This window comes from Streptomyces sp. NPDC047043 (assembly GCF_040644055.1).
Lineage (GTDB): Bacteria > Actinomycetota > Actinomycetes > Streptomycetales > Streptomycetaceae > Streptomyces.
On record NZ_JBEYVO010000003.1, the window covers coordinates 200,570 to 420,637 of the forward strand.

The 220,068-nt window shown below is 69.9% G+C and carries 199 protein-coding genes, 4 tRNA genes and 1 pseudogene (1 of these 204 running past the window's edge); 107 read left to right on the forward strand and 97 right to left on the reverse strand.

Features of this window, described 5'->3' with window-relative positions; translation table 11 throughout:
- The 13 genes from ABZ880_RS06125 to ABZ880_RS06185 all read right to left on the reverse strand — a co-directional run.
- A protein-coding gene (locus ABZ880_RS06125; protein WP_361257616.1) for an ASCH domain-containing protein crosses the window boundary here: on the reverse strand, window positions 1–167 show its 5' end (the start). It extends 250 nt beyond the left edge of the window; the window shows 167 of its 417 coding nt (coding positions 1–167); it begins with the start codon at window positions 165–167; the stop codon falls past the left edge of the window.
- Window positions 167–1,681 carry a DNA cytosine methyltransferase gene (locus ABZ880_RS06130; protein ID WP_361257619.1) on the reverse strand — a complete coding sequence of 505 codons (1,515 nt, stop codon included), beginning with the start codon at window positions 1,679–1,681 and terminating at the stop codon, window positions 167–169. Before ABZ880_RS06130 ends, ABZ880_RS06125 begins: the two co-directional genes overlap by 1 nt.
- Window positions 1,678–1,899, reverse strand: coding sequence for a hypothetical protein (locus tag ABZ880_RS06135; RefSeq protein ID WP_361257622.1), 222 nt, complete (start codon window positions 1,897–1,899; stop codon window positions 1,678–1,680). Before ABZ880_RS06135 ends, ABZ880_RS06130 begins: the two co-directional genes overlap by 4 nt.
- Window positions 1,896–2,102: a hypothetical protein gene (locus ABZ880_RS06140; RefSeq protein WP_361257625.1), complete on the reverse strand. Its 207-nt coding sequence runs from the start codon at window positions 2,100–2,102 to the stop codon at window positions 1,896–1,898. The genes ABZ880_RS06135 and ABZ880_RS06140 overlap by 4 nt, the downstream gene beginning before the upstream one ends.
- A gap of 87 nt (window positions 2,103–2,189) precedes the next feature.
- Window positions 2,190–2,510 carry a SpdD-like protein gene (locus ABZ880_RS06145; protein ID WP_361257628.1) on the reverse strand — a complete coding sequence of 107 codons (321 nt, stop codon included), beginning with the start codon at window positions 2,508–2,510 and terminating at the stop codon, window positions 2,190–2,192.
- A 24-nt stretch (window positions 2,511–2,534) separates the two neighbouring features.
- Window positions 2,535–2,690 carry a hypothetical protein gene (locus ABZ880_RS06150; protein WP_361257631.1) on the reverse strand — a complete coding sequence of 52 codons (156 nt, stop codon included), beginning with the start codon at window positions 2,688–2,690 and terminating at the stop codon, window positions 2,535–2,537.
- A 4-nt stretch (window positions 2,691–2,694) separates the two neighbouring features.
- A complete protein-coding gene (locus ABZ880_RS06155) occupies window positions 2,695–2,913 on the reverse strand; it encodes a mobile element transfer protein (RefSeq protein ID WP_361257634.1) in 219 nt (72 codons plus the stop codon).
- 19 nt (window positions 2,914–2,932) lie between these two features.
- Entirely contained in the window at window positions 2,933–3,607 is a 675-nt protein-coding gene (locus ABZ880_RS06160) for a DUF2637 domain-containing protein (protein WP_361257637.1), read from the reverse strand.
- Window positions 3,608–3,687: 80 nt separating this feature from the next.
- Window positions 3,688–3,888, reverse strand: coding sequence for a hypothetical protein (locus ABZ880_RS06165; RefSeq protein ID WP_361257640.1), 201 nt, complete (start codon window positions 3,886–3,888; stop codon window positions 3,688–3,690).
- Window positions 3,885–4,097 carry a hypothetical protein gene (locus ABZ880_RS06170; protein WP_361257643.1) on the reverse strand — a complete coding sequence of 71 codons (213 nt, stop codon included), beginning with the start codon at window positions 4,095–4,097 and terminating at the stop codon, window positions 3,885–3,887. The genes ABZ880_RS06165 and ABZ880_RS06170 overlap by 4 nt, the downstream gene beginning before the upstream one ends.
- Before the next feature lie 5 nt (window positions 4,098–4,102).
- Entirely contained in the window at window positions 4,103–4,279 is a 177-nt protein-coding gene (locus ABZ880_RS06175) for a hypothetical protein (protein ID WP_361257646.1), read from the reverse strand.
- 84 nt (window positions 4,280–4,363) lie between these two features.
- On the reverse strand, window positions 4,364–5,713 hold the full coding sequence (locus tag ABZ880_RS06180) for an FtsK/SpoIIIE domain-containing protein (protein WP_361257649.1): 1,350 nt from the start codon (window positions 5,711–5,713) through the stop codon (window positions 4,364–4,366).
- Between the two features lie 5 nt (window positions 5,714–5,718).
- Window positions 5,719–6,066 carry a hypothetical protein gene (locus ABZ880_RS06185; RefSeq protein ID WP_361257652.1) on the reverse strand — a complete coding sequence of 116 codons (348 nt, stop codon included), beginning with the start codon at window positions 6,064–6,066 and terminating at the stop codon, window positions 5,719–5,721.
- Window positions 6,067–6,257: 191 nt separating this feature from the next.
- Here ABZ880_RS06185 and ABZ880_RS06190 point away from each other — a divergent pair, with 191 nt between their 5' ends.
- Both ABZ880_RS06190 and ABZ880_RS06195 read left to right on the forward strand, forming a co-directional pair.
- A complete protein-coding gene (locus ABZ880_RS06190; protein ID WP_361257655.1) occupies window positions 6,258–6,578 on the forward strand; it encodes an antibiotic biosynthesis monooxygenase in 321 nt (106 codons plus the stop codon).
- Window positions 6,575–7,810 carry a helix-turn-helix transcriptional regulator gene (locus ABZ880_RS06195; RefSeq protein WP_361257659.1) on the forward strand — a complete coding sequence of 412 codons (1,236 nt, stop codon included), beginning with the start codon at window positions 6,575–6,577 and terminating at the stop codon, window positions 7,808–7,810. The genes ABZ880_RS06190 and ABZ880_RS06195 overlap by 4 nt, the downstream gene beginning before the upstream one ends.
- Before the next feature lie 142 nt (window positions 7,811–7,952).
- On the opposite strand, the gene ABZ880_RS06200 is transcribed toward ABZ880_RS06195, so the two are convergent.
- The 4 genes from ABZ880_RS06200 to ABZ880_RS06215 all read right to left on the reverse strand — a co-directional run bounded on the left by ABZ880_RS06200 (window position 7,953) and on the right by ABZ880_RS06215 (window position 13,705).
- Complete coding sequence (locus ABZ880_RS06200) at window positions 7,953–8,870, reverse strand: nuclease-related domain-containing protein (RefSeq protein ID WP_361257662.1); 918 nt, start codon at window positions 8,868–8,870, stop codon at window positions 7,953–7,955.
- A 929-nt stretch (window positions 8,871–9,799) separates the two neighbouring features.
- Entirely contained in the window at window positions 9,800–10,738 is a 939-nt protein-coding gene (locus ABZ880_RS06205) for a hypothetical protein (protein WP_361257665.1), read from the reverse strand.
- A gap of 127 nt (window positions 10,739–10,865) precedes the next feature.
- Window positions 10,866–11,228 (reverse strand): hypothetical protein, encoded by a 363-nt coding sequence (locus tag ABZ880_RS06210; RefSeq protein ID WP_361257668.1) that lies wholly within the window; start codon window positions 11,226–11,228, stop codon window positions 10,866–10,868.
- Between the two features lie 392 nt (window positions 11,229–11,620).
- On the reverse strand, window positions 11,621–13,705 hold the full coding sequence (locus ABZ880_RS06215) for a sensor histidine kinase (protein WP_361257671.1): 2,085 nt from the start codon (window positions 13,703–13,705) through the stop codon (window positions 11,621–11,623).
- Window positions 13,706–13,929: 224 nt separating this feature from the next.
- Between ABZ880_RS06215 and ABZ880_RS06220 the strand changes: the two genes are divergently transcribed.
- The 6 genes from ABZ880_RS06220 (at window position 13,930) to ABZ880_RS06245 (ending at window position 19,627) form a co-directional block, all read left to right on the forward strand.
- Complete coding sequence (locus tag ABZ880_RS06220) at window positions 13,930–15,252, forward strand: N-6 DNA methylase (protein WP_361257674.1); 1,323 nt, start codon at window positions 13,930–13,932, stop codon at window positions 15,250–15,252.
- 375 nt (window positions 15,253–15,627) lie between these two features.
- Window positions 15,628–16,452: a hypothetical protein gene (locus tag ABZ880_RS06225; RefSeq protein ID WP_361257676.1), complete on the forward strand. Its 825-nt coding sequence runs from the start codon at window positions 15,628–15,630 to the stop codon at window positions 16,450–16,452.
- A gap of 34 nt (window positions 16,453–16,486) precedes the next feature.
- Window positions 16,487–16,675 (forward strand): hypothetical protein, encoded by a 189-nt coding sequence (locus ABZ880_RS06230; protein WP_361257678.1) that lies wholly within the window; start codon window positions 16,487–16,489, stop codon window positions 16,673–16,675.
- 208 nt (window positions 16,676–16,883) lie between these two features.
- Window positions 16,884–18,548 (forward strand): energy-dependent translational throttle protein EttA, encoded by a 1,665-nt coding sequence (gene ettA, locus ABZ880_RS06235; protein WP_361257682.1) that lies wholly within the window; start codon window positions 16,884–16,886, stop codon window positions 18,546–18,548.
- Window positions 18,549–18,554: 6 nt separating this feature from the next.
- Window positions 18,555–18,962: a thioesterase family protein gene (locus ABZ880_RS06240; protein ID WP_361257685.1), complete on the forward strand. Its 408-nt coding sequence runs from the start codon at window positions 18,555–18,557 to the stop codon at window positions 18,960–18,962.
- Window positions 18,959–19,627 carry a hypothetical protein gene (locus ABZ880_RS06245; protein WP_361257688.1) on the forward strand — a complete coding sequence of 223 codons (669 nt, stop codon included), beginning with the start codon at window positions 18,959–18,961 and terminating at the stop codon, window positions 19,625–19,627. The genes ABZ880_RS06240 and ABZ880_RS06245 overlap by 4 nt, the downstream gene beginning before the upstream one ends.
- A 9-nt stretch (window positions 19,628–19,636) precedes the next feature.
- Here the strand turns inward: ABZ880_RS06245 and ABZ880_RS06250 are convergent, their stop codons facing one another.
- The 5 genes from ABZ880_RS06250 to ABZ880_RS06270 all read right to left on the reverse strand — a co-directional run bounded on the left by ABZ880_RS06250 (window position 19,637) and on the right by ABZ880_RS06270 (window position 27,390).
- Entirely contained in the window at window positions 19,637–20,593 is a 957-nt protein-coding gene (locus ABZ880_RS06250) for an ABC transporter ATP-binding protein (RefSeq protein WP_361257691.1), read from the reverse strand.
- Between the two features lie 106 nt (window positions 20,594–20,699).
- The gene (locus tag ABZ880_RS06255; protein ID WP_361257694.1) at window positions 20,700–23,417 is read right to left on the reverse strand and encodes an ABC transporter permease; all 2,718 of its coding nucleotides are present in this window, start codon (window positions 23,415–23,417) and stop codon (window positions 20,700–20,702) included.
- Window positions 23,410–23,583: a hypothetical protein gene (locus tag ABZ880_RS06260; protein WP_361257697.1), complete on the reverse strand. Its 174-nt coding sequence runs from the start codon at window positions 23,581–23,583 to the stop codon at window positions 23,410–23,412. The genes ABZ880_RS06255 and ABZ880_RS06260 overlap by 8 nt, the downstream gene beginning before the upstream one ends.
- A complete protein-coding gene (locus ABZ880_RS06265; protein ID WP_361257700.1) occupies window positions 23,576–26,830 on the reverse strand; it encodes an ABC transporter permease in 3,255 nt (1,084 codons plus the stop codon). The genes ABZ880_RS06260 and ABZ880_RS06265 overlap by 8 nt, the downstream gene beginning before the upstream one ends.
- Window positions 26,831–26,976: 146 nt before the next feature.
- Window positions 26,977–27,390, reverse strand: coding sequence for a globin (locus tag ABZ880_RS06270; protein ID WP_361257703.1), 414 nt, complete (start codon window positions 27,388–27,390; stop codon window positions 26,977–26,979).
- A 287-nt stretch (window positions 27,391–27,677) separates the two neighbouring features.
- On the opposite strand from ABZ880_RS06270, the gene ABZ880_RS06275 reads away from it, so the two are divergent.
- The gene (locus ABZ880_RS06275; RefSeq protein ID WP_361257706.1) at window positions 27,678–28,664 is read left to right on the forward strand and encodes a methyltransferase domain-containing protein; all 987 of its coding nucleotides are present in this window, start codon (window positions 27,678–27,680) and stop codon (window positions 28,662–28,664) included.
- 5 nt (window positions 28,665–28,669) lie between these two features.
- On the opposite strand, the gene ABZ880_RS06280 is transcribed toward ABZ880_RS06275, so the two are convergent.
- From ABZ880_RS06280 to ABZ880_RS06345, 14 genes are all read right to left on the reverse strand, one after another.
- On the reverse strand, window positions 28,670–30,016 hold the full coding sequence (locus ABZ880_RS06280) for an FHA domain-containing protein (RefSeq protein ID WP_361257709.1): 1,347 nt from the start codon (window positions 30,014–30,016) through the stop codon (window positions 28,670–28,672).
- A 71-nt stretch (window positions 30,017–30,087) separates the two neighbouring features.
- Entirely contained in the window at window positions 30,088–31,434 is a 1,347-nt protein-coding gene (locus tag ABZ880_RS06285) for a VWA domain-containing protein (protein ID WP_361257712.1), read from the reverse strand.
- A 98-nt stretch (window positions 31,435–31,532) separates the two neighbouring features.
- Window positions 31,533–32,858: a PP2C family serine/threonine-protein phosphatase gene (locus ABZ880_RS06290; RefSeq protein WP_361257715.1), complete on the reverse strand. Its 1,326-nt coding sequence runs from the start codon at window positions 32,856–32,858 to the stop codon at window positions 31,533–31,535.
- Window positions 32,859–35,372 (reverse strand): tetratricopeptide repeat protein, encoded by a 2,514-nt coding sequence (locus ABZ880_RS06295; RefSeq protein WP_361257718.1) that lies wholly within the window; start codon window positions 35,370–35,372, stop codon window positions 32,859–32,861.
- Window positions 35,373–35,394: 22 nt separating this feature from the next.
- A complete protein-coding gene (locus ABZ880_RS06300) occupies window positions 35,395–36,726 on the reverse strand; it encodes a hypothetical protein (RefSeq protein WP_361257721.1) in 1,332 nt (443 codons plus the stop codon).
- Window positions 36,727–36,799: 73 nt separating this feature from the next.
- Window positions 36,800–37,873 (reverse strand): glutamate ABC transporter substrate-binding protein, encoded by a 1,074-nt coding sequence (locus ABZ880_RS06305; RefSeq protein ID WP_361257724.1) that lies wholly within the window; start codon window positions 37,871–37,873, stop codon window positions 36,800–36,802.
- 14 nt (window positions 37,874–37,887) lie between these two features.
- Window positions 37,888–39,291: a hypothetical protein gene (locus tag ABZ880_RS06310; RefSeq protein ID WP_361258183.1), complete on the reverse strand. Its 1,404-nt coding sequence runs from the start codon at window positions 39,289–39,291 to the stop codon at window positions 37,888–37,890.
- Window positions 39,292–39,532: 241 nt separating this feature from the next.
- Entirely contained in the window at window positions 39,533–40,504 is a 972-nt protein-coding gene (locus ABZ880_RS06315; protein ID WP_361257727.1) for a BadF/BadG/BcrA/BcrD ATPase family protein, read from the reverse strand.
- Window positions 40,495–41,760 (reverse strand): 6-phospho-beta-glucosidase, encoded by a 1,266-nt coding sequence (locus ABZ880_RS06320; protein ID WP_361257730.1) that lies wholly within the window; start codon window positions 41,758–41,760, stop codon window positions 40,495–40,497. The genes ABZ880_RS06315 and ABZ880_RS06320 overlap by 10 nt, the downstream gene beginning before the upstream one ends.
- A gap of 6 nt (window positions 41,761–41,766) precedes the next feature.
- Window positions 41,767–42,660: a carbohydrate ABC transporter permease gene (locus ABZ880_RS06325; protein WP_361257733.1), complete on the reverse strand. Its 894-nt coding sequence runs from the start codon at window positions 42,658–42,660 to the stop codon at window positions 41,767–41,769.
- Window positions 42,661–42,662: 2 nt separating this feature from the next.
- A complete protein-coding gene (locus ABZ880_RS06330) occupies window positions 42,663–43,604 on the reverse strand; it encodes a sugar ABC transporter permease (RefSeq protein WP_361257736.1) in 942 nt (313 codons plus the stop codon).
- Window positions 43,604–44,941, reverse strand: a complete 1,338-nt coding sequence (locus ABZ880_RS06335; RefSeq protein WP_361257739.1) for an ABC transporter substrate-binding protein — start codon at window positions 44,939–44,941, stop codon at window positions 43,604–43,606. The genes ABZ880_RS06330 and ABZ880_RS06335 overlap by 1 nt, the downstream gene beginning before the upstream one ends.
- 86 nt (window positions 44,942–45,027) lie before the next feature.
- Window positions 45,028–46,239 (reverse strand): ROK family transcriptional regulator, encoded by a 1,212-nt coding sequence (locus ABZ880_RS06340; protein ID WP_361257741.1) that lies wholly within the window; start codon window positions 46,237–46,239, stop codon window positions 45,028–45,030.
- Window positions 46,240–46,539: 300 nt separating this feature from the next.
- Window positions 46,540–47,634 (reverse strand): mechanosensitive ion channel family protein, encoded by a 1,095-nt coding sequence (locus ABZ880_RS06345; RefSeq protein WP_361257744.1) that lies wholly within the window; start codon window positions 47,632–47,634, stop codon window positions 46,540–46,542.
- 322 nt (window positions 47,635–47,956) lie between these two features.
- On the opposite strand from ABZ880_RS06345, the gene ABZ880_RS06350 reads away from it, so the two are divergent.
- Entirely contained in the window at window positions 47,957–48,493 is a 537-nt protein-coding gene (locus tag ABZ880_RS06350; protein ID WP_020116449.1) for an HNH endonuclease, read from the forward strand.
- A 107-nt stretch (window positions 48,494–48,600) separates the two neighbouring features.
- Here ABZ880_RS06350 and ABZ880_RS06355 read toward each other — a convergent pair whose 3' ends face one another.
- From ABZ880_RS06355 to ABZ880_RS06365, 3 genes are read right to left on the reverse strand one after another with little or no spacing between them, the layout of a single operon-like run.
- Window positions 48,601–49,953 (reverse strand): ABC transporter permease, encoded by a 1,353-nt coding sequence (locus ABZ880_RS06355; RefSeq protein ID WP_361257747.1) that lies wholly within the window; start codon window positions 49,951–49,953, stop codon window positions 48,601–48,603.
- Window positions 49,950–50,654, reverse strand: coding sequence for an ABC transporter ATP-binding protein (locus ABZ880_RS06360; protein WP_361257750.1), 705 nt, complete (start codon window positions 50,652–50,654; stop codon window positions 49,950–49,952). Before ABZ880_RS06360 ends, ABZ880_RS06355 begins: the two co-directional genes overlap by 4 nt.
- Window positions 50,651–51,184, reverse strand: coding sequence for a PadR family transcriptional regulator (locus ABZ880_RS06365; RefSeq protein WP_361257753.1), 534 nt, complete (start codon window positions 51,182–51,184; stop codon window positions 50,651–50,653). The genes ABZ880_RS06360 and ABZ880_RS06365 overlap by 4 nt, the downstream gene beginning before the upstream one ends.
- Window positions 51,185–51,321: 137 nt before the next feature.
- Here ABZ880_RS06365 and ABZ880_RS06370 point away from each other — a divergent pair, with 137 nt between their 5' ends.
- The 3 genes from ABZ880_RS06370 to ABZ880_RS06380 all read left to right on the forward strand — a co-directional run bounded on the left by ABZ880_RS06370 (window position 51,322) and on the right by ABZ880_RS06380 (window position 54,057).
- Window positions 51,322–51,591, forward strand: a complete 270-nt coding sequence (locus tag ABZ880_RS06370) for a hypothetical protein (protein WP_361257756.1) — start codon at window positions 51,322–51,324, stop codon at window positions 51,589–51,591.
- Complete coding sequence (malQ, locus tag ABZ880_RS06375) at window positions 51,592–53,691, forward strand: 4-alpha-glucanotransferase (protein WP_361257759.1); 2,100 nt, start codon at window positions 51,592–51,594, stop codon at window positions 53,689–53,691.
- Between the two features lie 114 nt (window positions 53,692–53,805).
- On the forward strand, window positions 53,806–54,057 hold the full coding sequence (locus ABZ880_RS06380) for a hypothetical protein (protein ID WP_361257762.1): 252 nt from the start codon (window positions 53,806–53,808) through the stop codon (window positions 54,055–54,057).
- A gap of 66 nt (window positions 54,058–54,123) precedes the next feature.
- Here ABZ880_RS06380 and ABZ880_RS06385 read toward each other — a convergent pair whose 3' ends face one another.
- Window positions 54,124–54,735 carry a TetR family transcriptional regulator gene (locus tag ABZ880_RS06385; protein WP_361257765.1) on the reverse strand — a complete coding sequence of 204 codons (612 nt, stop codon included), beginning with the start codon at window positions 54,733–54,735 and terminating at the stop codon, window positions 54,124–54,126.
- Between the two features lie 114 nt (window positions 54,736–54,849).
- Between ABZ880_RS06385 and ABZ880_RS06390 the strand changes: the two genes are divergently transcribed.
- Window positions 54,850–56,295 carry an FAD-dependent monooxygenase gene (locus ABZ880_RS06390; protein WP_361257767.1) on the forward strand — a complete coding sequence of 482 codons (1,446 nt, stop codon included), beginning with the start codon at window positions 54,850–54,852 and terminating at the stop codon, window positions 56,293–56,295.
- 12 nt (window positions 56,296–56,307) lie between these two features.
- On the opposite strand, the gene ABZ880_RS06395 is transcribed toward ABZ880_RS06390, so the two are convergent.
- The gene (locus ABZ880_RS06395) at window positions 56,308–56,805 is read right to left on the reverse strand and encodes a MarR family transcriptional regulator (protein WP_361257770.1); all 498 of its coding nucleotides are present in this window, start codon (window positions 56,803–56,805) and stop codon (window positions 56,308–56,310) included.
- A 130-nt stretch (window positions 56,806–56,935) separates the two neighbouring features.
- Between ABZ880_RS06395 and ABZ880_RS06400 the strand changes: the two genes are divergently transcribed.
- Both ABZ880_RS06400 and ABZ880_RS06405 read left to right on the forward strand, forming a co-directional pair.
- Window positions 56,936–57,868: an EamA family transporter gene (locus ABZ880_RS06400; protein WP_361258185.1), complete on the forward strand. Its 933-nt coding sequence runs from the start codon at window positions 56,936–56,938 to the stop codon at window positions 57,866–57,868.
- 33 nt (window positions 57,869–57,901) lie between these two features.
- Window positions 57,902–58,051: pseudogene (locus ABZ880_RS06405) on the forward strand (EamA family transporter); the annotation flags it as partial.
- A 35-nt stretch (window positions 58,052–58,086) separates the two neighbouring features.
- On the opposite strand, the gene ABZ880_RS06410 reads toward ABZ880_RS06405, so the two are convergent.
- On the reverse strand, window positions 58,087–58,983 hold the full coding sequence (locus ABZ880_RS06410; RefSeq protein WP_361257773.1) for an SDR family oxidoreductase: 897 nt from the start codon (window positions 58,981–58,983) through the stop codon (window positions 58,087–58,089).
- Between the two features lie 126 nt (window positions 58,984–59,109).
- Between ABZ880_RS06410 and ABZ880_RS06415 the strand changes: the two genes are divergently transcribed.
- The 3 genes from ABZ880_RS06415 to ABZ880_RS06425 all read left to right on the forward strand — a co-directional run bounded on the left by ABZ880_RS06415 (window position 59,110) and on the right by ABZ880_RS06425 (window position 62,193).
- Window positions 59,110–59,994: a LysR family transcriptional regulator gene (locus tag ABZ880_RS06415; protein ID WP_361257776.1), complete on the forward strand. Its 885-nt coding sequence runs from the start codon at window positions 59,110–59,112 to the stop codon at window positions 59,992–59,994.
- Between the two features lie 35 nt (window positions 59,995–60,029).
- The gene (locus tag ABZ880_RS06420) at window positions 60,030–61,328 is read left to right on the forward strand and encodes a sigma-70 family RNA polymerase sigma factor (protein WP_361257779.1); all 1,299 of its coding nucleotides are present in this window, start codon (window positions 60,030–60,032) and stop codon (window positions 61,326–61,328) included.
- A 106-nt stretch (window positions 61,329–61,434) separates the two neighbouring features.
- Complete coding sequence (locus tag ABZ880_RS06425; RefSeq protein ID WP_361257782.1) at window positions 61,435–62,193, forward strand: SDR family oxidoreductase; 759 nt, start codon at window positions 61,435–61,437, stop codon at window positions 62,191–62,193.
- Window positions 62,194–62,343: 150 nt separating this feature from the next.
- Here ABZ880_RS06425 and pepN (ABZ880_RS06430) read toward each other — a convergent pair whose 3' ends face one another.
- Window positions 62,344–64,920: an aminopeptidase N gene (pepN, locus tag ABZ880_RS06430; RefSeq protein WP_361257785.1), complete on the reverse strand. Its 2,577-nt coding sequence runs from the start codon at window positions 64,918–64,920 to the stop codon at window positions 62,344–62,346.
- A gap of 158 nt (window positions 64,921–65,078) precedes the next feature.
- Between pepN (ABZ880_RS06430) and ABZ880_RS06435 the strand changes: the two genes are divergently transcribed.
- Entirely contained in the window at window positions 65,079–65,549 is a 471-nt protein-coding gene (locus tag ABZ880_RS06435) for a DUF1203 domain-containing protein (RefSeq protein WP_361257788.1), read from the forward strand.
- Here the strand turns inward: ABZ880_RS06435 and ABZ880_RS06440 are convergent.
- Window positions 65,546–66,562 carry an aspartate-semialdehyde dehydrogenase gene (locus tag ABZ880_RS06440; protein ID WP_361257791.1) on the reverse strand — a complete coding sequence of 339 codons (1,017 nt, stop codon included), beginning with the start codon at window positions 66,560–66,562 and terminating at the stop codon, window positions 65,546–65,548. The two genes, ABZ880_RS06435 and ABZ880_RS06440, sit on opposite strands and share 4 nt — an antisense overlap.
- Before the next feature lie 218 nt (window positions 66,563–66,780).
- Between ABZ880_RS06440 and ABZ880_RS06445 the strand changes: the two genes are divergently transcribed.
- Window positions 66,781–67,308, forward strand: coding sequence for a sigma-70 family RNA polymerase sigma factor (locus ABZ880_RS06445; RefSeq protein ID WP_361257794.1), 528 nt, complete (start codon window positions 66,781–66,783; stop codon window positions 67,306–67,308).
- 1 nt (window position 67,309) lies between these two features.
- Window positions 67,310–68,041 (forward strand): hypothetical protein, encoded by a 732-nt coding sequence (locus ABZ880_RS06450; RefSeq protein WP_361257797.1) that lies wholly within the window; start codon window positions 67,310–67,312, stop codon window positions 68,039–68,041.
- Window positions 68,042–68,110: 69 nt separating this feature from the next.
- On the opposite strand, the gene ABZ880_RS06455 is transcribed toward ABZ880_RS06450, so the two are convergent.
- Complete coding sequence (locus ABZ880_RS06455) at window positions 68,111–71,416, reverse strand: S8 family serine peptidase (RefSeq protein WP_361257800.1); 3,306 nt, start codon at window positions 71,414–71,416, stop codon at window positions 68,111–68,113.
- Between the two features lie 164 nt (window positions 71,417–71,580).
- Entirely contained in the window at window positions 71,581–72,123 is a 543-nt protein-coding gene (locus tag ABZ880_RS06460) for a CGNR zinc finger domain-containing protein (RefSeq protein ID WP_361257803.1), read from the reverse strand.
- A gap of 108 nt (window positions 72,124–72,231) precedes the next feature.
- On the opposite strand from ABZ880_RS06460, the gene ABZ880_RS06465 reads away from it, so the two are divergent.
- The 4 genes from ABZ880_RS06465 (at window position 72,232) to ABZ880_RS06480 (ending at window position 76,070) form a co-directional block, all read left to right on the forward strand.
- Window positions 72,232–72,675: a VOC family protein gene (locus ABZ880_RS06465; protein WP_361257806.1), complete on the forward strand. Its 444-nt coding sequence runs from the start codon at window positions 72,232–72,234 to the stop codon at window positions 72,673–72,675.
- Window positions 72,676–72,694: 19 nt separating this feature from the next.
- Window positions 72,695–73,582 carry a pyridoxamine 5'-phosphate oxidase family protein gene (locus tag ABZ880_RS06470; protein ID WP_361258188.1) on the forward strand — a complete coding sequence of 296 codons (888 nt, stop codon included), beginning with the start codon at window positions 72,695–72,697 and terminating at the stop codon, window positions 73,580–73,582.
- A 9-nt stretch (window positions 73,583–73,591) separates the two neighbouring features.
- On the forward strand, window positions 73,592–74,062 hold the full coding sequence (locus ABZ880_RS06475; protein ID WP_361257809.1) for an NUDIX hydrolase: 471 nt from the start codon (window positions 73,592–73,594) through the stop codon (window positions 74,060–74,062).
- Window positions 74,063–74,315: 253 nt separating this feature from the next.
- A complete protein-coding gene (locus ABZ880_RS06480; protein WP_361257812.1) occupies window positions 74,316–76,070 on the forward strand; it encodes a TIGR03767 family metallophosphoesterase in 1,755 nt (584 codons plus the stop codon).
- 8 nt (window positions 76,071–76,078) lie between these two features.
- Here the strand turns inward: ABZ880_RS06480 and ABZ880_RS06485 are convergent, their stop codons facing one another.
- Complete coding sequence (locus ABZ880_RS06485; RefSeq protein ID WP_361257815.1) at window positions 76,079–77,509, reverse strand: PLP-dependent aminotransferase family protein; 1,431 nt, start codon at window positions 77,507–77,509, stop codon at window positions 76,079–76,081.
- A gap of 263 nt (window positions 77,510–77,772) precedes the next feature.
- Between ABZ880_RS06485 and ABZ880_RS06490 the strand changes: the two genes are divergently transcribed.
- The 3 genes from ABZ880_RS06490 (at window position 77,773) to ABZ880_RS06500 (ending at window position 80,509) form a co-directional block, all read left to right on the forward strand.
- Complete coding sequence (locus ABZ880_RS06490) at window positions 77,773–78,909, forward strand: serine hydrolase domain-containing protein (protein ID WP_361257818.1); 1,137 nt, start codon at window positions 77,773–77,775, stop codon at window positions 78,907–78,909.
- A 182-nt stretch (window positions 78,910–79,091) separates the two neighbouring features.
- Window positions 79,092–80,282 carry a glycosyltransferase gene (locus ABZ880_RS06495; protein WP_361258191.1) on the forward strand — a complete coding sequence of 397 codons (1,191 nt, stop codon included), beginning with the start codon at window positions 79,092–79,094 and terminating at the stop codon, window positions 80,280–80,282.
- Between the two features lie 71 nt (window positions 80,283–80,353).
- Entirely contained in the window at window positions 80,354–80,509 is a 156-nt protein-coding gene (locus ABZ880_RS06500; RefSeq protein ID WP_361257821.1) for a hypothetical protein, read from the forward strand.
- Window positions 80,510–80,604: 95 nt separating this feature from the next.
- Here ABZ880_RS06500 and ABZ880_RS06505 read toward each other — a convergent pair whose 3' ends face one another.
- Window positions 80,605–81,651 (reverse strand): hypothetical protein, encoded by a 1,047-nt coding sequence (locus ABZ880_RS06505; protein WP_361257824.1) that lies wholly within the window; start codon window positions 81,649–81,651, stop codon window positions 80,605–80,607.
- A gap of 187 nt (window positions 81,652–81,838) precedes the next feature.
- On the reverse strand, window positions 81,839–84,418 hold the full coding sequence (gene pepN / locus ABZ880_RS06510; protein WP_361257827.1) for an aminopeptidase N: 2,580 nt from the start codon (window positions 84,416–84,418) through the stop codon (window positions 81,839–81,841).
- 150 nt (window positions 84,419–84,568) lie between these two features.
- Here pepN (ABZ880_RS06510) and ABZ880_RS06515 point away from each other — a divergent pair, with 150 nt between their 5' ends.
- Window positions 84,569–85,231, forward strand: coding sequence for a DsbA family protein (locus ABZ880_RS06515; protein ID WP_361257830.1), 663 nt, complete (start codon window positions 84,569–84,571; stop codon window positions 85,229–85,231).
- Between the two features lie 3 nt (window positions 85,232–85,234).
- Here ABZ880_RS06515 and ABZ880_RS06520 read toward each other — a convergent pair whose 3' ends face one another.
- From ABZ880_RS06520 to ABZ880_RS06565, 10 genes are all read right to left on the reverse strand, one after another.
- The gene (locus ABZ880_RS06520; RefSeq protein ID WP_361257833.1) at window positions 85,235–85,468 is read right to left on the reverse strand and encodes a hypothetical protein; all 234 of its coding nucleotides are present in this window, start codon (window positions 85,466–85,468) and stop codon (window positions 85,235–85,237) included.
- Window positions 85,468–86,505, reverse strand: a complete 1,038-nt coding sequence (locus ABZ880_RS06525; protein ID WP_361257836.1) for a glycerophosphodiester phosphodiesterase family protein — start codon at window positions 86,503–86,505, stop codon at window positions 85,468–85,470. The genes ABZ880_RS06520 and ABZ880_RS06525 overlap by 1 nt, the downstream gene beginning before the upstream one ends.
- A 26-nt stretch (window positions 86,506–86,531) precedes the next feature.
- Complete coding sequence (locus ABZ880_RS06530) at window positions 86,532–87,956, reverse strand: FGGY-family carbohydrate kinase (protein WP_361257839.1); 1,425 nt, start codon at window positions 87,954–87,956, stop codon at window positions 86,532–86,534.
- A 103-nt stretch (window positions 87,957–88,059) separates the two neighbouring features.
- The gene (locus tag ABZ880_RS06535; RefSeq protein WP_361257842.1) at window positions 88,060–89,088 is read right to left on the reverse strand and encodes a 2-hydroxyacid dehydrogenase; all 1,029 of its coding nucleotides are present in this window, start codon (window positions 89,086–89,088) and stop codon (window positions 88,060–88,062) included.
- A complete protein-coding gene (locus ABZ880_RS06540) occupies window positions 89,085–90,164 on the reverse strand; it encodes an ABC transporter ATP-binding protein (RefSeq protein WP_361257845.1) in 1,080 nt (359 codons plus the stop codon). The genes ABZ880_RS06535 and ABZ880_RS06540 overlap by 4 nt, the downstream gene beginning before the upstream one ends.
- Window positions 90,165–90,278: 114 nt before the next feature.
- Entirely contained in the window at window positions 90,279–91,082 is an 804-nt protein-coding gene (locus ABZ880_RS06545) for a DeoR/GlpR family DNA-binding transcription regulator (RefSeq protein WP_361257848.1), read from the reverse strand.
- The gene (locus tag ABZ880_RS06550; protein WP_361257851.1) at window positions 91,079–92,164 is read right to left on the reverse strand and encodes an ABC transporter ATP-binding protein; all 1,086 of its coding nucleotides are present in this window, start codon (window positions 92,162–92,164) and stop codon (window positions 91,079–91,081) included. The genes ABZ880_RS06545 and ABZ880_RS06550 overlap by 4 nt, the downstream gene beginning before the upstream one ends.
- Window positions 92,161–92,991 (reverse strand): carbohydrate ABC transporter permease, encoded by an 831-nt coding sequence (locus tag ABZ880_RS06555; RefSeq protein ID WP_361257854.1) that lies wholly within the window; start codon window positions 92,989–92,991, stop codon window positions 92,161–92,163. Before ABZ880_RS06555 ends, ABZ880_RS06550 begins: the two co-directional genes overlap by 4 nt.
- The gene (locus tag ABZ880_RS06560; protein ID WP_361257857.1) at window positions 92,988–93,869 is read right to left on the reverse strand and encodes a sugar ABC transporter permease; all 882 of its coding nucleotides are present in this window, start codon (window positions 93,867–93,869) and stop codon (window positions 92,988–92,990) included. Before ABZ880_RS06560 ends, ABZ880_RS06555 begins: the two co-directional genes overlap by 4 nt.
- A gap of 6 nt (window positions 93,870–93,875) precedes the next feature.
- Window positions 93,876–95,297, reverse strand: coding sequence for a sugar ABC transporter substrate-binding protein (locus ABZ880_RS06565; RefSeq protein WP_361257860.1), 1,422 nt, complete (start codon window positions 95,295–95,297; stop codon window positions 93,876–93,878).
- 183 nt (window positions 95,298–95,480) lie between these two features.
- On the opposite strand from ABZ880_RS06565, the gene ABZ880_RS06570 reads away from it, so the two are divergent.
- Genes ABZ880_RS06570 through ABZ880_RS06580 form a run of 3 tightly spaced genes read left to right on the forward strand, consistent with a single transcriptional unit; the run spans window position 95,481 to window position 98,370 of the window.
- Window positions 95,481–96,965: an FGGY-family carbohydrate kinase gene (locus ABZ880_RS06570; RefSeq protein WP_361257863.1), complete on the forward strand. Its 1,485-nt coding sequence runs from the start codon at window positions 95,481–95,483 to the stop codon at window positions 96,963–96,965.
- Window positions 96,962–97,582 carry a histidine phosphatase family protein gene (locus tag ABZ880_RS06575; RefSeq protein WP_361257866.1) on the forward strand — a complete coding sequence of 207 codons (621 nt, stop codon included), beginning with the start codon at window positions 96,962–96,964 and terminating at the stop codon, window positions 97,580–97,582. The genes ABZ880_RS06570 and ABZ880_RS06575 overlap by 4 nt, the downstream gene beginning before the upstream one ends.
- Window positions 97,583–97,593: 11 nt before the next feature.
- A complete protein-coding gene (locus ABZ880_RS06580; RefSeq protein WP_361257869.1) occupies window positions 97,594–98,370 on the forward strand; it encodes an SAM-dependent methyltransferase in 777 nt (258 codons plus the stop codon).
- A gap of 16 nt (window positions 98,371–98,386) precedes the next feature.
- Here ABZ880_RS06580 and ABZ880_RS06585 read toward each other — a convergent pair whose 3' ends face one another.
- The 7 genes from ABZ880_RS06585 to ABZ880_RS06615 all read right to left on the reverse strand — a co-directional run bounded on the left by ABZ880_RS06585 (window position 98,387) and on the right by ABZ880_RS06615 (window position 106,194).
- Window positions 98,387–99,772 (reverse strand): amino acid permease, encoded by a 1,386-nt coding sequence (locus ABZ880_RS06585; protein WP_361257872.1) that lies wholly within the window; start codon window positions 99,770–99,772, stop codon window positions 98,387–98,389.
- 112 nt (window positions 99,773–99,884) lie between these two features.
- Window positions 99,885–100,781, reverse strand: a complete 897-nt coding sequence (locus ABZ880_RS06590; protein WP_361257875.1) for a TauD/TfdA family dioxygenase — start codon at window positions 100,779–100,781, stop codon at window positions 99,885–99,887.
- Between the two features lie 12 nt (window positions 100,782–100,793).
- Window positions 100,794–102,140 (reverse strand): LLM class flavin-dependent oxidoreductase, encoded by a 1,347-nt coding sequence (locus tag ABZ880_RS06595; protein ID WP_361257878.1) that lies wholly within the window; start codon window positions 102,138–102,140, stop codon window positions 100,794–100,796.
- A gap of 61 nt (window positions 102,141–102,201) precedes the next feature.
- Window positions 102,202–102,927, reverse strand: a complete 726-nt coding sequence (locus tag ABZ880_RS06600) for an ABC transporter ATP-binding protein (RefSeq protein WP_361257881.1) — start codon at window positions 102,925–102,927, stop codon at window positions 102,202–102,204.
- Window positions 102,903–103,742 (reverse strand): ABC transporter permease, encoded by an 840-nt coding sequence (locus tag ABZ880_RS06605; protein ID WP_361257884.1) that lies wholly within the window; start codon window positions 103,740–103,742, stop codon window positions 102,903–102,905. The genes ABZ880_RS06600 and ABZ880_RS06605 overlap by 25 nt, the downstream gene beginning before the upstream one ends.
- Before the next feature lie 5 nt (window positions 103,743–103,747).
- Window positions 103,748–104,812 carry an ABC transporter substrate-binding protein gene (locus ABZ880_RS06610; protein ID WP_361257887.1) on the reverse strand — a complete coding sequence of 355 codons (1,065 nt, stop codon included), beginning with the start codon at window positions 104,810–104,812 and terminating at the stop codon, window positions 103,748–103,750.
- A 191-nt stretch (window positions 104,813–105,003) separates the two neighbouring features.
- On the reverse strand, window positions 105,004–106,194 hold the full coding sequence (locus ABZ880_RS06615) for an ROK family protein (protein ID WP_361257890.1): 1,191 nt from the start codon (window positions 106,192–106,194) through the stop codon (window positions 105,004–105,006).
- A gap of 428 nt (window positions 106,195–106,622) precedes the next feature.
- Here ABZ880_RS06615 and ABZ880_RS06620 point away from each other — a divergent pair, with 428 nt between their 5' ends.
- Window positions 106,623–107,198: a biotin transporter BioY gene (locus ABZ880_RS06620; RefSeq protein ID WP_361257893.1), complete on the forward strand. Its 576-nt coding sequence runs from the start codon at window positions 106,623–106,625 to the stop codon at window positions 107,196–107,198.
- A gap of 260 nt (window positions 107,199–107,458) precedes the next feature.
- Here ABZ880_RS06620 and ABZ880_RS06625 read toward each other — a convergent pair whose 3' ends face one another.
- A complete protein-coding gene (locus ABZ880_RS06625; RefSeq protein WP_361257896.1) occupies window positions 107,459–108,772 on the reverse strand; it encodes an FAD-binding oxidoreductase in 1,314 nt (437 codons plus the stop codon).
- A gap of 76 nt (window positions 108,773–108,848) precedes the next feature.
- On the reverse strand, window positions 108,849–109,580 hold the full coding sequence (locus ABZ880_RS06630; protein ID WP_361258194.1) for an LPXTG cell wall anchor domain-containing protein: 732 nt from the start codon (window positions 109,578–109,580) through the stop codon (window positions 108,849–108,851).
- Between the two features lie 241 nt (window positions 109,581–109,821).
- Here ABZ880_RS06630 and ABZ880_RS06635 point away from each other — a divergent pair, with 241 nt between their 5' ends.
- Window positions 109,822–112,029 (forward strand): protein kinase, encoded by a 2,208-nt coding sequence (locus tag ABZ880_RS06635; RefSeq protein WP_361257899.1) that lies wholly within the window; start codon window positions 109,822–109,824, stop codon window positions 112,027–112,029.
- Between the two features lie 75 nt (window positions 112,030–112,104).
- Here ABZ880_RS06635 and ABZ880_RS06640 read toward each other — a convergent pair whose 3' ends face one another.
- Window positions 112,105–113,523, reverse strand: coding sequence for an amino acid permease (locus ABZ880_RS06640; RefSeq protein ID WP_361257902.1), 1,419 nt, complete (start codon window positions 113,521–113,523; stop codon window positions 112,105–112,107).
- 204 nt (window positions 113,524–113,727) lie between these two features.
- On the opposite strand from ABZ880_RS06640, the gene ABZ880_RS06645 reads away from it, so the two are divergent.
- On the forward strand, window positions 113,728–114,216 hold the full coding sequence (locus ABZ880_RS06645) for a ribose-5-phosphate isomerase (RefSeq protein ID WP_361257904.1): 489 nt from the start codon (window positions 113,728–113,730) through the stop codon (window positions 114,214–114,216).
- 32 nt (window positions 114,217–114,248) lie between these two features.
- Window positions 114,249–115,058, forward strand: a complete 810-nt coding sequence (locus tag ABZ880_RS06650; protein ID WP_361257907.1) for a DNA-formamidopyrimidine glycosylase family protein — start codon at window positions 114,249–114,251, stop codon at window positions 115,056–115,058.
- 8 nt (window positions 115,059–115,066) lie between these two features.
- Here ABZ880_RS06650 and ABZ880_RS06655 read toward each other — a convergent pair whose 3' ends face one another.
- Complete coding sequence (locus tag ABZ880_RS06655; RefSeq protein ID WP_361257910.1) at window positions 115,067–116,296, reverse strand: GNAT family N-acetyltransferase; 1,230 nt, start codon at window positions 116,294–116,296, stop codon at window positions 115,067–115,069.
- A 162-nt stretch (window positions 116,297–116,458) separates the two neighbouring features.
- On the opposite strand from ABZ880_RS06655, the gene ABZ880_RS06660 reads away from it, so the two are divergent.
- The 4 genes from ABZ880_RS06660 (at window position 116,459) to ABZ880_RS06675 (ending at window position 121,495) form a co-directional block, all read left to right on the forward strand.
- Entirely contained in the window at window positions 116,459–117,658 is a 1,200-nt protein-coding gene (locus ABZ880_RS06660; protein ID WP_361257913.1) for a PP2C family protein-serine/threonine phosphatase, read from the forward strand.
- Window positions 117,659–117,804: 146 nt separating this feature from the next.
- Entirely contained in the window at window positions 117,805–118,608 is an 804-nt protein-coding gene (locus ABZ880_RS06665; RefSeq protein ID WP_361257916.1) for an ABC transporter ATP-binding protein, read from the forward strand.
- Window positions 118,608–121,037, forward strand: a complete 2,430-nt coding sequence (locus ABZ880_RS06670) for an FtsX-like permease family protein (RefSeq protein WP_361257919.1) — start codon at window positions 118,608–118,610, stop codon at window positions 121,035–121,037. The genes ABZ880_RS06665 and ABZ880_RS06670 overlap by 1 nt, the downstream gene beginning before the upstream one ends.
- Window positions 121,034–121,495: an HD domain-containing protein gene (locus tag ABZ880_RS06675; RefSeq protein WP_361257921.1), complete on the forward strand. Its 462-nt coding sequence runs from the start codon at window positions 121,034–121,036 to the stop codon at window positions 121,493–121,495. The genes ABZ880_RS06670 and ABZ880_RS06675 overlap by 4 nt, the downstream gene beginning before the upstream one ends.
- On the opposite strand, the gene ABZ880_RS06680 is transcribed toward ABZ880_RS06675, so the two are convergent.
- Window positions 121,492–122,607: an acyltransferase family protein gene (locus tag ABZ880_RS06680; protein WP_361257923.1), complete on the reverse strand. Its 1,116-nt coding sequence runs from the start codon at window positions 122,605–122,607 to the stop codon at window positions 121,492–121,494. The genes ABZ880_RS06675 and ABZ880_RS06680 overlap by 4 nt on opposite strands.
- Before the next feature lie 698 nt (window positions 122,608–123,305).
- Here ABZ880_RS06680 and ABZ880_RS06685 point away from each other — a divergent pair.
- From ABZ880_RS06685 to ABZ880_RS06695, 3 genes are all read left to right on the forward strand, one after another.
- Complete coding sequence (locus tag ABZ880_RS06685; RefSeq protein ID WP_016435177.1) at window positions 123,306–123,500, forward strand: hypothetical protein; 195 nt, start codon at window positions 123,306–123,308, stop codon at window positions 123,498–123,500.
- Window positions 123,501–123,570: 70 nt separating this feature from the next.
- Entirely contained in the window at window positions 123,571–125,697 is a 2,127-nt protein-coding gene (locus ABZ880_RS06690; RefSeq protein WP_361257926.1) for a PQQ-binding-like beta-propeller repeat protein, read from the forward strand.
- Window positions 125,698–125,792: 95 nt separating this feature from the next.
- Window positions 125,793–126,200, forward strand: a complete 408-nt coding sequence (locus ABZ880_RS06695; RefSeq protein ID WP_361257928.1) for an SseB family protein — start codon at window positions 125,793–125,795, stop codon at window positions 126,198–126,200.
- Window positions 126,201–126,286: 86 nt separating this feature from the next.
- Here the strand turns inward: ABZ880_RS06695 and ABZ880_RS06700 are convergent, their stop codons facing one another.
- From ABZ880_RS06700 to ABZ880_RS06710, 3 genes are all read right to left on the reverse strand, one after another.
- Entirely contained in the window at window positions 126,287–126,985 is a 699-nt protein-coding gene (locus ABZ880_RS06700) for a DUF2637 domain-containing protein (RefSeq protein ID WP_361257931.1), read from the reverse strand.
- Window positions 126,986–127,114: 129 nt separating this feature from the next.
- The gene (locus ABZ880_RS06705) at window positions 127,115–127,327 is read right to left on the reverse strand and encodes a hypothetical protein (protein ID WP_361257934.1); all 213 of its coding nucleotides are present in this window, start codon (window positions 127,325–127,327) and stop codon (window positions 127,115–127,117) included.
- 489 nt (window positions 127,328–127,816) lie between these two features.
- Window positions 127,817–127,890: transfer RNA gene (locus ABZ880_RS06710), tRNA-Gly, on the reverse strand.
- A 164-nt stretch (window positions 127,891–128,054) separates the two neighbouring features.
- Between ABZ880_RS06710 and ABZ880_RS06715 the strand changes: the two genes are divergently transcribed.
- The 5 genes from ABZ880_RS06715 to clpX all read left to right on the forward strand — a co-directional run bounded on the left by ABZ880_RS06715 (window position 128,055) and on the right by clpX (window position 132,759).
- A tRNA-Pro gene (locus ABZ880_RS06715) sits at window positions 128,055–128,131 on the forward strand.
- A 146-nt stretch (window positions 128,132–128,277) separates the two neighbouring features.
- Complete coding sequence (tig, locus tag ABZ880_RS06720) at window positions 128,278–129,675, forward strand: trigger factor (protein WP_361257937.1); 1,398 nt, start codon at window positions 128,278–128,280, stop codon at window positions 129,673–129,675.
- Window positions 129,676–129,930: 255 nt separating this feature from the next.
- The gene (locus tag ABZ880_RS06725; protein ID WP_028807494.1) at window positions 129,931–130,539 is read left to right on the forward strand and encodes an ATP-dependent Clp protease proteolytic subunit; all 609 of its coding nucleotides are present in this window, start codon (window positions 129,931–129,933) and stop codon (window positions 130,537–130,539) included.
- Window positions 130,540–130,609: 70 nt separating this feature from the next.
- Window positions 130,610–131,290, forward strand: a complete 681-nt coding sequence (locus ABZ880_RS06730) for an ATP-dependent Clp protease proteolytic subunit (RefSeq protein ID WP_361257940.1) — start codon at window positions 130,610–130,612, stop codon at window positions 131,288–131,290.
- Between the two features lie 179 nt (window positions 131,291–131,469).
- The gene (clpX, locus tag ABZ880_RS06735; RefSeq protein ID WP_361257942.1) at window positions 131,470–132,759 is read left to right on the forward strand and encodes an ATP-dependent Clp protease ATP-binding subunit ClpX; all 1,290 of its coding nucleotides are present in this window, start codon (window positions 131,470–131,472) and stop codon (window positions 132,757–132,759) included.
- A 77-nt stretch (window positions 132,760–132,836) separates the two neighbouring features.
- Here the strand turns inward: clpX and ABZ880_RS06740 are convergent, their stop codons facing one another.
- Window positions 132,837–133,808 (reverse strand): hypothetical protein, encoded by a 972-nt coding sequence (locus tag ABZ880_RS06740; RefSeq protein WP_361257945.1) that lies wholly within the window; start codon window positions 133,806–133,808, stop codon window positions 132,837–132,839.
- Window positions 133,809–133,945: 137 nt separating this feature from the next.
- Here ABZ880_RS06740 and ABZ880_RS06745 point away from each other — a divergent pair, with 137 nt between their 5' ends.
- From ABZ880_RS06745 to ABZ880_RS06795, 11 genes are all read left to right on the forward strand, one after another.
- Window positions 133,946–136,570, forward strand: coding sequence for a valine--tRNA ligase (locus ABZ880_RS06745; protein ID WP_361257948.1), 2,625 nt, complete (start codon window positions 133,946–133,948; stop codon window positions 136,568–136,570).
- Between the two features lie 90 nt (window positions 136,571–136,660).
- A complete protein-coding gene (locus tag ABZ880_RS06750; protein WP_361257951.1) occupies window positions 136,661–138,145 on the forward strand; it encodes a folylpolyglutamate synthase/dihydrofolate synthase family protein in 1,485 nt (494 codons plus the stop codon).
- Window positions 138,146–138,151: 6 nt separating this feature from the next.
- Window positions 138,152–138,508, forward strand: a complete 357-nt coding sequence (locus ABZ880_RS06755) for a DUF4233 domain-containing protein (protein WP_361257954.1) — start codon at window positions 138,152–138,154, stop codon at window positions 138,506–138,508.
- A gap of 67 nt (window positions 138,509–138,575) precedes the next feature.
- Window positions 138,576–138,989 carry a nucleoside-diphosphate kinase gene (ndk, locus tag ABZ880_RS06760; protein ID WP_104780585.1) on the forward strand — a complete coding sequence of 138 codons (414 nt, stop codon included), beginning with the start codon at window positions 138,576–138,578 and terminating at the stop codon, window positions 138,987–138,989.
- Between the two features lie 304 nt (window positions 138,990–139,293).
- A complete protein-coding gene (locus ABZ880_RS06765; RefSeq protein WP_004931372.1) occupies window positions 139,294–140,313 on the forward strand; it encodes a rod shape-determining protein in 1,020 nt (339 codons plus the stop codon).
- Between the two features lie 134 nt (window positions 140,314–140,447).
- Window positions 140,448–141,395, forward strand: coding sequence for a rod shape-determining protein MreC (gene mreC / locus ABZ880_RS06770; RefSeq protein WP_361257957.1), 948 nt, complete (start codon window positions 140,448–140,450; stop codon window positions 141,393–141,395).
- A gap of 14 nt (window positions 141,396–141,409) precedes the next feature.
- Window positions 141,410–142,090 (forward strand): rod shape-determining protein MreD, encoded by a 681-nt coding sequence (gene mreD / locus ABZ880_RS06775; RefSeq protein ID WP_361257960.1) that lies wholly within the window; start codon window positions 141,410–141,412, stop codon window positions 142,088–142,090.
- 117 nt (window positions 142,091–142,207) lie between these two features.
- The gene (gene mrdA, locus ABZ880_RS06780) at window positions 142,208–144,469 is read left to right on the forward strand and encodes a penicillin-binding protein 2 (protein ID WP_361257963.1); all 2,262 of its coding nucleotides are present in this window, start codon (window positions 142,208–142,210) and stop codon (window positions 144,467–144,469) included.
- Complete coding sequence (gene rodA, locus ABZ880_RS06785; RefSeq protein ID WP_361257966.1) at window positions 144,466–145,665, forward strand: rod shape-determining protein RodA; 1,200 nt, start codon at window positions 144,466–144,468, stop codon at window positions 145,663–145,665. Before mrdA ends, rodA begins: the two co-directional genes overlap by 4 nt.
- A gap of 140 nt (window positions 145,666–145,805) precedes the next feature.
- The gene (locus ABZ880_RS06790) at window positions 145,806–147,314 is read left to right on the forward strand and encodes a CYTH and CHAD domain-containing protein (protein WP_361257969.1); all 1,509 of its coding nucleotides are present in this window, start codon (window positions 145,806–145,808) and stop codon (window positions 147,312–147,314) included.
- A gap of 100 nt (window positions 147,315–147,414) precedes the next feature.
- Window positions 147,415–149,388, forward strand: coding sequence for a TIGR03960 family B12-binding radical SAM protein (locus ABZ880_RS06795; RefSeq protein WP_361257972.1), 1,974 nt, complete (start codon window positions 147,415–147,417; stop codon window positions 149,386–149,388).
- 284 nt (window positions 149,389–149,672) lie between these two features.
- Here ABZ880_RS06795 and ABZ880_RS06800 read toward each other — a convergent pair whose 3' ends face one another.
- Window positions 149,673–150,434, reverse strand: coding sequence for an SDR family NAD(P)-dependent oxidoreductase (locus ABZ880_RS06800; RefSeq protein ID WP_361257974.1), 762 nt, complete (start codon window positions 150,432–150,434; stop codon window positions 149,673–149,675).
- Window positions 150,435–150,570: 136 nt separating this feature from the next.
- Between ABZ880_RS06800 and ABZ880_RS06805 the strand changes: the two genes are divergently transcribed.
- Entirely contained in the window at window positions 150,571–151,179 is a 609-nt protein-coding gene (locus ABZ880_RS06805) for a TetR/AcrR family transcriptional regulator (protein ID WP_361257977.1), read from the forward strand.
- A gap of 297 nt (window positions 151,180–151,476) precedes the next feature.
- On the opposite strand, the gene arsM is transcribed toward ABZ880_RS06805, so the two are convergent.
- Entirely contained in the window at window positions 151,477–152,391 is a 915-nt protein-coding gene (gene arsM / locus ABZ880_RS06810) for an arsenite methyltransferase (RefSeq protein WP_361257980.1), read from the reverse strand.
- Between the two features lie 106 nt (window positions 152,392–152,497).
- Here arsM and ABZ880_RS06815 point away from each other — a divergent pair, with 106 nt between their 5' ends.
- Genes ABZ880_RS06815 through ABZ880_RS06825 form a run of 3 tightly spaced genes read left to right on the forward strand, consistent with a single transcriptional unit; the run spans window position 152,498 to window position 154,072 of the window.
- Window positions 152,498–152,878 (forward strand): metalloregulator ArsR/SmtB family transcription factor, encoded by a 381-nt coding sequence (locus ABZ880_RS06815; protein ID WP_361257983.1) that lies wholly within the window; start codon window positions 152,498–152,500, stop codon window positions 152,876–152,878.
- Window positions 152,875–153,618: an MIP/aquaporin family protein gene (locus tag ABZ880_RS06820; RefSeq protein ID WP_361257985.1), complete on the forward strand. Its 744-nt coding sequence runs from the start codon at window positions 152,875–152,877 to the stop codon at window positions 153,616–153,618. Before ABZ880_RS06815 ends, ABZ880_RS06820 begins: the two co-directional genes overlap by 4 nt.
- 25 nt (window positions 153,619–153,643) lie before the next feature.
- On the forward strand, window positions 153,644–154,072 hold the full coding sequence (locus ABZ880_RS06825; protein WP_361257987.1) for an arsenate reductase ArsC: 429 nt from the start codon (window positions 153,644–153,646) through the stop codon (window positions 154,070–154,072).
- Here the strand turns inward: ABZ880_RS06825 and ABZ880_RS06830 are convergent.
- Window positions 154,045–154,740, reverse strand: coding sequence for a DUF899 family protein (locus tag ABZ880_RS06830; RefSeq protein ID WP_361257990.1), 696 nt, complete (start codon window positions 154,738–154,740; stop codon window positions 154,045–154,047). The two genes, ABZ880_RS06825 and ABZ880_RS06830, sit on opposite strands and share 28 nt — an antisense overlap.
- Window positions 154,741–154,838: 98 nt before the next feature.
- On the opposite strand from ABZ880_RS06830, the gene ABZ880_RS06835 reads away from it, so the two are divergent.
- The 15 genes from ABZ880_RS06835 to ABZ880_RS06905 all read left to right on the forward strand — a co-directional run bounded on the left by ABZ880_RS06835 (window position 154,839) and on the right by ABZ880_RS06905 (window position 177,164).
- The gene (locus tag ABZ880_RS06835; RefSeq protein ID WP_361257993.1) at window positions 154,839–155,948 is read left to right on the forward strand and encodes a hypothetical protein; all 1,110 of its coding nucleotides are present in this window, start codon (window positions 154,839–154,841) and stop codon (window positions 155,946–155,948) included.
- 48 nt (window positions 155,949–155,996) lie between these two features.
- The gene (locus ABZ880_RS06840) at window positions 155,997–156,779 is read left to right on the forward strand and encodes a TIGR03936 family radical SAM-associated protein (RefSeq protein ID WP_361257996.1); all 783 of its coding nucleotides are present in this window, start codon (window positions 155,997–155,999) and stop codon (window positions 156,777–156,779) included.
- A 266-nt stretch (window positions 156,780–157,045) separates the two neighbouring features.
- Window positions 157,046–161,035: an Rne/Rng family ribonuclease gene (locus tag ABZ880_RS06845; protein WP_361257999.1), complete on the forward strand. Its 3,990-nt coding sequence runs from the start codon at window positions 157,046–157,048 to the stop codon at window positions 161,033–161,035.
- Between the two features lie 243 nt (window positions 161,036–161,278).
- A complete protein-coding gene (rplU, locus tag ABZ880_RS06850; protein ID WP_004931419.1) occupies window positions 161,279–161,599 on the forward strand; it encodes a 50S ribosomal protein L21 in 321 nt (106 codons plus the stop codon).
- A 14-nt stretch (window positions 161,600–161,613) separates the two neighbouring features.
- Complete coding sequence (gene rpmA, locus ABZ880_RS06855) at window positions 161,614–161,868, forward strand: 50S ribosomal protein L27 (RefSeq protein WP_361258002.1); 255 nt, start codon at window positions 161,614–161,616, stop codon at window positions 161,866–161,868.
- 134 nt (window positions 161,869–162,002) lie between these two features.
- Entirely contained in the window at window positions 162,003–163,445 is a 1,443-nt protein-coding gene (obgE, locus tag ABZ880_RS06860) for a GTPase ObgE (protein WP_361258005.1), read from the forward strand.
- 207 nt (window positions 163,446–163,652) lie between these two features.
- Window positions 163,653–165,086 carry a VCBS repeat-containing protein gene (locus ABZ880_RS06865; RefSeq protein ID WP_361258008.1) on the forward strand — a complete coding sequence of 478 codons (1,434 nt, stop codon included), beginning with the start codon at window positions 163,653–163,655 and terminating at the stop codon, window positions 165,084–165,086.
- A 35-nt stretch (window positions 165,087–165,121) separates the two neighbouring features.
- Window positions 165,122–166,603, forward strand: a complete 1,482-nt coding sequence (locus tag ABZ880_RS06870) for an FG-GAP-like repeat-containing protein (protein WP_361258010.1) — start codon at window positions 165,122–165,124, stop codon at window positions 166,601–166,603.
- A gap of 32 nt (window positions 166,604–166,635) precedes the next feature.
- Window positions 166,636–167,169, forward strand: coding sequence for an FG-GAP repeat protein (locus tag ABZ880_RS06875; RefSeq protein WP_361258013.1), 534 nt, complete (start codon window positions 166,636–166,638; stop codon window positions 167,167–167,169).
- A gap of 55 nt (window positions 167,170–167,224) precedes the next feature.
- Entirely contained in the window at window positions 167,225–168,715 is a 1,491-nt protein-coding gene (locus ABZ880_RS06880) for an FG-GAP-like repeat-containing protein (RefSeq protein WP_361258016.1), read from the forward strand.
- Between the two features lie 204 nt (window positions 168,716–168,919).
- Complete coding sequence (locus ABZ880_RS06885; RefSeq protein WP_361258019.1) at window positions 168,920–170,470, forward strand: alkaline phosphatase D family protein; 1,551 nt, start codon at window positions 168,920–168,922, stop codon at window positions 170,468–170,470.
- A 95-nt stretch (window positions 170,471–170,565) separates the two neighbouring features.
- Complete coding sequence (locus ABZ880_RS06890; RefSeq protein WP_361258022.1) at window positions 170,566–171,723, forward strand: hypothetical protein; 1,158 nt, start codon at window positions 170,566–170,568, stop codon at window positions 171,721–171,723.
- 183 nt (window positions 171,724–171,906) lie between these two features.
- A complete protein-coding gene (locus ABZ880_RS06895) occupies window positions 171,907–173,403 on the forward strand; it encodes a bifunctional cytidylyltransferase/SDR family oxidoreductase (protein WP_361258025.1) in 1,497 nt (498 codons plus the stop codon).
- A gap of 181 nt (window positions 173,404–173,584) precedes the next feature.
- Entirely contained in the window at window positions 173,585–175,693 is a 2,109-nt protein-coding gene (locus tag ABZ880_RS06900; protein ID WP_361258028.1) for a hypothetical protein, read from the forward strand.
- Between the two features lie 232 nt (window positions 175,694–175,925).
- The gene (locus ABZ880_RS06905) at window positions 175,926–177,164 is read left to right on the forward strand and encodes a glycosyltransferase family 2 protein (RefSeq protein WP_361258031.1); all 1,239 of its coding nucleotides are present in this window, start codon (window positions 175,926–175,928) and stop codon (window positions 177,162–177,164) included.
- 24 nt (window positions 177,165–177,188) lie between these two features.
- On the opposite strand, the gene ABZ880_RS06910 is transcribed toward ABZ880_RS06905, so the two are convergent.
- Window positions 177,189–178,574 (reverse strand): polysaccharide pyruvyl transferase family protein, encoded by a 1,386-nt coding sequence (locus ABZ880_RS06910; RefSeq protein WP_361258034.1) that lies wholly within the window; start codon window positions 178,572–178,574, stop codon window positions 177,189–177,191.
- 233 nt (window positions 178,575–178,807) lie between these two features.
- Here ABZ880_RS06910 and proB point away from each other — a divergent pair, with 233 nt between their 5' ends.
- The 5 genes from proB to ABZ880_RS06935 all read left to right on the forward strand — a co-directional run bounded on the left by proB (window position 178,808) and on the right by ABZ880_RS06935 (window position 183,795).
- Window positions 178,808–179,914 carry a glutamate 5-kinase gene (proB, locus tag ABZ880_RS06915; RefSeq protein WP_361258198.1) on the forward strand — a complete coding sequence of 369 codons (1,107 nt, stop codon included), beginning with the start codon at window positions 178,808–178,810 and terminating at the stop codon, window positions 179,912–179,914.
- Between the two features lie 142 nt (window positions 179,915–180,056).
- Entirely contained in the window at window positions 180,057–180,524 is a 468-nt protein-coding gene (locus tag ABZ880_RS06920) for a hypothetical protein (protein ID WP_361258200.1), read from the forward strand.
- Window positions 180,525–180,627: 103 nt separating this feature from the next.
- Entirely contained in the window at window positions 180,628–181,914 is a 1,287-nt protein-coding gene (locus ABZ880_RS06925) for a glutamate-5-semialdehyde dehydrogenase (RefSeq protein WP_361258037.1), read from the forward strand.
- Between the two features lie 142 nt (window positions 181,915–182,056).
- Complete coding sequence (locus ABZ880_RS06930) at window positions 182,057–182,623, forward strand: hypothetical protein (protein WP_361258040.1); 567 nt, start codon at window positions 182,057–182,059, stop codon at window positions 182,621–182,623.
- A gap of 101 nt (window positions 182,624–182,724) precedes the next feature.
- Window positions 182,725–183,795 (forward strand): hypothetical protein, encoded by a 1,071-nt coding sequence (locus ABZ880_RS06935; protein WP_361258043.1) that lies wholly within the window; start codon window positions 182,725–182,727, stop codon window positions 183,793–183,795.
- A 76-nt stretch (window positions 183,796–183,871) separates the two neighbouring features.
- On the opposite strand, the gene ABZ880_RS06940 is transcribed toward ABZ880_RS06935, so the two are convergent.
- Window positions 183,872–184,984, reverse strand: a complete 1,113-nt coding sequence (locus tag ABZ880_RS06940; protein ID WP_361258046.1) for a M48 family metallopeptidase — start codon at window positions 184,982–184,984, stop codon at window positions 183,872–183,874.
- A gap of 128 nt (window positions 184,985–185,112) precedes the next feature.
- Here ABZ880_RS06940 and ABZ880_RS06945 point away from each other — a divergent pair, with 128 nt between their 5' ends.
- From ABZ880_RS06945 to ABZ880_RS06975, 7 genes are all read left to right on the forward strand, one after another.
- Window positions 185,113–185,274, forward strand: coding sequence for a hypothetical protein (locus ABZ880_RS06945; RefSeq protein WP_275774861.1), 162 nt, complete (start codon window positions 185,113–185,115; stop codon window positions 185,272–185,274).
- 107 nt (window positions 185,275–185,381) lie between these two features.
- The gene (locus ABZ880_RS06950) at window positions 185,382–185,546 is read left to right on the forward strand and encodes a hypothetical protein (RefSeq protein WP_361258049.1); all 165 of its coding nucleotides are present in this window, start codon (window positions 185,382–185,384) and stop codon (window positions 185,544–185,546) included.
- A 79-nt stretch (window positions 185,547–185,625) separates the two neighbouring features.
- The gene (gene nadD / locus ABZ880_RS06955) at window positions 185,626–186,264 is read left to right on the forward strand and encodes a nicotinate-nucleotide adenylyltransferase (RefSeq protein WP_361258052.1); all 639 of its coding nucleotides are present in this window, start codon (window positions 185,626–185,628) and stop codon (window positions 186,262–186,264) included.
- Between the two features lie 16 nt (window positions 186,265–186,280).
- A complete protein-coding gene (locus ABZ880_RS06960; RefSeq protein ID WP_361258054.1) occupies window positions 186,281–187,984 on the forward strand; it encodes a LytR C-terminal domain-containing protein in 1,704 nt (567 codons plus the stop codon).
- A gap of 99 nt (window positions 187,985–188,083) precedes the next feature.
- Window positions 188,084–188,527: a ribosome silencing factor gene (gene rsfS, locus ABZ880_RS06965; RefSeq protein ID WP_361258057.1), complete on the forward strand. Its 444-nt coding sequence runs from the start codon at window positions 188,084–188,086 to the stop codon at window positions 188,525–188,527.
- Window positions 188,524–189,195 (forward strand): histidine phosphatase family protein, encoded by a 672-nt coding sequence (locus ABZ880_RS06970; RefSeq protein ID WP_361258060.1) that lies wholly within the window; start codon window positions 188,524–188,526, stop codon window positions 189,193–189,195. The genes rsfS and ABZ880_RS06970 overlap by 4 nt, the downstream gene beginning before the upstream one ends.
- Before the next feature lie 76 nt (window positions 189,196–189,271).
- Window positions 189,272–189,344, forward strand: a tRNA-Ala gene (locus tag ABZ880_RS06975).
- A gap of 22 nt (window positions 189,345–189,366) precedes the next feature.
- Here the strand turns inward: ABZ880_RS06975 and ABZ880_RS06980 are convergent.
- Window positions 189,367–190,275, reverse strand: coding sequence for a helix-turn-helix transcriptional regulator (locus ABZ880_RS06980; RefSeq protein ID WP_361258063.1), 909 nt, complete (start codon window positions 190,273–190,275; stop codon window positions 189,367–189,369).
- Window positions 190,276–190,513: 238 nt separating this feature from the next.
- Here ABZ880_RS06980 and ABZ880_RS06985 point away from each other — a divergent pair, with 238 nt between their 5' ends.
- The 3 genes from ABZ880_RS06985 to ABZ880_RS06995 all read left to right on the forward strand — a co-directional run bounded on the left by ABZ880_RS06985 (window position 190,514) and on the right by ABZ880_RS06995 (window position 192,549).
- Window positions 190,514–191,878 (forward strand): MFS transporter, encoded by a 1,365-nt coding sequence (locus tag ABZ880_RS06985; protein ID WP_361258066.1) that lies wholly within the window; start codon window positions 190,514–190,516, stop codon window positions 191,876–191,878.
- A gap of 246 nt (window positions 191,879–192,124) precedes the next feature.
- Entirely contained in the window at window positions 192,125–192,358 is a 234-nt protein-coding gene (locus ABZ880_RS06990; RefSeq protein ID WP_003976229.1) for a hypothetical protein, read from the forward strand.
- Between the two features lie 118 nt (window positions 192,359–192,476).
- Window positions 192,477–192,549, forward strand: a tRNA-Ala gene (locus tag ABZ880_RS06995).
- 112 nt (window positions 192,550–192,661) lie between these two features.
- Here ABZ880_RS06995 and ABZ880_RS07000 read toward each other — a convergent pair.
- Together ABZ880_RS07000 and ABZ880_RS07005 are read right to left on the reverse strand one after the other, a co-directional pair.
- Complete coding sequence (locus ABZ880_RS07000) at window positions 192,662–194,275, reverse strand: NADH-ubiquinone oxidoreductase-F iron-sulfur binding region domain-containing protein (RefSeq protein WP_361258069.1); 1,614 nt, start codon at window positions 194,273–194,275, stop codon at window positions 192,662–192,664.
- Entirely contained in the window at window positions 194,272–195,558 is a 1,287-nt protein-coding gene (locus tag ABZ880_RS07005; protein WP_361258072.1) for a cytochrome b/b6 domain-containing protein, read from the reverse strand. The genes ABZ880_RS07000 and ABZ880_RS07005 overlap by 4 nt, the downstream gene beginning before the upstream one ends.
- Before the next feature lie 415 nt (window positions 195,559–195,973).
- Between ABZ880_RS07005 and leuS the strand changes: the two genes are divergently transcribed.
- The 4 genes from leuS to ABZ880_RS07025 all read left to right on the forward strand — a co-directional run bounded on the left by leuS (window position 195,974) and on the right by ABZ880_RS07025 (window position 201,815).
- On the forward strand, window positions 195,974–198,847 hold the full coding sequence (leuS, locus tag ABZ880_RS07010) for a leucine--tRNA ligase (RefSeq protein ID WP_361258074.1): 2,874 nt from the start codon (window positions 195,974–195,976) through the stop codon (window positions 198,845–198,847).
- A 141-nt stretch (window positions 198,848–198,988) separates the two neighbouring features.
- Window positions 198,989–199,723, forward strand: a complete 735-nt coding sequence (locus ABZ880_RS07015; protein ID WP_361258077.1) for a hypothetical protein — start codon at window positions 198,989–198,991, stop codon at window positions 199,721–199,723.
- A 72-nt stretch (window positions 199,724–199,795) separates the two neighbouring features.
- The gene (locus ABZ880_RS07020; protein ID WP_361258080.1) at window positions 199,796–200,641 is read left to right on the forward strand and encodes a DegV family protein; all 846 of its coding nucleotides are present in this window, start codon (window positions 199,796–199,798) and stop codon (window positions 200,639–200,641) included.
- 121 nt (window positions 200,642–200,762) lie between these two features.
- A complete protein-coding gene (locus ABZ880_RS07025; protein WP_361258083.1) occupies window positions 200,763–201,815 on the forward strand; it encodes a helix-hairpin-helix domain-containing protein in 1,053 nt (350 codons plus the stop codon).
- 20 nt (window positions 201,816–201,835) lie between these two features.
- Here ABZ880_RS07025 and ABZ880_RS07030 read toward each other — a convergent pair whose 3' ends face one another.
- Together ABZ880_RS07030 and ABZ880_RS07035 are read right to left on the reverse strand one after the other, a co-directional pair.
- Window positions 201,836–202,621, reverse strand: coding sequence for a hypothetical protein (locus tag ABZ880_RS07030; RefSeq protein ID WP_361258085.1), 786 nt, complete (start codon window positions 202,619–202,621; stop codon window positions 201,836–201,838).
- Between the two features lie 50 nt (window positions 202,622–202,671).
- Window positions 202,672–202,890 carry a hypothetical protein gene (locus tag ABZ880_RS07035; RefSeq protein ID WP_361258088.1) on the reverse strand — a complete coding sequence of 73 codons (219 nt, stop codon included), beginning with the start codon at window positions 202,888–202,890 and terminating at the stop codon, window positions 202,672–202,674.
- Between the two features lie 454 nt (window positions 202,891–203,344).
- Between ABZ880_RS07035 and ABZ880_RS07040 the strand changes: the two genes are divergently transcribed.
- The 4 genes from ABZ880_RS07040 to ABZ880_RS07055 are packed head-to-tail and all read left to right on the forward strand — an operon-like array spanning window position 203,345 to window position 205,486.
- A complete protein-coding gene (locus tag ABZ880_RS07040) occupies window positions 203,345–203,515 on the forward strand; it encodes a hypothetical protein (RefSeq protein ID WP_361258091.1) in 171 nt (56 codons plus the stop codon).
- Window positions 203,496–204,020, forward strand: coding sequence for a DUF6879 family protein (locus tag ABZ880_RS07045; RefSeq protein WP_361258094.1), 525 nt, complete (start codon window positions 203,496–203,498; stop codon window positions 204,018–204,020). The genes ABZ880_RS07040 and ABZ880_RS07045 overlap by 20 nt, the downstream gene beginning before the upstream one ends.
- A 20-nt stretch (window positions 204,021–204,040) precedes the next feature.
- Complete coding sequence (locus ABZ880_RS07050) at window positions 204,041–204,889, forward strand: helix-turn-helix transcriptional regulator (protein ID WP_361258097.1); 849 nt, start codon at window positions 204,041–204,043, stop codon at window positions 204,887–204,889.
- Window positions 204,890–204,907: 18 nt separating this feature from the next.
- The gene (locus tag ABZ880_RS07055; protein WP_361258099.1) at window positions 204,908–205,486 is read left to right on the forward strand and encodes a hypothetical protein; all 579 of its coding nucleotides are present in this window, start codon (window positions 204,908–204,910) and stop codon (window positions 205,484–205,486) included.
- Window positions 205,487–206,243: 757 nt separating this feature from the next.
- Here ABZ880_RS07055 and ABZ880_RS07060 read toward each other — a convergent pair.
- The 10 genes from ABZ880_RS07060 to ABZ880_RS07105 form a co-directional block, all read right to left on the reverse strand.
- A complete protein-coding gene (locus tag ABZ880_RS07060) occupies window positions 206,244–206,756 on the reverse strand; it encodes a hypothetical protein (protein ID WP_361258102.1) in 513 nt (170 codons plus the stop codon).
- Window positions 206,757–206,857: 101 nt separating this feature from the next.
- Window positions 206,858–207,094 (reverse strand): hypothetical protein, encoded by a 237-nt coding sequence (locus tag ABZ880_RS07065; RefSeq protein ID WP_361258105.1) that lies wholly within the window; start codon window positions 207,092–207,094, stop codon window positions 206,858–206,860.
- Between the two features lies 1 nt (window position 207,095).
- Window positions 207,096–207,323, reverse strand: a complete 228-nt coding sequence (locus tag ABZ880_RS07070; RefSeq protein WP_361258108.1) for a hypothetical protein — start codon at window positions 207,321–207,323, stop codon at window positions 207,096–207,098.
- Window positions 207,323–208,375, reverse strand: coding sequence for an HK97 family phage prohead protease (locus ABZ880_RS07075; RefSeq protein ID WP_361258111.1), 1,053 nt, complete (start codon window positions 208,373–208,375; stop codon window positions 207,323–207,325). The genes ABZ880_RS07070 and ABZ880_RS07075 overlap by 1 nt, the downstream gene beginning before the upstream one ends.
- Before the next feature lie 4 nt (window positions 208,376–208,379).
- A complete protein-coding gene (locus ABZ880_RS07080; protein WP_361258113.1) occupies window positions 208,380–208,751 on the reverse strand; it encodes a hypothetical protein in 372 nt (123 codons plus the stop codon).
- 99 nt (window positions 208,752–208,850) lie between these two features.
- The gene (locus ABZ880_RS07085) at window positions 208,851–209,147 is read right to left on the reverse strand and encodes a hypothetical protein (protein WP_361258115.1); all 297 of its coding nucleotides are present in this window, start codon (window positions 209,145–209,147) and stop codon (window positions 208,851–208,853) included.
- A gap of 251 nt (window positions 209,148–209,398) precedes the next feature.
- Window positions 209,399–210,874: an AAA family ATPase gene (locus ABZ880_RS07090; protein WP_361258118.1), complete on the reverse strand. Its 1,476-nt coding sequence runs from the start codon at window positions 210,872–210,874 to the stop codon at window positions 209,399–209,401.
- Window positions 210,875–210,895: 21 nt separating this feature from the next.
- Window positions 210,896–211,051, reverse strand: a complete 156-nt coding sequence (locus ABZ880_RS07095) for a hypothetical protein (RefSeq protein ID WP_361258121.1) — start codon at window positions 211,049–211,051, stop codon at window positions 210,896–210,898.
- Window positions 211,044–211,286 (reverse strand): hypothetical protein, encoded by a 243-nt coding sequence (locus ABZ880_RS07100; protein ID WP_361258124.1) that lies wholly within the window; start codon window positions 211,284–211,286, stop codon window positions 211,044–211,046. The genes ABZ880_RS07095 and ABZ880_RS07100 overlap by 8 nt, the downstream gene beginning before the upstream one ends.
- A gap of 169 nt (window positions 211,287–211,455) precedes the next feature.
- The gene (locus ABZ880_RS07105) at window positions 211,456–212,910 is read right to left on the reverse strand and encodes a recombinase family protein (RefSeq protein WP_361258127.1); all 1,455 of its coding nucleotides are present in this window, start codon (window positions 212,908–212,910) and stop codon (window positions 211,456–211,458) included.
- Between the two features lie 68 nt (window positions 212,911–212,978).
- Between ABZ880_RS07105 and ABZ880_RS07110 the strand changes: the two genes are divergently transcribed.
- From ABZ880_RS07110 to holA, 5 genes are all read left to right on the forward strand, one after another.
- Window positions 212,979–215,567 (forward strand): ComEC/Rec2 family competence protein, encoded by a 2,589-nt coding sequence (locus ABZ880_RS07110; protein WP_361258130.1) that lies wholly within the window; start codon window positions 212,979–212,981, stop codon window positions 215,565–215,567.
- A 4-nt stretch (window positions 215,568–215,571) separates the two neighbouring features.
- Window positions 215,572–216,384: an arylamine N-acetyltransferase gene (locus tag ABZ880_RS07115; protein WP_361258133.1), complete on the forward strand. Its 813-nt coding sequence runs from the start codon at window positions 215,572–215,574 to the stop codon at window positions 216,382–216,384.
- A gap of 125 nt (window positions 216,385–216,509) precedes the next feature.
- Window positions 216,510–217,391: a YceI family protein gene (locus ABZ880_RS07120; RefSeq protein WP_361258136.1), complete on the forward strand. Its 882-nt coding sequence runs from the start codon at window positions 216,510–216,512 to the stop codon at window positions 217,389–217,391.
- 217 nt (window positions 217,392–217,608) lie between these two features.
- Window positions 217,609–217,854 (forward strand): hypothetical protein, encoded by a 246-nt coding sequence (locus tag ABZ880_RS07125; protein ID WP_361258139.1) that lies wholly within the window; start codon window positions 217,609–217,611, stop codon window positions 217,852–217,854.
- A 51-nt stretch (window positions 217,855–217,905) separates the two neighbouring features.
- The gene (gene holA / locus ABZ880_RS07130; protein ID WP_361258142.1) at window positions 217,906–218,889 is read left to right on the forward strand and encodes a DNA polymerase III subunit delta; all 984 of its coding nucleotides are present in this window, start codon (window positions 217,906–217,908) and stop codon (window positions 218,887–218,889) included.
- 47 nt (window positions 218,890–218,936) lie between these two features.
- On the opposite strand, the gene ABZ880_RS07135 is transcribed toward holA, so the two are convergent.
- A complete protein-coding gene (locus ABZ880_RS07135; RefSeq protein ID WP_361258145.1) occupies window positions 218,937–219,155 on the reverse strand; it encodes an acyl-CoA carboxylase epsilon subunit in 219 nt (72 codons plus the stop codon).
- A 26-nt stretch (window positions 219,156–219,181) separates the two neighbouring features.
- The coding region (locus tag ABZ880_RS07140) for a carboxyl transferase domain-containing protein (RefSeq protein ID WP_361258148.1) at window positions 219,182–220,068 on the reverse strand (887 nt) is incomplete at its 5' end.

A 220,068-nucleotide genomic window follows, 5' to 3' on the forward strand; every position in this document is an offset into this window, starting at 1 on the left:
TTGGCCGCGGGGTCGATGGTGGCCCCGGCGTGGATGAGCAGCCAGCCGCGGTAGTCGGTGGCCCAGCGGCGGTTTTCGATCCTCTTGGTGCCGTAGGCGATCGCGGAGGCCCAGGGCTGCCACAGGGTCAGGGCGCGTACCTCGGGACGCTCGGAGGCGGTGGTCATCACAGGACCTCCAGGAGGGCGGTGGCGATCCACTGGGCGACGTTGGCGGGGACGGCGTTGCCTGCCTGTTTGGTCTGCTCGCCACCATGGCCGAGGACGGTGTAGTCGTCGGTGAAGCGCTGGGCGCGCAGATGCTCGCGCGGGGAGAGCATCCGGAAGTAGCAGTCATCGACCGCGAGTTCCTGCGGGGTGGTGTCGGTGCCGAGGACGAGTCCGGCGGATTCGCGGGTGGCGATGGTGTGCAGGGGCGTGCCGGTGGTGGTCGGTTCGCCCTTGCGGTACGGGATCACCAAACCGTGGTGGTTGCCCCCGGCGGTGATCGAGGCCAGGGGGTCGTCGATGGCGCGGGTGGTGGAGCCGCCGCCGCGGTGTTCGGTAATGAACGGGGCGGGCGACAGGAGCGCTTCGCTCTCGCGAGTCGTACGCGTCCGCATCGGAACGGTGGCCGAGGCGGCATCGGTGTTCCAGCTTCCGCCGACCGGGACCAGCAGCGGCGGGATCGCCAGGCCGTCGCCGATGCGCACGGTGCGGGTGGGCAGCGGCGCGGCCAGGACCGGGAAGGCACGTCCGTCGCCCGTGTCGGCGTGGTTGACGGTGATCACCGAAGGCGTGCGGTGCTTGTCCAGGCCGAGGCGAATCTTCCGGAGCGTCGAGGCAGCGAGCGGACGCATGCCCTTGACCGTCCGGTCGCCGATCCGGATGCCGGGATCACCCCAGTTGATCGCGGACGCGGCGGGGCGGACGTAGGGCTCCACCAGGCGGTAGCGGCATGTGGAGTTGGGGCAGCGGAAGTCGTATTGCTGGCGGTACTTGCCGACGGTGCGGCCGTTGCGCCAGGACTGCACCGCCAGCACGTCACATTCGCAGACGGGGCACCAAGCCAGCGGACGCACGGCGAGGTTGGGGGCGCGCATCGTGGTGCGGGTGAAGACGATGAAGATGCGGTCGCGCCACTGCGGGGCGTGGGGGTTGCTGGTGTCGTCGCCGATGTGGGCGGCGGTGACCGAGACGATCTGGTGACGGAAGCCGATGATCTCCATACCGTGCAGCCACCACGAGAACAGCGGCCAGGCAGTGGCGAAGCGGGGCACGTTCTCGCACACCACGGCGTCGAAGTTGTGGACCTCGGCCGCGCGCAGGATGTCGTAGGCGGTGGCCCGGGTGCGCTCCCACGCCGCATCGGGCATGGGGCCTTCCTCGAACAGGTCCAGCTGGCCCGCACTCGGGGCGGGCTTGGGGCGGCGGACGCCGTCGGCGGGGCTGCCCTCGGTGCAGATCGGGGAGCCGACCAGGACGCGGGCCTTGGGCAGGCGACGCATGTCGTAGTGGTCGAGATCCACGCAGAGGTGTTCGGCCTCGGGGAAGTTCGCGGCGTGGGTCTCCACCGCACGGTTCCAGTGGTTGGCGCCGAGGACCACGTCGAAGCCAGCCCGGCGGAAGCCGTCGGAGTCTCCCCCGGCCCCGCAGAACAGATGGATGGAGGTCGGTCGCGAAGTCGCGGAGCGCCGGGTCATCGTGCACCTGCCAGGGCGTCGAGGGCGCCGGCGGCTTCGATCGCGGCGGCGGCGAGGCTGCGCAGGGAGGCGGAGGTTCCGAGGCGGGCGATGAGCGCGATCTCGACGGAGTCGCCCTCGACGCGGAGGCTGACGAAGGGGTTGGCGCGGTCCGCGAAGGGGGTGACGCGGTAGCGGGTGTCCGGCTCGAGGTGGGCCGAGGTGGTCAGGCTCTTCACGCCGCCACCTCCACGTCCGCGGCGGTCAGCCGGGGGCGCAGGGGTACGGTGCCGGTGCCGTGGCAGGTGCCGCAGTCGACGTGCAACAGAAGGCGGGTGCCGTCGCGGTGGCGGGCGCCGGACGTGACGGCGGCGGTGGCGAAGCCGTCGCAGTTCGGGCAGATCCGTACGCGGGTGATGGTGGCCGGGTTGGGGCCGGGCATGATGGAGGTTCCTTCCGGATCGTTGGTTCGGAGTGGGACGGCGCCCGGGCGGCGGAGACTTGGCGGTTGAGGCCGCCCGGGGGCCGGTCAGCGTCGGGTGTCGCTGGCGAGGATCGAGCGGACGACGACGGCGACCACGGCGAGTGAGGCGCCGGTGATGGCGACCGCGAGGAGCATGGAGACCAGGACGGCGCCGACGACCAGGACCACGAGGGTGCCGCCGCCGACGAGGGCGATCACGGTGCCCGGGGTGAGCTGTACGACGGGCCGGGACGGCGCCGGGACCGGGACCGTGGGGGCGGGCAAGCGGTCCTGAGTGCCCGGGACGATGGCGGTCGGCTCGACGACGGCGGGCGGGGTCGCGTGGCCGGTCGGTGTGGGCATGGTCGGGATCTTCGGGCGGAGCATCGGTGAACTCCCTTCAGTGGGGCCTTACTTGGTGAACGGGTCGAGGACGGGGGCGAGCAGGCTGCCTGCGAGGAGGTAGCCGCCGATCAGCAGGACGGCCACGAGCCAGAGCGGGGGTCGGAGGGTCTTGACGCCGACGACGGCGAGGCAGGCGATGAAGAACCACAGCGGCACGGACACGGCGTCAGCTCCTTCGGTTCTCGTACTTGCTCTTGATGCGGCAGCGGTGGCCCTTGGCTGCGATGCAGACGGCGCCGTAGCTGGTGTAGTCGGCGGACCAGCCGCACTGGTCGGCGGTGCAGGAGGCGATGTAGCCCTTGTCGCCGGACTTGGTGAGGGCGCGGCCGATCTCGACGGGGCCGTAGCGCTGGAGGCGTTCGAAGAGGAAGAAGCGGTGTCCCATCGGTCAATGTCCTTTCTGGCTAGGTGAGTTGGGCGGCGATGGCGGCGGCCATGGGGGCGGGGACGCCGAGGCGGGCGCGCAGGGTGTCCGGGTCGATCGGGTGGCCGGTGCGGGCGTGGTGGTCGTCGGCGACCTTGCGGGCGTGGGCCACCAGCGCGGGCGGCACCGCCATGGCCGCAGCAGGCTCAGTGGGCGCCGGGTCGGCGACGGGCAGGGCCGGAGCGTCGAAGGCCGCAGGGACCGCGGCGGGCTCCGGCTCCGATGTCGTGGCGGGTGCGCGTTCGACCTCCACGTCGGAGGCCGCAGACTCTGACGGTGCGTCTGTCTGGTCGGTGGGTGGTTCGGGGGCGTGGGCGAGGAGGGTGCCGCCGAGGAAGGCGAGGGCGGGCCAGCCGGCGACGCCGAGGCGGAGCAGGGCGGGCGGGTCGTTCATGTCGAGGAAGCCGGCGGTGGCGATGTTGGCGCCGAGCGAGGCGACCAGGGCGATCAGGAACCAGCACCAGGCCAGCCAGGAACGCCGGGTTCGCAGGCGGCGCCAGGCGGCGACCATCAGCAGGTCGACGGAGACGGGGTAGGCCCAGGCCTTCCAGCCGGTCTGGCCGGCGGCTTGGGCGAGGTCGTGCAGGTGGGCGAAGGACAGGGCGCCGGAGATCACGGCTTGGACGAGAACGAGGTGATACAGGGCGCGGCGCATGGTCTTCACCTCCCTTCGCAGGTGGTTGGGCCAGGGACGAGGCGGGGAACGGTGTCCGGCCGCCCCGTCCCGGCAAGGGGTCAGTCGGCGGGTGCTTCGCCGGAGCCGAGGCAGGTCAGGCACAGGCCGGCCTGCCGGTGGTCGGTGATGCGGCCCTTGCGGGTGCCGACCTTGACGGCTTCGGCGATCTCGCCGTGGCCGTCGCAGTCCGGGCACTTCGCCGGCTCAGGCTTGGGTGCAGCCGTCTTGCGGCGGGCGGCGGGCTTCCTCGCGGCGGTCACGGCGTCCACCCCTGGCCGGGGTAGTCGGGGCCGTCGGTGGGGTCGTAGCCGGGCGGGAACAGGCCCGGCGGAGGCTCCGGCAGCGACGCGGCCAAGCACGGGCCCACGGTGTCGACGAAGTCGAGGTCGGCGCCAAACATGTCGGCGTAGAGAGCGAGTTGACCGAGCATCACCACGGTGCGGGCGAAGTCCTCGCAGTGCTCACACATGCCGCTCACCCCTGCGAGTGGCGGTCGGCCATGCGCTCGACCCAGCGCGCGATGAGGCTGTCGGCCGCGGGGACCTCCGCAGCCACCGGGTCGCAGTCGCCGTAGTCACCGTGGCGCCGGTCGACCTGGGCCTGACGCTGCTCTTCCAGCTCGCCGGCGGTGGTGTCGTCGTTGCGGTTCATCGTCTTCCTCCTTGGTTTTCGGCATGGCGCGGGTAGGGACCTGGCGCGAAGGCGGTCGCGCCGACCGTGCAGCAGAAGGAGGGTTCAGGCGGCTTCGGCCATCGCGGGCGCCTTATCCGGTGCGAGATCCACCAGCGGGCGGAAGCGGGCCAGCTCCGGCAGATCCGGGGTCAGGTCGGCATGCTGGTTGCAGGCGGTGACGGCTTGGCGCATGGAGGTGTAGGCGGAGCGGATCCGGGTCCAGTCGCCGTTGGAGTAGCCGACCACGGCCATGCCGGGCCGGTCGTTGCGGATCTGCGTGGCGGCGAACACCGCATGCGGTGAGACGTCCCCGAACGCCATCTTCGAACTGGACTCGTCGTTGACCCGGTGCGACATCCGGCCGGTCAGCTGAGCGCGCAGCATGGTGATGCCATCGCCCAGTTCGGAGCCGAAGCGCTGCCCGTAGATGTCGACGAAGATTCCTGCGGCACGGCCCAGCTGAGCCAGCCTCACCAGGGCAACCACGGCCCGCTCCCGACGCTTCTTCTCCGCCGCGGTGGTGAACAGCGCCAGCTCGGCGATCTCGTCAATGGTGACCACCACCGGCACCGGGCGCAGGTGCTCCGGCAGGCCCCAGATGTCCGCGGTGATCTCCGCGTCCGGGGTGTCCGCACTGATCCGCTGCGCCTGCCGGATCACCTGATAGATCGCCTCCATTCGGGCCACCAAGGCCTGAAGGAGGTCGGCGGCATCGTCGGCGTTGTCGGCCAGGGCCGAGAACCGGCGCGCCAGCGGGGCGAGTTCGACGCCGTTCTTGCAGTCGATGCCGACCAACGCCACGTGCTGGGCGGCGAGTTCGGCGATGACCCGACGCTGGGTGACCGACTTGCCGGAGCCGACCGCCCCCAGCGTGATGGAGTGGGGTACCTCGCGGTAGTCGCGGTAGTGCACCGAGCCGTCCTCCCGCAGCGCGATCGGAATCCGCAACGTGCCGCGGTCGACGCGGGCCGGCATCTGCACCCGCTTGAGGACGTCGTAGCCGGTCATGGCGATCTCGACGGTGCCCGGTTTGATCTCGCGCGAGGTGACCTGATGGACACCGAAGGCGTGCCGCAGCCGGTCGACCGCGGCCGAGTAGTCGAAGGCGTCCTGACCCGGGCGCATCCGCACCCGCAGCCGCAGCCCGGTCCGCGTGGGCTTGATCCACAGAAGCCGGGGAACCCGCTGCCGCGGGGTGTCCCAGTCGAACCAGCGGGCCAGGGTCAACCGGAGGCGGGACGCGGAGACCGTCAGGTCGCAGGCGTCCATCACGGACACGTACCGCAGACGGACCTTGAGAGTGGCGTAGACGACGCCGAAGGTCATCCAGTACCAGGCCGGACGGCGCCACCGCAGCAGCAGCGCCAGCCCGATCAGGACCGCTAACGCGGCGACGATCAGCAGCTTGGTCACGGTGCTCAGCCCTTGCCGTTCGAGCCGGCCGGTGTGAGCTGCTTCGCGGCGACCGCGATCGCACGGTAGGAGATGCCGTGCCCGAAGTCGTTCTCCCACGGGCGGGCCATCAGACCCGGCAGCTCCACCGGCATGCCCGGCATGAGGTCCGGCTGAATGCCGTCCTCGACGACCACGACCGTCACCGCGTCCGGACGGCCGTCCACGATCACGGCGACGTTGACGTTGTAGAGCACCTTGCCCGACTGCTTGTCCACGGCGGCCTCACCGGTCTCCCGGTTCTTGACCTTCTTCTCCGGGGCCTGAATCAGCATGACCGTCATCGCGGACGTGTCGACGGGGATCTGACGCATGATGGAGTCTCCCTTTTGGGACGAGCCCCGGGCTGCGTTGTGATCTTGGCGGATGGCACGCAGCCCGGGGCGGCTTGTTGTAGCGGCACCATCGAAGCTACCCGCAGAAAAACTGCGAGTCAACAGAAAAACTGCGACTAGTAGGAGAACTCCGAGTCTGCGACACTGAGTGCGACGACAAGGAGGAAGAAATGGCCAACTTCGGGCTTTTTGTTCGCTTCACGCTGCGTGACGGTGCTGGCGAGGAGTTCGATGCGCTCATGCGAGAGACGACAGCAGGCATCCGGGCACACGAGCCCGGCACGCTGGTCTATGCGTGCCATGAGGTCGAGGGCGCACCCAATGAGCGGATCTTCTACGAGCTGTACGCCAATCACGACGCCTTCGAGGAACACGAGCGCCAGCCGCACACCCGTCACTTCCTGGCCGAGCGCTCGAAGTACGTCGAGAAGACCGAGGTTGACCGCCTGCAGCCGTACGCCGGCAAGTACCCCACCGGAGCCGAGAAGTGACGGCTTCCGAGACCAAGACCGTCGGCCAGAGGATTAAGGAGCTGCGCCGTGCTGCAGGCATGTCACAGACTGACCTTGCCGCGGCAATGGCGCGGTCCGAGAGCTGGGTGTCGCAGGTCGAGAGAGGCGTACAGCCTGTCGAGCGACTGTCGGTCCTTCAAGCTCTTGCCGATGCGCTCAACGTGCCCGTGCGCGAACTACGGTCGGACGCTGCCCCGGCGGAGCAAGCCGAGCCAGAGAAACAGACGAAGAGCAACGACCTCGACGGTCTTCGGGTGGCTCTTACGGGTCACCCTGCTCTGGGCAGCCTCTTCCAACAGCCCCCGGCCGAGCCCATTCCTTCGCTTGCCGACTTCCGTCAGCAAGTAGATGAGGCGTGGACCCTCGTGCACGCATCGAGCTACGCGGCGCTAAGCGATCATCTCGCCAAGCTACTCCCGAACATCGAGGCCGCGGTACGCCACGCGCCGGCAGGCGAACGCGCGGAGCTCCATGCCCTGCGCGCCAAGACGTACCAGGTAGCCGCGGCGAGCTTCACTCGGCAAGATCAGGCGGATGCGGCGTGGGTCGCGGCCGACCGAGCACTACAGGCAGCCGAACTCGCAGGGCAGCCGTTGGAAGTCGTCGCGAGCCTGTTCCGTATGGCGCACGCCTTCATGCGGCAACAGCACATGGAACAGGCCGAGCAGGCTGCGCAATCCGCTGCGACCGTCATGGGTCCGAGGACGGAGACCCCGGCGTGCCCGCCGGAAGAACTGTCCCTATACGGCGCTATGAACCTCGTCCTCGCAGTGATCAACGCAAGGGAAGGCAACCGCGGGGGGACCCATGAGCACATCGACCGAGCGCGCGGGATCGCAGCACGGCTAGGAGGGGACCGCAACGACTTCGACACGGAGTTCGGGCCAACGAACGTCGAAATCCACGCCGTAAGTACGGCAGTTGAGTTGGGAGACGCCGGGCTTGCCCTAGAGGTGGCCCAGCAAGTAGACGCATCGGGTCTTTCGCCCGAGCGGCAGTCACGTTTCCTGCTTGACGTGGCGCGAGCACATGCGCAGCGGCGACACGTCGGCGAGGCCACAGCCGCACTCCTGGAGGCCGAAGCCCTGGCGCCCGAGCAGATCCACGACCATCACCTGGCCCGCGAAGTCATCCGCGACTTGATCCAGCTCTCGGACCCGCGCATCCCCGAGTCTCTGCGCGACTTGGCTGAGCGGAGCGCTGTCACCTAGGAACTACCTCGGGACCTATCACAGCGGCGCACGGACAACGGCCTCTGAGCCATGCGCGCCCGTGGAACAACGACCTCTACGTCCTTCGGACGGAGTTCCCGACTTGCTGGCCTGCCGGCCGTCCTCGGCCAGCAAGTGATGGTCACATGCGCAGCCACGCACGCCGATGCCGGGCAACGCCGTAAACCCGCTCGACCTGTTCAGTCGTGAGCTTGCCTGAGAGAGGAGCAAGCGCCGACACCTCGCGCTCTTGATAGATCCGCACGGCGTACTGCGTTACGGCGCGATGTAGTGAAGCGACGCCGACGAAAACGAGGACCGGTTCGACCGGAACGGGAAACCCACAGTGCCGTTCCAGCACCTCTTGGGCATAGGCGGCTTCTGCCTTGCTCGCGGCCGTGTACGGGACCGGTTGGCCACCATTGATCTTGGCCATGGTGTCGCCAACCCAGACCGAAGCACCAGGGTGATGCTTGGTGTTGATGGCGAACACACCACCGGGGCCGATCAGTAAGTGATCGATGTCCCCACCGTTGGCTTTACCTACGCCGTGCAGCACGCGCCAGCCGTGGGCGGAAAGACGCTGTAGTTCTCGGCCCACGCGCCGCTCACCTTCGAGTCCGGCGTACCAGCTATCCCATTCCGATGGGCGTCGCAGCATCTTTGACCAAAGCCGCTGGGCCGACGACGGTCCGCGGACTGCGATCGCTTCCAGAAGGACTGCACCCGGTGGGTTCCTCGCCAAGTCATCGGCAACGCTCAACTCCGGAAGCCTCTGTTGTCCGCGTCGGGACGAGCTGGAAGGGACCGATTTTTGAGATGACCTCACGGACGATGCTGCGGGTGGCGGGGCCGACGGCCGCGACGAAGGACGGACAGTTGCCGAGTCGCCGAGATGCTGACGTAACAGTGCCACGGCCTCACGCCGGTACCTCTCCACCTTGATCGTGATGACCTTCGTCAGCCGGTCCGCCCAGGCAACGGCAGTGCCATCGGGCAGGTTCACATAGAGCCGATCCTTGCCGTGCCGCTTCCACGGGTTCACCGTGAGATCGCTCATTGACCCGCCCCCTAGTACGTGTCGTCCCCAAGCACATGGCAGCAGCCGACCGGGCGCCCTGCAAGAGCGCCTTGCGGTCAGAGTTTCCCTACTTCATCAAGGCTCGCTGCGCTCGCTCGTCCGGGTGGCTGCGGCGCTCATCGATCATCGCCAACCCGACCGCCGCATACTCCGCCCCACGCATCAACGGCCGCGCCAGCCCGCACACCACCGCCACCACGATCCGACCTCAGGAAGGGAAGACGCACCAGCAGCTCGACCCCAACGCCCCGATTTCGGGGCCACGTCGCACCCCTTTCCACCCGGTGGCCTACATCAGTAGGTCGGATCAACCGAGGGCCGCGCCAAGCCGGGCGGCGCCGGCCGGGCGCCGCCGCGCCGGCTCCATGTCTTCGCCACCGCCGCACGTCGTCGCCCGACCGTCGCCGCCCGCAGCGGCCACATTCCAACACGGGCACGGGGGCGAACGGTGATCCCCAACGGTGCAGGTCAAAGACGCTTTGTGTTACCGAAAGAGGCCGGATCGTGGTGGCGGTGGCATGCGGGCCCACGCTGCCAGATACACGGGCGTTCGAACAGCCAGCCGATCCCGCACCAGGCCACCGGCCCGACGGCGGACGCGGCCGTGAGCAGGGGAGAAACCCGCCCTGGCTGGGGCGGTCGGCTCCGCGACTTTAGCCAGCCACTTTGGCGCGAGCCTCGAAGATCATGGCCCCAACGTCGTGCTTTAGCGGGCAGGTCCACAGACTGCCCGACGCGCCGGAAGCTTACGGGGCCATGATCACTCGCGCCAAAGCAGCTCCCGGCCAAAGTCGCTACACCGACCTACAATGACAAGCGGCTCCCCGGCTTAACTGAAGCGGGTGATATTACACAAACCATAGGCCGACGTTCACAAGTGACAGCAAGACGCCATACGAACAGCATCGCTACTCGTTCTCTATTTGCAGAACTCTGCGCCCTGCGTCGAGACTGTCGGGCGTGCGACACATCGGAGATTCCAGTAAATCAACGGTAGCACTGTGCCGCCTCACGCCGGGTGACCATGAGATACCCGCACTTGTCGCAGTTATGCTCAGCGATCCCGCACAAGCCAACTTTGCGTAACTCCCGCGACGGGCGTCAATCGAATCGGGAAGAACAGATGCATGGCAGGCTCGACTGACCTGGGTGCAAGCAATCTGCACCCTATCCCCCAAGGCGTCCCGAATGCCATCAACAACTTCTTTACGTGGGTTCACGAAGTTTAACCGGCCGTGGGAAAATATCACCAATTCCGGCTGAACGGCCTTTACCAATTCGCGGGCAAATTTCCGATTATCGGCTGCCCCTGACCGACCGCCATGGTGTGGAAAAACCAAGACGGGCGCCTTCATATCGACGCCGACCCGTTGCATTTCAGCAAATCCCTTGGCATCAAGATCGCCGGGCAACAAGACCGCGGGGCTACCATCTAATTCGATGCGGATGACAGCAGACATGCCGTTCGATGTAATGGAGCCAATCGGATGCTTACCTTTCGCAGGGCCGACTCCAGCCCATAAAATCCCTGGATGTAGAATCCGTACGCCTATTCTCCCGCAATCGAGAGCGCCGTTCGCCCCAACATTGAGATTGGTGCGAACGCTAAGCAAACCTCGGTTGTGGCGATCGGCCGCTACAGTGAGCAGGTCCATGAAAGCTTCGGAGAGCTTTGTAGAATCCGGATTTGCCCATAAGGCCTTCACGGTCACTTCATCGTGAGCCATGAGGGCTGCAGCGCCCTTGATGTGATCATTATCCGCATGCGAAAGAATAAGATGGTCGACTACGTTAGCGCCGACCCGGTTCATTTCTTCCAGGAGTGGCATTACAGCCGGCACATCCACGACGACTCCACTGGGCCCATCATGGATGAACGAACAGTTTCCATGCCCGACGTTTAGGATCTGCGCCGCTGGCCCTGCAGACGTTCGCTGATTTGGGAGCTCTGTGCTTCCGGTCACCTGTACCTCTTCACAACTTTGAAAGCCAGCTGCCAGGAACTTCGGGAGCCAACTCAAAATTCTCGAAAAATAGCTCCTCGGAGGACCGCGCATGGATATTTACCCTAGCCATAAAACGCTTACCAGGGAGTTCTTCCTCCGAAATGCCGACACAGGAGGTGATCATGTCTGCTGGAAGTATCACAGCATCGACAGGATCCCAAGCGACCACGATTACCTCAACGATCCGTTCGGCACCGATACGGTCCACGCGTAGCACCCGGACGACGGTTCGATGCCCAACGCGTTCCGGAGCCGGGCCGTGCACCTGTTCACGATGCGCTCGTGTCAGTGCTAACTCAATCTCCGCCGGCTCAAAACGCTTTCGAAGCATGCAAGGGATATTGGACCGGTACCTACGAATACTCGTCTGCTCGTCCAGGTCGGCATAGCCCGTGATTAGAACGGCCGGAACCCGCCGCCTATTGCTGGCCGCGACAACCTGTGCCCCCGTAAATGGGGCATTGGCTCCATGGCTCAGCCTATGATCGCACACGAGACCCTCAGCCCTATCTGCGACTGTATCCAGTAGCTCTTGCAGAGTCGGGAAAGCCGGATCAATCGCGACAGGTTCGAATTCTGCATCCTCCAAGAGGATAGACGTACGCCTCATGTCATCAAGCGAGTCGTCTACCACCGCAATCTTGGAGCCAGGCCTTAATGCGTCAAGAACGCTCTGCACTTTCACCCTAACTACACGCTGCACACCGAAGAAGGAAACTGCCTCTATGAGTCAACCCGAGGGAACGAGACATAGAGTTCTGCACCGCCCAGTTCACCGTTCTCGACTGCCCAGAATTTACCCTTGAGATCGAGCACAATGTCTCGAACGATGGTAAGTCCCATCCCGGTCCCCTCGTTCCTGGTTGATTTACCAGGCTTCCATACCTCATCCTTATCGATCCCGATAATTCCCGGTCCAGAGTCCAGCACTCCCAAGGTCACCTCGTCTGGGGAGACCTCAGTACGAACGACTATTTCTCGAGTGGTTGACTGATGCGCAGGGCTCGTGAACGCCGCCACGGAGTTCGCAAGAAAATTAGCCAAGATTGCTTCAACAGAAGCAATGGTTGAGCGCACGACCACAGAAGAGGCTTGGGTAAGATCCGTAGACACAGACACCCGCGCGTCAGCAAAATACGGTTCGAAACTTTCCGTTATCTCCTGCACAACCGCGTTGACGTCAACGTCCCGCCATTTCCGCTTGCGTTGCTTCAACAACTCCAAGGGCAATTCCGCGAACGTGTGTAGAGATGCTGCTGACCTTCGGATGAGGTCTACAGGATCGCCAAGGACTGAAATGAATCGCTCGTTGCCCAACTCTCGTTCACCACGCCGGGCAATAGATCCAACCATCTGTTCGATCGTGTCGACCGGGCGAAGCGTCTCGTGTGCAAAAACCGCCGTGGTTGTCCCGACTGTGCTGAGGGTGCGGTAAAGCATAAGGTCGCTTTCTACGACCTCCAGCCTTTCGGCCATTGCCGCCCTATCTTCGCGCACCGCCTGCTGAACCGCAGGGCGGATGCTATCGGGAACTAACCGTAGCGCCGCATCGACCTTGTCCTGAGTTTCCTTTACCCGTTCTCGAGTTTTCTTCTTTTCCTCGATCTTTCGTTTGTCTCGTCGATCAAGCCGCACATCAGCAGCCCATTCAAGCGAAGCGCGAACGAACTCCTTCAACTCTACAAAAGCAGTATTCTCGACGAAACCGCTACGGTCGGTCTTTGGCATCAGCCGGCCGCCGTCTGCAACGACGATCACGCGTCCAACGGAGTTATTGGTGCCGGGTCGCTCTTCCGGATTCCGCTTCTGAAGAACGTTCATGTCCAACCAGTCGTAACCGCGGTCACCATACGGGTGGACCCGCAGTCCGCGCTGATAAAAATGAACGCCGCCGACTTCGTCGAGCCAGGCCAAATAGGCCTTTCGAAGCGCTGGTGTCAATTGCGTAGTAAAGGAGGGCCGAGTGCGATTAAACATCCAGATCTCAAGCTCTGCAGCGGGGGCAATGTACCCAGCGTGGTTCCCCAAGACGGAACTTGACGTAACTGCAAAGTGGTCTCCGGAAGCCAGTATGGTTCCTGCACCGTCCAACAGATATGCTGTTACTTGACCGTTTTCGTCAAGGGTTGCCCGGAGCAGATAGTTTGCCGCTTCAAAGAAACCAGCATCTACCACCTTTTGAAGCTCAACAAAGTCCGGAGCGTCGAGCGTGACGGTGAAATCTTCCCCTTTATCGGGAAACGGACCAGTCAACATGACTAGGGATCGGGCCAGCCGTCGCACATCGGAATCTGCGAGTGGGGCGCGCAGATTCTTTATTTCGATGGTCGTCCCGGGCTTCTCCGAAGTTTCCCTGGAGACTACTTCAAGGTCGACATCTTCAATAGCTGCAGCTTGGTCGTATCGAGCCCAGTTGATGTGTACGGCATACTCGATTCCCGGTTCCGCCTTGGGTCGAGTCCGAACAATGGCCTCGTGTCCGAGCCGTAGTGCTGCCAGTCGGCCGAGCCCCTTCTCTCCGACCTTTCGCCGACCACGAGCAGTAACAGAGTCGTCTACTTTCCCGGAGCGTCCGAGAAGTAAGAAACCGTCTCTGATGTCGGCAGCCGTCATCCCCTCGCCGACATCGGTCACAACGATGGTTCCACCGAGTTCGCCAACGTTCAAGAGGCTAACTTCACAGCTGATCGCATCAGCGTCGTAGGAGTTTCGTGCCAGTTCGACGATTCCCAGGTCTGGATGGGGGATGAGTTCCTCGCCAAGTCGAGCGAGCATCTCTGGCGCGAACCTCAGGCGTTCTGTACCCATGTGCCCCATTTCCCCCGCGTCCCAGGCCATGCCTGCTTCCAACAGCACAGCAATCGCTACGTGGTTGAGGCGATGTCAACAGATCACCCCTCGCAGCCAGCGTAGTGCTGCGCGTTGATCTGTGCACTACGTTGGAGGGCATCTCTGACTCAAAGCTAGCTCTCATGGCTGATAGTGACGCGACGTCAGGGCTGTGGACTAGATCAACAGGGAGTAGATCCGGGATGACTGGGGCACACAGCTACGGGGAGTACACAACTCACCTGCGCGAACTGACCGCAGACGTGACTTCGGGCCGGCCGGACCTGCACCACCGCCTCCTGGCCAGTGTCGACGGCGAGGCGTCGGAGCAGCTGCGCCGACTTGTACCCCTTGACTATCGTCGGCAAGTCGGCGCATTTTTCACTCCCGCCCCGCTGAAGCAGCGGGTTAGTGACCTCTTGAAATCCCGAGCTACTTCGGAACGTTACCTCGACCCGACATGCGGCTCCGGTGACCTGCTACTGGCAGCATCGCATGCGCTACCGATCCGGGAATCTCTCAAAGCAACGCTCGAAGAGTGGACTTACCGCCTGCACGGCTGGGACATAAATAGCGAATTCGTGGAGGCGGCACGTCATCGGCTGTTCATCGCCGCCCTCTTGCGCCACGGATATCAGAGGCTGAACAAATTTCCCGTTGCGGATACGTCTACATACTTCACCAACGTAGTCGTTAGGGATGGCCTGGAAGCCCTAAAGGAGCGAGAGGCATTCACGGGACACATCGTACTGAATCCTCCATTCAATGTTGTGTCATCACCTCTGAGTCGGCCATGGACAGCTCGCCCCACGTCCGCCGCGGCTCTATTCACATATCAGGCGGCGAATCATTTGGCTGATGGCAGTTACCTCACAGCCATCCTTCCCGACGTCTTGAGGAGTGGCAGTCGCTATTCTTCTTGGCGTACACAGGTTGATAGCATCTTGAGACGCAGTTCGCTAGATACGTATGGGCAATTCGACGAACACGCTGACGTCGACGTCTTCTTGCTAGACGCCAAGATTGCTCGTCAAAAACCATTGGAGATCTCGAGCGAATGGTGGGAAACGACCGGCCATGCTGAGATCAGCTCGCAGTCGGTCAATGACTTTTTCTCCGTGCGAGTTGGTACCGTTGTTGATAATCGCGATCCTCTAGACGGTCCTGAATACCCGTTCGCTCGGGCGAGAGACCTGCCCGCATCCGGCGAAATTTCTACTCCCGCGCGCCGACGAAGGTTCTCTCGACGAGTATTTGAACCTCCTTTCGTACTCGTCCGAAGGACTTCCCGACCTTCGACGTCACAGCATCAGTCTCGACTCAGCGGCGTACTGGTGACAGGCGAGAGAGCGGTGGCAGTAGACAATCATTTGATCGTTGCTTCACCGAGGGATGGATCTCTCAAATCCTGCCAAACGCTGCTCGAAGTACTTTCAAGTAGATCAACAAGCGATTGGCTAGACAATCGAATCAGGTGCCGCCATCTCACAGTTGGGGCCGTGCGCGAGATCCCTTGGCTCGTGTAGAGCCATCCTTGCGGGTGCAGTCGCCTGGTAGCAGGTCACTCACCTACATGGCGCACCCGGTCTCGGAGGCAACCGTGTACAGGAGACTCGGCCCATGTTGCGGGGGCCCATGGTGCATCTGCCTCGCATCATGGGCCGTCACTGCGGGCTCTCCAGAACAGTGGACCATTCATGGACCGGTCGTTCTCAAGGGGCCCGCGACAACCCACCCAGCAGCCAAGTACACCCACTGCATTGCCTGCGTGGGGCTAACAGGCCACCTGAGTGGGTTAGCCGGGACCTCCAAGTCGGGGCTCGGCGTAACTCCTTGGCGTTGCCAGCCGCCGAGCTGACACCATCAGAGCATTCTTGGACCTACTGGCGAGGAGCCCCCTGATGGCCTTCCAGTTCGACGACTACCTGCTGTCCATCAAGCCGGCGCGGCGTGCGCTGAGTCTCTTGCCTGGCTGGGGTGTACATCGCCTCACACTGTTCTTCGAGACCGGCGGGACAGGCAACATCCCCGTGCAGCAGGCGCACCAGGTGTCGGGCGAGCTGTGGGCCGACGGCCTTGGAAACTCCGGGTATCTCGGCCAGATGGTGCAGCGGTGGCCGATAGAGGCGCACCCCGAGGGCCGCCTTCTCAACTTCGATGTCACATTGACCGACGCCCAGCTCATGGGTCTGGAGAAGGCACGGCAGGGCAGGGAGCTGGAGCTACGCGCAAACCTGACCGCGGTACAGCTCGGCGCCGTCGACGGTTGGCCTGGCCGCGAGCATCAGCTGACCATCCTGATCTCACACGAAGAGTGGGCGAAGGCTCTCGACGGCCTCAACGCGGGGGCGTTCGTTGACGTCCTGGTGCCGATTACCGACATCGACGAACGCGCACTGGCTGCCCAGCGGCTACGGGAGGCCAAGGTTCTGATCCGCAGCGGCGATTACGAAGCCGCTGTCGGCAAAGCGCGTTCAGCTCTGGACGCGGTGCGGCCGGCCTGTAACACCGAGGCCCTGTACAACCAGGCTGTCAGCAAGAGGGCCAGGGATCGCACTCAGGACGAGCGGTGGGCCATGCTCACGCAGAGCGCGTACGCCCTGTTCAGCGGTGCGCCTCACGATGACGAGGGCACCACAGAGCACTTCGCATGGACCCGCGCGGACGCGATCGCCGCGGTGGCGACGGCGGCCGGGCTGCTGGCACGCCTGGAGGACCTGCCGTAGCCAGGCTCGGCCTGCGCCGCGGTGCCCCAACCCCATGACCGATGACGTTGTTCTCCGGCTGGACCGCGCCAGCGCCGAGGACCTGTACGAGGTGCTCTGGATCGTGGGCGAGCACCTTGCTGCTGGCGCGCCAATCCCGGCGCTGCCTCACGAAGCCAACGAGCGGCTGGGCCGAGTGATCGGCACCCTGGGGCGCTCGCTGGGCAAGATCGCCCCCTCCTGAACATGTTGGGCTGGGCCGTCCCTGGGCCGTGCGAGGGTGCCCGAGGCCGACCAATGGCGACCGACAGTGACAGTCGAGCCGCCCCCGCCAGCAAGGAAACCCCAGGTCAGAGATGCCCCGCCATACGCGTTTCCCCCCAGGGGTGGCGGTCAGGCAAGATGGGGTGTATCTGCCCACTGCCAGATTTCAAGCTGCCGGACGGTTTCTCTTGGCTGAGTTCATTTACACCATGCGCAAGACGCGCAAGGCGCACGGCGACAAGGTCATCCTTGACGACGTAACGCTGAACTTCCTCCCCGGCGCGAAGATCGGTGTGGTCGGTCCGAACGGTGCCGGTAAGTCGACCGTGCTGAAGATCATGGCGGGGTTGGAGCAGCCGTCCAACGGCGACGCCTTCATCTCTCCCGGGTACAGCGTCGGCATCCTGATGCAGGAGCCCACCCTCAACGAGGCGAAGAACGTCCTGGAGAACGTCCAGGAGGGTGTCGCCGAGGTCAAGGGCAAGCTCGATCGGTTCAACGAGATCGCCGAGCTGATGGCGACCGACTACTCCGACGCGCTGCTCGACGAGATGGGCAAGCTGCAGGAGGAGCTCGACCACGCCAACGCGTGGGACCTCGACGCTCAGCTCGAGCAGGCCATGGACGCCCTCGGGTGCCCGCCCGGCGACTGGCCCGTCACCACCCTCTCCGGTGGTGAGAAGCGGCGAGTGGCGCTGTGCAAGCTGCTGCTCGAAGCCCCTGACCTGCTGCTCCTCGACGAGCCCACCAACCACCTCGACGCCGAGTCCGTGAACTGGCTGGAGCAGCACCTCGCCAAGTACGCGGGCACCGTCGTGGCCATCACCCACGACCGGTACTTCCTCGACAACGTCGCCCAGTGGATCCTCGAGCTCGACCGCGGGCGCGCCTACCCGTACGAGGGCAACTACTCCACGTACCTGGAGACCAAGGCGACCCGTCTCAAGGTCGAGGGCCAGAAGGACGCCAAGCGCGCCAAGCGGCTCAAGGAAGAGCTCGAGTGGGTCCGCTCCAACGCCAAGGGGCGGCAGGCCAAGTCCAAGGCCCGTCTCGCTCGGTACGAGGAGATGGCCGCCGAGGCCGAGAAGATGCGGAAGCTGGACTTCGAGGAGATCCAGATTCCGCCGGGGCCGCGGCTCGGCAACGTCGTCGTCGAGGTCGACAACCTCAACAAGGCCTTCGGCGAGAAGGTCCTCATCGACGATCTCAGCTTTACGCTGCCGCGCAACGGGATCGTCGGGGTCATCGGCCCGAACGGCGCCGGCAAGACCACGCTCTTCAAGATGATCCAGGGGCTCGAGACGCCCGACTCCGGTTCGATCAAGGTCGGCGACACCGTCAAGATCTCCTACGTCGACCAGAGCCGCGAGAACATCGACCCGAAGAAGACCCTCTGGGCCGTCGTCAGCGATGAGCTGGACTACATCAATGTGGGCCAGGTCGAGATGCCGAGCCGGGCCTACGTCTCGGCCTTCGGGTTCAAGGGCCCGGACCAGCAGAAGCCGGCCGGTGTCCTCTCCGGTGGTGAGCGCAACCGGCTCAACCTCGCGCTCACCCTCAAGCAGGGCGGCAACCTGCTGCTTCTCGACGAGCCGACCAACGACCTGGACGTGGAGACCCTCAGCAGCCTGGAGAACGCGCTGCTCGAGTTCCCCGGCTGCGCCGTGGTCGTGTCCCACGACCGGTGGTTCCTGGACCGGGTCGCCACGCACATCCTCGCCTACGAGGGCGAGTCCAAGTGGTTCTGGTTCGAGGGCAACTTCGAGTCGTACGAGAAGAACAAGATCGAGCGGCTCGGGCCGGACGCCGCCCGTCCGCACCGTGCCACCTACAAGAAGCTGACCCGGGGCTGATCGATCTTGCGCCACATCTACCGCTGCCCCCTGCGCTGGTCGGACATGGACGCGTACGGCCATGTCAACAACGCGGTCTTCATCCGCTACCTGGAGGAAGCCCGTATCGACTTCCTGTTCCGTCCGGAAAAGGACTTCAAGCAGGGGTCCGTGGTGGCGCGCCATGAGATCGACTACAAGCGGCAGCTCGTCCACCGGCACCACCCGGTGGACATCGAGCTGTGGATCACGGAGATCCGGGCCGCGTCCTTCACCATCGCCTACGAGGTGAAGGACGACGACCTGGTCTATGTGCGGGCCTCGACGGTGGTCGTGCCGTTCGACTTCGAGAACGAGCGGCCGCGACGGATCACCGACGAGGAGCGCGACTTCCTCAGCGAGTACCGGGACGACGACGAGGCCGTCGCCGCATGACGGTGCTCCACCTCGCCGACGAGGGGGAGGCGGCGGACCTCGCTGCCTTCCTCTCCCGGCTGCTCCATTACGACCGCTCGGCCGCGGTGCGCCTCCAGGCCGCCGGTACCGCGCTCGCCGTCTTCGGGCGACCGCCGTCCTTCGAGGTGCTGGCGATCCGGGCGGTGCGGCTTGCGAAGCCGTACGAGAACGGGCTGGACGTCACGCTCGATGTGACCGTGTCCGCGGGGGAGTTGCTGGAGTCCGTCGACGAGTCGGCGGCCACGGCAGGTGTTCCGGCCGCGGTGACCGGGCCGCCGTGGGCGGGGGTGCTGCCGCCCCGCGGTGGCTGGCGTCCCGAGGCCGGGCTGCCGGTGCCGGACGCGCTGCGGGCGATGGTCCGGGCTGCGGTCGCCGAATTCCGGGGCCGTACCCAGGAGTTGGCGCCGGAGGTTCGTACCCGGGCCGAACTCGACCGGATCGGGCGGGACATCTGGTCCCGGACGGTCGGGGACACCCCGCTTCCCGTGCGGGCCGTGCATGCGGCGCAGTCGCTCGGGTTTCTCCGGGCCGAGACGCCGGTCGCGCTGTTCTCTTCCGGCGCGTGGCTGCGGCTGCGCACGCCGTACGGGTCGATCGCCGTGCGCAGGGCGGGACTTGGGGCGTTGGACGTCAGCGTCCGCTGAACAGTCGCGTCACTCTTCTTCGCTGTCGTCCGGCCATATGGCTATGTGGTCCGGCTCCAGTTCCAGGGCCACGCGGTCGCGCATGCCCAGGGCCTCCGTGTATTCGGCGGGGAGCTGGAGGCGGCCGGCCCGGTCGAGCATCGCGTACTCGCGGGCGACGACCGTCTCGTGGCCGGTCGTCTCGTCGACCTCGCTGCGGCGCAGGACCTCTGTGGAGGTGCGGCCGTCGCGGATGGCGACCGTGCGGCGGACCTGGCCGGCGACCGCCTGGTCGTGGGTGACGATGACGATGGTGGTGCCGAGGCGTTCGTTCGCGGTGCGGAAGGCGGCGAAGACCTGTTCCGCGGTGTGGGAGTCGAGTTCGCCGGTGGGTTCGTCGGCGAGCAGGACCGCGGGGTTGTTGGCGAGGGCCACGGCGATGGCCACGCGTTGCTGTTGGCCGCCGGACATCTGGTGCGGGCGGCGGTCGCGGCAGTCGGCCACGTCCAGCAACTGCAGGAGTTCCAGGGCGCGTTCGGATTGCGAGCGGCGTTTGCGGGGGCCTGCCAGTTGCATCGGGAGGGCGATGTTCTGGGCCGCGGTGAGGTAGGGGAGCAGGTTGCGGGAGGTCTGCTGCCAGACGAAGCCGACGGTGGTGCGGCGGTAGGTCAGGCGGTCCTTCGACGTCATCGTGAGGAGGTCGCGGCCGGCCACGCGGGCGGCGCCGGCGGTGGGGGTGTCCAGGCCGGCGAGGATGTTCATGAGGGTGGACTTGCCGCTGCCGGATGCGCCCACCAGGGCCATGAGTTCGCCCTCGCGGACGAGGAGGTCGAGGCCTTGGAGTGCCTGGACCTCTATGCCGTCGGTGGTGAAGATGCGGACCAGGCGGTCGCAGGTGATCAGGGCGTCGTGGCCGTAGGTGGGGCGGTTGCGGGCGGCTGCGGCGCGGGTGGCCAGGTCGGCGAGGGTGGGGTTGGTCGTGGTCATCCGTCGGTCTCCTGGGTGAGGTTCGTCGACTGTGGCCCTGGGTCGCGGCTACGGCGGCTGTGCGGGTGCGGCGGCCCGCAGCTGTGGCAATTGCAATGGCGTGCCCTCACCGGACGTCCCCCACCCTCAACTCCGCCACCGCCCCCCGCCGCCCCGTCCACCACGCCTGAACTCCCGCCACTCCCACGGTCACCAGGACAATCGCCACCGCCGGGATCAGCAACGACATCGCGTCTGTGTGCAACTCCGCTCTGTCGACGGGCGTTTGGGCCGACGCCAGTGCGATCGTCGTCAGGTCCACGCCCGGCGACAGCAGGCGGATCGTCGCCCAACCCGTCAACACGCCCCCGGCGGCCGCCAGTACGGCCTGTGGCAGGGACTCCAGGATCAGGAGGCGGCGGCCCTGTGTGCGGGTCAGGCCCATGGTGCGCAGGCGGGCCAGCAGGGCCGCGCGTTCGGGGGCCGCGCGGAGGAGGGAGAGCAGGAGGGCCAGGACGGCGTAGCCCCCGCCGGCCGCCACGCCCGCCGCGTAGACGCGTTCCGCGCCGGACTGGAGGGGGGAGTCGATGTATCGGGCTCGTTCCTCGGAGCGGAGGTGTACGTCCGCCGAGCCTCCCGCGGCCCGGCGCAGCGCGGCTCCGTCCAGGTGGGTGCCGGTCAGCAGCAGTGCGGTCGGACGGGCCGCCGACGCGTTCAGGCCGGCGCGGTCCACGACCAGGAAGTCCTCGCCGTTGACGGCCGGCGTGCTGTCCCGGACGGCAGCGATTCGGACGGCGACCGTGCTGCCGTCCTCCAGTCGCACCGGGAGGGTCCGGCTGCCGAATCTCGACGCGACCGCCGGGGAGGCCACCGCCCAAAGTGCCCCGCCGGCCGACGGGCGCCTCAACTCGCCCGGCGCGAACGCCCCGAGCCCCGTCTGCTTCGCCAACTCCGCGTAGTCCCGCGGGTCCACGCCCACCAGCCGCATCGACTGCGTCTCGTCGTTCGGTCTGGCCTGGTACGTGATGCTCACCGCGGCCAGCGTCCGCACACCCGGCGTCCGGCGGATCCGGTCCGGCAGGCCCGACGGCAGGGGAGCCGACCCCTCGACCCGGGCGTCGGCGCCGATCGACAGCAGCGCCGCGTGGTCGCGGGCCCCGGCCACGCCCGCGAGGACCGAGCCACCGAAGGCCGCCGTGGTCAGGGCGGTCAGCAGCGCCAGCAGGGGCAGCACCGCCGAGGCGGACGTGCGGCCCGCGCGGGCGAGCGAGAGGTGGCCCACCGCGCCGCGCAGCCGGGCCGCCGGGCGGGCCAGGCCTCGTAGCGGGAGGGGGTAGAGGCGGACGAGCAGCAGGGCCGCGGCCACACCCACCAACGCCGGTGCCAGGGCGCTCAGTTGGTCGCCGGACGTGCCCCGTCTGCGCAGCGTTTCCACCGCGGCCAGGGCCACTGCGACCAGGGTGAGTTCCACGACCGTACGGCGTCGGGACGGTCGTACGGACGCAACGTCCGCGCGGCCGTCGTGGATGCGTACGATCCGGTGGGCGGCGGCTGCCCGCAGGGGCAGGGCCGTGCAGGCGACCAGGGTGACCGTCGTGGCCGCCGCGGTCGCGTAGAGGGCGCGGCTCCCGGGGAGCGCGAGCAGTGCGGCGGTCAGGCCCAGGGCGCCCGCGGGGAGCGCGATCACCGCCGTCTCCGCGAGCAGGCGCCCCGTCAGGCCCCGCAGGGAGGCGCCGCGGGCGCGCAGCAGGGCGAGTTCGGTGCGGCGGCGGTCCGCGGTGAGGCCGCCCGCCATCAGCAGGACGACGGCGGCGACCGTGCCGGTGCCGAAGGCGGCGACGGCGACCAGCGGGCGTACGCCGCCGCGCAGACCCGCGTACGCGGTGAGCACGTCGTCGAGGCCGGTGCTGATGTCCGTGGAGGGGTCGGTGACCGAGCGCATCTCCTGCATGGCCGGGCCGCCCTCCAGGGAGGCGACGGCGGACTTCAGGCGGTCCAGGTCGTAGGAGTGGAGGTGCTCGGTGGCGGGGGCCAACTGCCAGTACCGCACAGGGTCTGCGGGCGTGCCGAGCAGTGCGGGGGCCGCCTCGGGGGCGAGCAGCAGGGCGCCGAGCCAGTACTTGTCGCGTTCGGTGTTCGGGACCGTGATCAGGCTGGGCGTGCGCAGTAGGAGATGGCCGGACCAGTAGGCGCCGTCCGGGTCGCGCGGGGCGAGGATCCCGGTGACCCGGACGACGAGTGGGGCGTGGCCCGCGCCGGGGAAGTGGATCACCGAACCGACCTTGATGTGCAGGCTCTTGGCGGTCTCGGCGCTGACCGCGGCCTCCACCGCGGCCGTGGCCGCGGTCACCTGGCCGTCGGTGCGGGGCAGGCGGCCGGAGCGGACGGTGGCGTGTTCGGCGAGCCCGTGCTGGGCGGCGAGCTCGATCTTCGCCGGGATGCCGCTCGGCTTGGGGAGCCAAGGGTCCGGCACCGGCCGGGGGTTGGTGGTGCGCACCCCGTACGTCGACTGGTCGCGATCGACGGCGAGCGGACGCGGGACGTCGGGGAGGAGCCTCTCGTACTGCACGCCGAGCGGGCCCGGGCGCAGTGCGTCCTCCAGCATCCGCTGCGGCATCAGCGGGTCGGACTGCCCGGCGTACACGCTCACGCTGGTCACGTCGGGCCGCGCCCGCTCGACGGCCCGCTGCAGCCCCGCGTCCTCGTACCGGTCCACCGCCCGTGGGAACGCCGCCGCCAGACACGCCGTCAGCGCCACCAGCAGCGCCAGCGCGCACGCGGCACCGGGGGCCGTCCGCAGCCGTGTACGCACCCAGGGTGCCCTGACCCGGCTCACCTCACTCACCCCCCGGTTCCCGCAACGACACCACCGGATCCGCCCGCCGCAGCGCCAGTCCCGCGATCACCAGCAGCGGCGGGACCGCAACTGCCGTCAGGGCGCACGCGGCACCGGGGGCCGTCCGCAGCCGTGTACGCACCCAGGGTGCCCTGACCCGGCTCACCTCACTCACCCCCCGGTTCCCGCAACGACACCACCGGATCCGCCCGCCGCAACGCCAGCCCCGCGATCACCAGCAGCGGCGGGACCGCAACTGCCGTCAGCAGTACGGCGATCTGCAGCACCGGCAGTTCGACCAGCACCTGCGGCACGGGCCGGGTCGCCTGCGCCGTCAGGACGATCAGCGGGACCACCGCCCGCGTCAGCACCGTCCCCAGCGCCGCCCCCACCACCAGGGCCAGCGCCACCAGGACGCCCTGCTCGACGGCGATCATGCGGGCCAGACGGCGGCGCGGTGCCCCCAGGGCGCGCAGCACCGCCAGTTCGCCGCGCCGCTCCCGCAGGGAACCGGCGGCGCTCACCGCGAAGCCGACCGCGGCCAGGGCCGCCGCCACCGCGGCCGCCGCGGCGAACGCGGCCTCCGGGCCCGCGCCGAACGGGTCGTCCCGCAGCTGCGTGGCCGTCTCGTCGCGCACCAGGACCTGTGCGGGGTCCAGGTCGGGCTGTGCCCGCAGGGCCGCGGCGACGCGGGCCGTCTCGCCCGGCGCGGTCCGCAGCCACCACTCGGTGGGCGGGACGCTCACGCCGTACCGCGCCCCCAACACCCGGTTCACCGACCGCAGATCGACCACCAGGGCGCCGCCATCGGCATCGCCGGTGGTCGGCAACTCCCGTACGGTGCGCACGATCCGCACCGGCACGCTCTGCCCGCCGAGCGGCACGTCCACGCGCTGCCCGATGTGCGCGCCCGCCGAGTCGAGGAAGCGGTCGGTCGCAATGCCCGTTATTTCAGGGGGCTTCGGCTGCGTGACCTGCAACCGCACCGTCAGCGTCGAGACGGTCCAGGTGTCTCCGTCCGGCTTGAACCCCGTGCCGTACTCGACCGTCGGCGACCCGGACACCCTCAACTTCGGCTTGGTCGGATGGGTGCGCTCGTCCGGCGACGACACCTGCCCGTCGAGGTGCGAGGCGGCCTTCCAGTCGGTGGGCCACGGCAGCCGCCGTACCGTTCCGTCGGTGCCGATGGCCGTCAAATCGCCCAGTGTGAGCCGGTGTTGTTCCGGCCTTTCGATCGGCTGAGCCAGGACCAGCTGCAGGCTCGTGAGCGTCAGCCGGCCGGGGGAGACGGCCATGTCGAGTGTGTGCGTCCGGCCGTCGGCGGGGAGTTGACCCGCCCGCACCTCGTACGGCGTCCCGGAGGCGTCCTCCAGTGTGGCCGTCACGTCCGTCGTGATCCCCGGGCCGGTCGAGCTGCGCAGCGCGGCCGTCAGCCTCAACCGGGCGGTGTGCGGGGGCACTTGGGTTCCCGCCGTCCGTGCCTTCGGACTCAGCGACGCCAGCAGCGGCCGTACCGGCTCCGACGCCAGGTCCCGGCGCATCAGCACCATGTCCGCCGCGTGCGCGGTGTCCAGGGCCAGCAGCGTCGCCGCACGGTCGTCGGACAGCGGCAGGTCCGTGCGGACCGCGGGAGCGATCTCCCGTACGTGCGCCACGTCGGCGTACGTCTCCGTGCGCCCGAGGCCGCCGTCCCCGGCGCCCAGGATCCGCACCGGCGCTCCGGCGCCGAAGTCCGCCTGGTCGTCCTGCGAGCGGTTCCAGGAGGCGCCCTGCCCGATGGCCAGCATGCCGAGCGCGACGGCGAGCACCAGCAGCAGTACCGGTCCCGCGCCGCGCATCGGGCGGCGGCTCAACTGCCAGCCCGCCAGCGCCGCCGTCAGCCCGCGCCCGCCGGCCGCCCGGCGCTCCGCGAGCCGCGCGACCAGGGGCAGCAGGCGCAGTGTCAGCACCGTGCCGGCGAGCAGCGCCAGCGCGGGTGCCGCCACCAGGAGCGGATCGATGCCGAGGGTGCCCGAGCTGTTCCCGGTCACGGCGCCGGAGGTCTGGCGGTCGAGCTGCCAGTACGCGACCCCGGCCACCGCGAGCAGGCCCAGGTCGGCGCCCGCCCGTACCGGAGCGGGCAGCGCACGGGCTCTGCCCCGGCTGAACCCCTCGACGGTCAGCGCCGGCAGCGTCACCGCGAGCGCACAGCCCAGTGCCACGCCCGCCGCCACCAGCCACACCCCGAGCCGCCCGGCGGCCGGCACGTCCAGGTGCAGCCCGATCCGGGCCAGCGCCCCCTGCCCGGCCAGCAGCCGGGTGAGCGGCCCCGACAGCAGCGGTGCGCAGACCACCGCGGGCACCGCCAGGAACAGCGCCTCGAGGGCGGCGAGCGCCCCGACCTGGGCACGGGAGGCACCGCGGGCCCGCAGCACCCGGGTCTCGCCCTCGCGTTCGGCGCTCAGCAGCCGGGCCACCAGCAGCAGCGCGCAGCCGGCGAGGAGCGCGAGCTGCAGCGCGACGATCAGCAGGGTCGAGCGGGAGACGAGCAGCGAGCGTTCGACGCGGGTCAGGACGTCGGGCAGGGCGGTGGTCACGGCCGTGGTGCCGCTGAGCACGGGCTGCTTGCGCAGGGCCGTGCTGCCGGTGCGGGCCGCGTCGCGCAACTCGCCGATCCGTCCCGTCGTCAGCGTCGAGAAGTCCGGCGACGCCAGCCAGGCCGACTGTCCGGCGCTGACCCTGTCGCCGGTCAGGACGCCGGGAGCGGCGAGCAGGGGCCCGTACGTGGTGAAGCCGAGCGTCCTGATGCCCCGGCCGCCCAGGTCGTCCAGCCGCCAGTAGGGCGCGTCGGCCCGGGTGGGCCGGTACAGGCCGGTGAGTGCGACCTGCACCTTCGGGCCGCCGAGCCGGTCGGTGAGGGTGAGACGGGCGCCGGGTTCGAGGCGCAGGCGCTGGGCGGCGACCTGGGGGAGGGCGACCTCGACGGCTTTCCCGGAGCCGGCGTCCCGCGGCATCCGCCCCTCGACGATCCGCACCTGCCCCGCGTCCAGCGCCGCGAGATAGGTCAGATCCGGGTCCCCGGACCGCGCGGCCGGCGCCTGCAGCGAGCGCGGCAGTGCGTACGGGCCCGAGCGCACCAGCGTCCGTACGGACACCGGCAGCCCTTCGAACGTCCGGCGCGCTCCCTGCCGTACGGCGTCGTCGGCGGCCTTGCGTTGTGCCTTCGGTACGTCGGCCTTGACGATCAGCGCGGAGTCGGCGGCGTTCTGCGAGTCCCGCAGCGAGTGGCGCAGGGCGGCGTCGCCGATCGCGCCCGAGTAGGCGGTGAGGGTGGCGAGGACGGCGGTGGTCAGCAGGACGGTCAGCAGCGCGGCGGCGAGCAGGAGGCGGTGCGCGCGGGCGCGTAACAGGACGAACCGTGCCACCGCACCGAACGCCGACACCCCGACCCCCCGTGGTTGTCCAGACCTCCGGGCGATGCTGTCAGAGGACTCGGGTCGCGGGTAAGCGCTTGTACGGCGGGCTTGACCGGATTGTGACCGGATTCCGGCGACCGGAATCCGCACGTCAGCCAGGAGCGGCCGCCCGGTCAGTCCGGGGTGTTCACCATCGACGCGGCGGCGTACGTCATGTACTGCCACAGCTGCTGCTCGTGCTCCTCGGACAGGCCGAGCTCCTCGACCGCGTCCCGCATGTGCTTCAGCCAGGCGTCGTGCGCCTCGCGGTTCACGGTGAAGGGGGCGTGGCGCATGCGCAGCCGGGGGTGGCCGCGGTTGTCGCTGTACGTCGTCGGGCCGCCCCAGTACTGGATCAGGAACAGCGTGAGGCGCTCCTCGGCCGGGCCGAGGTCCTCCTCGGGGTACATGGGCCGCAGCACCGGGTCCTCGGCCACCCCCTCGTAGAAACGGTGGACGAGGCGGCGGAAGGTCTCCTCCCCGCCGACCTGCTCGTAGAAGGTCTGCTCCTGAAGCGTGCCGCGCCGAATCTCTGTCACGCCCTCCATGCTCTCAGACCGGGCGGAGGAGGACTTGAGGCCTAGGGCTCTTCTGATGGATCTCCGCGGCGTCGCGACGCCCGGCACGCCCTCTCGCCGCACCGGTCAAAAGCCCTAGTAGCTCCGCTACGAGGGCTTCCGCCCGGCACGCCGAGAGCACGCACCGAACGCCGCTCCTTCTCCCACGGAGATCCATCAGAAGAGCCCTAGGTCCCGCCCCCGGGCGGGAAGCGGACATTCCGGATGCAGTGGGTCCGGTACTCGCCTCGCGCCCCGTCCCGCAGGACAGTGGACGTATGGTCGCGCAAGCTCTCGACAAGGATCTGGACGACCTCGCCGTCACCGTGCGGGCCGCGCTCGTGCGGGAGATCGACGCGAGCGGGGCCTGGGACGACGACCCGGTGTGGCGGGAGGCGTTCGAGGCGGTCCCGCGCCATCTCTTCGTGCCGTACTACTACGTCGGCGTCAGGGGAGGTTACGAGCGGCGCTGGGGCGAGAGTCCGGATCCGCGGACGCGGGAGAGGTGGCTGCGCGGTGCGTACGCCGACGCCCCGCTGGCGACCCGGCTGCGCGACGGCGAACTGGTCTCCTCCAGCAGCCAGCCCTCGCTGATGGCGAAGATGCTGGCCGAGCTGCAGGTCCAGGCCGGCGACCGGGTCCTGGAGGTCGGCGCCGGCACCGGCTACAACGCGGCCCTGCTGGCCCACCGGCTCGGCGACGACGACCTCGTCACCACCGTCGACCTGGAGCCGGAGATCACCGAGACCGCGCGGCAGCACCTCGCCGCCGCCGGATACCGCCCGGCCGTCGTCACCGGGGACGGCGCACGCGGCGTCCCCGAACGCGCCCCCTTCGACCGGATCATGGCCACCTGCACGCTGACCTCGGTCCCGCACGCCTGGCTCGCCCAGTGCAATCCCGGGGCGCGCATCCTGACCCCGTTCGCCACCGGCCTGCTCGCCCTGACGGTCCGGGACGCCGGCCACGCCGAGGGCCGCTTCCTGCACACGCCGGCCTACTTCGTGCCGCTGCGTGGCGGGAGCCGCCCCGAGCCCGAGCCCGCACAGCTCGGCGGGATCCCGCGCCGGGCCAGGGACCACGAGCTCTTCCGCTTCCTGCTGGCCCTGACCCGCGGCAGCCTCGACCCCCGAGCGGCGTTCGCCCTGTGGGAGCGCGAGGAGCAGCCGACACGGGAGCGCTACGGCATCACGGTCGTCGGCGGTCGCGAGTGGGCGTGGCTGGACGATCCGGAGGGGCCGTACGCCTGGCCCCTCCCGATCTAGCCTGCTCAGCCCCTACGGATCGTGATCGTCGTCCACGCGCCCACGTGCACGCGGTCGCCGTCCTGCAGCGGTACCGGCACGAAGGGCTGGATCGGCTCCTCCGAGCCGTTGACCGTGGTGCCGTTCGTCGAGTTCTGGTCGACGACCGCCCAGCTGCCGTCCGGCTGCTGGACCAGGACCGCGTGCTGGTGCGAGACGCCCGGGTCCTCCGGCGGCACCGCCAGGTCGATGTCGGGGGTGTCGCCGGTGGAGTGGCGGCGCCGGCCGATGGTGATCTGGTTGCCGTTGAGGGTGCGCTGCTGCTCCGGCGAGTAAGCGGGCAGGTTGAGGCCCGCGGCCTCGGGGCCGGAGCGCTGCATCATCGCCATGAAGTACTCGCGGTCCGGACCGATGGTCGCCGTCCAGGTCGCGGGACCGGCCGGCGGCTGCGGGAAGCCCGGGCCGGGCGGCGGCGGGGCCTGGGTCGAGCCGGGCTGCGGGTAGCCGTAGCCACCACCCTGACCGGGACCGCCGGGACCACCCGGGCCGCCGGTCGGCGGGGAGATCACCCAGTCGTCGTCACCGCCGCCGAAGGACGGACCGCCGTGTGCGGGCCGCTGGGTCTCCTGCGGGAACCCGGGCGGGGCGGACTGCTGGTACGCCTGCGGGGCACCCCCCGTCATACCGGGACCGGCGGGCGGCGTGGGCCCGGGCGGCGGCGGAACCGGCCGCGACGGGTCGTTGCCGAAGCCCTGGGGACCGCCGGGGCGCGGATCGTTGCCGAAGCCCTGGGGGCCACCGGGACGCGGGTCGTTGCCGAAAGCCTGGGGGCCACCGGGGAGCGGATCGTTGCCGAAGCCCTGGGGACCGCCCGGACGCGGGTCGTTGCCGAAGCCCGCGGGGCCCGACGGCTCGCTGCCGAAGGGCGGGATCGGCTCGGCGGGGCGGTTCATCTGCGACGGGCGGGAGCCCTGGTACTCGTACGAGTCACCGGCGCCGTACGACGGGCCGGGCGGCTGCTGGTAGCGCGCGTTCGGGCCGGGGGCCGGCGGGCGCGGGGCAGCCGGGGTGTACGAGGTCGCGGTGTTGGTCAGGAAGTTCCACCGGCACTCCTCGCAGAACGGCGCGCCGCCCTCGCGGGGCGTGCGGCACTGCGGGCAGAGCTCCGGCTCGTGGTCCGGCACCGCGGACAGGTGCGGACGGCCGCCGGGCTGGCCGCCGGGTCCACCGGGGCCGCCGGGCGGCGGGAATCCGTAGCCACCGCCGGGCGGTGGCGGCGGAGGGGGCGGAGGCACGGCACCGGCCATGCGGTGACCGCAGACCTCGCACCAGTCGTCGGAACCCGACTGGTGTCCGTTCGGGCAGGTCGGCATGTCGGCGCTTCCCCCTCTCCTTCAGGGTCCTGCTGAGTCGTGCAGTGACACTTCGTGTGTCACCGCCTGTGTCACTTCTTTACACGAACAGTCTTTGTGGACCGTGTCTCGAGAGTCATCTCGTCGGCCTCCGCGACCTTCGCTTTCAGTCGCACAGTACCCGTCGCGGCATCGACCACGTCCACCACCTTCGCAAGCAGTTTCGCAGTATCCGCGTTTCCGGAGGCACTTGCGAGCTGAACAGCCCGGCCCAGTTTGGCCGTTGCGCCGTCGAAATCGCCCGCTTTGCGAAGATCGAGCCCTTGTTGGATGGCCTGTGCCAGTTCGGCCTGCCCGGTGTAGTGGGCGACCTGGGGGTTGATCGACGTGGAGGCGGCCATGTCGTCGGTCCACACAGCCCGTACGAGGCCCTGGGCGCCCAGGTTCTGAGCGCTCCCGTCGGGCTGCGGGATGACCAGTGAGGCCCGGGCGGCGAGCATCTCCTGGCCGAGGCCGGCGGCCGGGACCTCCACGCATACGTGGTAGTCACGGGACTCGTCGCCCCAGGAGCCGGTGGGGTAGTCCCCGGCGCGCGGGCCCGCCTCGGTGCGGCGGTCGGTCAACTCCTCGACGGTGGGGGCGACTTGCTTGACGAACTTGATCGAGGTGCCCACCGGTGTCCACAGCCTGAGCGCGACGTCGGCGACCTCCTTGCCCATCGCCTTCTCCATCATCTGTGTGAAGTCGGCGGCGAGGGCGGCCGGGTCGGCGACGATGTCGGCGGTGCCGAGCAGGGCGGAGGCGATCCCTGTGACTTCTTTCACTTCCCAGTCGGTGCCCACGCCACGTGCGTCACAGGTGAACCGTCCGGCACAGGAGTCAAGGGCGGCCTTCAGGTCCTCGGGCGACTCGTGCTCGTTGCGGCCGTCGGTGAGCAGGATGCCGTGCCGGATGGCGACGTCGTCCGAGGAGAGCAGGCGGTCGGCCAGGCGCAGCCAGGTGCCGATGGCCGTGCCGCCGCCCGCGCTGAGCTTGCGCAGGGCCTGCTTGGCCTGCTCGCGGGTGGTGGCGTCGGCGACCGCGATGCGCCCGCCGCCCGGGTAGACCTCCTTGGCCACGTGCGTGCCGCCGATCACCGCGAAGTGCACGCCGTCGCGCAGGGTGTCGATCGCGGCTGCCGTCGCGTCGCGGGCGTTGCGCATCTTGGTCGGCGGGTAGTCCATCGAGCCGGAGCAGTCGACCATGATCGCCACCGCCGCGGAGGGACCCTGCCCGGGCGAGTAAAGATGGGGCGCCGCGACCGCGCTGCCGACCGTGCCGCCGCCGGTGGCGGTCACCGTGACGATCGCGTTGACCTCACGGCCGCCCTCCGGCAGGTACTCGTTCTGGTACACGTCCATCGAGAACTGCGGCACGTTGGACTTCGAGAAATTGGCCATACGTACTCAAATCCCCCTTGAAAACCTCGCAGTTGCGAGGCGACGACTGAATGCGGACCGGTCCCCTCCGGTCCGCTGAGGCCTCCCCGTTCCCGGCCTCAGGCCGATCCTGCCCCCGGAAGGACGGCCGGGAACGGCACGACGGCCACTGTTACGTTGTCGTGGCCCCCGCCGTCCAGGGCGTGGCCGACCAGAACGCGCGCGCTGTGCAGCGGACGTACGGCGGCGTCCAGCGGCACGACCTCCGCCATGTCCTCGGCCGCCTCCGCGTAGTTCCACAGTCCGTCCGTGCACACCACCACTACACCCGGCCGGTCCGGCTTGAAGGAAGCGGTGTGCGGCTCCAGTTCGTAGGCGTCCGCGCCGAGCCAGCCCGTGATCGCGTGGGCGCGCTCGTCGGCGTAGGCCTCGGCCTCGTTCATCAGGCCCGCGGCGACCATCTGCGCCGCCCACGAGTCGTCCTCGGTGAGCCGGGCCGGGGGTGATGTGCGGTCCACCGGCACCCAGTAGGCGCGGCTGTCGCCGACCCAGCCGACGATCAGCAGGCCGGTCGTGACGACCGCGCCGACGATCGTGCAGGCCGGTGCGTTCTGGTGCGGGGTGTGCTCGCGGGCCGTGGCGGGCTCGGCGGCCAGGGCGTTGACCGCGTGCGAGGCGGCGACGATCGCGTCGTGCATCGCCTGCTGCGGGTGCGTGCCGCGCGGCAGGGCGGCCAGCAGTGACTCGTTCGCGGCGCGGGCGGCGGCGAGCGAGGCGTCGTCGGGCCGGGTCGCCGAGGAGACGCCGTCGCAGACGATCGCCACGGACGCGGGGGAGCCGTCGGGCAGGGTGGCGGTGCCGATGCCGAAGGCGTCCTCGTTGCGGTGGTGGCGCAGTCCGCGGTCGCTGACCGCGGCGACCGGGCCGCTCTCTTGTTCCATGTGGTCGCGCTCCCGGGGCTGGGCGTGCCCGCAGTTCTCGCAGTAGCCGTCGCTGTCGACGCGGCCGGCCCGGCAGGCCACGCACAGCTTGGCCTCCTCGGCGGGGGCGGCCAGTTCGGCGACGCGTGGATCCGGTGCCTGCAGAGGGTACTCGTCGGGCTCCGGCGGCCGGTCGAAACGCACACCGGAGGCCGGGGACACCGGCGATCCCGTGGGCTGCTCCGGCGGCAGCGGGGAGCCGCCCGAGTCCGTGCCCCGCAGGTCGGTCGGCAGATGGGCCGCCGCCGCGGTGTCGGAGCCGGCCGGCTGGTGGGCGACGGGCCAGTCGGTGCCGTCCGTGCTCGGCGCCGGCACCGATCCGTTCAGGGTGATCGTCGGCTGGTCGTCCGGCCGCGCGGGCACCACGGACAGGTCGTATCCGCACGCACCGCAGAAACGGTCACCCGACTCGAGCGGCTCCTCGCAGCTCGGGCAGGCGGACAACTGGGGCATCTGCGACATCAACTACACCCACGTCCGGGGGCGGTAACGGTTGGCACGTTCCACCAGGTCGATCCTCTCCTCGCCGCCTCGCGCCAGCCGGGCCAGCGTGCGGTACGAACGCTCCAGGCCGAAGCGGAGTCCCCGCTCGTCCAGGTCGCTGCCGAGCAGCACCCGCTGCGCGGCGGGCGCGGAACCCTGGCCACCGGAGAGTATCCAGTCCAGCGCACAGCCGAGGACCTCGGCCGACAACTGCTCTCTGCGCGCCGGGTCCAGACCGTAGGAGTCCAGCGCCTCGACCTGCCGGGCGGCGGCCGTCAGATCGTCCAGGAACGGCGCGTCCGCGGCGGTGGCCGTGCGTTGACGCAGCCGCGCCCGTACGGCGGCCACACGCGCGGCCGTGTAGTGGATGGACGACTCCGGGATCGACTCCAGCGTTCCCACGGCGCTGCTGCGGTCCCCGGCCGCGAGCTCGACGCGGGCCAGTCCGAAGGCGGCGCTCACATAGCTCGGGTCGGTCGACCACACCAGGCGGTAGTACTCGGCGGCGTTGTCCAGCTGGCCCAGCACCTCCGCGCACAGGCCGAGCGCCAGCTTGGGGGCGGGCTCGCCGGGGAAGGCGTCGTAGATCGCGTCGAAGGCGAGCGCGGCGCCCTCGTGGTCGCCGGTGACCAGGGCGGCCACGCCCCGGTACCAGACGACCCGCCAGTCGTCGGACTGCTCGTTCTCCAGCTTGGCCAGGGACGTCAGCGCGGCCGCGGAGTCGCCGTTCTCCAGCAGGGCGCGGATCTTCCTGAGCCGGGTCTCGACCGACGAGGCCGGCGCGGCATTGAGCGCGCCGAGCAGTTCGGCGGGCGCCGTCGTCATCAGACCCGCGAGGAAGCCGGCGTTCGGGTCACCGGGGTCCACGTGGGGGACCGGCAGCGCGAGCGCCGCCGCCGGGGAGTTGACGGGCTTGACGAGGGCGGGGGAGCCGGCCGCCGCGGGCAGTTCGGGCTGCTGCGGCTTGCGCTGCTGCACCGCCCGCGCCCCCAGCAGCGACACGTCCCCTTCCAGCTTCGGGAACAACTCCGTGTCCGTGACCCTCAGTTCGGGACCGAACAGCGTCGACAGCGCGGGCCGCGCCCGCCCCGACTGCAGCGAGACGACCTCGCGCAGCACGCCCGTCAGCTGCTCGCCCATCTCCTGCGCGGAGGCGAACCGGCGGGCCGGGTCGGGGTCGGTGGCGCGCACCAGGAGCCGGTAGAAGGACTCGTACTGGCGGAAGACCTCGATGTTGTCCGGGTCGGGCAGCGAGTCCACGAAGACGTTCGTGTAGCCCTGGAAGTCGAAGGTCAGGACGGCCAGCGTGCGCGCGACCGTGTACAGGTCCGACGCCACGGACGGGCCGACCTCGGCGACCTCCGGCGCCTGGTAGCCCACCGTGCCGTAGATGGCCGACTCCTCGTCGTCCATCCTGCGCACCGCGCCCATGTCGATCAGCTTGAGCTGGTCCTCGGTCTGGATGGCGTTGTCGACCTTGAAGTCGCAGTACAGCAGGTTGCGGCTGTGCAGATGGCCGAGCGCCTCCAGCGCCTCGATGCCGTAGGCGCACGCCTGCTCCACCGGCAGCGGGTCGCGCTTTCCGTCCGGTGTGCGGCGGCCGTTGGCGATCTCCTTGAGCGACTTGCCGCCGACGTACTCCATGACGATGTAGCCGTCCAGCGAGCCGGTGCGCTGGTCGAGGTGCTCCACGAAGTTGTAGATCCGCACGATGTTGGCGTGCTCGATCTCGGCCAGGAAGCGCCGCTCGGAGATCGCCGCCGCCATCGCGTCCTGGTCCCCGGTGTCGAGCAGGCCCTTGAGGACCACCCACCGGTCGGAGACCGCGCGGTCCACGGCGAGATAGACCCAGCCGAGGCCGCCGTGCGCCAGACAGCCCACGACCTCGTACTGGCCGTGCACCACGTCGCCGGCCTTCAGCTTCGGGACGAAGGAGTACGGGTGGCCGCACTTGGTGCAGAAGCCCTCCGTGCGCCCCGGACGGTCACCGCGCGAACGGCCCACCGGCGCCCCGCAGTCGGAGCGCGAGCAGAATCGCTTCCGCTCGGGCACCTCCGGATTGTCCAGGACCATCGCGCGCGGGTCGGGCCGCGGCACGTCCGGCACCTGCACCAGGCCCACGCCCAGCCGCCCGCGGGCGCTCGTCCCGGCGCTGGAGCCGGAGCTGCGCACCGACACCGAACGGCCCGAGGTGCGGCCCGACAGGGAACGCGAGAGCCGGCCCGACACCGAGCGCCGCGACTTCGACGACTGCGAGGACGTACGGGAGCTGCCCCGGCTGCCGCGGCTGCTGGGGCGCGAACTGCCGCTGCCCGACGAGCCGCGCGAGCCGTTGTTGCCGCCGCCCGTGATGCCGGTGGCCGGCGAGCCGACCAGGCCGTTCGACGACACGACCGGTGCGAGGCCGCATGTGTCGCAGTACAGTTCGCCGCCGCCCACGTCCTCGTACGCGCCGTCGCAGCCGGGCCGCTGGCAGTTCTGCTGTGCCTGGCTCATCTCGCTGCACCCCCTTCGTCACTCACGCTCCGGACCCCCTGCGATCCTGCGGCCCGCCCTGCCCCGGCACCCGCGGGGCGCCCAGCACCTCGGCCGCCGCCTGCTGGTAGCGCAGCACCGCCTGTTCGGCGACGCGCAGATCGCACGGCGCGCTCCACAGCATCCGGCGCGCCGCGTCGTACCGCTCGATCAGCAGCGAGTCCTCGGCGAATCCGTGCCGGGCGACCTTCGCCTTGTACGCGTCGAGACGGCCGCGCAGCTCCGCGCGGACCGCGAGCGGCGCGGTGACCGCGGTGAGCGACTCGCGGGCGCGCAGCAGTTCGTCCTCCGCCTTCTGCTCCAGGGACTCCAGGAGCGGGGACAGGCGGTGCCACTGGGCGTGTCTGCGGTACTCGGCGGCCGTCGCCAGCTGCTCCTGCAGCACCGTCGGCGGGCCGCTGACCACCGGCACCTCCGTCGCGGCGATCTTCGCGAGGACCTCGCCGCGCGCGGTGCGCGCCTCGGCGAGGGTGCGGTCCGCGCGGGAGAGTACGTCCCGCAGCTTCACCAGCCGCTGCTCGGCGTCCTGCCGGACGGTGAGCACGGCGTCGATCTCCCGGCGCACCTCCTCCAGGGCGCGCGCCTCCCGGTCGTACACCGCGGTGTCGGGGCGGCCGCCGCCCGGGGCCGAACTCCCTTGTGAGGGAAGCCAGTACGCCAGTGGATCCGACACCACCTGCTCGCGCAGCGACGTCAACGTGCGCGTGATGCGCTCCAGGTCGTCGCCCGACGGGTGCTCGCCGGGGCGCACGCCGACGGAGTGCGCGAGCTTGCGGGTGCGCTGGAGCTCCGCGGCCAGTAAATCGATCCGGGCGGGCAGCGCCGACCAGACCGCGTCGGCGGCGACGACCATGTCCAGGCTCGTCGCGTACAGCTCGTTCATCCGGTCGACCAGCGCGGACAGCGAGAACTGCTCGCTGAGCTTGCCCGAACCGCCGTGCAGCGTCGGCGCGTTGGCCGTGGCCGTCGCACTGCCCGCGACCGTGACGGACTCGCCGCGCAGCAGTTCCGTGAGCTCCACCAGGTCCTCGCGGCTGGACCAGCGGCGGCGGGCACGGATGTCCCGGGCACTGCGCAACGCGTCGGTGTACGCGTCGAAGTACGCCCACAGCAGCGTGATCGAGGCCTCCGCGGCCGTCCAGCGTTCCTTGGTGATGCCGGTCAGCTCGGCGCCTTCGAGGAGTCTGCGGCCCGCGTGGTCCTGCAGGGCGAGGAGCGAGGTCTCGATCGCCTCGTGCTCCGCGCCGAGCCGCGCCAGCGCACGGTCCACCTCGTCCCGGTCCATCACCGGCCCGGCGGGGTCCGTGACGCCCATCGATCACCTCTCGCTGCTGTCGTGTTCCGTCGTGGGGTTTCGTGCCGTCAATCGTCCGTCAGTTGATGGTCGGTCACTTGTAGTGGGCTGCGGGAGGGGTCGCCGACGTCGACTTCTCGTCGCCCTTGTCCATGGTCGGGTGCAGCCACTTCTGGTACGACGCCTGCCAGCCGCCGTCCTTGATGTAGTTCTGCAGGGTCCGGTTGACCTGGCGTATCAGATCCTCGGAGCCCTTCTTCATCGCCACGCCGTAGTACTCGTCGGTGAACAGAGGGCCCTTGAGCTCGACCGTCGGGTCCTGCGCGGCCTGGCTGGCGGCCAGCGCGCCGTCCGTCACGACCGCGTCGACCTCGCCGAGCTGCAACTTCACCAGGCAGTCGAGCTGGTTGGGGACCACGGTCTTGATGTCGGCGGAGGCGGGAAGCTTTCCGGACCCCTTGTCCGCCTGGAGATTGTCGAGCGCCGTGGACCCGTCGGCCGAGCAGATCCTCTTGTCGGCGAGGGTCTTGTTGTACCCCGTGATCGTCGAGGTCTTGAGCGCGAGGACCTGCTGGCCGGTGCTGAAGTAGGGGGCGGAGAAGGCGACATCGTTCAGTCGGTCGCAGTTGATCGTCATGGTGCGGACCACCATGTCGACCGCGCCGCTCTGGATCGCCGGAATGCGCTGGTTGGTGGGGATGGCCTTGAACGACACCGCCTTCGGGTCGCCGAGGAGGTCCTTGGCGATCCGGTGGACGAGGTCGATGTCGAAGCCCTCCAGCTCACCGGAGGCGTTGTTCGGGTTGAGGTAGCCCCAGCGGTAGCTGTTGGTGTCGACGCCGACGATCAGCCGCCGGTCCTTGCGGGCCTTGATCTTGTCGATGGTCGTCGTGCTGCCGTCGCCGCCGGACGGCGAAAGGCTCTGGTCCTGGGGAAGGAGGCCGTTGTCGCACTTCTTCTCCGCCCTGGCCTGGGTGGCGTGGGCGACGCCCTGGCCGCCGCTGCCCGCGGCGCCGTCCGCCCCGCTCGGCCGCGTGGTCAGGGGCAGCAGCAGCGCGAAGGCCACGGCGAGGGCGCAGACGGCCGCCATCGCGCCCACCCCGCCCCAGCCGCGCAGGCCGGTCCGCAGACGCTGTGCCAGACGATGTGTCGGACGTTGTGCATTCATCTTCACGCCCCCTCTCACCGGTATTCCGAAAGCCTGCGCCCGATGCCGAGCACCGCGCCGGCCGCGCCGAGGACGGCGAGGACCGCGGCGCCGTACGGCAGGCCGGTCAGCGCGTCCAGGCCGCCGCTCGCGGCCTGGTGGAACTCGTCCTGCTCATGGGCGAGAGCCTTCTTCAGCGCCGAGTCGACGTTGTCGAAGCACACGCTCGTCGGGTCCTCGCCGACACCGATGACCTTGTCACGGGCCTTTTGGTAGTCGCCCCTGTTGTTCATGCTCTGGGCGACGCCGTGCCGGTCCTTCCAGGCCTGCATGGACTCGTTGGCGACCTGTACCGGTTTCCGGCCCGCCGAGTCGTCGGCGAGCCCGTCGGCGTTGTTGAGCGCCTTGGCGAGCCTGGCGATTTGCTCGTCGTAGCCGGCGGCGTACGCGTCCACGGTGTCGCCGTTGGCGTTCTTCGTGGTGTCCGCGCCGCGGCGGATCAGGTTGAGGTTCTCGTCGCTGCGGGCGGTCAGGGACGCGATGCGGGCGTCGTGCAGGACGTTCAGCGAGCGGACGCCGTGGTCGTAGGAGTCGTTCAGTCCCGCGCGGGCGACGGTGTGGCCGACGACGAGCCAGAGCAGGACGACCGCGGAGGCGGCCGACGCGGTGACCAGGCCGTGGTTCAACACCCGGTTGGTGCGCTGGTAGTTGCGGCGCTGGGCCCAGGCCAGCCCGCCCAGCGCGACGAGGCCGAGGCCGGTCGCGGCCCACGGGAACGACTTGGCGTCCGCGTAGTCGGAGTTCAGCCGCTGGTTCTCCCGCTGGTACAGGTCCTCGGCCTTGGGCAGCAGCTGCCCCTGCATCAGCTCGTTCGCGGCCCGCAGGTAGGCGCCGCCCACCGGGTAGCCCTGCCGGTTGTTGGTCCGGGCCGTCTCGACCAGGCCCTTGTACTGCGGCAGCAGCTTGTTGAGCTGGGCGATGGTCTTCGCCGAGTCGGATCCCGCGTCGGAGTTGGCGGCGGCCGTGACCAGTTTGCCCGCGGCGGTCCGGATGTCGTCCTCGTACGTCTGCCGCATGGCGGGCTTCTCCTGCGGGCCCGCGAGATAGCCGCTGGCCGCGGCCGTGTTGGCGTCGGCGAGCGAGCGGTAGATGTCGGCCGCGTCGGAGCTGAGCGGCTGGCTGCTGTTGAGCACGTCGTCGGCGGCCGAGGCGCGGTCGGTCATCTGCCAGGCCGTGACCGCGCCGAACGCGACGACCAGCAGGGCGAGGAGCGCCCCGATGATGCGCAGCCGCCCCGGTTCGGTGGTGGCGGCCACGCGCAGCCGGTCGACGCCCTCCGCGAAGGCGGTACGGCGCGCGGAGACGGGCTCGGACACGGCTGCGGGGCCCGGTGGTGCGGGGGCTGCGGGCGGTCCCGGCTGCGGTGGAACGGCCGGCATCGTGGGCACGCCGGATCCCGGTGGCGCCGCGCTGCTCTTCGGCGGGTGTGTCACTGTTGACCTCCCCCATGGTCATCCGTCGCCGCCAGTATTACGGGCGGGACCGACATCCGCACCGGCCTTAACTGGATCTTGATCGGATCGCAAGCGCGCTTGCTGTTTCGACCGGCGCACGACGCAGCGTCCCGCACCACCCCCTGCCCATGAATACGCCGCCGGAATCAGTTCGGTTCCAGTGAGGTCACTCCTCGAAGTACGTCCGTACCCGTTCGTGCACCTCCGGCTCCGCTCCCACCCGGTCCAGGCCCAGCAGCGCCGCCCCCAGCACCGGGCTCGCCGCCACCACCCGGGCCACCGCCTTCGGCGCCCGGGCGGCCAGCAACTCCCTTATTCCGTCGTTGAGTTGGGGATGCGAGGCCGCCAGCACGCCCCCGCCCAGCAGCACCGGCGTCTCCTCCTCCAGCAGGCCGAGGCGGGTCAGTGCGACCGTCGCCATGGTCACCACCTCGTCGGCCAAGCGGTCCACGATCGCGCGGGCGACCGGGTCGCCGTCGGCCGCCGTGGCGAACAGCACCGGCGTCAGCTCGTGGCGGCGGGCGGGCGCCACCTGCTCCAGGTGCAGGGCCTGGATGAGGGCGAGCATGGTGTCGTGGCCGAAGTGGGCCGGGAGCGTGCGGGCGAGGGCCGTGGGCTCGCCGCGGCCGTCCTCCGCCCGCGCCGCGTGCCACAGGGCCTCCTCCGCGAGCCCCCAACCGCCGCCCCAGTCGCCGGAGATTCGGCCGAGCGCGGGGAAGCGGGCGGTGCGGCCGTCGGGGCGCATGCCGACGCAGTTGATGCCGGCGCCGCAGACCACGGCGACGCCGCGCGGCTCGGTGATCCCGGCCCGCAGGATCGCGAAGGTGTCGTTCCTGACCTCCACCGTCGTGCCCCACGCGCGCGCGTGCAGCGCGGCCGCCAGCTGCTCCTCCTCGACGGGGAAGTCGGCGTTGGCCAGACAGGCGGAGACATGGTCGACGGACTCCACCCCGGCGGCGGCGAAGGCGCGGCCCACCGCCTCGGCGAGGGCGTCCACCGCTGCCTCCACGCCCACCACGGGCGGCCGGAAGCCGCCGCCGCGACTCGTGGCGAGGACGGTTCCGTCGGCCGCCACCACCGCGACGTCGGTCTTGCTGTTGCCCGCGTCGACGGCGAGGACACGTGCGGTCATGCCCACGCGAGATGCTCCCGGTTGTGTGCGATCAGCTTGTCGGTCAGGGCGTCGGCGTACTCGTACTGGCCGATGAGGGGGTGCGCGAGCAGCGCCCGGAACACCCGGTCGCGTCCGCCCCGCAGGGCAGCCTCCAGGGCCAGGTCCTCATACGCCGTCACGTTCGCCATCAGGCCCGCGTACAGCGGGTCCACGGCGGGCACCGGCAGCGGGGTCGGCCCCTTCGGGCCCACCGCCGCCTGCACCTCGATCACCGCGTCGTCCGGCAGGAAGGGCAGCGTGCCGCGGTTGTAGGCGTTCACCACCTGGTACGGCGACCCGCCCCCGCCGAGCAGCGAGGCAGCGAGGTCCACGGCTGCCTCCGAGTAGTATGCGCCGCCGCGCTTGGCGAGCAGCGCCGGCTTCTCGTCGAGCTCCGGGTCGGCGTACGTCTTCAGCAACTCCCGTTCCATCTCGGCCACTTCGGCGGCTCGGGACGGCTTGGTCCGCAGCTCTCGTACGACCTCGTCGTGCGCGTAGTAGTAGCGCAGGTAGTAGGAGGGGACCACGCCCAGGCGGTCCAGGATCGGGCGGGGCAGGTGCAGGTCGGCGGCGATGGTGTCGCCGTGCTCGGCCAGCAGCTTGGGCAGGACGTTCTCGCCCTCGGGGCCCTCCAGGCGTACGCCGGTCTCCCAGGTGAGGTGGTTGAGGCCGACGTGGTCGAGGTGGACGTCGGAGGGCGAGACGCCGAGCAGGTTCGCGAACTTCCGCTGGAAGCCGATCGCCACGTTGCACAGGCCGACCGCCTTGTGGCCCGCCTGCAGCAGCGCGCGCGTGACGATGCCGACCGGGTTGGTGAAGTCGATGATCCAGGCGTCCGGGTTCGTACGGCGGACCCGTTCCGCGATGTCCAGGACCACCGGAACCGTGCGCAGGGCCTTCGCCAGGCCGCCCGCGCCGGTCGTCTCCTGGCCGACGCAGCCGCACTCCAGCGGCCATGTCTCGTCCTGCTGGCGGGCCGCCTGACCGCCGACGCGCAGCTGCAGCAGCACGGCGTCGGCGCCCTCGACGCCCTCGTCCAGGTCGAAGGTCGTGACGACTCGGCCGCTGTGCCCCTGCTTGGCGAAGATACGGCGGGCGAGGCCGCCCACCAGCTCCAGGCGCTCGGGTGCCGGGTCGACGAGGACCAGTTCCTCGATGGGCAGGGTGTCGCGCAACCGGGCGAAGCCGTCGATGAGTTCGGGGGTGTAGGTCGAGCCTCCGCCGACCACGGTGAGTTTCATACGGGGTTAACCCTTCACTCCGGTGAGCGTGACGCCCTCGACGAACGCCTTCTGGGCGAAGAAGAAGACGATGATCACGGGGGCCATGACCAGCACGGTCGCGGCCATGGTGAGGTTCCAGTCGGTGTGGTGCGCGCCCTTGAACGACTCCAGGCCGTACGAGAGGGTCCATGCGCCCGGGTTCTCCGACGCGTAGATCTGCGGGCCGAAGTAGTCGTTCCAGGCGTAGAAGAACTGGAACAGGCCCACGGCCGCGATACCCGGCTTGGCCATCGGCAGGACGACCTTCAGCAGGGTCCTGAAGTCGCCGCAGCCGTCGACCTTCGCCGCGTCGATGTACTCGTTCGGGATGGTCATCAGGAACTGGCGCAGCAGGAAGATGGAGAACGCGTCCCCGAACGCCATCGGGATGATCAGCGGCCACAGCGTGCCCGACAGGTCCAGCTGCTTCGCCCAGAACAGGTACATCGGGATGATGATCACCTGCGGCGGCAGCATCATCATCGAGATGACCAGCATCAGCGACAGATTGCGGCCGCGGAAGCGGAACTTGGCGAGTGCGTACGCCACCGGGATCGACGACACGACGGTGAGGACCGTTCCCAGTCCCGCGTAGATCAGCGTGTTCTTCCACCAGGTCAGAAAGCCCGGAGTGTCGAAGACCTTCTTGTAGTTGGACCATTCCCAGGTGTGCGGGATCAGGTCGCGGCTGAGGGCCTGGGTGTCGCTCATCAGCGAGGTCAGGAACACGAACACGAAGGGCAGCACGAAGAAGAGCGCGGCCGCGACGCCGAGGGAGTGGATCGCGACCCACTCGAGGACGGCCCGGCGGCGGGCCGTGCGCTCGGCGGGGGAGACCGTTGCCTCCAACTGCACGGGTTTGTCCAGGACTTGGGCCATGGTCAGTCACCTGCCAGGTTGAGACCGCCCCGGCGCCGCATCAGGAACGCGGTGAACACCATGGACAGGGCGAACAGGACCAGGGCGACGACACACGCGGAGCCGTAGTCGAAGCGCTGGAAGCCGAGGTTGTAGACGAGCTGCGGGAGGGTGAGGGTCGACTTCTCGGGATAGCCGGGCTCGAACTGGGTGCCCGCGCCCTGGATCACGCCGGAGGCGACCTTTCCGGCGATCAGCGGCTGTGTGTAGTACTGCATGGTCTGGATCACGCCCGTGACCACGGCGAACATCACGATCGGCGAAATGTTGGGAAGGGTCACGAACCGGAATCGCTGCCACGCCGACGCACCGTCCAACTCGGCGGCCTCGTACTGCTCCTGCGGCACGTCGAGCAGTGCGGCCATGAAGATGACCATCAGGTCGCCGATGCCCCACAGGGCGAGCAGGGTGAGGGCGGGCTTGGACCAGTTGGGGTCGTTGAACCAGCCCGGGCCCGGTATGCCGACCTTCTCGAGGATCGAGTTGACCGGGCCCGTACCGGGGTTGAGAAGGAAGGCGAAGGCCATCGTCGCGGCCACCGGCGGGGCGAGGTAGGGCAGGTAGAAGAGGGTGCGGAACACTCCCGTACCCGTCTTGATCTTGGTGATCAGGAGGCCGACGCCCAGGCCGAAGACGACCCGCAGGGTCACCATGATCAGTACCAGCCAGAGGGTGTTGCGCAGGGCCGGCCAGAAGAAGGGATAGTGCTCGAAGACGTACGTCCAGTTCTTCGTTCCGCTCCACGTCGGCGGTTTGAAGCCGTCGTAGTGCATGAAGGAGAAATAGACCGTCGAGATCAGCGGGTACGCGAAGAAGACCGCGAAGCCGATCAACCAGGGCGACATGAAGGCGAGGGTGCGAAGCGCCGACCTGCGGCGCTTCGACGCCAGGGTGATCGTGGCCATTACTTCGCCTGTGCGATGTCCGTGTCGATCTGTGCGGCCGTCTTCTTCAGGCCCGCCTTGAGGTCGGTGACCTTTCCGCTCTCGTAGTCGTAGCCGAAGTTCTGGATCGTCGCGAGGTACACGCCGCCGTTGATGGAGGCGGGAGACGTCGTGGAGTTCGGGTTCGCGGCGATTTCCAGGAACGTCTTGAAGCGCGGGTCGTACTTCAGCTTCGGGGACTTCAGCGCGGCGAGCGTCGAGGGCACGTTGTGGATGGAGTTGGAGAATCCGACCACCGCGTCGGTGTCCGTGGAGATGTACTTCACGAACTCCCAGGCCGCGTTCTGCTTGTGGCTGGTGGCGGCGATACCGGCGATGGTGCCGGTGATGTAGCCCTTGCCGTACGTGCTGACCTGGTCGTCCGGGACGGGCAGGGGGGCCACGCCGATCTCGAACTTCGGCTTGGCGTCCAGGGCCATTCCCAGCCGCCATTCGCCGTCCAGCTGCATGGCCACCTGACCGGTGTGGAAGGGGTGCTTGGGGCCCCATTCGTCACCGAGCTTGGAGCGGTAGGTCTCCAGCTTCTTGAAACCGCCGAGTTCGTCGACGAGCTTCTTCTGGAGCTTGAACCCGGCCTCGAACGCGGGGTCGCTGGCGAGGCTCGACTTGCCGGCCTTGTTGAAGTACGTCGGGGAGAACTGCCCGAAGTAGTGCTCGGTCGTCGTCTCCCAGCCGTGGTAGTCCGGCATGAAGCCGAGCTGCTTGTAGCTGTCGCCCTGAGTGATCGTCAACTTCTTGGCGTCGGCCTCGAATTCGGACCAGGTCTTCGGCGGGCTGGTGATACCCGCCTTCTCGAACGCCGTCTTGTTGTAGTAGAGCCCGTACGCGTCACCCAGCAGCGGCACCGAGCAGCGGTTTCCGTCGAACTGGGTGTACTCGTTCATCGCCTTCGGGAACGTCGTCTCCGGGTCGATGTCCGCCTTCTTGAAGAAGGGGTTGAGATCGACCAGCGCGCCGGACGAGCAGAACTTGCCGACGTTGTTGGTGGTGAAGGAGGAGATGACGTCCGGCGCCTTGTCGCCGCCCGTCCGCAGGGCCTGGTTGATCTTGTCGTCCGTCATGTTGCCGACGACGTTCACATGGATGTTGGGGTGCGCCTTCTCGAAGCCGGCGACCAGGGACTTGACGGCCTTCACTTCGTTCGGCGCGCTCCAGGCGTGCCAGAAGTTGATGGTCGTGTCCTTGGACGCGTCGTCGTCGGCGCTTGAGGAGGACTGGCCGGTACAGGCGGTGGCGAGCAGGGCGAGGGAGGCGGACGCGGCGAGAGCGACGGCCGCCTTCCGGGACATTCCGGGCATGGCAGGGTCTCCCAGGGACAGGGCAGGGGATGGTGAGGGAAGGCGGGGGGTGAGTACGGGGTCCGTACGCGGTGCGTACGGGGTTGTCAGCGCGAGGTGTCGAAGACCTCGTCGCGGGTGGTCGCGAGCGCGCTCTCCAACGCGCCGCGCAGCACAGGATGTTCACGGACGTCGCCGACCACGAGCCGGGGACGGGAGGCGGCCAGCTCCTCCAGCTCGGCCTGGACGAGGGTGCGCAGCACCTCGCCGCCCGAGGTGAGCGCGCTGCCGCTGAGGACGACGAGTTCGGGGTCGAGGACGGAGACGAGGGAGGCGAGACCGGTGGCGAGGTGCGTCGCGTACGTCTCCAGGAGCCGCCGGTTCAGGACGGTGTCCTCGGTGGCGGCCCGTTCGACGAGGGCGGCGGCGACCTCCGCGTACGGGCCCGAGGGGATCTCCCCGATGCCGAGTTCGCGGGCTAGGTGCGGGATGGCCTGGGAGCCGGCCAGCTCCTGGTAGCCACCACTGTTGGCTTTGGTGACGTGACGGACCAGGGGTGCGCCCGGGACCGGCAGGAAACCCACCTCGCCCGCGCCGCCCGTCCAGCCGCGGTGCAGCCGCCCGCCGAGGACGAGGGCGGCACCGAGGCCCCCCTCGTTCCACAGCAGCACGAAGTCCTCGTGGCCGCGGGCCGCGCCGAGCCGCTGTTCGGCGACGGCGGCGAGGTTGACGTCGTTCTCGTACTCGACTGGCATCGGCAGCGCGGCGGCGAGTTCGTCGAGGAGGGTCGGGGTGTGCCAGCCCGGGAGGTGGGAGGCGTAGCGCAGCCGGCCGGTGTTGGGGTCGAAGGCGCCGGGGGTGCCGATGACGAGGCGGTGGACGTCGTCGCGGGCGAGCCCCGCCGCCTTCACGGCGCCGTCGAGGGCGTCGGTGACCTGCCGGACGACGGGCTGGGTGGGCCGCCTTCCGGGGGTCTGGAGCTCGAACGACCCCACCGTGCGGCCGGTGACGTCGGCGACGGCGGCGAGGATGCGCTCCGGGGTGACGTCGAGTCCGGCGGCGTACGCGGCGGCCGGATTGACCTCGTACAGCTGGGCGTTGGGGCCGGGGCGTCCCTCGGTGGTGCCGGTGGCGAGGACGAGGCCGGCCGCTTCGAGGCGGGCGAGCAGTTGGGAGGCGGTCGGCTTGGAGAGGCCGGTGAGCTTGCCGATCCGCGTGCGGGACAGTGGCCCGTGCTCCAGGAGGAGGTCCAGGGCGGCGCGGTCGTTCATGGCGCGCAGGACGCGCGGGGTGCCCGGCGTACCGGCGGATCCTGCCATGTGTGTCGACACCTGCCTTTCGACTGCCCAGCTTCTCAGTGACCTGGGAGGTAAGTCCATCGGTTGATCACCGGACGATCCCCGTGCGGCCACTGACCGATCACTGTTAGGAAAGTTTCCTATTGGCTGGAAAGGAAGGTAGGCCCCGGGCGAAGCGGGCGTCAATAGGAACCGCCCCCGAGGCAACAGACTCGTTACCTGCGGGGGCGGTGGTGGGGCGGAAGTGGTCCGAGTGGGGCTCAGCCCTCGATGCGCTTCAGAACAAGGGCCCGCTGTGGGGTGGCGCCGGACGGTCGGGTCTCACTTCGCCGCCGGCCGCGGCTGGGCGATCGGCGAAGCCGCCGCTGCCTGGGGTGAGTCGGGGTTGGAGAGCACCGACGGGGCCGCCACCGCCGCCGTGGGGTCGACCGGCTCCTCGTCCAGCGGGGCCGTCGCGCCGCCCACGATGCGGATGTCGGCCGCGTCGAAGGCCCGCTTGACGCGCCAGCGCAGTTCGCGTTCGACGGTGAGGGACTTGCCGGGCATGGTCTTCGCCGAGACGCGGACCACCATCGAGTCCAGCAGCACGCTGTCCAGGCCGAGGACCTCGATCGGGCTCCACAGGAGCTCGTTCCAGGGCTCCTCCGCGCTCATCTTCTCCGCGACCTCGTCGAGGGTCGCCTTCACCCGGTCCAGGTCCTCGTTGGCCTTCACCGTCACGTCGACGCCGGCCGTGGCCCAGCCCTGGGAGAGGTTGCCGATGCGCTTGACCTCGCCGTTGCGGACGTACCAGATCTCGCCGCTCGCGCCGCGCAGCTTCGTCACGCGCAGGCCGACCTCGATGACCTCGCCGGAGGCGACGCCCGCGTCGATCGAGTCGCCGACGCCGTACTGGTCCTCGAGGATCATGAAGACGCCGGAGAGGAAGTCCGTGACCAGGTTGCGGGCGCCGAAACCGATCGCGACACCGGCGACACCGGCGGAGGCCAGCAGTGGGGCCAGGTTGATCTGGAAGGCGCCCAGGACCATCAGGGCCGCGGTGCCGAGGATCACGAAGGACGCCACCGAGCGCAGGACGGAGCCGATCGCCTGCGAGCGCTGACGACGCCGCTCGTTGTTGACCAGCAGGCCGCCCAGCGAGGTGCCGTCGACGGCCTCGGCGGTGCGGGTCATCCGCTCTATCAGCTTGGTGATCGCCCGCTGCACGACCGCTCTCAGCACCCCCGCGATCACCAGGATCAGCAGGACCCGCAGCCCGATCGCGAGCCACGTGGACCAGTTCTGCTCGACCCAGCTGGCCGCGTTCGTCGCGCTCTCCTGGGCATCCTGGAGCGACGGCACCGCCGGGGTCGCCGACCCCGAGGGGGTCGGCGACGGCGACGAACCGGCGGCGAGCAGTACGGCGGGCAAGGACACGGCGGGTACCTCCAGGTGCAGCGGTCCGCCCTCCGGCGCGTGACGCGGTCAAGGTCACGAAAAGGTCACCGGACGGGCAGGCCCACCACACTATCGGGGCACGGTGTGCGAATCCTTGCCGTCTTCTGGGAGGGGATTGTGCCCACCCCGGGATGAGCAGGTGGGATAAAGCCCTGTCCCTCCGGGGGATGAATCAGATGTGGTCGAAAACACTCCCAGCCCGTTACCGGGACATGGTGGCGCGTCCACCAGGCAAGAGGGGAGACTGACTGCAGATCGTCCCGGCGCGAGCCACGCGCCGCCGACGCCCAAGGAGGCATCCGTGCCGCATGTCCTGGTCCTCAACGCGTCGTACGAGCCACTCGGCGTCGTACCGCTCCGCCGCGCGCTCGTCCTCGTCCTGGAGAACAAAGCCGTCTCTCTCGAGGAATCCGGCGCCTTTATGCACAGCGCAACCGTCACAGTCCCCGCACCAAGCGTGGTCCGGCTCAAGCGATTCGTCCGGGTTCCCTATCGGGGACCCGTTCCTCTTACCCGACGTGCGCTCTTCGCGCGCGACGGGGGCCGGTGCATGTACTGCGGTGGCGTCGCAACCAGCGTCGACCACGTCATCCCGCGCAGCCGCGGGGGCAAGCACGTCTGGGACAACGTGGTGGCCTCGTGCCGCCGCTGCAACCACGTGAAGGCCGACCGACATCTGTTCGAAATCGGCTGGCGGCTGCGCCACAAACCAGCCCCGCCCACCGGTCTGGCCTGGCGCATCATCGGGACCGGCCATAGGGACCCGCGCTGGCTGCCCTACTTGCAGCCGTACGGCGCGGAAGACGCCATGGCCCGGATCGACGGCATCTCCGCCTGACGATCCGGGCCTTCGCATACCCCCTGGGCGCATCGCCACCAGGGCGTGCGGGCACAGCGTGTCCGGCCCGGGAGCCCCCCGTACTCCCGGGCCGGACGGTCATGCGGTCAGGTGTAGCGCAGCTCGGCCGGGTGGACCGAGCGGCGCAGCAGCGGCAGCGAGGTGGCTGCCGCCAGCAGGCAGGCCGGATAGACGGCGAGGGGAACCAGGAGCGAGTCGTACGGCACGGGCACTGCCGTGTGCGCCGAGACGATCGAGCCGTACCAGAAGCTGATCACCGTGCCGCCGAGGCCCGCCGCCGCGACCGCGGGCGCCAGCGGCACCGCCGTCTCCAGCAGCAGCGCCCGGGCCAGTACGCCGTGCGGTACCCCGGCGGCGGCCTGCGCGGCAAGGCCCCGGCGCCGGGTGGCGACGGACTCGGCGGTGCCCACCGCGAGCGCGGTCAGCATGAGCGCGAACGCGACGAGGAGCGCGGCGCCGGTCAGGTTCAGGCCGTTCTCGTAGTACCCGATCCCCTCGGCGTAGTGCTCGCCCGTGGCGTGCAGCCGCGACAACATCACCTGCCGTACTCCCATGAAGCCCGATGCCATCACCGTCACCAGCAGCACCGCGGCATGGGTACGGGCCGACGCCCACGGGTCGTCGCGCAGCCGCCCCGCCGCGATCAGCACCGCGGGTCTCCTGGCGCGGGCCGTGAGCCCCTCGCCCAGTTGCCGGGCCGACGCTCCGGTCAGCCACACCGCCACCGCGCCGACCAGCAGGGACACGGCGAACACGGTGAGCGGGGCGAGCGTGAACTCGAACGGGACCTCGTGGAAGGGGGTGGTCACGATGTACGCCACCGTCAGTACGAGCACAGCGGTCGCCACCCGGAACATCCGCCCCGGGCCCTCGGCCGGCCGCAGCCGCCGTATCCGCCCCAGGGGCGAGGCCACCACGCGGCGTAGCGCCAGCACGCTCACGGCCGCGCCCAGCACCGGCACCCCGACGGCCACCACGGCGACGCCCGCCCAGGCCAGGGGGTCGGGGCTGTGCCACAGCCGCAGCAGGGTCAGCACGGAGAACACCGTGGCCACAGCCGAACCCGCCAGGCATGCCAGCCCCGACTCCATCGCCGCGATCCGCCGCACCTGGGCGGGCGCGGCCCCCGCCAGCCGCAGCGCGGCCAGCCTGCGGTCCCGGTGCACGGCCCCGATCCGGGCGCACTGGCCGAGGAACCCGAGCACCGGGATGAACAGCATCAGCAGCGCGAAGATCACGCCGATGCGGGTGCCGGGCTCGTCCAGCAGACCGCCGCCCACGGACATGCTGTGGTGGCCGTCCAGCGGCAGCAGCACGGCGATCACCAGCCCCAGCCCGGTCGCCAGCGCCGCGCCGACAGCTGTGAGGAGCACGCGCCACCATTCGCGGCGATCCGACCCCCGGGTCAGCAGCCAGGCCAGCCGCAGATCGGTCCTCACGCCGTCACCCCCGCCGGCAGCACGGCCCCGTCACTCAGCCGCACCTCGCGGTCCGCGTACGCCGCCACCTGGGCGTCGTGCGTGATCAGCAGCACCGCCGTGCCCGCCTCGCGGGCGGTGTGCACCAGCGCCGTCATCACCTGCTCGCTCGCCAGGGAGTCCAGCGCGCCCGTCGGCTCGTCCGCGAAGACGACCTTCGGGCCGGTCACCAACGCCCGTGCCAGCGCCGTCCGCTGGGCCTGGCCGCCGCTCATCTCACCGGGCCGCAGCGCCTCCTGCCCCTGTACGCCGAACCGCTCCAGCCACTCTCCGGCCCGCTCCTGGCCGTCCGCACGCGAGGCGCCCGCCAGCATCAGCGGCAGCGCGACGTTGTCCAGTGCCGTCAGCTCCGGGATCAGCTGCCCGAACTGGAACACCACCCCGAAGTCGGTCCGCCGCAGCTCGCTCAGCCGCTTCTCCGGCAGCTGGTCGAGCCGCTCACCGGCGTACGTCACCGAGCCCGCGTCCGGGCGGACGATCCCGGCCAGGCAGTGCAGCAGCGTGGACTTCCCGCTGCCGCTCGCGCCGGTCACGGCGAGGATCTCGCCGGCGCCCAGCTCCACCGAGGCGCCGCGCAGGGCCTCGGTCCTGCCGTGCGTCTTGGCGAGATCGCGGGCCGCCAGAAGCGGCACCGTGCTGTCTGGGCTGTCCCCGTTGCTCATGCTGCGTCGACCTCCGCGGTCAGGGTGGTGAGCCGGGCCGCCGTCGTGGTCATCCAACGGAGGTCGGCGTCGAGGTGGTTGAGGGCGTAGTCCGCCGAGAGCACGGTCGCGAGATCGGCGCCCCGACCCGTCTTCACGGCCGTGAGCTCCCGCATCCGCTCCATGTGGGCGGCGCGCTGGGCGGCCAGATAGGCGGCCGGGTCGCCGCCGGACAGGATCGAGACGACGACCTTGGCGAAGATCTCGTTCGTCACGAAGGGCGCGGGCGGCGCGATCTCCCCGGCCCACTTGGCCAGTTCACGCGTCCCCTCGTCCGTCGAGCAGTACGTCGTGCGCTCCGGGCCGCCGTCGGAGTCGGTGCCCTCGACCTGGGCGAGGCCGTCCCGTACCAGGCGCTGCAGGGTCGTGTAGACCTGCCCGTAGGCCAGCGGTCGGGCCTGCGGGAAACGTTCGTCGTGCCGTCGCTTGAGGTCGTAGCCATGGCTCGGACCGGAGGCGAGCAGCCCCAACAGGATGTGGCGGGTGCTCATGGGGATCATTATGCACTCGATACATGTACTGAGTGAATAGTGGCCCGGGAAGCTCTCCGGGAGAGGAGCAGAATGTGAGGAGTGGCACCTAGTTCCTTCCTGTACGTCTGCCCTCGCGCCCACGGGGTAGGGCTGCGATGACCCGCAAGCCGCCGTACCCGACAAGGAGGCCCCCCGTGGCCGCACCGGCATACCCCCTCTCCAAACCCGTGGCGCAGCTGCCGTCCGTCGATCCCGAGCCGCACTTCTGCGTGTTCAGTGCGGAGGGCGCCTGCGCCGAGACCCCGTTGACCAGCGAACCGCCACTGCCCGACGCCGAGCCCCTGACCAGCGAGCCCCCGCTCGCCGACGCCGCGCCCCTGACCAGTGAGGCGGCGAACCCCGAGCCGGACACCACGAGGCCCTAGATGACAGCGCAGGCGCCGGCCGAACCGCCCTCCGAGGACCTGTCCCGGCTCGCCGGGCTGCACGGTGTCGCCACCTCCTACAGCCCCTCCCCGGACCGTACGGTCGCGGCCTCCGCCACCGCCGTCAGCCTCGCCCTGGCCGCCCTCGGCGTCGACGCGGGCACCGAAGAGGCGGCCCGCGCCGCGCTCGCCGCACGTGAGCGGGAACTGGCCGAGCGGCTGCTGCCGCCGACCGTGGTGCTCTGGAGCGGCGGAACGTCCCCCGCGCTCGCCGCCCTGCCGGACGGCACCCGACTGCGCATCGAGACCGAACAGGGCGACACACGCGCCTCCGCCGAGCAACTGCCGCCCGGCGTCCACCGGTTGGCGGCCACCGCACCCGACGGCCGGACCGCCGAGGCCCACCTCGTCGTGGCCCCGCCCCGGCTGCCCACGCCCACCACGCGCTCGTACGGCCTGATGGTCCAGCTCTACTCGCTGCTGTCCCGGCGCTCCTGGGGCATGGGCGACCTCGGTGACCTCGCCGAACTCACCGCCTGGGCAGGCCGTGCGCTCGGCGCCGGATTCGTGCAGGTCAACCCGCTGCACGCGGCCGTACCCGGCGCCCCCACCGACCCCTCCCCGTACCGCCCGTCCTCCCGCCGCTTCCCCGACCCCGTGCACCTGCGCGTCGAGGACGTCCCGGAGTACGCGTACGTCACGGAGCGGGAGAAGGTGCGGTCGCTGCTGGAACGGGCGGACCGACTGCGTGAATCGGTCCTGGACAAGGGTGCGCTGATCGACCGGGACGCCGTGTGGGAGCTCAAGCGGCAGGCGCTGGAACTGATCCGCGAGGTGCCGCTCGGGCCCGGGCGGCGGGCCGCGTACGTCGACTTCCTCGCCGAGGAGGGAGAGGCCCTGGAGGACCACGCCACCTGGTACGCCCTCGCCGAGGTGCACGGCTCGGACTGGAGCCGCTGGCCCGCTGCCCTGCGTGATCCCCGCTCGGCCGAAACGGCCCGCGCGCGGGGGGAGTTGATGGACCGCGTCGACTTCTACTCCCGCCTCGCCTGGCTCACCGACGACCAGCTGACGGCCGCCCAGCGCGCCGCCCGCGACTCCGGGATGCCGGTCGGGATCGTGCACGACCTGGCAGTCGGCGTGCACCCCGGCGGCGCCGACGCCTGGGCGCAGCAGGAGTACTTCGCCGCCGGGATGTCGGTGGGCGCCCCGCCGGACGCCTTCAACGCGCGCGGCCAGGACTGGGGCCTGCCGCCGTGGCGACCGGACCGCCTCGCCGAGTCCGGCTACGAGCCGTACCGCCGCCTGCTGAAGGCCCTCTTCCGCTACGCCGGCGCCCTGCGCATCGACCACGTCATGGGCCTGTTCCGCCTCTGGTGGGTCCCCCAGGGTCACCCGCCCACGGAGGGCACGTACGTCCGCTACGACGCCGAGGCCATGCTCGCGATCCTGGTCCTGGAGGCCGCGCGCGCCGGGACGGTCGTCATCGGCGAGGACCTGGGCACGGTCGAGCCGGGCGTGCGGGAGCGGCTGCGCGAGCGCGGGGTGCTCGGGACGTCGGTGCTGTGGTTCGAGCGGGACTGGGAGGGCGACGGGCGGCCGCTGCCGCCGCAGGCCTGGCGCGCCGACTGCCTCGCCACCGCCACCACCCACGACCTGCCCTCCACCGCCGCCCGCCTCACCGGCGAGCACGTCGAACTCCGCGACCGCCTGGGCCTGTTGACCCGCCCGCTGGAGGAGGAACGCGCGGAGGCGGCCGCGGACACGGGGGAGTGGCTGGGCCTGCTCACCCGCCTCTGCCTTCTGCACGGCACCGGCGGCGCCCACGGCGCCTCGGAGGAGGAGGCCGAGATCCAGGCCGTCCACCGCTTCCTGCTCCGCACCCCGTCCCGCCTGATCGGCGTCTGGCTGCCGGACACGGTCGGCGACCGCCGGCCCCAGAACCTCCCCGGCACCTGGGACCAGTACCCGAACTGGCGGCTGCCGATCGCGGATGCCGAGGGGCGGCCGGTGACGTTGGAGGAGCTGGCGGCGTCACCGCGGCTGCATGCGCTGATGGAGGTGCTGAGGGCGGGCGCGGAGGGGGACGTCCCGGGGTAGGGCGGGCGCGGAGAGGGTTTCCGCGGAGTGCGGCGGCTCTTGCGACATCCCTGGTCAGGGGCGATACGGCACCCCGGACGAGCGGCCTGAATCGGCCTTCGATATTTTTGCACCGTGGACAAGAAGAACGCCCTGCGCGCCGGCGCCCTGGCTGCCGGTACGACGCTGATGATGCTGCTCATGTCGTCCCCCGCGCTCGCGCTGGCCCGCGACGACGGCGACGACCCCGGCTCGGGCCTGAGTGTCATCGACACGCTGGGCCTCTACGTTGCCGCCCCCATCGTCCTGTTCGCGGTCATCGCGGGCCTGGTGATGGTCCTGGACAAGTCCAAGGACCGCGAGCCGAAGGCCAAGGCGAAGGCCTGACCTCACGCTGTGCCGAGGGCGCCTGCCTCACCGTGCGTCGGTGGGACGGGCGCCCTCGGTGTTTTCTCATGGGCTCGGTGCCGTCAGATACCGCTGCACCGTGGGCGCAAGCCACGCCACGATCTCCTCGGGGTGCAGCGCCACGACCGGCGGGATCCGCAGGACGTAACGGGTCAGCGCCAGCCCCAGCATCTGCGTGGCCGCGAGCCCGGCCCGCGCCGGCGCCTGCTCGCGGTCGGGGCACACGGCAAGGGCGACCGGCAGCAGCTGGTCCCGGAAGATGCCCTGCATCCGCTCGGCACCGGCCTGATTGGTCGCGCCGACCCGCAGCAGCGCCGTGAGCACCTCGTTCCGCTCCCACATGCCGAGGAAGTGCACGACGAGTGCCCGGCCGACGTCGTGCCGGGGCAGTGAACCCGGATCCGGCAGCTCCAGATCGACGGAGACCGCCGCCGCGAACAGGCCCTCCTTGTTGCCGTAGTAGCGCATCACCATCGACGGGTCGATGTTCGCGTCCTTGGCGATGGCCCGGATCGTCGCCCGGTCGTACCCGTCGGAGGCGAAGCGCTCGCGGGCCGCGACGAGGATCGCGCCGCGGGTGGCGTCGGAGCGGCGGCGGGTGCCGGAGCCGGAATCCGTGCTGCTGTCTCTGTCCCTGTCGCTGTTGCCGTCATGCATGCCAACGAGCGTAGGCCAACATGCGTAGGCCAACAAGTGTTGACTTCTCGTGCGAGGCGCCCCTACTCTCGTCAACAAGCGTTGGCAAACAAGCGTTGGCAACTGGAGGCCTCCATGAACGGCACCGCCACCAACCGCTCCGTGATCGTCGTCGGCTCCGGCCCCGCCGGTCTTCTGCTGGCCGGTGACCTCGCGACCGCCGGTGTTTCCGTCACCCTCCTCGAAAAGCGCCCGCACAAGATCAGCAACCTCTCCCGCGCCTTCGTCCTGCACGCCCGCACCCTCGAACAGCTCGACGCCCGCGGTCTCGCCGACGGCCTGGAGTCCGTCGGCCAACCCCTCGACCGCCTTCGCCTCTTCGGTCACCTCACCGTCGACCTCGCCGCCCTCCCCTCCCGCTTCAACCACCTCCTCGTCATCCCGCAGTACGAGGTGGAGAGGGTCCTGGAGCGGCGCGCGGTCGAGGCCGGGGTCGACTTCCGCCACGAGACCGAGATGACCGGTCTCACCCAGGACGCGGACGGTGTCACGGTCGAGGTCCGCGGGCCCGGCGGCGCGAAGGAGAGCCTGCGGGCCGAGTACGTCGTGGGCACGGACGGCATGCGCAGTTCCGTACGCGACGCGATCGGGCTGCCCTTCCCCGGCCACTCGGTCATCCGCTCCGTCGTCCTCGCCGACGTGAAGCTGGCCGAGGAGCCGGCCACCCTGCTCACCGTCAACGCCGTCGGCGACGCCTTCGCCTTCCTTGCGCCCTTCGGGGACGGCTACTACCGGATCATCGGCTGGAACCGCGCCCGCAACGTCCCCGACAGCGAGCCCCTCGACCTCGAGGAGGTCAAGGAGGTCACCCGGCTCGCCCTCGGCCGCGACTACGGCATGCACGACGCCCGCTGGATGTCCCGCTTCCACAGCGACGAGCGCCAGGCGCCCGCCTACCGCGTGGGCCGGGTCTTCCTCGCCGGCGACGCCGCCCACGTCCACACCCCGGCCGGCGGCCAGGGCATGAACACCGGACTGCAGGACGCGGCCAACCTGAGCTGGAAGCTGGCCGCCGTCGTCCAGGGCCACGCGGACGCGGCCCTCCTCGACACCTACCAGGCCGAGCGTCACCCCGTCGGCAAGTCCGTCCTGCGCAGCAGCGGCGGCATCGTCCGCCTCGCCATGGCCAAGCGCCCCTGGACGCTGGCGCTGCGGGCCGCGCTGACCACCTTCCTCAACAACGTCGGCCCGGCCCGCCGCAGGGCGGCCGGCCAGATCACCGGCATCGGCTACGACTACCCGGCCCCACGCGGCGCCCACCGCCTCACCGGCACCCGCGTCCCGGACGTCGCCCTGCGGAGCGGCCGCCTCTACGAGGCCCTGCGCGGCGGCAGGTTCGTACTGATCACCCCGGAGGAGTACGACGACGGGGGTGCCCGCAAGGACCGGCTGGCCGTGGAGCGCTGGGCGAGCGACCGCCGTACGACCGTGCTGGTCCGGCCCGACGGCTACGTGGCCTGGGCGTCGGACTCGGCGGACGCAGCGGCGGTCGAGGAGGCCGTCGCCGCACGACTGGGGTGAGCGGAGCCGGGGTCACCGGGTCCCGGCGAGCAACTCCCGCAGCAGGTCGGCCAGTCGGCCGGCCTGTTCGTCGTCGAGGACGGTCAGGGCCTCCGTCTCGGCGGCGAGTCCCGCGCCGACCGCCTCGTCGATGATGTTCAACCCCTTTTCCGTCAGGGTGACCTGGAGGGCCCGGCGGTCGTGCGGATCGGGGGAGCGGCGGAGCAGGCCGGCCCGTTCCAGCTTGTCGAGGCGGCCGGTCATGCCGCCGGTGGTGAGCATCAGCGTCGCCGAGAGCTCGCGCGGGGAGAGGGTGTAGGGCTCGCCGGAGCGGCGCAGGGTCGCCAGGACGTCGAACTCGCCGCGGGAGATCCCGAAGCGCGCGTACGCCTTCTCCATCCGGTCGCCCATCGCGCGCGACAGCCGGAAGATCCGCCCGAAGACCTCCATCGCCCGGGTGTCGAGGTCCGGCCGTACCTCCGCCCACTGCTCGATGATCGCGTCGACGGGGTCCTTGGCCTGTGCACTCATGCGGTGAGTATCGGCCGGATTCCGGTTGCCCGCAAGAAAGTGGCTTGACGGAAAGTAGCTTAGGGCTAAGCTACTTTCTACCAAGCTAGTCTTGCCAAGCCGCTTCGTCGTCTTCGAGAAGGGTCCGGTCATGAAACAGCCGGCGACCGTACTGCTCACCGCCCTCGCCCCCGTCTCATGGGGTACGACCTACGCGGTCGCCACCCAGTTCCTCCCGGCCGACCGCCCCCTGTTCACCGGCCTCATGCGCGCCCTGCCCGCCGGTCTGGTCCTGCTGGCGCTCTCCCGGGTCCTGCCGCGCGGTGCCTGGTGGTGGAAGGCGGCGGTCCTCGGTGCGCTGAACATCGGCGCCTTCTTCCCGCTGCTGTTCCTGTCCGCGTACCGGCTGCCCGGCGGAATGGCCGCCGTCGTCGGCTCGGTCGGGCCGTTGTTCGTGGTCGGGCTGTCGGCGGTGCTGCTGGGGCAGCGGCCCACGGGGCGGGCACTGGCCGCCGGGGTCGTGGCCGCGTTCGGCGTCAGTCTGGTCGTACTGAAGGCGGCCGGGGTGCTGGACCCGGTCGGTGTGCTGGCTGCCCTCGCCTCGACGGCCTCCATGTCGACCGGCACGGTGCTGACCAAGAGGTGGGGTCGGCCGGAGGGTGTGGGCCCGCTGGCGCTCACCGCCTGGCAGTTGACCGCCGGCGGCCTGCTCATCGCCCCGCTCGCGCTTCTCGTCGAGGGCGCGCCGCCCGCCCTGGACGCCCGTGCGCTCGGCGGTTACCTCTATCTCGCCCTGGCCAACACGGCCGTCGCCTACTGGCTGTGGTTCCGCGGCATCGGCCGACTCACCGCCACCCAGGTCACCTTCCTCGGCCCGCTGTCCCCGCTGACCGCCGCGGTCGTCGGCTGGGCGGCCCTCGGTCAGGCGCTCACTCCGGTCCAACTGGCGGGCATGGCGCTGGCGTTCGGGGCGACGGTGGCGGGGCAGCTCGGAGCGCGTCGCGCCTCCGTATCGTTCAGTTCTCCTGAATGGAATCATCGGAAAGATTCGATGGACCTGACAGATGGGGCACTGCGACGGTAGGCACCGAGATCACAAACCCGTGAGAGGACCTCCGTGGCCGTTGCCCTCCACCGGACCGCCTCCCGTACTGCCGCCCCCTTCCTGGGGCTCGCCCTCGCCGCCCTCACCACCGTCGTCTGGTCCGGGAGCTTCGTGACCTCCCGGGCGCTGCACGACAGCGTGCCGCCGGTGCAGCAGGCGTTCTCTACAACACCCTCGTCAACCAGGGCGGGTTGACGCTAGTCGTTGAAGTAGTGCCCCTCCTCCAGGTCCTCGATGAGGCCCGGTCCCGTCGGCTCCCAGCCCAGCCACTTGCGGGTCAGGGCGTTCGACGCCGGTACGTCGAGGGCGGCGACGGCGGCCAGCCAGCCGAAGTGGGCCTCGGCCTCCTCGGGGGCGATGGAGCGGACCGGCACGTCCAGGTGGCGGCCGATGACCGAGGCGAGGTCGCGGAACGGGATGCCCTCGTCGCCGACGGCGTGCAGACGCGAGCCCGCCGGTGCCGACTCCAGGCCGAGCCGGACCAGACGGGCGGCGTCCGAGCGGTGCACGGCGGCCCAGCGGTTGGCGCCGTCACCGACGTGGGCCGCGAAACCCTTCTCGCGGGCGGTGGCGATCAGCATCGGGACGAAGCCGTGGTCTCCCCGGCCGTGCACGGACGGTGAGAACCGGACGGACATCGAGCGCACCCCGCGGTCGGCCAGCGCGAGGGCCATGGTCTCGCTGCGTCCCCGCAGCGCCCCGAACGACCCCGGCACGGGGGTGTCCTCCTCCGTACCGACCGCGCCCGGCTGGAGCAGCGCCGTGCCCGAGGAGACCATGAAGGGTTTGCCCGAGCCGTCGAGCGCGGCCCCGATCGTCTCGATCGCCCGCCGGTCGGCGGCGTACCCGGCCTCGATGGCCGAGAAGTCGTGGATGAAGGCGAGGTGGGCGACGCCGTCGGCCGCGGCCGCCCCCTCGGCCAGGCTGTCCGGGTCCTCCAGCGAGCCCCGGTGCACCTCGGCCCCGGCGGCGGTCAGCGCCGCCGCGGAGGTGTCGGAGCGGGCGAGGCCGGTGACCCGGTGACCGGCGTCGAGGAGTTCACGGACGACGGCCGAGCCGATGAAACCGGAGGCACCGGTGACGAATACGCGCATGATGCGGCCTTCCAGGAAGGGGGGAGTGGATGTGCTTCCATCGTCCGGAGGGATCGGGGTCCGCGTCCAAAGCCTCTTTCGCATCGGGCAATACGCTTCGGGCATCACCACAGGTAGATTGGGTCCATGGCCGACCTAGACCTGCGCCTGGTCCGGTACTTCACCGCCGTGGCGGAACACCGTCACTTCGGCAGGGCCGCCGAGGCCCTGCACATCACCCAGCCGTCCCTGAGCCGGCAGATCGCCCGTCTGGAACACCAGGTGGGCGCCCGGCTCCTCGACCGCACCTCGCGGGGCACCCGGCTGACGGAGGCCGGGGAGGTGTTCCGGTCGCGCGCCGAGGCACTGCTGCGGGCCGCCGCGCAGTCCGTCGCCGAGACCCGGGCGGCGGCCGAGCCCAGCCGCTTCACCGTCGGCTACACGGCCGGGATCATCGTCACGCCGGCGGTGCGCGAGCTGCGGCACCGGCACCCGGACGCCGACGTACGGTCCGTGCACGTGGACTGGGGCGAGGAGCGTGCGGCCCTGCTGGCGCATCGGGTGGACGCCGTGGTGGCCCGACTGCCCTTCCCCACCGACGGGTTGGAGGTGAGCGTGCTCTACGACCAGGAAAGGGTCCTGGTCGTCCCGCTCGACCACCGCCTGGCCGGCAAGGAGTCCGTCACCGTCGACGACATCGCCGACGAACCCCTGCCCCGGCTGGCCGGCGCCGACCCCGCCTGGAGCGACTACTGGCGCCTGGAGCCCCGGCCGGACGGCAGCCGGGCGCCCGACGGGCCCGTCATCCATGACCTGGAGGACAAGTTCGAGGTCGTCGCCGACGGACAGGCCGTGGTCATCGCGGTCGACGGGCGCGCAAGGCAACTGCGACCCGACCTCACCACAGTCCCGCTGCACGGCGTCGAGCCCAGCCATGTCGCCCTGGCCACCCGGGCCGGCGACCGCAGCCGGCTGGTGGCGGACTTCCGAAGGTGTGCGCGCAGACACCTCACGGGCACCGACCCGCGATAGCGTCACCCCGTCCCCGTGTGACGCAACTCCGGAGGATGCCCGTGGTCACCGACACCTGTGCGGTCTGTGGGAAGCCGCTGCCCGGCCGGAAGGGACGCACCGGCCGCAGCTCCGTCTACTGTTCGGCCGCCTGCCGGCAGAAGGCCTACCGGGAACGGCAGCAGGCCGGGGCGAGTGTGCAGGGGCTCATCGAGGACATCGGGCGCCGGGTGAAGGACCTGGTGCCGCAGCCGGCCTCCGTCCTCTACTCCGGGGTGACCGAACTGTCGGCCGCCGTCGCGCAGCTGCGGCGCGTCGCCCGGGTCGCCCGGGACAGCGCGAACGATTCCGTCACACCGACCCCCGTGACGAAAGACCTCCTCACCGAAGCCGACTTCGCCACCCTCACCGAGTCCCACCGCCGCGAGATCCAGGTGCACTGTTACCGCATGACCGGCTCCTACGACGACGCCGAGGACCTGGTGCAGGAGACGTTCCTGCGGGCCTGGCGGGCGCGGGACGGCTTCGAGGGGCGGGCCGGCGCCCGCACCTGGCTGTACCGCATCGCCACCAACGCCTGCCTGGACTTCCAGCGCCGCACCGCTCGCCGCCCGCAGCGCTACGAGCCGATCCCCGGCATGAACCACGGCACCGGCGAACCACCCGCCCGCATCACCTGGCTGCAGCCCTATCCCGACGACGAGCTGCCCTCCGCGGCGGAGCAGCCCGAGGCCGCCGCCGTCTCCCGCGAGACCCTTGAGCTGGTCTTCCTCGCCGCCATCCAGCACCTGCCGCCCCGCCAGCGCGCCGTACTGATCCTGCGGGACGTGCTCGGGCTGAGCGCGGCCGAGACCGCCGAGGCCCTCGGCCTGACCGTCGCCTCCGCCAACAGCGCCCTGCAACGGGCCCGGCCCACCCTGCGCGACCATCTGCCCCGGCAGCGCGGCGACTGGACGGCCGCCGAGCCCACCGAGGCCCAACGGGCCGTCCTGCAGCGGTACATGACCGCCGTCGAACACCTCGACTTCGACTCCATGACCGAGCTGCTCGGCAAGGACGTCACGCTCACCATGCCGCCGAACCCGTTCTGGTTCACCGGCCGCGACGCCCTCCTCGACTTCGTCCGCCCCAACCTCGACCCGGCCTCCCCGATGTTCCTCGGCCACTGGCGCAACCTGCCCGCCCGCGCCAACGGGCAGCTGGCGACCGGAGGTTACGTCCGCCGCCCCGGCACGAACGTCTACCGCGCCCAGGTCCTGGACGTCCTCCGCTTCGACGCCGACGACCGGATCGTGGAGATCATGTCCTTCGAGCCGCACCTGTTCCCGGCCTTCGGACTGCCGCTGCGTCTCTGAAAGACCTCAGCCGAAGAACCTCAGCCTCCCGACCGATGAGCGATCGCGGTGCCGTGCGTCCGTATGACCGACTCGTACGACACGACCCCGACAGGGAGTTATCACCATGCTGCTCACCGACAAGACCGCGATCGTGTACGGCGCCGGCGGCTCGATCGGCGGTGCGGTCGCCCGCGCCTTCGCCGAGGAGGGCGCCCGTGTGCATCTCGTCGGACGCACCCGAAAGACGCTGGAGGCGGTGGCCGGTGACATCAGCAACGCCGAGGTCGCCGTCGTGGACGCCCTCGACGAGGCGGCCGTGGAGGAGCACCTCGCCCGCGTGGGCGACGTCGACATCTCCTTCAATCTCGTCACGCGCGGCGACGTGCAGGGCGCCCCGCTCACCGACATGCCTGTGGACGACTTTCTGCGGCCCGTGGTCAACGGCGTCCGTGCGGGCTTCATCACCGCCCGCGGCGCCGCCCGGCGGATGGCCGAGCGCGGCTCCGGTGTGATCCTCACCCTCAACAGCGGTTCCGCGCACGGCAGTCCGATGATGGGCGGCACGGGTCCTGCCGATGCCGCGATCGACACGCTCGTACGGAATCTGGCGGTGGAGTGCGGTCCGCGCGGGGTGCGGGCCGTCGGGCTGTGGGCGGCCGGGGTGCCGGAGACGTTCACCGTCGAGAAGCTCTCCGCGGTCAACCCGGCCATCGACGAGGCCGCCGTCCAGGGCATCGTCGACAACCTCGCCGGGATGCGCATGACCCGCCGCAACCCCACCCTCGCCGACGTCGCGGCCACCGCGGTCTTCCTCGCCTCCGACCACGCGGCCGGCATCACCGGCACGTTCGTCAACGTGACGGGTGGGATGGTGCCGCACTGAGCGCACGTGCACGAGAGGGCGCCCGGCGATCCGCCGGGCGCCCTTCCGCGCCCTGAAGGGGCGCGGGACTGTTTCGACATGCGGCTCCGCCGCGTGGGCGCGACCAGCCGCGATGGCGCCGCAGACGATCGACGGCCCATCGCGGCACCCTTAGCGGAGCGTCTGCGCGTCTGCCGCCTGTGCCTTGAGGGCGCGCTCCACGCCCGAGCGGGACTCGGAGACCAGGCGGCGCAGGGCCGCGTTGGGCTCGGCGGAGGCCAGCCAGGCGTCCGTCTTGTCGAGGACCTCCTGCGAGACCTGGAGGGCCGGGTAGAGGCCGATCGCGATCTGCTGGGCGATCTCGTGCGAGCGGGCGTCCCAGATGTCCTTGACCACCTCGAAGTACTTGTCGGTGTACGGGGCGAGCAGCTCGCGCTGGTCGATCTGGACGAAGCCGCCGATGACGGCCTCCTGCACGGCGTTCGGCAGCTTGTCGGACTCGACGACCGACGCCCAGGCCTCCGCCTTCGCCTCCGGGGTCGGACGGGCGGCACGGGCGGCGGCCGCGTGGCGCTCGCCGGCGGCCGTCTTGTCCCGCTCGTACTCGGCGGCGATCTCCGCCTCGTCGAACCGGCCGACCGCCGCGAGCCGCTCCAGGAACGCCCAGCGCAGCTCGGTGTCGACGGCCAGGCCCTCGATCGTCTGCGAACCGTCGAGCAGCGCCTCCAGCAGGTCCAGCTGCTCCGGTGTGCGGGCCGTCGCCGCGAACGCCCGCGCCCAGGCCAGCTGGTGGTCCCCGCCGGGCTCGGCCGAGCGCAGGTGGGCGAGGGTGGCGTCGGTCCACCGGGTGAGCAGGGCCTCGCGGGCAGCCGGGTCGGCATACAGGTCGATGGCGAGCTTGACCTGGCGGTGCAGCGACTGCACGACGCCGATGTCGGACTCCTTGGCGATGCCCGACAGGACCAGGGAGAGGTAGTCGCGGGCGCCGAGCTCGGCGTCCCGCGTCATGTCCCAGGCCGACGCCCAGCACAGGGCGCGGGGGAGGGAGGACTCGAAGTCGCCGAGGTGCTCGGTGACGAACGCGAGGGACTGCTCGTCGAGGCGGACCTTGGCGTACGACAGGTCGTCGTCGTTGAGGAGTACGACCGCCGGGCGGCGCCTGCCGGTGAGCTGCGGTACGGCGGTGAGCTCGCCGTCGACGTCCAGCTCGATCCGCTCGTCGCGCACCAACTTGCCGCTGGCGTCGTCGAGTTCGTACAGGCCGACGGCGATGCGGTGCGGGCGGAGGGTCGGCTCGCCCTTCGCACCTGCGGGGAGGGCCGGGGCCTCCTGGCGGATGGCGAAGGAGGTGATGAGACCGTTCGCGTCGGTCTCGATCTCGGGCCGCAGGATGTTGATACCGGCGGTCTGCAGCCACTTCTCCGACCAGTTCTTCAGGTCGCGGCCGGAGGTCTCCTCCAGGGCGCCGAGCAGGTCGGACAGGCGCGTGTTGCCGAAGGCGTGCCGCTTGAAGTACGCCTGCACACCGCTGAAGAACTCGTCCATGCCGACATAGGCGACGAGCTGCTTCAGGACGCTCGCGCCCTTGGCGTAGGTGATGCCGTCGAAGTTGACGAGCACGTCGTCCAGGTCGCGGATCTCGGCCATGATCGGGTGGGTGGACGGCAGTTGGTCCTGCCGGTAGGCCCACGTCTTCATGGAGTTGGCGAACGTGGTCCAGGAGTGCGGCCAGCGCGACTCCGGGTGGTACGACTGGCACGCGATCGACGTGTACGTGGCGAACGACTCGTTCAGCCACAGGTCGTTCCACCACTCCATGGTGACCAGGTCGCCGAACCACATGTGGGCCAGCTCGTGCAGGATGGTCTCGGCGCGCAGCTCGTACGACGCGTCGGTGACCTTGGAGCGGAAGACGTACTGGTCGCGGATGGTCACCGCGCCCGCGTTCTCCATCGCGCCCGCGTTGAACTCCGGCACGAACAGCTGGTCGTACTTCTTGAACGGGTACGCGTAGTCGAACTTCTCCTGGAACCACTCGAAGCCCTGCCGCGTGACCTCGAAGATCGCGTCGGAGTCCAGGAACTCGGCGAGCGAGGGCCGGCAGTAGATGCCCAGCGGGACGCTCTGCCCGTCCTTCTCGTACACGCTGTGCACCGAGTGGTACGGCCCGACGATCAGGGCGGTGATGTACGACGAGATCCGCGGCGTCGGCTCGAAGACCCAGGTGTCGTCCTTGGGTTCGGGCGTCGGCGAGTTGGAGATGACGGTCCAGCCGGAGGGGGCCTTCACCGTGAACTGGAAGGTCGCCTTGAGGTCCGGCTGCTCGAACGACGCGAACACGCGGCGGGCGTCCGGCACCTCGAACTGGGTGTAGAGATAAGCCTGTTGGTCGACGGGGTCGACGAACCGGTGCAGGCCCTCACCGGTGTTGGTGTACGCGCAGTCGGCGACGACCCGCAGGACGTTGCGGCCCTCGAGCAGCCCCGGAAGGGCGATCCGCGAGTCCTCGAAGACCTCGGCGGGGTCGAGGGAGTCGCCGTTGAGGGTCACCTCGTGGACGGTCGGTGCCACCAGGTCGATGAAGGAATCGGCGCGGTTTTCGGCCACGTCGAAGCGCACCGTGGTCACGGACCTGTAGGTACCGCCCTCCTGCGCGCCGGAGAGGTCGAGATCGATCTCGTACGAGTCAACGTTGAGCAGCTTCGCCCGCTGCTGCGCCTCTTCGCGAGTCAGGTTTGTGCCAGGCACGCGGTCATCTCCTCGTTATGTGTCGGTTCCGCCATCCTTCCACGGGACCGTGAGGAGGGCGACGAGGGTTTTCCCGATGGATCCCCCGGTCAGCACAGCCGGACCGCCACGTCCGATTCCCGCCGGTCATACGGCTCCGTCCGCGTCAGCCTGGACGCATGACGACGTACACCGCACGACCCATCGCCCCGTCCGTCCTCAAGGAGCTCCGCACCGCCGACGACGCGGGCCGCCCCATGACCGCCCTCACCGACGACGAGGGCGGTGCGCCCCTCCGCTGCTGTCTGCGCCGCACTGAGCCCGGTGAGCGGATCGCCCTTGTCTCGTACGCACCCCTGCGCCGCTGGGCCGCCGAGACGGGTGCCGAGCCGGGGGCCTACGACGAGCAGGGGCCCGTCTTCATCCACGCCGAGGAGTGCCCGGGGCCGGACGGCGACGGCTACCCCTTCGACAAGGCGCACCGCACGGTCCGCCGCTACTCCGCCGACGGCCGCATCCTCGGCGGCGAGCTGGTCGACGCGCCCGACGACGCGGCCTTCCGCAACGCATTCGACGACCCGTCCGTGGCGCTCGTCCACGTCCGGGCCGTCGAGTACGGCTGTTTCCTCTACGAGGTCAGGAGGGGTTAGCCCTTCAGCTCCTCGGCCACCAGCTCCGCGATCTGCACCGCGTTCAGTGCGGCGCCCTTGCGGAGGTTGTCGTTGGAGATGAACAGGGCCAGGCCGTTGTCCACCGTCTCGTCGCGGCGGATGCGGCCGACGTAGGAGGGGTCCTTGCCGGCGGCCTGGAGGGGGGTCGGGATGTCGGAGAGCTCGACTCCCGGGGCCTCGGCGAGGAGCTCCGTCGCGCGCTCCGGGGAGATCGGGCGGGCGAAGCGGGCGTTGACCTGGAGGGAGTGGCCGGAGAAGACAGGGACGCGGACGCAGGTGCCGGAGACCTTGAGCTCGGGGATCTCCAGGATCTTGCGGGACTCGTTGCGGAGCTTCTGCTCCTCGTCGGTCTCGTTCAGGCCGTCGTCGACGAGGTTGCCCGCGAAGGGCAGCACGTTGAAGGCGATGGGGCGCTTGTAGACGCCGGGCTCCGGGAAGTCCACCGCCTCGCCGTCGTGCGTCAGCTTGTCCGCGTCGGCGATCACCTTCTGCGCCTGGCCGTGCAGCTCCGCGACGCCCGCGAGACCGGAGCCGGAGACCGCCTGGTAGGTGGCGACGACCAGCGTCTCCAGGCCCGCCTCCGCGTGCAGCACCTTCAGGACCGGCATCGCGGCCATCGTCGTGCAGTTCGGGTTGGCGATGATGCCCTTGGGGCGGTTCGCGATCGCGTGCGGGTTCACCTCGGAGACGACCAGGGGGACCTCGGGGTCCTTGCGCCAGGCTGAGGAGTTGTCGATCACGACGGGGCCCTGCGAGGCGACCTTCTCGGCCAGCGCCTTCGAGGTCGCGCCGCCCGCCGAGAACAGCACGATGTCCAGGCCGGAGTAGTCGGCGGTCGCCGCGTCCTCCACGGTCACGCCGTCCAGGACCGAGCCCGCGGAGCGTGCGGAGGCGAACAGGCGCAGCTCGGTGACCGGGAAGTCGCGCTCCTTGAGGATCCTGCGCATGACCGTGCCGACCTGCCCGGTGGCTCCGACGATTCCGACCTTCACGGCGACTCCCTCTGCGTGTTCCACGTGTACGTGCATGTCTGCGGCTTTTCCATCATGCGGCCGACCCGGGTCCGCCTGTCCAATTCTTTGCGCTCCATGCCCGAGGAGTGGACTGCCGGACGGTGTGACGTACGCCTCTGAACGAATTTCCCGGGGATCCGGCGAACGTTTCCGTGCGCTGCCGCGTCGTAGAGGAAACGCGGTGAGGGGGGTGGCTTGTGCTGCGCAGAAAGGCCCGCCGGGCCCAGGAGGACGATCACGGCGATCCTCTGGACGCGGCTCAGGAACGCCGGGTGCGGGCGGTGCTCGCGCTGGGCGGGGTGCCGCAGGCGGACCTGCCGGACGGGGTGCAGCAGGTCCGCCTGCGGCTGCTGGAGCGGGCGGCGAAGGGGTACGAGGCGCCGCGCGACGTGTCCGCGTGGGCGGCCGTCGTCGCCTCCAACCTGGCCATGGACTGGCACCGGGCCAAGAAGCGCCAGGACCGGCTGGGGGAGCGGCTGGCCTCGCTGCGCCAGCACGAGCAGCCCTCCGGCGAGGACACCAGCGTGCTCTCGCTCGCCGTCGCCCAGGGGCTCGACGAGCTGCCGGACTCCCAGCGCCAGGTCCTCGTCCTGCGTTTCTACGCCGACCTGCCGGTCCGCTCGATCGCCCAGGAGCTGGGCGTCCCCGAGGGCACGGTCAAGAGCCGGCTGCACACGGCGGTACGGGCACTGCGCGCCCGCCTGCACGAGGACGAGGTGGTGTGACATGACCGCGGAACACAGCGGTGCGGATGCGCTCATGGCCGCGATCACCGGCGAGGAACTGTCCGACGAGGCCCGCGCCGACACCGCCTTCATGGCCGAGCACCGCAAGGCCGAGGCGGACGTGGCGCTGCTGCGGGAACAGCTCGGGATCATCGGGGAGACGCTGGCCCGGGACACGGGGACGCAGGAAGAAGCGACTCCGGTACGAGCGCCACGGCCCACCCGGCCCCGGGTGCGCAGGTTCGCCCTGGCGGGCCTCGCCGTGACCGCCGCCGCGGGCGTGCTGTCGGGGATGGGCTGGCTGCTGGCGCAGGCCGGCGGCGGCGTCGACTCCCTGTCGAGCGGGGGCAGCAGCGACGACTCGGGCGCCAAGACGGCCGAGTCGGCCGGCGCCGGCTCCGCCTTCGACAGCCCCGGCTACCTCGCCTGCGCCCGGCTGGTCGCCGAGGGCCGCATCGCGCAGGTGGAGCGGGTGCCCGGAACCGCCGATCAGGAGCGGATCACCCTGGACGTGACCCGCTCGTACAAGCCGGAGAAGGGGAAGAAGGAGCTCACCTTCGTGGTCGACGAGGAGGCCGTCCGGAAGGACCTTCACAAGGGCGACCACATCCTGGTGTCCATCCCGCAGCACGCGGCCACCGCGGACTACGTGCTCGTCGGCGAGAAGTCGATCGCCCGCGAACGTGCCGGACTCGACCAGGCGCTGCAGAAGTCGGCCGACGTGGCCTGCTGAGGTGCGGACCGGGACAGGAGAAAGGGCGGGCGCCCGTACGGACGCCCGCCCTCACCGTCGTACCACCGACTACGGCGTGACCTTCTCGATCTTCACGCTGCCGGTGCCGGCGACCGTGCCCTTCGTGTTCACCAGCTGGACCTGGCCGAAGAACTCGCGGCCCTCCGGGGCGGCCGCCGCGGCGGTGACGCTCGCGGAGACGGACGCCGAGTCGCCCGTGCCGAGCTTGACCGGCGTCGAGCCGTCGACGGTGACCGTGCCCAGGGACGAGGCGAAGAAGACGTCCTGGTAGTCGTAGGCCGTCGAGCCGGACGGGACCGCGTAGCCCGCGACCTCGATGGTGTACGTGCCGGCGGCGGGCGAGGCGACCGAGACCGCCTCCTCCGAGTCGCCGTCGGCGGACTGGCCGACGACCGCGCCGGACGCGTCGTACACCGTCAGGTCGAGGTCGGCGGTGGCGTCGGAGACGTTGCCGATCGCGACGTCCAGCGACTTGGCGCCCGCGGGCACCTCGACCGTGGTGGTCTGGGTCTCGCCCTCCTTGATGGTCGGGCGGGCCGTCTTGGACGAGCCGAGCGGGCCGCCGACCAGCTTGCCGTCGAGCGCGGCGAGCTTGTTCGTCACCTTCCAGGAGACGGCGGCCGGCGTGCCGACCTTGGCCTCGGGGACGGTCACGGTCTCCGGGTCGAAGGCCGCGCCGTAGACGGCGACGTCCAGCTTGTACGGGTTGTCGAGCAGCGGCGAGGTGCGGCGCGACTCGACCTCGATCTCCCAGACGCCGGCCTGCGGGTCCGCGTACGAACGCACGTCGGGCTTGCAGCCGTTGCCGTCGAGGTAGTTGTTGTAGCAGTACGGGGTCGAGGTGTTGTCGACCGGGACGCCGTACGGGTGGATGGCGATGAAGCGGGTCTGGCTCTTGTCCTTCAGCCCGCCGATCGCGACCTCGAGGGACTTGGCGCCCTGGGGCACGGTCACGAAGTACGACTGCGTGCTGTTGCGCTGCACGGTGTTCGACGCGGAGTAGGTGTACTTCACCGGCGCCGAGACCACGACGGTGGTGAGGATCTGCTTGTCGATCCCCTCCGTCCTCGGGTCGTCGACCTCGAGGATCGCGCTCTTGAGACCGGCGGACCTCGGCTTCGCCTGGACCTTCACCGTCACCGGCTGGTTCAGCGGCAGCTTCACCTCGTCCGAGCCGACGATCCGGAAGGTGTCACCGGCGTTGTTCTCGAACTGCAGCTCGTGGCGAACCGCCTTGTCCGTGCCGGAGGTCCGGGTGATCGTGACGTCGTACGTCTTCTTCTGCCCGGCCTTCAGGCCGCCCTCGCGGTCGTAGAGACCGGTGCCGAAGCCCGGCGTCTTCAGAGCCTGGTCCAGCGCGGTGTCGACCGGCGCCTTCACGGTGTAGTCGTGGGCGCTCGCACCGTCGCGGATCGAGTCCCAGGCGTCGACGATGTCGATGAGACCCGCACCCTCCTCGTACGCCTGAACACCCTTGATGTGAGAGGCGGTTGAGGTGAGAGCCGTGCGCAGGGCGGCGGGCTTGAGCTCGATGCCCTTCTGCTTGGCGGCCGACAGCAGCAGTGCGGAGGCACCGGTCGCCTGCGGGGACGCCATCGAGGTGCCCTGCAGCATCGAGTAGCCGGCCGGCAGCGAGTAGCCCGCCTCGGCGACCGGGGCGCCCGGCAGCCAGGTCTGGGTGGTGTTGATCGAGGCACCCGGCGCGGACAGGGTCGGCGTGAAGCCGCCGTCCTCACGCGGACCGCGCGAGGAGAACGGCATCATGGCGTACTTCTTCTCCACGACCGAGCCGTAGTTGGCGGCCCACGTCTTCCTGGAGATGGTGGCGCCGACCGAGATCACCTTGTCGGCCAGACCCGGGTCGCCGATGGTGTTGGCGCCGGGACCGGAGTTGCCCGCCGAGATCACGAGCTGCACGCCGTAGGTGTCGATGAGCCGCGTGTACAGCTCCGCACGGGCGTTGTTGCCGTCGTTGAGGGCCGGGAGGCCGCCGATGGACATGTTGACGATGTCGACGCCGCGGTTGACGACGAGGTCGATCATGCCCTCGGTGAGCGCGACGTTGGTGCAGCCGCCGGTCCAGGTGCAGGCACGGGACGAGACGATCTTCGCGCCCGGGGCCGCGCCGTTCATCTTCCCGCCGAACAGACCGTTGGCGGAGGTGATGCCGGCGACGTGCGTGCCGTGCTCGGACTCGATGACACCGATGTTGACGAAGTCGGCCTTCTTGCCGACCCAGTCGCCGCCGAAGGGGTCCATCGGCACGTCCTTGCGGATCTGCACGACGAACGGCTGGCGCTCCACGACATCCGTGGCCGGGTTGTCGGTGCCGAAGTAGCCGATCTGGTAGCCGTCCTTGTACGGCTTCATCGGCTCGTCGTCACTGAAGTCGAAGTTGTTGTTCAGGTCGACACGGACGGTGCCGGCCGCGGCGTCGTAGAGGACGCCCCAGCTGTCGGTCGTGTCGCCGTCGCGGTTCGCGTCGCCCTTGGCGTCGCCACCCGTGGTGGCGGACTCCTTGAACGTGCTGACCTGGTACGACCCGGCGGGCGCCGTCCAGGTCCTGCCGCCGAAGGTGAAGGTGGGCCCGGACACGGACGTCACCATCGGACGCCAGGTGGCGTCGCCGTCGAGGATCGGGTCGGTCGCCGTCACCCAGTCGACGATCTTCCGCTCACCCGTGGTGGTCTTCTGCAGGGCCGGGTGACCGAGGTCCACGCCGGAGTCGAGGATGCCGATGGTGATGCCGCGGCCGTCCGCCTTCGGGTGGTCCTTCACGAAGTCGACGGCGCCCGTCTCGAAGGACGGGTTGTACGGGTTCTCGGCGGGGGTGTTCTTGTCGGGGGCCGGGTAAGTGGCCGTCGCCGACGAGGACTTGGCGGAGCTGCTCGCGCTCGGGTCGTCCAGCGGTATCTCTTCCCGCAGGTCGATGCCGTGCACGGAGGAGAGCTTCGCGGCGGCGGCGATGGCCGAGTCGGCCTTGCCGGTCGGGACGGTGGCGCGGACGTAACCGAGCTTGTCGTAAGTGCGGCCCACCGAGCCGCCCTTGACCGCGTCCAGCTCCTTGGCGACCTGCTCGGTCTGCCCCGGCGCGGTGGCGATCATCATCGTGACGTTCTTGTCGCCGTCGGCCTTGGCCTCGGCGAGCAGGTCCGCGTCGTCGGAACCGAGCTTGTCGTGCGCGGACTTGACGGTGCCGTCCGAGGGTGCGGTGCTGGACGGACCATCGGCGGAGAAGGCCATGGGTATCGGCCCCGCCGCAGAGAGGGCGGCGACGAGACCGGCGGCCACGGCTATCCGGGCCACACGTCTCGCGCCGCCCGATATCGGGTCGCGCTGGGGGGTGAGGGTCATCGGCATCCCTTGTAGGTAAAGAGTCCAGTGCCGGACGAGCGCACAGCTTTCCCCAAGGGACAGTTGTTTGGGAAGTGTTGACCGAAACGATATGGACGTATGGGGAAAACCCCCGATGCCCTTTACGGGCATGAGTCCCCAATGGTGCCAAATGGTATGGCGGTTCAGGATTCCTTCGAGCGTGCGTAATGCCGGGACGCCTTGGCCCGGTTCCCGCACGCGGCCATCGAGCACCAGCGGCGCGTGCCGTTCCTCGACGTGTCGAAGAAGTGCAGGATGCACGAGTGGCCGGCGCAGCCGCGGATGCGGTCCGGGGCGGTGGTGAGGAGCTCCAGATAGTTGCGGGCCGCGAGCCAGGCCGGCCCCCATGCGGGATTGCTGAACTCGTGAAGCTCGCCGGGTCCGGCGGCGGTGAGCGTGGCCCGGATCCGGCCGTGCTCCAGCACGGCGTCGATCGCCTTCGCGCCTTCCTCCAGTGCCCCGTCCACGGCTTTCCGGAGGGCGTCGCGGGCCTGGAGGGTGTGGCGCAGCATCCGGGAGTCGGGGTGGTGGCCGCCGCTCAGTCCGGTGGACTCGAGCCACACGCCCAGCCCCTCGACGTCGGCGAGCAGATCCTGCACGACCCCTTCCTGGTTCCACCGCGTGTTCAGCAGATCGAGCGCGAGCGGCTCGCCGGTGAGGGGGCGCGGGTCGTGGGTGCCGGGCATGAGGGGCTCCTTCCAGGCTAACCATCAAAGGGTACGTGACCGGTTGACACTCTCTCGACCTAACCATTAACATCAATTACAGAGGTTATATTCGACTGAGGGAGACCCATGACCCTGCGCACCGGCCACATCGGCCTGAACGTCACCGACCTCGACCGTTCGCTCGCCTTCTACCGGGACGTCCTCGGCTTCGTCCTGGTGGGCGAGGGCAAGGAGGAGGGCAGGCGGTACGCGTTCCTGGGCGACGGCGAGCGCCTCGTCCTCACGCTCTGGCAGCAGGCGGGGCAGCCGTACGAGGGGGAGCGCGCCGGCCTGCACCACCTCGCGCTGGAGGCGGAGTCGATCGAGCGGGTGAGGGAGTACGAGGCGGCCCTGCGCGCATACGGCGCCGACTTCGCGTACGAGGGTGTGGTGGCCCACCGGGAGGGCGCGGCCTCGGGCGGCATCTTCTTCCACGACCCCGACGGGACCCGGCTGGAGATCTCGGTGCCGAGCGGGGCGGAGGGGGCGCCGGTGCCTCACGAGTCCGCTCCGACCTGCGGTTTCTTCTAGACAGGGGGTGTCACTGGTGGTGGGGGTCTATCACTCGGGCTCGCGGGCCCTGCAGGACCTGGTGGGCGTCCGGGAGCTGGCCGATCATGTGGGCCGGGCGATCGGGGAGGGGATCAAACCGGTGGCGGCGGCCTTCCTGGAGCTGCAGCCGCTGCTGGTGCTGGGCGCGGCCGACCCGTCGACGGGCCGAGTCTGGACGTCGCCGCTGACCGGCACGCCCGGTTTCGTACGGGCGACGGGCTCGCACCGGATGTCGGTGACCGGCGGGGTACCCCCGGCCGACCCGCTGGCACCGGCGCTCGCGACGGAGGGCACGCCTGTCGGCACCATCGCCCTGGACCCGCGCACCCGCCGCCGTATGCGCCTCAACGGCCGACTCCGGCCGACAGGGCGGGGGTTCGCGGTGACGGCGGAGCGGGTGTTCTCCAACTGCCCCAAGTACATCCAGAAGAGGGAGTCGTACGAGGTGGTGGCGGGCCGCGAGCCGGGACCGCCCCGGCGCGGCAGTGAACTGACCGCTCGGCAGAGCGACTTCGTGGCCGCCGCCGACACGTTCTTCCTCGCCACGGTCCACGAGACCGGAGTCGAAGTCAGTCACAGAGGCGGCAACCCCGGCTTCGTACAGGTCGATTCACCGCACGAACTCAGCTGGCGGGACTATCCCGGCAACTCGATGTTCCTCACCCTCGGCAACCTGCGGTCCGACCCGCGGGCGGGCCTGCTGTTCCTGGACTGGACGACGGGCACGACGCTGCAACTGACGGGCGAGGCACGGACGGAGTTCGCGGCGGACGGTGAACGCCGGGTGCGCCTGACGGTCACCGAGGCGGTCGAGACTCCGTCGGCGCTGCCGCTGCACTGGTCGGCGCCCGAATACTCGCCTGCCAATCCGTCCGTCGCGGACTAACGTCTGTACGTGCGCAAGAAGTTGAGGGTGGCGGCCTACGCCATGTGCGTCCGTGAGGACCAACTCCTGCTGGCCCGCTGGATCGACGACGACGGCGAGCCCGAGTGGACCCTGCCCGGCGGCGGCATGGAACACGGCGAGGACCCCTACGACACCGTCCGGCGGGAGGTGCACGAGGAGAGCGGCTACGACATCGAGGTGACGGGCCTGCTCGGCGTGCACAGCAACCGCCTCCGCTTCCCCCGCCGCTTCGGCCGCACCGTCGACCACCAGGGCCTGCGCCTGGTCTACGAGGCCCGCATCACCGGCGGCGAACTCCGCCCCGAGATCGGCGGCTCCACGGACATGGCGGCCTGGCACCCACTGGAGGCTGTTCCCGGGCTGAACCGCGTCGGCCTGGTCGACGTGGGGCTGGCGCTGTGGCGGGAGCGGCCGGTCACGGGGCGGGTGGCGACGATCCCGCAGAACCCCGCGGAATAGCCGCACAGAGCCCGGTGAATAGGTGGAGTACCCCGAAAGATGAACACTGAGTGACCGACTCCCGGCCGTCCGACGAGCTGTCGTGAACGCGTAAGGTTGCTGAAGATCCACGTACGGTGATCGGCGTTGCGCGTTGCCGTCTCGTTCACCAGCAGGTCATTCCCGGTGCCAAGCATCCAGTACGAGCGGGATGTTCGCGAAAGCGAGCGCCCGCGACCACTGCCGACGCGTTCGCACTCGGGGAGATCGCGCCATGTCGCGCATACGCTCTGTCGCCGCCACCATCCCGGCGGTCAACCGCCGTACCGTCCTCGCCGCCACCGGCGCGGCGACCGTCTCCGCGGGCCTCGGCTACGCCCTGCGGCCCACCGACAGCCAGGCCGCCACCACCACGGGCACCACCCGGGTCGTGGCGCAGTCCCGCAAGGCGCCGGCCGCGCCCCTCGCCCCGTACACCAAGGGCACCACCCTCGCCTCCGTCGCCGCCCCGCGCACCTCCGCCGGCTACCGCCGCCTGGGCGACGGCCCCGGCTGGACCCGCGTCGTGCGCAGTGAGCTGGCCGCGCCCAAGTCGGGCCGCGCCGGCCGCCGTACCGCGCTCGCCTCCTTCGTGCAGCTCACCGACCTGCACCTGATCGACTCCCAGCACCCGCTGCGCCTGGAGTACCTGCGCTCCACGGACAAGCACGCCTGGCGCCCGCACGAGGCGCTGACCGTGCAGGGCGCCGTCTCGCTGGTCGAGCGCATCAACGCCCTGCGCGGCGCCCCCGTCACCGGGTCCCCGCTGCACTTCGCGATGACCACCGGCGACAACACGGACAACAACGCCAAGTCCGAGCTCGAGTGGTTCCTCACCATCATGAGCGGCGGCCGGATCAGCCCCAACTCCGGTGACCTGCGCCACTACGAGGGCGTCCAGAACAGCGGCATCAAGACGTACTGGCAGCCCGACTCCGTCCTGCGCGACGCGGACAAGCAGGTCGGCTTCCCGCACCTCAACGGCTTCCTGACCGCCGCGATCCGCGAGGTCCAGAGCCCCGGCCTGAACCTGCCCTGGTACTCCACCGTCGGCAACCACGACGCCATGCCGCTGGGCTGCTACGGCCACGGCGACTCCTGGCTCGCCGAGTACGCGGTCGGCGGCAAGAAGCTGATGTCCCTGTCCGCCTCCGAGGCGAAGAAACTGCAGGACCACATCAAGGCCGGCAACGACCCGAAGGGCACCGCCTTCCGGGACCTGCTCAAGGCGCACACCCGCGACATGCGGTCGGTCACGCCCGACGAGAAGCGCGCCCCGTACACCCCGACCGACTACCTCAAGGCCCACCTCGACCCGGCGTACCGCGGTCTGGGCCCGGTCGGGCACGGCTACTCCACGGCCAACCTCGCGGCGGGCACGCAGTACTACACCTTCCGCATCGCCGACGACGTCATCGGGATCAGCCTGGACACCACCGACCCGGGCGGCCACTACGAAGGCTCCATCGGCAGCGCCCAGTTGAAGTGGCTGGACAAGCAGCTGCGGGACAACAAGGACTCGCACGTCGTCGTCTTCAGCCACCACACCAGCAAGACGATGACCAACACGAACCACGTCGACCCGGCCCGCCCGAGCGAGCGTCGGCACAACGGCGAGGAGGTCATCGCCCTCCTCGCCAGCCACGCCAACGTGCTCGCCTGGGTGAACGGCCACATCCACCGCAACGAGATCACCCCGCACTCGGCCCCCGACGGCCGCTCCTTCTGGGAGATCTCCACCGCGTCGCACGTGGACCACCCCCAACTCGCCCGCGTCATCGAGCTGGTGGACAACAAGGACGGCACGATCTCCCTGTTCACCACCCTCGTGGAGTCCGCCGCCCCGCACCGCACGGACTTCTCCGACCTCACCCAGACGGGCCTGGCAGCCCTCTACCGAGAGCTGTCCTACAACGCCCCCGGCGCCAACCTCACCCTCGGCGGCGACGCCAACGACCGCAACACGGAACTCGTCCTGAAGAAGGGCTGACAGCCGGACTAGCGGTTCGCGTCGAGCGCCTCGCGCAGCCGGCGCACCGCCTCGTCCACCGTGCCGTCCGCGAGATTGCCGTACCCGAGGACCAGGCCGTGATCGGCGTGGTCCTCGGTGGCGTGATAGGCCGCGAGGTCGGCCACCTGCAGCGACCGCGCGGCGGCAGCCCTGACCACGGCCGCCGTGTCCACCTCGGAAGGCATCCGCAGGATGAGGTGAAGCCCGGCCGCGACGCCGGAGACCGGGGCGTCGGGCAACTGCTCGGCGAGCGCCCGCACCAGCGCGTCGCGCCGGTCGCGGTACCGCTTGCGACAGGCCCGCAGATGGCGGTCGTACGCCCCCGATTCCAGTAGCTGGGCGAAGGCCAGCTGGTCGAGGGTCGGGGGCTGGGCCGCCGTCTGGTCGGCCAGGTGCAGCTCGCGGGTCCAGCGCGGCGGGGCCACGAGCCAGCCGATGCCGAGTGCGGGGGAGAGGATCTTGCTGAGCGACTTGAACAGGACGACCCGGGACGGGTCCATGCCCTGCAGGGCCGCGACCGGACGCCGGTCGTAGCGGAACTCGGCGTCGTAGTCGTCTTCGAGTACGACGCCGTCGACCTCGTGGGCCCAGCGCAGCAGCGCGGCCCGGCGCTCGGGGGCGAGCACCGTGCCCAGCGGGAACTGGTGCGCCGGCGTCGTCAGCACCGCCCGGAGGCCCGGGTGTCCGGCGAGGTCGTCGGTGCGCAGACCGCCGGCGTCCACGCGCACCGGCACCGGCTCCAGGCCCGCCGCGCGGATCACGTCGCGCAGCCGCGTCCAGCCCGGCTCCTCGCAGCCGACCGCGGTGATGCCACGGGCGCGCAGCACATGGCAGAGGCGCCGTACGCCGTCGGTCACGCTCGTACACACCGTCACGTCCTCGGGGGAGGCGGACACCCCGCGGGAGCGGCTCAGGTACGCGGCGAGCAGGCGTCGGAGCCGGAGGTGGCCGCCGGGCGGCGGGTAGCCGAGCTCCGAGAACGCCACGGTGGTCACCTGCGCGCGCACCGCCTCGGCCCACCGGCGGCGCGGAAACGCCCGCAGGTCCGGCAGGCCCGGGGCCAGGTCGAAGCGGGCCACGTGAGCCGGGCGCGGCGCGCGGTCCACGGAGTCCGCGTCCGGGCTGTTCGACCAGCGCACCCGGGTCGCGGAGCCGGTCTGCGCCTCCAGGTATCCCTCGGCGACGAGCTGCCCGTACGCCTCGGTCACCGCCCAGCGCGAGCAGCCGAGGTCGGCGGCGAGCTGCCGGCTGGGCGGCAGGGCGGTACCGACCTCGATCCGCCCCTGCCTGATCGCCGTACGCAGCGCCCGCTTGACCCGCTCGTGCAGCGGCCCTTCGCCGTCCCGGCCCAGCCGGAGCAGCAGGTCACCGGCCAGGTTGGTCTGTGCCGCCCGCACATTGGTCTGTGATTCCCGCATGCCATTGGACGGTATCAGCGAGCCATTTCTCCCTACCTTCGAACCATGGCATCCCTGAGGCACTCCCGGCCGACCCAACCCCACCAGCTGTTCCACGGCGTGTTCGCGGACTGGTCCGCCAGGGCCGGTGTCTTCTCGGCGCTGCCGGACGCGCCGGTCGAAGACCGGCCGGAACCCGCTCAACCGTCCCGCAGCGCATCAACCTCCACTCCGCGGCCCGTGTCTGTCTCCCCCGAACCGAGTCCGGTGAGAAGGGGGAGGACATGCGTGTACGTACGACCCTGGTGGCGACGACGGCTGTGGCATTGACGGCCGCCCTGGCGGGCCCCGCCCTCGCGGCGGCGCCGGCCGCCGACCACGCGACGACCAGAGCGGCCATCGAGGCAGCCGTCAAGGACGGCGTCCCCGGCGTCACGGCGACCGCGAAGGACGCGCACGGCACCTGGTCCACGACGGCCGGCGTGCGCAACCTCCGGACGGGCGCGCCCCGTTCGGCCGAGGACCGCTACCGCGTCGGCAGCATCACCAAGACATTCGTGGCCACGGTGCTGCTCCAACTGGAGGCGGAGGGCAGGCTGTCGCTGGACGACACGGTGCATAAGTGGCTGCCGGGAGAGGTTCGCGGCCACGGCCACGACGGCCGCGCCATCACCGTCCGCCAGCTCCTCAACCACACCAGCGGAGTCTTCAATTACACGGAGGACGACGAATTCGTCCGCACGTACTTCCTGAAGGACGGCTTCTTCAAGCACCGTTACGACCGGAAGACCCCTCAGGACCTGCTGGCGGTCGCGATGTCCCACAAGCCGAACTTCGCACCGGGCACGTCCTGGAGTTACTCCAACACGAACTACCTCCTGGCCGCGATGGTGATCGAAAAGGTCACGGGCCATTCGTACGGATCGGAAATCCGCGACCGAATCATCGCCCCGCTCCACCTGACCGCGACCTCGGTCCCCGGCACCCGGGTCACCGTCCCGCGGCCCAGCAGCCGCGCCTACTCCAAACTCGCGGAATCGACGACGGGCCCGACGTACGACGTCACGACCCTGAACCCCTCCCTCGCCTACGGCTCCGGCGAGATGATCTCGGACTCGGCCGACCTGGACCGCTTCTACGCGGCCCTGATCGGCGGCCGCCTGCTCCCACCGCACCAGCTGAAGGAGATGAAGACCACGGTGAAGGCCGACGTCGTCCCGGGCGCCCGCTACGGCCTGGGCCTGATCGACCGCACCCTCTCCTGCGGCGTCCACGTCTGGGGCCACGACGGCGGCATCCACGGCTCCTCGTCCGTCGCGGCGACCACGACGGACGGCCGGCATTCCCTCGCCTTCAACTTCAACGGGGACTGGTCGGGGGACAGCGAGGCGGTGATCGAGGCGGAGTTCTGCGCCAAATGACCTCCGATTCACACCACCGTGTAAACAAAAGGCGGGTGTAAACGAGCGGACTCCGACACGAAGCACCGAGTTAATCCGTACGCAATATTCATGCCGCCTCATATCGGCTAACCCGCTGTTCACGGGGATGGCTCGATTTGCGCAAGGCGGGTGGTCGTGTGCGTGCTGGGCGCGGACTGCACGTGCTCTCGGTCTACGAGGGTTTCTTCTCCGGCGGGGCCCGGATCGTTCACAGTGACGTCGTGCGGGGGCTGCAGGAGGGTGGCCAGCAGCAACGGGTGCTGAGCATCCATGGCGAGGTGCACCGGGAGGCCACCCGGCAGCGGATGGAGGACGACGCCTGCTACCGGTCGCTGACCGCGGCCGGGGTGGGCGTCACTTCCCTGGGCCGGACCTTCCCCGCAAGCGGTGATCCAGCCACGTTCACCGGACCGGAGCTGGCCGATACGGCCCGGGCCACGGCCGACGCGGACGTCATCCTCTCCCTCAAGGAGCAGCCGCTGCGCCTGCTCAACCAGGCGGGCCTCCCGCGCCGCCCGGTCGTGGTCTGTCTGCACCGCTCCGACCCGGAGAACCAGGGCCGGGCCCTCGACGACCTCAAGGCGGCCATCGCCGACGGCACGGTCGCCGCGTGCGTGTGCTGCGCGGAGTCCACGCGGGCCGCGTACGAGGCCGCCGGGATCCCGGCCGGTCTGCTGCACGTCATCCCGAACGGCGTGGACCTCCTGCGCTTCCGCCCCGACCCGGCCCGGCGGCTCGCCCTGCGCACGTCCCTCGGGATCCCCGCCACCGCCCCGGTGGTCGTCTTCGCGGCCCGCTACGACGCGATGAAGAACGTCCCGCTGTTCCTGCGGGCCGCGCGGGAGTGGCTGGAGCGGGAGCCGGCCGGGCACGTGCTGATGTGCGGTGCCGGGATGACGCCCCTCAACCCGGGGCTGGACGCGGACATCGAGGCCGCGTTCGGCACGGCCCGGCGGCGGCTCGCGGACCGCCTCCACCCGCTCGGGGTACGGCACGACATGGAGCACGTCTACGCCGCCGCCGACGTGGTCGCCCTCACCTCCTCCTGGGGCGAGGCGGCCCCGCTGTGCCTGATCGAGGGCATGATGTGCGGCGCGGTCCCGGTGGCCACCGACGTCGGCGACAGCGCGGCGATCGTGACGGGTCACGGCATCGTCACCCCGCCCGCCCCGACGGCCATCGCCCACGCATGGACGACCGCCACCGCCTCCCGCGCCGACTTCGCCCCGGCCCTCGCCGCGAGCCGCGAACGCTTCAGCCGGTCACGGATGATCGCGTCGTACGCCGCCCTGCTGGACCGGGTGGCGGCGGGTGCCGCCGCCGCGCGGCGGACGCTGCCGGAGCCGCTCTGACCCCGTGCCCAACTCGTCCCGCCATTGGACGGTTGATGCCTCACATACACCACCATGAATAGATTCATGGTGTGAAAATCGACATCTTCAGCGAGATCCAGAACCCCTACGCCGACCTGGGCATCGACCGGCTGATGTGCTTCCAGCAGGTGGGCGCACTGCCCCACGGGAGCGTGCTGAGCAGCATCCGGCTGGTGGGCGACCTGATCCCCGAGTTCGACCAGTAGGCCGTAGGTCCTGTTGGTGACGACATGAGGAGGGGCCGCCGGTCCCAGGCCCGGCGGCCCCTCCTCTCCCCTCCTGATACGGCCCCGGTCCGTCACTACCGGGGCAGCACCACGACATACGCGGCGGGATCCCGGTCGCCGGACGCCATCAGTGCCGTGCGGACGACGGCCGCCTGCTGCTCCAGGGAGTCGCGCAGCTTCTTCGGGGTGATGTAGACGACCGTGATGCCGAGGCGCTCCAGGTGTTCGCGCTTGCGGGCGTACTCCGACCACAGGGCGTCCTCGTCCTGGCGGGGGGCGCGGGTGTCCAGCTCGACCGCCACCGCCTGCTCCGGCCAGTACGCGTCGAGGCCGCCCAGGTGCGGGCCTCCGGGGAGGCGCAGGTCGACGTTCCAGACCGGGTCGGGGAGGCCGTACTCCTGGACCATCCGGTACAGCCGGTCCTCGGCGATCGCGCGGCCCTCGGCCAGCAGCGAGTCCACCGCGTCCACCACGTGCGGGCGGCTCAGCAGCTTGGAGTTGTTCAACTCCCTTACGACCGAAGCCGGTTCGCAGTGGCCGCTGCGCACCGCCTCGGTCAGCAGACGGCGTACCGCGCCGGCGTCCGACAGCTCGGAGACCGCGTCGGCCAGGGCGCGCGGGACCGGTGCGATCGGAACTCCCGTCACCTGCTGGGGAGTCGGGAGCGCAGCCGTGCGGACGATCCGGGCGCAGCCCGTCGAGCGCAGCCGGCGCAGCCGCGGGACCAGGACGTCGATCTTGTCCAGGGACAGCAGCGGCGGGGCGGACGTGAAGCCGTGCAGGGTCAGCGCCGCCAGGCCCGTGATCACGGCCTCCGCGTACACCGGTCGGTGCGGTTCGTCCGCGCGGGGCTGGGACGGCACCCCCGGCGCCGACTCCCGGGACGCGTACATCAGCACCGCGTGCAGCCGCTCCTCGCTGGTCGGCGGGCCCGGGTGGAGCAGGAAGACGCCCGGGAGGAACTGCTGCCAGGGGCCGCCGGGGCGGCACTGCTCGCTGATCTCCGCGGACGAGACCCCGTGCGAGCGCAGCACAGCCGTCGTCACGACTCGGCGGTGCACCTCCGCGAGGTGGCGGAGGGGGCGGGGGGAGGCCGGGGGGAGCGGGGTGTTGTGGTTCATGCCGGGGGTTTTCCGCGCCCGGTCCGCGCTTTAACCGCTGTTACACGCTCGTCGACAAATACGGACAAGGCGGCACTAAAGGACGGGTGTTCGGGTGCCGATAGGGCACGGAAAACCCCTGGTCCAAACGGGTTGGCCCAGGGGTTACGGGTGTTATTGACCGGATTCCGTAACGGTCACTGGTGGCTCAGTCGTTGGCCAAAGCTTGGGCCCGAAGCGCCCGGGCCAGGTCGTCGCGCGCCTCGAGGACCAGCCTGCGCAGCGCCGGCGCCGCGTCCTCGTGGGCCGTGAGCCAGGCGTCGGTCGCCTCCAGCGTCGACTGCGCCTCCTGCTGCGGCGGGTAGGCCGGGAACAGGCCCCGGACCACGTCCATGCCGATCTGGATCGACCGCTCCTGCCACACCCGCTCGATCGCCGCGAAGTACTTGGAGACGTACGGCGCGGTCAGCTCCCGCTGCGACGGCTGCGCGAAGCCCGCGATCGTGGCCTCCACCAGCGCGTTGGACAGCGCGTCCGACTCCACGACCTGCGCCCACGCCTGCGCCTTCACCGCCTCCGAGGGGCGGGCGGCCAGGCAGCGCACCTGGTGGCGCTTGCCGGACGCCGTGTCGTCGCGGGCCAGCTCGGCCGCCAGCACCGTCTCGTCCGCGGCCCCGTGCGCGGCCAGCGGTTCCAGGAACGCCCAGCGCAGCTCCTGGTCGACCTCCAGCCCCTCGATCTTCTCCGTCCCCTCCAACAGGCCCCGCAGCAGCTGCAGATCGGCCGACGCCGAGGCCACCGTCGCGAAGAAACGCGCCCAGGCCAGCTGGTGCTGGCTGCCCGGCTCGGCCGCCCGCAGCTCGCGCAGGGCGCCCTCGGCGAGCAGCGCCTCGCCGGTCGGACGCCACTCGGGCGCCACGTAGTGGACCAGCGCCGAGTTGGCCCACGCCTGCAGCATCTGCAGCACGCCGATGTCCGACTCGCGGCCCGCGAAGCGCAGCACGAAGTCGACGAACTCCCTCGCCGGCAGCAGCGCGTCCCGCGTCAGGTTCCACAGCGCCGACCAGCACAGCGCCCGCGCGAGCGGGTCGGTGATGTCGCCGAGGTGATCCTTCAGGGTCGCCAGCGACTGCTCGTCGAACCGGGTCTTGCAGTACGTCAGGTCGTCGTCGTTGACCAGCACGAGGTCGGGAGCTTGGAGGCCGGCCGCATACCCGACCACGCTCCGTGGGCCGTCGACGTCGACCTCCTCCCCGGCGTAGCGCTCCAGGGTTCCCGCCTCGGTGCGGCGGTACAGGCCGACCTTGACCCGGTGCGGCCGCAGCTCCGGATGCGACTCGGCGGCCTCCTGCACGACCGCCAGTTCGTCGACCCGGCCCTCCGCGTCCAGCAGCACCTGCGGAGTGAGGGAGTTGACGCCAGCCGTCTGCAGCCACGCCCGCGACCACGTGGCCATGTCCCGGCCGCTGGTCTCCGCCAGCACCGACAGCAGGTCGCCCAGGCGCGTGTTGCCGTACGCATGCCGCTTGAAGTAGCGCCGCGCGCCCTCCAGGAACGCGTCCCGGCCGACGTACGCCACCAACTGCTTCAGTACGGAAGCCCCCTTGGCGTACGTGATGCCGTCGAAGTTGAGCTTCGCGTCCTGCAGGTCGCGGATGTCGGCGGTGATCGGGTGGGTGGAGGGGAGCTGGTCCGCGCGGTACGCCCAGGCCTTGCGGCGGTTGGCGAAGGTGATCCAGGCGTCCTTGAAGCGGGTCGCGCCGACGTTCGCGAACGTGCCCATGAAGTCCGCGAAGGACTCCTTCAGCCACAGGTCGTCCCACCACACCATGGTGACCAGGTCGCCGAACCACATGTGCGCCATCTCGTGCAGGATGACGTTGGCCCGCGCCTCGTAGGACGCCTGTGTGACCATGCCGCGGAAGATGTACTCCTCGCGGAAGGTCACCAGGCCCGGGTTCTCCATCGCGCCCAGGTTGTACTCGGGCACGAACGCCTGGTCGTACTTCCCGAAGGGGTACGGGTAGTCGAAGTTGTCGTGGAAGAAGTCCAGGCCCTGCTTGGTGACCAGGAAGACGTCGTCCGAGTCGAAGTAGGGCGCCAGGCCCTTGCGGCACAGGGCGCCGAGGGGGATCTCCAGCGTCGTACCGTCCTCGAAGGTGCGGGAGTACGAGTCGGTGACGTAGTGGTAGGGGCCGGCCGTCACGCATGTGATGTACGTCGAGATCGGCTTGGTCTCCGCGAACTTCCAGACGCCGTCCGTGAGTTCGCCGACGCCGTTGCTCCAGACCGTCCAGCCCTCCGGTGCCCGTACCTCGAAGCGGAAGGGGGCCTTGAGGTCCGGCTGCTCGAAGTTGGCGAAGACGCGGCGGGAGTCGGCGGGCTCGTACTGGGTGTACAGGTACACCTCGCCGTCCTCGGGGTCGACGAAGCGGTGCAGGCCCTCGCCGGTGCGGGAGTAGGCGCACTGGGCGTCGACGATCAACTCGTTGTCGGCGGCCAGGTCCTCCAGGAGGATCCGTGAGCCGTCGAAGACCGCGCCCGGGTCGAGATCCTTGCCGTTGAGTGAGACGGCGGTCACACTCGGCGCGATCAGATCGGCGAAGGTGGCGGCGCCGGGCTCGTTGCTGCGGAAGCGGATCGTGGTGACGGACCGGAAGGTGCGCGGACCGTCGCCGACCTCGTCGCCCACCGCTGTACGCAGATCGAGGGACACGTCGTACCCGTCGACGGACAGCAGTGCGGCCCGCTCCCGGGCCTCGTCGCGGGTCAGATTCTCACCGGGCACGGGCAGTACTCCCTCTGGACATATCGGACATGGGTGGGGTACGGCGGAACAGGACCGATCCTGCCATGTGCCCCTGACGCCGGGCACCCGGGAATGGGGGCGGCATGGTGGGTGTTGCCTGGGGAAACGCACGCTTTTCCTAGGAGAGCCATGTCCGAGAGCGCGACCACCTCCGCCAAGACCCCCGTCGACTTCTGGTTCGACCCGCTGTGCCCCTGGGCCTGGATGACGTCCCGCTGGGTGCTGGAAGTGGAGAAGGTCCGGGACATCGAGGTCCGCTGGCACATCATGAGCCTGGCCGTGCTCAACGAGAACCGGATAGACGAGCTGCCCGAGCAGTACCGGGAGATGCTCGCGACCAAGGCGTGGAAGCCGGTGCGCGTGGTGACCGCGGCCTGGCAGAAGCACGGCGCGGACGTCCTCGGCCCGCTGTACACGGCCCTCGGCACGCGCATCCACAACCAGGGCGAGGGTCCGACCGTCGAGGCGATCGTGGGCGCTCTGGCCGACGCCGGCCTGCCCGCCGACCTGATCGACTACGCCGACCAGGAGGACTTCGAGTTCGAGGCCGAGCTGCGCGCCTCCCACAAGGAGGGCATCGAGAAGGTCGGCCAGGAGGTCGGCACCCCGGTCATCGCCGTCCCCGGCTCCGACGGCGAGCAGATCGCCTTCTTCGGCCCGGTCGTCACCCCGGCCCCCAAGGGCGAGGACGCCGCCAAACTCTGGGACGGCACCCTCGCTGTGGCCTCGGTACCGGGCTTCTACGAAATCAAGCGGACCCGGACGGCGGGGCCGGACTTCAGCAACCTGTAAGGGTCACCCGTCGGCGGCCTCCTCCTTCTCCTTGCGGAACTTCTCGGGGAGGAGGCCGTGTTCGCGCACGTGGCCGGCGGGGAAGTACGTCAGGCAGCCGACAGCAGTGCAGCGCCAGAGGTTGTCCACGAAGAACCGGGCCCCCTTCGCTTCCCGGACCGCCGCTTTCTCGTCGTCGTGCAGCTTGCGGAACTCCTGCATCGAGCCGCAGTTCGGGCATGCCCGGGTCCTCGTCATCAACCCCTCCTCGCGATCACCGCCAGGTCCGGGAAGTCGGTCACCACCGCGTCGACTCCCAGGCGGTAGTACAGCGCGTACTCGGCGAACGCGTCCCCGAAATCGTCGGGTCCGGTGCCGCGGCGGAGTTCCGGCGGCAGGAACTGGTTCTCGGAGCGGAAGGTGTACGGGCCCACCCGCAGGCCCGCCGTGTGCGCGTCCGTGAGGAGGGGCGTGCCGGTGAGGGACGACTTGTCGGGGCCGATCCAGTCCGCGTACTCCGCGATCCTCGCCAGGCCCTCCGGCGTCATCATGTCCTGGTAGGTCGTCGAGGGCAGGTCGTACGGTCCGCCCGTCGTACCCAGCGCCTGCCACAGCGGCAGGCCCAGTCCCGTCATCCGCCGCAGGCTCGTCGGTTCGAAGGACTGGATGACGCATTCGCGCGGGCCCAGCCGGTTGCGGCGGACGGCGGCCGCCAGTCTCGGCTCCAGCTCCAGGCCGATCGAGCGGAAGTACGTTGGGTGTTTCGTCTCCGGGAAGACGGCGATCGTGCGGCCGTACGTCTTCGACAACCTCCGTGCCAGGTCGACCACTTCCTGGAAGGTGAGGACCTGGTCGCGGCCGTCGAAGACCGTGTTGCGGTTGCGGACGGAGGGCAGGCGCTCGACCGCCCGCAGGGTCTTGAGCTCCGCCAGCGTGAAGTCCTCCGTGAACCAGCCGGTGACCGAGCGCCCGTCCACCGTCTTCGTCGTACGGCGGTCCGCGAACTCGGCGTGCGCGGCCACGTCCGTCGTCTGCGAGATCTCGTTCTCGTGCCGGACGACCAGGACGCCGTCCTTCGTCGGCACCAGGTCCGGTTCGATCCAGTCGGCGCCGGTCTGCGCGCCGTAGGTGTACGCCGCCGCCGTGTGCTCGGGGCGCCAGCCGGCCGCGCCCCGGTGGCCGATGACCAGCGGGCGGTCCGGGTGCTCGCCGGAGGCCGCCCGTGCGGGTACGGCCGCGGCCGCCGGGGTTGCGGCGGCCGCGAACAGCAGGGATCGGCGTCTTATGCGGTACATCCAACTCCCTTTCGTCGTACGGCAATTCAGCTGCGCGCCCGGCCCCGCGCCGCCGCCAGCCGGGCGAGATGGTCCTCGTAGGCCTTCGCGTAGTACGCCGCCCGGCCCGTGTCCGGCTCCACGACGGCCGTCGGCTGGGTCCACGCCGCCGCGTCCAGCGCCACCCCGTACCGTTCCGCCGCCGCCAACACCGCGCCGCGCGCGCCCACTTCACCCTCGACCACCCTGAGTGGGCGCCCCAGGACGTCCGCGAGCAGCCGCATCCAGGCGGGGCTGCGTGTGCCGCCGCCGCAGACAGCCAGCGAGCCCGTCAGGCCCGCCGCCTCCAGACAGTGCCGGGCGGCGTACCCGATGCCCTCGCAGGTCGCGCGGACCAGGTCGGCCTTCGTCGACTCCAGGGAGACACCGGTGAGTTCGGCGCGCAGCCGGGGCTCGACGAAGGGGGCGCGTTCGCCGGACGGGGCGAAGTACGGCAGGACGCGGACGCCGTTCGCGCCCGGCGGGGTCTCGGCGAGCAGGCCGTCGACCTCCTCGTGCCGGACGCCGGTGGTCGACAGCACCCAGTCCAGGGCCGCCGTGCCGACCATCGCGGGCATGGCGCGCAGCCGGTGCCCGGGGCGGTCGGTGGAGATGTACAGGCCGGCCGGTTCGCCGCTCAGGTCGAGGTCGGTGGTGGCGACGAGGCTGGCCAGACAGGTGCCGACGATGAGGAGACCGTCGCCCGGGGTCGTGACCCCCGCGCCGAGTGCGCAGGACGGCAGGTCGTACGGCCCGTTCGCGAGCCGGGTGCCGGACGGCAGACCCTCGCCGAGCGCCTCCGCGGTGGCGATGGGATCGCCGACGGGGGCGAGCAGCCCACGGCGGTGGGTGAGGCCCAGCAGCTCCACCACCCGGTTGTCGTACGTCCGGGTCCGCGGGTCGAGGAACGGCATCGAGGCATCCGAGACATCCGTCGTCACGGGCGCGCCGGTCAGCCGGCGGAACACCATGTCCTTGCAGTACAGCGCGGTGCTCGCCGCGTCGAGGGACTTCGGTTCGTAGCGGTCCAGCCAGGCCAGCAGCGGACCCGGACAGCCCGGGAACATGGCGCTCCCGGTCCGCCGGAACACCGTCTCGAAGGTGCCGTCCGCCAGCCACTGGTCGAGCAACTCGTGCGCCCGCCCGTCCATCCAGGAGGCGGCGGGCCGCACCGGCCGCCCTTCCTTGTCGACCAGCCAGACACCGTCGCCCTGACCGGTGAGGCCGGCGAGCTCGATCGGCTCCGGCACCTTCGCGGTCAGCTCCTGAAGCACGGCGACTACGGCCGCGTACACCTCCTCCATGTCCTGCTCGACCACACCGCCGTGCAGGGCGAGCCCCACCGCCCTTGCTTCGACGGCCAGTTCACGCCCGGTCGCGTCGAACGCGGCGGCCTTCACCATGGACGTACCTACATCGATCCCAACGTACATAGCGGCCTCTCCTTACGGTCCGATAGCCGCCCTTCAAGGGGCGCGGGGAACTGCGCGACCGGCCACGACGGCGCTGCAGACAAACGACGACACTTCCCGACACTCATGTCAGAGCGTGAGCCAGTGGCTCACCCCGCACCCACCGCCCCACTTCCGCGGCAGCGATCCGCGCCGCCTTCTCCGCCACCGCGCGCGACGCCCCGCCCAGATGCGGCGTCATCACCAGCCGGTCGCGGAACCCGAACAGCCGCGAACCTTCCGGCACCGGCTCCTGCTGGTAGGTGTCCAGGGCCGCCGCCGACACCCGCCCGCTCTCGAGCGCGTCGCACAACGCCTCCTCGTCCAGGAGGGGCCCGCGGGCCGCATTCACCACCACCGCGCCCCGGGGAAGCAGCGCCAGCTGCCGCGCGCCGATCAGGCCGCGGGTCTCGGCGGTGAGGCGGGCGTGCAGGGTGATCACCCGGGAGCGGCGCAGGAGTTCGTCGAGCGAGGAGACGCGCAGGCCGTGGATCTCGCCGCGCACGTAGGGGTCGTGGACCATCACCTGCGCACCGAAGGCGCACAGCGCGCGGGCGACCCGGCTGCCGACCGCGCCGTAGCCGACGAGCCCGACGGGCAGGTCCTCCAGCTCCAGGCCGCTGTGTTCGTACGTGTAGTACGTCGCCCCCTGCCAACTCCCCTCCCCGGCGAGGAGGTTGTGGGCCTGCGGAATGCGGCGCAGGGCCGCGAGCATCAGCCCCACGGTGAACTCGGCGGTGGCGGCGGCATTGCGGCCGGGCGCGTAGCAGACGCGGACGTCGTGCCGCTTGGCCGCGTCCAGGTTGACGTTGACCGGGCCGCCCCGGCACACGACCACCAGCCGCAGGTCGCGGCAGGCGTCCAGGACGCGTTCCGTGACCGGGCCCATCTGGGTGACCAGCACCTGCGCACCCGCCAGCGCGTCGATCAGCTCGTCCTCGGCGTCGCTGGCCTCTGTCACCTCCGCCACCGGGCCGAAGGGCTCGAGCGGCCAGCCCAGCGTCAACTCGACTACATCGCAGGAGAGTTCGTGACCGATCGCCTCCCTGATGAGGGACGGCAGGATGAAATGGTCGCCGGCGGCCACCACACGCACACTGTTGCCGTTGGTCATCGCAGGGAGTCTCCCGTCTCGGCGTCGAAGACATGGGTGAGGCGCGCATCGGCGGTGACCCGCACGCGCTCGTCGTGGGCGAGGCGCACCTCGGGGTCGGTGAGGACGACGAGGGGGCGTTCGACGCGGTCGAGGGCGAGGGTGGCGATGCCCGCCTCCAGGAGGGGTTCGTGGGCCACGACCCTGGCGGGCAGACCGTCGTCGCCGGAGAGGCGGAGGTCCTCCGGACGGATCCCGACCACCACCTCCCGGCCTTCCGCCACCGGCACCGGCAGCGCGATCCGCACCGTGTCCGACAGTCGGGCGTGGCCGTCGGCGGTCGCGATCCCCGTCAGCAGGTTGATCGCGGGTTCACCGACGAAGTCCGCGACGAACAGGTTGGCCGGGCTGTCGTAGATCTCGTACGGCGTCCCCAGCTGCTGGATGACGCCGTCCTTCATCACGGCGATCCGGTCGGCGAGCGAGAGGGCCTCCTCCTGGTCGTGCGTCACCAGGATCGTCGTATGGCCCAAGTCCCTTTGGATGCGCTTGAGTTCGCGGCGGGTCGTGTCGCGCTGGGCCGCGTCCAGATGGGAGAGGGGTTCGTCCAGCAGCAGTACGTCCGGTTCGCGGATGAGCGCCCGGGCCAGTGAGACGCGCTGTTTCTGGCCGCTGGACAGGCCGGCCGGGCGGGCCTGAAGGATGCCGGTGAGGTCGACGCGTTCGGCGATCTCGGCGACCTTGCGGGTGACGTCCTTGCGGTCGCTGCCCCTGCGCGCCTTCAGCCCGAACGCCAGGTTCTCCGCCACCGTCAGCGGGGGATAGAGGGCGTAGTTCTCGAAGGCCACGCCGATGTTGCGGCGCTGCGCCGGGCGGTCCACCACCGACGCGCCGCCCACCAGGATGTCCCCGCCGGTCACCGTCTCCAGACCGGCGATCATCCGCAGGGTCGTCGACTTGCCGCATCCGGAGGGGCCGAGCAGCCCGAGCAGCTCGCCGGAGTGCAGAGCGAGGTCCATGCCGCGTACGGCGTCCACCGGCGGGCGCCCCCGAGAGCGGTAGGTCTTGCGCAGATCACGTAGCTCCAGCTCGGTCATCGCTGTCCCCTCATTTCGGCTCGCTCGCCTCGGGGCGCTTCAGCCGGTGTCGAGGCGGCGACCGTGCTCAGCCCTTCGGGCCTCCGCGCGCGCACCCTCGACACCGGCGCGCCCCTACGGCTCACTCGCCGGCGCCGTCGCGCAGACTTCGTAACTGACCTTGTGCTCGTCCAGGTCCCGCAGTGCTTCGGCGGACGCTCCGTCGTCGACCAGGAGCAGGTCGAAGCGGGAGAGCGGGACGACCCGGTGCAGGGCGGTCCGGGCGAGTTTGGTGTGGTCGATCAGCAGGACATTGCGGGCCGCCGAGTCGAGCATCGCCCGCTTCACCGACACGATGTGCTGCTCCTGGTGGTAGGCGTAACCCCCGTGCACGGCCGACGTCGACGCGAAGCAGACGTCGACCCTCAGGGACTGGATCGCCTCGACGCAGGACACGCCGAGGAAGGAGGAGTGCAGGGGGTCGTAGTCGCCGCCGAGGGCCATCAGATGGATGCCCCGCTGGTCGGCGAGCAGGTTGAGCGCCTCCAGGAAGTTGGTGACGACCGTGAGCGGGGTTATCTCGCCCAGGCGGAGTCTGCGGGCTATCTCCAGGGTGGAGGTGGAGTCGTCGAGCATGATCGCCATGCCGGGCTCTATCGAGCGCATGGCCTGCTCGGCCACGGCGGCCTTCGCCGCACGCATCGTCTTCAGCCGGTACTGGACGTTGGACTCGAAGACGCCGGACGGCTGTGCGGTGACCCCGCCCCTGAACTTCCTTACGATTCCCTGCCGTTCGAGCTCGTCGAGGTCCCGGTGGATGGTCATCAGGCTCACCCCGAAGTGCTCGGCGAGCTCGGCCGCGGTCGCCGAACCCTGGGCCAGGACCCGCTCGGCCATGGCGGCCTGGCGGGCCGCGGGGCCCTGCTGCGTGTTGTTCATTGCCCGATCCTTCGTCCTGGACGCTCCGGCCGGTCGGCCTCGAACAGCAGCAGGTTCTCAGGCCGGACCGTCAGTCGTACGGGATCGTCGGGCCGCAGCCCGGTCGTGTCGGCGCGCGGGGCGACCAGCGACACGTGCTGCTCGCCGAGCCGGACGGTGACCTCGACGGACCGGCCGAGCACCTCGGTGACGTAGACCGTGCCGGTGAGCTCGTGCCCAGGGCCCTCGCCGAGCGTGAGATCACGGGGCCGGACGCCGATCAGCACCTCCGTACCCGGAGCGGCCGCGGCCCTGATCGGCAGCTCGACCTTCCCGTCCGCCGACCGGAAACCGCCGTCGGCCGCGACGGCCCCCGGCAGCAGATTGATCCGCGGCCGCCCGAAGGCCCGGGCGACCTCGGTGTCGTACGGCCGGTACCAGATCTCCTCCCGGGTTCCCGTCTGCACGATCCGGCCCTCCCGGATCACGCCGATCCGGTCGCCGAGCGCCAGTGCCTCGACGGAGTCGTGGGTGACGTAGAGCGTGGTCGTGTTCTGGACCGCGCCGATCGCCTTCAGTTCCGCCCGCATCTGCTGACGGAGTTTGGCGTCGAGGTGGGAGAGGGGTTCGTCGAGGAGGAAGGCGCGGGCGGGGCGGACCAGGACCCGGCCGAGGGCGATGCGCTGCCGCTGCCCGTTGGACAGCTGGCCGACCGGACGGTCCAACAGGGCGCTGATACCGAGGAGTTCGGCGATCGCGCCGATACGGTCGCGGGCCTCCGCCGCGGGCAGCCGGTGGCGGGGCGAGCGGAGCGGGGAGGCGAGGTTGTCGTAGGCGGACCGGTGCGGGTAGAGGGCGTAGCTCTCGAAGCACATCGCGACGCCCCGCTCGTAGGGCTCGACGCCCTGCATGTCCTTGCCGTCGAGCACGACCGTTCCGGTGTCGGGCTGTTCGAGCCCCGCGACGGTCTTGAGGGTCGTCGTCTTGCCGGCGCCCGAGGGGCCCAGCAGGCAGAAGAACTCGCCTTCCCGGACGTCGAGTTCCAGGTCGTCCAGGGCTGTGACCTTGCCGTACGTCTTCCGGATCCCTCGCAGCCCGATCATGACTTCACCGCCCCGAAGGACAGCCCCCGCACCAGATACCGCTGGATGGTGAGGGCAAGGAGCAGTGGCGGTACGACGGAGACGAGTGCCGCCGCGGCCGTGAGGTTGTACTTGGGACGGTCGCCGCCGAGGAAGGACAGGGCGCCGACGGTCACCGTCTGGGCCTCGTTGGAGGTGAGGATGAGCGGGAAGACGAAGTTGTTCCAGGCGAAGATGAAGGCCAGCAGCGACACCGCCGCGATGCCCGGCTTCACCAGCGGAAGCGCCACCTTGAAGAAGGCCTGCTTGCGCGAGTAGCCGTCCAGCAGGGCCGCCTGCTCCAACTCCGGTGTCAGATCGGCGAAGTAGGACCGCATGATCCACACGATCAGCGGGAGCGTGACCAGTTGCAGCACCCAGATCATGCCGACGTACGTGTCGAACAGGCCGAGCTTCTGGTAGAGCACGAACAGCGGGATGATCACGGTGAGTTCGGGCGCGAACCGGAACGACAGCAGCGTGAACATCAGGTTCTCGGAGCCCTTGAACCGCCACCGCGCCGAGGCGTACGCCGCCGGCAGCCCGACGACCAGGGACAGCACGACCGCCCCCACCGACACCACCAGACTGTTCACGAAGAAGCGCACGAACGGGATGCCCTCGCTGTCGCCGAGCACGGTCCGGTACGAGCCGAGCGTCGGTGTGAAGGAGAAGTAGGTGCTGAAGAGCTCGTTCGCGGGCTTCAGGGACAGGATCACCATCCAGGCGATCGGGAACAGGGCGAAGACGAAGTAGAGGATGAGGGCGAGATCCGCCAGCCATCCCGACAGGCGTTTCCTGACGGTCATTTCGCCTCGGCCGCCTTTCGCTGGATCTTGCCGAGATGGCGTACGAGCACCATCGCGGCGAGGTACACCACGGCCCACAGCACGATCGTGTAGCTGATCCCGAAGCTGTAGCGCTGGAAGCGGATCGCCTCCAGGTAGGCCCGGATCTGCAGGACGACGGTCGAGTCGCCCGGGCCGCCCTCCGTCAGGGCGTAGATGATGTCGAAGACCTTCAGCGAGTCCATGAACCGGAAGATCACCGCGACCAGGACGTACGGCCACAGCATCGGCAACGTCAGCCGCCGGAAGGTGTACCACCAGCCGGCGCCGTCAACTGCCGCCGCTTCGAAGGGACTTGTCGGAAGCGACCGCAGCCCGGCCAGCGCGAGGATGGCGACGAAGGGCGTGTAGACCCAGACGTCGACGGCGATCGACGACAGGAGTGCCCCCGTGGGGGTGTCCGTCCACTGAACTCCCCCCAGGCCGAAGGGTTTCAGGAGGTGGTTCACCACCCCGACCGACGGCTGGAGCATCAGCTTCCACATGATCGCCGCGATCACCGGGGCGATCATCAGCGGCAGGATGAGGATCTTCTCCAGCACCCGCCCCACGATCGACGAGCGGTGCAGCAGCAGGGCGACGGCCACCCCCAGCACGGTCTCCACGGCGGCGGCCCCGACGGCGTACAACACCGTCACCCACGCGGAGTTCCAGAAGGCGTCCTGCGTGAAGACGGTCTCGTAGTTCTCGAACCGCACCATGTCCGGCTGCGGTTTGCTCGCCGAGAAGTCGAACAGCGTGTAGTAGAGCCCGAGTCCGAAGGGGTAGAGGATCCCGCAGGTCAGCAGCAGCGCGGGGACGATCAGGACGTACGGGCGCAGGGTCAGCCGCCAGCCCATCGCCGCTCAGCCCACCTTGGAGGCGAGGTCGCTCGCCAGCCCGTTCAGCACCGACTTGGCGTTCTTGCCGCCGTAGATCTCCTGGAGGGACGCGGCCCAGCTGGTGGTCGCGTCGAAGAACTGCGCCTGCGGGGTGAACTGGATCTTCGTCTGGTCGACGACCGTCTCGAAGGTCTCGATGAAGCCGGGCAGGTGCTTCATCTTGTCCTTGTAGGCCGCGTCCTGGCTGATCGACTTGCGTACGGGGTCGATGTGGTTGTTGGTGATGGCGGCCTTGCGCAGGTGCTCCTTGCCGGTGGCCCACTGCAGGAACAGCCAACTGGCGCTCTTCTTCTTGGACTTGGCGTTCATGCCGAGCGACCAGATCCACATGTTGGTGGCGAGGGAGCCGTCCGGGCCCTTCGGCCCCGGGTGGAAGGCGATCTTCCCGGAGGCGGGTGATGCTCCCTTCACCGCCTGGAAGTAGGCCGCCGTGTCCGCGTCGAAGAGCATGCCCGCCTTCTTCGCGCCGAGGTCGCTGGAGCACTGGTACCAGGTGTACGACGTCCAGGACGGGGGACCGCCCTGCTTGACCATGCCGGCCCAGTCCTGGGTGAAGGCGATGGCCTCCGGGGTGTTCATGGCGGGCGTGAGCTTGCTGCCGTTGACGGTGAAGTCGTGCAGGCCGTTGCGGGCGTACATGGTCATGAAGCCGGGGTGGATGGTGGCCCAGCTGCGGGAGCCGCGTACGGCGATCCCGTACATGCCGTCGTAGCCGGCGCCCGGGGCCTTGCGTTTGATGACCCCGGCGATCTCGCGCAACTCGTCGAAGGTCTCGGCGGGTTTGAGGCCGAGCTTCTCGAAGACCTCGGTGTTGTAGGCGACGACGTTCGTCTCCCAGCCCCACGGCAGCGCGTACTGGCCGCCCTGGCCGAGCGGTGCGCCCGCCTTGAGCGACCACTGGTCGGCCTGGAGGAGGTTGGGGAAGAAGTCGGCCTGGTCCCATTCGGCGCCGGTGGCCGAGGAGTTGCGCATCCAGGGGCCGAGGTCCTCGAGCCAGCCGGGTGGCCCGTACTGCCACACCATGTAGGCGCCGAGCATGAAGACGTCGTACGAGGCCCGCCCGCTGGAGAGGTCCACGGTGAGCTTGTCGAAGTAGTTGTCCTCGGGGAAGACGTCGTACTCGACCTTGATGCCGGTCTTGGCGGTGAAGGACTTCAGGTCGGCGATCAGGGCGTCCGTGTACGGGTGCTTGTTGAGCAGGGCCTTGACCGTCTTGCCCTTCTCCCGCTTCCAGTCGAAGGAGCCGGTGACGTCGTCGGCGGCCGAGCCGTCGCTCTTGTTGTCGTCGCCGCCGAAGCCGGCCCCGCAGGCCGCGAGTAACGGGGTCGCGGCGGCCCCCGCGGTGAGGGCGAGGAAGCGTCGGCGGTCGTGCACGTGCTTGTCCATCCGTGACCTCCACGTGGGGTTGGGCCCGGTGCGCTGTTGGGTTAACACGTTGAGTCGACTCGCTAACAGAGGGTGTAACGGCGGAAGTTGCGCGTCAATCCCTCGCGCAAGGGAAAAACTCGGGTCAATATCGAGGGAGGGTGTGAAGTTCACAGACTCGGCCGCGATGCCCGGGAGGCGCGGATGGCGGATGTTGGTGCAGGCGAGGTGTGGCTGGGCGTCGACCTGGGCACGCAGAGCGTCCGGGTGCTGGCGGTCGCCGGGGACGGCACGGTCCTCGGCAGTGGCTCGGCACCGCTCGGCGGACGCCGGGACGGGGAGCGGCACGAGCAGGATCCGGGGGAGTGGTGGGCGGGGGTGTGCGCGGCCTCGCGGGCGGCGCTCGGCTCACTCGGTTCACTCGAAGGAGTGAGGATCGGCGGGCTCGCGGTGTGCGGGACGTCGGGGACCGTGCTGCTGACCGACGCCGAGGGGCAGCCGCTGAGCCCCGCGCTCATGTACGACGACGGGCGTGCGGCGGCCGAGGCGGCGAGCGCACGGGCGGCCGGGCTGGCGGTGCAGGACACCTGGGCGCTGCCGAAGGCGCGGTGGCTCGTCGGGGCTTACGGGCCGGGCCGGATCACCCACCAGCCCGACGTGATCACTGCACGGCTCGTCGGCAAACCGGTGCCGACCGACTCCAGCCACGCCCTCAAGACGGCCTACGACGTGGAGCGGGAGGCCTGGCCCGACGTCATGGGCCTGCCCAGGGAGGCCCTGCCCGACGTCGTCCGCCCCGGCACCCGGCTCGGCGAGGTCTGCCCGGCCGCCGCGGAGGCCACCGGCATCCCCGCCGGCACCCCCGTCGTCGCCGGGATGACCGACGGCTGTGCGGCACAGATCGCCTCCGGTGCCCTGCGCCCCGGCTCCTGGAACTCGGTGCTCGGCACCACACTCGTCCTGAAGGGAGCGTCCCCGACGCCCGTGCACGACCCCACCGGCGTGGTCTACAACCACCTTGCGCCGGAGGGGAGTTGGCTGCCCGGCGGTGCTTCCAGCGTGGGCGCGGGCGTGCTGACGGCGGCATTCGCGGGCGCCGACCCGGCCGCCATGGACGCGCGGGCGGCCGCCTTCGAACCGTCCGGCGCGGTGGCCTACCCGCTGGTGTCGCCCGGCGAGCGGTTCCCCTTCCTGGCGCCGCACGCCTCCGCCCTGGTCCTCGGCGAGCCGAAGGGCGACGCCGACCTGTGGGCCGCGCTGCTGCAGGGCGTCGCCTTCACCGAACGGCTCTGCCTGGACTACCTCCACCACCTGGGCGCCCCGCTCGACGGCCCGCTCACCTTCACCGGCGGCGGCGCCCGCAGCCCGTACTGGAACCAGCTGCGCGCCGACGTCCTGGGCCGCCCGGCCCGTGTACCCCTGCAGACCGAACCGGCCCTGGGGATGGCCGCGTTGGCCGCGTACGGCACCGGGTCGGGCCCGGAGCTCGCGGCCGTCGCCGAGCGCATGGTGCGCATCCGCACGGTCCTCGACCCCGACCCGGACCGCACGGCGCTGTTCGCCGAGCCGTACGCCCGCCTGGTCGACGAGCTGGCGGCGCGGGGCTGGCTGCCGGCACCGGTGGCGGCGCACGCGCACGACCGGCTCGAACCGGACGCCGTCAACCACCGCAATACTTCGGGCTCATGAGCACCACCCTGCTGCTGGCCCGCCACGGGCAGACCGTCTGGCACGCCGAGAACCGCTACGCGGGCGTGAGCGACGTCCCCCTCACCGACACCGGCCACGCCCAGGCCGAGGCCCTCGGCCGCTGGGCCGCCGCCCACCCCGTCGACGCGATCTGGACGTCCCCGGTGTCCCGGGCCGTCATCACCGCCGAGCCCGCCTGCCGCGCCCTGGGCCTCATCCCGCACCGCGAACCCGACCTGCGCGAATGCGACTTCGGGGTGGCGGAGGGCCGTACGCTCGCCGAGTTCGCGCAGGAGCACCCGAAGGCGGCGGAGGCCTTCCGCGCCGACCCGGTGGCCCACCCCTTCCCCGGCGCCGAGGACCCGGCCGCCGCGGCCGCGCGGGGCGCCGCCGCCCTGCACCGCATCGCCGCCGCGCACGACGGCGAACGCGTCCTGGTCGTCGCCCACAACACGCTGTTCCGCCTGGTGCTGTGCGAACTCCTGCGCATCCCGGTGTCCGAATACCGCCGGGTCTTCCCACGCCTGCGGAACGCCGCCGTCACCGAACTCCGTATGGAAACCACGTCAGTTGGGCTGATGTCGCTGAACGTGCCGTGCGATCCGGACGAGGCGTAGATGATGGCCGCATGACGGAGATCGACACCTCGGTACCGCATTCGGCCCGCATCTGGAACTACTGGCTGGGCGGCAGCGACAACTACCCGGTCGACGAGGCGGCCGGCGACGCCTACACCGCCGTCTTCCCCGGCATCGTCACCATCGCCCGCAGCAGCCGCGCCTTCCTCGGACGCAGCATCCGCTACCTGGTCACGGAGGCGGGCGTACGCCAGTTCCTGGACGTCGGGTCCGGCCTGCCGACCGTCGACAACACGCACGAGGTCGCCCAGCGCCTCGCACCCGAGTCGAAGATCGTCTACGTCGACCACGACCCCCTCGTCCTCGCCCACGCCCGCGACCTGCTCAGCTCCACGCCGCAGGGCGTGACGGCGTACGAGAACCTGAACCTGTACGAGCCCGACCGCATCCTGGAGGCCGCCGGGAGGACCCTCGACCTCACCCGGCCAACCGCCCTGATCCTCAGCGGCGTCCTCGGTCATGTCGCCGGCCACGGCCAGGCCCGCGACCTCGTGCGCAGCCTGCTGGCGGGCCTGCCGTCAGGCAGTCACCTCTCGCTCAACGAAGGCTCCCGCGGCACCGACCCGGACTACGAACAGGCCCAGGACGCCTACAACGAGACCGGCGCCGTCCCCTACTTCCTGCGGCCGGTCGAGCAGATCGCCGCCTTCTTCGAGGGACTCGAGCTGGTGGAGCCGGGTGTGGTGTCCGTCCCGCTGTGGCGCCCGGAACCGGGCGCGGCCACGGCCCCGATCGGGCAGCACGGCGGCGTGGGCCGCAAGCCGTGAGCCGTCGGAGGTCGCGTCAGCTCTTGGCGCGCGACCTCTGCCAGGCGTACCCCACCGCCGCCAGGACCGCCGTCATCGAGCCGGTGTAGTAGAGCTGGACCCGGGTGCCGGGCTCCCGTGCCATCAGTACGAAGATGCCGGCCATCCCGGCCAGCGCCATCCACGTCAGCCAGGGGAACGCCCACATCCGTACGACCAGCTTCTCCGGGGCCTCCCGGTTCAGGCGGGCGCGCAGGCGCAGCTGCGAGACGGCGATGAAGATCCAGACGACCAGGATCACGCCGCCGATCATGTTCAGGAGCCAGGGGAAGACGTCGTCCGGGCGCCAATAGCTGAGTACGACGCAGATGAAGCCGAAGACCGAGGAGGCGAGAACGGCGGTCCGCGGGACGCCCGACGAGACCTTGCCCAGCGTCTTCGGGCCCTGGCCGCGCTCGACCAGGGAGTAGGCGATGCGCGAGGAGCCGTAGATGTTGGCGTTCATCGCGGAGAGCAGGGCGACCAGGACGACGACGTTCATGAGTTGCCCGGCGCCGGGGATGCCGAGGTGGTCGAGGGCGGCGACGTACGGGCCCTTCTCGACGACCTCCTTGGAGTCCCAGGGGACCAGGGTGACGATGACCGCCATGGAGCCGATGTAGAAGAGCGCGATGCGCCACATCGCGGTTCGGACCGCGCTCGCCACACCGCGCACCGGGTCCTGTGACTCCGCCGCCGCGATGGTGACGGTCTCCAGACCGCCGTACGCGAAGATCGAGGCGAGGATGCCGACGATCAGGCCCTCGCTGCCGCCCGGCAGGAAGTCGCTCAGGTTCGAGGCGCCGGGGGAGTTTGTGCCGGGCAGGACGCCGGCGATGGCCAGCACACCGAGGATCAGGAACAGGCTGATCGCGCCGACCTTCAGGGCCGCGAACCAGAACTCGAACTCGCCGAAGTTCTTCACGGCGGCGAGGTTCGTGGCGCAGAAGACGACCATGAACAGGGCCACCCAGGCCCACTCGGGGGTGCCCGGCAGCCAGCCCGTCACGATCTTCGCGGCGCCGATGCCCTCCAGGCCCACGGCCGTGCAGAGCAGGACCCAGAAGGACCAGCCCGCGGTGAAGCCCGCCCACGGGCCGATCGCCCGCTCGGCGTGTGCGGAGAAGGAGCCCGACGACGGGTACGCGGCCGACATCTCGCCCAGCATCCGCATCACCAGCATCACGAGGAGACCGGAGAGCGTGTAGGCGATCACGATGGAGGGGCCGGCCGCGGCGATGCCCGCGCCGGAGCCCACGAAAAGACCCGCGCCGATGACACCGCCGAGGGCGATCATCGACAGGTGGCGCTGCTTGAGGCTGTGGGACAGGGTGGCGTCGGCCGCTTGTGGCGGCGTCTCGACCGTGGTGGTGCTGTTCGGCATGGGTGCGGCTCGTCCAGGTAATAGGCGGGCAAAAACGCCCACAGTCTGGGCAGCCTCTCCGCTCAGGAGGAGAGGCTGCCCACTATCCGGACGCGCTCACTACAGGTTGCGACTATGCGGCTACGGATGTGTAGTGCGAGGCGTCGCCCTCGATCGAGTAGCTCTCCTTGCCCTCGATGCCGACCGGGATGTCACCGGCGACGGTCACCCGGTGCAGCCGGCGCGGCCGGCCGTCGTAGTTGTCGATGGCGTAGTGCTGGGTGATGCGGTTGTCGAAGAGGACCAGCTGGTTCTCCGACCAGCGGTGGCGCAGGATGTTCTCCGGACGGGTCACGTACGCCTGGAGCAGGTCGAGGATCTTGCGGGACTCGGACGGCGACAGGCCCACGATGCGCTGCGCGAACCCGCCGATGAACAGGCCGCGTTCGCCGGTCAGCGGGTGGACGCGGACCACCGGGTGGACCGTGCGGTACTTGATCGACGTGAACTGGGCGCGCTGGGCGGCCTGCTGCTCGTCGAGCTCCTTTTCCGGTACGGCGTAGTCGTAGTCGTTGGTGTGCTCGGCCCAGAGGTTGTCCGCCAACTGCCGGAGGGGCTCGGGGAGTTGGCGGTAGGCGGCCGCCGAGCTGGCGATCAGGGTCTCGCCGCCGTACGGCGGGATCGTGATGGAGCGCAGGGTGCTGGCCTGCGGTGGGTTGAGGACGAAGGTCACGTCGGTGTGCCAGTGGTTGGCGGCGCGGCCGCGCTCGCTGTCGACGGGCAGGACGTTCGGGACGCCGTCGACGGAGGAGACCGTCGGGTGGGCGGTGGTGACGTCGCCGAAGTGGCGGACGAAGGCCTGCTGGCTCTCGTCGTCGAGGTGCACGTCGTCGAAGACCAGGGCCTTGTGGACGTTGAGGGCCTCGCGGAGGGCGGCGGCGGTCTCCGCGCCGAGCGGCTCGGAGATGTCGACGCCGGAGACGCGGGCGCCGATGTGCGCGGTGACCTTCTGGATCTCGATGCCGGACATGTACGGGTCCTTTCAGACAGCGGCGAGTGCAGGAGTGGTGGTGACGTACTGGTTGGCGGGACGGGGGAGGCCGTAGCGCTCCCGCAGGGTCTGCCGGGAGCCGTACTCCGTGCGGAGCAGGCCGCGGCCGCGGAGGATCGGGACGACCTGTTCGACGAAGGTCTCGAGGCCGGACGGCAGCACCGCGGGCATGATGTTGAAGCCGTCGGCGGCGCCCCGCGTGAACCACGTCTCGATCGCGTCGGCGACCTGCTCGGGCGTCCCGGCGAAGGTGAGATGGCCGCGTCCGCCGCCGAGCCGGCCGATCAGCTGCCGGACGGTGAGGCGGTCGCGCCGGGCGAGTTCGACGATGAGCGTGTAGCGGCTCTTGGCGCCCTCGATGGCGTCCTCGGGCGGCAGGTCGGCGGGCAGTTGGGCGTCCAACTCCAGGGTGCCGGCGGGAAGTTGCAGCAATCGCTCCAGGTTGGCCACTCCGTGCCGGTGCACGATGTGGTCCTCGAGGAGCTGCTCGTTCGCCCGGGCTTCCGCCTCCGTGGAGCCGATGACCGGCACGATCCCGGGCAGCACCTTGATGTGCTCGGGATCCCGTCCGGCCACCTCCGTACGGGACTTGAGGTCGGCGTAGAAGGCCTGCGCGTCGGCGAGGGTCTGCTGCGCGGTGAACACCGCCTCCGCGTACCGCGCCGCGAACGCCTTGCCGTCCTCGCTGGAGCCCGCCTGCACCAGCAGCGGGTAACCCTGCGGTGAGCGGGGCACGTTGAGGGCGCCCTCGACGCTGTAGTACGTCCCCTTGTGCAGCGGCGGATGGATCTTGTCGTCGTCGCCCCAGACGCCGGTCGCCTTGTCGGCGACGATCGCGTCGTCCTCCCAGCTGTCCCAGAGCTTCAGGGCGACGTCGAGGAACTCGGCGGCCCGGGCGTAGCGGTCGGCGTGCGCGGGCTCGTGCTCCAGACCGAAGTTGCGCGCGGCCTCGGCACCCGCCGTGGTGACGATGTTCCAGCCCGCCCGGCCGCCGCTGATGATGTCGAGCGAGGCGAACTTGCGGGCCAGGTTGTAGGGGGAGTTGTAGGAGGTGGAGGCGGTGGCGATCAGACCGATGTGCTCGGTGGCCGTCGCCAGCGCGGTGAGCAGGGTGAGGGGTTCGAGGGCACCGGCGGGCCGCTGGGCGATGTTGCCCCAGAGCTGCGGGCCGTCGGCGAGGAAGAGCGAGTCGAAGGTGCCGCGTTCGGCGGTTCTGGCGAGCCGTACATAGTGGTCGAGCTCGACATGCGCGTACGGATCGCTCTCGGGGAGCCGCCACGAGGCCTCGTGGTGGCCGGTGTTCATGAGGAAGGCGTTGAGGTGGAGCTGGCGGGTCATCGGTGATCCTCCGGGGAACCCAGGGCTGTCGTCATGCGTGGTCTGTGACGCCGGGCTGTGGTCATGCGTGGTCTTCCGTCACGCCGAGCGCGGCCAGCAGCCGCTCCCGGTACTCGCCGAGCAACGGGTCCCGGTACGAGCGCGGGTGCGGGCGGTCGATGGTCAGGTCGAGGCCTATGCGGCCCTTTTCGAGGACGAGTACGCGGTCGGCGAGCACGATCGCCTCGTCCACGTCGTGGGTGACGAGCAGTACGGACGGCCGGTGGGCCTTCCACAGCTCCCGCAGCAGGGCGTGCATCTTGATGCGGGTCAGGGCGTCCAGCGCGCCGAACGGCTCGTCGGCCAGCAGGAGTTCGGGCTCGCGGACAAGCGAGCGGGCGAGCGCGGCACGCTGCGCCTCGCCGCCGGACAGCTCGTTCGGCCAGGCGCGCTCGCGGCCCCCCAGGCCCACCTCTTCGAGAGCGGCTCGGCCCCGCTCCTCGCCGTCCGTCCCCAGCAGTACGTTGTCCAGCACCCGCCGCCAGGGCAGCAGACGGGAGTCCTGAAAGACCACGGACACCCGCTCGGGGGCGGTGAGCTGCCCGCTCCCGCTGACCTCGTGGTCGAGTCCGGCGATCGCCCGCAGCAGTGTGCTCTTGCCGGAGCCGCTGTGCCCGAGCAGCGCGGTGAACTGTCCGGCCGGCAGGTCCAGGTCGATGCCGTCGAGGACGGTCCGCCCGTCGAACGACCGTGTAAGACCCCTGAGTTGGACGGCGGGCCGGGTCAGCTGCTCAGTGTGCGGCGCCATGACAGCACCCTCCGTTCGATGAGACGGACCGCGCTGTCGGAGATCAGGCCGAAGACCCCGTAGACCAGCAGGCCGACGAGGATGACGTCGGACTGGCCGTAGTTCTGGGCCTGGAACATCATGTAGCCGAGTCCGCTGGTGGCGTTGATCTGCTCCAGGACCACCAGGCCCAGCCACGAGCCGGTCACCCCGAGCCGGAGTCCCACGAAGAATCCGGGCAGGGCACCGGGGATGACGATCTGCCGGATGAACTGGAACCTCGACAGGCCCTGCACCTCGGCGAGTTCGACGAACCGGCTGTCGATGCCGGACAGCGCGGCATGCGTGTTCAGATAGATCGGGATGTAGACGACGATGGCGATGATCGCGATCTTGAAGCTCTCGCCGATGCCCAGCCACAGGATGAACAGCGGGATCAGACCGAGGGTCGGGATCGCCCGGTTGAGCTGCACCGTCCCGTCGATCAGCGCTTCGCCGACCCGGCTGAGCCCGGACGCCAGCGCGAGGGCCACCCCGGCCGTCAGACCGATCGCGAAGCCGTACGCGGCCCGCTCCAGCGAGGTCAGGATGTCGGTGGGCAGGGTCCCGGCGGTCCACAGATGACCGGCCGACCGCAGCACCGTCCAGGGCGCCGGGATCGCGCCGGGGTCGAGCTGCCCGGCGGCGGAGGCTGCCGCCCACAGGGCAAGGACGGCGGCGGGGCCGATGAGACGGGAGGCGGGCAGCCGCTTGCCCGGGGAGAGACCTCGCCGGCGTGCCCTGCGTGTGCCCCGGTCCTCCGTGACGACGGGGGCCGTCGTGGTCGTGGTGGTCACGGCGCTCACCTCCGGTACCCCGCCGGTACGGCCTTGGCGGCGATGGACTCGAAGCGGTGGTCGAAGAGCGAGGAGACGTCGAACTTCTTCACGAAGCCGCCCTCCGCCAGCAGATCGGCGGTCTCCTGCTCCCACTTGACGGCCTCGTCCCAACTCGGCGGGAACAGCGGCTTGTTGGCGAGCTTGGTGATGCCCTGGGCCTGCGCGAGGGTCAGGTTCTGGGTCTTGACGTAGAACTCCTCGTTCCAGGCGTCGGGGTGCTCGTACGTCCAGACCTGGCCCTTGGCCCAGTACGGGATGTACGCGGCGACCGCCGCGGCCTTCGCCGAGTCGTTCAGCACCGAGGTCGGCGCCCACAGGAGGTTGAGCAGGTCGACGACGTCCGTGGTGATGACGTGGGCGCCCTTCGACTCGTACTGCGCCAGGTAGGCGGGCGCCTGCGTGTTGCCGAGCGGCGCGATGTCCACCTGGCCCGACTGCAGAGCGGTCAGGAACTGGTTGCTGGTCAGCGGGACCAGGTCCACCTCGTCGTACTTCAGCCCCGCCTTCTTCAACGCCCGCAGGAGTACGACACCTTGAGCCTGACCCTGCGAGAACGCGAACTTCCTGCCCTTGAAGTCCTCGATCGACTGGATGTCGCTGCCGGGCTTGGTGGCGAAGAGGTAATTGGGCTTGCGGGTGATGTTGATCGCGACGATCTTCGCGTCGAAACCCTGGTAGTGCGCCTGGATCGGCGGAATTCCCGCGTTGTTGGCGAGTTCCAGGGACTTGGCGCGAAAAGCGTTGATGACATCGGGTCCTGCACCGATGTTCACCCAGCTCGACACCTTGAACGGCAGCTCCAACTTGGCGAGCTTGAACTGCAGTTGCTGGGTGCCCAGATATGAGGCGATCTTCAGGCTGGTACCCGCCGGAACCGTGTCGGCGAGCGGCTTGGACGAGACGCCCTTGGTGTCGGCGGCCGCGTTGCCGTTCGCGCAGCCGCTGAGCCCGGCGACACCGGCAGCAGCGCCCAGGACGGAGGAGAGGAACAGACGCCGGTCGATACCGGACGTACGGGAAAATGGCATGGGAGGACTCCCTGAATCAGTACTGAATGAGCGCACGAGAAAATCACCGAGAAGGGAATTCATGCGCGAGAAATGAGCGCGTCACACGGGGCAACGTGTCAGCAACAAAGGGCACGACAGTACAGGTGCGGGCTCATGGACAGGATGTTCCCGGCCGGGCGGAACCCCTGTCAATATTCGGCGTTTCTGAATTAATTCCGCTCAGGTGAGGAGGCCAGCGGATCCCGGTACAGCACGTCCAATGCCACCGAACCGCCCGCCATCGCCAGCACGGAATCCGGGAAACTCGTCGGGATCACGGCGGCCGCCCGCTCGTCGCCGACCCCGGCGCGCAATGCGACGAGGCAGTCCTCGCGGTGAATGACACCGACCTCGGTCACGACCACCGTCTCCGGATTGAGTACGTCCAGCAGCAGCCGCGCCGCCCGTCCGATGGCACCCGCCCGCTCCACCAGCAGCCGTACCGCCTCCGGACGACCCGCAGCCGCCGCCGCGACCACATGCATGGGGTTCACGCCCTCGGCGACCCCGGCCTCCCGCGCCCGCCGGCACAGCGTCCGCTCGCTCAACTCGGCCTGGAGGCAGCCGATCCGGCCGCAGTCGCACGGCTCCGTGCCGCCCGGCACCGGCAGATGGGCGATCGCGCCCGCCTGGGAGCGCGGCCCGTGGTGCACCTCGTCGCCGGTGGCGAAGGCCGCGTCGACGACGTTGCCGACGAACAGGTGCAGCACGCTTCCGCTGCCCCGCGCCAGCCCGAACAGCCGCTCCCCGTTGACCAACGCCCGCGCATGCCCGTCCACATGGACCGGCAGCCCGGTGCGCTCGCCGAGCGCCTCCCGCACCGCCACGTCCCGCCAGCCGAGCAGCGGATGCTCCACGACGGTCCCGGACTCCCGGTCGACCCAGCCGCCGACGGCCACGCCCACACCGAGGGCTCTGCACCGCGGGTTGCCGGCCAGCAGCGCCCCGATCCCCTCGGCGGCCCGCGCGAGCACCGCACCCGGATCGATGCGCTCGTGCTTCAACTCGCGCCGGGCCACCACCCGGCCGCGCAGATCGAGCAGCGCCACCGTGGTGTACGGCACGGCCACATGCACCCCGACGACCACGAACCGCGAGTCGTCCAGGTCGACGGGGACGTGCGGACGGCCCACCCCGTTCGAGCGCCGGGGCACGTCCGACTCACGGATCAGGCCGAGTTCGGCGAACCGGGCGCAGTAGTCGGTGACGGACGCGGGCGACAGCCCGGTCAGCCGGGCGATGGTGGAGCGCGCCACCGGTCCGTGTTCCAGCACGGACCGCAGCACGACGCTGGCGCTGGTCCGGCGTCGGTCGCTTCGGGGCGGAGGGGAGGGGAGAGTGGTTGCCGCGGTACGGGGCATGGGAGACCGTCCTGGGGACCGGGGCCGACATGTCTCGGAGGGTGAGGCACACCGGAACCGCTCCGGATGCCTCACACCGGACGGCAACAGCCGGTCGCGCCCTGGCGTCGCAGGTCGACATAGCGACGCGACGTGAAGTTCCGGGACTGGGCGACCATGTCTCGAAGGGTAGGCCAGAGAAGGTGAATCCGACCAGACCACTAGGATTCATTTGGCGAGACCCGACAGTGCCGCCCGGGTCCGGCGGGTGAGCAAGACATCCCTGTCTCCGTGACCGGTGTCACGCCGTGCCCGGTGTAACCCACATCTTTTGTCCGGAGCCCACGAACCCGCAGCTCCAGCCTTTGTCGAGCGCTGACGGTGATCGTCTCGAGCGGCCTGGGTTAGCGTCACCAAGTCCCCATCTGCCCCCGACCCGCGGAGTCCCCATGAGCACCGCCACCGCCACCGCCCGCCCCGGAACGGTCCTCGCCGACCTGCTCCCCGCAACCCGCGTACGCGACATCGCGCTCGTGCTCGGCGGCGCCGCGCTCACCGGCCTCGCGGCCCAGATCTCCGTCCCCGTCCCGGGCTCCCCGGTGCCGGTGACCGGCCAGACCTTCGCCGCGCTGCTCGTCGGGACAACCCTGGGCGCCGGCCGCGGCCTCCTCGCGCTCGTCCTGTACGCACTGGCCGGCGTCGCGGGCACGCCCTGGTTCGCGGGCGGCACCTCCGGCGTCTCGGTCTCCCTCGGCTACATCCTCGGCATGATGCTCGCGTCCACCGTCGTGGGCGCCCTGGCCCGCCGCGGCGCCGACCGTTCCGTGCTGCGCATGGCGGGTACGATGCTGCTGGGCGAGACGATCATCTACGCCGTCGGCGTCCCGTACCTGGCCTACGCCGCCGACATGTCCGCCTCCGCCGCGATCGCAGCCGGCCTCACCCCGTTCCTGCTCGGCGACGCCCTCAAGGCGGCCCTGGCGATGGGCCTGACGCCCACCGCCTGGAAGCTCCTCAAGCGCTGATGCCTGGCTAGGGCCTGTCCGCGGATCAGGTCGGCTGCACGGTACGGCGGGTCTTGGCCGACCCGAGCGGGGGCTGGGGCGTGCAGCTGCAAGGCGGAGGAGGGAGTCGACGCGGAGCGACGGGGGACCCTCCCGCTCGAGCGAAGCCGAGAGTGGGGGAGAGTGACGACAAGGCCGCTGGGGGTCCCTCATGCCTTTAAGGCAGTGGGGGAGTGCGTGCCAGACCCGGCGACGCCGAGCCGATCCGCCGGACAGCACACCTAGTTCCTGCGGAAGAGGTTCGCCGGGTCGTACTGCGACTTCAGACCGGCGAGCCTCTTTCGCGTTTCGTCGTCGTACAGGCCGTCCGTCCGGTCGCCGGCGCCGAAGGTGAAGTTGAGCGCCCGGCCGATGGTCGTGTCCGCCAGCAGAGCGAAGGCCGGATCCAGCAGCTCACGTGCCTGATCGCGGTCCCCGACCGTCAACAACCGAACCAGGAACCGCCCTTCGCGATACGGCACCGAGTTCGGCGCGGGCTGCGCGAGCGCCCCGCCCAGGTGGTTGATCTGCACGACGCACATGGGCCCGCCCGAGTCCGGACCCACCCGCCCGAGCACCTCACCGGCGGCCGCCACGTCCAGCTCGCTCAGCACGGCACTGTCCCCGTAGTACGCGTGCGGGAAGTCCGGGTCACTGTGGATGGTGTGGCTCTCGGCATACGGCATCTCCCGCAGCGAGTCGGCGAGCACCGGCCCCGACTCCCGCAGCGGAGCGACGAGTTCCGTCCCGTCGGCGCCGGTGTACGCGACGCGCACGGACACCACGTACCTGCCGCGCAGATGCGGCGGCAACGCCGGGATGTCCGGATACGGTACCGCGGCGAACGACGAGGTCAGCCCGGCGGGCACGCTCCGCGTCCACTCCTCGTACGCCCGCAGCAGGGCGGCCGGGTCGACCTCCCGCCCGTCGAAGGAGACGGCACCGCCGTACAGCGTCCGCACCGGTACGAGGTCGATCTCCAGCTCCGTCACGATGCCCAGGGTGTGACCGGCGCCGAGGAGGCCCCAGTACAGCTCGGGGTCCGACTCCCGGGTCACGTGCCGGCGCCGCCCGTCGGCAGTGACCACGTCCAGGGCCCGCACATGATCCGCCGCGTACCCGAACTCCCTGGCCAGGATGCCCAGTCCGCCGCTCAGCGTGTACGAGACGGCGCCGACGCTCGGCGCCGAACCGTTGAGCGGGGCCAGCCCGTACGGCTCCGCGGCCGCCACGACCTGCCCCCAGCGGACGCCCGCCTGGACGCGGACGGTGCGGGCCCCGGGATCGACGGCGACCCGGTCCATCCGCTTCGTCGTGACGAGTACGCCGCCCTCGAAGCCGCCGGGCAGCCCGTGACCGGTGGCCTGGACACCGACCGGCAGCCCCCGCTCGGCCGCGTACCGCACGGCGGCGACCACGTCGTCGGCCAAGGAGGCGGCGAAGACCACCGCGGGACGCTGGGCGAACCCGGTCTGGAAACCGGCGAGTTCGTCGTCGTAGCCGGGCTCGCCGAGACGGAGGATGAGCAGGTCGGCGGTGTTGTCGACGGAAGTCATGACATGCACGGTGCCCGCATAACCTGACAGGAGCCGTCAGGTTATGCGGGCACGGTGATGACGTGCCCCTGAGGGCTCAGCCGCTCAGGCCCTGCCGGGTCGGCCGCCGGGACGACCACCACAGCCCGGCCGCACCGGCCACCATCAGCGACGCGCCCGCCGCACCCAGCGGCAGGAGGTCCCGTCCGACACCGGTCTTCGGCAGTTCGTTGCTGCCGCCCGGCGCCACCGGCTTGTTGTCGGTGCCGAGGAGGAGCGGTGTGGCCGGAGCGTTCGGCGACGGGTTCGTCGTACCGAAGGGAACCGGGCCCTGCTGCCAGTACGTCTTCTTCCCGTCACCGGTCTGCACCGGCAGGCAGATCTTGCCGGTCTTGCTCAGGTCGTACGTGGCGTCGACCGCGTACGACTTCGATTTGCCGGCCGCCAGATTGTCGATGGGGCAGGCGAAACCGCTGTTCGACCCCTCCGGAAGATTGTTTTTCTCAATTGCGGAGCAGCCTTGGACGTTCTTGACCGTGAGGCCGTCGAAGCCGACGACCAAAAGCTGGATCTTTCCGCTGTCCTTGGTCCCCTCGTTCTTGACCGTGGCGGTAATCGCCGTCTTTTGCGAGCTGTTGTCGACCGAGATCTTCGAGGGCAGCAGCGTGGTCAGCTTGACGCCTGCCGGGGCCTCGTCGATGACCTTTCCCCCCTTGCTGCTCCCGGGTCCCTGGTCGTCCGCGCTGGCGGTGAAGGAAAGGATCATCACCGCCGAAAAAGATGCCGCGACCAGCGATCCCGCGATGGTCGTAGTGCGACGAGAACTCATGTTCACATCCCCCTTGGCTGCGCCTGAATTCGCAGTACTTGAAGAGCTACCACAAGATTTCTCCGCACTATGCTGGTACAGCACGAAGTGTGACCATTGTGTTTCAATAGGGCGTGGTTGAGAGAGCTGAGGGGGGTGCAGCGGATTGCCGGGGAATACGGGGAACACGAGAAGCGGCGGAGTCCCAGGGATACTGGTGACGGGGCGCTATCGGTTGGTCGAGAGTATTGGCCAGGGAGGAATGGGGCGGGTGTGGCGAGCCGCCGACGAAATGCTCGACCGCCCGGTGGCCGTCAAAGAGATGCGCATAGACGGCCTGGACGCGGAGGACACACGGACCCGCCGCGAACGCACCCTGCGCGAGGCCAGGGCGACGGCCCGGATCGACCACCCCAACGTCGTACGGGTCTACGACGTGGTGGACGAGGGCGAACGCCTCTGGATCGTCATGGAGTTGATCGCCGGCCGTTCCCTCGAGCGCATCATGGTGGACGACGGCCCCCTGGGCCCCCGCGAGACGGCCCGCATCGGCCTGGGCCTGGTGGCGGCACTGCGCCAGGTGCACGCACGCGGGGTCCTGCACCGGGACATCAAGCCCGGGAACGTCCTGGTGGAGGGCGACGGCGAACGCATAGTCCTCACGGACTTCGGCATCGCCGCGATCCAGGACGCCAAGGCGCTCACCATGGTCGGCATGCTGGTCGGCTCCCCCGACTACATGGCCCCCGAGCGCATCTCCGGCCGCCCCCAGGGCCCGCCGTCGGACATCTGGTCCCTGGGTGCCACCCTCTGCGCGGCCCTGGGCGGCCGCTCCCCCTTCTCCCGCGACACCACGCTGGCCACCCTGCACGCGGTCCTCTACGAGGAGCCCGAACTGCCCGCCGCGGCCGGACCCCTGCGGGACGTCCTGGCCGCGCTGCTCGAGAAGGACCCGTCGGTCCGCCCGGGCCTCGAGGACCTGGAGGAGGCCCTGCGGCCGGTCGCGTTTCCGGCACCCGAGCCGACCCTTCCCGTGGGTGGGGCGGATCCCGGTCGTCCGACGCGTGAGGAGGAACCGCCGGCCGAAGCGGCGGCGGGTTCCGGTGCCGGGCCTGCGGCAGAGCCCGAGCCGGAGCCCGAGGGCCGGGCCCAGGACGGGCAGGCGGCGCCCCCTGAATCCGAGCCGCCCGGCGAATCCGCGACGCCCGGCGGGACCCCTCCCGCTCCCTGGGTCCCGAACGAGACGGCCACCCCGGCCTACCTCGACACCCGCCTCGTACGAGCCGCCCGCGACCCCAGGCAACCCGAGCCCGAGCCCGTCCAGGACGCGATACCGCAGGAACTGCCGGACACCCACGACCTCCGCCGGGACCGCGCCGCCGCCCGCAGCGGCACCGGCGACGCCTTCGACAACCACACGACGGCACACGAGGCCCCCGCCGACTCCTCGGCGACGGAACCCCCGGCTCCGGAGACACCCCAGGCACAACCTGCCGAACCCTTCGTGCACGCCGAGGCCCCCAACGCCTCCACCGAGGTCCCCTCCGAACTGCGCTCGGAGGTCCGCTCCGAGACCCCGTCCGCCGCCAACTCCGCGCCGCCCGCTGCCCATTCCGCTCCACCCGGGCCCCGGCCGTCCGGCGTCTCCTTCGTCCGTGAGCACCCGCTCGTCGAGCAGCCCGCCGGGCAGGAGAACGGCTCCGGCTTCGCAACCGGCCTGCATCCGGCATCTCGACAGGGCGCACAGCCCGGCCCCCGCCAGGGTCCGCCGTCCACCGCCGAGCAAGCCACCCGCCCCGCCCTGGGCCCCCACCCGCTCCGCACTCCCCGGGGCGAACCACCCGGCCCCGCCGTCCCGGCCACCCCCCGTCGCAGCCGTCGCCGCACCGGGCTCGTGGCCGCCGCCGGTCTGGTCGGCGCCGGTGCCGTCGTCGCCGTGGTCCTGCTGACGAACTCCGGGTCACCCGGCGACGACAAGGCGGGCTCCACGACATCACCCACCACGAGCCGGCCCCCCACGGTCGAAGGCACATCAAGGCCCCCCAGCCTCCCGCCGGGAACCCACCAGGAGGCCGGCGGCTTCGCATGGGCGACGCCCAAGGGCTGGCAGCGGAACGTGAAGACGGGGGCGGAGGTGCACTACACCTCCCCGGACGGCGCACAGGAGATCGTGGCCAAGTCGTCCGTCGCACGCGGCGACCTGGTGAAGACCTGGGAGCAGTCGGAGCGGAACGCCCGCCAGGGCCAGGACTACCAGAAGATCCGCTTCGAGCAGACGACGTTCCGCGGCAACCCCGCAGTGGTCTGGGAGTACACGGTCACCGTCAACGGCGTGCCCTGGCACGCCCGGCTGCTGGGCTTCAACCAGGACGGCAGGTCGTACCAGATCAACATCTGGTACCAACCGGACGTCGAGACCGCGGCCGTCAAGACCTACAACAAGGTCAAGGACAGCTTCATCGTGCTGTGAACACACGGAAGAACACACGGAAGGGGCCCGCGGTGCTCACCGCGGGCCCCTCCGGCAGGTCTGACGCCGTTCGCGTCAGCCGGTCTTGACCTTGTCGCGCTCCTCGCCGGAGGCCGCAGCCGCGAGGCCCGCCCGGCCCCCGCCCACCTTCTGCTTCACGACGGCGATCACGAGGACGACCGCAGCGACCAGCAGTGACAGCAGCACCGTCTCCCGTCCGTCGTGCTCCGTGTCCGTGAGCATGTATCCGAGCACGAACACGATCAACGCGGCCGTTGCCCAGGTCAGATACGGGTACAGCCACATCTTCACGACCAGCTTCTCCGGCGCCTCCGCCTGGATGATCTTCCGCATGCGCAGCTGCGAGAAGCAGATGACCAGCCAGACGAACAGGGCCACCGCACCACTGGAGTTGACCAGGAAGAGGAAGACCGAGTCCGGGAACTTGTAGTTGAAGAAGACGGCGACGAACCCGAACACCACGGACGCGACGATGGCGACCAGCGGCACACCGCGCGAGGTCGTACGGGCGAACGCCTTGGGCGCATCGCCCCGCTCGCCCAGCGAGAAGGCCATGCGGGAGGCCGTGTACAGGCCGGAGTTGAGACAGGACAGCACCGACGTCAGCACGATGAAGTTCATGATCTGACCGGCGTGCGCGATCCCGAGCGAGTCGAGCGCGGCGACGTAGGAGCCCTGTTCGGCGATGGACTTGTCGTCCCACGGCAGCAGGGTCACGACGACGAAGATCGAACCCAGGTAGAAGACGCCGATCCGCCAGATGATGCTGTTGGTGGACTTGGTGACGGCCCGCTGCGGGTCCTCGGACTCGCCGGCGGCCAGGGTCGCGATCTCGCTGCCCATGAAGGAGAAGACGACGAGCAGGACACCGGTGAGGATGGCGCCGGGCCCGTTGGGCAGGAAGCCGCCGTGGCCGGTGAGGTTGTCGAGACCCGCCTTGTCGCTGTCGACGCCCGGCAGCACGCCGAAGACGGCGAGCCCGCCGACGACGATGAACGCGCCGATCGCCACGACCTTGATCCCGGCGAACCAGAACTCGAACTCGCCGTAGGAGCCGACGGACACGAGGTTGGTGGCCGTCAGCACCACCATCACGATGAGGGCCCAGCCCCACTGCGGGACGGCCGGGATCCAGCCCTCCAGGATCTTTGCGCCGGCGGTGGCCTCCACCGCGAGCACCACGACCCAGAAGAACCAGTACAGCCAGCCGATGGAGAACCCGGCCCAGCGGCCGAGCGCCCGGTCGGCGTGCGCGGAGAACGAGCCGGAGGTCGGGTTGGCCGCGGACATCTCCCCGAGCATCCGCATCACCAGCACCACGAGCGTGCCGACGAGGGCGTACGAGAGGAGGATGCCGGGCCCGGCGGTGGCGATACCGGAGCTGGACCCGACGAACAGTCCGGCTCCGATGACACCGCCGATGGCGATCATGGACAGATGTCGGTTCTTCAGTCCGGCCTGGAGACCAGTCATGGGGGAATTCCTTTGCACCGGGTGAGCGGTCCCCGTACGAGCGGCGTACGAGTCGGACCAGTGAAACGGAGGCAAAGGGATTCGTGAACCTTTGAATCCAGATCGTTACTTGAGGTTTCCTTGAGGTTCTATGGTCGAACTAACTTTTTTCCTGGTCGCCACCCGGGGCTGCTGCCCAGAAACACCCGTGTCACACTCGGAACCATGCGCGTGTATCTCGGCTCCGACCATGCCGGCCTCGAACTCAAGAACCACCTCGTCGAGTGGCTCGAGGCGGCCGGCCACGACCCCGTCGACTGCGGCCCGCACATCTACGACGCCCAGGACGACTACCCGCCCTTCTGCCTCCGCGCCGCGGAGAAGACGGCCGCGGACCCCGACTCCCTCGGCATCGTGATCGGCGGCTCCGGCAACGGCGAGCAGATCGCGGCGAACAAGGTGAAGGGCGTACGCGCCGCGCTCGCGTGGAGCGAGGAGACCGCGTCGCTGGGCCGCCAGCACAACAACGCCAACGTCGTGGCGGTGGGCGCGCGCATGCACACCACGGAGGAGGCGACGAAGTTCGTCGAGACCTTCCTGGGCACCCCGTTCTCGGGTGACGAGCGCCACATCCGCCGTATCGACATGCTCACGGACTACGAGACGACGGGCGACCTGCCCCCGATCCCGTCGCACCACCCGCAGCAGGACTGACGCCCGCAGGGGGCTGGAAAGGAACACGCACCGTGCCAGAGGGGCACACGATCCACCGGCTGGCGTCGGACTACGCCGACCGCTTCTCCGGCACGGCACCACGCGTGACCAGCCCCCAGGGCAAGTTCTCCGACGCCGCCGCCCTGCTGGACGGCGCCGAACTCACCCGCACCGAAGCCCACGGCAAACACCTCTTCCTGGGCTTCCGCGACACCGACTGGGTCCACATCCACCTCGGCCTCTTCGGCAAGGTCGCCTTCGGCGCCGCCCCGGTCCCGCCCCCCACGGACACGGTCCGCCTCCGCCTCGCGAACGACACGTCGTACGTCGACCTGCGCGGCCCGACGACCTGCGCGCTCATCACGGACGCCGAGAAGAACGCGATACACGACCGCCTCGGCCCCGACCCGCTGCGCGAGGACGCCGCCCCGCAGACGGCGTACAGGCGAATCTCCCGCAGCCGTACGACGATCGCCGCACTCCTCATGGACCAGAAGGTGATCGCCGGCGTGGGCAACGTCTACCGCGCCGAGGTCCTCTTCCGGCACGGCATCGACCCGTACCGCGCGGGCAGGGACGTCACCGCCGCCGAGTGGGACGCGATCTGGACGGACCTCGTCGCGCTCATGCACGAGGGCGTCCGCCACAACCGAATCGACACCGTCCGCCCGCAGCACACCCCGGAGGCGATGGGCCGCCCGCCGCGCGTCGACGACCACGGCGGCGAGGTGTACGTCTACCGACGGGCCACCCTGCCCTGCCACATCTGCGGCGGCGAGATCCGCACCGCCGACCTCGCCGCCCGCAACCTCTTCTGGTGCCCCACCTGCCAGACCCGCTGACGGGCCCCTCAGAACCCGTGCGGCAGCCAGGGCGCCACCGGTGAGCCGAACGCGATCGACGCCTCGGTGAGCGCCCCCTGGCGAAGCTCCCGCACCCGGCCGGCTTCGGCCAGCGCCACCAGCGGCACACCGCCGAGGTAGGCCGAGCCCAACTCCCGTACGGACAGGGCGAGATCGGCCGCGTCCGTCGTGCGTTCGCACGAGGCACCCTTCGGGTCCCCGGTCAGTCGCCAACGCCCGGTGTTCCAGGGGCAGAAGGCGTCCTCGACCTCCAACACCACGTCCACCGGCGCCTGGTAGGTCCGCGCCTCCAGCGCGGCCCCGACGTCCACCAGCCGTACGTGCAGCGAGTCCCGTACCCGCAGCGCGCACCGCCGGATGTCGGACACCATGTGCTGCCAGGCCTCGTCGACCGGTCGCCCGCGCGCGCTCACCTTCGACGTCAGGTCGATGTCGAAGAGGAACCGCCACAGCGCCGCGTGCGCCGCCGGGTCGAGTGCGCTCACGTCCTGTGCGATCACCGTGCCCTTGGGGCCGGCGGGTTCCCAGTCCCCCTTGACCCGGAAGCGCGCGAATCCGACGACCTCGCCGTCCCGCTCCGCGAGCACGCACTGCAGCGGCGACGCACCGTCCCGCTCGCTCTCCGGGTCGAGCAGCCACAGCCGCTCCCAGCCCGGAATCCGCGCCACCATCCCCGGCCGCCGCGCCACCAGCCGCGCGTACACCGCCTCGCACGCGCCCAGCGACTCGGCGGGCGAGGCGTACCGCAGCCGTACGTCTTCCGTGCCGGGCGGTACGGACAGCTGTACGCGGGTCGTGTCGATCTCGGCGTTGACGTGGTACGTCCCGATGCCGTACCCGAACCGCCCGTAGATCACCGGCTCGGAGGCGGTCAGGACGGCCAGCGGCTCGCCCCAGGACCGTACGTCGTCCAACTGCCGTCGCATCATGGACGTCAGCACCCCGCGCCGCCGGTGCGTGGCGGCCACGCTCACCATCGTCACGCCCGCGGCGGGCACGGCGGCCCCGCCCGGGACGGTCAGCCGGAAGGAGAACGCGCCCGCCGTCCCGACGCACAGATCACCGTCCCAGGCGCCGATGGAACGGTCCGTCTCGGTGAGCTCGCGCCACAGCGCCCGCTCCTCGGCCGACTCCGGAATCCCGCCGAAGGCGCGGATCAGGTTGTCGTACCACTCGTCCCAGTCCTCCTGGCGCAGTACGCGCAAGTCAGTCCCCATGAACCATGCCTACCAGGGCAATGCGGGACGAGCGAGGGAATTTCGCCTTGGCGGACCCGCAACGGCTTTCTGTGAAGTTCACTGTGAAGTTGAACCTCGGACGGGGGACAAGTGGGACCTCCCGTGCCAAGCAGCTGGTCCGATGGATAGGGTCCCGAACTAATGGCAGCAGGACGAGAGCGGCGCGCGGCGGCCGAGACGTTCACGGCCCGGTTGAAGATGGAGTGGCACCGGGTCCGCGTCGGCCTGCGCAGAAGCGCCGTGGACTACTTCCGCGGGGACGGCTCGGACTGGGTCGCACTGGCGGGTCTGCTGCTGACCGTGCCGCTGATCGCGGCCACGACGCTCGCCAACTCGGTGTGGTGCTCGCCGGCCGCGCTGGTCCTGCCGATCGTCGCGGGCGGCCTGGTGCTGCGCCCGGCCAGCCTGCTCGGCCTGTACGCGGCGGCGGCCACGGCGCTGATCGTGGAGTCGGTGCGGCTGGGCCCGTACACGGAAGGTCCCTCGCGTGTGACCCCGGGCGTGGTGCTCGTGGTCGCCGCGTGCGGCTTCTTCGGCCTGCTCCTCGCCCAGTTCCGCAGCCGGGTCGGCGTGCCGTGGCGGCGCGGCGGCACGATGCTTTTCGACCTGCGTGAACGCATCCGCGTCCAGAGCAAGCTGCCGAAGCTGCCGGCCGGCTGGCACCGCGAGATGGCGCTGCGTCCCGCGGGCGGCCAGTCCTTCTCGGGGGACTTCGTGGTGGCGGCGCGCACCAACGGCGGCCGCACGCTGGAGGTCGTCCTGACGGACGTGTCCGGCAAGGGCATGGACGCGGGTTCGCGCGCGCTGCTGCTCTCCGGCGCCTTCGGCGGCCTGCTGGGCTCGCTGCCCCCGCATGCGTTCCTCCCGGCGGCCAACGGCTATCTCCTCCGCCAGGACTGGGACGAGGGCTTCGCCACCTCCATCCACCTGGTCCTTGACCTCGACTCCGGCGACTACGAGCTGTACTCCGCGGGCCATCCGCCAGGACTGCAGCTCAGCGCGGGCAGCGGCCGCTGGGAGGAGAAGGCGGCCGAGGGCCCGCTCCTCGGTGTGTACGACGGCGCGCAGTTCGACCCCGTGAAGGGCTCGCTGCGCCCCGGCGACGTGTTGATGCTGTTCACGGACGGCCTGGTGGAGACCTCCGACCGCGACATCGTCGAGGGCATCGACCGCCTCACCGGAGAGGCCGACCGGTATGTGGCCGGCGGCTTCCACGGCGCCGCCTGGCACCTCATCGAGGCGGTCGCGAAGGACGTGAACGACGACCGGGCCCTGCTGCTGATCTGCCGCGAGGGCCCGACGGCCATGGCGACGGCGACCTCCCACCTGTCCGCGAGCTGAGCCCCGCAGACACGCCACGGTGGGGTTTACCCCCGCCCCGATCCGCCAGGCGCCCTCATCGCCCGCGCACCCTCCGCATCCGTACGTTCGAGACATCACCGAAGTGATGCTCCACCTCGACGTACGGACCGGAAGGGACACCACACATGGCAGGCGACCGCGCCGACTGGGCCGTAGAACTGCACGGAGTGCACCGGCGCTACGGCCGAGGCCGGACCGCAGTGCACGCCCTGCGCGGCATCGACCTCACCCTCCGACCCGGCACCTTCACCGCCGTGATGGGCCCCTCAGGCTCCGGCAAGTCCACGTTCCTGCAGTGCGCGGCCGGGCTCGACCGCCCCACCACCGGCACCGTCCGCCTCGGCGGCACGGAGATCACCGGCATGAAGGAGAACAAGCTCACCGCGCTGCGCCGCACCCGACTCGGCTTCGTCTTCCAGGCCTTCAACCTGCTCCCGTCCCTCACGGTCGAGCAGAACGTCGTCCTCCCGATGCGCCTGGCCGGCCACCGCCCCGACCGCCGCCGCACAGCCGAAGTACTGGCCCAGGTCGGCCTGTCCGACAAGGCCCGCCGCCGCCCTGCCCAGTTGTCCGGCGGCCAGCAGCAACGCGTGGCGATCGCCCGTGCGTTGGTCACCCGCCCCGACGTGGTCTTCGCGGACGAACCGACGGGCGCCCTGGACACCACCACGGCCGCCGAGATCCTCTCCCTGCTGCGCCAGGCCGTGGACACCCTCCCCCACGCTCGAACAACCTCGCGCGGGGGGACCCCCATGGCCACGGTCGTCATGGTCACCCACGACCCCTCGGCCGCGGCCTGGGCGGACCGGGTGCTGTTCCTGGCGGACGGCGAGATCGTGGACCACCTGGACCGCGGAACCCCGGCACAGATCGCGGACCGTATGACGGCCCTCACGGCACCGCACGCCTTCACACAGGCGGCAGCCTGATGTTCGCCCCCAACGGCCTGGCCCGCGCGGCCCTGCGCTTCCGCCCCTCGACCTTCGTCGGCACCTTCGTCGCCCTGGCGATGGCCGCCATGGTCGTCTCGGCCTGCGGCATCCTCCTGGAAACGGGAATCCGGGCCACGGTCCCGCCCGCCCGCTACGCCGCCGCCCCCGTCGTGGCCGCCGCCGACCAGCGCGCCCCCTACGGCCACGGCGACGACGCGGACAGTGAACCGCTCCCCGACCGCGCCCGCGTGGACGCCTCCCTGGTCGCGAAGGCGGCCTCGGCCCCCGGCGCCCGCACAGCAGTGGCCGACGTCACGTTCCCCATCGGCGGCCCGCACTCGACCACCCTCACCGCCCACAACTGGTCCTCCACCGCCTTCACCGGCGAAAAGCTCACCGCGGGCCACGCCCCCGGCCCCGGCGAGGTCGTCGTGAACCGGGGCACCGTGGGCGACCGCATCACCCTCACCACCCCCGACGGCCGCCACACCTACCGTGTCTCCGGGACCGCCAACGCCCGTGAAAGCACCGCCTGGTTCACCGACGACGAAGCCGTGCGACGCTCGGGCCACCCCGACCGCATCGACGCCATCGCCGTACTCCCCGAGCCCGGCGTCCCGACCGACACCCTCAAGTCCCAGGTGGCGCAAGCCCTCGGCAAACACGCCGAGCTGCACACCGGCGACGACCGCGGCACCGTGGAGACCCCCGCCCTCACCGAGGCCAGGGAGACCCTCATCGGCATCGGCGGCTCCTTCGGCGGCATCGCCACCATGGTCGCCGTCTTCACCGCGGCCGGCACCGTGGCCCTCGGCGTGGGCCAACGCGCCCGCGAATTCGCCCTGTTGCGGGCCATCGGCACCACCCCACGCCAGATCCGCCGCACGATAGCCACCGAGACCCTCCTGGTGGCGCCTCTCGCGGGCGCCCTCGGCTGTCTGCCCGGAATCGCCCTGGCCCGTTGGTGGTTCGGGCAGCTCAAGGACAAGGGGGCGATCCCGGAGCCCGTCCACCTCTCCGTCTCCTGGATCCCGCTCGTCTCGGCCGTCGGCGCGGTCCTCCTCACGGCCCTGCTCTCCGGCTACATGGCCGCCCACCGCAGCTCCCGCATCAAGCCCGGCCAGGCCCTGACCGAGGCGTCCGTGGAGCGGCTGCGCCCCGGCTGGATCCGCACACCGCTCGGCATCGCGGCCGCGGCCGGCGGCATCGTCTGCGCCGGTCTCTCCGCCTCCCTCACCGGCGAGGACGCGGCCAACGCGGCCCTCGGAGTCGTCTTCCTGTTCATGCTCGCCGTGGCCCTGCTCGGCCCGTTCGTGGCCCGGGCCTGCGCCGCCCTGTTCGGCCTGCCGCTGCGCGGAGCGGGCGCCTCCGCGGTGCTCGCGGCCGCCAACTCCCGCACCAACGCCCGCCGTCTGGCCTCCGCGATCACCCCGATCGTGCTCGCCATGGCGTTCTCGTCCGTGCTGATCTTCATGCAGACCAGCACGGACCACGTCACCGCCGACCAGCAGCACGCCGGCATCCGCGCCGACCACATCGTCACCGCCGACCCGGGCCTGGCCCCGGACGCCGTGCGACGGGCCGAGCGCGCCCCCGAAGTCACGTCAGCCGTGGGCCTGTTGAAGACCGCCGTGCTCGTCCCGGCCACCGGCGGCCTGGAACCGGCCACCGCGCAGGGCGTCACGGGCTCGGTCCACGATCTGACCGCCGTACAGGACCTGGACGTGGAACACGGCCGACTGACCCTCGAACCCGGCGAGACGGCCGTCGACAAGACCCTCGCCGACAACTCCCACGTCAAGGTCGGCGACCGCCTCCACCTCCGCCTGCCCGACGGCACGAAGGCCTCGCCGGTGATCACAGCGACGTACGGACGCGGCATGGGGCTCTCCCAGGTCACCATGGCCCGCGCAGACCTCGCCGGCCACGTCACCTCCGCCTACGACACCGAGCTGTGGACGAAGGGCGGAACCGCCGCCGGTCTCAAGGCGCTCGGCACCGTCCTCGACCGCGCCGACTACACCGCCGCCCAGTCCCTGGACCGCGAGCTCAACGCCTGGGCCAACGCCGTCATGGCCGGAGTGCTCGGCGGCTTCGCGGCCGTCGCCGCCGTCAACACCCTGGTGATGACCGTCCTCGACCGCCGTCGCGAACTCGGCACGCTCCGCCTCATCGGCTCCACCCGCGGCCAGGTCCTGCGCATGATCCGCTGGGAGGCCCTCCTGGTCGCCCTCGCGGGCATCGCCCTCGGCACGGTGATCGCCCTCGCCACGCTGGTGCCGCTGATGAAGGGGCTGACGGGGCAGGGACCGTACATACCCCCGCTGGTGTACGGCACTTTCGCGGGCGCGATCGTCGTCCTCGGGGTGACGGCCGCGACCCTCCCGGCCCGCGCGGCCCTCCGTAAGGAGACACTGGAGGAGTGACGCACACCCCTCAGTTGACCCTGGCCGAAGTGGAAGCCGTGGCTCGCGCCGCCCACGAAGGGCAGACCGACAAAGCCGGACGGCCCTACGCAGAACACCTCAAGGCCGTCGCCGAGGGCGTACGCGCGCGTGGCGGCGACGAGGAACAGATCGCGGCGGCCTGGCTGCACGACGCCGTCGAGGACGACGCACTCTCCGAGCAGTGGCTGAAAGAGGCCGCGCTGAGCCGCCGTACGAAGGACATCGTGCTTGCCGTCACCAAGCGGGCGGGGGAGGGGCCGGAGGAGTACGCCGCGCGCATCCTCGCCACACCGGGCGCGCTCCTGGTGAAGGAGGCGGACCTGGCCCACAACGCCGACCCGTCCCGCCTGGCCCGCCTCACCGACGAGGTCACCCGCACACGACTGACCGAGAAGTACGCCCGGATGCGCGCACTTCTCGGTCTGAAGAGTGACTAGGCCGGGACCTTCTCGCGCTGGTCGCGCTGCTCGGCCCGCTCCCGCTGCCGGGCCAGTTCCGCCGCGTCCCGCTTGAAGGCCCACTTCATCTCGGGCTCCATCGCGAACTTGAACATCCGCTGCACCGGCGGAGTGCAGAGCACGGTGACCGCGGCGGCGAAGACCAGCGTCACGAAGATCTCGCCGAGCGGCTTGTGCAGCCACTTGTGGTCGAACCAGCCGTAGAAGTCACCGGCCTTCACCAGGAACCCGTGCAGCAGGTAGCCGTAGAGCGTGCCGGCGCCGAGCGCGGTGAACCACATCTTGCGGCGCGGCACCCAGGCGAAGAAGCAGGCGGTCAGCAGCAGCGAGCAGCCGAACAGCGCGAGCACCATGACCGGCCCGGTCCACCACGGCGCGTTCAACTCCTGTGCGGCGTCACGGTGGTAGAACCACGCGGTGTCCATGCGCGGCACGGCCCACCAGCCGACGGCCAGCGCGCCCGCGACGATCGGCACCGACAGGATCCGCATCCTGCGCGTGCGCACCATCTGGAAGTGCTCGGGCTTCATGCACAGACCCAGCACGAAGTACGGCAGGAACTGCAGGACCCGCTGCAGGTCCAGGTCGTTGCCGATCTCCGGCGAGACGGACCCGAACATCGCGATCCCGAGCGCGACGGGCAGCGGCCAGCGCAGGCTCTTCCACAGGGGAGTCGTCAGCCGCCAGACGAACAGCGCGACCAGGAACCAGGTGAGATACCAGGGGTCGAGCAGACTGACGGTCATGCCCGGGTCGTGGTCGCCGTAGCGCTTGAAGAGGCTGTACGCCGTCTCGAAGAGGACGTACGGCACGACGACGCCGGTGACCAGCCGCCGCAGACGGTCGGGGCGCATGTCGAAACTGCGCGAGAAGTAGCCGGAGATGATGATGAACGCCGGCATGTGGAAGCTGTACACGACGGTGTACACGCCCTCCAGGATGCGGCTGTCACCCTTGAGCGGTTCCCAGGAGTGGCCCATGGCCACCAGGACGATCGCCAGGTACTTCGCGTTGTCGAAGAACGCGTCGCGTTGTCTGCCGGGTTTGGGGGTTTGGGTCTGCTGTTCCTGCGGTGAGCGCGGACTCGGCACTCCCGACGCCGGCGGCTGTGCCGGAGGGAGCGGCGCTCTGTTGTGGCCGTGCGGTCGCAACGAGTTCGTCACAGACCCTCCCCCCAGAAACTGGGGGAGACGATCCCGGACCTCGCTGCACGTGCGGGGGACGAGGCAGCGTGAAACATCTGAGGCACCCTAGCGTTCGCTGTGGGTTTTCGTAAAACTCCCCACGTCATTCCTGCTTATTGGCTTCGAGTACCCGTGATTAACGGAAGTTGACGCCTCTGTGGAGGTGACGGTCAACACACCATTACATGTCCTGGTTGTCACGACTCATCCCGACTAAACGGGGCATATGACCAGGGGGCGACTCTGGTGGAATGTCCGCTTCATTGACCTTTTGTGGGGCTGTCGTTGGCGGCTCGGATGTGTCCGTGGCGACAATTCGAAATACCTGCGAACGCGTTGTGTGGACATGGAAACGATCCCACCGAATTCCCTGTGCGGCTACATCGTCGAATTGCTGTGCGGCGGGCGGGGGTTGAGGCTTCGCGCGGGGGCGCGTCCTCATGGTTCGGCCATGGGTCGGGCAAAGGTACGGCACAGGTGTGGCCGACGATGCCTCACGGGCCGCATACGCGGGCCTTGTTGGTGGCACGATGGTTCTGGCGGGGGTGCGCGGGGCTGGCACCCCCGGGCCGGGAGAGCGGACCGACCGTAGGGTGTGATCAGTTGTGGCCATTTCGTTGTCAGTGGTGCTTCTGTTGGCGATCATCCTGGTGGTGTTGATCCGGGGAGGATCCATCAAGGCCGGTCCCGCCATCGTCGCGGTGCTCTTCGGCTTCTTCCTCGCCTCGACCGGCATGGCCCCGTCGATCAACCGATTCCTCAACTCGATAGCGGAGACCATCAACTCGATCAGTTTCTGATGCGAGTCTGATCCGGGGAGCTACGCTCGGCCGTCGGGGGGCGGCGATGCGGACGGGGGGACGTACGGGGATGGCGCTGCGCGACTCGGACCCGGCGGAGGTGGGCGGTTACCGCATCGAGGACCGCCTCGGCAGCGGCGGTATGGGCGTGGTGTACCTCGCCCGCTCCGCCTCCGGCCGCCGCCTGGCCGTCAAGGTCGTGCACGGCCAGTACGCCGACGACGACGAGTTCCGGACCCGCTTCAGCCGCGAGGTGGCCGCCGCCCGTCAGGTCAGCGGCGCCTTCACGGCCCCTGTCGTGGACGCGGACGCCGATGCGCCGCGCCCCTGGATGGCCACGCTCTACATCCCGGGCGAGGACCTCGGCACCCACGTCCGCCGCCACGGCCCGCTGCCCCTGCCGAAGGTGCGCGAACTGGCCGCAGGGCTCGCCGAGGCGTTGCGCGACATCCACCGCGCGGGCGTGGTCCACCGCGACCTGAAGCCGGCCAACGTGATGCTCGCCGACGACGGTCCCCGCGTCATCGACTTCGGCATCTCCCGCGCCGCCGAGTTCGCCGCCCAGGACGTGCTCACCCAGACCGGCCGCGTGATGGGCACCCCGCCCTTCATGTCCCCCGAGCAGTTCTCGTCCCCGCACGAGGTGGGCCCGGCCGCGGACATCTTCTCCCTCGGCTCGGTCGTGGCGTACGCCGCCACGCGCCGCGGCCCCTTCGACAGCCCGAGCCCCTACGAGACCGCGGTCAAGGTCGTCGAGGGCGAGCCCGAACTGGCCGACGTCCCCGAGGATTTGCTCCCCTTCGTCTGCCTCTGTCTGACCAAGCACCCCAAGTCCCGCCCCACCGCCGACGAACTCCTCACCCTCCTGCGCGACGGCCACCTCCCCGACCCCCGCCCGGACTCGGCCCCCACGAAACCGGACAACCTTCTGCTACGGCCGCGCAGGCGCCGTAAACGCATATGGCCGGCCGCCGCCGCGGGAGCCGTACTCCTGGCCGTCACGGCCTCCGTGGCCGCCGTACAGCTGACCGGAGACGGCCCGGCGCCGAGCAACCTCCCGGCCGGCTGGCGGGCCTGGCACGCCAAGGTCGTGAAGAACTCCAGCAGCGAGGGCGGCCTCTTCCCGGCCTGTCGCGCCCTGGACGGCGGCCTGATCTGCGCAGGCGACGACATCCAGGCCGCCCGCTACTCCCTCGCCAGCGGCAAGGTCGCCTGGATCCGCACGGTCGACCCGACCCCCGACCCCAACGGCAACTCCTACGAGGGCGGGATCCTCGGCGCCTCCGCGCACCGCGTCTACGTCATGGGCGACGAGCAGAAGTCCAGGCCCAACGGCGAGAACGCCACCTGGGACTACCGCATCCAGGCCCTCGACACCCGCACCGGCGCCCTCCGCTGGACCGCCCACACCGGCGACGGGGACGGGTCCGTGGCCCCCTCGGTCGCGGACGGCACCGCCGCGTTCACCTCGTCCGGCGTCCTCGCCGTGACCGGCGCCAAGGCCGACCGGTACATGCTGCTCGACCCGGTCACCGGCGCCGTGCTGTGGCACCGCGCGCTGCCCGACCCCGACAGCTGCACCCTGCACGCCCACGCCGGCCAGGGCTACCTGGTGTGCACCGCCGCCAAGGCCAAGCGCACCAGGGTCTCCCGGCTCGACCCCACCACCGGCCGGGTCCTGTGGACGGTGTCGGCGTCCGGCCTGCTGACACCGGCAGGCGCGGTGGGCGACCGCATGCTGTTCGTGGAGAACGCCGACGAGGGCACCAAGTACCGCAGGCTGACCCTGATCGACCCGTCCCGCCGCAGGGCCGCAATCGTCCCCCTGGCCCGCACCGAGACCGCGGCCGCCACCGTCACCCTCAGCCGGGGCACCCTCTACTACAGCCTCCGCAGCGGCGAGCTCCACGCCGTCGACCCGCTCACCGGCCGCCGCCTGTGGACCTCCCACACCTCCGTGGAACTCCCCGGCAAGCCCCTCGCCTCCGCCGACCGCGTCTACCTGGCCTCCCCGGGCGGCCGCCTGGCCGTCCTGGAGCGCCGCACTGGCCGCGAGGTCGCGAGCATCCCCGGCCGCGGCACCGCCGCCGACCCGGTCACCGCCGACACCGGCGCCTCCCTCACCCTCCAGGGCGATGCGCTCTACGTCCCGTACGGCATCCGCTCGGTGTACAGCGTGGACGTGCGGCATCTCTGAAAGCGGCCGCACCGGGGTCGGCCCGCTGCATGTTCGGGGCGATCGCGGGTAGACGAGGGGCGTCGTGGAGTGACCGGCTCGCAAGGGTGTGCACCATGAACGAGATCCCCGCTGAGCTCTTCGAGGCCGTGGCCCGGGACGCTCTGCGGGATCTGGCCACAGCTCCGGACCGCGGGGCCCTGGAGGCGCTGTCGGGCTGCGACGTACTGATCCCTGCGGTCAGCGGGATCCGTTGCACGCGTGACCGCAGTGAGTTCGTGCGGTTCGTGCTGCCGGTGATCGAGAGCGTGAACGACGCCCCCAAGGTCATGGTCTTCACCTCGGAGGAGCGGTTCCTGAGCGCTTTCCCCCAGGTGCCCTGCTACCGGCCCATCACCCTGCGGCAGCTCGCCGCCCACTGGCCGAGCGACGAGGTCGTGCTGGTCATCGACGCCGGACACGAGGACGCCCTGACCCTGTCCGCCCACGAGGCACGCTGGCTGCTCGCCCGCTGCCTCGCCTGAACGGCACCCGAAGCGACCAGGGCCGGGACGGAGGAAGAAACCTCGGTCCCGGCCCTGGTCGCATCCGGAGGAGAGGGAGCGCGAGGCTAATCGTTCTTGCTTTTCGCGGGCTCGGGATGTCTGGGGGTGTGGCGCTGACGGCGTCGGGAGGTTCTCTGGCGTGGTGGCCGGGTCAGTGTGATCTGTCGGACCAGTTGTTGGAAGCAGGCCAGGGACGCGATGGCCGGCAAGGCGGCTGCGGCGACACTCGTGAAGGTCCTCTCGGCCTCGGCCATGCAGAGGATTATCGCGAGAGAGGAAAACAGCAGAACGACGAACCAGGAGTGCATCGCACGCCGTTGGTGCAGGGCCGTCCGCAGGATGGAGAGCGAGGCCACCATCCAGGGGCCGTAGATCAGTAGAGGCCAGGCGTGAGCCGTGGCACCGCGTGAACCCGCAGCGACGTGTTGCAGCGGTGCGTAAGCCACAATGCCGCCGAAGACGCTCACCATCGACACGATCACGGCTGCCAACGCGGCGATCACGAAGCTGACAGTCTGCAGCCATGTGAAGTGCAGTTTGCGGGCCCGCACCTTCCGATGCCCGGCAGAGAAGCGCCGGATGGGCGGCAACTCGGCAGTGAGCTGTACCAGGTTGTCCATCGGGACGTCGGCGCCGCCGACGTCGGGGGAGGACGGCTTGCCACGAGGGGGCGGCACGGCAGTTCCCTGCTCTGCTGTCGCGACATCCTGCAAGAGGTGGGTGAGTTCCTCGACCGGGTCCCAGCTCTCGTCCGGGGGCGCCATTGGATGCAGGGTATTTGCAGAACCCCTGTTCCCACCGGGCGACTGTCCGCCGGCGTACCTGCCGGGATAACGATCATCCCGGGTGAACCAGTGATCCGGATAATCGTGATTCACGAAACCCGCCCCCCGTCACATGCGGGTTGCGTGGCAATCGGAACGCCCCTGTCTGTTCCACCGCTGGCTGAGTTCCTCCTGGGCCGTGTCCAGCAGGGTCAGGAGCTCACTGAGCAGCGGCTCGGTGACCCGCAGTTCGACCTTCGCGCCGTCCACGTGCAGGGTGCCGCTGGCCTCGGGCGATGAGTACGCCGCGGCAGGCGTGAAGATGTATCGCCCTACCGCCACGCCACGGGGAGCGGGGAGATGCTCGGCCGTCCCTCCGGAGCGGGGCGAGGAAAAGAGACGTGCTTTCGTCATGGTCCGCTAACGCATTTCGCGCTTCCCCAGATGCGCGGCAAACGAGTGAGGCAATTTGGTAAAAGTTTTAGAGACGGTATTTGTAATTAGAGCCAACTGCGCAGCATCCAATGCGTAAAGAGTCGAGAGGGTTGTCGTTTGAGTTCTTTTCAGAAAGAAGGAACGGTTCGCCACCCACCGACCCGCGGTCGCGAACGGCTGCTGGGAAGGTGCTGTTCGGCCCGTACGCCGCTGGCTCGATCACGCAGCGCGAACTGACGTCCACCGCGCGCCAGCTCTACGGCTCGCTTCTGACAACGGACAGCGTCAGATCGGGGCGCCGAAGGGGCACGTGGGGGACACGGAGAAGAACGGACCCCCCCGGAAACGATCAGGGCCAGGCGGAGGAAAGATCCTCTGACCTGGCCCTGAGCCGTATGGAGCGGGCGACGGGAATCGAACCCGCGTAGCTAGTTTGGAAGACTAGGGCTCTACCATTGAGCTACGCCCGCACAGCACGCGCCGCAGGTCAGATGACCGCGGCACTGAAGGCATCGTAGCGGGTCGGCCCGCCTCGCCGCACACCCCATTCCCGCCCGCACCGCCTCTTTACGAGCGCTCGGGAAATGCGGCAGCCGCACTGCCTGCGGCCATGTACCCTACGTGTCGCACCAGACGGGGTGTGGCGCAGCTTGGTAGCGCGTCCGCTTTGGGAGCGGAAGGCCGTGGGTTCAAATCCCGCCACCCCGACCACGACCGGTCAACACCGGCCACAGGCGCGATCACCTCGCTTGATCGCCTTTGGGGCGTGTCGTCGCTGCCGTTACTATGCAAGCTGCATGCCCGTGTGTCTCTCAGCCGGGCACGATCCCTAAAGTCAGCCCCAAGGAGACCGAACCGTGAAGAGCGCCGTCGAGACCCTGAACCCGACCCGGGTTCGGCTCAGCATTGAGGTGCCCTTCGAGGAGCTCAAGGACAGCCTCGACGCGGCGTACAAGAAGATCAACCAGCAGGTCACGGTGAAGGGCTTCCGGAAGGGCAAGATCCCGGCGCGCGTCATCGACCAGCGGTTCGGCCGCGGTGCGGTCCTGGAGGAGGCGGTCAACGACGCGCTTCCGAAGTTCTACACGGAGGCGGTCAACGAGGCCGAGCTCAACGTCCTCGGCCAGCCCGAGGTCGACATCACGGAGCTGAAGGACGGCGAGACGCTGAACTTCACGGCCGAGGTCGACATCCGCCCCACCCTCGAGATCCCGGACTACTCCGGCATCGAGGTCGAGGTCGACGCGGTCGAGGTCACCGACGAGGACGTCGAGAAGTCCGTCGAGCAGCTCCGCGAGCGCTTCGCTTCGACCTCGCCGGTCGAGCGCGCCGCCGAGGACGGCGACGTCGTCACCATCGACCTCGAGGCCAAGGTCGAGGGCGAGGTCCTCGAGGACGGCGTGGCGAGCGGCGTCTCCTACACGATCGGCTCCGGCGAGCTCCTCGACGGCATCGACGACGCCGTCAAGGGCCTGGAGGCCGGTGGCGAGGCCACCTTCACCTCCGAGCTCAAGGGCGGCTCCGCGGCCGGCAAGGAGGCCGAGGTCACCGTCAAGGTCACCCAGGTCGCCGCGCGCGAACTGCCCGAGCTGGACGACGAGTTCGCGCAGCTCGCCTCCGAGTTCGACACCCTCGAGGAGCTCAAGGCCGACAGCCGCAAGCGCCTCGAGAACACGAAGCAGTACGACCAGGCCACGCAGGCCCAGGAGCGCGTCCTGGAGAAGCTGCTCGAGCTGGTCGAGGTCCCGGTCCCCGAGAAGCTGCTCGAGGACGAGATCAACACCCGTAAGCACAACCTCGAGCACCACCAGCTCGGCCAGATGGGCCTCGACCTCGCGAAGTACCTGGAGATCCAGGGCAAGACCGAGGAGGAGTTCGACGCCGAGACCGAGGAAGCCGCGGTCAAGGGCATCAAGACCCAGTTCGTGCTCGACGAGCTCGTCAAGCAGGAGAAGCTGAACGTCAACCAGGAGGAGCTCACCGAGCACCTCATGCGCCGCGCGGCCTCCTCCGGCATGTCCCCCGACCAGTTCGCCCAGGCGGTCGTCGAGGGCGGCCAGGTTCCGCTCCTGGTCGGCGAGGTCGCCCGCGGCAAGGCCCTCGCGGTCGTCGTCGAGGCCGCCACGGTCAAGGACACCAACGGCGAGGTCATCGACCTGGACGACGAGGACGAGGTCGAGTCGGCCGCCGAGGTCGCCGCCGAGGCCACCGAGGGCGACGCCGTCGAGGCCACCGACGAGAAGACCGAGGGCTGACGCCCACGGCGCCTGGCACGTCGTAGGAAGGGCTCCGGGGACGTATGTCGCCGGGGCCCTTCCGGCTTCCCGTGGCGCTACGCCCCCGGCGAACACCCCCCTCTGCGGGATTCCCCGAAGGGACCAGCGCGTTAGGGTCCATGAGTACGAGGGCAGGGAAGTCGGCGAACCGCCGGACAGCCCCACGCCCCGGCAGAACACGTGAGACGGCCGGACGCCGTCGTAAGACGAGCAGGTGGATACGTGACGAATCTGATGCCCTCCGCCGCCGGCGAGCCCTCCATCGGCGGTGGCCTCGGCGACCAGGTCTACAACCGGCTGCTCAACGAGCGGATCATCTTCCTCGGCCAGCCGGTCGACGACGACATCGCGAACAAGATCACCGCACAGTTGCTGCTCCTTGCCGCGGCCGACCCCGACAAGGACATCAACCTCTACATCAACAGCCCCGGCGGTTCGATCACGGCCGGCATGGCGATCTACGACACCATGCAGTTCATCAAGAACGACGTGATGACGATCGCCATGGGCCTCGCCGCGTCCATGGGCCAGTTCCTGCTCAGCGCGGGCACCCCGGGCAAGCGCTTCGCCCTCCCGAACGCCGAGATCCTGATCCACCAGCCCTCCGCGGGCCTGGCCGGTTCGGCGTCGGACATCAAGATCCACGCCGAGCGACTGCTGCACACCAAGAAGCGCATGGCCGAGCTCACGGCCCAGCACACGGGTCAGACCGTCGAGCAGGTCACCCGTGACTCGGACCGCGACCGCTGGTTCGACCCCGAGGAGGCCAAGGAGTACGGCCTCATCGACGACGTCATCAGCACGGCTGCCGGCATCCCGGGCGGCGGCGGCACCGGGGCCTGACCGCCCCGTGGGACCGAATCGGCCCCAGCAAGCCCCCCAGCCGACCGCCACAGCTCCTAGGAGACAGACAGTGAACGACTTCCCCGGCAGCGGTCTGTACGACCGCACGCGCGCCGAGTACACGGGTCCCGCCGCCGAGTCCCGCTACGTCATCCCGCGCTTCGTCGAGCGCACCTCGCAGGGCATCCGCGAGTACGACCCGTACGCGAAGCTCTTCGAGGAGCGCGTGATCTTCCTCGGCGTGCAGATCGACGACGCCTCCGCCAACGACGTCATGGCGCAGCTGCTGTGCCTGGAGTCGATGGACCCCGACCGGGACATCTCGGTCTACATCAACAGTCCGGGCGGCTCCTTCACCGCGCTGACTGCGATCTACGACACGATGCAGTTCGTGAAGCCGGACATCCAGACGGTCTGCATGGGCCAGGCGGCCTCCGCCGCCGCCGTGCTGCTGGCCGCCGGTTCGCCGGGCAAGCGCATGGCGCTGCCGAACGCCCGCGTGCTGATCCACCAGCCGTACAGCGAGACGGGCCGCGGGCAGGTCTCCGACCTGGAGATCGCCGCCAACGAGATCCTCCGGATGCGCTCGCAGCTGGAGGAGATGCTGGCCAAGCACTCGACGACGCCGATCGAGAAGATCCGCGAGGACATCGAGCGCGACAAGATCCTCACGGCCGAGGACGCGCTGTCGTACGGCCTGATCGACCAGATCATCTCCACCCGGAAGATGAACAACTCGGCCGTTCGGTAGTCGGAAGGCTGTATTGTCTGCCGCCCCTTGGCCCGGTTGGTGTGCTTTGACACGCTGCACGTCAAAGTGAACCGCGCCAAGGGGGGCCCGAACGGGGGGCCCGGCAAGGTACCGTCGGATTAAGGCAGCACCAGGAGCCGCTGGACCTAGGCGTCTCCCAGGCGAAGGGGAAGCACACCGTGGCACGCATCGGTGACGGCGGCGATCTGCTCAAGTGCTCGTTCTGCGGCAAGAGCCAGAAGCAGGTCAAGAAGCTCATCGCAGGGCCTGGTGTGTACATCTGCGACGAGTGCATCGACCTCTGCAACGAGATCATCGAGGAAGAGCTCGCGGAGACCAGCGAGGTGCGCTGGGAGGAACTCCCCAAGCCCCGCGAGATCTACGAGTTCCTCGAGGGCTACGTGGTCGGCCAGGAGCCCGCCAAGAAGGCCCTCTCGGTAGCGGTCTACAACCACTACAAGCGCGTCCAGGCCGGCGAGAACGGCGGCGGCAACGGCCGTGACGACGCGATCGAGTTGGCGAAGTCCAACATCCTGCTGCTCGGCCCCACGGGCTCGGGCAAGACCCTCCTCGCCCAGACGCTGGCGCGCATGCTGAACGTCCCGTTCGCCATCGCCGACGCGACGGCGCTGACGGAGGCGGGTTACGTGGGCGAGGACGTCGAGAACATCCTCCTGAAGCTCATCCAGGCGGCGGACTACGACGTCAAGAAGGCCGAGACGGGCATCATCTACATCGATGAGATCGACAAGGTCGCGCGGAAGAGTGAAAACCCGTCGATCACGCGCGATGTGTCCGGCGAGGGCGTCCAGCAGGCCCTGCTGAAGATCCTGGAGGGCACGACTGCCTCCGTGCCCCCGCAGGGCGGGCGGAAGCACCCCCACCAGGAGTTCATCCAGATCGACACGACGAATGTGCTGTTCATCGTGGGCGGCGCCTTCGCGGGCCTGGAGAAGATCATCGAGTCCCGGGCCGGCGCGAAGGGCATCGGCTTCGGCGCGACGATCCGCTCGAAGCGCGAGCTGGAGGCCAAGGACCAGTTCGAGGACGTCATGCCGGAGGACCTGGTCAAGTTCGGCATGATCCCCGAGTTCATCGGCCGACTTCCCGTCATCACGTCGGTCCACAACCTCGACAGGGAAGCCCTCCTCCAGATCCTGGTCGAGCCGCGCAACGCCCTGGTGAAGCAGTACCAGCGCCTCTTCGAACTCGACGGGGTGGAACTGGACTTCGAGCGCCAGGCCCTGGAGGCCATCGCCGACCAGGCCATCCTCCGCCAGACGGGCGCGCGAGGCCTGCGCGCCATCATGGAAGAGGTCCTGATGTCGGTGATGTACGAGGTCCCGTCCCGCAAGGACGTGGCCCGCGTCGTCATCACGGCGGACGTCGTCCACTCGAACGTGAACCCGACCCTGATCCCGCGGGACGCGCGCAACGGGCGGGGGCCGGGGGAGCAGAAGACGGCGTAACCGCCGCACCGCAGACACCCGAAGGGGCCCCGGTCAACCGACCGGGGCCCCTTCGCAGTTGAGGCGTACGGCGCCCGTCAGGCCTTGACGCGCACGTCGTTGCGGAGCTTGGCCGCGAGGGCCGCGGTGTCGTCGATCGACGGGCTCGACCCGGCGGCGATGGAGGCGAAGCTGAACGTGGTGACGTCGGCGACGGTGCTGTGGTCGCCCCAGATGCAGATGGGCATCTTGAAGGTCTTCGCGGCACCGGCGCTCGTCGACGAGGCCTCGTCGTTCTCGAACTCGGCCACCTGGCACTTCATGATGCCGTTGGAGAAGCCCTCCGGGTGGACCTCCTCCGGGCTGCCGAGGAGCTTGCCCTTGGTGTCCTTGTCCTTCGTGGACTCGGACTTGATCTTCGCGAACATGGCGTCGACGACGGCCTCCGGGTCGTCGATGGTGCCGTAGACGCCGCCGAAGGACAGGTTCGAGGCGGACAGCCCGGTGCCCTTGGAGTAGCCCGCGCTGACGCTCTTCGGGTCCTTCACGCCCCACTTCTCGAAGTCGGCCTTGTCGTCGTCGCTGAACGAGTCCGAACTGTCGGCGCTGTTCGACTTCTTGTACGTGTTGTTGATGACCTTCGCCGGCGTCGTCAGCTTGTGCGCACCGTCGTCCGTGATGCCACCGCCGCCGGCGCCGCCACCCCCACCGATCACGAAGTACGCCCCGACACCGATCGCGGCCACGACCGCCACCGCGCCGATGATCAGGCCCGTCTTCTTGCCGCCGCCACCGCCGGGCACGGGCGGCTGCGGGACCGTGTACTGCTGCTGGCCGTACGGGTCCTGGCCGTAGGGCGGCTGCTGGCCGTACGGGTTCGGCTGCTGCGGCACGCCCTGCGGGGGCTGCTGCGGGTAGCCGTAGCCGGGCTGGCCCTGCGGAGGCTGCTGAGGGTAGCCATAGCCGGGCTGGGGGGCCTGCGGCGGCTGCTGGCCGTAGGGGCCCGGCTGGCCGTACGGTCCGGGCTGCTGGGGCTGCCCGCCGTACGGGCCCGGCTGGTTGTGACTCATTTCTGGGTTCCCCTCCAGATGCCTTATGTGGTCCTGACATCCTGGCCCAGACCCCGAGCGCGCGTTCCGGCGGGGGGCGCACCGTTACAGAACAAACGCGTTTCGGGACTGCCCCGTGACACCCCTAAACTGAGCCCGTGACCGAGAACGCTCAGCAGCAGCCACCAGCGCCCAACACCGAACTGCCGACCCAGTACGCGCCGGCCGACGTAGAGGGGCCGCTGTACGAGCGCTGGGTAGAGCGCGGTTACTTCGAGGCCGACGAGAAGAGCGACAAGCCGTCGTACACCATCGTCATCCCGCCGCCGAACGTCACGGGCAGCCTGCACCTCGGGCATGCCTTCGAGCACACCCTCATCGACGCCCTCACGCGCCGCAAGCGCATGCAGGGCTTCGAGACGCTGTGGCAGCCGGGCATGGACCACGCCGGTATCGCCACGCAGAACGTGGTCGAGCGCGAGCTCGGCAAGGAGGGCAAGTCCCGGCACGACCTCGGCCGGGAGGCGTTCGTCGAGCGCGTCTGGCAGTGGAAGGCCGAGTCCGGCGGGCAGATCAGCGGCCAGATGCGCCGCCTCGGTGACGCCGTCGCCTGGTCCCGTGAGCGCTTCACCATGGACGAGGGCCTCTCGCAGGCCGTCCAGACCATCTTCAAGCGGCTCTACGACGACGAGCTCATCTACCGCGCCGAGCGCATCATCAACTGGTGTCCGCGCTGTCTGACGGCGATCTCGGACATCGAGGTCGAGTACCAGGACGACGACGGCGAGCTCGTCTCCATGAAGTACGGCGAGGGGGACGACACCATCGTCGTCGCCACGACCCGCGCCGAGACCATGCTCGGTGACACGGCCGTCGCCGTTCACCCCGAGGACGAGCGCTACAAGCACCTCGTCGGCAAGCTCATCAAGCTGCCCCTGACGGACCGTTCCATCCCGGTCGTCGCGGACGAGCACGTCGACCCGGAGTTCGGCACGGGCGCCGTCAAGGTCACCCCGGCCCACGACCCGAACGACTTCGAGATCGGCCAGCGCCACGACCTGCCGGCCATCACGATCATGGACGAGCACGCCGTCATCACCGCCCACGGCCCCTTCCAGGGCCTGGACCGGCTCGAGGCCCGCTCCGCCATCGTCGCCGCGCTGCGCGCCGAGGGCCGGATCGTCGCCGAGAAGCGGCCGTACGTCCACTCCGTCGGCCACTGCTCGCGCTGCAAGACCACCATCGAGCCGCGCCTGTCCATGCAGTGGTGGGTCAAGGTCGGCCCGCTCGCGAAGGCCGCCGGTGACGCGGTCCGCGAGGGCAAGGTCAAGATCCACCCGCAGGAGATGGAGAAGCGGTACTTCGACTGGGTCGACAACCTCCACGACTGGTGCATTTCACGGCAGTTGTGGTGGGGCCACCGCATTCCGGTCTGGTACGGCCCGAACGGTGAGGTCGTCTGCGTCGGTCCCGACGAGGAGCCCCCGAGCGGTGAGGGCTGGCGTCAGGACACCGACGTCCTCGACACCTGGTTCTCCTCCGGCCTGTGGCCCTTCTCCACGCTCGGCTGGCCCGAACAGACCGAGTCGCTCGCGAAGTTCTACCCGAACTCCGTCCTGGTCACCGGCTACGACATCCTCTTCTTCTGGGTCGCCCGGATGATGATGTTCGGCCTGTACGCGATGGACGGCACCCCGCCGTTCCACACCATCGCCCTGCACGGCATGGTCCGCGACCAGTTCGGCAAGAAGATGTCGAAGTCCTTCGGCAACGCGGTCAACCCGCTGGACTGGATGGACAAGTACGGCAGCGACGCGCTCCGGTTCACGCTGGCCCGTGGCGCGAACCCGGGTGTCGACGTGCCGATCGGCGAGGACTGGGTCCAGGGGTCCCGCAACTTCGCCAACAAGATCTGGAACGCCACCCGCTTCGCGCTGATGAACGGCGCGACGGTCGAGGGACCACTGCCGGACGCGTCGAAGATGTCCTCGACCGACCGCTGGATCCTCTCCCGCCTCAACTCCGTCGTGGCCGAAGTCGACGCGTTCTACGAGGACTTCCAGTTCGCCAAGCTGTCCGACGCCCTCTTCCACTTCGCGTGGGACGAGGTCTTCGACTGGTACGTCGAGCTGTCCAAGACGACGTTCCAGGCGGGCGGCGAGCCGGCCGAGGTCTCGAAGCGCGTCCTCGGCGAGGTCCTCGACGTCACCCTCAAGCTCCTGCACCCGGTCGTCCCCTTCGTCACGGAGACGCTGTGGACCACCCTCACGGGTGGCGAGTCGGTCGTCGTCGCGGACTGGCCCAAGGACAGCGGCTTCCGTGACGCCGACGCCGAGCGGGAGATCGAGACCCTCCAGTCCGTCATCACCGAGGTCCGCCGCTTCCGTGCCGACCAGGGCCTGCAGCCGGGCCAGCGCGTCCCGGCCCGCCTGACCCTCGACGGCACGGACCTGGCCCCGCACGAGGCCGCGATCCGCCAGCTGCTGCGCCTGCAGCCGGAGGGCGAGTCCTTCACGGCGACGGCGACCCTGCCGGTCTCCGGCGCCGAGGTGGCCCTCGACCTCTCCGGCACGATCGACGTCGCGGCGGAGCGCAAGCGCCTCGCGAAGGACCTGGCGGCGGCCGAGAAGGAGAAGGCCCAGGCCACGGCCAAGCTGGGCAACGAGGCGTTCCTCGCGAAGGCCCCCGACAACGTCGTGGAGAAGATCCGAGGCCGCCTGGCCAAGGCGGAGGAGGACATCACCCGGATCCAGGCCCAGCTGGACCGCCTGCCGGAGGCCTGAGCCGTACTGCGTGGCGGAAGGCCCCCGGAGCCGGAGAGCTCCGGGGGCCTTCGCCTACGTCTGTCAGTGGTCGTCCGTAGACTGAACCCCGTGAGCGACAGCGACCCCTTCGACGAGATCATCGACGCCGAGACCGACCGCGACCCCGACCTCGCGGTCATCGAGGCCGGCAGCCGTACCCTGCGCACCCAGGGCGGAGCCCCGAGCACGGACGTGCCGGCGCGTCCCGAGGACCCCGAGGTCGACAAGGCGCTGCGCGAGGTCGAGGCGGAACTCGCGACCCGCTGGGGCGAGACGAAGCTGGAGCCGTCGGTCAGCCGTATCTCCGCGCTGATGGACGTGCTGGGCGAGCCGCAGCGCTCGTACCCCTCGATCCACATCACCGGGACCAACGGCAAGACCTCCACCGCCCGCATGATCGAGGCCCTCCTCGGCGCCTTCGAGCTGCGCACGGGCCGCTACACCTCGCCCCACGTCCAGTCGATCACCGAGCGCATCAGCCTCGACGGGGCGCCGATCTCCGCCGAGCGGTTCATCGAGACGTACGAGGACATCAAGCCGTACATCGAGATGGTCGACGCGCAGCAGGAGTACCGGCTGTCCTTCTTCGAGGTGCTGACCGGCATGGCGTACGCCGCCTTCGCGGACGCGCCCGTGGACGTCGCCGTGGTCGAGGTGGGGATGGGCGGCTCCTGGGACGCCACGAACGTCATCGACGGGGACGTCGCCGTAGTCACCCCCATCGACCTCGACCACACCGACCGGCTCGGTGAGACGCCGGCCGCGATCGCCACCGAGAAGGCCGGCATCGTCAAGCAGGACGCGACGGTCATCCTGGCCCAGCAGCCGGTGGACGCGGCCCAGGTGCTGCTGAAGAAGGCCGTCGAGGTCGATGCCACCGTGGCCCGTGAGGGCCTGGAGTTCGGCGTCGTCGCCCGGCAGGTCGCCGTCGGCGGGCAGTTGCTGACCCTGCGCGGTCTCGGCGGTGAGTACGAGGAGATCTACCTCCCGCTGCACGGCCCCTACCAGGCGCACAACGCCGCCGTCGCACTCGCCGCCGTGGAGGCCTTCTTCGGTGTCGGCTCCCAGCGGCCCGAGCCCCTCGACATCGACACGGTCCGCAAGGCCTTCGCCGCCGTCTCGTCGCCGGGCCGGCTCGAGGTCGTACGGCGCTCGCCCACCGTGGTCCTGGACGCCGCCCACAATCCGGCCGGCGCCCGCGCCACCGCCGAGGCGATCGGCGAGGCCTTCGACTTCAGCCGCCTGATCGGCGTGGTCGGGGCGAGCGGCGACAAGAACGTACGAGGGCTGCTCGAGGCCTTCGAGCCGATCTTCGCCGAGGTCGTCGTCACGCAGAACTCCAGCCATCGCGCGATGGACGCCGACGAACTCGCCGCCATCGCCGTGGAGGTGTTCGGCGACGAGCGCGTCCAGGTCGAGCCGCGGCTGCCGGACGCCCTGGAGGCCGCGATCACGCTGGCCGAGGAGGAGGGCGAGTTCGCGGGCGGCGGTGTGCTCGTCACCGGCTCCGTCATCACCGTCGGCGAGGCCCGACTGCTGCTGGGGAGGGGCTGACAACCCGTGCGTACGCTCTGTGCTTCGACCCTGATCGGCGAGCTCTTCGTGATCGGATTCGCCGGACTGGTCGCCATGAAGGACCCCGACCTGTCGGTGTCGACGGTGTGGACGGTCAGCGGCATCGCGATGTTCCTGTGCCTGGTGCTGTGCGGTGTCGTGACGCGGCCGGGCGGGATCGCCCTCGGCTGGGCCCTCCAGGTCGCGCTCATCGCCTCCGGGTTCGTCGTCCCGACCATGTTCTTCATGGGCGCGATCTTCGCGGCCCTGTGGTGGGCCTCGGTGCACTACGGCAGAAAGATCGACGAGGCGAAGGCCCGCTTCGCGGCCCAGGCCGCCTCCTCCACACCTGACGCTGCGTAACCCGGCCCCGGACACGCCCTGTAACCTTCGAACACCCCGCACACTCTTGATCAATAGGAGCCCAGTCGTGAGCCAGCGCACCCTCGTCCTGCTCAAGCCCGACGCAGTCCGCCGTGGCCTGACCGGCGAGATCATCAGCCGTATCGAGCGCAAGGCCGGCTGGCAGATCACCGCACTGGAGCTGCGCACCCTGGACCAGGACACCCTCGAGCAGCACTACGGCGAGCACAAGGGCAAGCCGTTCTACGAGCCGCTGGTGGAGTTCATGGCCTCCGGTCCGGTCGTCGCGCTGATCGTCGAGGGCGAGCGGGTCATCGAGGGGCTGCGTGCGCTGGCCGGGCCGACCGACCCGATCGCCGCCGCCCCCGGTTCCATCCGCGGGGACTACGGCGTGATCGTCCGCGAGAACCTCATCCACGCCTCCGACTCCGAGGAGTCGGCCGAGCGCGAGGTGAAGATCTTCTTCCCCGGCCGCGCCTGAAAACCCCGTATAACGATTTTCTTCTGAGGCACCGTCACCTCACCCACACGCCTGACCTGGGACGGCCGAGCAAATCCGGCCGTCCCCTGGCATATGCGTGCCGATCGGGGGAACGAGTGCCCCCGATGGGACGTCTCCACAAGCGAGGCACCACATCATCTGCTGACAATGGCGAAGACCCTCGCGCGGTGTTCGTGCAGGCGCGTCTACGATGGAAGCCTTCACGTCACAGCACCCACTTCGCCGACCTGAAAAGCCCTCAAAAGCTACCAGGAAGGCCAGACGAATCCTGATGGGGAACTCAATGTCGTTCATCGGCCGTGACATGGCTGTCGACCTCGGGACCGCCAACACGCTGGTGTACGTCAGGGGTCGCGGGATCGTACTCAACGAGCCGTCCGTCGTCGCGATCAACACCAACACCGGTGGGATTCTCGCGGTCGGCGCGGAAGCGAAGAAGATGATCGGGCGCACGCCCGGCAACATCGTTGCCGTACGTCCGCTGAAGGACGGTGTCATCGCCGACTTCGAGATCACCGAGCGGATGCTCCGCTACTTCATCCTGAAGATCCACAAGCGGCGGTATCTGGCTCGTCCGCGGGTCGTCGTCTGTGTGCCCTCCGGCATCACGGGCGTCGAGCGTCGTGCCGTCATCGAGGCGTCGTCCCAGGCCGGCGCCCGTCAGGTGCACATCATCGAGGAGCCCATGGCGGCGGCCATCGGTTCCGGCCTGCCGGTCCACGAGGCCACGGGCAACATGGTGGTGGACATCGGCGGCGGCACCACTGAGGTTGCGGTCATCTCGCTCGGCGGCATCGTCACAGCCCAGTCCATCCGCGTCGCGGGCGACGAACTGGACAACGCGATCATCCAGCACATCAAGAAGGAGTACAGCCTTCTTCTCGGTGAGCGGACGGCCGAGCAGATCAAGATCACGATCGGTTCGGCGTACGACCTCGACGCTGACGAACACACCGAAATCCGCGGCCGGGACCTGGTTTCCGGACTGCCCAAGACCGTCGTCATCTCCGCCGCCGAAGTCCGCAAGGCGATCGAGGAACCGGTCAACGCGATCGTCGACGCCGTCAAGACGACCCTCGACAAGTGCCCGCCGGAGCTGTCCGGCGACATCATGGACCGCGGAATCGTTCTGACCGGCGGCGGCGCGCTGCTGCGCGGTCTGGACGAGCGGCTGCGCCGTGAGACCGGCATGCCGATCCACATCGCCGAGGACCCGCTGGACAGCGTGGCGCTCGGATCGGGCAAGTGCGTCGAGGAGTTCGAGGCGCTCCAGCAGGTGCTGGACGCCCAGCCGCGCAGATGACGTAACTCTTCGATTCCGCCGTACGAGATGATCTCCTCTCGTGCGGCGGATCGTTGATATAGAGGCATAAGCTCGCCCATAAAGCTCACCCCCCATACCTGCACATTCCTATGAGGAAGGCACGGCCGCCGCACGTGAGGGACACACGAGAGAGCCGGCTGCTCCTGGTGCTGCTGATCGCCATCGCGTTCGCGTTGATCACGGTGGACATCCGCGGCGGGGAGGACTCACCGGTCGACGGCGCCCGACAGGTCGCGGCCACGGTGTTCGGCCCGATCGAGGACGGGGTGTCGTCCGCGGTCAATCCGGTCGGCGACGCGGTCTCCGCGGTCCGTGACTCGGGCACCCGGCACGACCGGCTGGCCCGGCTGGAGAAGGAGAACGCCGCCCTCAAGGCGAAGCTCGGCAGCGACGACCGCAACTCCAGCCGCCTCAAGCAGCTCGACAAGATGCTGAAGGTCTCCGCCGAGGGCCAGTACGGCATCAAGGGCGCGCAGGTCATCGCCATAGGAGCGGCCCAGGGCTTCTCCTGGACGATCACCATCGACATCGGTGCCAACGACGGCATCAAGCGGGACATGACCGTGCTGAACGGCGACGGTCTGGTCGGCCGGGTCACCACCGTCGGACCCGACACCTCCACCGTCCTGCTCGCCAACGACCCAGACTTCACCGTCGGCACCCGCATGGAGAACAGCGACGAACTCGGCTTCGCCTCCGGACAGGGCGACCGCCCGCTGCGCGTCGAACTCCTCAACGGCAAGGCGGACGTGAAGAAGGGCGACCGGCTCGTCACCTTCGGCTCGCAGGCCGACAAGCCGTTCGTGCCCGGCGTCCCGGTCGGTGTCGTCTCCCGCGTCGAACCCTCCGAGGGCGGCCTGACCCGCACCATCTACGTCAAGCCGTACGTCGGCTTCACCAAGCTCGACATCGTCGGCGTCGTCGTCGAGGCCCCGAAGAAGGACCCGCGCGACACCGTGCTCCCGAAGAAGCCCAAGCCGACCCCGACACCGACGGTCACCGTCACGGTCACGCCGTCGGCGACCGCGCCCGTCGACGGCCAGCAGCAAGAGCAGCAGTAGGAGCTGAGTCCCTCATGCGTGTCAACCGGATCCTGCTCTCCTCGGCCCTGATCGTCGTAGCCCTGGTGCTCCAGGTGAGCGTCCTCGCCCGCCTCCATCTCCCGGGCGCCGTCCCCGACTTGCTGCTGCTGACCGTGCTGGGCCTCGCCCTGGTGTACGGCCATGTCGGCGGCGCCCTCGTCGGTTTCGGCGCCGGCCTGCTCGCCGACCTCGCCCCGCCCGCCGACCACGCCGCCGGGCGCTACGCCCTGGTGCTGTGCGTCATCGGCTATCTCGCCGGGCTGGTCAAACCGGAGAACGGCCGGCTCAAATCGGCCACCGGCCCCATGCTCGTCGTGGTCGCCGCCGCGGTCGGCTCCACTCTGCTGTACGCCGGTGTGGGCGCCCTCGTCGGCGACACCGCCGCCCGCCATGTCGGCCTGGTCAGCCTGCTGTTCTCGGCGGCCGTGTACGACCTGCTCCTCGCGCCCTTCGTGGTCCCCGGGATCATGTTCCTGGCCCGGCGCGCGGAGAACGACCCGCTCGCCGAGAGCACCTCCTCGTCCAAGAAGGCCACCGACATCTCCTCCGGCTGGATCTCCGCCGGTACGGGCCTGAAGATCGGTGGCTCGCGCGGCGGCCTCGGCGGTCTGAAGACCAAGGCCCGGACCCGTACCGCGCGCGTGGGGCGCATCAAGGGGGTCAAGCGGCTGTGAGGGCCGGGGAGTTCACTCGAACGGGGCACTTTTCGCGGAACGACGCCTCACAGGCCCGTCGTTCATCATGCGTAAGCGCACACACGTCCGCGCACTGAGAGGGGGAGGCAGCCACACATGACCAACATTCCCGAGACCGGTCGGACACCACGCGTCCAGATCCGACTCGTCGTCATCCAGATCCTCGTCCTCTCCCTGCTCGGCACCCTCGGCGGCCGCCTGTGGTACCTGCAGATCCGCGAGGGCAACGAGTACGCGAAGGAGGCGTCCGGCAACCACGTCCAGCAGGTCGTCGACCCCGCCGTCCGCGGCTCGATCCTGGACGCGCGCGGCGTGCCGCTCGCCGACAACGAGACGCGGCTCGTGGTCTCCGCCTCCCGCACCGACCTGCTGAAGATGAAGGACGACGGCAAGGCGGTCCTCACCAAGCTGGCCGCGGTCCTCGGCATGAAGCCCAAGGAAGTCATGCAGCGGGTCCGGCTGTGCGACGCCAAGACCCCCCAGCCGTGCTGGAACGGCTCGCCGTACCAGCCGATCCCCATCACCGACGAGGCCACCCCCAAGCAGGCCCTGCAGATCCGCGAGCGCGCCGAGGACTTCCCCGGCATCACCGCCGAGCCCCAGGCCGTGCGCCGCTACCCCGCGCCCGGCAAGGCCAACACCGCCCAGGTCCTCGGCTACCTCTCGCCCGTCACCGACAGCGAGATCCAGCAGGCCAAGGACAGCGACTCGCCCTACCTGCGCTCCGACCAGGTCGGGCGCAACGGCCTGGAGCGCGAGTACGACAAGGCGCTGCGCGGCAAGGCCGGCGTCACCCGCTACGAGGTGGACAACCTCGGCCGTGTGATCGGCAAGGCCGAGTCCGATGCCGCCGAGCCCGGTTCGAACCTCGTCACCAGCATCGACTCCCGCGTCCAGCGGGTCGCCGAGTACCAGCTGGACGAAGCGATGAAGGCCGCCCGCAAGCAGTTCGACAAGATCACCGGCGAGAACTACAAGGCCGACTCCGGTGCCGTCGTCGTGATGGAGGCCAAGACCGGCCGCATCGTCTCCATGGCGTCCGCGCCGACATACGACCCGAACGTGTGGGTCGGCGGCATCTCCGCCAAGGACTACAAGCAGCTCACCGGCAAGAACTCCGACTACCCGCTGCTCAACAGGGCCATACAGGGTCAGTCCGCGCCCGGTTCGACCTTCAAGGTGATCTCCACCGCCGCCGCGGTCCAGGCCGGCTACGAGTGGGACGGCGGCTACCCGTGCACCAGCTCGTACTCGGTGGGCGGCCAGGTCTTCAAGAACTTCGAGGGCGAGAGCTTCGGCCCCATCTCGCTCGGCCGGGCGCTCGAGGTCTCCTGCGACACCGTCTTCTACGGTCTCGCCGACAGGGAGTGGAAGAAGGACGGCGGCATCAACCCGAAGAAGGGTGAGCCCAAGGACTACTTCTTCAAGACGGCCCACCAGTTCGGCCTCGGCAAGGAGACCGGCGTCGACCTGCCCAACGAGGTCACCGGCCGCGTCCCGGACCGCCAGTGGAAAGAGTCCTACTGGAAGGCCAACAAGGCCTCCTGGTGCAAGACCGGCAAGAAGAACGGCAGTTACGTCGAGAAGATCGCCTACGAGAACTGCCTCGAGGGCAACAAGATGCGCGAGGGCGACGAGATCAACTACTCCATCGGCCAGGGTGACACCCTCCTCACCCCGATCCAGGAGGCCATGATCTACGGGGCCCTCGCCAACGGCGGCACCGAGTACGTCCCGACCATCGGCAAGGCGATCGTCAGCGCCGACGGCAAGACCGTCAAGGAGATCAAGCCGCAGGTCAAGGCCAAGCTCCCGATCAGCCAGGCCACGCACAAGGGCATCGACAAGGCGCTCGCGGGAGTCATCACCAGCGGTACGGCCGCGTGGAAGTTCCAGGGCTGGCCGCAGGACAAGATCACGCTGCACGCCAAGACCGGTACCGCGGAGGTCTACGGCAAGCAGACGACTTCCTGGCTGGCCACGTACTCCAAGGACTACACGGTCGTCATGACGATCTCCCAGGCCGGTACCGGTTCCGGTGCCTCCGGTGAGGCCGTCCGCAACATCTACAGCGCTCTGTACGGCGTTCAGTCCGACGGCTCGATCGACAAGAAGAAGGCTCTGCTGCCCAGCCCGCAGAAGGGCCTGCCCAAGATCCAGAAGGACGGCACGATCGCCTCCCCGAAGATCTCCAAGGACCCGGTCAAGGACCTGAAGGCGGCGGAGAAGGCGACCGAGAAGGGCGCCACCGCCCCCGACGAGACGCAGCCGGGTGCCACCACCGCCTCGCCCACCGCGACCAACCGGAACACACGCAGGCGGCCGCGCAAGAGGGGGAGCCGGAGGATGCTCACATGACCGGTGTCAACAGCTTCTCCGTCTCCGGGTACGGACCCGAACGCGCCCGCTGGACACGGGTGTTCGCCCGTGACTCGCTCGCCCGCCGACTGGACTGGCCGATACTGCTGGCCGCGATCGCGCTGTCGGCGATCGGCTCGGTCCTGGTCTTCTCGGCGACCCGCAACCGCACCGAGATCAACCAGGGCGACCCGTACTACTTCCTCATCCGGCACCTCATGAACACCGGCATCGGGCTCGCCCTGATGATCGGCACCGTCTGGCTCGGCCACCGCACCCTGCGCACGGCCGTCCCGATCCTCTACGGCGCCTCGGTCTTCCTGATCCTGCTGGTGCTCACGCCGCTCGGCTCGACCGTCAACGGTGCGCACTCCTGGATCGTCTTCGGCGGCGGTTTCTCGCTCCAGCCCTCGGAGTTCGTGAAGATCACGATCATCCTCGGCATGGCGATGCTGCTGGCGGCACGGGTCGACGCCGGCGACAAGAAGTACCCGGACCACCGCACGGTGCTGCAGGCCCTGGGCCTGGCCGCCGTACCGATCCTGATCGTCCTGCTCATGCCGGACCTGGGCTCGGTCATGGTCATGGTGATCATCATCCTCGGCGTGCTGCTGGCCTCCGGTGCCTCCAACCGGTGGGTGTTCGGCCTCATCGCGACGGGCGCGATCGGCGCGATCGCCGTGTGGCAACTGCACATCCTGGACGACTACCAGATCAACCGCTTCGCGGCCTTCGCCAACCCGGACCTCGACCCGGCGGGCGTCGGCTACAACACCAACCAGGCGCGTATCGCGATCGGTTCGGGCGGCCTGACCGGTGCCGGGCTCTTCCACGGCTCGCAGACCACCGGCCAGTTCGTGCCCGAGCAGCAGACGGACTTCGTGTTCACGGTGGCGGGCGAGGAGTTGGGCTTCGTCGGCGCGGGGCTGATCATCTTCCTGCTCGGTGTGGTCCTGTGGCGGGCCTGCCGCATCGCCCGCGACTCGACCGAGCTGTATGGGACGGTCGTGGCCGCCGGGATCGTCGCCTGGTTCGCCTTCCAGTCCTTCGAGAACGTCGGCATGACCCTCGGCATCATGCCGGTCACGGGCCTGCCGCTGCCGTTCGTGTCGTACGGCGGCTCGTCGATGTTCGCGGTGTGGGTGGCGGTGGGGCTGCTGCAGTCCATCAGGGTGCAGAGACCCATGTCGGCCTAGGAACGCGTGACTGTGCAGGAACGCATGGCGTGGCAGGAACGCATGTCGGTGCGGGAAACCGCCCGTTGCTCCTGAGTTTGCCCGGGATTCACCTTCGGGGGCCTCTGCCGTCCGGGGTGGAATCCCACTAGATTCAGGTCATGGCGGACACAAAGCGTGAGATCGAGCGGAAGTACGAGTCCGACGACAGCGGCCTGCCCGACCTGACCGGCGTCGCCGGTGTCGCGGCTGTCATCGACAAGGGTGTCGCGTGTCTGGACGCCACCTACTACGACACCGCGGACGAGCGCCTGGCCGCGTCGGCGATCACCCTGCGCCGCCGCACCGGTGGTTCCGACGCGGGCTGGCACCTGAAATTCCCGGTGGCGCCGGGCGTCCGCGACGAGATCCAGGCCCCGCTCTCCGACACCGTCCCGCGCACCCTCGCCGGTCTCGTCCGCTCCCGCGTCCGCGAGGCGGAGCTGCTGCCAGTGGTGCGGCTGCGCTCCGACCGCGACGTCCGCGACCTCGTCGACGCCGATGGACAGCTGCTCGCCGAGGTCAGCGTGGACGCCGTGCACGCCGAACGGCTGGGCGGCGACGGCGCCACCGCCCAGTGGACCGAGATGGAGGTCGAGCTCGCGGACGGCGGTGACCCGGCCTTCCTCGACAAGGTCGACAAGCGGCTGCGCAAGACGGGCGTACGGCCGTCCAAGTCGGCGTCGAAGCTGGCCCGGGCGCTCGCGGAGACCGCGCCGAAGAAGAAGGGCAAGAAGAAGCAGCAGCAGGCCAAGGACCCGGTGACCGCCGGCGATCACGTCCTTGCCTATGTGCGCCAGCAGCGGGACGCGATCGTCGAGCTCGATCCGGCGGTACGGCAGGACGTGTTCGACTCCGTGCACCGCATGCGCGTCGCCACGCGGCGGATGCGCAGCGCGTTCCGCTCGTACGGGAAGGTCCTCGACCGGACCGTCACCGATCCGATCGGCGAGGAACTGAAGTGGCTGGCCGGCGAGCTCGGCGTGGACCGGGACCACGAGGTGCTGACCGAGCGCCTGACGGCGGCCCTCGGCGAGCTGCCGCGGACGCTGGTCTCCGGCCCGATCCGGACCCGGCTGCGCATGTGGATGAACGCCCGGCGCGGCGGCTCGCGACGCCGGCTGACCGGCGTCCTGGACTCCAGGCGGTATCTGACCCTGCTCGACAGCCTGGACGCACTGGTCGAGGACCCGCCGTTGCTGGAGGCGGCCGCCGGGAAGCCCGAAAAGGTGATCACCAAGGTCGTACGCAAGGACTTCGGAAAGCTCTCCGGCCTGGTGGAGCAGGCCATCGAGCTCGAGCCCGGCCAGGACCGCGACCTGGCCCTGCACGAGGCGCGCAAGAAGGCCAAGCGCACGCGCTACGCGGCGGAGGCGGCGGCACCGGCGCTCGGCGGCTCCGCGACCGCCCTGGTCAAGTCGATGAAGTCCCTGCAGGGCCTGCTCGGCGACCACCAGGACAGCGTCATGACCCGCCAGACCCTGCGCGAGCTGTCCGCCGTGGCGCATGCGGCGGGGGAGAGCTCGTTCACGTACGGCGTGCTCTACGGGCGTGAGGAGCAGCGCGCGGCGGCCGTCGAGGCGGCGCTGCCCGCGGCATGGGCGGAGACCGCGGGCGGGATGGAGGTCTGAGCGGTCGCCGGGGTCGCTGATCGGTCGGGGTGGTCTCGCGGTCGCGTTAGGCTAGATGGTCACCCCTGTCAGTTCAGCCCATCCCACGAAGGTTCGCGAGATGTCTGCCGAAGTCGCTGCGGCCGCGGAGTCAGTGTTCCCGCAGCTCGAAGCTCTGCTCCCGCATGTGCAGAAGCCGATCCAGTACGTCGGCGGAGAGCTCAACTCCACGGTCAAGCCGTGGGAGTCCTGCGATGTCCGCTGGGCGCTGATGTACCCGGACGCGTACGAGGTCGGTCTGCCCAACCAGGGCGTCATGATCCTCTACGAGGTACTGAACGAGCAGGAGGGCGTCCTCGCCGAGCGCACGTACAGCGTGTGGCCGGACCTGGAGGCGCTGATGCGGGAGCACGACGTCCCGCAGTTCACCGTGGACAGCCACCGCCCGGTGAAGGCCTTCGACGTGTTCGGGCTGTCCTTCTCCACGGAGCTGGGCTACACGAACATGCTCACCGCCCTGGACCTGGCGGGCATCCCGCTCGAGTCCAAGGACCGTGCGCTGGACGACCCGATCGTCCTGGCCGGCGGCCATGCGGCCTTCAACCCCGAGCCGATCGCGGACTTCATCGACGCGGCGATCATCGGCGACGGCGAGCAGGCCGTGCTGGACATGACGAAGATCATCCGTGACTGGAAGGCGGAGGGCCGGCCGGGCGGCCGCGAGGAGGTCCTCTTCCGCCTCGCGAAGACGGGCTCGGTGTACATCCCGGCGTTCTACGACGTGGAGTACCTCCAGGACGGCCGTATCGCCCGTGTCGTACCGAACAAGTCCGGTGTCCCGTGGCGCGTGTCCAAGCACACGGTGATGGACCTGGACGAGTGGCCGTACCCCAAGCAGCCGCTGGTGCCGCTGGCCGAGACGGTCCACGAGCGCATGTCGGTCGAGATCTTCCGGGGCTGCACACGCGGCTGCCGCTTCTGCCAGGCGGGCATGATCACCCGCCCGGTGCGCGAGCGCTCGATCACCGGCATCGGCGAGATGGTCGAGAAGGGCCTGAAGGCGACGGGCTTCGAGGAGGTCGGCCTCCTGTCCCTGTCCTCGGCGGACCACAGCGAGATCGGCGACATCGCGAAGGGCCTGGCGGACCGGTACGAGGAAGACAAGATCGGCCTTTCTCTCCCCTCCACCCGGGTCGACGCCTTCAATGTGGACCTGGCGAACGAGCTCACGCGCAACGGCCGTCGCTCCGGCCTGACCTTCGCCCCCGAGGGCGGCTCGGAGCGCATGCGCAAGGTCATCAACAAGATGGTGTCCGAGGAGGACCTCATCCGGACGGTGGCGACGGCGTACGGCAACGGCTGGCGCCAGGTGAAGCTGTACTTCATGTGCGGCCTGCCCACGGAGACGGACGAGGACGTCCTGCAGATCGCCGACATGGCGATGAACGTGATCGCCAAGGGCCGCGAGGTCTCGCGCTCCAACGACATCCGCTGCACGGTCTCGATCGGCGGTTTCGTCCCCAAGCCCCACACCCCCTTCCAGTGGGCGCCGCAGCTGTCGGCGGAGGAGACGGACGCGCGTCTCGAGAAGCTCCGGGACAAGATCCGCGGCGACAAGAAGTACGGCCGCTCGATCGGCTTCCGCTACCACGACGGCAAGCCGGGCATCGTCGAGGGCCTGCTCTCCCGCGGCGACCGCCGCATCGGCGCCGTGATCCGCGCCGTCTACGAGGACGGCGGCCGCTTCGACGGCTGGCGCGAGCACTTCTCGTACGACCGCTGGATGAGCTGCGCGGACAAGGTGCTGCCCGCCTTCGGCGTGGACGTCGACTGGTACACGACGCGCGAGAAGACGTACGAGGAGGTCCTGCCCTGGGACCACCTGGACTCGGGTCTGGACAAGGACTGGCTCTGGGAGGACTGGCAGGACGCCCTCGACGAGACGGAGGTCGAGGACTGCCGGTGGACGCCCTGCTTCGACTGCGGGGTGTGTCCGCAGATGGACACCCACATTCAGGTGGGCCCGACCGGTAAGAAGCTGCTGCCTCTGACGGTCAAGAACGCTGCGCCCAGTCCTGGCGGGCACTCGCACTGAAGTGAGCGACCGCTGAAGTCGGCGATGTGCTGCATGAGCCCCCTCCGAAACGGGAGGGGGCTCAGTCGTGTCCGGTGCCCTGATCGTGGTGGGCGCGGGCGTGGCGGATGTCGTCGCGGTGAGCCACTGCCCATTCGGAGTGGTTTGCTGCTTGCGGCTTCGGCATGAATATGGGGTTCATGCAGTCGCGTACCGCTTGTCGGACCATCTGGTGCTGCACGGCGAGGATCCGCTTCGGCTCCATCACGCCTTGTTTGCCGCGGAGTTGGCCGCGGGTTCGGCGGTCAGGCCTGCTCGGTGGGGCGTACGAGCAGCTCGGCGACGGCCACGTGCCGGGGGCGGGTGACGATGTAGCCGACGGTGTCGGCGATGTCCTGGCTCTGCAGCCGCTCGATGTCGCCCAGGGCGGCGACGATGTGCTGCTGGATGACGTCGGGGTTGTGCGTGCGCAGCTCGGTGTCGACGCTGCCCGGCTCGATGACGGACACGCGGACGTGCTGGCGTGCCAGTTCCTGACGCAGCGCCTCGCTGAAGGCACCGACGCCGAACTTGGTGGCGCTGTACACGGCGGACATGGCGTAGGCGTTGCGGCCGGCGAGCGAGCCGATGTTGACGATGTCGGCGACCTGACGCGGCTGTTCGGCGGCGGCCTTCACCAGATGGGGGACCGCCGCGTGGGCGGTGTACATCAGGCCCATGAGGTTGATGTCGATCATGCGCCGCCAGTCGTTCAGGTCCGCACCGGGGGCGGGCCCGAGCAGCATGAGTCCGGCGTTGTTGACCAGCGTGTCCAGGCGGCCCAGGCCCTCGACGGTCCGCTCGACCGCTTCCGCGGCGGCCTGGGCGGTCGTGATGTCGGCGGGCACCACCAGGGCCTTGCCGCCGACGCCGGAGATCTCCGAGGCAAGGTCGGCGAGCCGATCCTCGCGTCGGCCGACCAGGGCCACGGAGGCGCCCTCGCGGGCAAGCTCCAGGGCGGTGGCGTGGCCGATGCCGCTGGATGCCCCGGTGACCAGGGCGACGGTTCCTTCAAGACGACGTGTCATGGGTTCAAGCCTTTCGCTGAACAGCCACGCTGCTGCGGGCCGTACGGGATACGGGAGTAGGAGGAGGACGGCCGTTTGCCAGGGGCCGTACGGGGGTGGCGGCCGCTCGAAGCCGGGCCGAAGGCACAATGGGGGAGTGAGCAGCACTGGGCAGAAGGCCACCGACACCACGCGCCGGGAGAACAGGACCGAGGGAGAACTACCGCCGCGCGAACGCCTGGTCCGGGCCGCGTCGCGGCTGTTCTACTACGAAGGCGTACGCGCGATCGGCGTGGAGCGGCTGATCGCCGAGGCCGGGGTGACGAAGGCGACCTTCTACCGGCACTTCGCCTCGAAGGACGACCTGGTCGTGGCCTACCTGCTGACCAAGGACGCCTACTACAAGGAAGTGGCCGAACCACTGGCCGCCGCGCACCCGCCCGCGGAGGCGATCGACCTGGTCTTCGAGGCCATCGCCGAGCACGCCCGCGAGCGCGGCTTTCGCGGATCGCCGTTCCTGAACGCGGCCGCCGAGTACCCGGACGCCACCCATCCGGTACGCGGCCTGGTGACCACCCACCGGGACTGGATCCGCGCCCTGTTCCAGGACCTGCTCACCCGGCTCGGTCACGCCGACCCGGAGTCCGCCGCCGGTGCGCTGCTGATGCTGTACGACGGCGCGATGGCCGCCGGGTACCTGGACGACTCGACGGCCGCCCACAAGACCCTGCTGAACGCGGTCCGGCTCATCCGGTCGGGCGGCTGACCCCATCGGAGCCCCGCGAAACAGCGGCGGTTTGCGAGGCTCCGGCCAGGCCGGGGCGCGGGTTGCTTTCATGGAACTTTTGATCTCTCTTCGACGTACACAGGGGTCCACCAGCAGTTCTCTGCCGGGAGGTCGTCCCGCCCGGAAGGGTGAGGAGCCGTTTCACCAGAGGTAGGAAGACCGGTCGTTCTCCCTGTCGTCGACAGTAACCCTCCCTACGTTCGTGCGCCACTGGGCGGCCTCATTTGTGGCGTCCCTCACCGGTCCGCAGCTGTCGGCCCGAGACACGGGACTTGGTCAGCTCTGGCATCCGCAGCCGGATGCCGACTTGGCCTCGGTCGCGGTGAGAGCCGGGGCGGCGGACTGCTCGGTGGGTGTGCAGCACGAGGTGACGCCGCAGCACTCGTCGGCGGTCTCGGCGGTCTCGGCGGTCTCGGCGGTTGCGGACGGCTGTGTGGTGGCGGATACGGGCTTGATCGCGCGGACGATGGCCGAGTGCATGCCGTCGGCGACCGGGTGCGTGGGCGTGATCTCGACGTCGGTGAATCCGGCCGCCTCCAGGCCCTGGCGGTACTCCGCGAAGGACAGCGCGCCGGCGATGCAGCCCACGTAGTCACCGCGTTCCGCGCGCTGCGCCGTGGTCAGGCAGTCGTCGGCGACCACGTCGGAGACGCCGAGGCGGCCTCCGGGCCTGAGGACGCGGAAGGTTTCGGTGAAGACGGCGGGCTTGTCGGTGGACAGGTTGATCACGCAGTTCGAGATCACGACGTCGACCGTGTTCGCGGGGAGCGGGATCGCCTCGATGGTGCCCTTGAGGAACTCGACGTTGGTCGCCTTGGCCTTCTGTGCGTTGGCCAGGGCGAGTTGGAGCATCTCGTCGGTCATGTCGAGGCCGTAGGCCTTGCCGGTGGGGCCGACGCGGCGGGCGGAGAGCAGGACGTCGATGCCGCCGCCGGAGCCGAGGTCGAGGACCTTCTCGCCCTCGTGGAGATCGGCCACCGCGGTGGGGTTGCCGCAGCCGAGGGAGGCGGCGAGGGCCTCGGCGGGCAGGGCGTCGCGCTCGTCGGCCGCGTAGAGCGTGGATCCGAAGTTCTCGTCGACCTCGACAGGCTCCGGCCCGCAACAGGCGGTGCCGCATTCGGTTACCTGTACGGCTGCTGCGGCATAGCGCCGGCGGACGGTTTCGCGCAGGTCGGTGGACTGCTCGGACATGGCGCACTCCTGGGTGATTGGGGCCTCGAGGTGCCCTGGATCGGCTTGTATTGACGTTCGTTGATGCAAGCTTGCGCCTTGGATCGAAAAACATCAACATAGAGGCATGTCGAAACAAGAACTGAAGATCCTCGGCCAGGACGCCGACGAGGGCTGCTGCCCCGGTCTTGCGTCCGCCCCGCTGGACGAAGACCGGGCGGCCGACCTGGCGAAGATCTTCAAGGCCCTGGGCGATCCGGTCCGGCTGCGGCTGATGTCGATGATCGCTTCGCGCGGCCAGGGCGGCGAGGTGTGCGTGTGTGAGCTGACGCCCGCCTTCGATCTGTCCCAGCCGACGATCTCGCACCACCTGAAGCTGTTGCGACAGGCGGGGCTCATCGACTGCGAGCGGCGCGGGACCTGGGTCTACTACTGGGTGCTGCCCGGGGTTCTGGACCGGTTGGCGGCGTTCCTGACCACTGCCGAGCCGGCCGGGGTGCCTGCGTGAGCGCCTCGCCGGCCCGGCGTGCGCTGGCCGAAGGGGTCGGTACGGCCGCGCTCGTGACGGTGGTCGTCGGCTCCGGCATCCAGGCCACCGAGCTGTCGCGGGACGTGGGTGTGCAACTGCTGGCCAACTCGCTGGCCACCGTGTTCGGGCTGGGGGTGCTGATCGTGCTTCTCGGGCCGGTCTCCGGCGCCCACTTCAATCCGGTGGTCACCCTCGCGGCCTGGGTTTCGGGGCGCGCGAGTGGCGAGGGGCCGACCGGGCGGGACGTGGTGGCGTACGTCCCCGCGCAGATCGTCGGCGCGGTCGGCGGAGCGGTCCTGGCTGACGCGATGTTCGCCGAACCGCTGGTCAAGTGGTCCACGTATGACCGCTTCGCCGGTCACCTGTGGCTGGGCGAGATCGTCGCGACCGCCGGTCTGGTGCTGCTGATCTTCGGTCTGACCCGTGCGGGGCGTGCCCAGTCGGCTCCGGTCGCGGTGGCGTCCTACATCGGGGCCGCGTACTGGTTCACCTCGTCGACGTCCTTCGCCAACCCGGCCGTGACCGTCGGGCGGGCCTTCACGGACACGTTCGCCGGGATAGCGCCGGCTTCCGTCGCCCCGTTCGTCGTGGCCCAACTGGCCGGTGCCGTCGTCGGTTTGGGCCTTGTGGTGGCGATGTTCGGGCGTCCCGCTCCCGCCGAGACCGGCGTGCCCGCACCGCACGGTGTCGCCGAATCCGTCGCCCCTGCCGCTCCCTGATCCGCTCTCCCCAGGAAGACATGCCATGACTGTTCCCGGTGACCGCCCGTCCGTGCTGTTCGTCTGCGTCCACAACGCGGGCCGCTCCCAGATGGCTGCGGCCTTCGTCACCCACCTCGCCGGAGACCGTGTCGAGGTCCGCTCGGCCGGGTCCGCCCCGGCCGATGCGGTCAACCCGGCCGTGGTGGCGGCGATGAAGGAAGTCGGCATCGACATCTCCGCCGAGACGCCGAAGGCGCTCACGGTCGATGCCGTGCAGGCGTCGGACGTCGTGATCACCATGGGGTGCGGCGACACTTGCCCGGTCTTCCCGGGCAAGCGGTACCTCGACTGGCAGCTCGACGACCCTGCGGGGCAGGGAGTGGACGCGGTGCGCCCGATTCGGGACGAGATCGAACGGCGCGCGCGCGGGCTGGTGGGCGAGATTCAGCCGTCGCCTCGGCCCGAGCCGTAGAGCGCTGCGATGTCCTCGGACCTCGCCCACCGGCTGTACGTGGGCGACTGGGGCCAGCCCTCGGGCGAGTCCTGCCATTCCTCCTGGCGGCCGTACGGCAGGACGTCGATCAGGGCGAAGGAGTGGCTGAGCTGTTCGGTCCCCCGGCCGTTGGTGTGCCAGGTGCGGTAGACGATGTCGCCGTCGCGCAGGAACACGTTGACCGCGAATCCTCCGTCGGGCGGTGCGCCTACATCGGCCCCGAACGAGCTGTTCGCGGTCGAGTACCACGGCATCCGGTTGCCGACCCGCTGCTTGTAGGCGAGTGCCTCTTTGATCGGGCCCTGGGTGACGACGACGAATCGCGCGTCGTAGTTGTCCAGGAACTCCAGACGGGTGTACTGCGAGGTGAATCCCGTACAGCCGGGGCACTGCCATTCCTTGCCGGCGAACCACATGTGGTTGTAGACGATCAGTTGCCTCTTGCCCTCGAAGACGTCCGCCAGCCGAACAGGACCGTCCTCCCCTTCCAGTGTGTAGTCGGGCATCTCGACCATCGGCAGGCGACGACGCTCGGCGGCGATGGCGTCGAGTTCGCGTGTCGCGGCCTTCTCCCGGGCACGCAGCGCCTCGAGCAGGTTCTCCCAGGTCGCGACGTCGACGACGGGCGGTAGTGCGTGGGTGGTCATGGTCCCCTCACAGATCTCGCGGGCAGCTTTCGCTTGTGCAGAGGCAGACTCCGGAGGGCTGCGGAACTCATCGGCTGCGCTGCGGCGTCTTCGGAGGTATGGATTTGGAAAAGCCGCCGCAGCGTCAGGAACCCGAGGGCTGCCTCGTGGTGGCGATCCGGCTTCCCGTGCGGATCGTCGTGCTCGTGCTGGTCGTGCCGGTGCGGATGGTGTGGGACGCGCTCGTCGTCTGCGGGCGGTTCCTGCGGGACACCGTGCTCAGGCCGGTGGGCCGGGCGCTGGCCTGGCTCGGGCGCGCGGTCTTCGTCTGGCCGTTCGTCGGACTGTGGCGGTACGTGGTCGTACCCCTCGCCAAGGGGCTCGCCCGGCTCGGGAACGTACTCGTCGTCGTACCTCTGATGTGGCTGTACCGGCATGTGCTGATCCCGGTCGGGCACGCGCTCACGTGGGTTGCGCGAGGGATCGGATCCGGTCTTGCGTGGGTGTACGCGCGCGTGCTGACGCCCGTCGGGCATGCCGTGATGTGGGCGCTCAAGGGGATCGGGGCGGTGCTCGCCCTGCTCGGGGTCGGTGTGTACACCGCGGTGGCGTGGCTGGTGCGGTACCTCGTCGTCGTACCCGCGCTGTGGGTGTACGAGTGGATCCTCACGCCGGTCGGACACGCGATCGCCTGGTGCGCGAAGGGCCTCGCGTGGGGCGTGAGCATGATCGCCACCGGTGTCGGAACGGCCCTGTACTGGATCACCCGGCTCCTGCTCGTCCTGCCCGCACTGGCGCTGTGGCGATGGGTGCTGGTGCCCGTCGGACGCGTGCTCGCCGTCGTCGGGCGGGAGGTCTGGCAGGCACTCGGGCACGCCTGGCGGGTGGCCGGGCGGATCTCGCTCGCCGTGGGCCGGGCCCTCGCGACCCTCTTCCGGTGGGTCTTCGTCGAGCCCGTGCGGTGGGTCTACCGGACGGTCCTCACACCGGTCGGACATGTCGTCCGGGACGTCCTGCTGCGGCCCGCCGCCTCGGTCGCACGCAGCGTCGGGCGGGCCACGCGGGAGGCGCTGGCCGCCGCCGCGGAGTCCGTACGGCAGGCCCGGGCCGACTTCCGGCGAATGCTGTTCGGGGAGCCCCGCCGGGTGGCGGAGCCGAACCGGCGGGAACCTGTGGGCCGTGAGACACGTACTCTTGGTAGCAGTACGACCGCTCTCACGAAGGACTGAACGACACTGGGCAAGCGACAGCCCGAAGGCCCGCCGCCCGCACCCGCGGTGCAGCGCATCCGACTGCGCTACACCAAGCGCGGCCGCCTCCGGTTCACCAGCCACCGTGACTTCCAGCGCGCCTTCGAGCGTGCGCTGCGTCGCGCCGAGGTGCCTATGGCGTACTCGGCGGGGTTCACGCCGCATCCGAAGGTGTCGTACGCCAATGCCGCACCCACCGGCACGGGCAGTGAGGCGGAGTACCTGGAGATCGCCCTCACCGAGGAGCGCGATCCGGAGAAGCTGAGGGCGCTGCTCGACGAGTCGCTGCCCACCGGGCTCGACGTCGTCGACGCGGTCGAGGCGCGGACCTCGGGGCTCGCCGACCGGCTCACCGCTTCCGTGTGGGAGCTGCGGCTGGACGGTGTGGACCCGGAGGAGGCGGAGCGGGCCGTGGCGGCCTTCAACTCCGCCGAGACCGTCGAGGTCCAGCGCATGACCAAGAACGGCGTCCGGACCTTCGACGCCCGCTCCGCGGTCGTAGATCTCGAAACGCATGTAGATCTTGAAACGCATAGTGAACCGGCTGATAGGCCGACCGACCAGCCCTGTGCGATACTGCGGCTGGTTGTTCGGCACGTGACGCCTGCCGTACGACCCGACGACGTCCTGTCCGGTCTCCGCGCCGTGGCCGACCTGGCGCCGCCGGTCCCCGCAGCGGTGACCAGGCTGGCGCAGGGGCTGTTCGATGAAGAGACCGGCACGGTGACCGACCCGCTCGCGCCCGACCGCGAGGCAGCGACGGCCCTACCCACGGCCGGTTCCGCTGCCGCCGCGAAGGCGCCGGCGTAAGGAAGGTCCCGCGAAAGGACGGACGTCGTAGCGCCGCCCTCGTACTCGGGAGCCACCTGGGTCGGGCAGCGCACCGACCAGAAGACTTTCGCCAGGCCGTACGTACAACATGGCGTACGGAACCGGCGAGACAGGACACAGAGAGCTCCCGTGCGGCGCCCGCGCCCCGGACGGCGGCACCGCGCACCGCGCGAGCCGCGGACGTCAACGGTGATCGATGCCGGACCAGGCGCGGCGCCCGGGAGCCTGACGGGAGAAATGCCCGCATGCTCGAACCGACCGAACCCACTGAGGGTTCCGCACTGAACACACCCAGCGACACGCTGCCGCCGCGTCGTCGGCGCCGTGCCGCGTCGCGCCCGGCGGGTCCACCCGTCGAGGCTGCCTCCGAAACCCCGGAGGAGATCGTCGCGCCGGCCATACCGGCCGACGACGAGAAGAAGGCCGACGAGGAGGAGACCGCCGAGCCGGTGGTCGCCGCCGAGGCCGAGGAAATCGAAGAGGCCGCCGAGGTCGAGGAGACCGAAGAGGCGTCCGCTCCTGTCGAGGAACCCGCGCCCGCCGGCCGTACCCGCCGTCGTGCCACGCGTCGCGTATCCGCGCCCGTCGGGGCTCCGGCCGCCGCCGAGGCCGCCGAGACCGTCGTGCCCGCAGCCGCTGCCTCCGTGGAGGAGAGCGCGGTGAACGCCGAGGCCGAGGAGGCCACCGTGGCCGAAGAAGCTGCCGAGGACGCTGCTCCGCGTCGTACCCGCCGTCGTGCCACGCGTCGCGTGTCCGCGCCCGCCGGTGCGCCCGAGTCCGCGGAGGCTGCCGAGACCGTGGTGGCCGTGGCCGCCGACAAGAGCAGCGAGGACGAGACGGCGGCTGTCGCCGAGGCGCCCGCCGAGGAGGCCGCGCCCGCCGCTCGCACCCGTCGTCGTGCGACCCGCCGGGCCTCCGCGCCTGCCGGGGCTCCGGCGTCCGCCGAGGCCGAGACGGCCGTCGTGGCCGAAGAGCCCGTCGCCGCCGAGGTTGCCGAGCCTGCCGCGTCCGCCGAGGCCGGGTCCGACGAAGCCGCCGAGGAGGCCGCTCCGCGCCGTGCCCGTCGCCGCGCCACGCGTCGCGTGTCCGCGCCCGAGGGTGGCGAGGCCGCGGAGGCCGAGGAGCCGGCCGTGACCGCGGCTGCCGAAGAACCGGAGGCGCCCGCCGCCGCTGCGGCCCAGGCCGAGGACGACGCCGCCCCGCGTCGGCGTCGCCGGGTCGCCCGCAAGGCCGCGACCGGGTTCTCCGAGCCCGCTGCGGCCGCCGACGTCGCCGAGGACGAGGAGGCACGCAAGCCAGCTCGGCCTGCCGTCGCCGTGTTCCAGGCGCCGGTGTTCACCGAGCCGCAGTTCCAGACGCCGCAGCGGGCCGCCGCCGCAGCGGCCGCCGAGGCCGAGGCCGTGGAGCCCGAGGAGGCTCCGGAGGAGCAGGCCGGGGCGCGGCGCAAGCGTCGTCGTCGCGGTGCCGCCTTCGGCGAGGAGGCCGAGACGCCGGCCGTCGAGTCCGCCGTGGAGGAAGAGGCGGAGGAGGCCGAGGAGTCGGTCGAGGACTCCGCCGACGGTGACGAGGCCGAGGAGACCGGTTCGCGCCGTCGCCGTCGTCGCGGTGGCCGTCGCCGCCGTCGTGGTGAGTCGGCCGAGGCCGGTGGTGAGGACGAGTCGGACGAGTCCGACGAGGCCGCCGCGCAGGCCGAGCAGGACGCCGAGGACACCGCCGAGCAGGAGGAAGAGGACGCCGAGGAGGCTCACGACGAGCCCGGCGGTTCCAGCTCCAGCCGTCGCCGCCGTCGGCGTCGTCGTCGCACCGGTGATTCCTCCGTCGACACGGAGCCCGGCGACGGCGACCCCGAGCGCACCGTCGTCAAGGTCCGCGAGCCGCGCCCCAAGGCCGAGCCGTCCGACGAGGTGCAGTCCATCAAGGGCTCGACCCGTCTCGAGGCCAAGAAGCAGCGGCGTCGCGAAGGCCGTGAGCAGGGCCGCCGTCGCGTCCCGATCATCACCGAGGCCGAGTTCCTGGCCCGCCGTGAGGCCGTCGAGCGCGTGATGGTCGTCCGGCAGAGCGGTGAGCGCACGCAGATCGGCGTCCTGGAGGACGGCGTGCTCGTCGAGCACTACGTCAACAAGGAGCAGTCGACCTCGTACGTCGGCAACGTGTACCTGGGCAAGGTGCAGAACGTGCTGCCCTCGATGGAGGCCGCCTTCATCGACATCGGCAAGGGGCGCAACGCCGTCCTGTACGCCGGTGAGGTCAACTTCGAGGCGCTGGGCATGGCCAACGGGCCGCGCCGCATCGAGTCCGCCCTCAAGTCGGGCCAGTCGGTCCTCGTGCAGGTCACCAAGGACCCGATCGGGCACAAGGGCGCGCGTCTGACCAGCCAGGTCTCCCTCCCGGGCCGCTACCTCGTGTACGTCCCCGAGGGCTCGATGACCGGCATCAGCCGCAAGCTGCCCGACACCGAGCGGGCCCGGCTGAAGACCATCCTCAAGAAGATCGTCCCCGAGGACGCGGGCGTCATCGTGCGCACCGCCGCCGAGGGCGCGAGCGAGGACGAGCTGCGCCGCGACGTCGAGCGACTGCAGGCGCAGTGGGAGGACATCCAGAAGAAGTCGAAGAACGGCAACGCCCCGACGCTGCTGTACGGCGAGCCGGACATGACCGTCCGGGTCGTCCGCGACATCTTCAACGAGGACTTCACCAAGGTCGTCGTCAGCGGCGACGACGCGTGGGAGACCATCCACGGATACGTCTCGCACGTCGCGCCCGACCTCGCCGACCGGCTGTCGAAGTGGACCTCCGAGGTCGACGTCTTCGCCACGTACCGGATCGACGAGCAGCTCGCCAAGGCGCTGGACCGCAAGGTCTGGCTGCCCAGTGGCGGTTCGCTGGTGATCGACCGGACCGAGGCGATGGTGGTCGTCGACGTCAACACCGGCAAGTTCACCGGCCAGGGCGGCAACCTCGAGGAGACCGTCACCAGGAACAACCTGGAGGCGGCCGAGGAGATCGTCCGCCAGCTGCGGCTGCGCGACCTCGGCGGCATCATCGTCATCGACTTCATCGACATGGTGCTCGAGTCCAACCGGGACCTGGTGCTGCGGCGCCTGCTCGAATGCCTGGGCCGGGACCGTACGAAGCACCAGGTCGCGGAGGTCACCTCGCTGGGCCTGGTCCAGATGACCCGCAAGCGGGTCGGCCAGGGCCTGCTGGAGTCCTTCTCCGAGACCTGCGTCCACTGCAACGGCCGCGGTGTCATCGTGCACATGGAGCAGCCGACCTCCGCCGGTGGCGGCGGCAAGCGCAAGAAGCGCGGGCGCGGCGGTGACGGACACGTGCACGAGGCGGCCGTCGCCGTCGAGTCGGCCGAGACCGTCGAGGAGGAGGCGGAGACCGAGGCCGAGGTCGTCGCCGAGGTCGCCGCGCCGGTCGCGCTGGCCGAGCCCGCCTTCGCGCCGGACGAGGAGCTGTACAGCAGCGTCGCCGAGGCGGAGGCCGCGGCGCGCGGCGGTCGCTCGCGGCGCCGCGCGAGCCGGCGGGCGTCCGCCCCGGCGGGTGCGCCCCGGCGCGAGGAGCCGAGGCGCGAGGAGGCGAAGGCCGAGGCGCCGACGGCTCAGGACGTGACGGCCGAGGCCGAGGTGGAGCGTCCGGTGCAGCCGGAGCCCGCCGCCGAGGCGCTGGCCGAGCCCGCCGCCGTGGAGGACGCGGTCGTCCCGGCCGAGGCTCCCGCTGCCGACGAGGCCGCGCCCAAGGGGCGTACGCGCCGTCGTGCGACCCGCAAGGTGTCCGCGCCGGCCGGGTCGCCCGCGGGTGCCGAGGCCGCCGTGGTGACGGTCGCCGAGACGGCGCCGGTGGCGGAGGCCGAGCCGGTCGCGGAGGCGGCGGCGGAGCCCGAGGCCCCGGCCGAGAGTGCCGCCCCGGCCCGTCCGCGTCGCCGTGCCGTGCGCAAGGAGACCGCGCCCACCGCGTCCGAGGACACGGCCGTCGTGGTCGTCCCGTCGGCGGCGGAGGCTGCCGAGGCCGCCGAGGAAGGCGCCGAGGAGGCCGCTCCGGCCAAGAAGACGGCCCGTAAGACGGCCAAGAAGGCCACCGCGAAGAAGGCCGCCACCAAGAAGACGGCGGCCAAGAAGACGGTGGCGAAGAAGGCCACGGCCAAGAAGGCGGCGAAGACCGCCAAGACGGCCGCAGCCAAGTCGACGGCGAAGAAGACCACGGTCTCGGCCGCCGCCGACGAGAGCTGAGCAGTACGAGGTGCGGGTGTGCGGCCGGTCGATGTGATCGGCCGCATACCGGCGGGACCCGGCCCGGTTTGACCCCCTCGGCCACGGCCCCGTAACCTTGACCGTCGGCGTGTCCTTGGATATGGGCGCGCCACATCCCCGTAAACCTTCTTCCTCCAGGGCACTGGGTGCTCCGGAGAGGCTGCCCGTGTCGGGCGGCTGGACTGCGGGGGTGCCGTTCCCGAGCGAGAGAGTGAGATCCGCGTGTACGCCATCGTGCGCAGCGGTGGTCGCCAGCACAAGGTTGCTGTCGGCGACATCGTTGAGGTTGACAAGATTTCCACCGCCAAGGTTGGCGACACGGTCGAGCTCTCGACCCTGCTCGTTGTCGACGGCGACGCTGTGACCAGCGACCCGTGGGTGCTGGCCGGCATCAAGGTCCAGGCCGAGGTCGTGGACCACCACAAGGGCCAGAAGATCGACATTCTGCGCTACAAGAACAAGACCGGCTACCGCCGTCGTCAGGGCCACCGCCAGCAGTACACGGCGATCAAGGTCACTGAGATCCCCGCGGCTGCGAAGTAAGGGACTGAGGAGAGATGGCACACAAGAAGGGCGCATCGTCCACCCGTAACGGTCGTGACTCCAACGCTCAGCGCCTCGGCGTGAAGCGCTTCGGCGGTCAGGTCGTCAACGCGGGTGAGATCCTGGTCCGCCAGCGCGGCACCCACTTCCACGCCGGTGCGGGCGTCGGCCGTGGCGGCGACGACACGCTGTTCGCGCTGCAGGCCGGTGCGGTGGAGTTCGGTACCCACCGTGGCCGCAAGGTCGTGAACATCGTTCCGGTCGCCTGAGTCTTCTGATTCACGGCTAGACCGAACGTTTCGCGAGGCGGACCTCACTTCCCGGATCGGGAAGGCGGGTCCGCCTTTCGCGTGTTAGAGCAGAGACATATCCGTACGTTTTCGCAGTGCTGGAGGCACATCCCATGACCACCTTCGTGGACCGCGTCGAACTGCATGTCGCCGCGGGTAACGGAGGTCACGGCTGTGCCTCCGTCCACCGTGAGAAGTTCAAGCCGCTCGGCGGGCCCGACGGCGGCAACGGCGGGCGCGGCGGGGACGTGATCCTCACCGTCGACCAGTCGGTCACCACGCTGCTCGACTACCACCACTCCCCGCACCGCAAGGCCACCAACGGCAAGCCCGGTGAGGGCGGCAACCGTTCCGGCAAGGACGGTCAGGACCTGGTGCTGCCGGTGCCGGACGGCACGGTCGTCCTCGACAAGGCGGGCAATGTCCTCGCCGACCTCGTCGGGCACGGCACGTCGTACGTCGCCGCGCAGGGCGGCCGCGGCGGGCTCGGCAACGCGGCGCTGGCCTCCGCGCGGCGCAAGGCGCCCGGCTTCGCGCTGCTCGGCGAGCCGGGGGATCTGGACGACATCGTCCTGGAGTTGAAGACCGTCGCCGACGTGGCGCTGGTCGGATACCCGAGTGCGGGGAAGTCCTCGCTGATCTCGGTGCTGAGCGCCGCCAAGCCGAAGATCGCGGACTATCCGTTCACGACGCTCGTCCCCAACCTGGGTGTGGTGACGGCCGGTTCGACCGTCTACACCATCGCCGACGTGCCGGGGCTGATCCCGGGTGCCAGCCAGGGCAGGGGGCTGGGCCTGGAGTTCCTGCGGCACGTGGAGCGGTGCAGTGTGCTCGTGCATGTGCTGGACACCGCGACGCTGGAGTCCGAGCGGGACCCCGTCTCCGACCTCGATGTCATCGAGGAGGAGCTGAAGCAGTACGGCGGGCTCGACCGGCGGCCGCGGATCGTCGTCCTCAACAAGATCGACGTACCGGACGGCAAGGACCTCGCCGAGATGGTGCGGCCGGATCTGGAGGCGCGGGGGTACCGGGTCTTCGAGGTGTCGGCGGTCGCGCACATGGGGCTGAAGGAGCTGTCGTTCGCGCTCGCCGACCTGGTCGGGAAGGCGCGGGCCGCGAAGCCGAAGGAAGAGGCGACGCGGATCGTGATCCGGCCCAAGGCCGTCGACGACGCGGGCTTCGCGGTGACGCGCGAGGACGAGGGGCTGTTCCGGGTGCGGGGCGAGAAGCCCGAACGCTGGGTGCGGCAGACCGACTTCAACAACGACGAGGCCGTGGGGTATCTCGCCGACCGGCTCAACCGCCTTGGTGTGGAAGAGGAGTTGATGAAGGCCGGGGCCCGGGCCGGTGACGGTGTCGCCATCGGGCCCGAGGACAACGCGGTCGTCTTCGACTGGGAGCCGTCGATGATGTCCGGCGCGGAGATGCTGGGCCGACGGGGCGAGGACCACCGGTTCGAGGCGCCCAGGCCTGCGGCGCAGCGGCGACGGGACCGGGACGCGGAGCGGGACGAGGCGTTTCGGGAGTACGGCGACTTCGAACCGTTCGGCGAGTAGGCGGGCGGCGGTTTCGGCGCCGCCGGTCGGTTCGGTTAACACCGGGAGAATTTGCGGCGCACCCCAGGGCAACCCCTTCGCCCCACGGTGAGTCGTACTGGGCAACGTGGATGAGGATCTTGGATCCCGCCGCCGTCAACTGCCCTTCAGACTCCCGGAGTCGACGTGTCCGAGTCCGTTGTTGTGCCCAGATCGCGGCGTGCCGTCGTGGTTGCGATCGCCCTGGTGGCCGGGACGGCCGTCGTGTCGCCGGTCGCCCATGCGCAGTCCTCTGCCGTGCAGAGCGTGCGGCAGGACTTCAACGGCGACGGGTACGAGGACCTCGCCACGGGGGCGCCGTATGCCACCGTCGGCGGCAAGAAGGGCGCCGGTTACGTCGCCGTCGTGTACGGCTCGGCGCACGGGCTGAACCTCGCGAGCAAGAAGGTCCTCACGCAGGCGACCGCGGGCGTGCCCGGCTCTCCCGAGGCGGGCGACTCGTTCGGTGCGCATCTCACCGCCGGTGATCTGGACGGCGACGGTTACACCGACCTCGTGGTCCCGGCGGCCGGGGAGGACTGGCAGCAGGGCGGGGCGGCCCGGCACGGCAGTGTGACCGTGCTCTGGGGCGGGAGGGGAGGCCTGTCCGGCGGGACGATCCTGCCGCCGACCACCCTCCCGTACACGTCCCGGGTCACCGCCGGAGACTTCGACGGCGACGGTCATGTCGACCTGGCGCTGGCCGAAGGCGTCAGGTTCGGCCCCTTCACCCGCGGCGGCGCGGCCGCCCGGACCCAGGACATCTCCGTCACCGACGGCGACCAGCAGCTGCTGGATCTGGCCGCGGGGGACGTCGACGGCGACGGCATCACCGATCTCGTGTCGCTCACCGGGCCGTTCGACTTCGACGACCCGGAGGACATCAACGTCGGCCACGACCTCCACTATCTGCGCGGCACCCGGGACGGTCTCGCCCCGATCACCACGCTGAAGGACGGCCGGGGCCTGGACATCGAGGGCGGCGAGAGCATCGCGCTCGGCGACCTCGACGGCGACGGCCGCGACGACGTCGTGTTCGGGCGCCCCTGGTCGGCCAACTCGGGCGACGAGCCCGCCGACCCGAGCGAGTACGGCTCACGGATCGGCATCGTCTTCGGCACGGCGCAGGGCCCGCAGACCGGGGACCCACGCATGATCGACCAGGACACACCCGGCGTGCCCGGCGTCGGGGAGCCGGGCGACCTCTTCGGCGCGGACGTCGCCGTCGGCGACGTGAACGGCGACGGCTACGCCGACATCGCGGTCGGCAACCCCTACGAGGACTTCTCCGGCGTGACGGACGCCGGCACGGTCACCGTCGTCCCCGGCGCCGCCGCGGGGCCGACCGGTGTCGGCTCGAAGGTGTTCAGCCAGAACACGGCGGGCGTCCCCGGCACCGCCGAGCGCGCCGACCGCTTCGGCGAAGCCGTCACCTTCCTCGATCACGACGGCCGTGCGGATCTCGTCGTCGGTGCCCCTGGTGAGAACGCCGACGCCGGTTCGATCTGGGGCTTCCGGTCCAGCGCCTCGGGCGTCACTGCCACCGGCTCCGTCTCCTTCGGTGCCGCGGCCCTCGGCACGAACCCTCAACTCGCCCGTCTCGGCGGCGAGTTCACGCACTGACCTGCCCAGCAACCCCCCACAACGACAGGAGCACCATGAGCAAGCGCACGTTCGGTCGCGGTATCGGACTCGCGGCCGCGACAGCCGTCGCCGGAGCCGTCGTCGCCCCCGTGACCGCGCACGCCGCCGACGTCACGGCGGCCACGGCCAAGCCGCACACCGACTTCAACGGCGACGGCTACGCGGACGTCGCCGTCGCCGCCCCCGGGGCCAAGGTCAACGGCCATTCCGGTGCCGGATACGTGGCGGTGGTCTACGGCTCCGCCCACGGCGCCACCCCCTCGCACAAGCAGGTCATCAGCCAGGACACCGCCGGCATACCGGGCGCCGCCGAGACCTACGACCGCTACGGCGACAGCCTCGCCGCCGGTGACCTGAACGGCGACGGCTACGCGGACCTGGTGGTCGGCGCGCCCGGCGAGGGCGTCGGTGACGTCAGCTACGCGGGCACCCTGGCCGTGGTGTGGGGGAGTGCCCAGGGACTGTCCGGCGGCACCGCCGTCGCCACCGGCACCGCCGACAAGCACCTCGACGTCACCACCGCGCTCGGCGACTTCGACGGCGACGGCCACCTGGACATCGCGACCGGCGACCGGGTCCTGTACGGGCCGTTCGACCGCACCACCGGCGCGGCGCGCACGAGCGGCCTCGCGCTGGAATCCGCCGACTACTTCATCGACGACGTGGCCGCCGGTGACGTCGACCACGACGGCATCACCGACCTGGTCGGGCTCATCCACGACCACAGCGACGACGACACGGCGAACCCGGACGCCAAGCACCGCCGTGCGGTCTATGTGCGCGGCACGAAGGACGGCCCGGCCGCCCCGGTCACCCTGAAGAACCCCGGCGGCACGCTGTTCCGCGGCGGCGAGAGCCTCGGCCTCGGCGACGTGAACAAGGACGGGTACGCCGACCTCGTCATCGGCCGCCCCAACGACGGCTCCGGCGAGTCCACCTCGGTCGACCCGCAGCTCAAGGGCGGTCAGGTGGGCGTCGTGTACGGCTCGGCCGCCGGCCCGGACACCTCGCGTACGACGAACATCACGCAGGACACCGCGGGCGTGCCCGGCGCGTCCGAGTGGGGCGACGGATTCGGCCGGGGCATCTCGGTCGCCGACGTCAACGGCGACGGCTACGCGGACGTCGCCGCCGGGTCTCCGTCCGAGGACCTCGGCAGTGTGTACGGGGCGGGCCAGGTCACCGTCCTGCGCGGCGGCGCCTCGGGCCTCACCGGCACCGGTGCCGTGTCCTTCAACCAGGACACCGCGAACGTCCCGGGCACGGCCGAGCGGAACGACTTCTTCGGCAGCGCTACCGCCCTGGTCGACACCAACCACGACGGCCGCGCGGAGCTCTACGTCGGCGCCTCGGGCGAGAACACCTTCGACGGTGCCGTCTGGTCCTTCCGCAACCCCGGCACGGGCCCCGTCGCCTCCGGCTCGACCAGCTTCGGCGCGGGCACCCTCGGCACCGTCGCGGACAACGCCGACCTCGGCCTGGGTTTCGCCGGCTGAGCCTTCCCGATCGCCTCCACGTCAGGATTGCCATGGCTCCCTACCGGCGCCGCCGGTCCCGTCCCGTTCGGCTCGCCCTCGCCGCCGCGGTCGCCCTCGCGGCGGGCGCGGTGGCGGTCCCCGCCGTGCACGCGGCCACCCCGGCCACGGCGGCGACCACGGACCGCGCCAAGCGCCCGCACGACGACTTCAACGGCGACGGCTGCCCCGACCCGGCCGTCGGTGCCCCCGCAGACCAAGTCAGCCGCGTGCTCGTCCTGCGCGGCAGTGCGAACGGCCTGACCGGCAGCGGAGCCAAGGTGTTCAGCCAGAACACCGGCGGGGTGCCCGGCGTCGCCGAGAAGGGGGACGCCTTCGGCGCGCAGACCGCCCTCGTCGACGCCAAGGGCGACAAGAAGGCCGAGTTGGCCGTGGGGGATCCGGCCGAGAACGCGAACAACGGTGCCGTGTGGATCTTTCCGGGCACCTCGGGCGGGATCACGGCGCGCGGCACGTTCGTGTTCGGCGCGGCGAAGGTGGGGGCGCCGGCGACGGGGGTGCGGTTCGGGGCCTCGCTGACGGGCTGACGGGGCCGTGTCGGCGTAGAGCAACTCCGCATCACGACCAGAACAGGAGAGCGGCATGAGCAGACACAGACACAGGGGGGCGTGGCGTACGGGACTCGCCGTCGTCATGGCCGTCACGGGAGCCGCCGCCCTGCCCGCCGCGCACGCCGTTGCCGACAGCGGGTCCGCCACTGCCGAGCTGCGGGACGACTTCAACGGTGACGGCTATGCCGACCTCGCCGTGGCGGCGCCCTCGGCGACCGTCGGCGGAAAGACGCAGGCCGGGTTCGTCGCCGTACGGTACGGCACCCGGTACGGCTGGGTGACCGGCGCCAAGAAGGTGTTCACGCAGAACAGCGCGGGCGTTCCGGGCACCGCCGAAAAGGACGACCGGTTCGGCAGCGCGCTCACCACGGCCGACCTCGACAAGGACGGGTACGCCGACCTGATCGTCGGCGTCGGCGGCGAGGACACGGACTCCGGAGGCACCGACTCCGGCTATGTGGAGGTGTTCTGGGGCAGCGCGAGCGGGCTGTCCGGCGCCTCCTCCCTGGCCACCGGCCAGAGTGCCTACGACCGCCTCGGCGCCGCGGGTCACCTCGCGGTCGCCGATGTCGACGGCGACGGGGCGACCGACGTGGTGACCGTGCAGAACGAGCACGACCTGCGTGTCCTCAAGGGGCCCTTCGGTCGCGACGGTTCACACCAGGGTGAGCAGGTCGTGAAGGACCGGTACTCCAGCCGCGTCCTGGACCTGGCCGCCGGTGACGTCAACGGCGACGGCATCACCGACGTCGCCGCCACCGAGAACGACGAGGACGAGTACGACTCCCGCCGGGTGGTGTACTGGCTGGGCACGCATCAAGGGCTGACGCCGTACACGCTGGTCTACGACATCGACGGTGCCGGCCTCCAGGGCGGCGAGAACCTCGACGTCGGCGACATCAACCAGGACGGCTACGACGACATCGTCGTGGGCCGTGCCGTCGACGGCTACGACAGCGACCTCGACAACCCGTACGTCAAGGGCGGCCGTGTCGCCTGGATCCCGGGCACCGCGGACGGACCCGACGGCGTCAAGGCGGTCTTCCTCAACCAGGACCGGCCCGGGGTGCCCGGCACCGCCGAGAAGGGCGACCACTTCGGCACCGACGTGCAGATCGGCGACGTCGACGGCGACGGCTACCCCGACGTGCTCACCGGTGTGCCCGGCGAGGACCTCGGCTCCGTCGCCGACGCGGGCGCCGTCGTCCTCCTGCACGGCAGCGCGGCCGGACTGACCGGCACCGGCGCCCAGGTCGTCACGCAGAGCACCGGCAACGTGCCCGGCACGGCCGAGAAGGGCGACGCCTTCGGCCGGGCCGTGCACCTCGGCGACTCCAACGGCGACGGGCCGGCGGACGTGGCCGTGGGCGCACCGGGGGAGAACGGCAACTCCGGGTTCATCTGGCACTTCAAGTCCAGTCCGACCCTCATCGTCACGCCGAACGCCACGAGCGCCTTCGGCAACACCTGGCTCGGCACCGACGGCACGAACGCCAAATTCGGCTCGAACTTCTCGTACTGAACATCCTTGCGATACGCGTCAATTGATGTGACGCGAGACCCGTTGTGACCAGAGCACGCTCATTCCGTTGTTCCTGTGTCGCAACGGGTCTTCTGTTGTCTGCCCATTTGTCATGCACGCGAAGGTCTGCGTTCAGCGGGTGGACCGCCCGGCTGCGTGAGCTTTCACGTGTCCAAGAGGCCTGCGAGGCAAGGGAGTTCGCCGATGACCGGAGCAAGCTCGCCCGACCGACGCCGCTTTCTGACCGCCGGTGCCGCCGTACTCGGCGCCGCCGCCTCCGCCCAGCTGTGGCTGCCCGGCACCGCCCGAGCCGCCGAAACCACCCTGCCCGACGGCGTGTTCAGCCTCGGCGTCGCCTCCGGTGACCCGCTCCACGACGGCATCGTGCTGTGGACCCGGCTCGCCCCGGACCCGCTGAACGGCGGCGGCATGCCCGACAGCGTGATCCCGGTCGAGTGGGAGATCGCCGAGGACGAGCGGTTCAGAAAGCCCGCGCGCCGGGGCGTCGCCCAGGCCCGGCCCGAGTACGGGCACAGCGTTCACGTCGATGTACGCGGCCTGCGCCCGGGACGCTCGTACTGGTACCGCTTCCGCGTGAGCGGCCAGATCTCGCCCACAGGCCGCACCCGTACCGCCCCGCACCCGCACAGCAGGGGCGGTTCGCTGCGGGTCGCCCTCGCCTCCTGCCAGAACTGGCAGCACGGCTACTTCACGCCGTACGCCGACATGCTCGCCCAGGACCCCGACTTCGTGCTCTTCGTCGGCGACTACATCTACGAGTCCACGCCGTCGTCCGCGGGTCCGCGCCGCCACGAGGGCACGGGGGAGCCGTACACCCTGGTCCAGTACCGCAACCGGTACGCGCAGTACCGCTCCGACCCCGACCTCGCCGCGATGCACGCGAACGCCCCCTGGGTGGTCACCTTCGACGACCACGAGGTCGACAACGACTGGGCCGGCGAGATCCCGCAGGACCCCGACAAGCAGTCGCACGACGCGTTCGTGGCCCGGCTGACGGCGGCCTTCCAGGCGTACTACGAGCACATGCCGGTCCGCGCGAGCGCCGTCCCCAACGGCCCGCACATCCAGATGTACCGCCGACTGGAGTTCGGCCGTCTCGCCCGCCTGAACGTGCTCGACACCCGGCAGTTCCGCAGCGACCAGGTGACCAGCCAGGCGGCCGCCGAGAACCCGGCGCTCACGATGCTCGGCGCCGAGCAGAAGGAGTGGCTCCTGGACGGGCTGCAGGACTCGCCGGCCCGCTGGAACCTGATCGCCTCGCAGATAATGATGGCCGAGACCGATCTGCAGATCGGCGAGGGCAAGCTCTGGTACTACGACGCCTGGGACGGCTACCAGGTCGAACGCAACGCCCTGCTGGAGGACTTCGCCGACATCCGCAACCCGGTCGTGCTCAGCGGCGACCGCCACCTCACGATGATCAGCGACCTCAGGACCGACTACGACGACCCGGACTCCGACGTCGTCGGCGCCGAGTTCGTGGGGACGTCCATCTCCAGCAACGGCGACCAGGACCAGGCCGCCTTCCACGCCCAGTGGGACCCGCTGAAGGCGGACAACCCGCACTGGAAGCTGATCGACGCCCACCGCGGCTACCACCTCTTCGACATCGACCGGAACGGCATCGACGCGCAGGTGCGGGTGGTCGACACGGTCGTCCGGCCGACGGCGACGGCGAGCACGCTGGCAAGTCTCCGGGTGGAGAACGGGCGTCCTGGCGTAGAACTCGTCTAGCCGCATGAAGTCTGTGTGACGGGAGCCTGGGACTCATCTGTGTCCCAGGTCTCTCTCAGGTAAGTCTCAGGTATGCCTCTTACCGTCCCTTAACCATGGAGACGGACTGTACGAGACTGCCCGCGGGCACCCGGCTGCTGCACATCGGCCCGCACAAGACCGGGACGACCTCGATCCAGGGCGCGCTGTTCGCCGCGAAGGACCAACTGCCCGCGTACGGCGTGGAGTTCCCGGCGCACACCCGGCACCCCATGGAGGCCGCGCTGGCCGCCTGCGCCCGCCCGGCGATGATGGGCGACACCGTGCCCACCGACCGGCACTGGACGAAGCTGCTGGAGCAGGTCGAGGCAACCGGCAAGCGCACCTCGGTCGTCAGCAGCGAGTTCTTCGCGGACGCCGAGGACGACGCGACGATCGCCCGGATCGTCGAGCAGCTCGGTGGCGACCGCGTGCACATCCTCGTCACCCTGCGCCCGCTGGCGAAGATCATGCCCTCGCAGTGGCAGCAGTACGTACAGAACGGTCTTCGGATGGGTTACGAGGACTGGCTGAAGCACATGCTGAAGAAGGCCCCGTACGAGAAGCCCACTCCCAGCTTCTGGCGCCGGCACCGGCACGACCGGCTGGTGGAGCGCTGGGCCCGGGTGGTCGGCCCGGAGCGGATCACCGTGGTCGTGGTCGACGACCGCGACCGGGGCGGGCTGATGCGCACCTTCGAGGCGCTGCTCGGACTGCCCGACAATCTCCTGCAGCCGGTTCCGGACACGGCCAATCGTTCCCTTACTCTCGCCGAGACCGAAATGCTGCGGAATCTTAATAAGGAATTCCGCGGCAATGGACTGCCCGACGAGCTCTATTCCACGCTCATCCGCAACGGCGCGGTCATGCATATGAAGAACGCGTGCAGTCCCACGCCGCAGGACGTGAAGATCTCGACGCCCCGGTGGGCGGTCGAGGCCGCCGCGGGGACGGCCGCCGAGATGATTGACCGCATCGCTCAAATGGGGGTACGCGTCCTGGGCGATCCGGGGCTGCTGTCCGCCGTGCCGAAGCCGTCCGGGCAGGCGTCGGAGGAGCCGCGGATCGCGCCCGAGGTGGCGGCGCAGGCTCTGTACGGCGCTCTCGCCGCCGCGGCCGCCGCCCCCGTCCGGCACACCACTCCCGCCAAAGCACGTACGGTTCACCAGACGTCGTCGGTGGAACTCGTGAAGGTGCTCGGCCACCGTTGTCTGAAGAAGCTGCGGCGGCACTGACTCGTTGTGCAGTTACTCACAGCAATTCCAACGGGGCTCACGAAGGCCGTCCCACCGTCACCAGCAGTGCAAGGTGAATGACAGGTAGCGCGCACATATGCAGCGGAGGGCGCTCACCTTGCACAGCGGTAACCGCAAGTGGGACCATTTCGTAGTTCCCTGTCGCCCCAAGGTAGGTCCTCTGTGTCCCAGCACATAGCCAAGCCCCGTACCACCGCAGTAGTCCTGGCCGGTGGTACCGGCCAGCGCGTGGGTCTGTCGATCCCCAAGCAGCTGCTGAAGATCGCCGGCAAGGCAGTCATCGAGCACACCCTGACCACCTTCGAGAAGGCCGACTCGATCGACGACGTCATCGTGCTGATGGCGCCGGGCTACGTCCCCGACATCGAGAAGATCGTCGCCAAGGCCGGGTTCAAGAAGGTCAAGAAGATCATCGAGGGCGGCTCGACCCGGAACGAGACCACCGAGCGAGCCATCGAGGCCCTCGGCGAGGGCCTGGCCGAGGGCGAGGACCTCAACGTCCTGTTCCACGACGCCGTACGCCCCCTGCTGGCGCAGCGAGTGATCGACGACTGTGTGGTCGCGCTGGAGCGCTACCAGGCCGTCGACGTCGCCATCCCGTCCGCGGACACGATCATCGTGACCCGCACGCACGGCGAGGACGGCGAGTTCATCACCGAGATCCCGGACCGCTCCCGGCTGCGCCGCGGCCAGACGCCGCAGGCCTTCAAGCTGTCCACGATCCGGCGCGCCTACGAGGTCGCGGCCGGCGACCCCAACTTCCAGGCCACGGACGACTGCTCCGTCGTACTGAAGTACCTGCCGGACGTGCCGATCCACGTCGTCGCGGGCGACGAGTACAACATGAAGGTCACCCAGCCCGTCGACGTCTTCATCGCCGACAAGCTGTTCCAGCTGGCCTCCACGGCGGCTCCGGAGCAGGTCAGCGAGGAGGCCTACCGCGAGCTGCTCACCGGCAAGACGGTCGTGATCTTCGGCGGCTCCTACGGCATCGGCAAGGACATCGCCGAGCTGGCCGAGTCCTACGGCTCCAAGGTGTACGCGCTCGGCCGCTCCACCACCGGCACGCACGTGGAGAACCCGGAGGAGGTCGACGACGCGCTGTCCAAGGCGTACGCGGAGACCGGCCGGATCGACTACGTCGTCAACACCGCGGGCGTCCTGCGCATCGGCAAGCTGGCCGAGACCGACAACGCGACCATCGAGGAAGCGCTGAAGGTCAACTACCTGGCGCCGGTGCAGATCGCACGTTCGAGCTACAAGTACCTGTCGGAGACCAAGGGCCAGCTGCTCCTCTACACCTCCAGCAGCTACACCCGCGGTCGCGCCGAGTACAGCCTCTACTCCTCGACCAAGGCCGCCATGGTGAACCTCACCCAGGCCCTGTCCGACGAGTGGGCCGGCGACGGCATCCGCGTCAACTGCATCAACCCGGAGCGCACCGCGACGCCGATGCGCACCAAGGCCTTCGGCCAGGAGCCCGCGGGCTCGCTGCTCTCCTCCGAGGCGGTGGCCCGCACCTCGCTCGACGTGCTGCTGTCCGAGCTGACCGGACACGTCATCGACGTCCGCCAGCAGGACCCGACGGCGGGCGCGGCCAAGGCCTCCGGCTTCGAGCAGGCGCTGGCCTCGGTTCTGGACCGCCAGGACGGCATGTAATAATCGACGGGAATTAGTCTTCCGTTATTCAGGCCTCTGCTTTCCGGTGTTAATGCAGTGCATTGACCGGGGCTTCGCAGGGGCCTGAATCCGTACACCAGACAAAACACCCGACGAATTGCCACAAATCCTGCGCACTTCAGAACAAAACCGGCACTCCCCCTCCCAGAGCAGGTTCTCCGTGATATCCACCGCTATTCGCGTCGCCCGGGTGGGCAGCGCGGCCGAGCTGGCCGCGGCGGCGCTCATGATGCTGGGCTTCCCGGCGCTCATGCTGGCCGCGCTCGTCCCGAGCGTCCCCGCCTTCGCGGCAGCGGCCGCCGTGACGTACCTGGCGGACCACTATCTGCACCGCAAGGGCAGCTACCTGGTCAACCGCCTCAGCAAGGTCCGCGCAGGTCTCTCGATCCGCTTCCTGATCCGAGAACTGCTGCTCATCCTGCTGCTGGCCCGGCTGTCCCTCGCGGACAACCTGATCTACTACGGCGCGGTCGCCTGCTTCATCGCTTTCTACGGCCTCCAGGCCCCGCACGGCGCCCTGGTCACGCTGATCCGCAACCGCCGCCGGATGCCGGTCGCCACCCGCAACGTCGACCTGAAGTCGCGCATCCGCATCCCGGACGCGCCGCCGCGCAGGCTGCTGAACCGCTCGGCCGAGAAGATGCTCCACCTCGACCTGGCGGCCGTCGCCGGCATCCTGGTCGCCGCGGAGATCGAGTCGTCCGTGCCCGGCTTCATCGGCATCGGTGTCACGATCTTCCTGGGCTGCCTGTACGTCCTCGCGCTGATGCCGTACGTCCGCGGCAGCAAGGTCCCGCCGAACGCGGAGAAGGTGCTGGCGGCCGTCGACGACTGGCTGCACGAGTACAAGCCGGAGACGGTGCTCTACTTCTCGGGCTCCAAGGACTCCGCGTACCAGGTCAACATGTGGCTGGAGACCATGGAGCAGCTGGACTCCAAGCCGCTGGTCGTCCTGCGCGAGCGCGTGATCCTGGCCAACCTGGCACCGACCACGGTCCCCGTCATCTGCGTGCCCGGCGGTGTGCACCTGATGAACCTGGACCTGTCGAACGTGCGCGTCGCGCTGTACGCGGCCAACGTCGGCAAGAACATCCACCTGCTGCGCGTCCCCACCATGAAGCACGTCTTCATCGGCCACGGCGACAGCGACAAGCTCGCCAGCGTCAACCCGTTCAGCAAGGTGTACGACGAGGTGTGGACCGCAGGGCGGGCCGGCCGCGACCGCTACGCCATCGCCGACGTCGGCGTCCGCGACGACGACATCGTGGAGGTCGGCCGCCCGCAGCTGGCGCCGATCCTGGGCTGGGACGGCGTGCCGGACGGCCCCCGCGGCGGAGCCGCTGACGGACGCTGCCCCACCGTGTTGTACGCGCCCACCTGGGAGGGATGGGACGGCGACCCGGGCAACACCTCGATCGTGCTCGCGGGCGAGAACATCGTGAAGAAGCTGGTGCAGGCCGATCCGCCGGTCCGCGTCCTCTACAAGGCGCACCCGTTCACCGGCACTGTCAGCAAGGAGGCCGGCGCCGCGCACCAGCGCATCGTCGCCCTGGTGGAGAAGGCCGCCGCCGAGCGCGCCGCCGACCCCCGCTTCAAGGCCGATGCCGCCGCCCTGGCGCAGGCCAAGGCCGAGCTCACCCGGATCGAGGCGCGCCTCGCCGAGCTGTCCGGCACCGGGGGCGACAAGGGCGACGAGGCCGAGGCCACGCGTGACGGCGTCGTCGACCTCAAGAAGCACGAGGAGGTCGCCCGGCTGCGCGGCGAGTGGAACGACGCGTACTGGCGTTCCTTCGGCAGCTTCGAGCACCGTGTGATCTCTGGCGCCGAGCCGCGCCTGTACGACTGCTTCAACGTCTCCGACGCGATGGTCTCCGACATCTCCTCCGTGGTCTCCGACTTCATCGCCAGCGGCAAGCCGTACGCCGTCACGGACTCCGCCGAACTGGGCGTGGAGGAGTTCAAGCGGCAGAACACGGCCGTGCGCGCCGCGACGATCCTGTCCAACGGCGCATCGGAGCTGGACGAGCTGCTGAGCGCAGTCCGCGACCCCGCGGCCGACCCGCTGGCCGAGGACCGCAAGGAGCTGAAGCAGTACCTGCTCGGCCCGGACGAGCCCACGTCCATCGAGCAGTTCAACACCGCGGTGGCGGACCTGGCGCTCAAGGCCGAGACGCGCAACCTCGGCCAGGAGTCGCGGGCCGCCGCGGCCGGCACCCCCGGGGCGGACGAGCTCTCGGACGCGCTGTCGGCGCAGCCGCCCACCGCATGAGAGAGCAGCCCCGCACCGTGTGAAAAAGGTGAGAAGGGCCCGGTTTTCGAGGAGTGATCCTCGAAAACCGGGCCCTTTTACGTATGTCTCGGTGTCCGTACCTGTCCGTTCACCATGTGACCTGAGTCACGAAAGCGCGGCTTTGAGGCAACCGCTTGCGGGGGCCGTCCGTCTTTCTAAGTAGCGAATGAGGCGATACGGGGGAAATATCCCGTTGATGAGGGGGAAACACGTGACCGTGGCGCAACCTGACGTGACCGTCGTCATAGGTGCGTACGAAGCGATGCCGTACTTGGTCGAGTGCCTTGCATCTGTCGAGGCGCAGACCATCGAGCCAGGGCGCATCGAGGTCATCGCGGTGGACGACGGGTCCACGGACGGGACGGGGGAGTATCTGGAGGAGTTCGCGGAGCGTGTGCCCATGTCGGTGACGGTGATCCGGCAGGACAACTCCGGTGGGCCCAGCGGCCCGCGCAACGTCGGCCTGGGCAAGGCCGCCGGGCGCTACGTCTTCTTTCTGGACGCCGACGACCGGCTCGGCCCGGAGGCGCTGGAGCGCATGGTCGCGATGGCCGACCGCAACGGCACGGACGTCGTCCTCGGCCGGGTCGAGGGCATCAACCGCAAGCCGCCGCAGTCGATGTGGGGCAAGACGCTCGAGCGCACGGACGTTTTCTCGTCCAACATCAAGTTCACGCTGAGCGCGCAGAAGCTGTTCCGCCGTGAGTTCCTGGAGCGGCACGGCATGTGCTTCGACGAGTCCCTGTGGACCGGCGAGGACGCGCTGTTCACCATGGAGGCCTATCTGCGGGCGGACGGCGTCTCCGTGCTCGCCGACTACACCTGCTACTACCTGGTGGGCCGCGAAGACGGCAAGCACGTGACGAAGAGCGGCAGTTACACCCTGCGCTTCGACTCCGCCCGCGCCCTGATGAACCTGATCGCCGACCTCGTCCCCGCCGGGCCGCGGCGCGACGGACTCATGATGCGCCCCTTCCTGATCACCCTGCTGCCGCAGTTCGGCCCCAGGTTCCTCAAGGACAGCGAGAAGGTACGGCGGCACAAGTTCGAGCTGGCCAAGCCGCTGATGGAGGAGTTCTGGAACGAGGGCGTCGCCGGCCGCCTCAAGGTCGAGGAGCGCCTGCGCCTGCACCTGGTGGCCGAGGAGCGGCCCGAACTCCTCCTCCCTGTCGTGGAGTTCGTCAAGGCGAAGAAGCAGGCGGCGGCCCTCCTGGAGAAGAAGGGCCACCACGTCTACCTCGTCTACCCGCACTTCCGCGACGAGACGGCGGGCATCCCCGACTCGGTCTACCTGGCCGCCCCGCGCGAGGCCCGCGCCTTCCCGGGCTACCGCGAGCACACCACCTCTTCGGTGCTGCGGCGGGCGGTGCGCAAGGCGCGCCGGGTGCTGAAGGAGCGGGCGTCGACGGGTGGTACGGGGGCGCCGGGCGGGACCGCCGCCGCGGCCTGACGGCGGATCACGGACGGGCCCGCGTCACTGCCGGCCCGTCTGCAGCGCCCGGCGGATCGGGCGGCCCACCACACGCCGGGCGCGGCGGTAGACGGACGTGGCCGAGGCCGCCGTGGCGGACCTGGACGGGTTGCGCTCCAGTTCGCGCTTCAACCGGTCGTTGTCCAGGGACAGTTCGGCGATACGGCTCTGCATCCAGCCGAACCGCGAGGTGAGCGAGGCGAGATCGGCGTCGTTCCAGGGACGGATGCCCGCCGGGAAGGCCAGCTCCTTCATCCGGGCCTCGAAGGCCGCGCCACCGTCGCCATGCGTGAACGTGTTCTCCAGGCCGTTCCTGGTCAGGAACGCCGTGAACCGCTCGAAGCGCTCCGGATGGCCGCCGGTCAGCCCGCTGAAATCGGCCTCCTCGTACAGCTGCGCCGGATCCAGGTCCTCGGGCAGCTTGTCGATCCGGCGGTGCGGGATGTCGAAGTAGCGGCACAGTTCCAGCGTCCGCGAGTCGCCGCACAGCACGGTCGCGGGCGTACCCGCCAGCAGGGCCGCGATGTTGCCGTGGATGCGGGAGCCGAACGAGAAGTCGTAGGCGCGCAGGTCGTCGATCCAGGTCACCGGGTCGACGTAGACACGGACCCTGTCCTCCCGGTACATCGGGTGGTCCGGGTGGGTCGGGCTCGCGGTCACCGCCGCGTTCGGGTGGGACAGGTCCCGCCAGTGCAACTGCCGTGCGTCGCTGAGGTTCTGGCCGATGAAGGTCAGGTGCGGATAGCGGGCACGGGCGCGGTCGATCACCTTGTCCAGGCCCTGCTTCTGCACCGCGTTGTGCGAACCGTTGACCGCGATCCGGGAGTCGGGGGTCAGCTCCGAAACCCGCCGCTGCACAGTCAGTTCCTTGCCGTGCATGAAGAGGGACGGGCAGCCGATGACCTCGACGTCCTTGAAGCCCAGGTCCTTCAGGTACTTCTCGGTGAACTCGCCGCGCACCCCGATCGAGGCACTGTGGTCCAGCACCGCGGAGACGAACTCGCGCACCGACGCCTCCATCGGCTTCAGCCGCGCCGGGTTGTAGCCCAGCCCGGCCTGCGCACCGATGCCCGGCACGACGACGGGGATCCGCAGCCTGCTGATCAGCCGGGTCAGTCGCTTCAACTGCGGCTCGAACGACGGCCGGAAGGCGTTCGCGAGCGGGACGACGAAGACGTCGTACTCCTCGTTGATCCGGCCCGCGGTGGACACATCGGTCCGGATGCCGTTGGAGACCACCTCGGTGGAGGGCGTCTCGAGGATCTTGTGGGCGGCATCGCTGAAGATCAGGTTGCCGGAGTTGGTGGCGATGACGTCCTGGTGCAGAGCCTCCTCGATCGGGAAGACGTCGTAGGGGCTCTTGCCCGAGCGGAGGAGGATGCGCTTCACGCGGCGAACTTTAGGTGGCACAAGCTTCAAATTAAGTTTGCTTGCACTTTGATTTCTATAAGGAACCAGTGCAACCTTTTTGCCGTATGCAACCCGTGAGCAACTGGTTACCCGGCGCCTGTCCGGGGACTGGACCGATGCGCGGTGCCCGTGCCGCTTCGCGTAGATTGCCTGGTGGGGTGGTCCGAGCGCGCGAGGGGACGGAACAGCAGGTGGCAGCGGCTAGGCAGGGTGTGGCGGAAGCCCGCAGGATCGTCGTCAAGGTGGGCTCCTCGTCGCTGACCACGGCCGCCGGCGGCCTCGACGCCGACCGGGTCGACGCGCTCGTCGACGTCCTCGCCAAGAGTCGCAGCGGGGGAGAGAAGGAGATCGTCCTGGTCTCCTCCGGTGCCATCGCCGCAGGTCTCGCCCCGTTGGGCCTGCGCCGGCGCCCCAAGGACCTGGCCCGCCAGCAGGCCGCCGCCAGTGTCGGCCAGGGTCTGCTCGTCGCCCGCTACACCGCCTCCTTCGCCCGCTACGGCGTCCGCGTCGGCCAAGTCCTGCTCACCAGCGACGACATGAGCCGCCGCGCCCACCACCGCAACGCCTCCCGCACCCTCGACAAACTGCTCGCGATGGGCGCGTTCCCGGTCGTGAACGAGAACGACACGGTCGCCACCGACGAGATCCGCTTCGGTGACAACGACCGGCTCGCCGCCCTCGTCGCCCACCTCGTCCACGCCGACCTGCTGGTGCTGCTCTCCGACGTCGACGGCGTGTACGACGGCGACCCGAGCAAGCCCGGCACCTCGCGGATAGCGGAGGTCCGGGAGCCGTCCGATCTCGCCGAGGTGGAGATCGGCAGCGCCGGCAAGGCCGGCGTCGGCACCGGCGGCATGGTCACCAAGATCGAGGCGGCCGGGATCGCTGCCGCCGCCGGCATCCCCGTCGTCCTGACCAGCGCGGTCCACGCCGCCGAGGCCTTGTCCGGCGGCGACACCGGCACCTACTTCCACCCCACCGGCAAGCGCTCCACCAACCGGCTGCTGTGGCTGCAGCACGCGTCCGCCCCGCAGGGCTCGCTGACCCTGGACGACGGGGCGGTGCGGGCGGTCGTCGAGCGGCGCAAGTCGCTGCTGCCGGCCGGGATCGCAGCCGTCGAGGGCGAGTTCGTCGCCGGGGACCCGGTCGAGCTGCGGGACACCGAGGGGCACGCGGTGGCCCGGGGGCTGGTCAACTTCGACGCCAAGGAGATCCCCCAGCTGCTCGGCCGCTCGACCCGGGAGCTGGCGCGCGAACTGGGCCCGGCGTACGAGCGCGAGGTCGTACACAGGGACGATCTGGTGATCCTGCACCCGTAAATGGGCCGAAACGTCCGCCCCCGGCGGTGGACGTTCCGCAAAAGCGTCACGTGACGGCCTGCGGCCTGCTCAACTTTGTCTCGGGGACACATTCCGCACGAGCACTGCTCGACCTTGCGTAAAGGAGGCCGTCGTGAGACGAGTGCGCCCTGGGACGGCGTCCCGCGGCGGCGCCGGTGCCGCAGGGGGCGCCCCCTCCCGCGCGGCCGGCGAGGAACGCGCCCTGACCAGCGTCTCGGCCGGCGACCGGTACGAGAAGCCGGAGGACCTGCCGCGCCTGTGGCACGTCACGCTCAGCGTCTCCGGCGAGGAGGCCCCGCTGAAGGAGGTACGGCGCGGCCTCGAGCAGCTGGCCCACGACCACCCCTTTCTGCTGACCAGCAGATATGCGAACGACCACGCGGAGATCCGGTACTGGGAGGAGGCCCGCGACCTGCACGACGCGGCCGCCGTCGCCCTGCGTCTGTGGGGCGAGCACCGCCAGACCGCCAAGCTGCCGCCCTGGGAGATCGTCGGCCTGGAGGTCATCGACCGCGAGACCTACCACCAGCGGATCGCGGAGGGATACGGCCCGCTGCCCGCCACCCCCGTCGGAGTCCACCCCTTTTGAGCCGTTACGGCCCCCTGTCGACCGTTCTGCGGGATCTGCGGGGCTTGTCTCGGGGTTTGGGATGACCGGTGGACGGGCCCGTCCGGCGCACTACCCTTCCCTCATGACCACGCTCTCGCCGTACGACTCCATGTCCCCGGTCACGCAGGCCGCCTACCGCGCCAAGGCCGCCGCCGCCGACCTCGCCCCGCTGCCGCGGGCCGAGAAGGACGACGCGCTGCTCGCCATCGCGGACGCCCTGGAAGTCCGTACGAGCGAGATCGTCGAGGCCAACGCCAAGGACATCGCCAAGGCCCGCGAGAACGGCACCAGCGAGGCCATCATCGACCGCCTGACGCTCACCCCGGAGCGGGTGCGCGCCATCGCCTCCGACGTCCGGGACGTCGTCTCCCTGCCCGACCCGGTCGGCGAGGTCGTCCGCGGCTCGACCCTGCCGAACGGCATCGACCTGCGCCAGGTCCGTGTCCCGCTCGGCGTCGTCGGCATCATCTACGAGGCCCGCCCGAACGTCACCGTGGACGCCGCCGCCCTGTGCCTGAAGTCCGGCAACGCGGTGCTGCTGCGCGGCTCGGCCTCCGCGTACGAGTCGAACACCGCGCTGGTGCGGGTGCTGCGCGACGCGGTGGGCGGCGCGGGGCTGCCCGCCGACGCCATCCAGCTCGTGCCCGGCGAGAGCCGCGAGAGCGTGCGCGAGCTGATGCGCGCCCGCGGCCTGGTCGACGTCCTGATCCCGCGCGGCGGCGCCTCCCTCATCCAGACGGTGGTCTCGGAGTCCGTCGTCCCGGTGATCGAGACCGGCACCGGCAACTGCCACGTCTACGTCGACGCCAACGCCGACCTCGACATGGCGATCGACATCCTGATCAACTCCAAGGCCCAGCGGGTCAGCGTCTGCAACGCCGCCGAGACCCTCCTCGTCCACCAGGACATCGCCCCCGAATTCCTGCCGCGCGCCCTCGACGCCCTCGCGGAGGCGGGCGTGACCGTCCACGCCGACGCGCGTGTGCTGGCCTACGCGAAGGACTCCAAGGCGACCGTCGTCGAGGCCACGCCGGAGGACTGGGACACCGAGTACCTCTCCTACGACATCGCGGCCGGCGTCGTCGACTCGCTGGACAAGGCCGTCGAGCACATCCGGCTGTGGACCTCCGGTCACACCGAGGCGATCGTCACCACCTCCCAGCAGGCCGCCCGTCGCTTCACGCAATTGGTCGACTCCACGACCGTCGCGGTGAACGCGTCCACCCGCTTCACCGACGGCGGCCAGTTCGGCTTCGGCGCGGAGATCGGCATCTCCACGCAGAAGCTGCACGCGCGCGGCCCGATGGGGCTGCCGGAGCTGACGAGCACGAAGTACATCGTCACCGGGGACGGCCACATCCGACGCTGAGCCGGCGGTACCGGGGCGGGGGCGCATATGCGCCGGGCACGCGCTCCTGGTACACGCCCGTGCCGCACGAGAGGTGTCTCACAAGGCGGATGAATTTCCATACCGTCTGCCCAAATTGACCCCCCAGGTCTACTCTGGATCCGTGCCGGAGGACGTGGGGGGCACGCCGTTCCCTGACGGCTGGGAGCCCGACGACGACCACGACCGCGGGGTGTCGGACGAAGAGTTCGCCTCCGTGGTCTTCGACGAGGCCTTCGTGCGGGCGGCCGTGGTGCACGAGCCGACCGCCGTCGAGCGCCTCCTTGCCGCCGCCCAGGCCAGAGCCGAGGCCTCCGAGGCGGAAGCCCGCCGGGCCCACGGCAGGGGCGAGCGGTACGAGGAGGGCTACGACCCCTCCGGTTTCGGCCATGATCCCGACCTCGACGACCTGGACGACACCGATGTCCTCGAAGGCCGCTACGGCGCCCCGGGGACGTACGGAAAGCAGGTCCGCTGGCATCGCCCGGTCGCCTGGATGCTCGCCCTGGTGATGGGGATAGGCATGGTCGCGCTGGCCTTCACCGCGGTCTACCGGGGCGCCTCCTCGGGCAGTCGGGACCAGGTCCCACCGCCCGCCTCGACCGGTCTCGAACAGGGCAGCGCGGCGACACCCTCCGCCTCCGCCGACACGTCCCAGCCGGCGATCTCGGTGATCCCGCGCACCCCCTGAGCGGGCCCCTTCGCGCTCACTTTCGATCCTGGTGAGAACCTGTCAGAACTTGTCGTGTACCAGGGCGTTTACCGGGGCGCTCGGCGACCTACCCTGAATGTATGGGAGGGCCTGGAGACCCACCTGAGGGGACACCCGAGGGCGGCCCCGGAGGTGGAGAGGACGAGTACCGATCCGTCGTCTTCGACGAGTCGTTCGTCCGTGCTGCCCGCCTCCAGGAGTTCTCCGCGCAGGAGCGCATGGCCGACCACGCGCCCGCCGTACGCCGCCGCCCACCCCTTCGCCGGGGCCTGTCCCGGCAGGCGCTGATCCTGGTCCTGCTGATCGCCGTGGCCTTCGGCACCGCGATCTACATGGGCGTACGGCACCCCTACCAGACCCCCTCCGCCCGGCAGCCCGTCGAGCCCCTGCGGATGACCGTCATCCCGCTCTCCCCGCAGGGCAAGGTGCCCGGCGCGGTCGATCCGGAGTACCTGTACGCGCACAGCCCCGCCGCGCAGTTCCGCGTCGGCGCCGAGGGGATACCCCTGCCCGCCTCGCGACGCACCGCGCACTTCTCGGACAGCCAGGTGGTGGCCGCCCTGACCACGGCGAAGGACTACATCGTCCGCTCCTCGCTCTACCCCGAGGTCATCAGCGGCCAGGAGGTCCGCCCCGTGCGCGTCATGCTCGACGGCGACCAACTCGACCAGTTCGACCAGAGTTTCGAGCACCCGGTGGCAGACGGCAGGCACCAGCCCACCGGATGGCTGGTTCGCTTCGACCAGACCCGCGCCGAGCTCGCCGACCGCAGCATCCGCGTCCAGGGCACACTGCAGGCCGCCGAGACCGACTCCGCCACCCTCGAGGTCACCGCCGACCACACCTTCGTGTACGCGCTGAAGCCGACCGGCTCCGGGGCCAAGGCCCAGGCCTCCCTGTTCACCGTCCGGCGCGAGCTGCACTTCCGCTTCGACCGCGACGACCTGCGACTGCACCAGGCCCAGCTGATCGTCTCCTACGTCCAGGCCGGCCCGCTGTCCTGCGCCGAGGACTCCACGAACCACCTCCACCCGCTCCTGGCCGGCCAGACGGCCAAGGCGGGCGGCCCCGCCGGCACCGACCCGTACGCGACGGGCGGCGCGACGGCGCTGTGCGGATCGCTGGCGACGAGCGCCCAGCCCAAGGTGTGAGCCGAGCGCGCTGCCCCGGGTGCGAGAGGCCGACGGGGCCTTCGTGTCCCGTCGGCTGCTCCCTCGGCCGTCCCGGTCAGTCCTCGTCCCGCGGCGGCGTGTCCGTGGGCGGCTCGTCCGCCGGCGGCCGGTCCTCCCCGGGCGTCGAGCTCGTGAACCCGTCGAACCCGCGCCGCACCCGCCCGCCGATGCCCCCGGCCCCGCCGGCGATGTCGCTGACGAGCTTCATCAGCGGGTCCTTGGAGCTCTTCACATTGCTGGCGTAGCTCGCCGCCGACTCCCGGAACGAGTCCGAGACCGAGGTGTCCTTGTCCTCGCTGCGCCGCGGGTAGTGGCCGTCCATGATCCGCTGGTAGTCGCGGGTCTCCGACCACTTCTTCAGCTCGGCCGCCCGGATGGTGGTGAACGGGTGGGACCTCGGCAGCAGGTTCAGGATCTTCAGCACGGAGTCGCGCAGGTCACCGCCCGCCTCGTACTCCTCGGCCTGCTTGAGGAAGGCGTCCACGTTCATCTCGTGCAGATGGTTGCCGCCCGCGATCTTCATCAGGCCGCGCATCGAGGCCTTCAGATCCTGCCCGACCAGGAGCCCCGCCCGGTCCGCGGACAGCTCCGACTTGCGGAACCACTCGCGCAGCGCCGTCACGATCGCCATGATCGCGAGCGTGCCCAGCGGGATCCAGGCGACCCGGATCGCCAGGTTGGTCAGGAACAGCAGGATCGTGCGGTACACCGCGTGCCCGGACAGGGCGTGGCCCACCTCGTGGCCGATGACCGCCCGCATCTCCTCCTCGTCGAGCAGCTCGACGAGCCCGGTGGTGACGACGATGATCGGCTCGTCCAGGCCGATGCACATCGCGTTCGGCTGCGGGTCCTGATTCACGTACATCGGCGGGACCTTCTCCAGGTCCAGGATGTAACAGGCGTCCCGCAGCATGTCGTTGAGGTGTGCGAACTGCTGGTCCGAGACGCGCACCGAGTCGGACAGGAACAGCAGCCGCAGGCTGCGCTCGGGCAGCAGACCGCTGAGCGCCTTGAACACGGTGTCGAAGCCGCTCAGTTTGCGCAGCGCCACCAGCGCGCTGCGGTCGGCCGGGTGCTCGTACGCACGCGAGGAGATCCCCGGGAAGCGCCGGCGCTGCCTGCTCGGTACGTTCTCGTGTCCGTTGTGCTCGTGGCCGTCGTCCGACATGTCTTTCCCCCATGTGCGTGTGAGTGGCCCTTTGCGGACCCTTGTGCGGCCCTTTGCGCCCCCGAAGCAAGGCCCAGCCTAGGCGGAGTTACCGTGGACGGGCACTACACCGAAGGAGTCCCATCGCCATGGAGCACACCCCCGCAGCCGCCTGGCTCGCCGAGGCCACGAGCGCCGCCCAGCACCAAGGGCCGGGGAATCTGCTCCGGGTCGTACTGATCGTGATGATGGTGGGTTGCGCGCTGACCGGGTGGTTCCTGTTGCGGGGCTACAAGCAGAAGGACGACTGAGGACCGCCCCGGGTTCCCCAACGGCGGAGTCGGCGTGATCGCCGCCCAGAGGCCCCCTTACGATGGGCCGACATCTTTGTCCCGCCCACCGGATAGGTTCTGCCGAGATGAGCTTCCACAGCACCGCTGCCCAGTTGGTCACCCTCGCTGCCGAGGGCGAGGAGCACGGCGGCAACCACGAGAGCCTCAGCCCCTACGTCACCGGCGGCGGCGCGCTGTTCATCCTGCTGCTCCTGCTGTGGATCACCACTCGCTTCAACCGCGACCGCTGAGTCCGCTGAAGCCCCGTACCGGGGCATCCCGGGCATCCGTCGACCGGTGTCTCAGGCCGGGCCGGTAGGGTCTGCACGCATGGGAGAGCAGGACATGCCTACCGGTCACGGCAACGGCCCGTCGAACCCCGGCAAGCGCCGTCTCGGCGTCATGGGCGGAACGTTCGACCCGATCCACCACGGGCACCTCGTGGCGGCCAGCGAGGTCGCCGCGCAGTTCCACCTGGACGAGGTGGTGTTCGTCCCGACCGGCCAGCCGTGGCAGAAGACCCACCGCCATGTCTCCCCGGCCGAGGACCGCTACCTGATGACGGTCATCGCAACCGCCGAGAACCCGCAGTTCTCGGTGAGCCGTATCGACATCGACCGCGGCGGCCCCACCTACACCGTGGACACCCTGCGCGACCTGCGCGCGCTCAACCCGGACACGGATCTCTTCTTCATCACCGGCGCCGACGCCCTCGGTCAGATCCTCACCTGGCGCGACTCGGAGGAGCTGTTCTCCCTCGCGCACTTCATCGGGTGCACCCGGCCCGGTCACCACCTGACCGACCACGGACTTCCGGAGGGCGGCGTCTCGCTGGTCGAGGTTCCCGCGCTGGCCATCTCCTCCACAGAGTGCCGTGCGAGAGTCGCCAAGGGAGACCCCATCTGGTACATGGTGCCGGACGGAGTCGTGCGCTACATCGACAAGCGCGAGCTGTACCGCGGCGAGTGAGCCGAGAGGGGCACCGGTGAACGACCGATACGACGCGGGCTACGGCGGCGACCACGACGACCAGTACGAGCTCGTCGGCTACGACGAGTACGGCAGGCCCGTGTACCGGCAGGCGCGGCAGCAGCAGGCTCCCCAGCAGCCGCACGACCCGTACGCCCAGCAACAGGGCTACGGATACGACCCGTACGCGACCGGCACACAGCAGCCCGTCCCGCCGTACGACCCCTACGGCACCGGTCAGCAGCCACCCGTGCCCTCCTACGACCCCTACGGCACCGGGGCGCCCCAGGGCGGCGCGCCCTCGACCCCGTACGACCCCTACGGGCGGGCCGCGGCCAGTGGGCAGCAGCCCCGGGTCGCCGAGCAGACCGCCTACATCCCGCAGCAGGCCGGCCCCGTGGAGCCGACCCGGGAGGCAGCGGCCCCGGCCTCGGGTGAACGGGACTACCGCACCGAGCAGTTCGCCTTCGTCGAGGAACCCGACGGCGACTCCGAAGACGTCATCGACTGGCTGAACTTCACCGAGAACCGCACCGAGCGTCGCGAGGAGGCCAAGCGCCGCGCCCGCAGCCGCATGGTCGCCCTCGTCGTGGTCCTCGCCCTGGTCGCGGTCGGCGGCGTCGGCTACCTCTGGTACGCAGGGAAGCTGCCCGGGCTGTCGTCGTCGTCCGGCTCCAAGACCGGCACGGCGACGGCCGCGGGCGCCCAGAACCGTGACGTGATCGTCGTCCACCTGCACAACACCAAGAAGGGCGGCACCTCCACGGCGCTGCTCGTCGACAACACCACCACCAAGCAGGGCACCACCGTCCTGCTGCCCAACTCCCTTGCCCTGACGGACGACGACGGCAACACCAGCACCCTCGCGAAGTCGGTCGACGACGACGGCTCCTCCGGCACCCGCGACGCCCTCGACACGGTCCTCGGCACCAACATCGAGGGCACCTGGCGGCTGGACACCCCCTACCTGCAGAACCTCGTCGACCTCGTCGGCAACATCGACGTCGACACCAACGCCGACGTACCCGACCCGGACGCCACCAAGAAGGGTGCCGCGCCCCTCGTCCACAAGGGCAAGGACCAGACCCTCAGCGGCAAGATGGCCGTCGCCTACGCCACCTACCGTGCCTCCGGAGAGGCCCAGAACGCCCAGCTGGAGCGGTTCGGCCAGGTCATGCAGGGCGTGCTGCGCAAGCTGTCCTCCGACCCGACGGCGGCGACCACCACCGTGCAGACGCTGGCGCAGATCCTGGACCCCTCGCTGACCGACAAGGACCTCGGCACCTTCCTCGCCAAGCTCGCCGACCTCGCCAAGGGCGGCGACTACAAGACCGCCCTGCTGCCCGTCCAGAACGACGGCACGATGAGCGCGCAGGCCGGCGCCAGTGTGGTCAAGGACGTCCTCGGCGGCACCGCGAAGAGCCCCGACAAGGGCGACGCCGTCAGCGTCTCCGTCCAGAACGCCAGCGGTGTGAAGGACAACACCGAGAAGGCCCGCGTGGTCCTCCTCAACGGCGGCTTCACCTTCCTGGAGGGCGGCACGGCGACCGCCACCTCGGCCACCTCCAAGGTCGTCTACTCCGACGCCGCCGACAAGGAGAACGCGACCGAGGTCGCCAAGACGCTGGGACTGCCCGGCAGCTCCGTCACCAAGGGCAAGGTCACCTCGAACGCGGACGTCTCGGTGGTCCTCGGCCAGAACTACAAGCCGTCGTCCTGACGGTCCCGGACGCCCCACGTGATCCCCCAATCACGTGGGGTGCTCCCGGCGGTCCGTGAGACCCTTGATGTCAAGTGACCGCCGACCGAAAGCCACGTAGTGACCGCCACTGACCGTTCCCTCGAGCTCCTCCACACCGCCGCCCAGGCGGCCGCCGACAAGCTCGCGCACGACATCATCGCCTACGACGTCAGCGACGTCCTGTCGATCACGGACGCCTTCCTGCTGGCCTCCGCGCCCAACGACCGCCAGGTCAAGTCGATCGTCGACGAGATCGAGGAGCGGCTCCAGAAGGAGCTCGGCGCCAAGCCGGTGCGCCGCGAGGGCGACCGCGAGGCCCGCTGGGTCCTGCTCGACTACGTCGACATCGTCGTCCACGTCCAGCACAGCGAGGAGCGGGTCTTCTACGCCCTGGAGCGGCTGTGGAAGGACTGCCCCGAGCTGGACCTGCCCGCCGACGCCAAGGCCACCCGCGGCAAGGCCGAGGAGCACGCCAAGCTGCAGGCCGCCGAGGAGGCGGCCGACCTGGGCGGTGAGTGGTGAGCGCCACCGGTGAGGTGTCCGCGGGCAGGCCGGGCCGGGGCCGCCGCGTCATCCTGTGGCGGCACGGCCAGACCTCCTGGAACGTGGAGCGCCGCTTCCAGGGCACCACGGACGTCCCGCTCACCGAGGCGGGCCTGGCCCAGGCCCGCCGCGCCGCCCGGCTGCTGGTCTCCCTCAAGCCCGACGCGATCGTCGCCTCCGACCTCCAGCGCGCCGCGAACACGGCGGCCGAGCTCGCCGGGCTCACCGGCCTGGAGGTCACCCACGACGAGGCGCTGCGCGAGACCTACGCGGGCGTCTGGCAGGGGCTGACGCACGAGGAGATCATCGAGCGGCACGGCGAGGAGTACGCCGCGTGGAAGCGCGGTGAGCCGGTGCGCCGCGGCGGCGGTGAGCTGGAGACCGAGGTGGCCGAGCGCGCCGCCCCCGTCGTGCTGCGGCACGCCGAGAAGCTCCCCGACGACGGCACGCTCGTCGTGGTCAGCCACGGCGGGACGATCCGCACCACCATCGGACGCCTCCTCGGCCTGGAGGCCCGCCACTGGGAGAGCCTCGGCGGTCTCTCCAACTGCTGCTGGTCCGTCCTCGGTGAGGGCGCCCGCGGCTGGCGGCTGCTGGAGCACAACGCCGGCACGCTGCCGGAGCCGGTGCTCGGCGACGACGACTAGCGGATTTCACTTTCCGGCAGGTCGCAGGCTAAAGTTCTTCTTGTTCGCCCCGCCGCGCGGGGGGAACGAAGAACAAGGGGCTATAGCTCAGTTGGTAGAGCGCCTGCATGGCATGCAGGAGGTCAGGAGTTCAATTCTCCTTAGCTCCACTTGATCAGGATCCCGTCTCCGTCAGGAGGCGGGATTTTCTGTCTGCCACATACGGATGATCTCGGCGGCCCCCTCCTCGGTTGCCGGCCACAGCGGCTGTCTGTGCTCCCTGAGCAGCGCCACCTTCGCCCGGGCGGCTTCGTTCTCCGGCGTGTAGACCACGATGCGGCACTCCGGCATCCCGTCGATGGACAGCGACTGCGAGGTCATCCGCAGCTCGCCCACCGCCTCGTGACGGAACGTCTTCACCCGCGGCCCCGGCTGTATGACCTCGCCGCTCGCCCACAGCTCGGCGAAGTAGCCACTCGCCGCGGACAGCCCCCGTATGAAGCCCTCCCAGGCCGGCTCTCCCACATGCCGGCCGTACCAGGACCGCAGCGTCGCCACCATCACCGGCAGTTCACGCTCGCGGTGCACCACCGGACAGGCCTCCTCGGACACCGTGAACAGCGTCCACAGCACGTTCGGAGCCGCGAGCTGCACGGTTTCCGGCACCACGAACAGGTCGCGGTAGGCCGGGTTGGTGGCGAGGACGTCGTAGCGCGAGTTGTAGACCACACCCGGCAGCGGGTCGACGGCGTCGATGATGCCCTGCACCTCCGCGCCCACGGTCTGCGTCAGCCGCTCCCGATCCGGTTCGAAGGGCACGTCCGCCAGGCGGTACAGATGCTCCCGCTCCGGCGGATCGAGCCGCAGAGTGCGCGCCACGGCGTCCAGGACCTGCGCGGAGGCGTTGATCGGGCGGCCCTGCTCGAGCCAGGTGTACCAGGTCACGCCCACGCCCGAGAGCTGGGCGACCTCCTCGCGCCGCAGCCCCGGTGTGCGGCGCCTGAAGCCCGGCGGCATGCCCACGTCCGCCGGAGTCACCCTCGCCCGCCTGGTGCGCAGAAACGCGGCCAGCTCGGGCCGTCGTCGGTGTGTCGTCGTCATCGTCACGTCCCCCACGTCACGTCTCCGTCGTACAACCATCCTCAATGCCGGACCTGTCCCCTGCCAGGTGCTGTCAGTACCAGCATCGGCGGGCTCTCGGCACCCGTACCGGGGCGTCGTCAGGCTCGACGGCATGACGACAACTCCCCGTACGGACCCGGGTTCTGCCCCCGTTCCATGTCCTGCGAAAAGTGAAGCACCCGCCACTGACAATCGGCCCCGGGCGCTGCTCGCCCTCGTGCTCGCCGCCCAGTTCATGGCGCTGCTCGACGTGTTCATCGTGAACGTCGCGGCCCCCACCATCGGCACCGAACTCCACGCCTCGGGCGCCGACTTGCAGCTGGTCATCGCCGGATACGCCATCACCTACTCGGTGTTGCTGATCACCGGCGCCCGTCTCGGCGACCGGCTCGGGCACGGTCGGGTCCATCTGGCCGGGCTCGCCCTGTTCACGGCCGCTTCGCTCGCCTGCGGGCTGGCCCACGGTTCGACCGAACTCATCGTGTTCCGGCTGGTGCAGGGCGCCGGCTCGGCCGTGATGATCCCGCAGGTGCTCAGCCTGATCCAGCGCAACTTCACCGGCGAGGCCAGGGCCAGGGCACTCGGCGTGTACGCGGCGGTCATCGCGGTCGGTGCAGCGGCCGGGCAGGTGGTCGGCGGAGTCCTGGTCAGCGCCGACCTGTTCGGCACGAGCTGGCGGCCCGTGTTCCTCGTGAACGTGCCGGTGGGCCTCGTACTGCTGGCCGTGGGGAGTCGCGTACTGCCCGCCCGGGACGCGGCGGCGCGGGAGCGGGCGCGCGGTCTCGACCTGCCGGGGCTGGTGCTGCTCGGCGCGGCCGTGTCGCTGTTCACGGTGCCGCTGGTGCTCGGGCAGGAGGAGGACTGGCCGCTGTGGTCCTGGCTGTCGCTGGCCGCCGCCGCGGTGCTGTTCACGCTGTTCTGCTTCTACGAGGCCCGGCTCGCGCGGCGCGGCGGCGCCCCGCTCATCGCGCCGCGTGTGCTTCGTCACCCCGGCATGGCCCTGGCGGTCTTCCGCATCCTGGCGGTCATGGCCGTCAACGGCGGCTTCCTGTTCGCGCTGACCCTGCACGTTCAGGGCGGCCTCGGCTACAGCGCCCTGCGGGCCGGCCTCACCTTCGCGCCGACCGCGGTGGTCTTCGGGACGGTGGGTCTGACCTGGCGTCGGTGGCCTGCCTCCTGGCAGCGGCTGCTGACGCCCGCCGGGTTCGTGCTCACCGCGCTGTCCGTGGCGGGCGTGGGCCTGGCCCTGAAGGGCGGTGAGCAGGGCGGAGCGCCGCTGTACGTGGCGTATGCCGGCGTAGGCGTGGGACTCGCGCTCGGTTTCAGCCCGACCCTGACGCGGGCCCTGGCCACGGTCCGGCCGGAGGACGCGGCGGACGCCAGTGGACTGCTCGCCACAGTCGCGCAGCTCGGACAGCTGACCGGAGTCGCCGCGTTCGGCACACTGTTCTTGAACCGGCTTGAGTCACTCGGGGGCCCGGAGGCGTATACCTCTGCGGAGGCGCTTTTGGCGTGCATGTTCGCGCTGGCCGGGACGGCCGCGGTGGGTGCCGTGTCCGGACTGGTACTGAGGCGTCGCTGACCGTATCGGTCCGGCCGTGGCAGAATCAAACGGCCGGAAGGGGGCGCGGCCCGACGGGAGGGAGCAGTGATGCCTGCGAGCATCCTCGAGGAGGTCGGCCACCTCCTCGAAGCGGCGTCGAAACGGGACACGGTCACCCGTCTGAGCTGCCCTTCCTGCGGTTCCGTCCATGTGGCCCAGGTCCTCGGGGACAATGGCGGAATTTCCTACGTGTGCACGGCCTGCGGCCACAGCTGGAGCTGATCGATGGGTGCACACAGGCGAAAGTGCGACTGGTGCGGCAGCGGGACGCCGATCGTCCGGGACATGGAACCGGTCAATCCCGACTACCAGTACTGGTGCGAGGAGTGCGCGCGGGCGCTGATCATAAAGGGCGACCCGATCGAGACGTACCGTGAACTGGAGGGCGAGCCGATCTATGGCCGTCTCCTTGAGGAGCACTGCACTCTCAAGCGGTTCTACTCGTTCGTGACGGCTTGACCCGGGCCGCCCCGGAAACGATTTGGTGTTCCACCCGGGGGACCGTGTAATGTTGGCGCAGCCGCCGGGGAAACCCGGAGGACGCGCCAAATATGCGGCTCCGCCGCGTGGCACACAAGGGGCTATAGCTCAGTTGGTAGAGCGCCTGCATGGCATGCAGGAGGTCAGGAGTTCAATTCTCCTTAGCTCCACAGTCAGATCCCGCCGGATCATCTCGATCCGACGGGATCTTTCGTGTGTCCGGGGGGAGTTGGGAAATACAGAAGGGCCGCCCGAACCGGGCGGCCCTTCGTGGTGTGTACGTCAGCGGCCCAGTGCGCGCCGCCCGCGGCCCTGGGAGAGGACCGGGAGGTTGCGGGACGGGGTCTTGTCCCGGGGCGTCTCCTCCTCGATGCGCAGGGCGAGCGCCGGGCAGCGGCGGACCGCGCGCAGTGCCTTGGCCTCCGCGTAGCGCGGCACCTGGGCCTGGGCGACGGTCGGGAAGCCGTCGGCGCCGAGTTCGAAGACCTCGGGGAGGATGTCCGCGCACAGGCCGTGGCCCCGGCACAGTGTCCAGTCGACGTAGATCTTCTGGCGGCTGGGGCCGTTCTCCACGGGCTCTCCGCCGCCCGGGATGCCCGCGGGCAGCTGGCCGCCCTCGAAGAGCGGCAGAACGCCCTCCACGGGCCGTCCGCAGCCGTTTCCGAGGACGTGCGCGGCCAGGTCGTCGGTGAACGCCTTGATGGTCGACTCCAGGAACATCGCGGAGCCGTCCGGGTGCGAGCAGGCGCCGCGCCGTTTCACGTTCTTGGCGACCTGCTTGAGCGCCTCCAGGGCGGCGGGGCCGCCGCCGTTGAGGATGTCGGCCATGCCGCGCGCGGCGGCGGGCAGGCCGAGGTAGCAGGGACCGCACTGTCCCGCGCTCTCCTCCGCCAGCCACTGCGCCACGCGCAGCGACTCGCCCAGCGGACAAGTCTCCTGCGTGATGGGCAGGATGGCGCCGGCGCCGAGCGCACCGCCCACCGCGTCCAGGGAGTTGCGGGAGACGATCGCCTCGTTGACCGTCGCCGCGTCGATCCACTTGCCGTGGTAACCGCCCGTCAGCACGCCCTGCGGGACCGGCGGGGCGCCGGCGAGCTGGAGGACGTAGCGCAGCGGAACGCCCGTGGGCACCTCGATGACCATGGGGCGGGCGACCGCGCCGGAGACCGTCAGCATGACGGTGCCCGGCTCGTCGTAGAGACCGGTGTTGCCGTAGCGCTCCGGGCCGATGCGGGCCGCGATCGCCAGTTGGGCGAAGGTCTCGGCGTTCGACAGGAGCGTGGGTGCGCCGCCGACGCCGTTCTGGGAGGCGCTGACCTTGCGGCCGGGCGGGATCGCCGGGCCGCCGTCGATGGAGCGGATCAGCGAGGCCGCCGCTCCGGTGACCATGCGGACGGGGTTGCGCTGCACGCTCGCGCGTATCGCCGATCGGCGGCTGTTGCTGAGGCCGCGTTCGGCGAGCGCGGCCTCCATCGAGCGCTGCGTCGACTCACGGGTGACCCCCACCACGAGCGTGCGGGCACCCAGGGCCTCCGCGACCAGCAGCGCGCCGTCGAGGATGAGGTGCGGGGCACGGTTGATCAGCACCGTGTCCTTGCGGCAGGCCGGCTCGTCCTCGCTTCCGTTGACGACGACGACCGGCCGTACACCGCGCTTGATCGCCGCTTCGGCGACCGAGCGCAGCTTCTTGTGGAAGGGGAAGCCCGCGCCGCCGCGGCCCTTCAGGTTGATGTTCTCGGCGAGCTTGGCGAGCTGCTCGCCGCCCAGGGGTTCGAGCGGCCCGTGCACCTTGAGGTGCATGGGCAGATCGAGTCTTTCGACAAGGTCGAAGCCAGACGTGAGTTGAGGAAGTCCGACCACGCGGACTTCCGGGACGTCGGGCAGGGCCTCGTTCACCTATAGCCTCCGGAAGGCGTGTTCCAAGGTTCGCCCGATCCCGGCGAGTCGTAGGACGCACCGGGCGATGGTTCATTGGCGGGACCGCTGTTGTACGTGTCGTTCGGGTTGTACGTGCCGTAGAGGTTGTTCGTCTCACCGGTGTCGTACACATCACTGTTTCGGTAGGCAGCGGTGCCCGAATTGCCATAGGTCGGGATGTTGTATCCGGTGTCCTGCATGGGGTCGTACGCCGACGGGGGTGCCTCGCCGACCGGCGGGGGCGACGGGACCGGCCAGCTGCCCGTGCCGCCGTCCATGCGCGGGATCCCCTCCGTCGGCTGCATGTCCATGGGCAGGTCCATGCGGGCCGTCTGGTCGGCCGCCGCGTAGGGCTGCTGGTCGCGCGGGGGCGTGACGGCGCGGTAGGCGGCCGCGAAGCCGTTGGCCGGCTCCGGGGTCATGGTGCGCGAGGCGGGGACGTCGTACATGGGGGAGCCCATGGTGTCGGTGACCGACGGCTTCGCCGGGCGCTGGTTCTCGTAGCCCGGCAGCGCGGACGAGGCCTCCGCCATGCGCGCCCGGCTCGCGTCCAGGTCGTCCCGACCCAGGCGCTCCTCGTTGCCCAGGAGTGCGGCGAGCCGGTCGGCGACCTTGCGCTTGAAGGGGCGCGGGGCCGCGCGCAGGGCCAGCGCTCCGGCCACCGCGACCAGGCAGAGCTCGTACGAGATCATGAAGAACGGCTTGGCCGCGCGGCCTGCGAAGAGGCCGTGGATCAGGGCGGCGCACCAGGCCGGGTAGGCCAGCATGTGCATCGCGCGCCAGCGTGCTGCGACCGGTGCCGGAGAGGCGAACTGGTTGCGCAGGGCTCCGGTGACGCCGACGAAGATCATGAGCAGGCCGGCCAGGGAGCCGAGGCCGATGAGGCCCGCGCTGCCCTCGATGCCGAGGCTGAAGGGGATCAGCGCGGCGATGAGCACGGTGTGGTCCAGCGCCAGCTTGATGGTGATGTGGACCAGGAGGAAGGCGATCGAGGCGACGGCGGTCACCCGGTGGATGCCCTGCGCCACGATCCGCTGGCGCGTGTTGAGGATCAGCCGGTCCTGGGCGACCAGGCCCCAGATCACGGAGCAGCTGAGTGAGACGAGGGACAGAACGCCGGCACCGAAGTTGAGGAAGTCCTGGAGCCAGCCACCTCCGAGCAGCACGACCACGGGTATGAGCAGCAGAACAACAGCGGTCGCGATCCCGTAGGCCGACCGGCCTGCCTTGGGAAGCGAGCTGTTACTACGACGAGGGTTCATGGGGGCAACTCCGAGCGGTTCGGGAAAGCGGTCCCGGTGCCGCACTCTAAGCGGCGCCATACCGGTGGGTACGACGTTTGAGTTATTGCGTTGTTATCAAAGGACAACGCGCTTGTTGCGATGTCCCGGTAGTGGGTGTTACGCGAAGTAACTTTTGACCTTGGTTCAGTTTTTGTCAGGCGGTGTCAGGCACCAAGGACCCATACGGAAGCGCGTCGCGGCGTGCTCAAGGCCTGCGGTACCCTAACCGCATGCGTGCCGTACGCCTTCTGCTTAGCGAGCCGCGCTGATCAGTCCCGACCACCGGTGACCGGATGGATCGGAATCGGCGCGGCGTCCCCTCCTGTGCGAGGGGATTTTTCGTTTCCGGAACGACGCAGCCGCTGGCAGAGACGATCGATGGAGCTTAAGGATCATGAGCGAGACGAACCCCGCTGCCACCGCCGAGGTGGCTGCGCCGCACCGCTACACGGCCGCCATGGCGGCCGAGATCGAGGCACGCTGGCAGGACTTCTGGGACGCCGACGGCACGTACGCGGCGCCGAACCCCAAGGGCGACCTGGCCGGTGACCCGGAGATCGTCGCCAGGCCCAAGAAGTTCATCATGGACATGTTCCCGTACCCCTCCGGTGCGGGTCTGCACGTCGGCCACCCCCTGGGTTACATCGCCACCGACGTCTTCGCGCGCTTCCAGCGCATGACGGGCCACAACGTCCTGCACACCCTGGGCTTCGACGCCTTCGGCCTGCCCGCCGAGCAGTACGCCGTGCAGACCGGCACGCACCCGCGTGTCTCCACCGAGGCCAACATCGAGAACATGAAGGTCCAGCTGCGCCGGCTGGGCCTGGGCCACGACAAGCGCCGGTCGTTCGCGACGATCGACCCGGACTACTACAAGTGGACCCAGTGGATCTTCCTGCAGATCTTCAACTCCTGGTACGACGACGAGGCGAACAAGGCCCGTCCGATCTCCGAGCTGATCGCGCAGTTCGAGTCCGGTGAGCGCTCCGTACCGGGGCACACGCGCGCGTGGAGCGAGCTGAACGCCGCCGAGCGCGCCGACGTCCTGGGCGAGTTCCGTCTGGCGTACGCCTCCGACGCGCCGGTCAACTGGTGTCCCGGGCTGGGCACCGTGCTGGCCAACGAGGAGGTCACCGCCGACGGGCGCTCCGAGCGCGGCAACTTCCCGGTCTTCAAGGCCAAGCTGCGCCAGTGGAACATGCGGATCACCGCCTACGCCGACCGGCTGCTGGACGACCTGGAGGCGCTGGACTGGCCCGAGGCGATCAAGCTGCAGCAGCGCAACTGGATCGGCCGCAGCGAGGGTGCCCGCGTCGACTTCCCGATCGACGGCGAGCGCATCACCGTCTTCACCACGCGCCCCGACACCCTGTTCGGCGCGTCCTACATGGTGCTGGCGCCCGAGCACCCCCTGGTCGAGAAGTTCACCCCGGACGCCTGGCCGGAGGGCACGCACGAGGTGTGGACCGGCGGTCACGCGACCCCGGCCGAGGCCGTCGCCGCCTACCGCGCGCAGGCCGCCTCGAAGTCCGACGTCGAGCGGCAGGCCGAGGCCAAGGACAAGACCGGCGTCTTCATCGGCTCGTACGCGACCAACCCGGTCAACGGCGACCAGGTTCCCGTCTTCATCGCCGACTACGTCCTGATGGGCTACGGCACCGGCGCGATCATGGCCGTGCCGTGCGGGGACCAGCGCGACTTCGAGTTCGCGCGCGCCTTCGAGCTGCCGATCAACTGCATCGTCGAGCCGACCGACGGACGCGGTACCGACACCTCCACGTGGGAGGACGCCTTCTCGTCGTACGACGCGAAGATCATCAACTCCTCCAACGACGACGTCTCCCTGGACGGCCTGGGCGTCGCCGAGGCCAAGGCGCGCATCACCGCGTGGCTGCAGAGCAAGGGCATCGGCGAGGGCACGGTCAACTTCCGCCTGCGCGACTGGCTGTTCAGCCGCCAGCGCTACTGGGGCGAGCCCTTCCCGATCGTCTACGACGAGGACGGCATCGCCCACTCGCTGCCCGAGTCGATGCTGCCGCTGGAGCTGCCCGAGGTCGAGGACTACTCGCCGCGCACCTTCGACCCGGACGACGCGAACACGTCCCCGGAGACGCCGCTGTCGCGCAACGAGGACTGGGTCAACGTCACCCTGGACCTGGGCGACGGGCCGAAGCCGTACCGCCGTGAGACCAACACCATGCCCAACTGGGCCGGTTCCTGCTGGTACGAGCTGCGCTACCTGGACCCGCACAACAGCGAGCAGCTGGTCGACCCCGAGATCGAGCAGTACTGGATGGGCCCGCGTGAGGGCCAGCCGCACGGCGGTGTCGACCTGTACGTCGGCGGCGCGGAGCACGCCGTGCTGCACCTGCTGTACGCGCGCTTCTGGTCCAAGGTCCTGTTCGACCTGGGGCACGTCTCCTCCGCGGAGCCGTTCCACAAGCTGTTCAACCAGGGCATGATCCAGGCCTACGTCTACCGCGACAGCCGTGGCATCGCGGTGCCGGCCGCCGAGGTGGAGGAGCGCGACGGCGCCTACTACTACCAGGGCGAGAAGGTCTCCCGGCTGCTGGGCAAGATGGGCAAGTCCCTGAAGAACGCGGTCACTCCGGACGAGATCGCCGCCGAGTACGGCGCCGACACGCTGCGCCTGTACGAGATGGCGATGGGTCCGCTGGACGTGTCGCGGCCGTGGGACACGCGCGCGGTGGTGGGTCAGTTCCGGCTGCTGCAGCGGCTGTGGCGCAACATCGTCGACGAGGCGACCGGTGCGGTCACCGTCTCCGGCGCCGAGCCCGACGAGGACACGCTGCGCGCCCTGCACAAGGCGATCGACGGTGTGCGCGGTGACCTGGAGGGCATGCGGTTCAACACCGCCATCGCCAAGGTCACCGAGCTGAACAACCACCTGACCAAGGCGGGCGGCGTCGTACCGCGCTCGGTCGCCGAGCCGCTGGTGCTGCTGGTCGCGCCGCTGGCCCCGCACATCGCCGAGGAGCTGTGGCGCAAGCTGGGCCACACCGACTCCGTCGTCCACCGGGACTTCCCGGTCGCCGACCCGCAGTACGTCGTCGACGAGTCCGTGACCTGCGTCGTGCAGATCAAGGGCAAGGTCAAGGCGCGGCTGGAGGTCTCGCCGTCCATCTCCGAGGAGGAGCTGGAGAAGGTCGCGCTGGCCGACGAGAAGGTCGTGGCGGCGCTGGACGGCGCGGGGATCCGGAAGGTGATCGTGCGGGCGCCCAAGCTGGTGAACATCGTTCCGGCGTAGCCGCTCACGGGCCGGGACACACGTCTCGGGGTAGTCCCCTACGGGCAGGTTCGGGGTTTTTCTGGAACTCCGGGCCTGCCCGCCTCGTTTACCGTGGAAAGGCGATGCGATGCGTGTCGTGCCCGGCGGAGGAGGAGCGCAGTGGAAGCAGTGATCGCAGTGTTCGCCCTGCTCTTCGTGCTCTTCCTGGCGCTCGGCGTCTACGCCACGGTGAAGGTGGTCGGCGCCGCCAGGCGCAGCGTGGACCGCACGATCACCCAGGCCCGCCGCACGGTCGAGGACCACACCCTGCGGGCCAAGTCCTTCGCCCAGCCCGGAGCGGCGGGCGAGCTGGCCCAACTGCGGCTGAAGCTGCGGACGTCGATGCGCGCCACGCAGGACGCACTGCACGCGGGCGTGAGCGAGGACGAGTCCCTCAAGGAGTCCCTGGGCCTCTTCCAGCGCCTCAGTGCGCACGGGCACGAACTGGACGGCGAGCTCAAGCGCCTGGAGGCCGAGCCGGACCGGACCACGCTCGCCGCGCGGCTGCCCGAACTGCGGGAGCGCACCGAGCGCATCACACAGTCGGCGGACTCCCTGCGCTGGGCGGCCCGCGACCGGGCCCGCCGCTTCGCCGACGACGACCTGGACACGCTGAGCGCGCAGATAGACGTGGAGGCCGGTGCCCTGCGGCACTGGACCAAGGAAGAGCCGTCCTCCACCCCGCCGCCGTGGCCCGACGCCCCGGCCGCCGACAACGCGACCGCTCAGCAGACCTGGCCGGAGACCCCCCGCTCCCGCACGGCCGAGGAGCCCACGCGGGCCGCCATCACCCCGCCCGCAGCGCGCCCCACGTACCCATGGCAGAAGAAACCCCGCCCCGAGAGCACTACTTGATCCGGTCAAGGGCATACCAGGTGAGAGGGGCCGGGCTGCCGTCCGGGCGCTACGGCAGGTAACCTCCAGCTCATGTCCCGCCATGTCGCGATCGTCACCGATTCAACGGCCTACCTGCCGCCGCGGACGATGGAGCGCCACGGCATCACAGCGGTGCCCCTGACCGTGGTCCTCGGTGACCAGGCGCTGGACGAGGGGACCGAGATCTCGACCCGTTCCCTGGCCCAGGCCCTGCAGAAGCGGCGCCCCGTCACCACCTCGCGGCCCAGCCCCCAGCTCTTCGCCGAGACCTACCGCAAGGTTGCCGAGTCCGGCGCCACCGGCATCGTCTCCCTTCACCTCTCCGCCGAGCTGTCGGGCACGTACGACGCGGCGGTCCTCGCGGCGCGCGAGGCGCCGGTGCCGGTGCGAGTGGTGGACACCGGGGCGGTCGCGATGGCACTCGGGTTCTGCACGCTCGCCGCCGCGGAGGCGGCGGAGGCGGGCGGCACGGTGGACGAGGCCGTCACCGCCGCCGAGAAGCGCGCCTCCGGGACGTCCGCCTACTTCTACGTCGACACCCTCGACTATCTGCGCCGCGGCGGCCGGATCGGCGCCGCGCAGGCGCTGCTGGGCTCCGCGCTCGCCGTGAAGCCGCTGCTGCAGCTCGACGGTGGCCGTATCGAACTCCTGGAGAAGGTCCGGACGGCGTCGAAGGCGATCGCCCGGCTCGAGGAGATCGCGGCCGGCCGTGCCGGCAGCGCACAGGTCGACATCGCGGTCCACCATCTCGCCGCTCCCGAGCGGGCGTCGGCGCTCGCCGACCGGTTGCGGGCGCGGGTGCCCGGGCTGGCCGATCTGCATGTGAGCGAGGTGGGAGCGGTGATCGGGGCGCACACCGGGCCCGGGCTGCTGGGAGTCGTGGTCTCGCCGCGCTGACGGTTTCTCCGCTGACACTCTCTCACTCGTGTGGGTGGCGGAGTTATCCACAACTGGGCGGTAATCCCCGGGAATTGAGCAAGATCATCGCGGAAGTGGCGGTGTGCCCCATCGTCGTGGCATGGCACTTCGATCACGTTCACGTACAGCGACTGCGACCAGTGGCCCCGGGCGCGGCCCCGCCTCCGACGGCCGGATCCGTCATCGTCGTCCACCGGGTCTGAGCCGGGTCCGGCATCGGCACCGGCATGAGTCGGCGGACGAACTCCGTCGGCGCGCGGAGGTGCTGTTCCCCGAACGGGCCGGTGAGCGGCGGGAGTCGGGGACGGGGCCGCCGACCGCGCCCGTGACGGAGGAGGACGAGGACTTCGACCTCCCGCGGGCCCTGCCCCGGGACGACGGGCGCTCCGACACCGATCGCGATTTCGCTTTCGGCACCGACGCCACTACCGGCGGCGATCGTTCCGGGGACGGCCGGCGTGTGCGGGCCGGGCTTGCGGTGCGGGAGCGGATGCCTCTGTGGTTGCAGTCGAGGTGCGGGCTGGAGCGGCGGAGTGTGCTCGCACTGGCGGCGGTGCTGGTCGTCGCCGCCGTGTTCGCCGTGCAGCACTTCTGGGCCGGGCGGACGCAGTCCGTGCGGGCGCCCGAAGTGGTGCGGGCGGCGGCTCCGTTCGGCGAGCGGAAGGGGAGCGGGGACCCCGAGCCGAGCGGTTCGGCCGGGGCGTCGAATGCCGCGGGCCCGGGTGGGACCGGGATCGTGGTGGACGTCAGCGGCAAGGTCCGCCACCCCGGGATCCATCGTCTGCCGGCCGGTTCGCGGGTTGTCGACGCGTTGCGCGCGGCCGGGGGAGTGCGGCCCGGTACGAGTACGGACGGCCTGAACCGGGCCCGCTTCCTCGTGGACGGGGAGCAGGTGGTCGTCGGCGGTCCCGCGGCCGCCGCGGCGCCGGGTGCGGCCGGTGCGGCCGCCGGTGGTGCGGCCGGTGCGGGCGCTGCTCCCGCGGCTCCGGTCGCCCTCAGCACGGCGACCGTGGACCAGCTCGACACCCTGCCGGGCGTCGGCCCCGTGCTGGCCCAGCACATCATCGACTACCGCACACAGCACGGCGGTTTCCGCTCGGTGGACGAGCTGCGTGAGGTGAACGGCATCGGCGAGTCAACGTTGCCGGGGTGACCTCGCGGCGCCCAGGTCTCTCAGCCGACCAGGTGCTTGAGGAAGTCGGTCACGAACTTCTCGACCTCTTCCTTTGTGGTGCTGTCTTCAACGCACAGCCGGTCCACGTCCCTGACCCCCGCGTGCTTGAACAACCGGTCCCGGCTGCGGTCGGCAGATGCCCGTCCCTTGTGATGCGGCCCGTCCACCTCGATGACGCCGACGCGTCCGCGATACGTGATCAGGAAGTCAGGCTCGAAGGTGTGCCCAGGCACCCGCAATGCACCGAGGGGCATGATCCCGATTGTTTCGTTCTGCGGAAGCCGGGCCTGGTGGTCCTTGAGTACCTGGTAGACCCGCTGTTCCCACTCGTTCGTGAAGTGGAGACCGTCCTCGATCGGGTGCCGGGGCTCCAGCCGGACTTTCCGGGCCTGGTTCGTCTGGTGACCGCCCTTGAGTTCGCGTGCCAACTGCTCCCGCCAGTTCGGCCCAACCCTGGGGATGACCTCTCGGATGAAGACGTCATCGATGTTCCGCCCGCACCCGGCCCCGACGGTCTCGAAGGCTGACTTGATGTCCTTGAGGTGATATCCCGTGTTGTGGATGAGGTGCGGCTCTAGCTCAAGGATGACCTCCTGGTACTCCCGCTCGTAGGAGTGGGACATCGACTCTTCGTAGGTGGTGTGCCGCTCGATACGGGCGCTCGTCACGTCCAGCATCAGAGCGGCTGCCTTCGCATGCCCACGCTGAGCCATAAGCACAGATGCGGCACCGATCACCTCGTCGTCGCTCAGCTCGACGTCACGCGAGCGCACCTCTTCACTCATGGTCGGATTGTCTCATCGTGCACTGACAACCGTGGGGGATCGCACGGCAGTTACCCAGGGCTCTGAGGCCGCATCGCCTCGGCCATCTGCTCGGCCACGTCCGCGCGCACCATTCCGAGATGCACGTACGGCTTGCCGCTGTGGGTGACCATCGGGCGCACGCTGCCCCAGACGCTTTCGGGCAGGCCGAGAGCGGCCAGGGCTTCCCGGATCGCCTCCGCCGCGTCCGTCGCCTGCTTGCGTCCGTCGCGGTAGGTCTGCATGTCCATCGTCATCAATGGACCCCGGAGGCATGGTCGCGGATCAAGGTTGCGTGCCTCGCAGCCTGCGTGATGTTGCCGTCGTCCTTGGCCGCGCTGAGCAGTCTCCAGTTGGCTGCACAGACCTTGCACCCCGGCGCAGGTACGCAGTCCAGCAACCACGCGTTGAGGCCCACAGGGAGTTCAACAGGTGGTTCCTGCGTCGTCTTATGCTTCGTGACCATTGACTGCTCCCCGACTCTCCGCGTGACTCCGGCTACGACCGTAGGGAGGGGTGAAGGGGCCGGTCCACGAAGTTGCACGCTGTTGCACGCACCGCTGGGCGGCCTTGACGCCCTGGTCACGGCACCGTGAGGCTCTGGTGCAACCGAAAGCAACCGACTCGACATGGGGAGGGGCCATGGGCCTACGGTTCGTGGGGAAAGATCCAGAGTCCGGAGATCACGGCTGCCCAGCCGTATGGGTGGATGAGGTCACGCACGAGGTCGTCATCCAGGGCGCGACGGCCGACGCCGACACGATCGCCCGGACCGTCCAGGACAGTCCGCTCCCGGACCATGAGGGCGTGATCCGGCTACCGCAGCGCATGATCCCGCTGCTGAGGGAGGCACTTGATGGCGCAGAGCCTGAGTAACTTTGCCGACCTGATCCGGTCCGTGGAGCACTCCGCCGTCCACCTTGAGATGCGGGACGTCTACGCGATCTCCGACGAGGACGAGGGGTTCGCGGCATGGAAGCGCGGCCACCAGCTCGACCCGGACGACCGCGAGTCCTGGTGGCGTCCGTGGCTCGACCTCGTTCAGGAGGTCACCGCCAAGGGTGTCGTCATGAGGCGCGCCCGGATCGTCGGCGAGCCGCAGAGCGAGTACATCCGCTACGAGCACTCGTTCACCTTCACCAACGTCGCCGCAGGCGAGGAGATCCGCTGGCTCCCAAGGCGACAGGCATCCGACCTCGCGCTGCCGGGGAACGACTTCTGGCTCTTCGACGACCGCATCGTCCAGTTCAACGTCTTTGATGGCGAAGGGCGTTGGGTCCACACCGACCAGACGGACGAACCAGCCGTCGCCCGGCTGTGCTCGACAGCCTTCAACTCCGTCTGGGAGCGGGGCATCCCGCACGACAAGTACGTCATCTGAGAAGCCCGGTACGCCAGTTCATGCCCACGTCCCCGCTGTCCACCGCCCAGGCTGCCCGCGCGGCCATTGCCTCCCGCCTGGACGAGATCAGGAGGGACGCCGGGCTCACCGGGCTTGAACTGGCGAACCAGTGCGGCTGGCACAAATCGAAGTCATCCCGCATCGCTGCGGCCAAGACCGCTCCGTCGGACGAGGACATTCGGGCGTGGTGCCGGGCCTGCGGCGCGGAGGATCAGGCAGCGGACCTGATCGCCGCCTCCCGCACCGCCGAGTCCATGTACGCACACTGGGCGCAGATCCATCGCGACGGCATGAGGCGCGTCCACGAGAAGACCGTCCCGCTGTACGAGCGCACCACGCACTTCCGCGTCTACGCCTCGAACCTGGTCCCTGGCATGCTCCAGACCGCCGATTACGCCACGGGGCTCCTGCGGTCCATCACGGACTTCCAGGGCACCCCTGACGACGTGGCCGACGCCGTGCAGGCACGCGTGAACCGGTCCCGCGTTGTCCATGAGGGAGATCATCGGTTCGGGCTGCTGCTGGAAGAGACGGTGCTCTACTACCGGGTCTGCGACGACGCAGCGATGGCCGACCAGCTCCGGTACCTGCTGGAGGTCATGTCCCGGCCGAACGTGTCCCTGGGGATCATCCCCTTCACGGCCCGTCGCACCGTGTGGCCGCTGGAAGCGTTCTACGCCTTCGACGACGTCCAGGTGGCGGTCGAGACGCTGACGGCGGAGGTCAACATCACGGCCCCCGGAGAGATCCGCACGTACCTCAAGGCGTTCTCCGAGTTGTCCGGCACCGCAGTGCACGGCCGCGAGGCAAGAGCGTGCATCACAAAAGCCCTCAACTCCCTTGACTGACCTGCCAAAATCCCCTGCATGGACGCAGGATTGGCGGCAGTGCTCGGGGCTCTGGCAGGTGCGGTCGCGACGACGGGGGCGGCCTTCGCTACCGGGTGGTCAGCGCGCGAGCAGGCGAAGATGGCAGCACGAGCTGAGCACCTTCGCCAGAGACGTGACGCGCGGCAGGCCGTGTACGAAGAGTTCATTGCCGCAGCAGCGGCTCATTCGGATCTGACTAAGATTCTCCTCCTGCCAGTCCCGGAAGATTTTGAGGACATGGAGCGCCTTCGCCTCCTGCCAGAGGGAATGGACTTGCAGGATGTCATCCGGGAATCTGAATCGCTTCATAAGACCCTCCGGGAAATAGCAACACGAGTACAGATCGCTGGACCTAAAGAGGTCAGCGCAGCGGCGACAGTCGTCGAGGACAATTCGCGCGAGGTCTCAGCTTCACTGGGAGTGATGCGCGTACCAACACTCGCTGAAATTCCAGGCTGGACTCTGTCCGAGAAGTGGCGTGAAGGATGTACACGTTTCGTAAACTTCAGCGGCGCGGTAGATGAATTCGCCGAGAAGGCCCGTATAGCACTGGATAATGACGGCACCAAGCCTTAAGGGTGCAGGTCGGGACTTCCCATCATGATCATCGTGCACTGAAATTTGTCAGAGAGAGAGGGCACCACCTGGGCGGGGTCCGCGCTGCCCAAACGGATCTACGTGGACCCGGCCCCCCTAGGGTGGCGGGGGGTATCGGAGCCTCATCTACCCTTGCAATCCACGGGAGTTGATGACGTGCTGCCGGGCGACCAGGAGCCCCTTAAATCAGGCTGAGTCGCTGGGCTTCGCCAGAACGATTTCGTTTTGACCTTGATTGCAAGTCTCATTCGCTTTGTTCGCGTTCATTCGTTTCGCTCTTACGGCTTATCGTGCACACACCATGGCACGACATGGGTGGGTGGCATGGGTGGGTTGGTGCTGTGTGCTGGCACTGAACCACTGCTGCACACCACCACTGCACACCAGGCACCAGGCACCAGGCACCAGGCCATGGCACCAGGCACGGGTGTGCGGGTGTGGGTACTGCACCACTGCACCAACCAAGGCTGATGGATGCGTGGCTGTGCGTGTGCTGGCCTGTCACCACTGCACCGACAGTTGACAGTCTCCGGCCCCACCGCCCAGAAAGGAGGTGAAAGGAAGCGGTGGGGCCGGGGATGTTCGAGGGGCCTGCATATCCTCCCGGCAGTGGAAAGCAGGCCCCCCTGAGTTCCGTATCGCAGTAGTCACGCGCGGGGCGACATCGACACCCAACCCCCTACCGAGATACGGGAGTTCCGGCCCAGGAAGGAGCGAACCAGGGCCGGAGGTTCGACTACCGGCGGTTTTCCCGGTCCTGCGAACGGGCCGCAACCTGTGCGGCTTCGAACCTCCGCTCAAGGCCGGACAGGTTCTTGCGCTCGCGGTTCAGGCGCTCCTCGGCCACCTCGACCAGGTCGCGTGCCTCCTTCTCCGCGTCGACGAGCGTGCGCCGCTCAAGGTCGGAAAGCCGGTGCACCATCCGGCCGTTGCTGCTGTTGAAACGGGCCGCAGTGTGGTCGACGGGGACACCGATCATCGTGCCCATGCCGGGTGCCGTCACGCCTTCCCTCGTGCACTTGTACAGCAGATCGAGGTGTGCCGACTGTGCCGAACTGAACTGTTCGAGGGCGGCGTCGGTGAGGGCCTCGGCCTGCGCGAGATGCGGCCCGTACTCGTCAATGACCGCCTGCTCGTGCTTCCCGATGGGGTCGTGGGTCGGGTAGACGATGGCTTCGGCGTCGAATACGAGGCCAGTGGCCCGGCAGTACCACCCGAGCCTTTCCTGACGGCAGCCGTAAGGCGACACGTCCTGGCCGCACTTGTGGCACGTCTCCTTCTTCGCGGTCCTCGTGGGCACGGTAACTCCCTTCTCGCTTGCGGGTGTACGGGTTCGAGCCGTTCGAGGTGTCATGCTGCGCCTCCAGTTGCTTCGGCCACAGCAATGCGCTTGGCCCTCTCAATGGCGAAGATGATGCGGTCGGTCTCCTCGATGTCGAGGTGCGTGATGCGGCCGAGCGTGAGCCGAGTGTTGGGGTCCAACTGGCTCAGCTCGTCGTCGACTTCGAGTGTGCGGCGGAGTTCCGCCTGCTTCGCCTCGGTCGGCGACGCGTACTGAACTGCCTTGTTGGCGCTGGGCTTACGCATGTCAGTCTCCAAACTCGTCAGCGATGAGGCCCTTCTGGAGCCGGTCGAGGAACCCCTCGGGGTCATGGGTGCCCTGTTCGATGACGTGAGCGGCGAGAGCGACCAGACCGTGGACCAGTTCGGCGGGGTCGGTGTGCTCGATGATGGTGTCGTGGGCCTCGCGGTCGCGGCCGACGGCGGCCTTCACGAGGGCGAGCGCGGAGGCAACGGTGTCCGTGCAGCGGTTCATCACAGCTCCCCCCTGTGCTCCAACGTGGCTCGGATTCCGGCGAGTTGAGCCTGCTCCTCATGCGCACCGTCGAGGAGATGGGCCAGCTCGTGGTGTGCGAAGCCGTGCGCCTGGTCCGCGTCGACGTCGGCCCGGATCCAGATGCGCTCCGGCGCGGCCGACGGAAAGCAGTACCCGCCCATGGCGACGGGGTCGGTGAACTCCACGCGCTTCGGGTCCGGTTCGCTCACGAACCATCCGATGGTCACGCGAGGGTCCCGCTTCAGGACGGCGTCCTTGACGGCCCTGCGCGTCTCTGCGGGCACGTCGGCTTCGCGCACCATGCGATACCCGTACAGGGCACCAGCGGTCACCGCGAGGCCCTTCAACTCTTCGGCGAGCGCAGCACGCGCCAGGTCGTCCTTGAAGCGCCGGGCCAGGTCGACCAGCTTCTGGTGCTCGTCACGCTCGAAGCGAGCCAACTGAACCCGGTAAGCCTCAAGTTCCAGCCGGGTGCGGTTGTCCAGGGTGTACGAGGGGGTGTGCCGGCTGTACAGGGTGTCCCGGGTGTCACGGTCGCTCTTGACGGAGAGGAGCCGAGTGTTGATGCCCGCAGGAACGATCACGGGTGAGACCTCATGCACTGTCATGCGCCGCAGGGTCCGCCGGTGTTCCGGACCGTAGGTGCTGTTGCTCGGGGCCTTCACCGAGTCGATCACATCGAAGCCATAGCTGAAACTTGCGAGTTCGCCGAGTTCCTTCACGGTCTCGAAGGCGTCGCGTCCGTGCGTGGTGCCCATAAAGAACTGGCCTTCGAGGATTGCCTGGTCGCCGTCTTCGTAGATGACGCCTTTGCCGACCGGCTTCGCGCCCTGCCAACTGGAGTGGTTCCAGTCGCTGATCATGACCGGCGCGCCATTGGTGAACGCGTGAGGGACCGTAACGTCTCCATCCCTGTCAACACAGTTCAAGGTCGCGTAGACGGCCGTGATGCGCCCCGTGGTCTCGGACTTGATTTCTACGCCGCCGACGTAGTCCTCGCCGTCCGAGTTGAACGCCCTCTTGGTCTCCATGCCTTCACGCCCCTTCCCTTTCAATGACGTAGGCGCGGACGGCCCTTTCGTCGAATCGCCAGTGTCCGTGCCCTTCGGGCTGGAAACCGCCGATGGCTGCTCCGAGCTGCCGTGCCCGCCGTGGCGTACGCCCGAGGATCGCGGCCGCTTCGTGAGTCGAGATTGTGCCCCTGATGCTCGGCTGCATTTCCGCGCTTCCGCTTTTCACAGCGCCCAGGATGCTGAGAAAGGCCCTGCATGAGGCGCGCGAGTGCGACCAGTCCGCCCACCGCTCGGTATCGCGGCCGACGACGCATTCCAGGACCCCCGCCAGCTTGCCGACCATGTGCTTCGGGATATTGAGGCTGCCGTCCGGCAGTACGAGCGGTGTGTTCACGGGTGGGCTCCTCTGCGCTCTGCGCCGAATGGGTCGATGCGCGGGCGCGAGGGGACCTGTGGGCCTCTCGCAGGGACGGGTTGGACGGGGGAATCGCGGTCAGCCGGTGCGGCGGCGTCCATACACGGCGCGGCGGCGGACCTTGTGGGACTTGTTGGCCCGGCCGCCGCTGCCTGTGGTGCAGGGCTCGCCGACGGCCGACTTGCAGTAATCGCAGGGGACGGCCCTTGCGCCACGGCGTGATGCCCTGGAGTGCCGTTCGGGGGCGGGTTGGACGCCCAGGACAGGGGTTGGCTCCTCGGGGCTCCTGTGGCCGCCCAGAGCCTCGGTCAGCACGCGGATCGTCTCCGCCTGCTTGCTGATGATGTCGACCAGGCTGGCAATGGTGGCGTCCATGATCTCGATTCCTTCTTCCTTGGCTTCTCTGCTTCCTTGATCCGCCCCGCTGCCTTATCCGATCCTCCCGTGTCTCCTAGACACGGGGGGTGGATCGGAATTGAGGCAGAGCTAGCGGGGAGTCTGGATCGGATAAATCGGAAATCGCAGGTCAGGGGCTTCGGAAACTTTCCGATCGTCATCGGATAAGCCGGAAACCCCCTTCGGAAACGCTTCGGAAACGATCTCTGGTTTCCGAAGGGTTTTCCGAATCATTCGATCATGGTTTGCTGCCCCTCCTGGTCGTGCTCCCGAGCTTGCTGGGCGTTGATCCAAGCGTTGACGGCGTGCTGCCCGAGACTCGTCACGAAGTACCTGCCGCGAGACTTCTGCTCCATGAGCTTCAAGCCGACCAGGACGGCGAACTTCTCGTTGACGCGGTTCGCTTTCGTCTCAATGCCGTCGTCGGCGAGGGCGTGGACGATGTCGGTCTGCCCGCAGCCCACGACGGGTCCATACGCGGCGGCCTTCTTCAACACGGCCTCGGCCATCTGGTCAGGCGGGTTGGGGATGTCCCTCGCGGTGACGGTGCTCCCGCCGCTGCTCCGACTGCTCGTGATGTGCGGGGCGTCGGTATTGCTGCGGTCGAGGTGCAGCAGCCAGGGATCGCGGAACGGTCCGGCCTTCCATTTCGTGCACGTCATTTCGATGGCGTCGATCGAGCCGGAAAGCTGCCACACGATGTCGGCGTCGGCGAACAGCGAATAGCCGCCGCGAGGACCCTTGGTCACGTCTTTGCCGGGGTGGGCCACGAGAACGACGCTGCCTCCGCCAAACTTCTGCATCGCGGTGACGGGACGGCGCATGTTGGCAACAAGGCGCGAATAGTTCGGGTTGTTCTCTTCCTCGCCCCCGAGGACGGTGGCGACCGTGTCGACGATGACGAGCCGGATTTTCTTCTCGTCGATGAATTTCACGATCTCGTCAACCTGCACGTCGTCAAGCAGGTTCAGCGGCTGGGGATGAAAGTAGATCTCGTACTGGGCGAGCTGGATTCCGTGCGCCCGCTCCCATCCCGCTACCCGGTCGTCTACGCCTCCGCCGTCCTCTGCGGCGATGTAGAGGACGGGAATCGGGCCTACGCGTCCTGACGGCCCGTTGGGGTCGGGCCACGCCCTGCCGGTGGCGGCGCTGCCGCCCAGCGACAGCATCACCCACGTCTTGCCGACCGTTGACGGCCCGTAGATGACTGCGACGGACCCGGTGTAGAGCACGTCGGGGATGAGCCCCTTCGGTTTGGGCAGTTCGGACAGCCCTGCCCGGTGCAGCGTCCGCGAGGAGAACGAGCCGCGTTCTGCCGCCTGCTTCTCGGCGTACATCCGCTTGCCGAGATCGCGGGACACCAGCCAGTCGGCGTGACCCTCCGCATCGATCCTGACGCGGTCCCGACGCCGTTCTTCCTTGGCGGCCTGATACTCCAGAGTTTTGAGTTCGTCCTTCCCGCCGGGGATGACCTCCCAGAAGCCATCCCCGTCCATGTCCCAGACGGCGTGGTCATCGTGCCTGGCACGCCACCTGGCCCGCACGGCGTCCAGCTTCTGGCGCGCGGCCTCGACGGCATCGTCCGGTGTTACCGTGGGTACGGAACCGTTGTTCTCCTCGCGCCCCCCGCTGTCCGTCGCCCGGCTCGGGGGGTTCGTGTTGTCTTGCATGGCGTTGTCTCTCGGCTTGCGGAAGCGGTGCGGCACCTCCTTTTTGGGTTGGGGGATCTACGCGGCGTCGGCGTCGCCCTCGCTCGGATCCGTGGTTCCGGTTTCCGGCCATGCGTCGGGTTCACGGTTCGCCAGGCCGAGGAGCGCGGCGATGCGGCGCAACTGGGCGTCCGTGGGCTCCAGTTCGGCGAGGGGGTTGGGGGTCTCAGGCATCGCTGCCACCGCCGTCCTGGGCGGGGTGCAGCAGCATGGCGGCGAACCGGGCGCGATCCTCGGGCGTCGGTTCGGCGGCGAGGTACTTGCGGACCTGCTCCTCAAGGACGAGGCTGCGCAGCTTGCGCCGGGTCTCGTCGGCCTGCTCGGTGCTGCCGAGGCGGATGTAGCCGCCCAACTGGCGCTTCAGGCGCTCGGCTTCGGTCTGAGGGCGGCGGGGCAAAGAAGAGGACACGGCGGCCTCCGGTACTGCTCGGATGTGGCCGCAGGTGTCCTCTGGAGCGCCCTGCGTGAGTTTGTTACGAGCTACCTGCCCGCTACCTGCCAGGGGCCAAACCGACGCCCGCAAACGCTCTGGTCGGTAGCCGACGTCGAGAAGGTCGATCTTTAGGAAGCGAGTCCCCTTACGCCACCGGCCGCAGCCGTTCCGGCTGGAAGGCGTTGCCACGAGAGCGGTCGTGCGGCCTCACCTCGTACCCGTCCGGCACGAGCGCGAGCACCACTTCGCGCTTGTCTGCCGGGGTCAGCCGCTCCCATCCATCGCGCACGTCTCCGGCGAGGAGAGTCCGCAGAGCGCGGGGCGCGGAGGCGTTGATCAGTGCCCGCGAGTTCTTGATCCGCTCATCGATGATGCTGCGAGCTTCGCGGTACTCGCCCAGCGACATTTCCTTGCGTGCCCACATCCCTGCAAGCTGTTTCAACTGTGCATCGTCTTCGGCGAGTTCACGCCGAGCATCGTCGCTGGCCTCGCTCGTCGAGATGGTGTGCAGGCGTTCCAGGATGCGCGGCCTGGTGAGCAGATCGAGAACCTGGCGCTCGGCCTCGGCCTCGGCCTCTGCCGCCTGGACGGTGATCTTTCCGCAGCCGCCCAGAGGGCTTGCGCACCAATACTTCGGCTTGCCGTTGTTGCCCTGCCACCCGGTGAGCAGATGGCCGCACAGCGGGCAGTGCAGGACCCTCGTGAGCCACCTCTTGAGGGTCAGGTCAGAGGTGCCCGCACGACCGGCCAGCACCGCGCAGACGGCCTCCCAGGTGGCCATGTCCAGGATCGCTGGCCATGCGGCCTTGACGGGCTCACCCTGGTCGTCCCGGACGATCTGGCCCTTGTACGAGCGAAGACCGGCCACGGAGGGCTTGGTGACGACGGAGCGCACGGAACGCGAGTTCCAGGCGACCCCGGTCACGGTGGGCTCACCGCGCCGGTTCAGCTCAGCGGCGGCACGGTTGAGGCTCCAGCCGTCGAGGATCCACCGGGCGATGTCCCGGATGACGGCGGCCTCATCGACGATGACCACCAGCCCGCGCCGGTCGTAGCCGTAGCCCCGGAACCCTCCGCCGCTCCGTTTCCCGGCGGCGGCCAGCTCCTCGTGCTTGCGGGTCACCCGACGGGAGGTGTCACGGCTGGCCTTGTTGGCGACGGCGACCATGACGCGGGCCATCGTGATGTCGGCATCGTTGGCGAGCCGGAGCGATCCCGTCACCGACTGGACGGGGATGTTCGACGTCCCGGACTCGACGACGTCGATGAGGTCTTCCAGGTCGCGCGGGTCGCGTGCCGTACGGTCCAGGTCGTAGGCGAGGAGCCCGTCACACTCCCCGGAGGCGAGCCAGCCCAGCGCGGTGCGGAACTTCGGCCGGACGGTCCGCAGCGCCGTCGTGCCGTCCGGGAGTCGGATCTTGCGGCGCTTGAAGGCTGAGGTGTCGTTCTCGACCAGCACCTCGGCGATGCCCCAGCCCAGGCGGTCGGCCAGCTTGCGGCCGTCCGCTTCCTGCCGTCCGACGCCACTGGCGTCCTCGGCCTTGTCGTCACTGATCCGTACGAGCAAGATCGCCCGTTTCGGGGTTATTGCGTGGTTCATGCTCCGAAGGGTAATCCCGTCTACGTGGGCGACCGACGCTTTGCCGATCTCCGGAATCTCGTGCGGCCATGACGCGCGCTCCCGAGCTCCCGCCCGAGCGCGCGGCCGTCCACGCCCACTCCGGAAGGCGGCTCGGTGCCGCCCATCCCCGACAGGAAGGACCGACGGACCTGCGCCTCGTACCGCCCGCGCTCGCGGCCTGGGCGACGGCTGCGGTGATGCTGGACGCGACAGTGGGGTGGGTCACCGGCGTCGCGGTCGTGTGCCTGATCGCGGCGGGTGTCCTGTTGGCCGTACGGCGACGCGGTGCGCGGGTCGGGCCACCGGCGTCGCGGGCCTGGCCGCGTGTCTCGGTCGCCGCCGTGCTGCTGTGCGTCGCTGCGGCTGCTGCTTCCGCCGGGTTGCATGGAGCGGACCTGCGGCGAGGGCCCGTGCCGGGGCTGGCGGGGCAGTACGCCACCGTCACCGCCGAGGTCGAGGTCACCGCCGATCCACGGCTCACCCGGCCTCGGATCAAGGGGGATCACGTTGCTCCGGCCTCCGTGGTGATCGAGGGGGAGGTGCGGAAGGTGGCGGAGGCGGACGGGTCGGCGGTGGTGACGCGGGCGCCGGTGCTGATGATCGTCGACGCCAGGTCGCGTGGGGCGGGGCGGGACCTCGGCGGGGCCGGCAAGGGTTCGTTGAGGCCGGGAGCAGGCACGGAACCCGCCGCCGGGCCGCAGCGGTCGCCGTGGCTCGAGTTGTTGCCGTCCACGCGGGTGCGGGTCGTCGCCCGACTGGCGCCCGCGGTGCTCGGCGGGGACCGGGTCGCGGCCGTGCTGCGGGTGCGGGGGAAGGCCGGGCCGGAGGTGGTGGACGGGCCGTCGGGGGCGCAGCGGTTGGCCGGGCGACTGCGGGGCGGGCTGCGGGAGGCGACCGAAGAGTTGCCGGCGGACGCGCGGGCGTTGCTGCCCGGGCTGGTCGTCGGGGACACCTCGCGGATCACCCCGGAGCTGGACGAGGCCTTCAAGGAGACCGACCTCGCGCACACGCTGGCCGTGTCCGGGAGCAACCTCACGATCATCCTCGCCCTGCTCATCGGGCCGCCGGGCACGGCACAGCGGGTGGAGCGGCGTGGGCTCGCGGCCCGGCTCGGCATCCCGCTGCGGACGACCGCGCTGTTCGGGGGAGCGCTCACCCTCGGGTTCGTGGTCGTGTGCAGACCGGACCCCAGCGTGCTGCGGGCCGCGGCCTGCGGGGCCGTCGTGCTGCTGGCCCTGGCGACCGGGCGCCGCAGATCACTGATCCCGGCGCTGGCGACGGCGGTGCTGCTGCTCGTGCTGTACGACCCATGGCTGGCCCGGAGTTACGGCTTCGTGCTCTCGGTGCTGGCCACCGGCGCCCTGCTCACGCTCGCGCCGCGCTGGAGCGAGTCGCTGCGGCGGCGCCGGGTCCCGCCGAGGCTGGCCGAGGGGCTGGCCGCGGCTGCCGCGGCGCAGGCACTGTGCGCGCCGGTCGTGGCCGTGCTGTCGGCTCGGGTGAGCCTGGTGGCGGTGCCGTGCAATCTGCTCGCGGAGATCGCGGTGGCGCCGGCCACGGTGCTGGGCTTCGCCGCGCTGGCGACGGCGCCGGTGGTGATGCCGGCGGCCAAGGTGCTTGCCTGGTGCGCGAGTTGGCCCGCCGAGTGGATCGCGGGCGTCGCCCGGACGGGGGCCGCGCTGCCCGGTGGTGGTGTGGACTGGCCGGGCAGCTGGACCGGGGCGGGGCTGCTCGCTCTGGTCACCGTCGCCGTCCTGCTGGTCGGCCGGCGGGTGTTGAGACATCCGTGGCTGTGCGGGGCCTGCGGAGCGCTGCTTGTGCTGGTGGTGGTGCAGCCGCCGCCGCTGACCAGGGTGATCACGGGGTGGCCGCCGCCGGGGTGGCGGTTCGTGATGTGCGACGTGGGGCAGGGGGACGCGACGGTGCTCGCCGCGAGGGACGGCAGCGGGGTGGTCGTGGACGCGGGGCCCGATCCGACGCTCGCCGACCACTGCCTGCGCACACTCGGCATCACCAGAATCCCGCTGGTCGTCCTCACGCACTTTCATGCCGATCACGTGGCCGGGCTGCCCGGTGTGCTGCGGGGGCGTTCGGTGGGGGCGATCGAGACGACCGGACTCGAAGAGCCCGCGGATCAGGTGGAGTTCGTACGGAGGGAGGCTGCGGGGCGGCACATCCCGCTCACCCGGGCCGTGGCGGGGGAGCGGCGGCGCACGGGTTCGGTCGCGTGGCAGGTGCTGTGGCCGCCCCCGCGTCCGGCACCGGATCCGGACGGGCCGAACGACGCGAGCGTGGCCATGCTGGTCAGGTCGGCCGGGCTGCGGATCCTGCTGCTCGGGGATCTCGAACCCCCGGCGCAGCAGGCGCTGTTGAGGTCGCCGGAGGGGGCGCTGCTGGGTGGCGTGGATGTGCTGAAGGTGGCCCATCACGGGTCCGCCTATCAGGACCCGGAGCTGATACGCAGGGTGGCGCCGAGGCTGGCGTTGATCTCCGTGGGCAGGGACAACCCGTACGGACATCCGGCCCCCAGTACGGTCGCGGCGTTGCGGGCCGAGGGAGCGGTGGTGCTGCGGACCGACCGGGACGGGGCGCTGGCGGTCGTGGGAGCGGGCGCGGAACTGGGGGTGGCGCGAGACTGAGGGCATGAATTCGTCACAGGTCGATGCCTACCTCCGCCGACTGGGAGTCGAGCCCTCGCAGTGGCCGGCAGGTGCCGCCGGCGCCACCCTCGACGTACTGCGCGAGCTGCATCTGCGCCATCTGCAGTCCGTGCCCTTCGAGAACCTGTCGATCCACCTCGGCGAGGAGATCGTGCTGGAGGAGAAGCGGCTGCTGGACAAGGTGGTGGGGGCGCGAAGGGGAGGGTTCTGTTACGAACTGAACGGGTCGTTCGGGGCGTTGCTGGGTGCGCTGGGGTTCGAGGTCACGCTGCTCGCGGCGCGGGTGCACGGGGACGGGGGCCGGCTGGGGATTCCGTACGACCATCTCGCGCTGCGGGTGCGGACGGTGGACGGGAGCGAGTGGCTGGCGGACGTGGGGTTCGGGGCGCACAGTCACTATCCGCTGGTGTTCGGGGAGAGAGGGGAGCAGGAGGACCCCGGCGGCGTGTTCCGGATCGCCGAGGCGGGGCCGGACCTGGATGTCGTCGTGAACGGTCGGCCGCAGTACCGCCTGGAGGTGCGGCCCCGGGAGCTCGGTGACTTCGTGGCCGGGGCGTGGTGGCACAGCACCTCGCCCGCGTCGCACTTCACGCAGTCACTGGTGTGTTCGAGGGTCACGGAGGACGGCGGGAGGATCACGCTCAGCGGGCGCACGTTCAAGGTGACGGGCGTCGACGGGGCCCGGGAGGAGCGGGAGTTGGGCACGGACGAGGAGGTGCTCGCCGTGTACCGGGAGCGGTTCGGGATCGAGCTCGACCATGTGCCGACGGTGCGGAATCGTCATCGAGGGGACTGATCAGGTCACATGGGGCCAGTCGTTGCTACTCGTGCGTAGGCAGTCCGTGTTGCCTCGAAAGCCCCATCAGTGATCGAATGCATCTTCGGCAACAGATGATGTCGAGGCGCACAGGGGTGGCGTGGATGTTCGGCCGCTGGCTGGGAAACCGAACGAGCAGGGTCCAACAGACGAGTCCCCTGGCGGCGGTGCAGACCCCGCCGAGTGCCGGGGTGCTGAGCTGCCGGGTGCTGGATCCGGTCAACGCGCCGGTGACACATGCGGAGTTCGCGGTCAGCGACACCATGGGGCGCAAGGTGGTCAGCGGCGGGACGGATCCCTTCGGGTCGTTCGTCACGACGGTGCCCGCGGGGGAGTACCGGCTCGCGGTGTCGGCCGACGGATACACGCCGTACCGGGCGAGCGCGACCGTCGGGGAGAACGCGCTCGCCTCGCTCGGCGACGTGACCCTCCAGGTCGCGCAGCCGCCGGAGCTGCCCGCGGCGGGGGACTGGGAGATCGAGGCGACGCACTCCTCGATCGGTTTCACCGCGCGGCACATCGGGCTGGCCCGGATCCACGGGCGGTTCAACTCCTTTGCGGGGGTCGTGCGGATCGCGGAGCAGGTGGAGCAGTCGGCTATGCATGTGGTGATCGACGCGGCGTCCATCGACACGAACGTCCGGATGCGGGACGACCATCTGCGGTCGGCGGACTTCCTGGACGTGGCGCGCTTTCCGACGCTGGAGTTCTACAGCGAGCGGTTCGTGCACAAGGGTGGGAGCCGGTGGGCGGTGACCGGGGCGCTGTCGCTGCACGGGGTGACGCGTACGGTCACACTCGACACGGAGTACCTCGGGCTCGGCAACGGAATGGAGGGCGAGGTGCGGGCCGCGTGCCGGGCCACGACGGAGCTGCATCGGGACGACTTCACGGTGAGCTGGCAGACCATGCTGGCGCGGGGCATCGCGGTGGTGGGGCCGAGCATTCGCGTCGACCTCGATGTGCAGATCGTTCGCAAGGACTGACGTGCGGCTCGTGCGGCTCGTGTGGCGTGCGCGGCGCCCACGCAGCCCTCCCGCACCCGCGCCCCGTCCGCGCTCGCCGCGGCCGCCTCGACCGCGGCCCGGCCGGTGGCCGCGTCGGGCCGCGCCCGGAAGTCGCCGCCCGGCCCAGGTCGAAGACGCAGGCGTGCGGAAGGGGTGACCTGCGGGGTTCCTTCGGCGGTGCCCGACAATGGCTGCCGTGAGTGATGTGAGACATGTGCTGGTGCTGCCCGATCGCGAGGCCGCGGAGGAGGTGGCCGAGGCGCTCGGGGAGCGGTTCGGGGTGTCCGAGGAGCCGCAGCTAGTACGGGACGCGCTGGCCGGTGAGGACGACGCCGAGGACGCGCAGTGGCTGGTCGTGCTGCGGGACGAGGGCGGGCGGCTGGATCCGGGGGAGCTGGACGCGTTCGCCGGCGAGTGGGACGGGTGGCGCGAGGAGCCGTAGGGGAGCGGTGCCCGAGGCCCGTTGTCAGTGGGCCGTGCCATGCTTTACCCGATGGCCAGGAAGACTGCTGATGACGACCCTCTCGCCCCGGTGACGCTTGCCGTGGGCCAGGAGGACCTCCTGCTCGACCGTGCCGTGCGGGAGGTGGTGGCCGCTGCCAGGGCCGCCGACGCCGATACGGACGTACGTGACCTCACCCCGGACCAGTTGCAGCCCGGCACGCTCGCCGAGCTGACCAGTCCCTCGCTCTTCGCGGAGCGGAAAGTCGTGGTCGTACGCAATGCGCAGGATCTTTCGGCCGACACGATCAAGGACGTGAAGGCGTATCTCGGGGCGCCCGCCGAGGAGATCACCCTCGTGCTGCTGCATGCGGGGGGAGCGAAGGGCAAGGGGCTGCTCGATGCGGCCCGCAAGGCGGGGGCCCGGGAGGTCGCCTGTCCGAAGATGACCAAGCCGGCGGATCGGCTGGCCTTCGTGCGGGGCGAGTTCAGGGCGGCCGGGAGATCGGCGACGCCGGAGGCCTGTCAGGCGCTCGTCGACTCCATCGGGAGTGATCTTCGGGAGCTGGCGTCCGCGGTCTCCCAGCTGGTCGCCGATGTGGAGGGGACCATCGACGAGACCGTCGTCGGGCGGTACTACACGGGGCGGGCCGAGGCGTCGAGCTTCACGGTCGCCGACCGGGCCGTGGAAGGGCGGGCCGCCGAGGCTCTCGAGGCGCTCAGGTGGTCGCTGGCCACCGGGGTCGCCCCGGTGATGATCACCAGCGCGCTTGCGCAGGGCGTGCGGGCGATCGGGAAGCTGTCGTCGGCGCGCGGCGGGCGCCCGGCCGATCTGGCGCGGGAGCTGGGCATGCCTCCGTGGAAGATCGACCGGGTGCGTCAGCAGATGCGGGGGTGGACTCCGGACGGGGTCGCGTTCGCGCTGCGGGCCGTGGCCGAGGCGGACGCCGGGGTGAAGGGCGGCGGGGACGATCCCGAGTACGCCCTGGAGAAGGCCGTGGTCGCCATCGCCAGGGCGGCCCGCAGCAGGCGCTAGCCCCACGGCTGTCCGCGCCCACGCCCTCGCCCCGCCCCGTGCGGTCGCTACGCCGCCTCCTGCCAGCTGATCGGGTGCGTGTAGGACGGGCGGCGCCAAGGCGCGAGGGGGGTGACGGGGGCCGGGAGCGGTTCGGGCGTGTTCAGGGCCAGGAGGACCACGGCGAGGGCGGCGAGTTCGGACTCGGTGGCCGTGCCGCGGACCACGCGGAACAGCGGTTCCGGGGAGGGGGCGGCAGCGGTCGGCGGTTCGTCGGACGGGGGCACAAGAGCTCCTTGGTGGGACGGGAGTGTTACTGCGGCTGGTTGCCGTGTTTGCGGGGCGGCAGATCCGCGTGCTTCGTGCGGAGCATCGACAGGGCCGAGGCCAGGACGGTGCGGGTTTCGGCGGGGTCGATGACGTCGTCGACCAGGCCGCGTTCGGCCGCGTAGTACGGGTGCATCAGCTCGGACCTGTACTCCTTGATCTTCTGGGCGCGGACCGCCTCCGGGGCGTCCGAGGCGGCGATCTCGCGGCGGAAGATGACGTTCGCGGCGCCCTCCGCGCCCATCACGGCGATCTCGTTCGTCGGCCAGGCGAGGGTCAGGTCGGCGCCGATCGACTGGGAGTCCATGACGATGTAGGCGCCGCCGTAGGCCTTGCGCAGGATCAGGGAGATGCGGGGGACGGTCGCGTTGCAGTAGGCGAACAGCAGCTTGGCGCCGTGGCGGATGATGCCGCCGTGCTCCTGGTCGACGCCCGGCAGGAAGCCCGGCACGTCGACCAGGGTGACCAGGGGGATGTTGAAGGAGTCGCAGAACTGCACGAAGCGGGCGGCCTTCTCGCTCGCTCCGATGTCCAGTACGCCGGCCAGGGACTGGGGCTGGTTGGCGATCAGGCCGATGACGTGGCCGTCCAGTCGGGCCAGGGCGCACAGCACGTTGGTCGACCAGCGCTCGTGGATCTCCAGGTACTCGCCGTTGTCGACGAGTTCCTCGATCACCCGGCGCATGTCGTACGGGCGGTTGCCGTCCGCCGGGACCAGGTCGAGCAGTGTGTCGGTGCGGCGCGTTGCGGGGTCGTCCGACGGTGCGGCGGGCGGGGCCTCCCGGTTGTTCTGGGGCAACAGGCTGAGGAGGTAGCGGACTTCGGCGATGCAGGTCTCTTCGTCGTCGTAGGCGAAGTGGCAGACGCCGGAGG

Excerpts from the sequence above, each read along its gene's own strand:
- ABZ880_RS06450 (WP_361257797.1), top strand. The coding sequence starts at position 67,310 with ATGACCGCGGAACACAGCGGTGCGGATGCGCTCATGGCCGCGATCACC.
- ABZ880_RS06550 (WP_361257851.1), bottom strand. The coding sequence starts at position 92,164 with ATGATCGGGCTGCGAGGGATCCGGAAGACGTACGGCAAGGTCACAGCC.
- ABZ880_RS06540 (WP_361257845.1), bottom strand. The coding sequence starts at position 90,164 with ATGACCGAGCTGGAGCTACGTGATCTGCGCAAGACCTACCGCTCTCGG.
- ABZ880_RS06280 (WP_361257709.1), bottom strand. The coding sequence starts at position 30,016 with ATGCCGACCTGCCCGAACGGACACCAGTCGGGTTCCGACGACTGGTGC.
- ABZ880_RS06815 (WP_361257983.1), top strand. The coding sequence starts at position 152,498 with ATGTCGAAACAAGAACTGAAGATCCTCGGCCAGGACGCCGACGAGGGC.
- ABZ880_RS07055 (WP_361258099.1), top strand. The coding sequence starts at position 204,908 with ATGGACGCAGGATTGGCGGCAGTGCTCGGGGCTCTGGCAGGTGCGGTC.
- ABZ880_RS06400 (WP_361258185.1), top strand. The coding sequence starts at position 56,936 with ATGAAACAGCCGGCGACCGTACTGCTCACCGCCCTCGCCCCCGTCTCA.
- holA (WP_361258142.1), top strand. The coding sequence starts at position 217,906 with ATGGCCAGGAAGACTGCTGATGACGACCCTCTCGCCCCGGTGACGCTT.
- ABZ880_RS06740 (WP_361257945.1), bottom strand. The coding sequence starts at position 133,808 with ATGAGTCACAACCAGCCGGGCCCGTACGGCGGGCAGCCCCAGCAGCCC.
- ABZ880_RS06335 (WP_361257739.1), bottom strand. The coding sequence starts at position 44,941 with ATGCCCGGAATGTCCCGGAAGGCGGCCGTCGCTCTCGCCGCGTCCGCC.
- ABZ880_RS06295 (WP_361257718.1), bottom strand. The coding sequence starts at position 35,372 with ATGAGCCAGGCACAGCAGAACTGCCAGCGGCCCGGCTGCGACGGCGCG.
- ABZ880_RS06490 (WP_361257818.1), top strand. The coding sequence starts at position 77,773 with ATGCGTGTACGTACGACCCTGGTGGCGACGACGGCTGTGGCATTGACG.
- ABZ880_RS07110 (WP_361258130.1), top strand. The coding sequence starts at position 212,979 with ATGACGCGCGCTCCCGAGCTCCCGCCCGAGCGCGCGGCCGTCCACGCC.
- ABZ880_RS06330 (WP_361257736.1), bottom strand. The coding sequence starts at position 43,604 with ATGGCCACGATCACCCTGGCGTCGAAGCGCCGCAGGTCGGCGCTTCGC.
- ABZ880_RS06460 (WP_361257803.1), bottom strand. The coding sequence starts at position 72,123 with ATGCCCGGCACCCACGACCCGCGCCCCCTCACCGGCGAGCCGCTCGCG.
- ABZ880_RS06415 (WP_361257776.1), top strand. The coding sequence starts at position 59,110 with ATGGCCGACCTAGACCTGCGCCTGGTCCGGTACTTCACCGCCGTGGCG.
- ABZ880_RS06525 (WP_361257836.1), bottom strand. The coding sequence starts at position 86,505 with ATGTACCGCATAAGACGCCGATCCCTGCTGTTCGCGGCCGCCGCAACC.
- ABZ880_RS06600 (WP_361257881.1), bottom strand. The coding sequence starts at position 102,927 with ATGGCGCCGCACACTGAGCAGCTGACCCGGCCCGCCGTCCAACTCAGG.
- ABZ880_RS06230 (WP_361257678.1), top strand. The coding sequence starts at position 16,487 with ATGACCGATGACGTTGTTCTCCGGCTGGACCGCGCCAGCGCCGAGGAC.
- ABZ880_RS06660 (WP_361257913.1), top strand. The coding sequence starts at position 116,459 with ATGGCAGCAGGACGAGAGCGGCGCGCGGCGGCCGAGACGTTCACGGCC.
- ABZ880_RS07020 (WP_361258080.1), top strand. The coding sequence starts at position 199,796 with ATGTCCCGCCATGTCGCGATCGTCACCGATTCAACGGCCTACCTGCCG.
- ABZ880_RS07005 (WP_361258072.1), bottom strand. The coding sequence starts at position 195,558 with ATGAACCCTCGTCGTAGTAACAGCTCGCTTCCCAAGGCAGGCCGGTCG.
- malQ (WP_361257759.1), top strand. The coding sequence starts at position 51,592 with ATGACAGCGCAGGCGCCGGCCGAACCGCCCTCCGAGGACCTGTCCCGG.
- ABZ880_RS06370 (WP_361257756.1), top strand. The coding sequence starts at position 51,322 with ATGACCCGCAAGCCGCCGTACCCGACAAGGAGGCCCCCCGTGGCCGCA.
- ABZ880_RS06790 (WP_361257969.1), top strand. The coding sequence starts at position 145,806 with ATGGCGGACACAAAGCGTGAGATCGAGCGGAAGTACGAGTCCGACGAC.
- ABZ880_RS06700 (WP_361257931.1), bottom strand. The coding sequence starts at position 126,985 with ATGGCGCCCCCGGACGAGAGCTGGGACCCGGTCGAGGAACTCACCCAC.
- ABZ880_RS06410 (WP_361257773.1), bottom strand. The coding sequence starts at position 58,983 with ATGCGCGTATTCGTCACCGGTGCCTCCGGTTTCATCGGCTCGGCCGTC.
- ABZ880_RS06950 (WP_361258049.1), top strand. The coding sequence starts at position 185,382 with ATGAGCTTCCACAGCACCGCTGCCCAGTTGGTCACCCTCGCTGCCGAG.
- ABZ880_RS06130 (WP_361257619.1), bottom strand. The coding sequence starts at position 1,681 with ATGACCCGGCGCTCCGCGACTTCGCGACCGACCTCCATCCATCTGTTC.
- mrdA (WP_361257963.1), top strand. The coding sequence starts at position 142,208 with ATGACCAACATTCCCGAGACCGGTCGGACACCACGCGTCCAGATCCGA.
- ABZ880_RS06160 (WP_361257637.1), bottom strand. The coding sequence starts at position 3,607 with ATGCGCCGCGCCCTGTATCACCTCGTTCTCGTCCAAGCCGTGATCTCC.
- ABZ880_RS06825 (WP_361257987.1), top strand. The coding sequence starts at position 153,644 with ATGACTGTTCCCGGTGACCGCCCGTCCGTGCTGTTCGTCTGCGTCCAC.
- ABZ880_RS07105 (WP_361258127.1), bottom strand. The coding sequence starts at position 212,910 with ATGAACCACGCAATAACCCCGAAACGGGCGATCTTGCTCGTACGGATC.
- ABZ880_RS06590 (WP_361257875.1), bottom strand. The coding sequence starts at position 100,781 with ATGTCCGGCATCGAGATCCAGAAGGTCACCGCGCACATCGGCGCCCGC.
- ABZ880_RS06360 (WP_361257750.1), bottom strand. The coding sequence starts at position 50,654 with ATGAGCAACGGGGACAGCCCAGACAGCACGGTGCCGCTTCTGGCGGCC.
- ABZ880_RS06220 (WP_361257674.1), top strand. The coding sequence starts at position 13,930 with ATGACTGGGGCACACAGCTACGGGGAGTACACAACTCACCTGCGCGAA.
- ABZ880_RS06830 (WP_361257990.1), bottom strand. The coding sequence starts at position 154,740 with ATGACCACCCACGCACTACCGCCCGTCGTCGACGTCGCGACCTGGGAG.
- rodA (WP_361257966.1), top strand. The coding sequence starts at position 144,466 with ATGACCGGTGTCAACAGCTTCTCCGTCTCCGGGTACGGACCCGAACGC.
- ABZ880_RS06945 (WP_275774861.1), top strand. The coding sequence starts at position 185,113 with ATGGAGCACACCCCCGCAGCCGCCTGGCTCGCCGAGGCCACGAGCGCC.
- ABZ880_RS06170 (WP_361257643.1), bottom strand. The coding sequence starts at position 4,097 with ATGTGTGAGCACTGCGAGGACTTCGCCCGCACCGTGGTGATGCTCGGT.
- ABZ880_RS07025 (WP_361258083.1), top strand. The coding sequence starts at position 200,763 with ATGGCACTTCGATCACGTTCACGTACAGCGACTGCGACCAGTGGCCCC.
- ABZ880_RS06645 (WP_361257904.1), top strand. The coding sequence starts at position 113,728 with ATGCGCGTGTATCTCGGCTCCGACCATGCCGGCCTCGAACTCAAGAAC.
- ABZ880_RS06325 (WP_361257733.1), bottom strand. The coding sequence starts at position 42,660 with ATGGCCCAAGTCCTGGACAAACCCGTGCAGTTGGAGGCAACGGTCTCC.
- ABZ880_RS06285 (WP_361257712.1), bottom strand. The coding sequence starts at position 31,434 with ATGGCCAATTTCTCGAAGTCCAACGTGCCGCAGTTCTCGATGGACGTG.
- ABZ880_RS06765 (WP_004931372.1), top strand. The coding sequence starts at position 139,294 with ATGTCGTTCATCGGCCGTGACATGGCTGTCGACCTCGGGACCGCCAAC.
- ABZ880_RS06215 (WP_361257671.1), bottom strand. The coding sequence starts at position 13,705 with ATGGGTACAGAACGCCTGAGGTTCGCGCCAGAGATGCTCGCTCGACTT.
- ABZ880_RS06665 (WP_361257916.1), top strand. The coding sequence starts at position 117,805 with ATGGCAGGCGACCGCGCCGACTGGGCCGTAGAACTGCACGGAGTGCAC.
- ABZ880_RS06505 (WP_361257824.1), bottom strand. The coding sequence starts at position 81,651 with ATGAACCACAACACCCCGCTCCCCCCGGCCTCCCCCCGCCCCCTCCGC.
- ABZ880_RS06795 (WP_361257972.1), top strand. The coding sequence starts at position 147,415 with ATGTCTGCCGAAGTCGCTGCGGCCGCGGAGTCAGTGTTCCCGCAGCTC.
- ABZ880_RS06845 (WP_361257999.1), top strand. The coding sequence starts at position 157,046 with ATGCTCGAACCGACCGAACCCACTGAGGGTTCCGCACTGAACACACCC.
- mreD (WP_361257960.1), top strand. The coding sequence starts at position 141,410 with ATGCGTGTCAACCGGATCCTGCTCTCCTCGGCCCTGATCGTCGTAGCC.
- ABZ880_RS06435 (WP_361257788.1), top strand. The coding sequence starts at position 65,079 with ATGACGACGTACACCGCACGACCCATCGCCCCGTCCGTCCTCAAGGAG.
- ABZ880_RS06320 (WP_361257730.1), bottom strand. The coding sequence starts at position 41,760 with ATGAAACTCACCGTGGTCGGCGGAGGCTCGACCTACACCCCCGAACTC.
- ABZ880_RS06310 (WP_361258183.1), bottom strand. The coding sequence starts at position 39,291 with ATGCCGGCCGTTCCACCGCAGCCGGGACCGCCCGCAGCCCCCGCACCA.
- ABZ880_RS07085 (WP_361258115.1), bottom strand. The coding sequence starts at position 209,147 with ATGGACGCCACCATTGCCAGCCTGGTCGACATCATCAGCAAGCAGGCG.
- ABZ880_RS06670 (WP_361257919.1), top strand. The coding sequence starts at position 118,608 with ATGTTCGCCCCCAACGGCCTGGCCCGCGCGGCCCTGCGCTTCCGCCCC.
- ABZ880_RS06690 (WP_361257926.1), top strand. The coding sequence starts at position 123,571 with ATGGCGCTGCGCGACTCGGACCCGGCGGAGGTGGGCGGTTACCGCATC.
- ABZ880_RS06545 (WP_361257848.1), bottom strand. The coding sequence starts at position 91,082 with ATGAACAACACGCAGCAGGGCCCCGCGGCCCGCCAGGCCGCCATGGCC.
- ABZ880_RS07075 (WP_361258111.1), bottom strand. The coding sequence starts at position 208,375 with ATGGAGACCAAGAGGGCGTTCAACTCGGACGGCGAGGACTACGTCGGC.
- ABZ880_RS07035 (WP_361258088.1), bottom strand. The coding sequence starts at position 202,890 with ATGGACATGCAGACCTACCGCGACGGACGCAAGCAGGCGACGGACGCG.
- ABZ880_RS06575 (WP_361257866.1), top strand. The coding sequence starts at position 96,962 with ATGAGCACCACCCTGCTGCTGGCCCGCCACGGGCAGACCGTCTGGCAC.
- ABZ880_RS06455 (WP_361257800.1), bottom strand. The coding sequence starts at position 71,416 with ATGACCCTCACCCCCCAGCGCGACCCGATATCGGGCGGCGCGAGACGT.
- ABZ880_RS06535 (WP_361257842.1), bottom strand. The coding sequence starts at position 89,088 with ATGACCAACGGCAACAGTGTGCGTGTGGTGGCCGCCGGCGACCATTTC.
- ABZ880_RS06885 (WP_361258019.1), top strand. The coding sequence starts at position 168,920 with ATGACCGGAGCAAGCTCGCCCGACCGACGCCGCTTTCTGACCGCCGGT.
- ABZ880_RS06875 (WP_361258013.1), top strand. The coding sequence starts at position 166,636 with ATGGCTCCCTACCGGCGCCGCCGGTCCCGTCCCGTTCGGCTCGCCCTC.
- ABZ880_RS06210 (WP_361257668.1), bottom strand. The coding sequence starts at position 11,228 with ATGCTTCGAAAGCGTTTTGAGCCGGCGGAGATTGAGTTAGCACTGACA.
- ABZ880_RS06190 (WP_361257655.1), top strand. The coding sequence starts at position 6,258 with ATGGCCAACTTCGGGCTTTTTGTTCGCTTCACGCTGCGTGACGGTGCT.
- ABZ880_RS06655 (WP_361257910.1), bottom strand. The coding sequence starts at position 116,296 with ATGGGGACTGACTTGCGCGTACTGCGCCAGGAGGACTGGGACGAGTGG.
- ABZ880_RS07045 (WP_361258094.1), top strand. The coding sequence starts at position 203,496 with ATGGCGCAGAGCCTGAGTAACTTTGCCGACCTGATCCGGTCCGTGGAG.
- ABZ880_RS06465 (WP_361257806.1), top strand. The coding sequence starts at position 72,232 with ATGACCCTGCGCACCGGCCACATCGGCCTGAACGTCACCGACCTCGAC.
- ABZ880_RS06185 (WP_361257652.1), bottom strand. The coding sequence starts at position 6,066 with ATGCGTCAGATCCCCGTCGACACGTCCGCGATGACGGTCATGCTGATT.
- ABZ880_RS06560 (WP_361257857.1), bottom strand. The coding sequence starts at position 93,869 with ATGGGCTGGCGGCTGACCCTGCGCCCGTACGTCCTGATCGTCCCCGCG.
- ABZ880_RS06585 (WP_361257872.1), bottom strand. The coding sequence starts at position 99,772 with ATGCCGAACAGCACCACCACGGTCGAGACGCCGCCACAAGCGGCCGAC.
- ABZ880_RS06530 (WP_361257839.1), bottom strand. The coding sequence starts at position 87,956 with ATGTACGTTGGGATCGATGTAGGTACGTCCATGGTGAAGGCCGCCGCG.
- ABZ880_RS06225 (WP_361257676.1), top strand. The coding sequence starts at position 15,628 with ATGGCCTTCCAGTTCGACGACTACCTGCTGTCCATCAAGCCGGCGCGG.
- rpmA (WP_361258002.1), top strand. The coding sequence starts at position 161,614 with ATGGCACACAAGAAGGGCGCATCGTCCACCCGTAACGGTCGTGACTCC.
- ABZ880_RS06200 (WP_361257662.1), bottom strand. The coding sequence starts at position 8,870 with ATGAGCGATCTCACGGTGAACCCGTGGAAGCGGCACGGCAAGGATCGG.
- ABZ880_RS06620 (WP_361257893.1), top strand. The coding sequence starts at position 106,623 with ATGAGCACCGCCACCGCCACCGCCCGCCCCGGAACGGTCCTCGCCGAC.
- ABZ880_RS06145 (WP_361257628.1), bottom strand. The coding sequence starts at position 2,510 with ATGCTCCGCCCGAAGATCCCGACCATGCCCACACCGACCGGCCACGCG.
- ABZ880_RS07115 (WP_361258133.1), top strand. The coding sequence starts at position 215,572 with ATGAATTCGTCACAGGTCGATGCCTACCTCCGCCGACTGGGAGTCGAG.
- ABZ880_RS06140 (WP_361257625.1), bottom strand. The coding sequence starts at position 2,102 with ATGCCCGGCCCCAACCCGGCCACCATCACCCGCGTACGGATCTGCCCG.
- ABZ880_RS06940 (WP_361258046.1), bottom strand. The coding sequence starts at position 184,984 with ATGTCGGACGACGGCCACGAGCACAACGGACACGAGAACGTACCGAGC.
- ABZ880_RS06155 (WP_361257634.1), bottom strand. The coding sequence starts at position 2,913 with ATGGGACACCGCTTCTTCCTCTTCGAACGCCTCCAGCGCTACGGCCCC.
- ABZ880_RS06555 (WP_361257854.1), bottom strand. The coding sequence starts at position 92,991 with ATGACCGTCAGGAAACGCCTGTCGGGATGGCTGGCGGATCTCGCCCTC.
- ABZ880_RS06385 (WP_361257765.1), bottom strand. The coding sequence starts at position 54,735 with ATGCATGACGGCAACAGCGACAGGGACAGAGACAGCAGCACGGATTCC.
- ABZ880_RS06630 (WP_361258194.1), bottom strand. The coding sequence starts at position 109,580 with ATGAGTTCTCGTCGCACTACGACCATCGCGGGATCGCTGGTCGCGGCA.
- ABZ880_RS07095 (WP_361258121.1), bottom strand. The coding sequence starts at position 211,051 with ATGCCTGAGACCCCCAACCCCCTCGCCGAACTGGAGCCCACGGACGCC.
- ABZ880_RS06870 (WP_361258010.1), top strand. The coding sequence starts at position 165,122 with ATGAGCAAGCGCACGTTCGGTCGCGGTATCGGACTCGCGGCCGCGACA.
- ABZ880_RS06365 (WP_361257753.1), bottom strand. The coding sequence starts at position 51,184 with ATGAGCACCCGCCACATCCTGTTGGGGCTGCTCGCCTCCGGTCCGAGC.
- ABZ880_RS06640 (WP_361257902.1), bottom strand. The coding sequence starts at position 113,523 with ATGACTGGTCTCCAGGCCGGACTGAAGAACCGACATCTGTCCATGATC.
- ABZ880_RS07065 (WP_361258105.1), bottom strand. The coding sequence starts at position 207,094 with ATGCGTAAGCCCAGCGCCAACAAGGCAGTTCAGTACGCGTCGCCGACC.
- ABZ880_RS06635 (WP_361257899.1), top strand. The coding sequence starts at position 109,822 with ATGGGGCGGGTGTGGCGAGCCGCCGACGAAATGCTCGACCGCCCGGTG.
- obgE (WP_361258005.1), top strand. The coding sequence starts at position 162,003 with ATGACCACCTTCGTGGACCGCGTCGAACTGCATGTCGCCGCGGGTAAC.
- arsM (WP_361257980.1), bottom strand. The coding sequence starts at position 152,391 with ATGTCCGAGCAGTCCACCGACCTGCGCGAAACCGTCCGCCGGCGCTAT.
- ABZ880_RS06175 (WP_361257646.1), bottom strand. The coding sequence starts at position 4,279 with ATGAACCGCAACGACGACACCACCGCCGGCGAGCTGGAAGAGCAGCGT.
- ABZ880_RS06570 (WP_361257863.1), top strand. The coding sequence starts at position 95,481 with ATGGCGGATGTTGGTGCAGGCGAGGTGTGGCTGGGCGTCGACCTGGGC.
- ABZ880_RS06390 (WP_361257767.1), top strand. The coding sequence starts at position 54,850 with ATGAACGGCACCGCCACCAACCGCTCCGTGATCGTCGTCGGCTCCGGC.
- nadD (WP_361258052.1), top strand. The coding sequence starts at position 185,626 with ATGGGAGAGCAGGACATGCCTACCGGTCACGGCAACGGCCCGTCGAAC.
- ABZ880_RS06420 (WP_361257779.1), top strand. The coding sequence starts at position 60,030 with ATGCCCGTGGTCACCGACACCTGTGCGGTCTGTGGGAAGCCGCTGCCC.
- ABZ880_RS06925 (WP_361258037.1), top strand. The coding sequence starts at position 180,628 with ATGACCACGCTCTCGCCGTACGACTCCATGTCCCCGGTCACGCAGGCC.
- ABZ880_RS06340 (WP_361257741.1), bottom strand. The coding sequence starts at position 46,239 with ATGGCAGGATCCGCCGGTACGCCGGGCACCCCGCGCGTCCTGCGCGCC.
- ABZ880_RS07070 (WP_361258108.1), bottom strand. The coding sequence starts at position 207,323 with ATGAACCGCTGCACGGACACCGTTGCCTCCGCGCTCGCCCTCGTGAAG.
- ABZ880_RS07120 (WP_361258136.1), top strand. The coding sequence starts at position 216,510 with ATGTTCGGCCGCTGGCTGGGAAACCGAACGAGCAGGGTCCAACAGACG.
- ABZ880_RS07050 (WP_361258097.1), top strand. The coding sequence starts at position 204,041 with ATGCCCACGTCCCCGCTGTCCACCGCCCAGGCTGCCCGCGCGGCCATT.
- ABZ880_RS06520 (WP_361257833.1), bottom strand. The coding sequence starts at position 85,468 with ATGACGAGGACCCGGGCATGCCCGAACTGCGGCTCGATGCAGGAGTTC.
- ABZ880_RS06275 (WP_361257706.1), top strand. The coding sequence starts at position 27,678 with ATGGTCGCGCAAGCTCTCGACAAGGATCTGGACGACCTCGCCGTCACC.
- ABZ880_RS06270 (WP_361257703.1), bottom strand. The coding sequence starts at position 27,390 with ATGGAGGGCGTGACAGAGATTCGGCGCGGCACGCTTCAGGAGCAGACC.
- ABZ880_RS06695 (WP_361257928.1), top strand. The coding sequence starts at position 125,793 with ATGAACGAGATCCCCGCTGAGCTCTTCGAGGCCGTGGCCCGGGACGCT.
- ABZ880_RS06565 (WP_361257860.1), bottom strand. The coding sequence starts at position 95,297 with ATGGACAAGCACGTGCACGACCGCCGACGCTTCCTCGCCCTCACCGCG.
- ABZ880_RS06595 (WP_361257878.1), bottom strand. The coding sequence starts at position 102,140 with ATGACCCGCCAGCTCCACCTCAACGCCTTCCTCATGAACACCGGCCAC.
- ABZ880_RS06625 (WP_361257896.1), bottom strand. The coding sequence starts at position 108,772 with ATGACTTCCGTCGACAACACCGCCGACCTGCTCATCCTCCGTCTCGGC.
- ABZ880_RS06890 (WP_361258022.1), top strand. The coding sequence starts at position 170,566 with ATGGAGACGGACTGTACGAGACTGCCCGCGGGCACCCGGCTGCTGCAC.
- ABZ880_RS06615 (WP_361257890.1), bottom strand. The coding sequence starts at position 106,194 with ATGCCCCGTACCGCGGCAACCACTCTCCCCTCCCCTCCGCCCCGAAGC.
- ABZ880_RS06800 (WP_361257974.1), bottom strand. The coding sequence starts at position 150,434 with ATGACACGTCGTCTTGAAGGAACCGTCGCCCTGGTCACCGGGGCATCC.
- ABZ880_RS06305 (WP_361257724.1), bottom strand. The coding sequence starts at position 37,873 with ATGAATGCACAACGTCCGACACATCGTCTGGCACAGCGTCTGCGGACC.
- ABZ880_RS06425 (WP_361257782.1), top strand. The coding sequence starts at position 61,435 with ATGCTGCTCACCGACAAGACCGCGATCGTGTACGGCGCCGGCGGCTCG.
- ABZ880_RS06485 (WP_361257815.1), bottom strand. The coding sequence starts at position 77,509 with ATGCGGGAATCACAGACCAATGTGCGGGCGGCACAGACCAACCTGGCC.
- ABZ880_RS06835 (WP_361257993.1), top strand. The coding sequence starts at position 154,839 with ATGGATTTGGAAAAGCCGCCGCAGCGTCAGGAACCCGAGGGCTGCCTC.
- ABZ880_RS06300 (WP_361257721.1), bottom strand. The coding sequence starts at position 36,726 with ATGGGCGTCACGGACCCCGCCGGGCCGGTGATGGACCGGGACGAGGTG.
- leuS (WP_361258074.1), top strand. The coding sequence starts at position 195,974 with ATGAGCGAGACGAACCCCGCTGCCACCGCCGAGGTGGCTGCGCCGCAC.
- ABZ880_RS06990 (WP_003976229.1), top strand. The coding sequence starts at position 192,125 with ATGGGTGCACACAGGCGAAAGTGCGACTGGTGCGGCAGCGGGACGCCG.
- ABZ880_RS06480 (WP_361257812.1), top strand. The coding sequence starts at position 74,316 with ATGTCGCGCATACGCTCTGTCGCCGCCACCATCCCGGCGGTCAACCGC.
- ABZ880_RS06980 (WP_361258063.1), bottom strand. The coding sequence starts at position 190,275 with ATGACGACGACACACCGACGACGGCCCGAGCTGGCCGCGTTTCTGCGC.
- ABZ880_RS06880 (WP_361258016.1), top strand. The coding sequence starts at position 167,225 with ATGAGCAGACACAGACACAGGGGGGCGTGGCGTACGGGACTCGCCGTC.
- ABZ880_RS07030 (WP_361258085.1), bottom strand. The coding sequence starts at position 202,621 with ATGAGTGAAGAGGTGCGCTCGCGTGACGTCGAGCTGAGCGACGACGAG.
- ABZ880_RS06610 (WP_361257887.1), bottom strand. The coding sequence starts at position 104,812 with ATGCCATTTTCCCGTACGTCCGGTATCGACCGGCGTCTGTTCCTCTCC.
- ABZ880_RS06580 (WP_361257869.1), top strand. The coding sequence starts at position 97,594 with ATGACGGAGATCGACACCTCGGTACCGCATTCGGCCCGCATCTGGAAC.
- ABZ880_RS06935 (WP_361258043.1), top strand. The coding sequence starts at position 182,725 with ATGGGAGGGCCTGGAGACCCACCTGAGGGGACACCCGAGGGCGGCCCC.
- ABZ880_RS06395 (WP_361257770.1), bottom strand. The coding sequence starts at position 56,805 with ATGAGTGCACAGGCCAAGGACCCCGTCGACGCGATCATCGAGCAGTGG.
- ABZ880_RS06515 (WP_361257830.1), top strand. The coding sequence starts at position 84,569 with ATGTCCGAGAGCGCGACCACCTCCGCCAAGACCCCCGTCGACTTCTGG.
- ABZ880_RS06250 (WP_361257691.1), bottom strand. The coding sequence starts at position 20,593 with ATGACCACGACCAACCCCACCCTCGCCGACCTGGCCACCCGCGCCGCA.
- ABZ880_RS06245 (WP_361257688.1), top strand. The coding sequence starts at position 18,959 with ATGACGGTGCTCCACCTCGCCGACGAGGGGGAGGCGGCGGACCTCGCT.
- ABZ880_RS06725 (WP_028807494.1), top strand. The coding sequence starts at position 129,931 with ATGCCCTCCGCCGCCGGCGAGCCCTCCATCGGCGGTGGCCTCGGCGAC.